This is a genomic window from Pseudomonas sp. RA_35y_Pfl2_P32, assembly GCF_963970735.1.
In the GTDB taxonomy this organism is placed as follows: domain Bacteria; phylum Pseudomonadota; class Gammaproteobacteria; order Pseudomonadales; family Pseudomonadaceae; genus Aquipseudomonas.
Window position 1 is genome coordinate 57,672 of the sequence record NZ_CAXAQF010000005.1, and the last position, 185,450, is coordinate 243,121.

Genomic DNA, 185,450 nt, shown 5'->3' on the forward strand with positions numbered 1-185,450 from the left:
ACCACGATCATCGCCAACACGCCCAGGGCGAGGCCGATCATCGAGGTCATCGAGATAAACGAAACAAAACGATTGCGGCGCTTGGCGCGGGTATAGCGCATGCCGATAAAGATCGATAGCGGTCTGAACATTCGCTGGGGCACCGTATAAAAATAAAAGACCCGGCGCCTGTTCAGGCACCGGGTTTCAAAGCATCAGATGGGCGTCAGGCGACCTTCCTGCAAGTGCAGTACGCGATCCATCTGCCGCGCCAGGTTCATGTCGTGGGTCACCACCAGGAACGCCGTGCGCATCGAGGTGCTGAGTTCCAGCATCAAGTCCTGGATGCCTTGCGCGGTATGGGAGTCGAGGTTACCGGTCGGCTCGTCAAGCATCACCAGCCCTGGTTTGTTTACCAGCGCACGGGCGATAGCGACGCGCTGACGCTCGCCACCGGACAGTTCGGCCGGCTTGTGCTCCAGGCGATGCCCCAGCCCTACCCGCTCCAGCAAGGCGGTCGCGCGCTGGCGGGCCTCGGGGATCGCGGTCTTGCCGATCAACAACGGCATGCAGACGTTTTCCAGGGCGGTGAACTCAGGCAACAGGTGATGGAACTGGTAGACGAAACCCAACGAACGGTTGCGCAGCAAGCCACGGTTCTTTTCATTGAGTGCCGACAGCTCTTCACCGGCCAACCAGACACTGCCCTGGGTCGGCGTATCGAGCCCGCCCAGCAGGTTGAGCAAGGTACTCTTGCCCGAACCCGAAGTCCCGACGATTGCCACGCGCTCGCCCGGATGCAACTCCAGTTGCAGACCGGCCAGCACCTCCACCGACTCCGGGCCTTCCTCGTAGGATTTGCCCAGGTTGCGGCAACTCAAGATTGCTTTTTCGCTCATGCCCAACTCACTCATAACGTAGCGCCTCCGCCGGCTGGGTGCGCGCGGCACGCCAGGCTGGATACAGGGTGGCGAGGAAACTCAGGACCAACGCCGCGCCGCAGACCATCAACACATCCTGAGCCTGCAACTGCGACGGCAGGTAGTCGATGAAGTACACATCGGCATTGAGAAACTTGTGCCCGATCAGGCCTTCGAGGGCGGAAATCGCCGCGCTCACATTCAGCGCGGCAAACATCCCCACCAGCGCGCCGATGGCCGTACCGACCACACCGATCACCGTGCCCTGGACCATGAAGATCGCCATGATGGTGCCCGGCGTAGCCCCCAGGGTGCGCAGGATCGCGATGTCGCCCTTCTTGTCATTGACCACCATCACCAGCGTGGAAATGATGTTGAACGCCGCCACGGCGACGATCAGCAGCAGCAACAGGCCGATCATGGCTTTTTCCATGCGGATGGCCTGGTACAGGTTGCCGTGGGTGCGGGTCCAGTCACGGGCGTAGAAACGGTCATCGCCCAATTGCTGGGCGATGTTCCAGGCCGCGCGCGGGGCCTGGAACAGGTCATCGAATTTCAGGCGCAGGCCCTGGATCTGGTCCGGCTTCCAGCGACGCAGTTTCGACAAGTCCTGCTGGTTGGTGACACCCAGGTAGCCGTCGATCTCACCGGCGCCGACATGGAAGATGCCGACCACGGTAAAACGCTTCATGCGCGGGAACATCCCGGCCGGGGTCACGGTGACTTCCGGCGCGACGAAGGTCAGCTTGTCGCCGATGCCCACCCCGAGCTTGGCCGCCGCCTTGTCGCCAATGACAATGCCGAAGCTGCCGGGCGCCAGGGCGTCGAGCTTGCCCTGCTGCATGAAGTTATCAATGATCGAGACCTGGCGCTCCAGCGCCGGGTCGATGCCATTGAGCAGCACCTTGGAGACCTGGCCATTGTTGGTCAGCAACCCCTGCATCTGGGTAAAGGGGGCAACGGCCACCACCTGCGGGTTCTGCTTGACCTTGGCGGCCAGGCTCGGCCAGTCGCTGATCGGCTCACCGGACTCGATGGTCGCGTGGGGCACCATGCCCAGCACGCGGGTGCGCATCTCATGATCGAAGCCGTTCATCACCGACAGCACCACAATCATCACGACCACGCCCAAGGCGAGTCCGATCATCGAAGTCAGGGAAATGAACGACACAAAATGATTGCGCCGCTTGGCACGGGTATAACGCGTACCGATAAATACGAAGAGAGGTCTGAACATGTCGGGGCTTGTTCGGAGGGAAAAGGAACGTCCTTGTGGCGGGGGTCGATAACCAGCTTTACACTCAGACCACCGCCGCTACCATGGGTTCGCCATGTCGACATTAGATGAAGAAGATCGCCGCGAATACTACCGTATCGAGGACAGGATCGCACTGGAAATTCAGCCCCTGACGGGCCCCGCCGCCACGGCCGAGGAAGTGTTGCAGGATGCTTCCCCGCTGTTCAATCTGCTCAGTGAACTGCACCTGAGCGAATTCGAATCCCAGCACCTGCTGCGCCAGATCAGCGAGCGCGATCGCAACACGGCCGCCTACCTGAAAGCGCTGAACAAACGCATCGACCTGCTCAGCCAGGTGGTGGCCTTGACAGTGCTCGGCCAGATCGGCGAACCACAACCGGTGATCCTTTCCGAAGGCGGCTTCGACTTCCAGCATCCGACCCCGCTCGCCCCCGGCAGCTACCTTTCGATCAAACTGGTGCTCATGCCCCAGGCCCTGGGCCTGCTGGTACGCGCCCGAGTCACTCATTGCGATGCCAAGGACGGCCGTTTTGACGTCGGCACCGAATTCCAACACTTGAGCGATGCCCAGCGCCAACTGCTGGCACGCTATATCCTGCAAAGACAGGCCCAAGAACGCCGCCTGGCGCGCGAACTCACCGAATCCGGCAATTAATTAAGGAACAACCGTGACCCTCATCTACGGCCACCGCGGCGCTAAAGGCGAAGCACCGGAAAACACCCTGAGCAGCTTCCAGCAATGCCTCAAGCATGGCGTGCGTCGCTGCGAACTGGACCTGCACCTGTCCATGGACAACGAGCTGATGGTCATCCATGACTCGACGCTCAAGCGCACCACCGACCGCCGCGGCAAGGTGGTTGAGCACAAGGCGGCAGACCTGGTGACCTACGACGCGCGCAAGGGCGGACCGGGCTGGATCAAGCCCTGCCCGATCCCGACCCTGGAGCAACTGTTCGAACAGTGCGACTTCGACCATTGGCAACTGGAAGTCAAAAGCGCTTCACGCACCCGCGCCGCCACCACCGTGCTGGCGATTCGCGAAATGGCCCAGCGTTTTGGCATGCTGGACAAAGTCACCATCACCTCGAGCTCGCGGGAAGTGCTCAAGGCGGCGCTGGACCTGGTGCCGGATGTGTCACGGGGACTGGTGGCCGAATACGCCTGGCTCGACCCATTGAAGGTCGCGCAAAGCTATGGCTGTGAGATTCTGGCGCTGAACTGGACCCTGTGTACGCCGGAACGCCTGGAGAAGGCGCAGCGTCAGGGCCTGCATGTATCAGTGTGGACCGTCAACGAACCCGCGCTGATGCGCAGGCTCGCTGATTTCGGCGTTGACAGCCTGATTACAGACTTTCCCGGTTTGGCCATTGCCACTCTCGAGAATTGCTGAAATCGGTCTCCCCGGCCGGCTCAGGCCACCGGCCGGAGCCGCTCAAAAAAGCCGGTTGAGGCCATCGTACGCAGCTACCCGATAGGCTTCGGCCATGGTCGGGTAGTTGAACGTGGTGTTGACGAAGTACTTCAAGGTGTTCAATTCGCCCGGCTGGTTCATGATCGCCTGGCCAATGTGCACGATCTCCGACGCCTGATAGCCGAAGCAGTGCACGCCCAGCACTTCCAGGGTTTCCCGGTGGAACAGGATCTTCAGCATGCCTTGTGGCTCACCGGCAATCTGCGCCCGCGCCATGCTCTTGAAGAACGCCTTGCCGACTTCGTAAGGCACCTTGGCCTGAGTCAGCTCCTGCTCGTTCTTGCCGATCGAACTGATCTCCGGAATGGTGTAGATCCCGGTTGGTACGTCGTTGACGAAACGCCAGCTGCCGTTGTCGACAATGCTGCCAGCGGCCGAACGACCCTGGTCATGGGCGGCACTGGCCAGGCTCGGCCAGCCGATCACATCGCCTGCGCCATAGATGTTCTGGATGCAGGTGCGGTAGTTCTCATCGACTTCGATCTGGCCACGGCTGTTGACCTTGACCCCGATGTTTTCCAGACCCAGTTGATCGGTGTTGCCGGTCCGGCCGTTACACCAGAGCAAGGCATCGGCCTTGATCTTCTTGCCGGACTTGAGGTGCAGGATCACCCCGTTGTCCACGCCTTCAACGTGATCGTAATCTTCGTTGTGGCGCACGGTGATGTTGTTGTTGCTGAAGTGGTAGCTCAGGGCCTGGGAGATTTCCGAGTCGAGGAAGCTCAGCAACTGACCACGGTTATCCACCAGCTCTACCAGTACACCCAGGCCACTGAAGATCGAGGCGTACTCGCAACCGATCACGCCAGCACCGTAGACAATCAGTTTACGTGGGGTGTGACCGAGGCTGAGGATGGTGTCGCTATCGTAGATCCGCGGGTGGTGGAAATCGATATCGGCCGGGCGATACGGACGCGAGCCGGTGGCGATGATGATGTGCTTGGCCACCAGTTTTTCAACCACGCCGTTGGCGCAGACCACTTCGATGGTCTGCTCGTCAGCGAAGCTGCCGGTGCCAAAGAACACGTCAATCCGATTGCGCGCGTAGTAGCCGGTGCGCGAGGCAACCTGCTTGGAGATGACTTTCTCGGCGCTTTTGAGCACGTCCGGGAACGAGAACCAGCGCGGCTCACCAATGGCCCGGAACATCGGGTTGGTGTTGAACTGCATGATCTGCCGGACCGAGTGCCGCAACGCCTTGGACGGGATGGTGCCCAGGTGAGTGCAGTTGCCGCCGACCTGGCGACGACTATCGACCATCGCCACCTTGCGCCCTGCCTTGGCGGCATTCATTGCCGCGCCTTCTCCCGCCGGGCCGGAACCCAGCACCACCACGTCGTAGTTGTAGACAGCCATGCGTACTCCTCAGAACAGGCCGCGGCGCCCCGTTGGCACCTGCGGCTAAATCACGCCGGCCATGCGGCATGAAGGAACAATTTGGGGTCAGTCGAAAACCCAGGAACAGTCTATAGAAGCGTCAACGCCGCGCACATTAACCCTTGGTCGCGTCGTAGGCTAGTTTTGCCTGCACTACAACGCCAGTCGCACCTGGGATCGGGGCCCGATTCATTGGGGGTTTTGCCGACTCAGGCGGATAAAAGCCTGACTGCTGCGTGTGACGAAACCGGTATCGGTGCGCATCAAAAAAAAAGCTGCAATCGCGTGTTTTTCTGCGTATTCCAGACCACGCTCCGGCCCCAGGATCAGCAACAGGGTCGACCAGCCATCAGCCATCAGCGCTTGCCGATCAACCACCGTTACCGCCGCCAGGTCATGCAGCACCGGTGCCCCGGAACGGGCGTCGAAGGTGTGGGAATAGCGTCGCCCGCCCTGCTCGAAATAGTTGCGGTAGTCGCCCGAGGTCGAGACCCCATAGCCGTCCAGCGTCAGCACCCGCTCCACCACCTGCTGGTCGTCACGGGGTTCCTCCAGGGCAATCTTCCAGGGAGTGCCGTCGAGTTTTGTGCCGACGGCCTTGAGTTCACCAGTGACTTCGACGAGATAGCGGGTGATGCCCATGTTATCCAATGCCGCGGCAATCCGGTCGACGGTGTAGCCGGCAGCAATACTGTCGAAGTCGACCTCCACCGGCGCGTCCTTGCACAGTTGCTCGCCCTCGATCCGCAGGTGGTGGTAGCCGACTCGCAGACGCACCTGTGCCAGCGCTTGCTCACTGGGGACCTGCAAGGTGCGCGCCTGCGGGCCGAAGCCCCAGAGGTTCATCAGCGGTCCGACCGTCAAGTCGTAGGCCCCTTCGCTTGCGCGAGACAGCTGTTCGCCGACCTTGACCAGTTGCAGGACCGCTGCCGGCATCGGCTGACAGCTATTGGCCGGCAACGCATTGAAGCGCTCGATATCGGAATCGCTGCGATAGGTCGACAGTTGCCGATCCACCTCGGCCAGTATGACCTCCACCTGCTGGCGCACCTGCGCTGGCCCGGGCAGCCGCCCATGGCGAACGTATTGGATCGAGTAGCTGCTGCCCATGGTCGGCCCGGCAAATTTTTCCTGGGAGTCGCCGTTGCCGCAGCCGGTCAGGGCGGCGACCAACAGCAGCCCGGCCGAGCACCTCCACTCCCTACGCGCCATTTGGAAAGCTCCCGCCCATACCCCTTTCAGCGCTCCAGTTCACTGAGAATCCGATACGCTAGGCGTACCCGCGCCTCATTGGGATAACTCTTGTTCGCCAGCATCACAATGCCCAGTTTCCTCTCGGGCACAAAGACCACGTAAGCCGAGAAACCACCCGTCGAGCCGGTCTTGTTGATCCAGGAAGCCGCCTTGGGTGGCTGGGGCGGGTTGATTGCGGTAACGGTGTGGCTGTCGTAGATCATCTTGTCGCCATTACCCTCGATCAGCGTGTCGAGGGCTACGGGGTAGTCGTACTGCTCCCAGATCAGGTCCTGGGTCATGGCGCCCACCTGGAAGTAACCCTTGTGGGTTTCCAGCAATGCGCTGCGCAGGTTTGCCGCGACCGGGATTACCCCCAGGTTGACTTCGACAAACCGCAGCAGATCGCCGGAAGAGGTTTTCACCCCATAGGCTTCATCACCCAGCACCCCGGAATTCAACCGCACGGGCGCGTCCTGCTTGTTGTAGCCCTGGGCGTAGAGCGCCTGCTTGCTCGCCGGTACGTCGATGTAGCTGTTAGTCATGCCCAACCCAGGAAACAGTTGGCCCTCCAGCGCCTGGGCGTAAGGCACTTTCATGCTGATCGCGGTGATCATGCCCAATGCGCCAATACTCGGATTGGCATAGGTACGCTGGACACCTGGCGCATAGGACGGCTGCCAGGCCTTGAAGTACTCCAGCAGTTGCGGGGTGTCCTGCACCTGATCCGGTACCTGCAACGGGAAGCCGCCGGCGGTATGGGTCGCCAGGTTCAGCAGCGACATCCGGTCGAACGGGCTGCCGGCCAGTTGCGGCAGGTACTTGCCCGGGTGGTCGGCGAGTGAGAGTTGGCCATTGACCTGCGCGTAGGTCGCCAGGGTGGCGGTGAACGTCTTGCTGATCGAGCCGATCTCGAACAACGTATCGCTGCTGACCTTGCGCTGCGTGTCCCTGGAGGCTACGCCAAAGTTGTAGAAGCGCTGCTGGCCGTCTACGGACAACCCAATGGCCAGCCCGGGAATGTTGTACTGCTGCATCAGCGCTTGCGCAGCCTCTTGCACCACCGTATCGATAGCCGGGCGCTCAGTGCTCGCCACAGTAAGCGGCGCGAAAGACGCGGCGCAGGTCAGTGCAAGTAACGCGGCACGGGGTAGTCGGATCAGGCGCATCAAAGTCGTCCTCAGTGTTCTGTCGGGGGGCGAAAGTCGCCCAACCTAGCATTTTGCCTCCCACGCACAAACAAAAACGCCCCGACACTGTCGGGGCGTTTTCATCTGCGGCTAAGGCTTAGCGCGGGAAGGCTGGCGGGTTGACCCCGGCCATGTCTTCCATCACGCGGACCACCTGGCAGCTGTAACCGAATTCGTTGTCGTACCAAACGTACAGCACAACGCGGTTGTCTTGGGTGATGGTAGCTTCAGCGTCGACCACACCGGCGTGGCGCGAGCCCACGAAGTCGGTGGATACCACTTCCTGCGAGTTGACGTAGTCGATTTGCTTGTGCAGATCGGAGTGCAGCGCCATGTAGCGCAGGTACTCGTTCATCTCTTCACGGGTAGCGGCTTTCTCAAGGTTCAGGTTGAGAATGGCCATCGACACGTTTGGCGTCGGGACACGGATCGCGTTACCGGTCAGCTTGCCAGCCAGCTCAGGCAGGGCCTTGGCAGCAGCGGTAGCAGCACCAGTCTCGGTGATAACCATGTTCAACGCAGCGCTACGACCACGGCGATCGCCTTTGTGGAAGTTGTCGATCAGGTTCTGGTCGTTGGTGTACGAGTGAACGGTTTCAACGTGACCGTTGATGATGCCGAACTTGTCGTTCACTGCCTTGAGCACCGGCACGATGGCGTTGGTGGTGCAGGAAGCGGCGGACACGATCTTGTCGTCAGCGGTAATTTCAGCGTGGTTGATGCCGTGAACGATGTTCTTCAGCTTGCCTTTGCCCGGCGCGGTCAGGACCACGCGGCCGATACCCGGGCACGCCAGGTGTTGACCCAGGCCATCGGCGTCACGCCATACACCGGTGTTGTCCACCAGCAACGCGTCTTTGATGCCGTACTGGGTGTAGTCCACCTCAGTCGGGTTCTTCGCGTAGATCACCTGGATCAGGTTACCGTTGGCGGTAATGGTGTTGTTTTCTTCATCGATGGTAATGGTGCCGTTGAACGAACCATGGACCGAATCGCGGCGCAGCAGGCTGGCACGTTTCACCAGATCGTTTTCGGCGCCTTTGCGCACCACGATGGCCCGCAGACGCAGACCGTCGCCACCACCGGTTTTTTCGATCAGGATGCGCGCCAGCAGACGGCCGATACGACCAAAGCCGTACAGGACAACGTCGGTGCCTTTGCGGGCCGAAGCGTTTTGCTGGCCAACCACGTCAGCCATTTCTTCACGTACGAACTGCTCGGCGCTGCGACCATTGCCTTCGTTACGGAATTTGAACGCCAACTTGCCCAGGTCTACCGAAGCCGCGCCGAGCTTGAGCTCGCTCATGGCTTTAAGCAGTGGGAATGTTTCGTGGACGGAGAGTTCGCTGTCGTCGGAAGAACGATGGCGAGCAAAGCGGTGAGCTTTGAGAATCGCGATGACAGACTGGTTGATCAGGCTGCGGCCATAGATCGAGCTCACCACGTTGTTATTGCGGTAGAGCTGGCCGATCAGCGGAATCATCGCTTCTGCGAGTGCTTCACGGTCGATCCATTCACCAAGACACTGGTCGGGCTTCTGAGTCACGGTAACCTTCCACATGTAGGGGCAGAAAAAAGGGGCTACATTATGCCGCCGAGTCCCTCCCGTAGCAATGCGCGCTTGTCGTGCAGACAGTAACAATTTTTTCCTGGAAAAAAATCGACCCCGCTGAAGCCCAGTAAAACCGTGGCCTGCAGCGCACCCCATTTTTCATAGACAGCGCTGTCTTGTCTGTAACCCTCCGTAACACTCAGCACTTTTGCCACTACATATTCACTAAAAAAGCGCTGGTTTTTATGATTACCACTACATTTCGCCCAACCTGCGTAATAGACACAGTCTGCAACTGACAGGCGGCACCCGGGACCGCTACAATTACCGACTTTGTCGCAACGCTTGGAGCTCAACCTTCCGTGCCCGTTCTGCGTCTACCGCTTCTCCCTGCCGCGGCAGGTAAACAGCATTGGGGCAACCTGCCCGGTGCCGCCCTGAGCCTGGCCATTGCCGAGGCCGCCAGCGCTGCCAAGCGCTTCACCCTGCTACTGACCGCCGACAGCCAAAGTGCTGAGAGGCTAGAACAGGAGCTGAGTTTCTTCGCCCCGGATTTGCCGGTGCTGCATTTCCCCGACTGGGAAACGCTGCCCTACGATCTTTTTTCCCCGCACCAGGACATCATCTCCCAGCGCATCGCCAGCCTCTATCGCTTGCCCGAGCTGAGCCATGGCGTGCTGGTGGTGCCGATCACCACGGCCCTGCATCGCCTGGCACCGACCACATTCCTGCTGGGCAGCAGCCTGGTGCTGGATGTCGGCCAGAAGCTCGACGTCGAGCAAATGCGCACCCGCCTGGAAGCCACCGGTTATCGCTACGTCGATACCGTGTACGAACATGGCGAATTCACCGTGCGCGGGTCGCTGATCGACCTGTTCCCGATGGGCAGCAAACTGCCCTACCGCATCGACCTGTTCGATGACGAAATCGAGACCCTGCGCACTTTCGATCCGGAAAACCAGCGCTCCATCGACAAGGTCGAATCGGTCAAGCTGCTGCCGGCTCGCGAATTCCCCTTGCAAAAAGACGCAGTCACCCGCTTCAAGGCGCGCTTTCGTGAGCGCTTCGATGTTGACTTCCGGCGCTGCCCGATCTTTCAGGACCTGAGCAGCGGGATCACCCCAGCCGGTATCGAGTACTACCTGCCGCTGTTCTTCGACGAAACCTCGACCCTGTTCGACTACCTGCCCCAGGACACCCAGGTGTTTTCCCTGCCGGGCATCGAACAGGCCGCGGAGAATTTCTGGAACGATGTGCGCAATCGCTACGAAGAGCGCCGCGTCGATCCATCCCGACCTTTATTGCCGCCTGCCGAACTGTTCCTGCCGGTGGAAGACTGTTTCGCCCGCCTGAAAAACTGGCCGCGCGTGGTGGCCAGCCAGCAGGACGTCGAAACCGGGGTCGGCCGCGAGCGCTTCCCGGCCCAGGCGCTGCCTAACCTGGCGATCGAAGCCAAGGCCAACCAGCCGCTGGAAGCCCTGGCCGGCTTCCTCGACCAGTTCCCCGGCCGCGTGCTGTTTACCGCCGAATCGGCGGGGCGCCGCGAGGTCCTGCTGGAGTTGCTGGAACGCCTGAAGTTGCGCCCGAAAACCGTCGACAGCTGGCCGGACTTCGTTGCGGGCAAAGAACGCCTGGCGATCACCATCGCCCCGCTCGACGAAGGCCTGATGCTGGATGACCCAGCCCTGGCCCTGATTGCCGAAAGCCCGCTGTTCGGTCAGCGGGTGATGCAGCGTCGGCGCCGGGAGAAACGCGCCGACGGCAACAACGACGCGGTGATCAAGAACCTCACCGAGCTGCGTGAAGGCGCGCCGGTGGTGCACATCGACCACGGGGTCGGCCGCTACCTGGGCCTTGCGACCCTGGAAATCGAAAACCAGGCCGCCGAATTCCTCACCCTTGAATACGCCGAGGGCGCCAAGCTGTATGTGCCGGTGGCCAACCTGCACCTGATCGCCCGCTACACCGGCAGCGACGACGCCCTGGCACCGCTGCACCGCCTGGGTTCCGAAACCTGGCAGAAAGCCAAGCGCAAAGCCGCCGAACAGGTGCGTGACGTCGCCGCCGAACTGCTCGACATCTATGCCCGCCGCGCAGCCCGCGAAGGTTATGCCTTCGCCGACCCGAAAGCCGACTACGCCACCTTCAGCGCCGGCTTCCCGTTCGAAGAAACTCCGGACCAGCAAACCACCATCGACGCCGTCCGCGCCGACATGCTCGCCCCCAAGCCGATGGATCGCCTGGTCTGCGGCGATGTCGGCTTCGGCAAGACCGAAGTGGCCATGCGCGCGGCCTTCATTGCCGTGCACGGCGGTCGCCAGGTGGCAATCCTGGTGCCGACCACCCTGCTCGCCCAACAGCACTACAACAGCTTCCGCGACCGCTTCGCCGACTGGCCAGTGACGGTGGAAGTGATGAGCCGCTTCAAGTCGGCCAAGGAAGTCAACGCGGCAGTGGCCGACCTGGCCGAGGGCAAGATCGACATCGTCATCGGCACCCACAAGCTGCTGCAGGACGACGTCAAAATCAAAAACCTCGGGCTGGTGATCATCGACGAAGAGCACCGCTTTGGCGTACGGCAGAAAGAACAACTCAAGGCCCTGCGCAGCGAAGTCGACATCCTGACCCTGACCGCCACGCCGATTCCGCGCACGCTGAACATGGCAGTCTCGGGCATGCGCGACCTGTCGATTATCGCCACGCCTCCGGCGCGGCGGCTGTCGGTACGCACCTTCGTCATGGAGCAGAACAAGAGCACGGTCAAAGAGGCCTTGCTCCGTGAACTGCTGCGGGGCGGCCAGGTGTACTACCTGCACAACGACGTGAAGACCATCGAGAAATGCGCCGCCGACCTCGCCGAACTGGTGCCGGAAGCACGGATCGGCATTGGCCACGGACAGATGCGTGAACGTGAACTCGAACAGGTGATGAGCGACTTCTACCACAAGCGGTTCAACGTGCTGATTGCCTCGACCATCATCGAGACCGGCATCGACGTGCCGAGCGCCAACACCATCATCATCGAACGGGCCGACAAATTCGGCCTGGCGCAGTTACACCAGTTGCGCGGCCGCGTCGGACGCAGTCACCACCAGGCTTACGCCTACCTGCTGACACCGCCACGCCAGCAGATCACCACGGACGCGGAAAAGCGCCTGGAAGCCATCGCCAACACCCAGGACCTCGGCGCTGGTTTCGTGCTGGCCACCAACGACCTGGAAATCCGTGGCGCCGGCGAACTGCTGGGCGACGGCCAGAGCGGGCAGATCCAGGCCGTCGGCTTCACCCTGTACATGGAAATGCTCGAACGGGCCGTGAAGTCGATTCGCAAGGGTGAGCAACCGAACCTCGACCAGCCCCTGGGCGGCGGTCCGGAGGTCAACTTGCGGGTGCCAGCCCTGATCCCCGAGGACTACCTGCCGGACGTGCACGCGCGCCTGATCCTGTACAAACGCATTGCTTCGGCCACCGACGAGGAAGGCCTCAAGGACCTGCAAGTGGAGATGATCGACCGCTTCGGCCTGCTCCCGGAGCCGACCAAGAACCTGGTGCGCATCACCGCGCTGAAACTGCAGGCCGAACAACTGGGCATCAAGAAAATCGATGGCGGCCCCCAGGGTGGCCGTATCGAATTCGACTCGCAAACGCCGGTCGACCCGCTGACCCTGATCAAGTTGATCCAGAGCCAGCCCAAACGCTACAAATTCGAAGGCGCCACGATGTTCAAGTTCCAGGTGCCGATGGAGCGCCCGGAAGAGCGCTTCAACACTGTAGAGGCGCTGCTTGAGCGCCTCATCCCGAAAACTGCTTGAAGGACGCCCCATGCGCCTGTTTCGCTCACTGACTCTGTTGCTCACGCTGGTCGCCCCGACGGCGTTTGCCGACAGCCTGTACCAGGTAGAAATGATCCTGGTTCGCCAGAACGCCGTACCCGCCATCGTCAGCCAAGCCGCGCCGGAAGACTGGGCCGCCGGGGCTCAGCCGATCAGCGCCGAGAGCCTGCGCACCCCTGCCCTCAATGGCGAAGTGGAAAAGCTCAGCGCCAGTGCCGACTACAGCGTACTGCTGCACAAGACCTGGCAGCAGAACCTCGGCGAAACGTCGAGCAAAGTGGCAATCAGCGACGGTGAAGAGCAGTACGGGCACTTTCCGATCGAGGGCACGCTGGATCTCAAGCTGGGTCGGTTTACCGACGTCAATGCCAACTTCTGGGTCAATACATTCGACAGCGACGGACTGGTCAGCGCCAGCGAACGCCTGCAGCAGCAAAGCCACACCAAAAATGGCCTGCTGAATTTTCTCGACAACGGCCACTTGGGCCTGCTGATCAAGATCACCTCGCTGACGGCACCTGCCCCGCAACAAGCCCCTGATGTCGTACCGGACTGATTGAAGTCCCTATGTCCCCGAGCCTGAGCAAACCCCTGGCCCCTTCCTGGGTCAGTCGATTCAAGGAACAGAGCCTGGAGCGCGGCCGCCGTTACGCCCTGGAGAACCGCGTCAGGATCGTCGAAGCCGGCGACAGTACCCTCACCGCCAGTTGCGAAGGCTCTGGCGGCAATGTCTACCGCCAGACCATCACCCTGCGCGAGTCTGCCAAAAACACCTTGCTGTTGGTGGAAGCGACCTGCAGTTGCCCGGTGCGGGTCAACTGCAAGCATTGCGCCGCCGTGCTGCTCAAGGTCCAGGACACCCTGGAGTACCCGGCCGCCGCCAAGGACGCCCTGCTCCTGAAAAAACTCCAGGCCGTGCTGGAAAACCGCTCACCCGCGCCCTTGCCACAACAGGTGCTGGACAATGTGCAACCACTGCCACGCCTGTGGCTGGCCAGCGTCGAATTCAGCGCCTTCGAACCACGCAATGGCAAGATGCAGCGCTACATCCAGCACCGTGCAGCCCTGTCGTTCAGCTACCTGGACGAGTACGTCAGCGGGCAGAAAAACAGCGACGTGCTGATCCGCCAGGAACACCAGACCCTGCGCATCAAACGCCAGACGGACGTGGAAAAGCGTTACCGCGAGCAGTTGCGCATCCTCGGTTTCAAGATCGCGACCCGACAAAGCAAGGCCCTGCCGGAAAGTGCCGGCGAGCTCTATGAGATGGTCAATGACAGCGCCTGGCTGACCTTCACCCTCAATGAGCTGCCCAAGCTGCGCAGCCAGGGCTGGGAACTGCAGATCGATGAGGACTTCGGTTTTGACCTGACCACCGTCGATGACTGGTATGCCACGGTCGATGAAGCACCGGAGCGCGACTGGTTCGACCTCGAACTGGGGATCATCGTCAACGGCGAGCGCCTGAGCCTGCTGCCGATCCTGCTCAACCTGATGCGCTCGCACACCGAGATCCTCAACCCGGAACGCCTGGCCCGGCGCCGTGACGACGAGTTGATCCTGGTGAACATCCCCCATCGACCCAACTCCGAGCAGGGCCCACTGCAAGTGGCACTGCCGTTCGGCCGCTTGAAGCCGGTTTTGGCGACCCTGGGCGAGTTCTACCTGCAGGAACCCGGCGAGACCAGCCTGCGCCTGAGCAACGCCGATGCCACGCGCCTCAACCCGCTGGAAGACCTGCCACTGCTCTGGGAAGGCGGCGAGCACATCCGCTCCTTCGCCCAGCGCCTGCGGGACATCAAGGACTACAGCGCCGAGCCCCCGGCCGGTCTCAACGCGACGCTGCGCCCCTACCAACTGGAAGGCCTGAGCTGGATGCAATCGCTGAGGCAGCTGGAAGTCGGCGGGATCCTGGCGGACGACATGGGACTGGGCAAGACCCTGCAGACCCTGGCCCACGTACTGACCGAGAAAAACGCCGGCCGTCTCGACCGGCCGTGCATGGTGGTGATGCCCACCAGCCTGATTCCCAACTGGCTCGACGAAGCCGCGCACTTCGCACCCCAGCTCAAGGTCCTGGCACTGTATGGCGCTGCGCGCAAAAAACACTTCGAACACCTGGCCGACTACGACCTGATCCTCACCACCTATGCGCTGCTGCCCAAGGATGTCGAGCGCCTGGCCCGGCAACCCCTGCACATCCTGGTGCTCGACGAAGCGCAATACATCAAGAACCCCACCAGCAAGGCGGCGCAAGCGGCTCGCGAACTGAATGCCCGGCAGCGACTGTGCCTCAGCGGTACGCCCCTGGAAAACCACCTGGGTGAGCTGTGGTCACTGTTCCACTTCCTGCTGCCCGGCTGGCTGGGAGATGTCAAAAGCTTCAACCGCGACTACCGCGTGCCGATTGAAAAGCACGCCAGCGACGTCCGCCTGCAGCACCTCAACGGCCGGATCAAACCCTTCCTGCTGCGCCGCACCAAGGAACAGGTGGCCACCGAGCTGCCGCCGAAAACCGAAATCATCCACTGGGTCGATCTCAATGAGGCCCAGCGCGACGTTTACGAAACCATGCGCCTGGCCATGGACAAGAAAGTCCGCGACGAAATCACCCGCAAAGGCGTGGCCCGCAGCCAGATCATCATTCTCGAGGCACTGCTCAAGTTGCGCCAGGTGTGCTGCGATCTGCGCCTGGTCAATGAAGCCGCCCTGCCCACCCGCGGCAGCACCTCGGGCAAGCTCGACAGCCTGATGGAAATGCTCGAGGAACTGTTCGAGGAAGGCCGCAAGATCCTGCTGTTTTCCCAGTTCACCTCAATGCTTTCGCTGATCGAGCAGGAGCTGGAAAAACGCGGCATCGCCTACGCGCTGCTGACCGGGCAGACCCGGGATCGGCGCAGCCCGGTCAAGGACTTCCAGAGCGGCAAGCGGCAGATCTTTCTGATCAGCCTCAAGGCCGGTGGCGTGGGCCTGAACCTGACGGAAGCCGACACGGTGATTCACTACGACCCCTGGTGGAACCCGGCCACCGAAAACCAGGCCACGGATCGTGCGTACCGGATCGGCCAGGAGAAACCGGTGTTCGTCTATAAGATGATCGCCCGCGGCACGGTCGAGGAGAAAATCCAGCATCTGCAAAAGGAAAAATCCGACCTCGCCGCCGGCGTACTGGATGGCCGCACCACTGGCGACTGGAAGCTGCAGAGCGATGACATTGACGCCCTATTCGCACCGCTGCCGGACAAGTCGAAGGTCTAGCGGAGCCTGACAGATCGACATCGCGAGCACGCCGCAAGCGGGCGCTCGCGATAGGTTCAACTCGGTAAGCGGCACCGAACCCTCAATCGATCAGCTGCGCCTCCCTGAGCGCACCCAAGGCGGTGAGCCAGCGCGGATCCTGGCGATAGTCGGTGCTGGCGAACGCCTGGCCGCGCATCCGTGCGATGCGCGCAGACGGCTTGACCTTCAAGCGTTGCGCCGCCGTCAGCGCCAGCTCGGCCGCTGCACGGTCGTTGCACACCAGACCCATGTCGCAACCGGCGGTCAGCGCCGCCTCGATGCGACTGGCGGCATCACCCACCACGTGGGCACCGGCCATCGACAGGTCGTCACTGAAGATCACCCCGTCAAACTGCAATTCGCCACGCAGGATGTCCTGCAGCCAGCGACGCGAGAAACCTGCGGGCTGCGAGTCGACCTGCGGGTAGATGACATGGGCCGGCATTACCGCCGCCAGTTGCGTGCTCAATCGTGCGAACGGCACCAGGTCATGGGCGCGGATCTGCTCCAGGCTGCGCTCATCATTCGGGATCGCCACGTGAGAGTCCGCCTCAGCCCAGCCATGCCCCGGAAAGTGCTTGCCGGTAGCGGCCATGCCAGCCTGGTTCATGCCGCGCATAAATGCCCCGGCGAGCAACGCGGCGCGCTCGGGATCACCCTCGAAGGAACGCGTGCCGACCACTGCACTGCGCTGATAATCCAGGTCCAGCACCGGGGCGAAGCTCAGGTCCAGGCCCACGGCCAGCACTTCGGTGGCCATGATCCAGCCACACTGCTCGGCCAGGTACTCGGCGTTCGGGTTATCGGCAATCGCCCGCATCGCCGGCAGCCGTACAAACCCCTGGCGCAGACGCTGCACCCGGCCACCCTCCTGGTCCACCGCCAGCAACAGGTCGGGACGCACGGCGCGGATCGATGCGCTCAACTCGCGCACCTGGCGCGGATGCTCGATGTTGCGCGCAAAAATAATCAGGCCGCCCACCTCGGGCTGACGCAACAGTTGGCGATCTTCAGCCGTCAGCCAGGTACCGGCGACGTCCACCATCAACGAGCCTTGCAGGCCAGCAGTCATAGAAATTCCTTGATATCGAAATGCGCGCGCGGCGCGCCTTGAAAGTCCCCGGCCCGGCGCAGGCACGCCACTTCGCCGCCACGGGCAATGCCCGGCAAAAGGGGCTCGGTCAGGGAAAGTGGGGGCAGGGTTGAAACGGCGGTCGGCATGGGCGGCTAGCTTAGCGGATGTCCGCTGCCGCGCCCAGCCATACACGGCTAAACCTTGGCGGGCGCCGGCACCGACTTGCTGCGCGGGCGCAGTTGCGCGGCCGCCATGCTGGCGTCTGTGACGCCGGTTTCGGCGCGCATACCAGCGGCCAGGAACGGCACCATCAGGCGCATCACCTGTTCGATCGAGGTATTGACTCCGAAATCGGTCTCGGCAATCGCACGCAGCGCCTTGATCCCGGACATGCTGAACGCCGCTGCCCCCAGCATGAAGTGCACGCGCCAGAACAGCTCGATAGGCGGGATGCGCGGAGCGGCTTCGTTGACCAGCGTCATGTAGCGGCGGAACACCTTGCCGTACATGTCTTCCAGATAACGCCGCAAGTGGCCCTGGCTCTGACTGAAGGCCAGTCCGAGCAAGCGCATGAAGATCGACAGGTCATTGCCGCTGCGTGGCTGTACCACCAGGGCTTGCTCGACGAGAATTTCCAGCAGCTCTTCCAGGCTCGGCTTGTTGTCCGGCTTGGCGGAACGCCGCTCCAGCTCACGATCGAGACTGATGCAGAACGGCCCGAGAAAACGCGAGAAGACGGCCTGGATCAAGGCCTTCTTGGAGCCGAAATGATAGTTCACTGCAGCCAGGTTGACCCCAGCCTTGCTGGTGATCAGCCGCAATGAAGTTTCGGCAAAACCTTTTTCCGCGAACAACTGCTCGGCAGCATCGAGAATGCGTTCTACGGTTTCCGACTGGGCCATGGCTACTCCGCCTGACAAACACTTGTTTGAAACATACGTTTCAGCCTGTGGGTTGTCAAGTCTGCACGTTCGTTTTGGGAACGGTCAGTCAGCTATTTAACCATACAAGCCGCTGGCTGTAGCCAGTCCTACAACGCAGTCGCCAACGAACTGTCAGTCGACCGTCCGGCGGTCACCCCAAAAAGGAGGATTGCCAAGATCAGTCCACTGTATATAATCCCAGTCACTGTATAAAAAGACAGAGCGATCGAGATGCTAAAACTGACGCCACGCCAAGCTGAGATTCTGGCTTTTATCAAACGTTGCCTCGAAGACAACGGTTATCCGCCCACCCGTGCGGAAATCGCTTTGGAGCTCGGCTTCAAATCGCCCAATGCGGCGGAAGAACACCTCAAGGCCCTGGCCCGCAAGGGCGCTATCGAAATGACGCCCGGTGCGTCGCGCGGCATTCGTATCCCAGGCTTCGAGGCCAAGGCCGACGAATCTACCCTGCCGATCATTGGCCGGGTCGCCGCCGGTGCGCCGATCCTCGCCCAGCAGCACATCGAAGAATCCTGCAACATCAACCCGGCCTTCTTTCATCCGCGTGCCGACTACCTGTTGCGCGTGCACGGCATGAGCATGAAGGACGTCGGGATTTTCGACGGCGACCTGCTGGCCGTCCACACCACTCGCGAGGCCCGCAACGGCCAGATTGTCGTCGCGCGCATTGGTGATGAAGTGACTGTCAAACGCTTCAAGCGTGATGGCAGCAAGGTCTGGTTGATTGCCGAAAACCCCGAGTTCGCCCCGATCGAAGTGAACCTGAAAGATCAGGACCTGGTGATCGAAGGCTTGAGTGTCGGCGTCATTCGCCGATAAAGGAGGCGTTATGCAGTTCCCACACACACCACAGCCCGCACAATTGCCGTTGTTCGAAGCGTTCATGGCCCAGCCACTGGCGCCGATCCTCAAAGACGTGGTCGAAGCGCCCTGGAGCGCCGAACCCGAAGCGTTCAGCGAGCTGTCTCTACGTGGTGCGGCCGGGAACTGCCTGAGCCTCCTGGCGCCGATCCTCAGGGAGCTGAGCCAGGAGCAGGACGCCCGCTGGCTGACCCTGATTGCTCCTCCAGCCAGCCTGACCCAGACCTGGTTGCGCGATGCTGGCCTGAACCGCGAGCGCATCCTCCTGCTGCATCCGCGTGGCACACAAAGCGCCCAGCAGCTGGCCTGCGAAGCCTTGCGCCTGGGTCGCAGCCACACCGTTGTCAGCTGGCTGAACCCGCTGAACAACAGCGCACGGCAACAGTTGATCGGCGCCGCACGTATCGGCGATGCACAAAGTCTGAATATTCGATTGGGCTAAGTGACAGCCAGGGCGCACGCGTTAGACGCAGGGCTTCTCCAGGGCAGAGAAGCCAATCTGTAAAGAAGATCTGTAAGGATGCTTATGGAAAAAGCCGACAGGCGGAATCAATGCAGAATCCGCGGCCCCTCTTCCTTTTCAAAATCGCCTTCAACCAGGCGCCCAGCCATCTGCACACCCACGCTCAACATCGCCTTGGCGACTTCAACGTGCTGGCCTTGCAGGAACGCCTTGGCATCTTCCGAGAAGTCCAGCGTCACCAGGGAACCCTCGTCCTCAGCCCTGCGCAGTTCAATTCGGCCGTCTGGCAGTTCGACAATTTCTAGAAAGGACGTTGGCATAAAGGTCTGTTCTCCACGAAAGGCGGGGATTATATAGGCATCGGTGACGCTTCGCTCAGGATCTTGACCGACAGCATGTAACCGAAACCAGCGTTTGAGATCCTCCCTGATCCGTGGCTGCTCAGCTTCCTACGGGATGTTTCAGCACTCGTTCAAGCCTTCACGGAAACGCAGCGCCAGGCTCTTGAGGTTCTGCCGCCAGCTTTCCAGCTCCTCCCTGCTCAATTCCTCTTCAGGCTCTTCATCGAGGCTTACCGCCACGATCAGCGGCTGCGTCACGTCACCCTTGGGCTTGTGCGGTGCTCGCGGCGGCTGAAACAGCGCAGTATGGGCCGCCAGCAGCTTGGCCAGCCAAGTTTCACGGTTGCGCGCCAGCTCGACCATCTCTGCCAGCTCTGGAATGGCGAGGGTCTCCAGCACCTCGGGGGTCAGGAGCATCTCCGCCCGAGGCGCATTGGCCTGCGGTAAGCGGTAGAACCCGGCAATCTCATGGCACAGGCCCAGCAATGCACCATACAGGTGAAACAGCGCTGACTCGCGCCCAGCCTGGATCAGCGCCGGGGAGTTCATCGCCCGCCCGTCTTCCGCACGGGCCAGGGCCTCTAGCGACAGGCCGGCAAAATAGATTTTCTGGTTGGTACGGGTATAGAGCTCAAAGGCCATGACGGCAGTCTCCACAACGAAATAGGACGCGTGATGCTGGCCTGACAGTGTCATGGATCAGACAAGTCATCCGCAAGTCCAAAACAAAGGCCGCATGCCCACCCAAGGGTAGGCATGCGGCCTGTTTGTAGCGCGCTGCCGGCTTACTTGGCTACGCGCTTGTCTTCAACCACCCATTTGCCGCCGTCGTAGAAGGCCTTCCAACCGGTTGGCTTGCCCTCGACTTCGGTCTGCACGTACTGCTCCTTGGTCTTGCGGCTGTAGCGAATCACGGCTGGCAGGCCATCCGGATCCTTCTTCGGCGCTTCACACAGGAAGTGGTACTTGGGATCGATCTCGTCCTTGTGGGGCACGATCTCGATCACCAATGGGGCACGGGTCTCGCGGTTTTTCGGGAACTGGCTGGCCGCCAGGAACAGGCCGGAAGCACCGTCACGCAGGATGTAGGTGTCGTTGACCTTCTCGCACTTGAGCTCGGGCATCTTCACCGGGTCCATCTTCGGTGGCGCCGCGTCACCGCTTTTCAGCAGTTTGCGGGTGTTCTTGCAGGTAGCGTTGGTGCAACCAAAGAACTTGCCGAAACGGCCGGTCTTGAGCTGCATTTCGCTGCCACACTTATCGCACTCCAGGCTCGGGCCTTCGTAACCCTTGATCCGGTAGCTGCCCTGCTCGATCTCGTAGCCATCGCAATCGGGGTTGTTCCCGCAGATGTGCAGCTTGCGCTTCTCATCCAGCAGGTACGCATCCATCGCGGTGCTGCAGATTGGGCAACGGTGCTTGCCGCGCAGCACCAGAGACTCCGACTCACCCTCGTCGTCCGCGGCGATTTCATCGCCAGGCACCAGGTTGACGGTGGCCTTGCAGCGCTCTTTCGGCGGCAGGCTGTAGCCCGAGCAACCGAGGAACACGCCGGTCGATGCGGTACGGATCTGCATCGGGCGACCGCAGGTCACGCACGGGATGTCGGTCATTACCGGCTGGTTGGCCCGCATGCCGTGTTCCGGGCTCTCGGCCACTTCGAGCTTTTTCTTGAAGTCGCCGTAGAACTCGTCCAGCACGTTTTTCCAGTCACGTTCGCCCTGGGCAACGTCGTCGAGGTTCTCTTCCATGCCGGCGGTAAAGCCGTAGTCCATGAGGTTGGAGAAGCTCTCGGACAAACGCTCGGTGACAATGTCACCCATTTTTTCCGAATAGAACCGACGGTTGTGCAAAGCCACGTAGCCGCGGTCCTGGATGGTCGAAATGATTGCCGCATAGGTCGATGGACGACCGATGCCGCGCTTTTCCATTTCCTTGACCAGGCTCGCTTCCGAGTAGCGCGCCGGCGGCTTGGTGAAGTGCTGGCTCGGATCAAGCTTGATCAGCTTCAACGCATCGCCCTGGGCCATGTCCGGCAGCACGTCGTCGTCGCCCGGCTTGGCCATCTGCGGCATCACGCGGGTATAGCCGTCGAACTTCAGGATACGGCCCTTGGCACGCAGCTCGAAGCCACTGGCAGCGACGCTGACGGTGGTCGACAGGTATTGGGCCGGCAGCATCTGGCACGCGACGAATTGGCGCCAGATCAGCTCGTAGAGACGCTCAGCGTCACGTTCCATGCCCGACAGCTTGCTTGGATCGGTATTCACGTCAGAAGGACGAATCGCTTCGTGAGCCTCCTGGGCGCCTTCCTTGCTGCTGTAGACATTCGGGGTTTCCGGCAGGTACTTGCCGCCGAACTCGCCTTCAATGTAAGTGCGCGCCATCGCCACGGCATCGGCCGAGAGGTTGGTCGAGTCGGTACGCATATAAGTGATGTAGCCGGCTTCGTACAGACGCTGGGCCATCATCATGGTTTTCTTCACACCGAAGCCCAGGCGGTTACTGGCAGCCTGTTGCAGGGTGGAGGTGATGAACGGGGCCGACGGCTTGCTGCTGGTCGGCTTGTCTTCACGCTTGGCGATGGTGTAGCTGGACGACTTGAGCTTTTCCAGGGCCGCCATGGCCTGGGCTTCGTTGAGCGGCTTGAAGGCTTCGCCGTTTTCACGGGCCACTTCAAAACGCACGTTGGCGCCCTTGGCGGTGCCGAGGTCAGCGTGGACTTCCCAGTACTCTTGCGGGTTGAATGCACGAATCTCGCGCTCACGCTCCACCACCAGCTTCACGGCAACCGACTGTACACGGCCAGCCGACAGGCCACGGGCGATCTTCGACCACAGCAGCGGCGAGACCATGTAGCCCACTACGCGGTCGAGGAAACGCCGCGCCTGTTGGGCGTTGACCCGGTCGATGTCCAGCTCGCCGGGCTGGGAGAAGGCTTCCTGGATCGCCTTCTTGGTGATTTCGTTGAACACCACGCGCTTGTAGCGGCTGTCATCCCCACCGATGGCTTCGCGCAGGTGCCAGGCAATGGCTTCCCCTTCGCGATCCAAGTCCGTTGCGAGATAGATGGTGTCGGCGTCCTTGGCGAGCCGACGCAGTTCTTCGATGACCTTTTCCTTGCCCGGGAGGATCTCGTACTTGGCTTTCCAGCCGTGGTCGGGATCGACACCCATGCGCGCAACCAGTTGCTTGCGCGCCTTTTCCTTAGGCGACAGCGCCGGCACTTCACCAGCCGCTGCCTTGCCGCGCTTGGCGGCTGGCTCTTTGCTGGCGCTAGCCGAACCGCTGGTGGGCAGGTCTCGGATATGGCCGATACTCGACTTCACCACGTATTGGTTGCCCAGATACTTGTTGATGGTCTTGGCCTTAGCCGGGGATTCCACAATGACCAGCGATTTGCCCATGGATCAGAAAATTCCTGAATTCGAGAAGTGAAAGGCGGTTGGCGCCTGACGCGGCACCGCTATATATAGTGGCAACAAGGAGAGGTCAAGCGCAGGGTTCCGCGCGACTTGCGCTTATGGCCGGGAAAAAAGGCTGGGTTCGGCCTGCACCAAAGCAAAGCGCGGGACCTGCTCGCCGTCAACTTCGACCGACTCCAGAAACATGCTCAAAGGGCGCACCCAAAAGCCGTAATCGCCATACAGGGCTTGGTAGAAGACCACTTCTTCTTCGGTTTCAGAGTGCCGTGCAACGTTAAAAACACGGTACTGCGGACCTTTGTAATGCTGGTAGAGCCCGGGTTGGATCGGCATGCTCTGGGCCTCGTTCAAATACGTCGAAATAAAAAACAAAAAAACCTTCAGAAAAACAAAAACCGGGGCACTTGGCCCCGGCTTCCGTCAACGCAACGCTTAAACGCGTTCGAAGACGGTGGCAATGCCCTGGCCGAGGCCAATGCACATGGTCGATACACCGAAAGTGCCGCCATTCTGCTTCATGACATTGAGCAGGGTGCCGGAGATACGTGCACCGGAGCAACCGAATGGGTGACCCAGGGCGATCGCGCCGCCGTGCAGGTTAACCTTCTCGTTCATCTTGTCGAGCACTTTCAGATCTTTCAGCACCGGCAGGGCCTGTGCAGCGAAAGCTTCGTTGAGTTCGAAGAAGTCGATGTCGGAGATGCTCAGACCCGCGCGCTTCAGTGCTTTTTGTGTCGCCGGTACTGGACCATAGCCCATGATCGCCGGATCCACACCCGCCACCGCCATCGAACGGATCACCGCCATTGGCTGGATACCCAGGTCCTGGGCACGCTGCGCCGACATCACGATCATGCACGAAGCACCATCGGTGATCTGCGACGAAGTACCGGCTGTCACGGTGCCGCCCTTGGGATTGAACGCTGGCTTCAAGGCCGCCAGGCTTTCCAGGGTGGTTTCCGGACGAATGGTTTCGTCGTAGTCGAACAGTTTCAGGAAACCGTTCTCGTCGTAACCCTGCATCGGGATGATTTCGTCCTTGAACTTGCCTTCCACGGTCGCCTTGTGGGCGAGTTGGTGGGAACGCACGCCGAAGGCATCCTGCTGCTCACGGGTAATACCGTGCATCTTGCCGAGCATTTCCGCGGTCAGGCCCATCATGCCCGACGCTTTGGCCGCGTACAGCGACATGTGCGGGTTCGGATCGACACCGTGCATCATGCTCACGTGACCCATATGCTCGACGCCGCCGACGACAAAGACGTCACCATTGCCGGTCATGATCGCTTGCGCGGCAGTGTGCAGGGCGCTCATGGACGAGCCACACAGGCGGCTGACGGTCTGGCCGGCAGCGGTGTGTGGGATCTGCGTCATCAGGGACGCCATGCGGGCGATGTTCCAGCCCTGCTCCAGGGTCTGGTTGACGCAGCCCCAGATCACGTCCTCGACTTCGTTCGGGTCGACCTTGACGTTGCGTTCCAGCAGTTTGCTGATCAGGTGCGCCGACATGTCTTCAGCGCGGGTGTTGCGGTGCATGCCGCCCTTGGAGCGGCCCATCGGAGTACGACCGAAGTCGACAATCACGACGTCTCTAGGATTCAAGCTCATAAAATTTCACTCTCGCTCAAAAGTTGGACGCTTAACCGAAGAACCGCTGGCCAGTCTTGGCCATCTCGCGCAGTTTGGCGGTCGGGTGGTACAGCGCGCCCAAATCAGCGTACTGGTCAGCCAGGGCAACGAACTCGGCAACACCGAGCGAATCGATGTAGCGCAGTGCACCGCCACGGAATGGAGGGAAACCAATACCGTAGACCAGGCCCATGTCGGCTTCGGCAGCCGTCTCGACAATGCCGTCCTCCAGGCAACGCACGGTTTCCAGGCACAGCGGGATCATCATCCAGTTGATGATGTCTTCATCTGTGACTTCGCGCTGCTCGTAAACGATTGGCTTGAGCACTTCCAGCACCGACGGGTCGGCCACTTTCTTCTGCTTGCCGCGCTTGTCGGTCTCGTAGGCGTAGAAGCCCTTGCCGTTCTTCTGGCCCAGGCGCTTGGCTTCGTAGAGCACGTCTACGGCCGAACGACGGTCGTCTTTCATGCGGTCCGGGAAGCCTTCAGCCATGACGTCACGCCCGTGGTGACCGGTGTCGATGCCGACTACGTCCATCAGGTACGCCGGGCCCATCGGCCAGCCGAACTTTTCCATGATCTTGTCGATACGCACGAAGTCCACACCGGCGCTGACCAGCTTGGCGAAACCGCCGAAGTACGGGAACAACACGCGGTTGACCAAAAAGCCCGGGCAGTCGTTGACCACGATCGGGTTCTTGCCCATTTTCTTGGCGTAGGCAACGGTGGTGGCCACAGCCAGCTCGCTGGACTTCTCGCCACGAATCACTTCCACCAGCGGCATCATGTGCACCGGGTTGAAGAAGTGCATGCCGACGAAGTTTTCCGGACGCTTGAGGGCCTTGGCCAGCAGGCTGATGGAAATGGTCGAGGTGTTGGACGCGAGGATGGTGTCCTCTTTGACCTGGTCTTCGACTTCAGCCAGCACGGCTTGCTTGACTTTCGGGTTCTCGACCACGGCTTCCACCACCAGGTCGACGTGACCGAAGTCGCCGTAGGACAGGGTAGGACGAATGCCGTTGAGCACTTCAGCCATTTTCGCAGCGGTCATGCGACCTTTATCAACGCGGCCCACCAGCAGCTTGGCGGCTTCCGCCAGGCCCTGCTCGATACCGTGCTCGTTGATGTCTTTCATCAGGATCGGCGTGCCTTTGGACGCCGACTGATAAGCGATACCGCCACCCATGATACCGGCGCCCAATACAGCAGCCTGTTTCACGTCCTTGGCGATTTCGTCGTAGGCCTTGGCTTTTTTCTTCAGTTCCTGATCGTTCAGGAACAGACCGATCAAGCTCTGCGCAGCAGAAGTCTTGGCCAGCTTGACGAAACCGGCGGCTTCGATTTCCAGGGCCTTGTCGCGACCGAAGTTCGCGGCTTTCTGGATGGTCTTGATCGCTTCGACCGGCGCCGGGTAGTTCGGGCCAGCTTGACCGGCGACAAAACCCTTGGCGGTTTCGAACGCCATCATTTGCTCGATGGCGTTGAGCTTGAGCTTTTCCAGCTTCGGCTGACGCTTGGCCTTGTAGTCGAACTCGCCGGAAATGGCGCGTTTGATCAGCTCCAGCGCAGCTTCCTGCAGTTTGTCGGCTTCAACCACCGCATCCACCGCACCGACTTTCAGTGCGTCTTCAGGACGATTTTCCTTGCCGGCGGCAATCCACTCGATGGCGTTGTCGGCACCGATGATGCGCGGCAGGCGCACGGTACCGCCAAAGCCTGGGTAGATGCCCAGCTTGACTTCCGGCAGACCGATCTTGGCCTTGGTGGACATGACGCGGTAATCCGCGGCCAGGCACATTTCCAGACCGCCGCCCAACGCGATGCCGTTGATCGCGGCGACGGTTGGCACGTTGAGGTCTTCGAAATCGCTGAAAATCTTGTTGGCTTCGAGGTTGCCCGCAACCAGCTCGGCATCCGGCAGCTTGAAGTTGTCGACGAATTCGGTGATGTCGGCGCCGACGATAAACACGTCTTTACCGCTGCTGACGATCACGCCCTTGACCGACGCATCTGCCTTGATGGCGTCCACGGCCGAACGCAGTTCGTTCAGGGTTAGACGGTTGAACTTGTTGACGGACTCACCCTTGAGGTCGAACTTCAGTTCGACGATGCCACTTTCAAGAGCCTTAACCGTGATGGCTTTACCTTCGTAAATCATCAACTGATCTCCACGATATGGAAGCTGAACAGTACACGTCGGACGCTGATGTCCTGGCTGGGCATGGACACTACTGTCGATGCTAACGCCATTCCACCAGGCACACCCGCCAACGCGATAGTCGGGATTCTGTAGGAGCGCTCTGACATACAAACGCTCAATTCATACGCCCGTTTGATTTGGGTACGCCACCTTCACGGAATTTCCGACAATTGTCAATCGCCCAAAACACGGGTTGAAACGCGACTTTGCGGTCATTTCCGTAACACGAAGACCAGCAACACGCGGCTGCATGTACTGTCATTCATAGAATCAATATTTAGAATCGTCGCCCTAATCTGCAGCAAGCGCGGCTCGAGCAGCTACGCTGGCAGGGGCGATAGAGGAAAAAATCAGCGCATTGGGCGCAATACCCAGCGTAGGATCAGCACGACAGAAAATTTCCGGCCTGCCTGGCCAACTCCAGCCCGATGCTGATTGTCGGGCTTTTTAACGTCCATCATTAAACACGTTTTGCTCAGGCGAGCGCCTTGAGGGTGGCGTCGATCTGCTGCAACACCTGGGGGTCGCCCTTCTCGCCCCAATACAGGGTGACCATCTGCTTGTCCGCTTCGACCTTGTAGACATTGCCTGGCAACTTTTCGAAATGAATCAGCAAGGCCGGATCTTCGCAAGGTTCCTGCCACTGATTGACCCACAGTCCCGGGGTTTTCTGCCAATAGCTCCAGCACGCCGGCCGGCTGCCACGGCGCGGCCGATGGTACTGCGCACACGGGCTGGGGGGCTCCGGCTGCAGCCAGTGCGGCCACTCCTGCGGCGCCAGTTGCATGGCCAGGCCAATGCGCCGCGCCTCCATGCGCAGGGCCATCCTGCCGCCCTGGCGACGCGACGGGGCGAGCCATGCCAGAGGGCTGAGCATTACCGCAAGGATTGACACCACTATCCAGACCGTCATATCTGTACTCCCGATTTTTGATGGGCGCATTGATCTCTGTCGAAACCAATACGCTTGAAACCAGCCATACTTACCCTTATCGCAATCCTCAGGAGGTGCACCCCATGCCCTACCACCATATTCTGGTCGCCGTCGATCTCACCGAAGAATGCGATCCCGTGATTCACCGCGCCCGCGAGCTGGCGGTGAGCAACAGCGCCAAACTGTCCCTGGTGCACATCGTCGAACCGATGGCGATGGCCTTCGGTGGTGACGTACCGATGGACCTGTCGCAACTGCAACAACAGCAGTTCGACCAGGCCAAGGAGCGCCTCGAGCGCTTGATCCTCAAGTACCCGGAACTGACCAAGGACTGCAGTCACCTGACCTACGGCCAGCCGCGCCAGGAAATCCACCATTTCGCCAAGGAACAGGCTTGCGACCTGATCGTGGTAGGCAGCCATGGCCGTCACGGCCTGGCATTGCTGCTGGGCTCCACCGCCAATGACGTGCTGCACGGCGCACCGTGCGATGTGCTGGCGGTACGCCTGGTCAAAAGCTGACACCCCCCTGTAGGAGCGAGCTTGCTCGCGATGAACCTGAGAGCGCCACGGAGTGTCAGTCTTTCCGTGTCATCGTTGACGACCATCGCGAGCAAACTCGCTCCTACCGGGGTACGATTCGATCCTGCTGCATACAAAAAGCCCGGCACTCATCACTGAGCGCCGGGCTTTTTTAGCGCAGGATCAATCAGGCATCCAGCTCGGCCCAACGCTCGACCATGACCTCAAGCTCAGCCTGCAACTGCTCCAGCTGGGCAATCACGGCCGCGGTCTCGGCAGCAGGACGCAGGTAGAAACCAGCGTCCGCCATTTGCGCTTCGACCGCCGCGATCTGCTGCTCCATGGCTTCGATCTGACCCGGCAGGGCTTCGAGTTCACGCTGCAACTTGTAGCTGAGCTTCTTCTTGGCCGCCGGTGCTTCCACCGCCGCTACTGGCGCAGGCGCCGCAGTGACCACGGCCGAGTTCAGGTCGGCCTTGCCGGATTTGCTCTCGGTCACGCCCAGCAGGCGTGGCGAGCCTCCCTGGCGCAGCCAGTCCTGATAACCGCCTACGTATTCGCGCACCTTGCCTTCACCTTCGAAGACCAGGGTGCTGGTCACCACGTTGTCGAGGAATGCCCGGTCGTGGCTGACCATCAGCACGGTGCCGTTGAAGGTCAGCAGGACCTCTTCCAGCAGTTCGAGGGTTTCCACGTCCAGGTCGTTGGTCGGTTCGTCGAGCACCAGCAGGTTGGCTGGCTTGCTGAACAACTTGGCCAGCAACAGACGGGCACGCTCGCCCCCGGACAGCGCCTTGACCGGCGTGCGGGCACGCTGCGGACTGAACAGGAAATCGCCGAGGTAGCTCAACACGTGGCGGCTCTGGCCGTCGATATCGATGAAATCGCGACCTTCGGCAACGTTGTCGATCACGGTCTTTTCCAGATCCAACTGGTGGCGCAACTGGTCGAAGTAGGCCACGTCGATACGCGTCCCCTCCTCTACCGTGCCACTGGTCGGTTGCAGGCCGTTGAGCATCAGCTTGAGCAAGGTGGTCTTGCCGGTACCGTTGGCGCCGAGCAGGCCGATACGGTCGCCGCGCGTCAGGACCATCGAGAAATCCTTGATCAGGAATGGACCACCCGGGTGAGCAAAACTCACGTTCTCGAGGACCATCACCTGCTTGCCGGATTTGTCAGCGGTGTCCAGCTGAATGTTCGCCTTTCCGGTGCGCTCACGACGCTCGCTGCGCTCGACGCGCAGGGCCTTGAGGGCGCGCACGCGGCCTTCGTTACGGGTGCGACGGGCCTTGATGCCCTGGCGGATCCAGACTTCTTCCTGGGCCAGCTTTTTGTCGAACAGCGCGTTGGCGGTCTCTTCGGCCGCCAGCGTGGCTTCCTTGTGCACCAGGAAGCTGGCGTAGTCGCCGTTCCAGTCGATCAGCCCGCCGCGATCCAGTTCGAGGATGCGGGTGGCCAGGTTCTGCAGGAATGAACGGTCGTGCGTGATGAACAGCACGGCGCCCTGGAAATCCTTCAGGGCTTCTTCCAGCCAGGCAATTGCACCGATGTCCAGGTGGTTGGTCGGTTCGTCGAGCAGCAGCAGGTCCGGCTCGGAGACCAGGGCCTGCGCCAGCAGGACGCGACGACGCCAGCCGCCGGACAATTCGGCGAGGGTCTTGTCGGCAGGCAATTGCAGACGGCTCAGGGTGCTGTCGACCAATTGCTGCAAACGCCAGCCATCGCGGGCTTCGAGGTCGTGCTGGACGTGCATCAACTTGTCCAGGTCGGCGTCGGTGACGATGTTCTGGCTCAGGTGATGGTACTGCGCGAGCAACTCGCCGACACCGTCCAGGCCTTCGGCTACCACGTCGAACACCGTCCGCTCGTCGGCCACCGGCAATTCTTGCGGCAATTCGCCGATCTTGAGGCCAGGCGCACGCCAAACGGAGCCGTCATCGGGCTTCTGATCGCCCTTGACCAGCTTCATCATGCTGGACTTGCCTGTGCCGTTGCGGCCGATGATGCACACCCGCTCACCACGGGCGATCTGCCAGGACACCTTGTCCAACAACGGCATAGCGCCGAAAGCAAGGGACACATCGCTGAATTTGAGCAGGGTCATGAGCTTCTCCAAAAACTGGGCGCGCATTCTACCTGACTTGAGGCGTCAGAAGGCCGGCATTTTCACTGCAGGAGCACTCTGCAGATTAATTGTTGCGAACTTGTGCCGACGGGCCGGCAAAGCTTTCACCCGTTGCTGGCAAAAGGCTAAGCTACAGATAATCAGTGCTGGCACCTGCTGGCACTTGTCATGATTTTTCTGCCCGGATGTCTCATGCGCAGTCGCCTCTTCAGCTTTTTATCCTGCCTGCTTCTTTCAGCCACTGCCGTTCAATCCGCCCAGGCAGCGGACCTGCCCACCCAGCGCAAATATTACGATGAAGCCAAGCGCGCCCTGGCCAAGGGCGACACCGGCCCGTATTTTCGCTACAGCCAGGCCCTCGCCGACTACCCGCTGGAGCCCTACCTGGCGTATGACGAACTGACTGCCCGCCTGAAAAGCGCGAGCAACGCCGAAATCGAGAAGTTCCTCGCCGAACACGGCGACCTGCCCCAGGCCAACTGGATGAAGTTGCGCTGGTTGCGCTGGCTGGCCGATCGGGGGGACTGGACGACCTTCCAGAAGTACTACGACCCCAAGCTCAATTTCACCGAGCTGGACTGTCTCAACGCGCAGTACCAGATCAGCCACAACCTCAAGGCTGAAGGCTACGCCAACACCGAAAAATTGTGGCTGACCGGCAAATCCCAGCCGGCCGCGTGTGACGCCCTGTTTGGCATGTGGGCAGCCCAAGGCCAACTGACTGAGCAGAAGCGCTGGGAGCGCGCCAAGCTGGCCGCACAGGCTCGCAACTACGCGCTGGCCAACAGCCTGGTCAGCAGCATGACCACCCTGGCGCCCCGTGGCCGCCTGTTGGTGGACGTGGCACAAAAACCCGAACTGCTGAACCAGCCATCGCGTTTCACCCCGGCGGATGAACCCATGGCCGACGTGGTCAGCCTGGGCCTGCGACGCCTGGCCCGCCAGGACCCGGAAAAGGCCATGGCCCTGCTCGACGGTTATGCCAGCAGCATGCATTTTTCCCGCGATGAAAAAGTCGCGATTGCCCGGGAAATCGGCCTGACCCTGGCCCGCCGCTTCGACAGCCGCGCCCTCGACGTGATGACCAAGTACGACCCGGAACTGCGGGACAACACCGTGTCCGAATGGCGCCTGCGCCTACTGCTACGCCTGGCCCGCTGGGACGATGCCTATCAGTTGACCCGACGCCTGCCGCAAGACCTGGCCACCACCAACCGCTGGCGCTACTGGCAGGCCCGCAGCCTGGAACTGGCACAACCACAGAACCCGGAAGCGCAGACCCTGTACCGCAACCTCGCCCGTGAGCGGGACTTCTACGGCTTCCTCGCCGCCGACCGCTCCCAATCCCCGTACTCGCTGAACAACAAGCCCCTGGTGATGAGCCAGGCCTTGATCAACAAAGTACGCAATACCCCCGGGGTGCGCCGCGCCCTGGAGTTCCATGCCCGCGGACAAATCGTCGACGGCCGCCGCGAGTGGTACCACGTCAGTCGTCACTTCAACCGGGACGAAATGGTGGCTCAGGCCAAACTGGCCTACGACCTGAAATGGTACTTCCCGGCCATCCGCACCATCAGCCAGGCGCAGTACTGGGACGACCTGGACATCCGTTTCCCAATGGCCCACCGCAGCACCCTGGTCCGCGAAGCCAAGGTCCGTGGCCTGCACTCCAGCTGGGTGTTCGCCATTACCCGCCAGGAAAGCGCCTTCATGGATGACGCCCGCTCCGGCGTCGGCGCCAGCGGCCTGATGCAGCTGATGCCCGGCACCGCCAAGGAAACCGCGCGCAAATTCAGCATCCCCCTGGCCTCGCCTCAACAGGTACTCAACCCGGACACCAACATCCAGCTTGGCGCGGCGTACCTGAGCCAGGTCCACAGCCAGTTCAACGGTAACCGGGTACTCGCCTCCGCCGCGTACAACGCCGGCCCCGGCCGCGTGCGCCAATGGCTGCGCGGCGCCGACCACCTGAGCTTCGACGTCTGGGTAGAAAGCATCCCATTCGACGAAACCCGCCAGTATGTACAGAACGTGCTGTCTTATTCGGTGATCTACGGACAGAAGCTCAACTCACCCCAGCCGCTGGTGGATTGGCATGAGCGCTACTTTGACAACCAGTGACCTCTAGCACTGAGATAAAAAATGCCCGCATCGTTTGATGCGGGCATTTTTTTGGCGGGATTGAGCTGGCCTTGGGTGCCAATCCTGACTGCCCCCCCCCCGGATCACCCTCAACAACAGGACTTGGGGGTCGGTTACCGGGTCGGTTCAATGCCGGAAATCAGCCTCCTGCCGACCTGAACGCCCAACCCCGGCACCTTCCCTTATGACACCGCAGGCCCATCACTGAACTGCAACGCCGCCAGCCGCGCGTACAGCGCATTGCTGCTGATCAGTTGCTGATGGGTGCCCACTGCCACCAGTTTGCCCTGGTCCATCACGGCGATCCGGTCGGCGTTTTTCACGGTGGCCAGGCGATGGGCGATGACCAGGGTGGTGCGGTTTTTCATCAGGCTCGGCAGGGCTTGCTGGATCAGGTGCTCGCTCTGGGCATCCAGGGCGCTGGTGGCCTCATCCAGCAACAGGATCGGCCCATCCACCAGCAAGGCGCGAGCAATGGCCAGGCGCTGGCGCTGGCCACCGGAAAGGCCCAGCCCGCCATCGCCCAAGTGGGTCTGGTAGCCGGCGGGCATCTGCTCGATAAAGTCGTGGGCGTAGGCAATCCGCGCGGCCTCCTGGACCTGTGCCAGGGTTGCCTCGGGTTTGCCATAACGAATGTTTTCTTCAACGCTGCCAAAAAACAGCGCCGGGTTTTGTGAGACCAGGGCGAAACAGCGACGCAGGTCCTGGGGGTCCAGCAGGGTCAGGTCTACCCCGTCCAGCAGGATCCGCCCCTGCAGCGGGTCGTAGAAGCGCAGCAGCAGGTCATACACCGTCGACTTCCCCGCTCCCGACGGGCCAACCAGCGCCAGGGTTTCGCCGGCGTTGATCCGCAGACTCAAGCCATCGACGGCATAGCTTTGCGGGCGCGAGGGATAGCTGAAGCGCACCTCCTGCAATTGCAACTCGCCACGAACCCGTTCGGGCAAGGTCACTTGGCCGCTGGGTGGCGGCTGGATGATGTTTTCCGCACGCAGCAACTCGGCAATCCGCTCGGCCGCACCGGCAGCTCGCTGCAATTCGCCGATCACTTCGCTCAGGGTGCCAAAGGCACTGCCAACGATCAGGCTGTAAAACACGAACGCTGCCAGTTCCCCAGCGCTGATGCGCCCGGCGATCACGTCCATGCCACCGACCCAGAGCATGACCCCGACTGCGCCGAGCACCAGGATGATCACCAAAGTGATCAGCCAGGCACGCTGCAGAATGCGTTTGCGCGCGGTGTCGAACGCCTGTTCCACCGTGGTCGCGAAACGCTGCTCGTCCTGGGCCTGGTGGTTGTAGGCCTGGACCGTCTTGATCTGACCCAGGGCCTCAGACACGTAGCTGCCGACATCGGCAATCCGGTCCTGGCTCAGGCGCGACAGGCTGCGTACCCGACGGCCGAAAATCAGAATCGGCGCCAGCACCAGCGGCAGCGCCACCACCACAATGCTGGTCAACTTCGGGTTGGTGATGAACAGCAGCACGATGCCGCCAATCACCATCAAGGCATTGCGCAAGAACAGCGACAGCGACGAACCGATCACCGATTGCAGCAAGGTGGTATCGGCGGTCAGGCGCGACTGGATCTCGGAACTGCGGTTGCCCTCATAAAACCCGGGGTGCAAGTAGATCAGGTGGTTGAACACCTGCCGGCGGATGTCCGCTACACACCGCTCGCCAATCCACGACACCAGGTAAAACCGGGTGAAGGTGCCGACCGCCAAACCCACCACCAGCAGCAGAAACAGGCCAATGCTCTGATTGAGCAGGTGTGGCGACTGGGTCATGAAGCCCTGGTCCACCAACAGGCGAATGCCCTGCCCCATGGACAAAGTAATGCCGGCGGTGACGATCAGCGCCAGCAAGGCACCCAAGGCCTGCCAGCGATACGGCGCAATAAAATGCAGGGACAAACGAATCGCGCGACGGTGGCGGGCTGACAGCATCAGGATCATCCAATAGGGCCAACTGAAAGAATTAACGCGGGCCAGCGTACACCGGTCAATTCAGGGGAACTTGGGTAAATCGTAATCAGTCGGATTGAATATGACCTGTAACAATAGCGCCTAGATGCTATTGGTCTAAAGTCCGGCTGGTAGTCCACGGGTATTTCTGGTGGACTGAACGTACCGCCTTGCCGCCCTGTGGAAAGCTGTAACAGAGTGGTCACTTGGCGGACTTACAGTAAGCGCACAACCTGATGAGGAGACAGGCCATGTCCTTGCAACACAGCAGCGATGACAAGATTCAAGTGATCCGCACGCAGCCGCACCAGTCTCTGGGGTGCGCCATTATTGACGCCAAAGGCCGCGAAGTACCGATCACTGAAGACATGATCCAGAGCGCATGCCGCGATCTGGAACAGCGATTGGTCAAGCCTGCCGAACATAAGTGACATACAAGCCTGACGTCTTCGAACCCGGCCTCTCCAGGCCGGGTTTTTTATAGCCGCGGTTGCGCTAGAGCGCCTGCGCGCCCAAGGCCGCCACGATCTCTCGCAACTCAGGCGACTGACCCTCGATCTGCACGCGTAGCCCGTCAATCTCGCGGCGTTCCGGGTAGTGCTTGCGCAGCAGGTCAAATGCCGCGCGTTGCTCCGCTGTGCCGACCACCAGGCTGCGCCGAAAATCCGCATCGTCGCGGCGCGGGTCGTACACCCCACGGCAGAGCATCGCCAGGGCCCAGGCCGGATCACTGCTGGCGCTCAGGCTGACCTGTGCCAGCCAGGGGGCGGGCAGCAGTTGCTCCAGTGATACGGTCGCCGGCTGGCCAAGGAACTGGCACAGCGCCTGATAGATCTGCGCAGTGCCACGCTGCTTGCCATCGAGGCTATAGCCGGCAATGTGCGGGGTGGCGATCACGCACAGTTCGGCGAGGGCAATATCGACACTCGGCTCGCCTTCCCAGACGTCCAGTACCGCTTGCAGGTCTTCACGCTCCAGCAGCACTTCGCGCAGCGCCTGGTTATCCACCACCGGCCCGCGACTGGCATTGATCAACCAGGCACCCGGCTTGAGTTGCTCCAGGCGCTGACGATCGAACAGGTGCCGGGTCGACTGCTCGCCGGACGAGGTCAAGGGGGTGTGCAGGCTGATCACGTCGCATTGTGCGATGACTTGCTCAAGGCTGGCGTAACCCCCCCCTTCGGCCGCCTGGCGCGGTGGGTCGCAGACCAGCACCTTCCAGCCCAGGCCTTGCAGCACTTTGACCAGCCGCCCGCCGACTTCGCCAGCCCCGACCACCCCATAGGTGCGTTCGGCCAGGGCTACGCCTTCGATCTCGGCCAGGGTCAGCAAGCTGCCCAGCACATAGTCGACCACACCGCGGGCATTGCAGCCTGGGGCGCTGGACCAACTGATATCGGCCTGGGCAAAGTAGTCCAGGTCCAGGTGATCGGTGCCAATGGTGCAAGTGCCGACAAACCGCACCTTGCTGCCTTGCAGCAGGTCGCGACTGACGTTGGTCACCGAGCGCACCAGCAGCACATCGGCCTGCTCGACGGTCGCGCGATCGATGGACCGGCCCGGCACACGGCGGATTTCGCCGAAACCTTCGAAGAAGGCATCGAGCAGCGGAATATTTTCGTCAGCAACAATCAGCATGGCAGGCTCCTTTGGCGGACCGGCAGTGTAGCGCAGCTCCCACCAGAGGCGGCGATTACAAATCCGCAACACTGGAGTTTTCCTGACTGCTGTGTCAGGGCGTAGAATGCGCCGCCTTGCGCATCAAAACCCTTTGGACGCTTCGCCTGTGAACGCCGTGACTGACAGCACCACCGCTACTGCCCCGCCCCGCACCACCCTGGTTCGTCTGGAGCTCAAAGGCCTGCTTGGCCTGGCCATGCCGATCATGGTCGCGCAACTGGCCACCACCGCCATGGGGTTTGTCGATGCGGTGATGGCCGGCCGGGTCAGCCCACGAGACCTGGCGGCAGTAGCCCTGGGTAACTCGATCTGGATTCCGGTGTACCTGTTGATGACCGGCGTGCTGCTGGCTACCACGCCCAAGGTCGCCCAGCGTTTTGGCGCCGGGCAACTCGAGCAGATCGGCCCGCTGACCCGCCAGGCCCTGTGGCTGGCGCTGTTCGTCGGCCTGCTGGGCAGCGGCCTGTTGCTCAGCGCCGAGCCGATCCTGCATTGGATGAAAGTCGACCCACTGCTGATCGACCCGAGCATGGGCTACCTGCAGGGAATCGCCTTCGGCTTTCCGGGCATTGCCTTCTACTACATGCTGCGCTGCTATAGCGATGGCATGGGGCGCACCCGCCCGAGCATGGCCATCGGCCTGAGCGGCCTGCTGCTCAACATCCCGCTCAACTATGCGCTGATCTATGGTCACTTCGGCCTGCCGGCCATGGGCGGCGTTGGCTGCGGCTGGGCCAGTGGCATCGTCATGTGGTTCATGGCCCTGAGCATGGCCGGCTGGACCCGTTGGGCGCCCTTCTATGCCCGCACCCGGGTCCTGGTGCGGATCGATCGACCGCAATGGGCGGTGATCAAGCGCCTGATCGGCATCGGCCTGCCAATCGGCATCGCGGTGTTCGCCGAATCGAGCATCTTCGCGGTCATTGCCCTGCTGATCGGCAGCCTCGGCTCGACCGTGGTGGCCGGGCACCAGATCGCACTGAACATCAGCTCGCTGCTGTTCATGATTCCCTACTCGCTGGGGATGGCGGTCACGGTCCGGGTCGGCCAGGCACTGGGGGCCGGCAACCCCTACCAGGCGCGTTTCGCGACGAAGGTCGGGCTGGGCGCGGCCCTGGTGTTTGCGGCATTCTCGGCAAGCCTGATCCTGCTGCTGCGCGAACCCATCGCCTCGATCTACACCCCTGACCAGAGCGTGATCCAGATCGCCTCGATGCTGATTGTGTATGCCGCGCTGTACCAGTTCTCCGATGCGATCCAGGTGATCTGTGCCGGGGCGCTACGGGGCTATCAGGACACCCGGGTGACGATGATCCTGACCCTGTTCGCCTATTGGGGCATCGGCCTGCCAGTAGGCTACGTGCTGGGACTGACCGACTGGTTCGGCCCGGCCAGCGGCCCGAGCGGGTTGTGGGAAGGCCTGATCGCCGGCCTGAGCTGCGCGGCGCTGATGCTGTCGATCCGCCTGGTGCGCAGCGCCCGCAAGCGGATCCGTATTCATCAGCGCACCACCGGCCCTGTAAACGCCAGTTAAACGGACTTCTTGCGAATCCAGTACAGGTAGGTCCCGCTGTCCTCATGCTGGCCGACCAGTTCATGGTCGAGAAACACGCAGAACTTGGGAATGTCGCGACGGGTCGAAGGGTCCGTGGCGATCACCTTGAGCAGGCCGCCCGGGACCAGGTCGCGAATGTGTTGGTGCAGCATCATCACCGGTTCCGGACAGTTCAGGCCGGTGGCGTCGAGGGTGCCGTCAACCGGCGTATGGATCAATTCACTCATGTCTGACTCCTGAAACGTGCCGGCATTGTCGCGCAAAGCCAGGGGCTGCGTCAGCTATGGCATAACACCATTACTGTGAACGCGACCCCGCTCGCGATGGGCCCGCTCAACGGGATCTGGTTTTTTTCACATCATGGCGACGCAAATGGCAGGTCACTTCCTCGCGGTCGTGGTACAGCTGCTTGCAGCCGATATCGACCCGGATCCCGCGGGCCTTGAAGCCTTCCGCAATGCGTTCCAGCAGGCGCTTCACTTCGGCATAACGCTGCTTCATCGGCAGCTTCAGGTTGACCACCGCTTCGCGGCAATGCCCGTCACCGATCCACTCTTCCAGCATCGCGGCGTTACGCGCCGGTTTCTCGACGATGTCACAGACCATCCAGTCCACCGGCTGCTTGGGCTTAAAGGTGAAGCCGTCGGCCATCAAGTGCTGCACCAGCCCGGTGTCCATCAGGCTTTCAGCCATCGGCCCGTTGTCGATGGCCGTCACCAGCATGCCCCGATTGACCAGTTGCCAGGTCCAGCCACCCGGTGCGGCGCCGAGGTCGACGCCGGTCATGTCGCTGTGCAGGCGCTCGTCCCACTGATCACGCGGGATGAAGTGGTGCCAGGCCTCTTCCAGTTTCAGGGTGGAACGACTTGGCGCTTCACGGGGGAACTTCAGGCGCGGGATGCCCATCGGCCACATCGCCGAGTTGTTGGCTTCCGCCAGGCCCATGAACACTTCGCGCCCGCTTTTGAAGGTCAGCAGCAAACGCGGCTTGTGGGGGTCTTCCACCAACTTGCCCGCCGCCATGAGCGCCTTGCGCAGATGGCCTTCAAATTTCTTGCAGAAGTTCGACAGCTCCTTGCCATCATTGGTATCGACCATTTCCAGCCACAGGCTGCCGCACACCGGGAAATCCGCCAGGTGGGCGAGGATCACACTGATGCGATCGGTTTCCGGCAGGTCGATGAAGATCCCGCGGGCCCATTGCCGCGGGAAGATCAACTGGGCAAAACGCTGGCCGCGCATCAAGCGCTCGGCGCCGTCTTCCTCGGTGCAGACGAACTCGGCGCAGGCGCTGGCGGTTTTTGCCTTGGCGTAGCCGGCCACGTTCAAACGCGCGGCATGTTCGGCGATCTCCGAGCAGACTTCACCTTCGAAGCCCGGCCGGCAATGCATAAAGAGGATGTTCATTAAATCTCCTGGGCAAGTGCGCGCAAACTTGCCCTGTAGCAAAGCCTGTCACGAAAACCGGCGCATAATAACTGACTTCGCAACCCTGGACCCGCCCATAGAGTCCAGTAATTAGCCAGCTACTTAAAACAGAGCTAGGTTTAATGCTCTGTCCGTCCCGTCAGTCCGTAGCCGCGCGGACCCAAAGGAGTCATTTCAATGCCGTCCCTCGATAGCCTGAAAACCCTTAGCACCCTGCAAGTCGACGACAAGACCTATCACTACTTCAGCTTGCCAGCGGCTGCCAAAGCCCTGGGCAACCTCGACCCGTTGCCGATGTCGCTCAAAGTCCTGCTGGAAAACCTGCTGCGCTGGGAAGATGGAAAAACCGTCACCGGCGCCGACCTCAAGGCCCTCGCCGCCTGGCTCAAGGAGCGGCGCAGCGACCGGGAAATCCAGTACCGCCCGGCGCGGGTATTGATGCAAGACTTTACCGGAGTGCCGGCGGTGGTCGACCTGGCCGCCATGCGCGCCGCCATGGCCAAGGCCGGCGGCGACCCGCAGCGCATCAATCCGCTGTCACCGGTGGACCTGGTGATCGACCACTCGGTGATGGTCGACAAATTTGCCAGCAGCAGCGCATTCGAAGAAAACGTCGACATCGAGATGCAGCGCAATGGCGAACGCTACGCCTTCCTGCGCTGGGGCCAGAGCGCCTTCGACAACTTCAGCGTGGTCCCGCCAGGCACCGGCATCTGCCACCAGGTGAACCTCGAATACCTCGGCCGCACGGTGTGGACCAAGGACGAAGACGGCCGCACCTATGCCTTCCCCGACACACTGGTGGGCACCGACTCCCACACCACCATGATCAACGGTCTCGGGGTATTGGGTTGGGGAGTCGGCGGAATCGAGGCCGAAGCGGCGATGCTCGGCCAGCCGGTGTCGATGCTGATTCCGGAGGTGATCGGCTTCAAGCTCACCGGCAAGCTCAAGGAGGGCATCACCGCCACCGACCTGGTGCTGACCGTGACCCAGATGCTGCGCAAGAAAGGCGTGGTGGGCAAATTCGTCGAGTTCTACGGCGACGGCCTGGCCGAACTGCCCCTGGCTGACCGCGCCACCATCGCCAACATGGCGCCGGAATACGGCGCGACCTGCGGCTTCTTTCCGGTGGACCAAGTGACATTGGACTACCTGAGCCTATCCGGGCGCCCAGACGCGGTGGTCAAGCTGGTGGAGGCCTACAGCAAAGCCCAGGGTCTGTGGCGCCTGCCCGGCCAGGAGCCGGTGTTCAGCGACAGCCTGGCGCTGGACATGGGCAGCGTCGAAGCCAGCCTCGCCGGACCTAAACGCCCGCAAGACCGGGTCTCGTTGCCGAATGTGGCCCAGGCCTTCAGCGATTTCCTCGGCCTGCAGGTCAAACCCACCAGCAAGGAAGAAGGCCGCCTGGAAAGTGAGGGCGGTGGTGGCGTGGCCGTCGGCAATGCCGACCTGGTCGGCGAAGCGGATTACCTGTACGAGGGTCAGACCTATCGCCTGAAAAACGGCGCGGTGGTGATTGCCGCCATCACCTCCTGCACCAACACCTCCAACCCCAGCGTAATGATGGCGGCCGGGCTGGTGGCGAAAAAAGCCGTGGAAAAAGGCCTGCGACGCAAACCTTGGGTCAAGAGTTCCCTGGCGCCCGGCTCCAAAGTGGTGACCGACTACTACAAGGCCGCCGGCCTGACCCAATACCTTGATCAACTGGGCTTTGCCCTGGTGGGGTATGGCTGCACCACCTGTATCGGCAACTCCGGCCCCTTGCCGGAGCCGATCGAAAAAGCCATCCAGGGCTCCGACCTCACCGTCGCCTCAGTGCTGTCGGGCAACCGTAACTTCGAGGGCCGGGTCCATCCCCTGGTGAAAACCAACTGGCTCGCCTCTCCGCCGCTGGTGGTGGCCTATGCGCTGGCCGGCACGGTGCGCATCGATATCAGCCGCGAGTCACTGGGGGACGACAAGGACGGCAACCCGGTGTACCTGCGCGATATCTGGCCCAGCACCCAGGAGATCGCCGACGCGGTGAACCAGGTCAATACCGCCATGTTCCACAAGGAGTACGCCGAAGTGTTCGCCGGCGACGAACAGTGGCAAGCCATCGAGGTGCCGCAAGCGGCGACCTATGTCTGGCAGCCAGACTCCACCTACATCCAGCACCCGCCGTTCTTCGACCACATCGACGGCCCGCCCCCGGTAATCGAGGACATCAGCCACGCACGGGTGCTGGCGCTGCTGGGCGACTCGGTGACCACCGACCACATCTCCCCCGCTGGCAACATCAAGGCCGACAGCCCGGCTGGCCACTACCTGCGTGCGCAAGGGGTGGAGCCACGGGATTTCAACTCCTACGGCTCACGGCGCGGCAACCATGAAGTGATGATGCGCGGCACCTTCGCCAACATTCGCATCCGCAATGAAATGCTCGGCGGCGAAGAAGGCGGCAACACCCTGTACATCCCCACTGGCGAGAGAATGGCGATCTATGACGCGGCCATGCGCTACCAGGCCGCCGGCACCCCGCTGGTGGTGATCGCCGGGCAGGAATACGGCACCGGTTCCAGCCGCGACTGGGCCGCCAAGGGCACCAACCTGCTGGGGATCAAGGCGGTGATCGCCGAAAGTTTTGAACGGATTCACCGCTCCAACCTGGTGGGCATGGGCGTCCTGCCGCTGCAATTCAAGCTCGACCAGAACCGCAAGAGCCTGAACCTGACCGGCAGGGAAACCCTGAGCATCCAGGGGCTCAGCGGCGTGGAACTGACCCCTCGGATGAACCTGTCCCTGATCATCACCCGTGAGGACGGCAGCCGCGAGAAAGTCGAGGTGCTGTGCCGGATCGACACCCTCAATGAAGTGGAGTACTTCAAGGCCGGGGGGATCCTGCATTACGTGTTGCGGCAGTTGATCGCCTCGTAAGGGCAACCCCGAGCGCTTTTCGGTGGGTACTCGCGCTGCCCTTTCAGCAGCGCGAGTACATGATTGGTAGGGCCACAAACGCCTGCCTGAACCCGCAAGGGTTTATCTGACGGCAAATGACGCACCGGTCGTTTTACGACGCAGCGCCGATTCCTTGAAAAAAATTTCAATAATTCAGCGGGCTGGCCGAAACCCTGTCAAAGCCTTGCGGATTGAAACAGCCATGCGTAACAACCAGCCCATCACACAACGCGAACGGACCTTTCCGGCTCAGCAACGGTTGATTTCCACCACCGATGCCAAAGGCGTGATCAACTACTGCAACGACGCTTTCGTCGAAATCAGTGGGTTCTCCCGTGAAGAACTGATCCGTGCGCCGCACAACCTGGTCCGTCACCCCGACGTGCCGTCGGCGGTGTTCGCGCATATGTGGGGCACATTGAAACAAGGCCTGCCATGGATGGGCATTGTCAAGAATCGCTGCCAGAACGGTGACCATTACTGGGTCAATGCCTACGTGACCCCGGTGTTCGACGGCAACCAGGTGATCGGCTACGAGTCAGTGCGGGTCAAGCCCACCGCCGAGCAGATCCGCCGCGCCGAAACCCTGTACCAGCGCATCAACCAGGGTAAGTCCGCCGTTCCCCAGCGTGACAAATGGCTGCCGGTGCTGCAGGACTGGCTGCCGTTCATTCTGGTCAGCCAGTTGAGCTTCATGATCGGTGCCACCCTCAACTCGCAATGGGGCTTTGCTCTGGCCGCGGGCCTTTCGGTGCCCCTGGGCCTGCTCGGGCTGAGCTGGCAACAACGCGGTCTCAAGCGTCTGTTACGCCTGGCCGAGCAGACCACCTCCGACCCGTTGATCGCCCAGATGTACACCGACAGCCGTGGCGCCCAGGCGCGCCTGGAGATGTCGATCCTCAGCCAGGAAGCCCGCTTGAAAACCTGCCTGACCCGCCTGCAGGACACCGCCGAGCACCTGACCGAACAGGCGCGCCAGTCCGACCAGTTGGCCCACAACAGCTCCACCGGCCTTGAGCGCCAGCGCGTGGAAACCGAGCAGGTGGCCACCGCCGTCAACCAGATGGCCGCCACCACCCAGGAAGTGGCCAGCCACGTCCAGCGCACCGCAGACGCGACCCAGGAAGCCAACCGCCTGACCGGGCGCGGCCGCGATATCGCCGGGGAAACCCGCGAGGCCATCCAGCGCCTGTCGGTGGTGGTCGGGGAAACCGGCCTGACCGTGACCCAACTGGCCAAGGACAGCGACGAGATCGGCGGCGTGGTCGATGTGATCAAAGGCATCGCCGACCAGACCAACCTGCTGGCCCTCAACGCCGCCATTGAGGCAGCCCGTGCCGGCGAGATGGGCCGGGGGTTTGCGGTGGTGGCCGACGAAGTCCGGCAACTGGCGCAACGCACCAGCGAGTCGACCGGGCAGATCCACAGCTTGATCGCCAAGCTCCAGCAAACCGCCAGCACCGCCGTGCAAACCATGGAAGCCGGCCATCGCCAGGCTGAAGAAGGCGTGGCGCGGGTACTGGAGGCCGACCAGGCCCTGGTGGGCATCAGCGAAGCGGTGGCCAACATCACCGACATGACCACCCAGATCGCCGCCGCCACCGAGGAGCAGAGCGCGGTGGCCGAAGAGATCAGCCGCAACATCAGCAACATTTCCGAGCTGGCCGACCACACCTCGGAACAGGCACAGAACTCGGCACTGCTGAGCGAAGAACTGACCCGGACTGCGAATACCCAGTATTCGCTGGTGGCGCGCTTCAACCGCTGACGCCGTCATCGCGAGCAGGCGCGCTCCCACAGTTGAACGTTGCTGAACAAAAAACCTGTGTTCACTGCAGTTCTGATGTGGGAGCGAGCTTGCTCGCGATGAGTCCCCGACAGGCCATCCAACACTCAGCCGAGAAACGCCGCCACCCGACTCGCCGCCGCAGCCAAATGCTGCTCATGGGTCAACCCCGAAGCCTTCAATGGCTTCAAGTCATGATCCCCCGCCACCAGCCACAACACTTCGATACCCGGTGACAGTGTGTACCCCTCGACCGCCTCGCGATTGCCCAATGCATCGCGCGCTCCCTGCACGATCAAGGTCCGGGTTTTCAGCCCGGCCAGATGCTCGACCCGTGGCTTGTGCGGCTTACCCACCGCATAGAACGGATACCCCAGGCACACCAACCCATCCGCACCCAACTCATCGGCCAGCAGGCTGGCCATGCGCCCGCCCATGGACTTGCCGCCAATGGCCAGGCGCCCAGCGACATGACGTCGCACCAGGCTATACACCTCACGCCAGCACTCGAGCAGCTTGGGCGCCGGATTGGGGGGGCGTCGACCGCCGTCCAGGCGTCGCTGGGCCATGTAGGGAAACTCGAAGCGCAGCACATTGACCCCGCGGACAGCAAGGCGTGCAGCCATGTCACCCATCCAGGCACTGTCCATCGGCGCACCGGCCCCATGGGCAAGAATCAAGGTCGCCACGGCCGGGCTCGAGGCGCCATCCCACAGCCACCCCCGCTCGCGCACACACTGCGCCCATTGATCCCCGTCAATACTGGCCTTGTGCTCTTTGTCCATGCTTGCCTCGCTTTTAATCTGCCTATAACTCCAGGCGAAGGGAGCGTTCGCGCCTTGCGCGCACGCGTTCACTTCAACTGATCCGTGGATGGGGAACCATGAACACTTCTTTAAGTACCGCCTATAACTACAAGGTGGTCCGCCAATTCGCCATTATGACGGTGGTATGGGGCATCGTCGGCATGGGGCTCGGGGTTTTTCTCGCGGCTCAATTGGTCTGGCCCGAACTGAACTTCAACTTGCCGTGGACCAGCTTCGGTCGCCTGCGCCCGTTACACACTAACGCAGTGATCTTCGCCTTCGGTGGCTGCGCGCTGTTTGCCGCCTCGTTCTACTCGGTCCAACGCACGTGCCAGACGCAATTGTTCGCGCCAAAAATCGCCGCGTTCACCTTCTGGGGCTGGCAATTGGTGATCCTGCTGGCAGCCATTACCCTGCCCCTGGGCTACACCAGCTCCAAGGAATACGCCGAACTGGAATGGCCGATCGACATCCTGATCACCATCGTCTGGGTCGCCTACGCCATTGTGTTCTTCGGCACGCTGATGAAGCGCAAGACCAAGCACATCTACGTCGGCAACTGGTTCTTCGGTGCGTTCATCATCACCGTGGCCATCCTGCACATCGTCAACAACGTGGAACTGCCAGTCAGCCTGACCAAGTCCTACTCGGTGTATGCCGGTGCGACCGATGCCATGGTCCAGTGGTGGTACGGCCATAACGCCGTAGGCTTCTTCCTCACCGCCGGCTTCCTCGGGATGATGTACTACTTCGTGCCGAAACAGGCCGAGCGTCCGGTGTATTCCTATCGCCTGTCGATCGTGCACTTCTGGGCCCTGATCACCCTGTACATCTGGGCTGGCCCGCACCATCTGCACTACACCGCGCTGCCGGACTGGGCACAGTCGCTGGGCATGGTGATGTCGCTGATTCTGCTGGCACCGAGCTGGGGCGGCATGATCAACGGCATGATGACCCTCTCGGGCGCCTGGCATAAGTTGCGCAGCGATCCGATTCTGCGCTTTCTGGTGGTGTCCCTGGCGTTCTACGGCATGTCCACCTTCGAAGGCCCGATGATGGCCATCAAGACGGTCAACGCGCTGTCCCACTACACCGACTGGACCATCGGCCACGTACACGCCGGCGCCCTCGGCTGGGTGGCGATGATCTCCATCGGTGCGCTGTACCACATGATCCCGAAAATCTTCGGCCGCCAGCAGATGCACAGTGTCGGCCTGATCAACGCGCACTTCTGGCTCGCCACCATCGGCACCGTGCTCTACATCGCCTCGATGTGGGTCAACGGCATCGCCCAGGGCCTGATGTGGCGCGCCGTCAACGAAGACGGGACCCTGACCTACTCCTTCGTGGAAACCCTGGTGGCCAGCCACCCAGGCTTCGTCGTACGCCTGGTCGGCGGTGCGATCTTCCTGAGCGGCATGTTCCTGATGGCCTACAACACCTGGCGCACCGTGCGTGAGGCCCAACCAGCCGAAGTCGCCGCCGCGGCGCAGATGGCCTGAGGAGTCCACCATGAAACACGAAACGATTGAAAAAAACGTCGGCCTGCTGCTGTTGCTGATGGTCTTTGCGGTGAGCATCGGCGGTCTGACCCAGATCGTCCCGCTGTTCTTCCAGGACGTCACCAACAAGCCCGTCGAAGGCATGAAGCCCTACACCGCGCTGCAACTGGAAGGCCGCGACATCTACATCCGCGAAGGCTGTGTGCAGTGCCACTCGCAGATGATCCGGCCGTTCCGCGCCGAGACCGAACGTTACGGCCACTACTCGGTAGCCGGTGAAAGCGTCTGGGACCACCCGTTCCTGTGGGGCTCCAAGCGCACCGGTCCGGACCTGGCCCGGGTCGGCGGCCGTTACTCCGATGACTGGCACCGCGCCCACCTGTACAACCCACGCAACGTGGTGCCGGAGTCGAAAATGCCTGCCTACCCGTGGCTGGTCACCCAAGCCGTGGACAGCAGCAACACCGAAACCAAGCTCAAGGTCATGCGCACCCTGGGCGTGCCTTACACCGACGAGGACATCGCCGGGTCAGTCGCCACGCTCAAGGGCAAGACCGAGATGGACGCCCTGGTCTCCTACCTGCAAGTGCTCGGCACTGCGATCAAGAGCAAGAGGTGAGCCATGCCCTATGAAATAGTGAGCGTCATCAGCACTGGAATGATCCGTGGCCTGGGCACCGTCGTGGTGTTCGTGGCCTTTATCGGCCTGACCCTGTGGGTGTTCAACAGCAAGCGCAGCGCGCAATTCGCCGAAGCCCGCCTGCTGCCGTTTGCCGATGAACCCCTGGCCGAAGACGCCAGCACTCAAGAACCTGCACCAAGGAGTACCCGGCCATGACCACCTTCTGGAGTACGTGGATCTGCGTACTGACCATCGGCAGCCTGATCGGCCTGACCTGGCTGCTGGTCGGCACCCGCAAGGGCGAGACCAAGGGCAGCGTCGACCAGACCATGGGCCACGCCTTCGACGGCATCGAGGAATATGACAATCCCCTGCCCCAGTGGTGGTTCCTGCTGTTCGCCGGGACCCTGGTGTTTGCCGTCGGCTACCTGATCCTCTACCCGGGCCTGGGCAACTGGAAAGGCATCCTGCCGGGCTATCAGGACGGCTGGACCCAGACCAAGGAATGGGACAAGGAAATGGCCAAGGCCGACGCCAAGTTTGGGCCGATCTTCGCCAAATTTGCAGTCATGCCCGTGGAAGAAGTGGCCAAGGACCCACAAGCACTGAAGATGGGCGGTCGCTTGTTCGCCTCCAACTGCTCGGTGTGCCATGGCTCGGACGCCAAGGGTGCCTTCGGCTTCCCCAACCTGGCAGACAGCAGTTGGCGCTGGGGGGCCAGCGCTGACGCCATCAAGACCACCATCATGGGTGGGCGGATGGCGGCGATGCCGGCCTGGGGCGAAGTCCTGGGGGATGCCGGGGTGAAAAACGTCGCCGCCTATGTGCGCCACGAACTCGCCGGCCTGCCATTGCCAGAGGGCAGCGGTGCCGACCTGGCCGCTGGACAGCAAGCGTACAGCACCACCTGCGTAGCCTGTCACGGCGCCAATGGCCAGGGCATGGAGCTGATGGGCGCGCCGAACCTGACGCAACCGGCGGCGTTCATCTACGGCACCAGCCTGGCCCAACTGCAACAGACCATTCGCCATGGTCGCCAGGGCCACATGCCGGCGCAGAACGAACTGCTCGGCAATGACAAGGTGCAATTGCTGGCGGCGTACGTCTACAGCCTCTCCCACGGGACCAGCGCCCAGCCGCTGCAGGCGGAGGGCAAAAGCGAATAACTCGCAACCGCATTACTGCCGCATCTTCCTGGTGCGGCAGTTCCCTACCTCTTTGCGACGCATTGTCGCACCCCCAAAAGGTCTGCCTTTGCGTCCGGCAGATTCACGTCTAAGCTTGCTGCCAAACGGACTGGCAAGGGCCGGTCACGGGTCAGCCGTAAAGGATGAGTTCGAGGAATCGGTTCGATGACAGGCCGCAAAGGCCGGTAGATACCGGCTGTCGTCCAAGTTGCCGTCAGTCACCTGCGCGCCTGGTTTGAACACACCCTGTTACAACTGACCCAGCCCCCTCGCCTCTTTCCTCTGCCGGGACATTTTCCCCCTGGGCAAATTTGTCCCTACGCGGCGCATGGAAAGGCCGCAGAATCAGCTTTTGAAAGCATTGACGCAGGTCATGGCGCGTTGCAATGACCCCCCGCTTTCTCCATACTTGCGGCCGATTTTTATCCCTAATAAAACACCCAAACCGTGGAACCTTAGAATGAGCACAGCAATCAGTCCGACTGCTTATAACTATAAGGTAGTCCGCCAGTTCGCCATCATGACGGTGGTCTGGGGGATCCTTGGCATGGGGCTCGGTGTCTTCATCGCCTCGCAACTGGTCTGGCCGGAGTTGAACTTCGATCTGCCATGGACGAGCTTTGGACGCCTGCGCCCACTGCACACCAACCTGGTGATCTTCGCCTTCGGTGGTTGTGCATTGTTTGCCACTTCTTATTACGTCGTGCAGCGAACCTGCCAAACGCGACTGATTTCCGACAGCCTCGCCGCCTTCACCTTCTGGGGATGGCAAGCGGTGATCGTCGGCGCGATTGTTACCTTGCCGCTGGGTTACACCACCACCAAGGAATACGCGGAACTGGAATGGCCCCTGGCTATCCTGCTGGCGATCGTCTGGGTCACCTACGGTCTGGTGTTCTTCGGCACCATTACCAAGCGCAAGACCAAGCACATCTACGTCGGTAACTGGTTCTACGGTGCCTTCATCGTCGTGACGGCGATGCTGCACATCGTCAACCACGCCTCCCTGCCGGTCAGCTTCTTCAAGTCCTACTCGGCCTATGCCGGTGCGACCGACGCCATGATCCAGTGGTGGTACGGCCACAACGCGGTCGGTTTCTTCCTGACCACCGGCTTCCTGGGGATGATGTACTACTTCGTGCCGAAACAGGCCGAGCGTCCGATCTACTCGTATCGCCTGTCGATCGTGCACTTCTGGGCCCTGATCACCCTGTACATCTGGGCCGGTCCGCACCACCTGCACTACACCGCACTGCCGGACTGGGCTCAGTCCCTGGGCATGGCGATGTCGATCATCCTGCTGGCTCCGAGCTGGGGCGGCATGATCAACGGCATGATGACCCTCTCGGGCGCCTGGCATAAGCTGCGCACCGACCCGATCCTGCGCTTCCTGGTGGTGTCCCTGGCGTTCTACGGTATGTCGACCTTCGAAGGCCCGATGATGGCCATCAAGACCGTCAACTCGCTGTCGCACTACACCGACTGGACCATCGGCCACGTACACGCTGGCGCCTTGGGCTGGGTAGCGATGATCTCGATCGGCGCGATCTACCACATGATTCCGAAACTGTTCGGTCGCGCACAGATGCACAGCACCGGCCTGATCAACACCCACTTCTGGCTCGCGACCATCGGTACCGTGCTCTACATCGCCTCGATGTGGGTCAACGGCATCACCCAGGGCCTGATGTGGCGTGCAATCAACGACGACGGCACCCTGACCTACTCGTTCGTTGAAGCGCTGCAAGCCAGCCACCCGGGCTTTATCGTTCGCGCCCTAGGCGGTGCATTCTTCGCCTCCGGCATGCTGTTCATGGCCTACAACGTATTCCGCACCGTACGCGCCTCGAACCCGGCAGAAGCCAAAGCCGCCGAACAGATTGCTGTAGTTGGAGCTCACTGATGAAGCATGAAGCAGTCGAGAAGAATATTGGCCTGCTGGCCTTCTTCATGGTCATCGCCGTCAGCATCGGCGGCCTGACCCAGATCGTCCCGCTGTTTTTCCAGGATGTCACCAACAAGCCGGTCGAAGGCATGAAGCCACGTACCGCCCTTGAACTGGAAGGCCGCGACGTCTACATCGCCAACGGTTGTGTCGGCTGCCACTCGCAGATGATCCGTCCGTTTCGCGCTGAAACCGAACGTTATGGCCACTACTCGGTAGCCGGTGAAAGCGTTTGGGACCACCCGTTCCTGTGGGGTTCCAAGCGTACCGGTCCGGACCTGGCCCGAGTGGGCGGTCGTTATTCCGATGACTGGCAGCGTGCGCACTTGTACAACCCGCGCAACGTGGTGCCCGAGTCGAAAATGCCGGGCTACCCGTTCCTCGTGGAAAACAAGCTCGACGGCAAAGACACCGCGAAGAAAATGGAAGTCTTGCGCACGCTCGGCGTCCCTTACACCGATGAAGACATCGCCGGTGCCAAGGATGCTGTGAAGGGCAAAACCGAAATGGACGCGCTGGTGGCCTATCTGCAAGGCCTGGGCACCATCATCAAAAGCAAACGGTGATTTAGATGGATATCGGGATGATTCGTGGCCTGGGCACCGTTGTCGTGATGGTTGCCTTTATCGGTCTGGCCTTGTGGGTGTTCAGCCCCAAGCGCAAGTCCGAGTTTGAAGACGCGACCTTGCTGCCTTTCGCGGATGATCCCGAAGCCATCAAGCACGTCGAGCAAGCTTCTAGGAGTAACAAAGAATGACTACGTTCTGGAGTCTGTACGTCACAGTCCTCAGTCTGGGTACCATCTTCGCCCTGACCTGGCTGCTGCTGTCGACCCGCAAGGGCCAGCGCGCCGAGCAGACGGATGAGACAGTTGGCCACTCCTTCGACGGGATCGAGGAGTACGACAACCCGCTGCCGAAATGGTGGTTCATGCTGTTCGTCGGCACCATCGTCTTCGCCCTCGGCTACCTGGTGCTGTACCCGGGCCTGGGCAACTGGAAAGGCCTGCTGCCGGGCTACAACTACCTCGATAACGAGAAGCAGACCCCGTTCGCCAACGGCCAGTCCGGCTGGACTGGCGTTCACGAGTGGGAAAAGGAAATGGCCAAGTCGGACGCCAAGTTCGGTCCGATCTTCGCCAAGTTCGCTGCCATGCCGATCGAAGAAGTCGCCAAGGACCCACAAGCCCTGAAGATGGGTGGCCGCCTGTTCGCCTCCAACTGCTCGGTTTGCCACGGCTCCGACGCCAAGGGCGCCTATGGCTTCCCGAACCTGACCGACGCCGACTGGCGCTGGGGCGGTTCGCCAGCGGACATCAAGGCCACCATCATGGCCGGTCGTCACGCTGTGATGCCAGCCTGGGCTGAAGTGATCGGCGAGCAAGGCGTCAGCGACGTTGCTGCATTTGTCCTGACCAACCTCGATGGCCGTACACTGCCAGAAGGCAGCAAAGCCGACCCGGTTGCTGGCCAGAAACTGTTCGCCGCCAACTGCGTGGCCTGCCACGGCCCTGCGGGCAAAGGCACCCCAGCCATGGGCGCACCTGACCTGACTCACCCGGGCGCGTTCATCTACGGCTCGAGCTTCGCTCAACTGCAGCAGACCATCCGTTACGGCCGTCAGGGCCAGATGCCTGCGCAAGAGCAAATGCAGGGTAACGACAAGGTTCACCTGCTGGCCGCTTACGTCTACAGCCTGTCGCACGGCGAGAAGGCAGCGGACGCCGAGTAAGGCAAACGCTTGATGCAACAACAAACGGCCCCGTCAGTCACCTGACGGGGCCGTTTGGTTTGTGCCCGCTAATACCGCACTTCAATCACCGACTCGGGCTGACGACTGGGCCAATTGTTGCCTTTGACGCGATAGACCGTCAGTGATTGCCGATCGGCGGCAAAACTGCCGATCAGGTAGCTCTGCTGGGAAGCCGAACCGCTGAGAAACACCGGCACTTGGCCAAACTCCCCGCCAGCATTCCAGTACTGCCCCGAGTAGTCGTGATAGTGCCCGGCAAACACCGCCGTGACCTTGTAGGTCTCGATCATGTTCCTGAACCGGGTGATCTGCTGCTCGCTGCCGGCCCAGCCTCGTGGCTTGTGCAGGTTGAGAATAATGATCTGGCCCCGCTCCCGGGCTTTCTTCAGGTCACCTTCGAGCCAATCCAGCGCATCGCTGATTTCGAACGCCTTGGAGCTGATCAGGGGCAGTCCGGAGCTGAAGTTCACCGAATAGGTCGGCTCGTTGTGCAACTGCACCAAATGCACATCACCCAGATTGCGCGAATACGCCAGGCTGCCGTAATAGATATCGGTGCGCCCCGAGACCCGCACACCGAAGTCCATGCTGTCGACCTTGCCCCAGTAACGCTGCTTGAACGCCTCGATACTGTCGGCAGCGCAGCTATTGAGAAAACAATCGTCGACGTTGTTTTCGTAGTCGTGATTGCCCAGCCCGTAGCCGTAGAGCCCTTCCAGCCTGGCTTCCAGGATTGGCATCAGTACCGACCGTTGCCAGCCGTGGCCAAACGCCGTGAGGTCGCCATTGATCATCACCGGCACCCGCTGGGCGCCGCCAAAATTCCTGCGGAAATCGGCAATGTCAGCGTATTGGCTGTCGATCAGCCATTTCGAACGGGCGTCGCGCTGTGAGTCTGATTCAGGCGAGCCATCATCGGAACTTTCGGTCCAGGGATACTGGGGGTCGGAGGTAAAGACCAGGTGCATAGGCGAGTCCGGCACCTGCGCGCTGAATGCTCCGGGGGCCACGCAGAAGAACGTCAGCACAGCGGCCAACTTGCAACAATTGAGGAGCTTCATAAAATTCCATTTTCATAAAGGGTTAAGGTGAACGAACCGGGTCAACCCCGGCTGGCGAACAACTTACTGCCCCTTGCTGAAATGGAACAAACCCCTGGAGCCCCTTAATTAAGTGCCGATGTTTCCTCCCCGAGGCCGACGTCAATACCGGCACAGGGTGGCGGGATACTGGCCAGGCACGAGAAGGCAGGGTGAAAAATCGTCCATACTGAACAAGTCAATTGACCTGAATCATGATTTGTTACATTTGCTACACCATCCACTCTTTTTCCCCAACGCGACCAAAGGTCGCACCCTTATGCTAGAGCTTCAGGCGTATCATTGCGCCACTGCAACAGCCTTTTTGACCGCGGTCGGCACGTACTGACCGAGGCATTTTTCCACTGCCGTGGGATGCAATGATGAGCAATCAGATTCCGGTACACGACGTTACTCCACCTACCAAGAACGCGAACAACAGCGTCGACCTGTACGCCTCACGAGAAAAAATCTACACCCGCGCCTTCACCGGTCTGTTCCGCAACCTGCGGATGATGGGCGGTGCCGGCCTGTTCCTGTTGTATTTCGGCACAGTCTGGCTCAACTGGGGTGGCCATCAGGCCGTGTGGTGGAACCTGCCGGAACGCAAGTTCTTCATTTTCGGCGCCACCTTCTGGCCGCAGGACTTCATCCTGCTCTCCGGCCTGCTGATCATTGCCGCCTTCGGCCTGTTCTTCATTACCGTGTACGCCGGGCGTGTCTGGTGCGGCTATACCTGTCCACAGAGCGTCTGGACCTGGATTTTCATGTGGTGCGAGAAGGTCACCGAAGGCGACCGTAACCAACGCATCAAGCTCGACAAGGCGCCAATGAGCGCCAACAAGTTCCTGCGCAAGTTCAGCAAACACAGCCTGTGGTTGTTGATCGGTTTCGTCACCGGCATGACCTTTGTCGGCTATTTCTCACCGATTCGTGAACTGGTGATCGACTTCTTCACCGGCCAGGCCGATGGCTGGTCGTACTTCTGGGTCGGCTTCTTCACCCTCGCCACCTACGGCAACGCCGGCTGGCTGCGCGAGCAGGTGTGTATCTACATGTGCCCTTATGCGCGCTTCCAGAGTGTGATGTTCGACAAGGACACCCTGATCGTTTCCTACGACCCGCGTCGTGGCGAAGCCCGTGGCCCGCGCAAGAAAGGCGTGGACTACAAGGCCCAGGGCCTGGGTGACTGCATCGACTGCACCATGTGCGTACAGGTGTGCCCGACCGGCATCGACATCCGCGACGGCCTGCAGATCGAGTGCATCGGTTGTGCGGCGTGCATCGACGCCTGCGACAGCATCATGGACAAGATGGACTACCCCCGCGGCCTGATCAGCTACACCACCGAGCACAACCTGTCCGGGCAGAAAACCCATAAACTGCGGCCGCGCCTGATCGGTTATGCGCTGGTACTGCTGGCGATGATCAGCCTCCTGGTGACGGCATTCTTCATGCGCTCACTGGTGGGTTTCGACGTCAGCAAGGACCGCGTGCTGTACCGCGAGAACGCCGAAGGGCGGATCGAGAACGTGTACAGCCTCAAAGTCATGAACAAGGACCAGCGCGACCATACCTACCTGCTGGAAGCCACCGGCCTGCCGGACCTCAAGCTGCAAGGCAAGCGTGAGATCAAGGTCGCTGCGGGGGAAATTTTCAGCATGCCGGTCGAGTTGTCGAGCGCACCGGAGCAACTGCCGTCGAGCACCAACGAGGTGAAATTCATCCTCAAGGATGCCGACGACGACAGCGTCCACGTTGAAGCCAAGAGCCGATTCATCGGCCCACAAATTCGTTGAGAGAAGTCATCATGCCTGCAGCAAACGCCACCAGCCCTTGGTACAAGCACCTCTGGCCCTGGATCATCATCGCGATCCTGGCCTGTTCGGTGACGTTGACCCTGTCGATGGTGACCATCGCGGTGAACAACCCGGACAACCTGGTCAACGACAACTACTACGAGGCCGGCAAAGGCATCAACCGTTCCCTGGACCGTGAATTGCTGGCTCAGACCCTGCTGCTGCGTGCCAGCGTGCACCTGGACGGGGTCACCGGCGAAGTCGAGCTGCGCCTGACCGGCAACAGCCAGCCCAAGACCCTGGAGCTGAACCTGATCTCGCCGACCCAGCCAGAGAAGGATCGCAAAATCACCCTGACCCAAAGCGCAACCGAACAAGGCCGCTATATCGGCCAGTTGACCGACAAGGTCGAAGGCCGTCGCTTCGTCGAACTGCTCGGCAGCCAGGACGATCACGTCTGGCGCATGTTCGAGGAAGAACAGGTCAGCCACGACAAGGACCTGCTGCTCGGTGACGAACCGCTGCAAGGTGCCGAAGACCTGAAGAACTAAACACTGCGCTTCGTGCATTCGCGGGCAAGCCCGCTCCCACCGTTGATCCGCGGTCGGGCACTTTACCGGAGCCCACCAACGATCTCTGTGGGAGCGGGCTTGCCCGCGAAGAGGCCCTATCCGACGATAGAGATCCAGCGGTACTAGTGATGACTCCATGACCACCACCCCGACCCCCTGCTACCACTGCGCCCTGCCCGTCCCGCCCGGCAGCCGGTTTACCGCCGTGATCCTCGGCGAACCCCGCGAGCTCTGCTGCCCGGGGTGCCAGGCAGTGGCCGAAGCGATAGTCGCCGGCGGCCTGGAGCATTACTACAGTCACCGCAGCGAAGCCTCGGCCAACCCCGACGCCTTGCCGGTGCAATTGGTGGACGAACTGGCGCTGTACGACCGCGCCGACGTGCAGCAACCCTTTGTCCGCCATGATGGCGATCTGGCCGAAACCACCCTGCTGATGGAAGGCATCAGTTGCGCCGCCTGTGGCTGGCTGATCGAGAAACACCTGCGCAGCCTGCCCGCGGTGGCCGAGGCCCGGCTTAACCTGTCGAACCATCGCCTGCACGTGCGTTGGGCCGACAGTCAACTGCCCTTGAGCCAGTTGCTCAGCGAATTGCGCCACATCGGCTACGCCGCCCACCCCTACCAGGCGGACCGCGCCAGCGAACAACTGGCCAGCGAAAACCGCCTGGCCCTGCGCCAACTCGGGGTGGCCGGCCTGCTGTGGTTCCAGGCGATGATGGCGACCATGGCGACATGGCCGGAATTCAACATCGACCTCAGCCCCGAGCTGCACACCATCCTGCGCTGGGTCGCGCTGTTCCTGACCACGCCGATTGTGTTCTACAGCTGTGCGCCATTCTTCAAAGGAGCCATGCGCGACCTGCGCACCCGCCACCTGACCATGGACGTGTCGGTCTCGCTGGCCATTGGCGGCGCCTACCTGGCAGGCATCTGGACCTCGATCACCGGCACCGGCGAGCTGTACTTCGACGCGGTGGGCATGTTCGCCCTGTTCCTGCTGGCCGGACGTTACCTGGAGCGCCGGGCCCGGGAGCGCACGGCCGCGGCCACCGCGCAACTGGTGAACCTGCTGCCGGCCTCTTGCCTGCGCCTTTGCGCCGACGGCCAGAGCGAACGGATCCTGCTCAGCGAGCTGCGCCTGGGCGACCGGGTGCTGGTGCATCCCGGCGCGATCCTGCCGGCTGACGGACGGATTCTCGACGGTCAGTCGAGCGTCGACGAGTCGCTGCTGACCGGCGAATACCTGCCCCAGGCCCGTACCCGTGGCGATGCGGTCACCGCTGGCACCCTGAATGTCGAGGGCGCGCTGACTGTCGAGGTCCAGGCCCTGGGCCAGGACACGCGTCTGTCGGCCATCGTCCGCCTGCTGGAGCGGGCCCAGGCGGAAAAACCGCGACTGGCGGAGATCGCCGACAAAGCCGCGCAATGGTTCCTCCTGCTGTCACTGGTGGCCGCCGCCGCAATCGGCCTGCTCTGGTGGCAGCTGGATGCGTCACGGGCGTTCTGGATCGTCCTGGCGATGCTGGTGGCCACCTGCCCGTGCGCGTTGTCCCTGGCGACACCCACGGCCCTGACTGCCGCCACCGGCACCCTGCACAAGCTCGGCCTGCTGCTGACCCGTGGTCATGTGCTCGAAGGCCTGAACCAGATCGACACGGTGATTTTCGACAAGACCGGCACCCTCACCGAAGGGCGCCTGGCCTTGCGCTCGATCCGCCCCCTGGCCAGTCTCGACAGCGACCAGTGCCTGGCCCTGGCCGCCGCCCTGGAAAACCGCTCAGAACACCCGATTGCCCGTGCATTCGGTCGCGCCCCGCTGGCCGCCGAAGAAGTCCTCAGCACCCCCGGCCTGGGCCTCGAAGGGCAAGTCGGCGAGCAGCGCCTGCGCATTGGCCAGCCGGTTTTCGTCTGTGCGCTCAGCGGCTGCGCGGTCCCGGCCATGCCTGAGGAGGCCGGGCAATGGTTGCTGCTGGGTGATACCCGCGGCGCGTTGGCCTGGCTGGTCCTCGACGACCGCTTGCGCAGCGATGCCCCTGCCCTGCTCGCCGCCTGCAAGGCCCGGGGCTGGCGCACGCTGTTGCTGTCCGGCGACAGTTCGCCGATGGTCGCCAGCGTGGCCGCCGAGCTGGGCATCGACGAAGCCCGGGGCGGCTTGCGCCCGGACGACAAGTTGCACGTGCTCAAGCAGCTGCAGCAACAAGGCCGCAAGGTGCTGATGCTCGGCGACGGGGTCAATGATGTGCCCGTACTGGCCGCCGCCGACATCAGCGTGGCCATGGGCTCGGCCACTGACCTGGCAAAAACCAGCGCCGATGCGGTGTTGCTGTCCAACCGCCTGGACGCCCTGGTGCAGGCCTTCAGCCTGGCCCGTCGGACCCGCCGGGTAATCATCGAGAACCTGCTGTGGGCCGGGCTGTACAATGGCCTCATGTTGCCCTTCGCGGCCCTCGGCTGGATCACTCCAGTGTGGGCAGCGGTCGGCATGTCCATCAGTTCGTTGACCGTGGTGCTCAATGCCCTGCGCCTGACTCGCCTGCCGAGCGCGCCCGCAAGCACCCCGCCACACACCCGCGCGCTGCCGGCCTGAGCCGCGCGCGCATGGAGTCCCGATGCCAGCTCTCTACGTGATGATCCCGGCGGCACTGCTGATCGTCGCCATCGCTATCTACATCTTCTTCTGGGCGGTCGACAGCGGTCAGTACGACGACCTCGACGGACCGGCCCACAGCATCCTGTTCGACGATCAGGACCCGAACCACCAGGCGGCGATCAACGAAGCCGACGGCCAGCCGACGGATCCGGCCAAGCCGACCGACAAGACCCCACCCCATGCTTGAGCTGGCGCCCCTGCTGGTCTCGGCACTGATCCTCGGGCTGCTCGGTGGCGGGCACTGCCTGGGCATGTGTGGTGGACTGATGGGCGCACTGACCCTAGCGATCCCCAAGGAACAACGCAGTCGGCGTTTTCGCCTGCTGCTGGCGTACAACCTCGGGCGGATTCTCAGCTACGCCACCGCCGGTCTGCTGATCGGCCTGGCGGGGTGGGCCGTGGCCAACAGCCCGGCAGCGATGTTCATGCGCATCCTCGCCGGCCTGCTGTTGATCGCCATGGGCCTGTACCTGGCCGGCTGGTGGAGCGGCCTGACCCGCATCGAAGGCCTGGGCCGTGGCCTGTGGCGGCATATCCAGCCAGTGGCCAACCGCTTGCTGCCGGTGTCGAACCTGCCGCGCGCCTTGCTGCTGGGCGCGCTGTGGGGCTGGCTGCCTTGCGGGCTGGTGTACAGCACCCTGCTGTGGTCCGCCAGCCAGGGCAATGCCCTGGACAGTGCGTTGCTGATGCTCGCTTTTGGCCTCGGTACCTGGCCGGTGCTGTTGGCCACCGGGCTGGCGGCCGAGCGGGTCACGGCCCTGCTGCGCAAGCGCAGCGTGCGCATGGCCGGTGGCCTGCTGGTGGTCCTGTTCGGCATCTGGACCCTGCCGGGGCCGCATCAGCATTGGTTGATGGGGCACTGAACCCGGCGCCTGTTGCGCCCTTGATGCAAATCAACATGCCCACGTTGGCAACCCCCTAGACTCGCTGACACTGCTAGCCTATCCGGGGAATGCCCGCATGCTCGACGCCATTCGTTGGGACACAGATCTGATCCGCCGCTACGACCTGGCGGGACCACGCTACACCTCGTACCCGACCGCTGTGCAATTCAACAGCCAGGTCGGCTCCTTCGACCTGTTCCACGCCCTGCGCGAGAGCCGCAAGGCCCAGCGGCCGTTGTCGCTGTACGTGCATGTGCCGTTCTGCGCAAACATTTGCTACTACTGCGCCTGCAACAAGGTCATCACCAAGGACCGCGGCCGTGCGCTGCCTTACCTGCAGCGCCTGGAGCAGGAAATCCAACTGGTGGCCTGCCACCTGGACCCGCTGCAGAAAGTCGAGCAACTGCACTTCGGTGGTGGCACCCCGACCTTCCTCAGCCACGACGAACTGCGCCAGTTGATGGCGCGACTGCGCAAGCACTTCAACCTGCTGGACGATGACTCCGGTGACTACGGCATCGAGATCGACCCGCGCGAGGCCGACTGGTCGACCATGGGCCTGCTGCGGGAGCTGGGCTTCAACCGGGTCAGCATCGGCCTGCAGGACCTTGATCCGGCGGTGCAACGGGCGGTCAATCGCCTGCAGAGCCTGGAAGAGACCCGGGCGGTGATCGATGCAGCGCGCACCCTGCAGTTCCGCTCGATCAACATTGACCTGATCTACGGCCTGCCCAAGCAGACCGCGGAGAACTTCGCCCGCACCGTCGAGGAGGTCATCAGCCTGCAGCCGGACCGGCTTTCAGTGTTCAACTACGCCCACTTGCCCGAGCGCTTCTTGCCGCAGCGGCGAATCAACAGCAGCGACCTGCCGACCCCGGCGGAAAAACTGCAGATGCTGCAGCGCACCATCGAGCAATTGACCGCCGCCGGCTATCGCTACATCGGCATGGACCACTTCGCCCTGCCGGACGATGAACTGGCCATCGCCCAGGAAGAAGCCACCCTGCAGCGCAACTTCCAGGGCTATACCACCCACGGCCATTGCGACCTGATTGGCCTGGGGGTTTCGGCCATCAGCCAGATCGGCGACCTGTACTGCCAGAACAGCAGCGACCTCAACGAGTACCAGAATGCCCTGGCCAACTCCCAGCTGGGCACCAGCCGTGGCCTGGTCTGCACGCAGGACGACCGGATCCGAAGGGCGGTGATCCAGCAGTTGATCTGCAATTTTCATCTGCCGTTCGCGACCATCGAACAGCAGTTCAACCTCGATTTTCGTGGCTACTTCGGCGAACTCTGGCCGCAGCTGCAGGCCATGGCTCGCGATGGCCTGATTGAACTCGATAGCGAAAAAATCCTGGTCCTGCCGGCCGGGCGCTTGTTGGTGCGCTCGGTGTGCATGGTGTTCGACGCCTACCTGGAGCAGCAAAACCGCCAGCGCTTTTCGCGAGTCATTTGACCCTGCTACGGACAAATAACCTGCGCCAAGTTGCCGCAGCCTGGTACGCAGGTCCTCCTGTGGGGTACCCTTACGTCTTATGTGTGTTTTTTCCCACAAGGATCTAAGAAATGTCCGAGCCAGTTAAGCTGCGCGCTCACAGCCAGGCCCACTGCAAGGATTGCAGCCTGGCCCCCCTCTGCCTTCCGCTATCGCTGAACCTGGAAGACATGGATGCGCTGGACGACATCGTTAAACGGGGTCGCCCGCTGAAAAAGGGCGAGTTCCTGTTCCGTCAGGGCGATCGCTTCGATTCGGTCTTTGCCGTGCGTTCCGGCGCCCTGAAGACCTTCAGCCTCAGCGACGGCGGTGAAGAACAGATCACCGGCTTCCACTTGCCGAGCGAACTGGTCGGCCTGTCGGGCATGGACACCGAATCCCACCCGGTGTCCGCCCAGGCGCTGGAAACCACTTCGGTGTGTGAAATTCCTTTCGAGCGCCTTGATGAATTGGCCCTGCAACTGCCGCAGTTGCGCCGTCAGTTGATGCGGGTGATGAGCCGCGAGATTCGCGACGACCAGCAAATGATGCTGCTGCTGTCGAAGAAGACCGCGGACGAGCGAATTGCCACCTTCCTGGTCAACCTCTCGGCGCGTTTCCGCGCACGCGGGTTCTCGGCCAACCAGTTCCGCTTGAGCATGTCGCGCAACGAAATCGGCAACTACCTGGGCCTGGCGGTGGAAACCGTGTCCCGGGTGTTCACCCGTTTTCAGCAGAACCAGTTGATCGCCGCCGAGGGCAAGGAAGTGCACATCCTCGACCCGATCCAGTTGTGCGCGCTGGCCGGCGGGTCTGTCGAAGGCTGAGGAGGCACGGGCGGTGGAGCGAACCTGCTCGGCCGCCGTTATACTGCTGCATTTGCAGCCTGCCAGGACATCTCGACGATGCTCATTGACGCCTTCGACATCAAATCCCTGATTCGCCCCGTGGTTGACTTCCCCAAGCCTGGCGTGATCTTTCGCGACATCACCCCGTTGTTCCAGTCGCCCAAGGCCCTGCGCCTGGTGATGGACAGCTTTGCCCATCGTTATGTCGAAGCCGATTTCACCCACATCGGCGCAATGGATGCCCGTGGCTTCCTGATCGGCTCGGTGCTGGCCTATCAACTGAACAAACCATTGGTGCTGTTTCGCAAGCAAGGCAAGCTGCCGGCCGACGTGCTGGCCGAGGGTTACCAGACCGAGTACGGCGAAGCCTTCCTCGAAGTCCACGCCGACAGCCTGTGCGACGGCGACTCGGTGCTGATGTTCGATGACCTGATTGCCACCGGCGGCACCCTGATTGCCGCGGCCAACCTGGTCCGGCGCATGGGCGCGAAGATCTTCGAAGCGGCGGCGATCATCGACCTGCCAGAACTGGGTGGCTCCCAGCGCCTGGAAGACATGGGCATCCCGACGTTCTGCCTGACGCAGTTTGCCTTGTCCGAACAGTAAGCGGTGCCCGCGATGACGTCAGCTGCCACAGCGCAATCTACAACCCCATCTGCTTGCTGATAATCTCGTTCATCACTTCCCGCGTGCCGCCGCCAATGGACAGGATCCGGTTGTCGCGGTACAGCCGCTCCACCAGGCTGTCGCGCATATAGCCCAGCCCGCCGAGGATCTGTACCGCGTCGTGGGTGATGCGGTCCGCGGTGTCGGTGGCGAAGTTCTTGGCCATGGAGATTTCCTTGATCACACTCTGCCCGGCGGCCATTTTTGCCGCCTGGCGATAGGTGAATTCCCGGGACACCTCCAGCGCCGTGGCCATTTCCGCCAGGCGATGCTTGAGCACCTGGAACTTGCCAATGGGCTTGCCGAACGCTTCGCGCTGGCGGGCCCACTTCAGGCTTTCTTCCAGTGCCAGTTGCGCCGTCATGTTGGCCATCAGCGCCAACGCCAGGCGCTCGCTCTGAAAGTTGCCCATGATGCAGGCAAAACCCATGTTCTCGGCGCCAATCAGGTGGCCCACAGGCACTTTGCAATCCTCGAAAAACAATTCGGCGGTGTCCGACGCCCACCAGCCCATTTTCTTCAATGGGCGCCCGACGCTGAACCCCGGCGTGTCGCGCTCGATCAGCAACAGGCTGATGCCACCGAACCCGGTGGCGCCGGTGCGCACCGCCACGGTGTAAAAATCCGCGCGCACACCGCTGGTGATAAAGGTCTTGCTGCCATTGACCCGGTAGTGATCGCCGTCGCGCACGGCGCGGGTCTGCAGGTTGGCCACATCGGACCCGCCGCTGGGCTCGGTGACCGCCAGGGCGCTGATCTTTTCGCCACTGAGTACCTGTGGCACCACCCGCTCGCGCACCTCGGGCCGCGCCCACTTGACGATCGGTGGCAGACCGATGTCCAGCGAGCCCAGGCCCGCCACCAGCCCACCGGACCCACAGCGCATCAGCTCTTCGCTGGCGGCGATCTTGGCGAACAGGTCACCCTCATGGCTGCCACCCAGCGCTTCGGGATAACCGATGCCCAGAATGCCCGCCGCGCCGGCCTTGAGGTAGAGCTCGCGAGGAAACCCTTCGGCCTCCTCCCACTGGTCGATGTCCGGGATAATCTCGCGCTCGACGAAACGTCGTACGCTATCGCGGACCCATTCATGGCTGGGATCGAAGTATTCCTGAAAGGCAGGCATCGGCGAACTCCACTGAAGGTTCAGCGAAGTTAACCGAGCGCTTGCTTGGTTTTCAACAGATTTGTGGCGACAGGCGCTGCCGCCGGCAACGATCTTTTACAACGCGATCGGCTTACGCCCGGCAAACGAATGCGCCAGCGTGCCGCCATCCACCAGTTCCAACTCGCCCCCCAACGGGACGCCATGGGCGATGCGCGAGGTGATCAGGCCCTTGTTGCTGAGCAACTGGGCGATGTAGTGAGCGGTGGCTTCGCCTTCCACGGTCGGGTTGGTGGCGAGGATGATTTCGCTGAAGGTGCCGGCCTCTTCGATCCGTGCCAGCAATTGCGGAATGCCAATGGCTTCCGGCCCCAGGCCATCGAGGGGCGACAAATGGCCCTTGAGCACGAAGTAGCGTCCGCGAAAGCCGGTCTGCTCCACGGCATACACGTCCATCGGCCCTTCCACCACGCACAGCAGGCTGTCGTCGCGTCGGGTGTCGGAGCACTGCGGGCACAGTTCTTCTTCGGTCAGGGTGCGGCACAGGCGGCAATGGCCGACCCCTTCCATTGCCTGGTTCAAGGCCAGCGCCAGCCGCGAGCCACCGCTGCGGTCGCGTTCGAGCAGTTGCAACGCCATGCGCTGGGCAGTTTTCTGGCCGACCCCGGGCAAGGTGCGCAGGGCGTCGATCAGGTGGCGAATCAAAGGGCTGAAGCTCATGGGAAACGTCCGACAAAACAACGAGACGCGGTTTATACCCGCGCCTCTGGCCAGCGTCAAATGCTCATCGGTCGGTCAGTCCTTGGCCACCCGCACCACCAACTTGCCGAAGTTGCGTCCCTCCAGCAGACCGATAAAGGCCTCGGGCGCCTGCTCCAGGCCTTCGACCACGTCCTCGCGGAACTTCACCTTGCCCTCGCGCACCCAGGGGGCCATGGCCTTGGCAAACTCGGAGTGGCGATCGCCATAGTCGTCGAACACGATAAACCCCTGCATCCGCACTCGCTTGGTGAGCAAGGTGCGCTGCAGCAGGGGCATGCGGTCCGGCCCCGGCGGCGCCTCTTGCGCGTTGTACTGGGCAATCAGACCGCACACCGGGACCCGCGCCTTGGGGTTGAGCAATGGCAGGACCGCGTCGAACACCTTGCCGCCGACGTTTTCGAAGTAAATGTCGACACCCGCACCGCACGCCTGCGCCAGCTGCTCGGCAAAATCTGCGCGCGTGTGATCGATGCAGGCATCAAAACCCAGCTCATCGACCACGTAGCGGCACTTGTCCGCACCGCCGGCGACGCCGACCACCTTCAACCCTTTGATCCGCGCCACCTGGCCCACCACCGAGCCCACGGCACCGGACGCAGCCGCCACCACCAGGGTCTCCCCTTCCTTGGGCTGGCCGATGTCCATCAGCCCCATGCAAGCGGTCATGCCCGGCATGCCGAGCACCCCCAGAGCCATGGACGGACTGGGCAAGCCGGACGGCACCGGGATCAGCGCCCGACCGTCACTGATGCTGTGGCTCTGCCAGCCAGTGGCACCGACCACCAGGTCACCTTCGTGGAATTTCGGGTTCAGCGAGCGCTCGACCCGGCTGACAGCGCCACCGGTCATGACCTCGCCGATGGCCACCGGGGCGGCGTAGGACGGTGCGTCACTCATGCGCCCGCGCATGTAGGGATCGAGCGACAGGTACAGGGTCTTGAGCAGCACCTGGCCTTCGGCCAGGTCGGGCAAGGCTTCGCGCTCGAGCCGGAAGTTCTCCGGGGTGGGCGCGCCCACCGGGCGCGACACCAGCACGATGCGTTGGTTGAGGGTCAATGCGTCTGGCATGTGAGCGTCTCCTTGAGCGAAGGGTTAAGGGGCTACAGCAGCAGACCCTGCGAAACGGCCGGCGTTCGATGTTTTGCGGCGCGACACGATGTCTACAGGAGGCGGTTCGCCAGCGAACCGCTGCGCCACACACAAAAATGCCAGGCTAAGTGCCTGGCATTTTGTGTAGTCCATCCGACGCGTCAACGCGAATCAGAAAGGCAGTTTCATGCCCGGTGGCAGTTGCATGCCGGCGGTCATGCCGGACATCTTGTCCTGGCTGTTGGCTTCGATCTTGCGCACGGCGTCGTTCACCGCTGCCGCGAACACGGCTTCGAGCATCTCTTTGTCGTCTTCGCTCAGGCCTTCCACCAGGCTTGGGTCGATGGTCACGCGCTTGACGTCGTGACGACCGGTCATGACCACGGTGACCATATCGCCACCGGCCTTACCGGTGACTTCGGCGTTGGCCAGCTCTTCCTGCATCTTGGCCATTTTTTCCTGCATCTGCTGCGCCTGCTTCATCAGGCCGGCCATGCCACCTTTCATCATGGGAATCACCTCAAAAGTACGTGGATCAAAACGGCGCCCGGCCCAGTGGGCCGAGCACCTTCAGTTTGTTAGCCCTGGCTGACCAGGGCCTCGACTGGTTCAATAGTATCGTTACGGATCACTGCGCCGAACTGTTGCATCATCTGCTGGATGAACGGATCACCGTGGATCGAGTCCTCGGCCTCACGCTGACGGTTGGCGCGCCGCCGGGACGATGCCTGGGCCGGGGTTTCCTGCTCGGGCTTGATCAGCTCGATGCTCACCGTGAGGGTGCGCTGCAGCAGCTGGTTCAGGGCATCGTTGAGGCGCCGTTGCTGGGTGGCGTTGAACAGCGCGCTGTGGGCCGGGTCCAGGTGCAGCAACCACTGGTCGCCGTCTACCGCAATCAGCGTGCAGTTGGCGGCGATGCTGCCGGTCATGCCGGAAATCGGCAGTTTTGGGAACAGCTCCAGCCACTGCAGGGCCAGGCCGGTGGCCGGCATCGCCGCAGGCTCGGGTTCCGGCGCAGGCGCAGGCTCCGCGGTGTGCTCGCTGGCCAGCTCATCGAGGTAGCTGTAGGCCGAATCCATGTCCGGCTCGATATAGTCTTCGTCCAGCGGGGGTTCGTCATCCAGGTCCATGCCTGGCGTGGCGGCGTCCACCTCGGCCACCGAAGGCTCGGGAATCGGCGCGGCGGCCCATTCCGGCGCATCCGGCACCACGCTGTCGGGCACCAGCACGGGCATCGGGGTCAGGTCAGGCTGTTCGGCGACGGTCTCGAGCACCGGCTCGACGGCGGGGTGCAGCTCGGCCGCCGGCTCTATTGGGTCGTTCCAGGGCAGATCGACGACTTCCTCGACGGCGGCCGCCGGCTCAGGCGCTATTTGCACCACAGGTTCAGGCTCGACCATCGGCGTCACAGGCGCAGGGGCCGGTACAGGCGCAGCGGCCACGACCGGCGCAACCGGTAACGCGCCAGCCACTGAGTGAGCGGAATCAACTGTGGCCTGGCTGATCCCCACTGGCTTTAGCGGCTGCCTCGGTGCGTCAGGGGTGTCTGCGGGGCGGAAAGCCAGCATCCGCAGCAGGACCATTTCAAAGCCGCCCCGCGGGTCGGGGGCCAGCGGCAGATCGCGCCGGCCGATCAGCCCCATCTGGTAATAAAACTGCACATCCTCAGCCGGCAAGGCCTGGGCCAGCGCCAACACCCGGTCGCGGTCGCCCTGACCGTTGTCGACACCTTCCGGCAATGCCTGGGCAATCGCCACGCGGTGCAGCACGTTGAGGATTTCCGAGAGCACACCATTCCAGTCCGGGCCTTGCTCAGCCAGGTGCCGGACGCCTTCGAGCAACGCCTTGGCGTCGCCTTCGATCAACGCGTGCAGGACATCGTAGACCTGGCCATGGTCAAGGGTGCCGAGCATGGCCCGCACGTCCGCGGCCATGACCTTGCCTTCCCCGAAGGCAATTGCCTGGTCGGTCAGGCTCATGGCATCGCGCATCGAACCGTCGGCCGCGCGCCCGAGCAACCACAGCGCGTCGTCTTCGAACGGCACGTTCTCCACACCCAGGACGTGGGTCAGGTGTTCGACCACGCGTTCCGGCGTCATGTTTTTCAGGGAGAACTGCAGGCAGCGCGACAAAATCGTTGCCGGAAGTTTCTGCGGATCAGTGGTGGCCAGGATGAACTTGACGTAGGGCGGCGGCTCTTCGAGGGTTTTCAACAGCGCATTGAAGGAATGGCTGGAGAGCATGTGGACTTCGTCGATCAAGTAGACCTTGAAGCGCCCACGGCTCGGCGCGTACTGCACGTTGTCCAGCAGTTCGCGGGTGTCCTCGACCTTGGTCCGGCTCGCGGCGTCGATCTCGATCAGGTCGACAAAGCGCCCCTCGTCGATCTCGCGGCACACCGAACAGGTGCCGCAGGGCGTCGAAGTGATACCTGTTTCACAGTTCAGGCATTTGGCAATGATCCGCGCGATGGTGGTCTTGCCGACCCCGCGGGTGCCGGTAAACAAATAGGCGTGGTGCAGCCGCTGGCTGTCCAAGGCATTGATCAGAGCCTTGAGCACATGGGTCTGGCCGACCATTTCGCGGAACGAGCGCGGACGCCATTTACGTGCAAGAACCTGATAACTCATCGAAAACCGTCGCGACTGGGAAGCGGAAGCGGGTAATGCTAGCGGAGCAAGGGCAAAATTGCATCCGGTGTGCTCGGCTAATCTGGCTAAGCTGGTGTTCGGGGGACGTTTTAATCAGCGTCGGGCGGTATTTGCTGGAGAGTTTATGCGGTCAGCCTTGGGGGCATTGTTTTTCGTCAGCGCCAGCGCACTTGCCGCGACCAACCCTTTGCGCTTCGCGATCACCGACAGCTGGGCCATGCCCATGGTGCAACTCGAGCAGGGCCGCCCGACCCAAGGCATTTTGCACGACGTGATGCTCAGCCTGGCCACCCAGGTCGGAATGCCTGCCGAGTTCCACGTACTGGCCCGCGCGCGCGTGCAGAACGCCATGGAGCACGGGGAAATCGACGTGCGCTGCTACGCCGCGCAATCCTGGCTGCCCAACCAGTCCGGCGACTACCTCTGGAGCGTTCCCCTGTGGTTCCAGCGTGACCTGCTGATCAGCAACCAGCACCACCCTTCATGGGTGGTCCCAACCAACCTGCCCCCGCAAACCATCGGCACGGTGCTGAGCTACAACTACCCTACCCTGCAACCACTGTTCGACAGCGGGCAACTCAAGCGCGACGACGCCCGCAACCAGGACCAGGTCCTGCAAAAGCTGTTGGTCGGACGCAATGCATACGCGGTGAGTAACCAGTGGACCCTGGACTGGTTCAATCAACGCTTGTTGCCGGACCGACAATTGCGCGCCGTCGCGATCCTGCAGGAGCTGCACGTCGGCTGCTACGTGCGCAACGACCCACAACTGCCGGTGCAACACATTCTGCGCACCCTGCTACGGATGAAAATGTCCGGCGAGATCGACGACATCATCCGCCTGTACACCGGCTCTCAAGCTCCGGCACCCTAGAGTCAGACCACTTCATCCAGCGCCAGCCACTGGTGGGGCGCGACAAATCCAGCGACCCAGCCCGGCACCTCGCTGGCCGGCATTGGCCGGGCAATGAAATACCCCTGGGCCACCTCGCATCCCAGGCTGAGCAGCAACTGACCGTGTTCGAGGCTCTGCACCCCCTCGGCGATCACCTCCCGACCAAACGCTCGGGCCAGGCCAATCACAGCAGTGGTCAGGGCCAGGTCGTCGCGATCATGCAGGATATCGCGAACAAAGGACTTATCGATCTTGATGGTTTGCGTGTTCAGGCGCTTGAGGTAGCTGAGGGAGGAATAGCCGGTGCCGAAATCCCCCAGCGAAAACCTCACTCCCAGCGCCTGGCAGGCCTGCAGGCAGGCAGTGACATGCTGGATGTTTTCGATCGCCATCGACTCGACAATCTCCAGGTCCAGCAGATGGGGGGCGACCCGCGCGTGGCGCTCCAGCACCTGCTTGAGCCGGTCGAAAAAGTCCGCCCGCTGGAAATGCCGGGCGGCGATGTTGACGCTGACCGGCCACTGCTTCCCGGCCGACTGCCACAGGGACAATTGCGCCAGAACCTGGTCCATGACCCACTCGCCGATGTCGACGATCAAGTCGGTCTCTTCCACCAGTGGCAAAAACTCCTTGGGCGGCACCATGCCCTTCTCCGGGTGCTCCCAGCGCAAAAAGGCTTCGAAGCCGACCACGACACCGTCACGCATGTTGACCTTGGGCTGGAAATGCAGGCGCAACTCGTTATGCAGCAGGGCCTGGCGCACACGCGCCACGGTCTGGTGCGTCGCCCTGACCTCGCGGTCGCGCACCACGTCAAACAGGTGGAAACGGTTACGCCCGCTCTGCTTGGCCACGTACATGGCCTGGTCGGCATGGCGTAACAGGGTTTCGGCGTCTTCGCTGTCCTGCGGAAACAGGGTCACGCCGATACTGGCGTAGACGTGAATGGCCTTGCCCTGGATTGTATAGGCCGCCGAAATCACTCCCAGCACGCGGTTCAGCGCCGCGCGCAACTCGACCACATCACGGACGTAACGCAGGATCAGCACAAACTCATCCCCAGCCAGGCGCGCCACCACGTCCTCGCCACGCACAATACTGCGCAGGCGCTTGGCCACTTCCACCAGCAACAGGTCACCACTGGCATGGCCATAGCCGTCATTGACCGCCTTGAAGCCGTCCAGGTCGAGCATGCACACCGCCAGTGGGACTTCTTCGATGCGCGAACCCTCCAGCGCCTGATCCAGAAGGTCGGAGAGAAACGCCCGGTTGGGCAAGCCGGTCAACACGTCATGCCCGACCCGCCATTGCAGCGAATGCAGCAACTGGCGCTGCTCGCTGGTATCAAAGCCAATCGACACGTAGCGCTGCACCCGCCCGGTCGACTTGTCCAATACCGGCAGCAGCGTGCTCTCGACCCAATACAGGCTACCGTCCTTGGCCCGGTTGCACAGCTCACCCTTCCAGACGTCGCCCAGAGCGATGGTGCGCCACAACGTGGCGAAGAACTCGTCGCCGTGCAGGCCGGAATTGAGCAGCCGGTGATCGACGCCCAGCAGCTCTTCCCGGCGATATCCGGAGACCGTGCAGAACCGATCGTTGACGTAGGTGATTCGACCATCGAGGTCCGTTTCGGAAAACAGGGCGGCTGCATCCACCGCCCTGCGGTATTTCTCATCCATGAGTTTGGCCTGTTGTGGCTAGCGGGCGTACCGCTCGACCAGCGCGCAACGCTTGGAAGAGGTATGGGGGGGGCAGCAGAACGGCTCGGCAGGTCGCAGCCGGGGAGGCAACGCAGGCAAAGTCCTTGTAATCGTGCGGGCTGGTATATTCAGATGCACATTAACACTCCATGAACAGCAGGTGATGGCCCCCGAACGGGCGAAGACCAACTAGCCTTAAAGGCTTGTAACCAGTCAGACAAAAATCCGCACAGTCGACACTCAACCTGCCATCTGGTTCATTTTTGCCGCTTCCTGCGCAGAGGAAACTTGCGCAATGATGGCCGTTTCAAATCACCTCAACTACGGTTTATCAACCACCCAATGCCCGTATCAAGCGCCAATTCTACGAAATACATCACATATTTAAAAGTAAGGTGATGAATCATGCAGTTGTGCAATGTCAAAATCTATCGTTAAGTTCTTGATTCTAAATGGGAATTGAGCGATGCACATTTCAAGTTTGGGTCCAGCCATCAAACGCTATCGCAAGGTAGCGGGGCTAACTCAGGCTGAACTCGGCGAAAGAACCGGTTTTGACCCCAAAACCATCAGCCGCTTCGAAACCGGCACCTATACCCCCAGCGTTGAAGCCCTGTTCATGCTTGCCAGCGCACTGGGAGTGAAGCTCAAAGTGTTTTTCGCCGACTATGGCGACGAAGACGAACAGCGAGCCTATCTGTTTGGTGTCGTACACAAAGCCCCCCCAAAGGATCTGGGAAAGCTGATCGCAGCGGTTGATCACGCCTTGTCCAAGCCTTAGCGCCAGAAACAACCAACAGCAGAGGCAACGTTGATCGCTGCCTCTGCTGTGTCGTTCGCGCGCCCGAAGAAAAGCGCAGCACGCGGCAGCGGCGACATTAGGGGGGGGTAGACAGCAGAAGATACCCTGGACCGAGAAGCGCTCGGCGGGCAACAAACAGCAGGATTCAGGAGTAGAAGCTAACAGCGCGGATGGGCTGGCGATTTCCAGCGAGGCTGTAGCACAGCGTTAAGGTGGCAACCCCACCAGCCACACCCCGGCACACAATGTTCCCGCTGTGGCTGCTTCCTTCCGGATCTGACCAGGTTCACGGGTAATCGTTGCGGGGGGACCGATGGGGTCACCATAACGACGCTCGCCAGTCGGCGAGCCGCGCCATTGTACCTATCTGAGACGAAGTTACAACCGTTCCCGCGGATTAAAAAATATGAGCCGCTTCAATGACATGCGACAAGCCTGCCAGTACGGGACATGTAGCCGCTGGCGCAGCCTGCGTTCGGCGGCGCAGCCGGACGCAGCCTCGCGGGCTCGGCAGTTGCTACAGGGCCTGCACCGCCTGGTCGGCGCGGCCGCCCTCTTGCTGGATCACCAGGTGAATGAAGTGCAGCTTGCCGATGACCTGTGGCGGCAGGACGAAGGGGTAGAAGTCGGGTTGGCCCATGCTGCGCGACAGTTCGTTGAGCATGCCTGCCAGTTCGATCCAGGCATTGACGAACGCCAGGAACGCCGCGCTGCCCGGGTGCTGCGGGTCATAGAGCACGCTGTAAGGAAATGCCGGGTAGTCGAAGTCCATTTGCCGAGCGCTCATGCCGAACCCCAGCGCCGTGTCGACCGCATCCATCATGTGCAAGTAATGGGCCCAGGTTTCCGCCCAGTCTTCCCAGGGGTGCATGGTGGCGTAGGCACTGACGTGGCTTTGCTGCCAATCCACCGGTGCGCCCTGCTGATAATGCCGCTCCAGTGCCTCGGCGTAGCTGGCGCGCTCATCGCCGAACACCTGGCGAAAGCCCTCGAGCCAGGGACTGTTGGCGATCAGGCGATCCCAGTAATAATGCCCGACCTCATGCCGCAAGTGTCCCAGCAGGGTGCGATAGGGTTCGCCCATCTGCACCCGGACCCGTTCGCGGTGCGCGTCGTCGGCCTCTCGGATATCCAGGGTGACCAGGCCGCTGGCGTGCCCGGTCATCGGCGGCTTGCCTTCGAGATCGATGCTGACAAAATCGAAGGCCAGCCCATGCTCTTCGTCGATGGACCGGTCGACAACCTGCAACCCCAGGTCGAGCAATTGCGCCACCAGCCGCCGCTTGGCGATCTCCACCTTGCGCCAGTGTTCGTGGTTTTGCGCAATGGACAGGTCGGGGATGGTCCGGTTCAGGCGGCAGGCGATACAGAGCAAGTGCGGATCGTCGGCGGGCAGCAGCCAGTTGCAGGCCGCCGGGGTATCGAGGTTGGCGCAGCGCCGGAACAGGCCAGCCCCAAGGTCGGAATCCAACTGCCAGGAGTCCGCCTGCGGGCCGGGTTGCAGCGACGACAAGCGGCTTTGTTCAGGCTGATAGCCCAGGGCCGCGGAGCAAGCCAGGCATTGGCTGTTGCGAAAAAACAGCGACTGCCCGCACCGGCACGGCCAGACCTTGCTGTTACGCGAACTGTCGCCGATGAAGGGCGCGGCGATCCGCGCGCTGAGCTGCTCGAAAAAGCGGTACATGGCGATCTCTCCCTGGGGGCTGGCCAAGTCTAGATCCTGGCGCAGCGACTATCGTTCCCTCCGAGTATTGAGTTGTCGCCCAGGACTTCATCGCGGGCAAGCCCACTCCCACAGTAACTTGCCCGCGAAGGGGATTACACGGTAATACCGTGCCCGCCCAAGAACGCGACGAAGGCCTCTTCGTCGAGCACCTTGAGCCCCAGCTCATTGGCCTTGAGCAGTTTCGAACCGGCACCCGGCCCCGCCACCACACAGTAGGTCTTGGCCGAAACCGAGCCCGCGACCTTGGCGCCCAGGCTTTCCAGTTTGTCCTTGGCGACGTCGCGGCTCATCAACTCCAGGGAACCGGTGAGCACCCAGGTCTGCCCGGCCAGCGGCAAGCCTTCGACGACTTTTTTCTCGCTCAGCCAATGCATGCCGAAGTCACGCAACTGTTGCTCAGCCGCCAGGGCCTGCTGGCGATTGCCCTCGATCGCAAAAAACTCGCGCACCGCGTTGGCCTGCTTCTCCGGCAGTGCCTGGCGCATGTCCAGCCAGTCCGCGTCGATCACCGCTTGCAGCGAACCGAACTTGTCGGCCAGCTTCTGCGCCCCACCCGGACCGACCGAAGGAATGTGCAACTTGTCGAGCAGCCCACCCAGGGTAGTGCTCGCCGCAAACTCGGCGCCCAACTCACCCTGGTCCTGGATCTCCAGGCCATGACCCAGCAGCTGCTTGATCACCTGCTGGTTGTGGCTGTCGGTGAAGAAGCTGTGGATCTCGTGGGCGACCTCCAGGCCGACATCCGGCAAGTACGTCAGCACGTGCGGCAAAGCCTGTTGCACGCGCTCCAGCGAGCCCAGAGAACGCGCCAGAACCTTGGCCGTCTCCTCGCCGACATCCGGAATGCCCAGCGCATAAATAAACCGCGCCAGGCTCGGGCGCTTGCTGTCGGCAATCGCCGCCAGCAGGTTCTTGCTCGACAGTTCGGCAAACCCCTCCAGGTCGACGATCTGCTCGAAGGTCAGCCCATACAGGTCCGCCGGCGAGCTGACCAGGCCTTCATCAACCAACTGCTCGACGCTTTTTTCGCCCAGGCCTTCAATGTCCATGGCCCGCCGCGAAACGAAATGGATGATCGCCTGCTTGAGCTGCGCCCCACAGGCCAGGCGGCCGACACAGCGGTACACCGCGCCTTCGCTGATGGTTTCACGCCCCTTGCTGCGCTTGATCAACTGAGTGCGCTCGACGTGGGATCCACAGACCGGACAGCTCTCGGGAATCTGCACTGGCCGGGCATCGGCCGGACGCCGCTCGGTGACCACCTGCACCACCTGCGGAATCACATCACCGGCCCGGCGAATGATCACCGTGTCGCCGATCATCAGGCCCAGGCGCGCCACTTCGTCCATGTTGTGCAGCGTCGCATTGGACACGGTCACACCCGCCACTTTCACCGGCTTGAGCCGCGCCACCGGCGTCACCGCACCGGTGCGGCCCACCTGGAATTCCACGTCGAGCAGTTCGGTGAGTTCTTCCATGGCCGGGAATTTATGGGCAATCGCCCAGCGCGGCTCACGGGCACGGAAGCCCAGCTCACGCTGCGAGGCGATGCTGTTGACCTTGAACACCACGCCATCGATCTCGTAAGGCAGCGCATTGCGCCGCTCGCCGATATCGCGGTAGTAGTCCAGGCATTCGCCGATACCCTTGGCCAGTTTCAGCTCACGACTGATCGGCATGCCCCAGGCCTTGAGCTGCTGCAGGTTGCCAATGTGGGTGTCGGCAATGTCCGCCGACACCTGGCCGATGCCATAGCAGCAGAACGCCAGCGGCCGGCTGGCAGTGATTTTCGAATCCAGCTGGCGCAAGCTGCCGGCGGCGGCATTGCGCGGGTTGGCGAAGGTCTTGCCGCCCGCTTCCAGCTGCGTGGCATTCAGGCGCCCGAAACCGGCCTTGGACATATAGACTTCGCCGCGCACTTCCAGGGTCGCCGGCCAGCCGCTGCCCTGCAGCTTGAGGGGAATATTGCGCACCGTGCGCACATTGACGCTGATGTCTTCACCGGAGGTGCCGTCGCCGCGGGTCGCGCCACGCACCAGCAGGCCATCCTGGTACAGCAGGCTGACCGCCAGGCCATCGAGCTTGGGCTCGCAGCTGTATTGCACTTCGGCGCCGCCGCCAAACAGATCGCCCACCGGCAAGTCCAGGCCTTCGGTGACCCGGCGATCGAACTCGCGCATATCGGCTTCTTCGAAGGCGTTGCCCAGGCTCAGCATGGGCACTTCGTGGCGCACCTGAGTGAATGCCGAGAGCGCCGCACTGCCCACGCGCTGGGTCGGCGAGTCGCTGCTGACCAATTGTGGATTGGCCGCTTCCAACGCCTTGAGCTCATGGAACAAGCGATCGTACTCGGCGTCCGGAATGCTCGGCTCGTCCAGCACGTGGTAGCGGTAGTTGTGCAGATCCAGTTCAGCGCGAAGCTCTAGAATGCGTTTTTCGGCGGCGGTCATGTGTTCTCTCATAAAGCAAAAGAGCAGCCGAGGCTGCTCAATCTGTTGATGCGGACAAATTCACTGTAGGAGCAGCCTGGCCCGCGAAGGCGTCCTTGAGATCGCCATCGCGAGCAGGCTCAGTCCCTACAAGGTGCGGGAGGCATCCCACACATTGCCAATTTCAGCGCTTCTGGGTCAGGGCACGGCGCTCGAATTCGACGATGCGCTGACGGTAGTGTTCGATGGTCTGTGCGGTCAGGACGCTGCGCTGATCATCCTTGAGTTCGCCATTGAGCTCCTGGGACAACTTGCGTGCCGCGGCGACCATCACATCGAACGCCTGCTTCGGATGACGCGGCCCCGGCAGGCCAAGGAAGAAGCTGACCGCTGGAGTGCTGAAATGGTCGATGTCGTCCAGGTCAAAAATACCCGGCTTGACCGCGTTGGCCATGGAGAACAGGACTTCGCCATTGCCCGCCATGCTTTCGTGGCGGTGGAAAATGTCCATCTCGCCAAAACGCAGGCCGCTTTCGAGAATGTTCTGCAGCAGCGCCGGGCCCTTGAAGCCACCGGCATCACGGCAGATCACGCTGATCACCAGCACTTCTTCGGCTTGCGGTTGATCCTTGCTTGCCGACCCGCTCGAGGCCTTGGTGTCGTCCGGGAAATCGTCGTCACGGCTGCTGAAGCTCGGGCCGCCGTCCAGATCCAGGTTGAGGTTCAGGTCGCCCTGGGCAGGCTCGCTGTGACCGCGCTTGCCACGCTTGGAGCCCGACTCGCGGGGCTCCCGGGCCGGCATGCTGACCGACGGCAGATCGTGCTCGTCCAGTTGCGGTTCTTTATGGTTATCGAGCACGCGCGGCGGGCCCAGCAGTTCGGCACCGCTGTCCTCGTCCGGCAGATTGGACAGGCTGCGGTCCAGGCGAAACTTGAGTTTGCCCTTGCCGCCGCGCATGCGCCGCCAGCCATCAAAAAGAATACCGGCAATAACTATGATGCCGATGACGATCAGCCACTCGCGCAGACCGATTTCCATGTAATCCCGTGCCTCTATAAAAAATGCTGAAAAATAAGGGGTTTACAAGCTGTAAACCGCTTTAAAACGTGGCGCCAACTCTATGTTCTGACAGGCGTTTTGCCCACGTACACGATAAATTGACATTAAACTAGCACGACCAAAGGTAACTTTACACCGTCTGTCACAATGGCTTCAGCGAATATGTCGATTGGCCAGCAATCCATGCCGGTAAAAATCCTTACTTCCCATAAACATATCGCATAAACCCAGGCCGTCAGGCGTCCACCATCGCCATCGCCTCCTCGACATCCACAGCCACCAGACGCGAACAACCGGGCTCGTGCATCGTCACCCCCATCAACTGGTCGGCCATTTCCATGGCGATCTTGTTGTGGGTGATATAGATGAATTGCACCGTCTGCGACATCTCTTTGACCAACCTTGCGTAGCGTCCAACGTTAGCGTCATCCAGCGGGGCGTCAACTTCATCGAGCATACAAAACGGTGCTGGATTGAGTTTGAAGATGGCAAATACCAGGGCCAATGCAGTCAGGGCTTTTTCGCCGCCGGAGAGCAAATGGATGGTGCTGTTCTTCTTCCCGGGTGGCCGCGCCATGATTGTCACCCCTGTATCGAGTAGATCTTCGCCCGTCAGTTCCAAATAAGCGCTGCCGCCACCGAAAACTTTTGGAAACAAGGCCTGCAAACCACCGTTGATCTGATCAAAGGTGTCCTTGAAGCGGTTGCGGGTTTCCTTGTCGATCTTGCGAATGACGTTTTCCAGGGTATCGAGGGCTTCCACCAGGTCGGCGTCCTGGGCGTCGAGGTAACGTTTACGCTCGGACTGTTGCTGATACTCGTCGATGGCCGCCAGGTTGATCGCCCCCAGGCGCTGAATCCGCGCGGCAATACGCTCCAGTTCTTCTTCGGCGTCTTTCTCGTTCGCCTCGGCCACCAGGGTCGCGAGCACGCCGTGCAAGTCGTAGCCGTCTTCGAGCAGTTGATCCTGCAGGGTTTTGCGGCGCACGGTCAGGGCCTGCCATTCCATGCGCTGCTGTTCGAGCTGGCTGCGGATCAACTGCGACTGCTGTTCGGCCTGGGTGCGCCGTTTCTCGGCCTCGCGCAGCTCGCGGTCGGCCTCTTCCAGCGCAGCCTGGGCCGTGCGCAGCTCTTCATCGACGCTCATGCGTTTGTCGAGCAGCTCTTCGAGCTTGAGCCGCAACTCTTCCAGCGGCGCCTCACCCTCCTCCAGGTTGAGGCTGAGCTGTTCACGCTTTTCGGTCAGGCGCTCGGACTGCTGCTCCAGGCGCTCCAGGGCCTGACGGGTGGAGTCGTGTTGCGCCTTGAGCGAACCCAGGCGCACCGCCAACTGGTGCGCATGGTCTTTGTGTTGCCGGGCTTCCTGGCGCACTCGGTCGAGGCGTTCGCGCAGGCTGTCGCGCTGGGCCAGGAGCAACTCGCGCTGTTCGGTGTCCAGGGCCATGCTGTCGAGGGCATCCTGCAATTGCAGGCGCGACTCGCCGATCTGTTCATGCTCCAGTTCACGCTGCTCGCCCAGCTCCACCAGCTCTTCGTCGAGCCGGGTGCGGCGCAAGGTCAACTGCTCGGCCTTGGCCTTGCCCGCAGACAATTGGGCCTTCAGTTCGCCCTGCTGGCGCGCTTCGTCCTGCAGCAGGCGGCGCAAGTGTTCACGACCGTTTTCCTGCTGCCGCTGCTGGGCCCGCAGGTTCTGCAGGGTGGTCTCAAGGTGTTCGACCGTTGCTTCGCGTTCCTCGCGCTCCAAGCCCAGGGCCTGGATTTCCTGGCCACGGGCCAACACCCCGCTTTCGGCTTCACTGGCGCGGCGCACGCGGAGAAAGTGCCGACCGATCCAGTAGCCGTCACGGCTGATCAGGCTTTCGCCGGCCGCCAACTGACCGCGCAAGGCCAGGCCCTGTTCAAGGGTTTCCACTGGCTTGACCTGCCCCAGCCACGGCGACAGGTCGATCTGCGCCTCGACCTTGTCCAGCAAGCTGCCGGCCACCCGCACACCGTCGGTGCCTGGACTGAGCAGGCGCAAATCACCCTGGGCAAAGCCGGCCAGGTCGAAGCCGGCAAAATCGTCCACCAGCACCGCTTGCAAGTCGGCACCAAGTACGGTTTCCACCGCCAGCTCCCAACCCGCCTGCACGCTCAACCCCTCGGCCAGGCGCGGACGCTCAGCCAGTTGCTGTTCACGCAACCATTGCGCGGTACCGGTGCCCGGATCGAGCGCGGCTTGCTGCAAGGCTTCCAGCGACGCCAGGCGACCATTGAGGCGCTGCAGGTCGCCCTGGGCCTGCTGCTGATTGTGCAGGGCCTGCTGCAGCTCCTGGCGCAACTGCTCAAGGCGCTCGACCTGGGCCTGCTCGCTGGCCTGCAAGTCCTCGAGGGTCGCTTCGCTGGCGGCGAGTTGCTCGCTGAGCTCCAGGATTGCCGCGTCTTCCGGGTCCGCCGCCAGCAGGTCGCGCTCCTCGGCCAGACGGCGCTGCCGCTCGGCCAAGCGCTCGACGCTGGTTTCCAACTGCTGAATGCGCGACTGCTGCACCTCGGCCTGGCGCCGTGGCTCGGCCGAACTAAGGTTGAAGGCGTCCCACTGTTCCTGCCAGCCATGCATGGTGGTTTCGGATTCTTCCAGCGCCGCCGCGGCTTCCTCGGCGGCCGCGCTGGTGATTTCCTGTTCCGGGGTGAGCATGTCCAGCTCTTCGCCCAGGGTCAGCAACAGCGCGCGGTCATGGCCCAGGTGGGATTCGGTTTCCAGGCGCGCGCGCTCGGCTTCCTTGAGATCGTCTTGGAGCTGGCGCAGGCGTTGCTGGCCGTGCTGGATGCTCTGCTCGACCCGGGCGATGTCGCCGCCGACCGAATAAAAGCGCCCCTGCACCAGATTGAAGCGCTCGGAGAGGTCGTGGTGGCCGTCACGCAGGCGTTCGATGCTCGCATCGGCATTGCGCTGCTCGGCCACCAGGGCTTCGAAACTGATTTCCTGATTGCCGATGATCCCTTCGCGCTGGCCAACCTGATCGTTCAGCGCCTGCCAGCGCAGGGCCGACAGCTGGGCCTTGAGCTGACGCTCCTCGGCCTTGTGTTCCTGATACTTCTTGGCGGCCTCGGCCTGGCGGTGCAAGCGTTCGAGCTGACGCGTCAGTTCTTCGCGCAGGTCGGTCAGGCGCTCAAGGTTTTCGTGGGTGCGGCGGATCCGGTTTTCCGTCTCGCGCCGACGCTCCTTGTACTTGGAGATCCCCGCCGCTTCCTCGATGAAGTTGCGCAGGTCTTCGGGCTTGGACTCGATCAGCTTGGAGATCATCCCCTGTTCGATGATCGAGTAACTGCGCGGCCCCAGGCCAGTGCCGAGGAAGATGTCAGTGATGTCACGGCGCCGGCATTTGGTGCCGTTGAGGTAATAGGTGGTCTGGCTGTCGCGGGTGACTTTGCGGCGAATGGAGATTTCCGCATAGGCCGCGTATTCGCCAACCAGGGTACCGTCGGCGTTGTCGAACACCAGTTCGATGCTGGCCTGGCTTACCGGCTTGCGGCTGGTGGAGCCATTGAAGATGACGTCGGTCATCGACTCGCCGCGCAGGTTCTTCGCCGAGCTCTCGCCCATCACCCAGCGTACGGCGTCGATGATGTTCGACTTGCCACAGCCATTGGGCCCGACCACTGCCGCCATATTACTGGGGAAGTTCACCGTGGTCGGATCGACGAAGGATTTGAACCCCGCCAACTTGATGCACTTGAGCCGCACGCTCAGGCCGCCGGCAAGGCAGACAGCACCAGGTCGCAACTGCGCTGGGCGTAGGCCGAGAGCACGATGCGGATCTGTGGCAGGTCACGGGCCAGCACGGCGGCGAGCAGGCGTTCGAACAGTTCGAGGAACTCGCTCATTTCCGCCTTGCGTTGTTCCAGGGCCAGGAAATAGGCGCGGCTCATGGCCGGCTGCAGGTTCTCGACGGTTTCCTGCAGGTAGGGGTTATCGGCGAACGGGTACGCCGCGCGCATCACATTGAAGCTGTCATCGACGAAGGTGCGGATATCCTGGCGTTCGTAGCTGGCATTCAGGCGCTGCTGGATTTGCACGAAGGGCGCCATGTCGGCCTGGACACGCCAGCCGTTGGCCACGGCGTTACCCAGCAAGATGTACAGCTCGCTCATCAGGGTGCACAGGCTCTTCACCTTGTGCGCGGTGAGCTCGGTGACATGGGCGCCGCGCCGCGGCAGGATCGCGATCAGGTGACGCCGTTCGAGGATCAGCAAGGCTTCACGGACCGAACCGCGGCTGACATTGAGCGCCAGCGTGACCTTCTGTTCCTGGATGCGCTCTCCTGGCTTCATTTCGCCGCGAATGATGCGTTCGGCGAGGTGTTGAGCAATTTGCTCGGCGAGGCTGTCCGGCGCCTTGAACGTCATGTTTTTCCTTCAAACTCTTCGATCTGTACAAGCGGCGCAGTGTAGCGCACTTGGCAGTGGATGATGCAGGGCCCGCCCAGTGGAAATTGGCACGATTCAAGCAAAAAGCGAGCTGGGCCCAGAGGGTCAATACTCAAAGCAAGGGTTGCTGATCGACAAAAAGGAATTTCCTGACCTTTAAGTCAGAAAACCATTGACCGAAAAGTCAGACCTGATAAATTCAGGTCATAACGGTTAACAACAATAATGAGTCTGCGAGGCCTTCCGTGATCCAGTTTTTACTCAACCAGGAACTCCGTAGCGAGCACGCCCTGGACCCCAATCTGACCGTGCTCAACTACCTGCGCGAGCACCTGGGCAAGTCCGGCACCAAAGAAGGTTGCGCCAGCGGTGACTGTGGCGCGTGCACCGTGGTGGTCGGTGAACTGCAACGTGACGACGACGGCCGCGAACATATTCGCTATCGCAGCCTCAACTCATGCCTGACGTTTGTCTCGTCGCTGCATGGCAAACAGTTGATCAGCGTCGAAGACCTCAAGCATCAGGGCCAACTGCACAGCGTGCAGCAAGCCATGGTCGAATGCCACGGCTCGCAGTGCGGCTTCTGCACCCCGGGGTTTGTCATGTCGTTGTTCGCCCTGCAGAAAAACAGCGACCAGCCCGACGCCCACAAAGCCCATGAAGCCCTCGCCGGCAACCTCTGCCGCTGCACCAGCTATCGGCCGATTCTCGAAGCGGCTGAACAGTCCTGCTGCGGCAAACAGCCCGACCAGTTCGACGCCCGTGAAGCCGAGACCATCGCCCGCCTGAAGGCCATCGCCCCCACCGACATCGGTGAACTCAACTGCGGCGACAAGCGTTGCCTGGTGCCGTTGACCGTGGCTGACCTGGCCGACCTCTACGACGCCTACCCGCAAGCCCGGCTGTTGGCCGGCGGCACCGACCTGGCGCTGGAAGTCACCCAGTTCCACCGCAGCCTGCCGGTGATGATCTACGTCGGCAACGTTGCCGAAATGAAGCGCATCGAACATTTTGCCGATCGCCTGGAAATCGGCGCGGCCACCGCCCTCTCCGATTGCTACGAGGCCCTGAAGGCCGAGTACCCGGACTTCGGCGAACTGCTGCAACGCTTCGCCTCCTTGCAGATTCGCAACCAGGGCACCCTGGGCGGCAACATCGGCAATGCTTCGCCCATCGGCGACTCGCCACCGCTGCTGATCGCCCTGGGTGCGCAGATCGTGCTGTGCAAAGGCACCACCCGCCGCACGCTGGCCCTGGAAGATTACTTCATCGATTACCGGGTCACCGCGCGCCAGGAAAGCGAGTTCATTGAGAAGATCATTGTGCCGCGCGCCAGTGCCGCGCAGCAGTTCCGCGCCTACAAGGTGTCCAAACGCCTGGACGATGATATTTCCGCAGTCTGCGCCGCCTTCAACCTGCGCCTCGACAATGGCGTGATCGCCGACGCCCGTGTCGCCTTCGGCGGCATGGCCGCCACCCCGAAACGGGCCAAAAGCTGCGAAGCGGCATTGCTCGGCGCGACCTGGAACCATGCCACCGTCGAAGCCGCGTGCGCTGCCCTGGCCGAAGATTTCACCCCGCTCTCGGACTTCCGCGCCAGCAAGGAATACCGCCTGCTCAGCGCACAGAACCTGCTGCGCAAATATTTCATCGAGCTGCAAACACCGCACATCGAGACCCGGGTGACCGCTTATGTCTAATCATCACGCCGTAGAGAAGACCCAGGCCGAACTGGCTGAACTGTTCGCCAAGGACCTGACCACCGGGGTCGGCCGCAGCGTCAAGCACGACAGCGCCGCCAAGCATGTATCCGGTGAAGCCCAGTACATCGATGACCGGCTGGAGTTTCCCAATCAGCTGCACGTCTATGCACGGCTGTCGGACCGCGCCCACGCGAAAATCATCAGCATCGACACCCAGCCCTGCTACGCCTTCAAAGGCGTGCGCATCGCCATTACCCACGAAGACGTGCCGGGCCTGAAAGACATCGGTCCGCTGCTGCCGGGTGACCCGTTGCTGGCGATCGATGACGTGCAATTTGTCGGTCAACCGGTGCTCGCCGTGGCGGCGAAAGACCTGGAAACCGCACGCAAGGCCGCCATGGCCGCGATCATCGAATACGAGGACCTGGAACCCGTGCTGGACGTGGTCGAAGCCCTGCGCAAACGCCACTTCGTGCTCGACAGCCATACCCACCAGCGTGGCGACTCGGCCACTGCGCTGGCCACCGCCGAGCATCGCATCCAGGGCACGCTGCACATCGGCGGCCAGGAACACTTCTACCTGGAAACCCAGATTTCCTCGGTGATGCCGACCGAAGACGGCGGCATGATCGTCTACTGCTCGACCCAGAACCCCACCGAAGTGCAGAAACTGGTGGCCGAAGTCCTCGACGTGTCGATGAACAAGATCGTGGTCGACATGCGCCGCATGGGCGGCGGCTTCGGCGGCAAGGAAACCCAGGCCGCCAGCCCGGCGTGCCTGTGCGCGGTGATCGCCCACCTGACGGGCCAACCGACCAAGATGCGCCTGCCACGGGTCGAAGACATGCTGATGACCGGCAAGCGCCACCCGTTCTACGTCGAGTACGACGTCGGCTTCGACAGCAGCGGACGCCTGCACGGGATCGCCCTGGACCTGGCGGGCAACTGCGGTTGCTCGCCGGACCTGTCGGCCTCCATCGTCGACCGGGCGATGTTCCACTCCGACAACTCGTACTACCTGGGCGATGCGACCATCAACGGTCACCGCTGCAAGACCAACACCGCCTCCAACACCGCCTACCGGGGTTTCGGCGGCCCCCAGGGCATGGTCGCCATCGAAGAGGTAATGGACGCCATTGCCCGTCACCTGGGCCTCGACCCGTTGGCCGTGCGCAAAGCCAACTACTACGGCAAGACCGAGCGCAACGTCACCCACTACTACCAGACCGTCGAGCACAACATGCTCGAGGAAATGACCGCGGAATTGGAAGAGAGCAGCCAGTACGCCGAGCGTCGCGAAGCGATCCGCCGCTACAACGCCAACAGCCCGATCCTGAAAAAAGGCCTAGCGCTGACCCCAGTGAAATTCGGTATCTCCTTCACCGCCAGTTTCCTCAACCAGGCGGGTGCGCTGATCCACGTCTACACCGACGGCAGCATCCACCTCAACCATGGCGGCACTGAAATGGGCCAGGGTTTGAACACCAAGGTTGCGCAGGTGGTGGCCGAAGTGTTCCAGGTTGAAATGGACCGTGTGCAGATCACCGCGACCAACACCGACAAGGTGCCGAACACCTCGCCGACCGCCGCTTCCAGCGGTGCCGACCTCAACGGCAAGGCGGCGCAGAATGCCGCAGAAATCATCAAGCAGCGCCTGGTGGAGTTCGCCGCGCGCAAATATGAAGTCAGCGAAGCCGACGTGGAATTCCACAACGGCCATGTGCGGGTCCGCGATCACATCCTGACCTTCGAAGCGCTGATCCAGCAGGCGTATTTCGCCCAGGTCTCGCTGTCCAGCACCGGCTTCTACAAGACCCCGAAAATCTTCTACGACCGCAGCCAGGCCCGTGGTCGGCCGTTCTATTACTTCGCCTTCGGCGCCGCCTGCTGCGAAGTGATCATCGACACCCTGACCGGCGAATACAAAATGCTGCGCACCGACATCCTGCATGATGTCGGCGCCTCGCTGAACCCGGCCATCGACATCGGCCAGGTCGAAGGTGGCTTCATCCAGGGCATGGGCTGGCTGACCATGGAAGAGCTGGTCTGGAACAACAAGGGCAAGCTGATGACCAACGGCCCGGCCAGCTACAAGATCCCGGCGGTGGCCGATATGCCGCTGGACCTGCGGGTCAAGCTGGTGGAAAACCGCAAGAACCCCGAAGACACGGTGTTCCACTCCAAGGCCGTGGGTGAACCGCCGTTCATGCTCGGCATCGCCGCCTGGTGTGCGATCAAGGACGCGGTGGCGAGCCTGGGCGACTACCGGCACCAACCGAACATCGACGCACCGGCGACCCCGGAGCGGGTGTTGTGGGGCTGTGAACAGATGCGCCAGTTGAAAGCGGGCAACGCCGTGGAAGCACAGGCTGAGCTGGCTTCGCTCTAGGACCGAGTCGCGCCCACCGCGGGCTTGCCCGCGATGAGGCCCGAACAGACAACACAGATGTCGAGGTGAACATGTACAACTGGATCGACGCCCTCGCCGACCTGCAATCCCAGGGCGAAGCCTGCGTCCTGGTGACCATCATCGAAGAGCTCGGCTCGACGCCGCGCAACGCGGGTTCGAAAATGGTCATCAGCGCCACGCACACCTACGACACCATCGGTGGCGGGCATCTGGAATACAAGGCGATGCAGATCGCCCGGCAGATGCTGGCCAGCGGCAAGCAGGACACCCACCTGGAACGCTTCAGCCTCGGCGCCAGCCTCGGCCAGTGCTGTGGCGGCGCCACCGTGCTGCTGTTCGAACCCATGGGCCAGGTGCAGGCGCAGATTGCCGTGTTTGGCGCCGGCCATGTCGGCCGCGCCCTGGTACCCCTGCTCGCCAGCCTGCCCTGCCGGGTGCGCTGGATCGACTCGCGGGATGCCGAGTTCCCGGAACACATGCCCCATGGCGTGCGCAAGATCGTCAGCGAAGAACCGGTGGACGAAATCGACGACCTGCCGGTGGGCAGCTACTGCATCGTCATGACCCACAACCACCAGCTCGACCTGGAGCTCACAGCGGCCATCCTCAAGCGCAACGACTTCGCCTACTTCGGCCTGATCGGCTCGAAGACCAAGCGCGTGAAGTTCGAACACCGCCTGCGCGAGCGTGGATTCGACAACAGCACCGTGCAACGCATGCGGTGCCCGATGGGGATCGGCGAAGTCAAAGGCAAGTTGCCTGTGGAAATTGCCATCTCCATCGCCGGCGAAATCATCGCCACCTATAACGCGAATTTCGGCCAGGGCACCGCTCGCGCCGAACCCATTGCCAAACTGCTGCCCGCCTCACGCCGCAGTCAAGCCACGAACTGAGAACCACCCATGCCTTCGACTCGCAAAGCCTACCGCGCCGCCATCCTGCACAGCATCGCCGACCCTGCCGTGGTCGGGATCGAAGCCTCCTACCAGTACTTCGAAGACGGCTTGCTGGTCACCGAAAGCGGTCGGATCAGTGCCCTCGGCCATGCCAGCGAGCTGCTGGCCAGCCTGCCGGCGGACATTGAAATCGTCCACCACAAAGACGCCTTGATTACCCCAGGCTTCATCGACACCCACATCCACCTGCCACAAACCGGCATGGTCGGTGCCTACGGCGAACAACTGCTGGACTGGCTCAACACCTACACCTTCCCCTGCGAAAGCCAGTTCGCCGACAAGGCCCACGCCGAGGAAGTGGCCGGGATCTTCATCAAGGAACTGCTGCGCAACGGCACCACCACCGCCCTGGTATTCGGCAGCGTGCACCCGCAATCGGTGGACTCGTTCTTCGAGCAGGCGCAAAAGCTCGACCTGCGGATGATCGCCGGTAAGGTGATGATGGACCGCAACGCACCGGACTACCTGACCGACACCGCCGAATCCAGCTACGAGCAAAGCAAGGCGCTGATCGAGCGCTGGCACGGCAAGGGCCGCCTGCACTATGCGGTGACTCCGCGCTTTGCGCCGACCAGCACCCCGGAGCAACTGACCCTCGCCGGCCAATTGCTCAGCGAGTACCCCGACCTGTACATGCAGACCCACATCAGTGAAAACCTGCAGGAGATCGAATGGGTCAAGGCACTGTTCCCGGAGCGCAAGGGCTACCTGGATGTCTACGACCATTACCAGTTGCTGGGTGAGCGTTCGGTGTTCGCCCATGGCGTACACCTGTGTGACGACGAATGTGCACGGCTGGCCGAGACCGGTTCGGCAGTAGCGTTCTGCCCGACGTCCAACTTCTTCCTCGGCAGCGGCCTGTTCAACCTGCCGATGGCCGAGAAGCACAACCTCAACGTCGGCCTCGGCACCGACGTGGGCGCCGGCACCAGCTTCTCGCTGCTGCACACCCTCAACGAAGCCTACAAAGTCATGCAACTGCAAGGCGCACGCCTGAGTCCGTTCAAGTCGCTGTACCTGGCGACCCTCGGCGGCGCCCGCGCGCTGCGCCTGGAAGACCGCATCGGGACCCTGCAACCGGGCACCGACGCCGACTTCCTGGTGCTCGACTATCACGCCACACCGCTGCTCAGCTACCGCCTGCAACAGGCGAACAACATCGCCGAAACCCTGTTTGTATTGATGACCCTGGGGGATGACCGGACGGTGCTGCAGACCTATGCGGCGGGGAACCTGGTGCACCAGCGCTAAGGTTTTCCGGCCAAAAAAAAACCCCCGCAATAGTGGATTGCGGGGGATTTTTTGTTGCCTGCCAGACTGCCATCGCGAGCACGCTCGTTCCACAGGATATGTATCACACACAAACCCCCTGTAGGGGCGGGCGCCCGCTTGCGGCCTATTCGCGATGGTCGCCAACGAAAACGCGCCAAACCTGATTCAACGCGGCGTCCTTACGTCCTTCGCGAGCAGGCTCGCTCCTACAAGGGATTGCTGTCAAAGCTTGGCGGGTGAGCGGCCTGGCTTCTTGGTCTGCAGCAGATGGGAGAACACTGCATGCAGGTCATCCGAGGCGCTTTCTTCGTCGAGGTTGAGCTTGCTGTCGATGTGATCCATGTGATGCATCATCAGGTTCACCGCCAGGGTCGCGTCGCGGGCCTCGATGGCATCGATCAACTGGGTGTGTTCGTCGTAGGAACAGTGCGAGCGGTTACCGCTTTCGTACTGGGCAATGATCAACGAGGTCTGCGACACCAGGCTGCGCTGGAAGCTGATCAACGGCGCGTTTTTCGCCGCCTCGGCCAGCTTCAGGTGAAACTCCCCGGAAAGACGGATGCCGGCACCTCGGTCACCGCGGGAGAAGCTGTCGCGCTCGTCGTTGACCATCTGGCGCAACTCGCTCAGCTCTTCGGCGCTGGCGTGTTCGACCGCCAGTTCGGTAATCGCCCGTTCCACCAGGCGCCGGGCCATGAACACCTGGCGTGCTTCGTCGACACTCGGGCTGGCAACCACGGCACCACGGTTCGGGCGCAACAGCACCACGCCTTCGTGGGCCAGGCGCGACAGGGCGCGGCGAATGATGGTGCGGCTGACTCCGAAAATCTCTCCCAGCGCCTCTTCGCTCAATTTGGTACCGGGCGCCAGGCGCTGCTCGAGGATGGCCTCGAAGATATGCGCATAGACAATATCGTCCTGGGTTCCGCTGCGGCCGGCTTTGCCTGCTCGCGGTTGTTTCTTGAGGGGCTGCAACTGTTCGTTCATGGGCACTCGAGTCGGGAGAACTGCGGCGAAGAGACTGTGACTGTAATACGTCACAGTGGGTCGCGGGCAAGTATCGCGTAAAAAACACGGCATATTGTACACAACTGCAGGTGGCAACACGACTGTACGGCCATATACGACCCCGGCTGTATTGCAACGATCAGTTACGTTTGAGTTTAGGCTTGAACCCGCAAAACGCCTTCGCGCTTCACTCGCGGCCTACAAGACACAAGGAACAGCGCTGTCATGAACGACGCCACCCGCACCCAGCTCCGCCCGCTGGCCGACACCTCCCCCTCGGCCATTGTCGCCGGGTTCATCGCAATGATGACCGGCTATACCAGCTCCCTGGTACTGATGTTCCAGGCCGGACAGGCCGCCGGCCTGACCAGCGGGCAGATTTCCTCGTGGATCTGGGCCATCTCGATCGGCATGGCGGTGTGCTCCATCGGCCTGTCCCTGCGTTATCGCACCCCCATCACCATTGCCTGGTCGACGCCGGGCGCGGCATTGCTGATCACCAGCCTGTCGGGGGTCAGCTACGGCGAGGCGATTGGCGCCTACATCACCTGCGCCGTGCTGGTAACGATTTGTGGCATGACCGGCAGCTTCGAACGCCTGGTGAAACGCATCCCGGCGTCACTGGCCGCAGCCCTGCTGGCCGGGATCCTGTTCAAGATCGGCAGTGAGATCTTCGTCGCCGCCCAGCACCGTACCGGCCTGGTCCTGGGGATGTTTTTCACCTACCTGGTGGTCAAGCGCCTGTCGCCGCGCTACGCGGTGCTGGCGGCGCTGTTGATCGGCACGGCCTTGTCGGGGCTCATGGGCCTGCTGGACTTCAGCGGCTTCCACCTCGAAGTGGCGACGCCGGTATGGACCACCCCGCACTTTTCCCTCGCCGCGACCATCAGCATCGGTATCCCGCTGTTTGTGGTGGCCATGACCTCGCAGAACATGCCCGGCATCGCAGTGCTGCGCGCCGACGGCTATAACGTGCCCGCCTCGCCGCTGATCACCGCCACCGGTCTTGCCTCGCTGCTGCTGGCGCCCTTCGGCTCCCACGGGATCAACCTGGCGGCCATCAGCGCGGCAATCTGCACCGGGCCGCACGCCCACGAAGATCGCAATAAGCGCTACACCGCGGCGGTCTGGTGCGGGATTTTCTACGGCATTGCCGGGGTCTTCGGAGCGACGTTGGCGGCGCTGTTCGCGGCCTTGCCCAAGGAACTGGTGCTGTCGATTGCCGCACTGGCGCTGTTCGGCTCCATCATCAATGGCCTGAGCATTGCCATGAGTGAAACCCGCGAGCGTGAAGCGGCGCTGATCACCTTTATGGTCACGGCGTCGGGGCTGACACTGTTTTCCATTGGTTCGGCGTTCTGGGGGATTGTGGCGGGAGTGGTGACGCTGATGATTCTGAACTGGCGCAACGCCTGAGAGATAAAAAAACGGCGACCCGAGGGTCGCCGTTTTTTCAACATCAAGCTACCGGATTGATCGGCTTTTCCGGGTACCAGACGTCCAGCAACGGGCTGACGGTGACTTCGGTCAGTTCGCTACGGCCTTTGAGCCAGGCTTCAACAGCTGCACGCTGCTCTTCGGAAACCGAGCCACGCTTCTGCAGGCAAACCAGACCGTAGTCGTCGCCGCCAACATAACCCAGACCGTTGGCTTCCATGGCTTCTTTGAGGAATGCATCGAGGAAAGCGTCAATGGCTTCATCAGCCAAATCTTCTTTGAAATCCAGGTTCAGTTCGAAACCCAGCTCTTGAAATTCATCGACGCACAGTTTTTTGCGCAGACGCTGGGAACGGTTAGTCGCCATTGGAACAATCCTCATAAGTAATATCGGGCGGCACTTTAGCATTTTAAGTCGCCCATTGCCCGACTCTCTGGACGCCCGCCTTTACCGCCGGTAAAAAAATAGCCGATTAGCTCACCTGCTTGCGGCACAACGCGCTATACCTTGGGCATAATGCCGACAATTTCGTGACCACTGAGGGAATTTATCTTCATGCCCTCATCTTTTTTCCCCTCGGCTGTAGGGTTTTATTTCATATGATCAGATCTTTGCGTCCATTGTTGCTGGCCAGCCTGCTTGTTCCCCTGGCCTTTACTGTTTCTGCTGCGCCCGTCAATACCGCCCTGACCCCCAACGTCGAAAAAGCCCTCAAGGCCAGCAAGCTACCCGACAGTGCGCTGTCGCTGGTGATGATTCCCCTGAACGGCCCCGGCACCCCGACCGTGTTCAACGCCGACGTCTCGGTCAACCCGGCGTCCACCATGAAACTGGTGACCACCTACGCGGCCCTGGAAATGCTCGGCCCCAACCACCAGTGGAAAACCGAGTTCTACACCGACGGCACCCTCAGCGGCGGCATCCTGCGCGGCAACCTGTACCTCAAGGGCGGCGGCGATCCGAAACTGAACATGGAGAAACTCTGGCTGCTGATGCGCGACCTGCGAGCCAATGGCGTGCAGCAAGTCACCGGCGACCTGGTACTGGACCGCAGCTTCTTCAATCAACCGCAATTGCCGCAGTTCAATGATGACGGCAATGACGATAACAAGCCGTTCCTGGTCAAGCCTGACGCGGCCATGGTCAACCTCAAGGCCCTGCGCTTTGTCGCCCGCAATGATTCGGGCCGGGTCCTGATCTCGGTCGAACCGCCGATTGCCAGCATCCGCATCGAGAACCAGGTCAAGGCCGTCAATTCCAAGCAGTGCGCCGGCGGCGTGCGCTACAACCCGGTGACCCAGGCCGATGGCAGCGTCACCGTGACCGTGGCCGGCCAACTGGGCGACGGCTGCAGCTCGCAGACCTACCTCTCGCTGCTCGACCATGCCACCTACACCGCCGGCGCCGTACGGGCGATCTGGCAGGAACTGGGCGGCAGCATCCAGGGCAAGGATCGTCAAGGCGCGGTGCCGAAAAACGCCAAGGTCCTGGCCCGGGCATTCTCCCCGGACCTGGCGGAGATCATCCGCGACGTCAACAAATACAGTAACAACACCATGGCCCAGCAGCTGTTCCTCAGCCTGGGCGCAAAATTCCGCACCAACGCCGACAGCGACGACGCCATGGCCGCCCAGCGCGTCGTGCGCCAGTGGCTGGCGAAAAAAGGCATCACTGCGCCGCACCTGGTGATGGAGAACGGGTCCGGCCTGTCCCGTGCCGAGCGCGTCAGCGCCCGTGAGATGGCGCGCATGCTGCAGGCTGCCTGGAGAAGCCCGTACTCGGCCGAATTCGTCAGCTCGATGCCGATTGCCGGCATGGACGGCACCATGCGCAAACGCCTGAAAACCACAGCAATGCGCGGCGAAGCCCACGTCAAGACCGGCACCCTGAACACTGTCCGGGCGATTGCCGGCTTCAGCCGCGACAACAATGGCAACACCTGGGCCGTGGTCGCGATCCTCAACGACAAGGCACCCTTTGGGGCTTCGTCGGTACTCGATCAGGTGTTGCTGGACCTGTATCGCCAGCCAAAACTGGCGGCCACCGCCTCCGCCCTCTAGCCCTCGAGTCAAGGCTGCGCGCCGCAGGGTGCGCAGCCGTCGGAAACTACGGCAGTTCCTCGAACACCCGATCCCGACCCGCCTGCTTGGCCGCATACACCCCCGAGTCTGCGCGCAGCAGCAACGCATCGGCGCCCTCCCCCGGGCGCCAACTGGCAATGCCAAAACTGCCGGTCACCGTGCCGAGGCCGTCGATGGGCACGGTGCGCAGGCTCTGCCAGAGCTCGATCGCCAAGCGGTAGGCATGCTGGCCATCGGTATCCGGGCACAACACCATGAACTCCTCTCCCCCCAGGCGACAGAACACATCGGTGCATCGCAGACGATGGGCAATCCGCTGGCACACGGCCTGCAACACCCGGTCGCCCGCGGCATGGCCGTGGCGGTCGTTGATCTGTTTGAAGTGGTCAATATCCAGCATGATCACCGCCAACTCGCCATTGCCCCGCGACACCCGGGCCATCTCCAGGGTCAGTCGCTCCTGGAAATAGCGCCGGTTGTGGATCCCGGTCAGCGCATCAGTCACCGACAGGGCCCGCAACTCCTCCTCGACCCGCTTCATGTCGGAAACGTCCGAGATGTAGCCATGCCACAGCACACCACCGCCGGGCAGCTCTTCCGGCGTGGCCTCGCCCCGTACCCAGCGGGTGCTGCCAGCAACACGCCGCTGGCGAACTCGGCGGCGACGCCTTGCAACAGCAGCGGTTGCGACACCACCATCACCCCCTGTTCGCGGGCCTTGTCCAGGGTCTCCCGGCGTGCGGGCTGGGCCAACACGTCCGCCCCCAGGGGCGCGCCCTGGATGCCTGAAGTCTGCTTGTAGAGCAGCGGTGCGTAGTGCGCGCGCACCCCGGCCACGCGTGCGCCGCCCGCGGAATCGAGGTCGAGAATGGAGAAATCGCTGAGACCCTGTTGCCGTACCTCGCGCTCAAAGGCCACGCGCTGGTCGCCGGCGATCAACGGTGCCCAGCCATAGGCCTGGGTGCGCTGCAACAAGGGATGGGTGTAGCCATCGAACTCCTCACGGGAAACCCCCGGCGGAGTTGAGGAAGAAACGGCGCAGGCTGTCGAGGCGCTGTTCCTGATCGGCGAAACGCTCGGCGATGCGGCTCTTGCGCTCATTGGCCAGCAACTGAAAACGTTGCGCCACCTGTTGCTGGTGGGCATTGAGGGCAGTCCAGGCGAGCAGGCCCGTGAGCACGCCACCGGCCAACAACGCCAGCAGTGCTACCCGCCAGGCCGAGACATCTTCATTGATGAAGCCCAGGATTTTCGGTCGTGCGGCATGCAACGGCATAAGCAACACTCAAACGCCAGTGAGCTTCGGCGTCACCTGGGCCTTGTCTGAAGTTATAGCTATTCGCCATTAGCTTTGCCAGCCCAATAACCCATAGAGCCGAGAAGCATCAAGGCTCTATGGATCCCGTCGAACCTTAGCGCGCCATGATTTTCCAGGCGCGGTGGATCTTGCCGTTACGGGCAAAGTCCGGGTCGATGGTTTGCGCGGTGATTTCCTCGACGGCGTAGCGCGTTGTGAGGTTGTCTTCGAGCTGGAACTTGCGGAAGTTGTTGGAGAAGTACAACACCCCGCCCGGCGCCAGGCGTGCCATGGCCAGGTCGAGCAACTGCACGTGGTCACGCTGGACGTCGAAGATGCCTTCCATGCGCTTGGAGTTGGAGAAGGTCGGCGGATCGATGAAGATCATGTCGAACTCGTCACGGTTGGCTTCCAGCCAGGCCATGACATCGCCCTGCTCCAGGCGGTTCTTGTCGGAGAAACCGTTGAGCGACAGGTTGCGGCGCGCCCAGTCCAGGTAAGTCTTGGACAGGTCGACGCTGGTGGTGCTGCGGGCGCCCCCCTTGGCCGCGTGCACGCTGGCGGTCGCGGTGTAGCAGTACAGGTTGAGGAAACGTTTGCCGGCCGCCTCTTTCTGGATGCGCATGCGCATCGGACGGTGGTCCAGGAACAGCCCGGTGTCGAGGTAGTCGGTCAGGTTGACCAGCAGCTTGACCCCGCCTTCGTTGACCTCGACAAACTTGCCCTGGGCACTCTGGCGCTCGTACTGCTTGGTACCACTCTGGCGCTCGCGGCGCTTGACCACCACGCGGCTTTTGTCGATGTTCAAAGCCTGGGGAATGGCGGCCAGGGCGTCGAACATCCGCGCCGAGGCTTTTTCCGGGTCGATCGACTTCGGTGCGGCGTACTCCTGCACATGGACCCAGTCGTGATACAGGTCGATGGCCATCGAGTACTCAGGCATGTCGGCATCGTATACGCGGTAGCAGTCGATCCCTTCGCGCTTGACCCACTTGCCCAGGGCCTTGAGGTTCTTCTGCAGACGGTTGGCAAACATCTGCCCGCCCTCGCTCAGACGCGCCTGCTCGACCACGGGCACGGGGGCCGGGGTGGGCTTGATCGGGTTGCCATTCTTGTTGTACTGACGCTCTTGCGGTTCGACCGGCGCCTGGTCGTAGATCGCCTGTTCACGCTCGGCCTGGCGTTGCTCCGGGGTCCGGCGCTCGCCGGTGACGAACTGGTCGGGCAGCACTTTGATCAGCAGCAGCTTGCACGGCAAGGCGCCGTTCCAGAACGCATACTGCTTGTGGCTGCGTATGCCCATGCGTTTGCCCAGGTCCGGCGCGCCGGTGAACACCGCCGCTTCCCAGTTCAGGCAGGCCTGACGCAGGCGCTCGCCAAGGTTCTGGTAGAGGTAGAGCAGGCTCGCCTCGTCGCCCAGGCGCTCGCCGTACGGCGGGTTGCAGATCACCAGGCCTTTCTGGTTCTGGTCCGGGCGCGGCTCGAAGGTGGCCACTTCGCCCTGGTAGATCTTGATCCACTCGCTCAGGCCAGCACGCTCGACGTTGTTGCGACCCGGCTGGATCAGGCGCGGATCAGCCTCGTAACCGCGGATCCACAGCGGTGGCTTGGCCAACCCGGCGGCGGCACGGGCGCTGGCTTCTTCATGGAGTTTTTTCCACAGCGCCGGCACGTGGCCGAGCCAGGCGGTGAAGCCCCATTGCTCACGACGCAGGTTGGGGGCCATGTCGGCGGCAATCATCGCCGCTTCCACCAGGAAGGTCCCGACACCACACATCGGGTCAGCCAGGGCGCCGCCCTGGGCCGCGATGCGTGGCCAGCCGGCACGAATCAGGATCGCCGCCGCAAGGTTTTCCTTCAGCGGAGCGGCACCTTGCTGCAGGCGATAGCCGCGCTGGTGCAGGCTGTGCCCGGACAGGTCCAGGGAGAGGATCGCTTCGCCACGGTCCAGGCGCAGGTGAATGCGCAGGTCCGGGTTGAGCTTGTCGATCGATGGACGTTCGCCCGACGGCGTGCGCAGTTTGTCGACAATGGCATCCTTGACCTTCAGGGCGCCGAAGTGGGTGTTGTCGATGCCCGAACCGTGGCCGCTGAACTCCACCGCCAGGGTGCCGTCCGCCAGCATGTGGTCTTGCCACTCGACATCCAGCACGCCGTGGTAGAGGTCTTCGGCGTCCTTCATCGGGAAGCGCTTGAGGACAAACAGCACGCGGTTTGCCAGGCGCGACCACAGGCACAGGCGATAAGCGGTTTCCATGGTAGCCATGCCGCGCACAGCCGAGGTGTGCTCGCGCGCTTCCTCAAGGCCAAGCCCGACGGCTTCCTCGATGAGCAGGCCTTCAAGGCCTTTTGGGCAAGTGAGGAAGAGTTCGTAACGATCCGACATGGGAGTTCCAGGGCCTTTAGCGATAAGTGAACGGGCAACGCATTGACCGCTCGGTTTTCAATCAAGCGCTTTTCTAAAAGAGCGCTCGCGTGGCACGAAGGTGTGCCGTCCCACCCTGGCGGCTGTTCCAGCCAACCGGCTGGAATGAGCTTAGATGCCCGGGCAGATAAAAGATTCGATGCAATAAAATGTCATAACTCGACCCTTCGTCGAATAGTAACCGAGTGCATCGGTTGGACATGACACGGGAAGCATTCGCCTCATCATTCTTTGAGAGCCTGATCATAGCGGGGTTTGGCCAACCACCCGGCAAAACCCGTGTTGTTTCTTATGGCCTTAACATCTTTATCGTTACGTCCTTATGACAAAACGATCATTCCCTCGATGTGACGCATTGGTTAGAACTCAACTCAGGTTGACGCCGCAACGACGTCAACACCTTGGCTCGCCACGCCGGCAGCGAGCCGCCATTGGCAGAGCGTTTTCTGCCTGACCTCGATAGAGGTCGACGCGACACATACAGTCAACAAGTGAGGGCAACACCCTATGAGAAGACTTAAGCGTGATCCGTTGGAAAGAGCATTTTTGCGCGGATATCAATATGGCGTTGGTGGCAAATCCCGTGAGCTTTGCCCATTTACTCTACCGTCGGTACGCCAAGCCTGGATTAACGGCTGGCGAGAAGGACGCGGCGACAACTGGGACGGTATGACCGGCACTGCGGGAATCCACAGACTCAACGAACTTCACGCCGTCGGCTAAACGGGGCACACATTCCGACACGACAACTTGATTACGTAACGACTTAACCATGCACGTCCTCTCCGGACGGCGGGCTTCGGCCCAGGGGCCCCCTTGAGGGGCCCTTTTTTATGGCTGTCTGTATTAGCGCAGGGCGGCGATGGCGTCGACCGATTCACGGATCAGCGCCGGGCCCTTGTAGATGAAGCCCGAATAGATCTGCACCAGGCTGGCACCCGCGGCGATTTTCTCAGCAGCGTGCCGTCCTTCGGTAATCCCGCCCGCCGCGATGATCGGCAAGCGCCCCGCCAGTTCCGCCGCCAGCACCTTGACCGTATGGGTGCTCTTCTCACGCACCGGGGCGCCCGACAAGCCGCCCATCTCGTCACCGTGCTCCATGCCTTCGACGCCCACCCGGCTCAGGGTGGTGTTGGTGGCGATGACCGCGTCCATGCCGGTTTCAATCAGCGCCTGCGCCACCTGGACGGTCTCTTCGTCCGTCATGTCCGGGGCGATCTTGATCGCCAGGGGCACATGCTTGCCATGGCGCAGGACCAGTTCGGCGCGGCGCGTGGCCAGGTCGGCCAGCAGTTGCTTGAGCGAATCACCGAACTGCAGGCTGCGCAGGCCCGGGGTGTTCGGCGAACTGACATTGACCGTGACATAGCTGGCGTGGGCGTAGACCTTGTCCAGGCAGATCAGGTAGTCGTCGACTGCGCGCTCGACCGGCGTATCGAAGTTCTTGCCGATGTTGATCCCCAGCACGCCCTTGTACTTGGCCGCGGCAACGCGGGCCAGCAAGTGATCGACGCCGAGGTTGTTGAACCCCATGCGGTTGATGATCGCCTCGGCTTGCGGCAAGCGAAAAATCCGTGGCTTGGGATTGCCCGGTTGTGGGCGCGGGGTGATGGTGCCGATTTCGACGAAACCAAAACCGAGCTGGGCAAAACCGTCGATGGCCGCGCCGTTCTTGTCCAGGCCTGCCGCCAGGCCGACCGGGTTGGGGAAGTCCAGGCCCATGACAGTCACCGGCACGTGGGCCGGCGCCTTGCACAGCAACCCGTTCAGGCCCAGGCGCCCGCCCGCACCAATCAAGTCCAGGGACAGATCGTGGGAGGTTTCCGGGGAGAGTTTGAACAGCAGTTGGCGGGCCAGGGTATACATGGGTGGGCTTGACTCGAGTCGGCGGCGAAATAAGGCGGCGATTATAGCCGGGCATCGGGGTCGCAGGCGAGGCACATGTACAAATCCCTCGGCAATGGCATATGCCTTGCACCGTGAACCCTATCCGTACTCATGCCAGCGCCGGGATGAGTCGAAAGACCATGGCGTCGTCATCCGACTTTGCTTGCACAGCGGTCCGGGGCGACGCTTTTTTTTGCAAGGTGCACTCTCGATGAACGAACCATCAGTCGGCCCACTGGCCTGGGTCAATGGCAGCGATGCGCCGGAAAAGACCTCAATCAACCTGGGCTTCATGGCCCTGAGCGATTGCGCCTCGGTGGTGGTCGCCGCCACCCAGGGCTTTGCCCAGCCCTACGGCCTGACCCTGAACCTCAAGCGCCAAACGTCCTGGGCCAACCTGCGGGACAAGTTGGTCAGCGGCGAACTGGATGCCGCCCATAGCCTTTATGGCCTGGTGTACGCGGTGCACCTGGGCATTGGCGGCGTGGCCGCCACCGACATGGCCGTGCTCATGGGCCTGAACCACAACGGGCAGAGCATCAACCTTTCCCACGGTCTGCAAAGCCTGGGCGTGACCAGTCCTGAGGCACTGGATCGGCACGTGCACCAAAGTCGCCCAAAACTCACCTTCGCCCAGACCTTCCCCACCGGCACCCACGCCATGTGGTTGTACTACTGGCTGGCCAGCCAGGGCATTCATCCGCTGCGCGATGTCACCAGCGTGGTGGTGCCACCGCCGCAAATGGTCGCGCACTTGCAGGCCGGGCGCATTGACGGGTTTTGCGCGGGCGAACCCTGGAGCGCCAGCGCGGTGCAGCAGAACCTCGGCTTTACCCTGGCGACGAGCCAGGCCATCTGGCCCGACCACCCGGAAAAAGTCCTCGCCTGCACCCGCGCCTTCATCGAGCAATACCCCAATACCGCCCGAGCGCTGGTGATGGCGATCCTGGAAGCCAGCCGGTTCATCGAGCAAAGCCCGGAAAACCGCCGCAGCACCGCACAGTTGCTCAGCGCCGCCGACTACCTCGATACCCCCGTGGACAACATCGAGCCACGCTTGCTCGGCGACTACGCCGACGGTCTCGGCAACCGCTGGCAGGACCCACATGCGCTGCGTTTTCACGGCCATGGCGAGGTGAACATGCCCTACTTGAGCGACGGCATGTGGTTCATGACCCAGTTCCGCCGCTGGGGCTTGCTGCGCGACGACCCGGATTACCTGGGCGTGGCCCGCCAGGTCCAGCAACTGGGCCTGTACCGCGACGCGGCCGGGGCCTTGGGCATAACCGCGGACAGCCATGAGATGCGCCGCAGCCAATTGATCGACGGCAAGATCTGGGACGGTGCGGACCCGGCGGCCTATGCCCGCAGTTTCACCCTGCACGCCATGACCGACACCCCCGCCCTGCGCGCCCAACCCTGACAGGAGAGCATGAGCATGTTGCGAATCCTGCTGATCAATGACACCGCAAAAAAAGTCGGACGCCTGAAGACCGCCCTGACCGAAGCCGGGTTTGAGGTGATCGACGAATCGGGCCTGACCATCGACCTGCCCGCGCGCGTCGAAACGGTGCGCCCGGACGTGATCCTGATCGATACCGAGTCACCCAGCCGCGATGTGCTGGAACAAGTGGTGCTGGTGAGCCGCGACCAGCCACGGCCGATCGTGATGTTCACCGACGAACACGACCCGGGCGTGATGCGCCAGGCGATCAAGTCTGGCGTCAGCGCCTACATCGTCGAAGGCATCCATGCCGCCCGCCTGCAGCCAATCCTCGATGTGGCCATGGCGCGCTTTGAAAGCGACCAGGCCCTGCGCGCCCAACTGTTTGCCCGGGACCAGCAACTGGCCGAGCGCAAGCGCATCGAATTGGCCAAGGGCCTGCTGATGAAAATGAAGGCCTGCAACGAAGAACAGGCCTACACCCTGATGCGCCGCCAGGCCATGAGCCGTCAACAGAAGCTGATCCAGGTGGCCGAGCAGATCATTGCCATGAGTGAGTTGCTGGAGTGAACGCTGCGTTGAATCACGTTTTGCGCGGCATCGTTGGCGACCCTCGCGGTTGCTCTTGTTGGCACAGATATCGCTAAGTAATCCACACAGGTAACCAACGGCGGTTGCCCCACCCACGACAACGACGTCGCACACCCCTTTCGCGCAAGCGCAGCGGGTTGCGGCGTTTTTTCGTTTTGGCCCCACAGCCCGGGGCCGGTGGTGCGGCCGTCGCGGCGCGCCACCGCCAAGCTCACGACTCCCTTCGAGACTCTTAACCGCTGAGGTGCGCGATGAATTCAAGCTTCTGGAAATCCGGCCATACCCCGACCCTGTTCTCGGCATTCCTGTATTTCGACCTGAGCTTCATGGTCTGGTACCTGCTGGGACCACTGGCCGTGCAAATTGCCGCCGACCTGCACCTGACCACCCAACAGCGCGGGTTGATGGTAGCCACGCCGATCCTCGCCGGGGCCTTGCTGCGTTTTGTCATGGGCCTGCTCGCTGACCGCCTGTCGCCCAAGACCGCCGGCCTGATTGGCCAGGTCATCGTCATCTGCGCGCTGTTCGGCGCCTGGAAGCTGGGCATCCACAGCTACGAGCAAGCCCTGCTGCTGGGGGTGTTCCTGGGCATGGCCGGGGCCTCGTTTGCCGTCGCCCTGCCCCTGGCCTCGCAGTGGTACCCGCCGCAGCACCAGGGCAAGGCCATGGGCATCGCCGGTGCGGGCAACTCGGGCACCGTGCTCGCGGCGCTGATCGCGCCGGTGCTGGCAGCCGCGTTTGGCTGGAGCAACGTGTTCGGCTTCGCCCTGATCCCGCTGATCCTGACCCTGATCGTCTTCGCCTGGCTGGCGAAAAACGCGCCGCAACGGCCCAAGGCCAAATCCATGAGCGATTACTTCAAGGCCCTGGGTGATCGCGACAGCTGGTGGTTCATGTTCTTCTACTGCGTGACCTTTGGCGGCTTCATCGGCCTGGCCAGCGCCCTGCCCGGCTACTTCAACGACCAGTACGGCCTGAGCCCGGTGACGGCCGGCTACTACACCGCCGCCTGCGTGTTTGGCGGCAGCCTGATGCGCCCACTGGGCGGCGCCCTGGCCGATCGCTTCGGCGGGATTCGCACCCTGCTGCTGATGTACGGCGTCGCGGTCGTGTGCATTGCCGCCGTCGGCTTCAACCTGCCCAACTCCTATGCGGCACTGGCGCTGTTCGTCTGCACCATGCTGGGCCTTGGCGCCGGCAATGGCGCGGTGTTCCAGTTGGTGCCCCAGCGTTTTCGCCGGGAAATCGGCGTAATGACTGGGTTGATCGGCATGGCGGGCGGGATCGGCGGGTTTGCCCTCGCCGCCGGCATGGGCGCGATCAAACAGAGCACCGGCAGTTATCAACTGGCCTTGTGGCTGTTCGCCAGCCTCGGCGTCCTGGCGTGGTTCGGCCTGCACGGGGTCAAGCGGCGCTGGAGAACCACCTGGGGCTCGGCTGCCGTGACCGCTGCGCGGGTCTGAGGCGTCGATGAGCCTGCAATTGAGCTTTGCCGAAGCCAGCGCCATCGGCCCGCGCGAGGAAAACCAGGACGCCCTGCGCCTGGTCACGCCCGCTGCAGAGCTGGCCGTGAGCAAGGGATTTCTGTTCGCCATCGCCGATGGCGTCAGCCAATGCGCCGATGGCGGGCTGGCAGCGCGCACCACCTTGCAGGCGCTGGCCCTGGACTACTACGCCACACCGCAGACCTGGGGCGTGGCGCAGTCCCTGGACCGCCTGCTGCTGGCGCAGAACCGCTGGTTGCAGGCCAACGGTGGCGGCCTGCCGCTGCTCACCACCGTGAGTGCGCTGGTGCTGCGCGGACAACGTTTCACCCTGGCCCACGTCGGCGATTGCCGGGTGTATCGCTGGCACGCCGAACAATTGCAACGCATCAGCGAGGACCACGTCTGGGAGCAACCGGGCATGCAGCATGTGCTCAAGCGCGCCCTGGGCCTGGATCAACACCTGGTGCTGGATTTTCTCGACGGCGAGTTGCGTGCCGGCGAGTGCTTCGTGCTGCTCAGCGACGGGGTCTGGGCAACGTTGGGCGACACCACGATTGCCGGGATTCTGCGCGATCAGCCGGACCTGCACAGCGCGGCCCAGACCCTGGTCAATGCCGCGCACCTGGCCGGCAGCCAGGACAACGCCAGCGCGCTGCTGGTGCGGGTCGACGCCCTTGGCGAGGCGAGCATCGGCGATGCGCTGATCCACCTGCAACAATGGCCCTTGCCGCCCCTCCTCAAACCCGGCCAGCGCTTCGAAGGCTGGCAGGTCGAGAAACTGCTGGGGCAGAGCCAGCAGTCGCTGATCTATCGCGTCCACGACAGCCAGCAGCAACCCTGGCTGCTGAAAACCTTGCCGGCGCCGTTGAACGACGACAGCCAGGCTGCCCAGGCCCTGCTGTCAGAGGAGTGGTTTCTCAAACGCGTCGCCGGGCGCAGTTTTCCCGAGGTCCATCCGGCAACCCAGCGTCAGCACCTGTACTACCTGATGCGCGAATACCCGGGGCAGACCCTTGCCCAGACCTTCGCCCAGTCCGGTCCGCTGCCGCTGGCGCAATGGCAGGCACTGGCCGAGCGCCTGTTGCGTGCGGTGGGCATGCTGCATCGACGGCAGATCCTGCACCGCGACATCAAGCCGGAAAACCTGCTGCTGAGCGAAGACGGTGAGTTGCGCCTGCTGGATTTTGGCCTGGCGTACTGCCCGGGCCTGTCCGAGGATCAAGCCAACGCACTGCCCGGCACACCGAGCTATATCGCCCCGGAAGCCTTTAACGGTGAGGCGCCGTCTGCGCAACAGGACCTGTATGCCGTCGGCGTAACCCTGTATTACCTGGCCACCGGGCATTTTCCCTACGGTGAAATCGAAGCCTTCCAGCGTCCGCGCTTCGGCCAGCCGGTGAATGCCCAGCGCTACCGCCCGGACCTGCCGGACTGGCTGGGACAAAGCCTGGAATGCGCAGTAAACGCCGACCCGGCCGAACGCTACGAAACCGCCGAGCAATGGTTGCTGATTCTGGAACACGGCGAGCGACGCAGCTTGAGCGTGCGCCCAAGACCGCTGCTGGAGCGCGAGCCGGTGAAGGTCTGGCGCACCCTGGCGTTGGTCTTGCTAATGCTTAACCTGGTGCTGCTTGCTGCCCTTGTTCGGCACTGAGCCCTGCTACCTGCCCCCTTCGGCGTCGCGCCATTGCTGTGCGCCGCGCCTTCAATCGGTGCACAAAACCCCATCTTCGCCACCCTAACACCCGGGCGGGCCCGATAAACCGCGACCACCGCCACTTGGCACAACCGCTGCATTAGCCCCTTCACCACACATACAGCCCAGCCTTCAACGACGAAGGGTGCGCTCCCCGAGAGAACGGGACCAGGACAAAGGCGTCCTCGCTAGATCACTAGCGGGACGCCTTTTTTTGTTTGCGCAAATTACACCGAGCCAGTCCCATCGACCCGATGACACCGGCCTGAGCTTGCGGAGAACCCGATGAAAAAATTGAAACTGGTGATGATCGGCAACGGGATGGCCGGGGTCCGCACGCTCGAAGAACTGCTCAAGCTGAGCAGCGAACTGTATGACATCACGGTTTTCGGCGCTGAACCCCATACCAACTACAACCGCATCCTGCTGTCCCCGGTGCTGGCGGGTGAGCAGACCTTCGCAGAGATCGTGCTCAACGACCTCTCGTGGTACCAGGAGCACAACATCACCTTGCTGCTCAACCGCAAAGTGGTGGCGATCGACCGGGTCAAGCGCCGGGTCATCGCCGCCGACGGCAGCAGCGCCGACTACGACCGCCTGCTGATCGCCACCGGCTCGACGCCCTTCATGCCGCCGATCCCGGGCAACACCCTACCAGGGGTGATGGGCTACCGCGACATCGCCGATACCCAGAGCATGATCGACACCGCCCGCACCCACCGCCACGCCGTGGTCATCGGCGGCGGCCTGCTAGGCCTGGAAGCGGCCAACGGCCTGATGCTACGCGGCATGCACGTGACCGTGGTGCACATCGGCGAGTGGTTGCTGGAGCGGCAACTGGACAAGACCAGCGGCCAGTTGCTGCAAGCCGCCCTGGAACAACGCGGCCTGCATTTTCGCCTGGGTGAGCAGACCCAGGCCCTGCTCGACACCGGTACCGGCCGGGTGGGCTCGGTACAGTTCAAGAACGGCGAGATTATCCCCGCCGACCTGGTGGTGATGGCCACCGGGATCCGCCCGGCCAGTGAGCTCGCAGAACAGGCCGGCCTGCCCTGCAACCGCGGCATCCTGGTCAACGACACCCTGCAGACCTATGACCCGCGCATCTACGCCATCGGCGAATGCGCCAGCCATCGCGGCATTGCCTATGGCCTGGTGGCGCCGTTGTTCGAGCAGGCCAAGGTCTGCGCCAACCACCTGGCCCAGTTGGGCTTTGCCACCTACAAAGGCTCGGTGACCGCGACCAAGCTGAAAGTCACCGGCATCGACCTGTTCTCCGCTGGCGACTTCATGGGGGGCGAAGGCACCGAGACCATCACCCTGCGCGACCCGATCGGCGGGATCTACAAAAAACTGGTGATCAAGGATGACGTGCTGGTCGGCGCCTGTCTGTACGGCGATACCGCCGATGGCGGCTGGTATTTCCAGCAGATCCGAGAGCACCAGGGCATTGCCGCCATTCGCGATCACCTGATGTTTGGTGAGCCGGCGCTCGCCGAAGCCGGCCACCAGGACCTGGCACTGCAGGCCGCATCATGATCAAGCGCCAGACGACTGCCTCGACCTGCTGCTATTGCGGGGTGGGCTGCGGCGTATTGATCGAGCATGACGGCGAGCAGATCCTCGGCGTCAGCGGCGACCCGACGCACCCGGCCAACTACGGCAAACTGTGCAGCAAGGGCTCGACCCTGCACCTGACCGGCGACCTCGCGGCCCGGGCGCTGTATCCGCAGTTGCGCCTGGGCAAGGGCCTGGCCCGCGCCCGCACCGACTGGGACAGCGCCCTGGACCATGCCGCCAGCGTGTTTGCCCGAACCATCGCCGAGCATGGCCCCGACAGTGTGGCGTTCTACATCTCCGGGCAACTGCTGACCGAGGACTACTACGCCTTCAACAAACTGGCGCGGGCGCTGGTGGGCACCAACAACATCGACAGCAATTCGCGGCTGTGCATGTCGTCGGCGGTGGTGGGCTACAAGCGCAGCCTGGGCGCCGATGCGCCGCCCTGCAGCTACGAGGACCTGGAACTGAGCGACTGCGTGATGATCGTCGGCAGTAACATGGCCTACGCCCATCCGGTACTGTTTCGTCGCCTTGAGCAAGCCAGGGCCCGTCGGCCGCAGATGAAGGTGATTGTCATCGACCCTCGGCGCACCGATACCTGCGACCTGGCCGACCTGCACCTGGCGATTCTGCCGGGCACCGATGTCGCGCTGTTTCACGGCATCTTGCACCTGCTGCTGTGGGAAGACTGGATCGACCGCGCCTTCATCCAGGCCCACACCGAGGGCCTGGCCGAACTGAAGAACCTGGTACGCGACTACACCCCCTCCATGGTGGCGCAACTCTGCGGCATCAGCGTCGCGCAGTTGCAGCAGTGCGCGGAATGGGTCGGCACCTCGGCGAGTTTTCTGTCGTTGTGGTGCATGGGCTTGAACCAGTCCACCGCCGGCAGCGCGAAGAACAGCGCACTGATCAACCTGCACCTGGCCACTGGACACATCGGCCGCCCGGGCGCGGGGCCCTTCTCCCTTACCGGTCAGCCCAATGCCATGGGCGGGCGGGAAACCGGCAGCCTGGCGAACCTGCTGCCTGGCCATCGCGAGGCGAGCAATGCCGGGCATCGCGCCGAAGTAGCCGCCTATTGGGGTGTACCCACGCTGCCGGAAACGACCGGGCTGACCGCCATCGAACTGTTCGAGCAGGTCAACAGCGGCACCATCAAGGCGCTATGGATCGCCTGCACCAACCCGGCGCAGTCCCTGCCGGACCAACAGAACGTACGCGCAGCCTTGCAGGCGTGCCCGTTCGTGGTGTTACAGGAGGCTTTTAGCACCACCGAAACCGCGCCCTTCGCCGACCTGCTGCTGCCGGCCGCCAGTTGGGGGGAGAAGGAAGGCACGGTGACCAACTCCGAACGGCGGATTTCCCACGTTCGCCGCGCCATTGCGCCACCCGGCGAAGCACGCCCGGACTGGGCTATCACCGTCGATTTCGCTCAACGCCTGGAGAAATACCTGCGCCCGGGTCAAGCCAGCCTGTTTGCCTTCGATCACCCTGCGCAACTGTTCGACGAGTTCAAGCAACTGACCCATGGACGCGACCTGGACCTGTCCGGTATCAGCCACGACCTGATCGACCGCCTCGGTCCGCAGCAATGGCCCTTCCCCCTGGGCGCCACAAGCGGCACGCCGCGCCTGTACGTAGACGGGATATTTCCCACGGCCAGCGGGCGCGCGCAGTTTATCGCCGAGCCGTTTTGCGCTGCCAAGGAGCAACGGGACGCGCACTTTCCCCTGACCCTGATCACCGGACGCCTGCGGGATCAATGGCACGGCATGAGCCGCACCGGCACCGCGGCACAGCTGTTTGGCCATGTCAGCGAAGCGCTGCTGAGCCTGCACCCGGATGAACTGCAGCGCCAGCATTTAAAGACGGGCGACCTGGTCAGCCTCAAGAGTCGTCGCGGCAGCGTGATCGTCGCACTCGCCAGTGACGACTCGGTACGCCCGGGGCAAGCCTTTCTCCCGATGCACTGGGGCGACCGCTTCCTCAAAGGTGGTGTGAATGCCCTGACCCAGCCGGCGTTCGACCCGCTGTCCAAACAGCCCGAACTGAAACACAGCGGCGTGCGAATTGAAGCCGTTGAGCTACCGTGGCAATTCTTCGCCCTGGTCGAGGGCAATGTTCAACAGCATTTCGAGGCCCTGCGCCCGCTGTGCGAGGACTTTGCCTACGTCAGCCTCAGCCTTGCCGGACGTGAGCGGCCGGCGCTATTGATACGCGCCGCCTGCGCCCAGGCGCCGGCCCCACAACGGCTGCAGGAGATCGACCAGCACCTGGGACTCGACCACGGCCCGGTCCTGGCCTACGACGATCCTCGTCGCGCCATCGGCAAGCGTGTGCGCATCGAACAGGGACGCATCACCGCGATCCGCCTGGCCGGGGAAACGCTGGCCCGGCACTGGCTGCAGAACCTCTGGCTGGAAGGTCGTGTCGATGCGCACCTGCGACCCTGGTTGCTGGCGCCCTTGAGCGCAGCGCCAGGCACTGACGTAGCTGCCTCTGGCGCGCAGAAGACCCTGTGCAACTGCAAAAACGTCAGCCACAGCGCAGTGTGCGCCGGTATTCGCAGTGGCCTGGATTTGCAGGGCCTGAAACAACAACTGGGTTGCGGCACGCAATGCGGCTCCTGCGTCCCGGAAATCAAGCGTCTGCTGGCCGCCCAGGTGCGGCCAAGCGCAATCACCTCGTGAGGAATGCAACATGAGCGCAAAAGTCTGGTTGGTGGGTGCAGGCCCGGGTGACCCTGAATTGCTGACCCTCAAGGCGGTACGGGCATTGAGGGAAGCGGACGTGGTCATGATCGATGATCTGGTCAATCCAGCCGTGCTGGAGCATTGCCCCCGGGCGCGGGTCATTGCCGTGGGCAAGCGCGGTGGCTGCCGCTCGACCCCTCAAGCCTTTATCCATCGCCTGATGCTGCGTTATGCCCGCCAAGGCAAGTGCGTGGTGCGGCTCAAGGGTGGTGACCCGTGCATTTTCGGACGCGGCGGTGAAGAAGCGCAGTGGTTGCGCGAGCGCCAGATCGAGGTCGAACTGGTCAATGGCATCACCGCCGGCCTGGCGGGGGCCACACAGTGCGATATTTCCTTGACCCTGCGCGGCGTCGCCCGGGGCGTGACCCTGGTGACAGCCCATACCCAGGACGACAGCGAGCTCAACTGGCGCGCACTGGCTCAGGGCGGAACGACTCTGGTGGTTTATATGGGCGTGGCAAAACTGGGGGACATTCGCCAGCAGTTGCTGGACGGCGGGATGGCGGTGGACACGCCAGTGGCAATGATTGAAAACGCTTCCATGCCGAACCAACGCGAATGCCGAAGCAACCTGACAGCAATGAAAGAAGATGCCTACAGCTTTCAGTTAAAAAGCCCAGCGATCCTTGTGATAGGTGCCGTGGCCGCGTCTGCAGCCCTGGATCAGAGCCTGCCGGCGTCCGTGACACAGTTGCCATGGCCTTCCAACGCAGCGTTGTAACATCGGCCTGGCAGTAAATCGCAGGCAAAGAAAAGCCCGGCCTAAGCCGGGCTTTTCGCGAGCAGCAAGCTAATTACTGAGCTTGAGCTTCAACCTGCGCTTCTACGCGACGGTTAACAGCACGGCCAGCGTCAGTTGCGTTGTCAGCAACTGGGCGGGATTCGCCGTAACCAACGGAGCTAACGCGGCCAGCGTCGATGCCGTCTTTGACCAGAACTTGCTTAACAGCGTCAGCACGACGCTGGGACAGCTTCTGGTTGTAAGCGTCTGGACCTACGGAGTCAGTGTGACCTTCAACCACGGTGGTGGTCTGTGGGTACTGCTTCATGAAGTCAGCCAGGTTTTTCACGTCAGCGTAGCTGTTTGGCTTAACAACAGATTTGTCGAAGTCAAACTTGACGTCCAGCTCAACGCGTACCACTTCAGCAACTGGAGCTTCTGGCTCTGGCTCTGGAGCCGGTGCCGGAACTGGAGCTGGAGCTACTGCGCCGGCGTTGCCGCCGAAGTTCACACCCAGACCAACCAGGGCGGAGTAGTCCCACTTACCGTTGTCCAGACCGTAGTCGGCTTCAACGCCGGCACGGGCGAACAGGTTGTTGGTGAAGTAGTACTTAACACCGGTACCAACGATGGCTTGAGTGGTCTGATCGCGACCGCTGTGACCGTCAGCCTGCACGTTGGTGCGGCTCTGGTGACCGAAACCACCGGAAACGTACGGACGCAGGGAATCTACGCCAGCCTGACCGAAGTGGTAGGTACCCAGCAGGGAGCCGGTGTCACCTTTGATCTTCTGGTTGCCAGTACCGCCGTTCGAACGGGTGTGGTGAGTCTGATCGTAGTTCAGATCGATCGAAACGTCGTCGGTCAGGAAGTAACCGATACGAGCGCCTGGGTTGAAGCCGTCTTCGATGTGCTTGACGCTATCGTTGTACTGCTTCTTGTAGAACAGCTCGCCTTCAACTGCGCCTTGGCCTTGTGCCAGAACGCCGAAAGAAGTAGCGGCAATAAGAGAACCAATGGCCAAGCCCAAGGTGTTTTTCAGTTTCATCCGTTAAATCCCCATCTGGTGATTGTAAAGCAGTCCCGCAAACCGGGGGACAACTCGGCGGCAAGTCTATCAGAACTTGCCTACACGTAAGAGATATTTGCATCGAACTAAGTTTCAGCAATGCCTGCAAATTTCTCACGCAATTTATCTAGAGCGCGTTTGTACCGCATTTTTGTTGCACTCAAGCCCATGTGCATGATGTCTGCGATCTCCTGAAATTCCAGCTCTGCGACAAATCGTAGCACCAGAATTTCCCGGTCAATCGGGTTCACATGCACCAACCAGCGATCAAGTCCACCCTTTTCCTCAGGTTTCGGCGTCTTTTCTTCCGACGCTTCCTCGAGGGGGTCCAGACTCAAAGCGTCCATCAAGCGACGCTTACGCCGTTCCTTTCGATACTGTGTGATGCACTCGTTGTACGTGATGCTATATAGCCATGTCTTGAACTTGGATTTACCTTCGAAGTTCTTCAGACCGTACAGCACCTTCAACATCACTTCCTGACAGACATCGTCCGCGTCGCGATCGTTCCCAAGATATCGTGCACAGACGTTAAATAAAGTTCTCTGGTAACGCCGCATCAGCTCTTCGTAAGCGCGCGTTACGTGAAACAGCTCGGTGTGCGAGCGCGCGACCAACTCCTCATCAGAGAGCTCGCGGGGGTCGTAGCGCGTGGATAGCGATTGGGGTTTATTCAAAACAAGTCGGGCCGACAGTCAGGTCAATGTCCACCGCGGCCCAAGGGTATTGGGCATTTCGCGGCGGCATACATTAGCAGGGTTTGCCGGGTTAGCGGCTACTAACATGCTGTTCCAGGAGGATCCGATTGGAGAGTGAGACTAGCTCACCCTCGTCGGTCAGCAATGTAGTTTTAACCGTGCCGATCTCTTCGATCTGACCTTCGACCTCACCAACACGCACTTGTTGCCCAACCTGATACAACTCACGCACATAGATTCCCGCAAGAATCTGACCGGCGATTTCCCGGCTACCCAATCCCATGGCCAAGGCGACTGCCAGACCAACGGTTATCAAAACTATCACGATCACATGGTTCAGCAAGTCGGTTTTGACTTCCAACTGGCTGATCGCCACTGAAATACTGATGATGATCACCAAGCCCTGGGCGATTCGCCCCAGGCCCGAAGCATAATCCAGACCGACCCCTTCAGCGGCACCGCGCACCAGGCCATTGGCCAGTTGCGCCAGCAATACCCCCACCAGCAACACCAGCGCGGCACCGAACACTTTCGGCAAATACAGCGCAAGCATATCGAGCGTAGCCGAAACTCGCTCCAAGCCAAGGGATTCTGCAGCAGAAACCAGAAAAATAAGTAGAACGAACCAGTAGACGATCTTTCCGATCAGGGTCGAGATCGGTACCTGCAGCCCCGCCCGAGACATCAACTTGGTCAAACCGGTACCGCCCATCAAGCGATCCAGGCCCAATTTTGCCAACAATTTGGACAGCAGGGTGTCCAGCAGCTTGGCCACGACAAACCCCAGCAGCAGCACCACCAGGGCGCCAAACAGATTGGGAATGAAGTTCGCCACCTTGGTCCACAACGCAGTCATTGCCGTGACGAGGCTCTGAGTCCAGAGATCAAGTTCCATATTCAATCAGCCTTATCAGCAGTGCTTGCGTTAGGTTTACGACGGGAAACCGGCGAGACATGGGCCGATCCGTTATTCAGGGCGATCATCAGTGCCGGCAGCCAGCGGCCCAGCAGACTGAACAGATCACCGGCACCCACCTGGCGGTTGGCGGTTTTCAGTACACGACCCAGGCACGCATCATCGTCGCGGGTGGACGGGGATGCCTGGAGCATGTCACGCAAAGACTGTTCAAACGGATCGTGCATACGCACCTCTCGTGATATCTGTGAAAGACGCGATCAAAATTCCCTGGGTCACATGCCGCGCCCTCATACCCAGCGCAAACGCCGGAACAACCACCACTGCCCCAGCGCCACCGAGACCATGATCAGGCAGGCAATCAGGAAGCCATAGGGGCTGGCGGAGAAAGGAATACCACCGACGTTGATCCCCAGCAGACCGGTCAGAAAACTCATCGGCAAAAAGATCCCGGTGATGATCCCGAAGCGGTACATGGTGCGATTCATTTTCACGCTCAGACGCCGGTCTTCGGCCTCCAGCACCAGCCCCACGCGCTCGCGGGTCAATTCCAGCTCTTCAAGATAGCGGGTCAGGCTGTTGTTCAATTCGTTCCAGTAGTCGCCGTCATCTTCGACAAACCAGGGCAGTTTGATCCGCGTCAGTTGTCCGAAAATATCCCGCTGCGGCGCCAGGAAACGCTTGAGCCCGGCGGCACGCCGACGGATCTGCAAAATGGAGCCGTGCTCGGGGGTATACCGTTCGTCGGCATCCAGCTTTTCCTCTTCGACATCGACCACCTCCGAGAGGTCGCCCACCAGGTCCTGGACCTTATGAGTAAGGTATTGCGCCATGTACAGGATCAGTTCGGAAGCGGTCCTGGGCCCCTTGCCCTCGGCCAGTTGCACCAACAATTCATCGGTGGCGCGCAGTGGGCGCAGGCGCAGGGAAATGACCCGCTGGGCCGAGGCGAAGATGCGCACCGAGACCATGTCTTCCGGCTCGGCGCCAGGGTTGAGGTTGACCCCCCGCAAGAACAGCAGCAACTCGGAGTCCGGCAGCGCCAGCAGGCGCGGCCGGGTGTTCTCCTCAAGCAGCAGGTCACAACTGAATTCACTCAGACCGCTGGATTTACGCAGCCAGGTCTGTGTTTGCGGGTGACTGCGATCCCAGTGCAGCCAGAGGCTTTCATGGGATTGCAGTTGCAGGTCATCCAGTTCAGTCCGGGCAATCGAACGCGCACCGCCTTTTCCATCCAGCACCAGGGCATGCACCAGCCCCCACTGCGCGTTTTCTTCCTCGAACATCCTCACCCCTGTCTGGTCGCCGTTTATTCAGGCATTTTCAACGGACTGGGCGAGATGATCACGCCGTTGTTGTCCGCATAAATGTATTCGCCCGGACGGAACGTCACGCCGGCAAAGGTCACAGGCACGTTGATCTCGCCCAGACCACGGCGGTCAGTCTTCTTCGGGTGACTGGCGAGGGCCTGCACCCCCAGGTCGGTTTGTGCGATGACGTCGACATCACGGATGCAGCCGTAGATTACCAGGCCTTCCCAGCCATTCTTGGCCGCTTTCTCGGCAATCATGTCGCCCAGCAGCGCGCAGCGCAGCGAGCCCCCGCCATCGACCACCAGCACCTTGCCGTTCCCTGGGAGTTCGGCCTGTTCCTTGACCCGCGAGTTGTCTTCGAAGCACTTGATGGTCACGATTTCACCGCCAAAGGAATCACGGCCACCAAAATTGCTGAACATCGGCTCCAGGACCTGTACCAGTTCCGGGTAGGCATCGCACAGGTCGGGAGTGAGGTAATGATTCATCGAGAAACTCCTGTAAAGAGGAAGACAATCGAGGATGTCACCTTAAAGGAAACGAGCGCCGAGGGTTGCGGTTTAAAGCTCATCCACCGCGAACACCGCTACGACATCGCCACGCAAAGTGACCAGAAAAGCCTAATGCGTCATATCTTAGCCGTAAGCGGTTCGGAACGAAACGCCCTTGATAGAGCGTTCGAGTCAGTGTGCGCCAACCGTGGCGAGCGCCTGTGCCTGCACCGGCAGCTGCTGATCCGTCAGCCAGTGCTGGACCAATGGCCAGACCTCGACTTGCGCGGCTTTGCTCACCAGCATCTGCACATGCCCGAAGTCATCGGCAAAGCCCTGGGCGCGCCCCAGGCAAATGTAGTGCTTGTGCGTCGAGCCGATTTGCTCGAACAGTTTGCGGCAAGCCCAGTCCGGGTCCTGGTGATCACTGCTGGCACTGACGGCCAGGACCGGCACCTGGACCTCGGCCAAGCCCGCCCACCAATCCTTGTCGGCATCACCAAAACGCCCGAACAGACCGAACCAACGCATGCTTTCCAGGGCCAGGCCGATTGGTTCGTCCTCCGGGCCACGCTTGAGGCGAGACCCGGATAGCTGGGCAAAACGCTTGAGGATGAAACGTCCGCTCCATTCCACCGGGGGAAATTTCAGCGGCCAGTAAGTGCGACTCACCTGTGTGCCGAAAAAGGCGGCACTGGCCACATCGGCCGCTTCCAGGTAGTGGCCACCCAGCGCGGCGGCCAGGGTGATACCGCCCAGTGAGTGACCGATCCAGTGCGGCGCCTGCCCGCTCTGTTCGCGGACGAACGCAGCGATGGCTGGCAGGTCGTAACGGGCATAGTCGGCCACGCGGTTCTTGCGGTACTGCTGATTGCGCTGCGACAAGCCGTGCCCGCGCATTTCCGGGATCCACACATCAAAACCGGCGCGAGCCAGGTACGCCCCCAGGCCCAGGCCCTTGGGGGAAAACCAGAAGCGCCGGTTGGAAAAACTGCCGTGCAGCAAAATCACCGGAACCCCGCGCAGGGCGGGCTCATCGGCCACGCCCAGGCGGGTCACTGCCAGCTCAACGGTGCCGTCCGGGCTGTTGCCCGGTTTCAGGCGATAGACGTCCTCACTCAGATCGCCGCGACGCTCGGCGCTGATCAAGGCGACAGGAAACAGGTGACTGCTGCTTTGCATAATGCTCTTGCACAAAAAAGGGCGGCATCCGAAGGAGCCCGCCCTACTTGAATCTCAAAACAGGTCCCTTGCTCTTATCACTTCAGGAGCAAGCGACCTGTTCACACCATCAAGCCGAAGCTTGACCCTCAGCCAGGAAAAACCAGGTTTCCAGTACGGAATCGGGGTTCAACGAAACGCTTTCGATGCCCTGCTCCATCAGCCACTTGGCCAGGTCCGGGTGGTCGGACGGGCCCTGGCCGCAGATGCCGATGTACTTGCCGGCCTTGTTGCACGCGGCAATGGCATTGGCCAGCAGCTTCTTGACGGCCGGATTACGCTCATCGAACAAGTGCGCGATGATCCCGGAGTCACGATCCAGGCCCAAGGTCAGTTGGGTCAGGTCGTTGGAGCCGATGGAGAACCCGTCGAAGAATTCCAGGAATTCTTCAGCCAGGATCGCGTTCGACGGCAGTTCGCACATCATGATCACGCGCAGGCCGTTTTCGCCGCGGGCCAGGCCGTTCTCGGCCAACAGGTCGACGACCTGGCTGGCTTCGCCCAAGGTCCGTACGAACGGCACCATGATTTCGACGTTGGTCAGGCCCATCTCGTTGCGCACGCGCTTGAGAGCGCGGCACTCGAGCTCGAAGCAGTCACGGAAGGCTTCGCTGATGTAACGCGAGGCCCCACGGAAGCCCAGCATCGGGTTCTCTTCTTCCGGCTCGTAGAGCTTGCCGCCGATCAGGTTGGCGTATTCGTTGGACTTGAAGTCCGACAGGCGCACGATGACCTTTTTCGGCCAGAACGCAGCGGCCAGGGTGCTGATGCCCTCGACCAGCTTCTCGACGTAGAAACCGACCGGATCGTCGTAGCCGGCGATACGCTTGTCGACGCTTTCCTTGATGTCCGCAGGCAAGCCGTCGTAGTTCAGCAGCGCCTTGGGGTGCACGCCGATCATGCGGTTGATGATGAACTCCAGGCGGGCCAGGCCCACACCGGCGTTCGGCAACTGCGCGAAGTCGAAGGCGCGGTCCGGGTTGCCGACGTTCATCATGATCTTGAACGGCAGCTCCGGCATGGCGTCCACGGAGTTCTTCTTGACGTCGAAACCCAGCTCGCCTTCGAAGATGAAACCGGTGTCGCCTTCGGCGCAGGAAACGGTGACGCCCTGGCCGTCTTTCAACAGCTGGGTAGCGTTACCACAGCCCACTACCGCCGGGATCCCCAGCTCACGGGCGATGATCGCCGCGTGACAGGTACGGCCGCCACGGTTGGTGACAATGGCGCTGGCGCGCTTCATGACCGGTTCCCAGTCCGGGTCGGTCATGTCGGAAACCAGCACGTCGCCCGGCTGGACCTTGTCCATCTCGGACACGTCCTTGATGATGCGGACCTTGCCGGCGCCAATGCGCTGGCCGATCGCACGGCCTTCCACCAGGACGGTGCCGGTTTCCTTGAGCAGGTAACGTTCCATGACGTTGGCCTGGGTACGGCTCTTCACGGTTTCCGGACGGGCCTGCACGATGTACAGCTTGCCGTCGTCACCGTCCTTGGCCCACTCGATGTCCATCGGGCACTTGTAGTGCTTCTCGATGATCATCGCTTGCTTGGCCAGCTCGCTGACTTCCGCGTCGGACAGGCAGAAGCGCGCGCGCTCGGCCTTGTCGACGTCCACGGTCTTGACCGATCGACCGGCCTTGGCCTCGTCGCCGTAGATCATCTTGATCGCTTTGCTGCCCAGGTTGCGGCGCAGGATCGCCGGGCGACCCGCGGCCAGCGTGCCCTTGTGGACGTAGAACTCATCCGGGTTGACTGCGCCCTGGACCACGGTTTCACCCAGGCCGTAGGCGCCGGTGATGAACACCACGTCACGGAAGCCCGACTCGGTATCGAGGGTGAACATCACGCCGGCAGTGCCGGTTTCCGAACGCACCATGCGCTGCACACCGGCCGACAGGGCCACCAGCTTGTGGTCGAAGCCCTGGTGGACGCGGTAGGAAATGGCACGATCGTTGAACAGGGAAGCGAACACTTCCTTGGCCGCGCGAATGACGTTCTCGACGCCACGAATGTTCAGGAAGGTTTCCTGTTGACCGGCGAACGAGGCGTCCGGCAAGTCTTCGGCGGTGGCCGAAGAGCGCACGGCCACCGCCATGTCCGGGTTACCGGCCGACAGGGTGGCGAACGCGGTGCGAATCTCGGCGTTGAGCTTCTCCGGGAACTCGGCTTCCATGATCCATTGACGAATTTGCGCGCCGGTACGGGCCAGTGCGTTCACGTCATCCACGTCCAGCGCATCCAGCGCGGCGTGGATCTGGTCGTTCAAACCACTTAATTCGAGAAAATCACGATAAGCCTGAGCTGTCGTGGCAAAGCCACCCGGGACCGATACACCGGCACCCGCAAGGTTACTGATCATCTCGCCCAGGGATGCGTTCTTGCCCCCCACATGCTCTACATCATGGACGCCGAGCTTATCGAGGGAAACTACGTACTCTACCAAGGTGATCTCTCCACTAACTGTGTTGGAAAAGCTCAGGGTACTGGCCGCTCAAGGGAGCATTTGCCAGCTATATGGCCTGGACCTGGAAAATAAGTGAGAATGCCGGCCAATCCGGGCCGCCAAATCGCGCCTATCATATCCAAGAATCGTCACAAGTGTCCTGTGTCGCAGATGCGTGCCTTTTTGGCGAGTGACTGTTGTTGCCAGACAAGGCGCCGTGACAAGTCATCGCTGGCTATGGCGAGGAGCGGCAACGTAGTATGGCAACAACAGGCGCCGCCTAAAAGGCACGCATTTGTGATACAGGACACTCACTTAAGGCCCAAGGCGCAAATGAAACGATCTGCTTTCTTTATCTCCGATGGCACGGGCATTACGGCCGAAACCCTGGGTCAAAGCCTGTTGGCGCAGTTCGAAAACATTACCTTCGGTAAATTCACCCGGCCGTACATCGACAGCGTGGATAAAGCGCGGGCCATGGTACAACAAATCAACACGGCCGCCGAAAAGGACGGCTTTCGTCCAATCATCTTCGACACGATCGTCAACCAGGACATACGTGAGATCCTCGCCACGTCCAATGGTTTCATGATCGACATTTTCTCGACCTTCCTCGCTCCGCTGGAGCTGGAGCTGACCGAGCACTCGTCCTACTCGGTCGGCAAGTCCCACTCCATTGGCCACAACACCAATTACATGGAGCGTATCGAGGCGGTGAACTTCGCCCTGGACAACGACGACGGTGCGCGCACCCACTACTACGACAAGGCCGACCTGATCCTGGTGGGCGTGTCGCGCTGCGGCAAGACCCCGACCTGCCTGTACATGGCCATGCAATTCGGCATCCGCGCGGCCAACTACCCGCTGACCGAGGACGACATGGAGCGCCTGCAATTGCCGACCGCCCTGCGCGCCCACCAGCACAAGCTCTTCGGCCTGACCATCGACCCGGACCGCCTCACCGCTATCCGCAACGAGCGCAAACCCAACAGCCGTTATTCGAGCTATGCCCAGTGCGAGTTCGAGGTGCGCGAAGTGGAAAACCTGTTCCGTCGCGAAAACATCCCGAACATCAACTCCACGCATTTTTCCGTGGAAGAGATTTCCGCCAAGATCCTGGTGGAAAAAGGCGTCGAACGCCGGTTCAAGTAACCCGCTGAATCGCCATCGCAGGCAAGCCGCGCGGCTTGCCTGCGATACCCGACTACCCGATCTGCGTCAATGCCGACACCACCGCCTCAATCCCCTCCCGCAACAACCGATCATCCCCCACCGAATTGCACACACTCACCCGGATCGCCTGCGGCACCGCCCCATGCCCCACCGCAAAGGCTTCGGCGGTGGCAATCAGGTAGCCGCTGCGCTTGAGCTCGGCTTCGACCTGGGACGCGCGCCACGGCTCGGGCACGTCGATCCAGAAATGCGGGCTATGGTCATGCGTGCGGTACATCAAGCCCTGCAACAAACCCTCGACCAGGGCCTTGCGCCGGCTGATCTCGCTGATTTGCTGCTCCAGCACCTGCCGGGCGACCCCGGTTTCAATCCACTGCGTGGCCAACTCCAGGGCTAGGGGCGTGGCCATCCAACAGGAGGCGCGCACCGCTGCCGACAAACGGCTGAGCAACGCCTGGGGCGCATACAGGTAACCGACCCGCAAGCCCGCCGACACCGCCTTGCTCAGGCTGGCGATCAGCACCGTGCGCTCCGGGGCAAAATGGCTCAAGGGCAACGGTCGTTCCTGGACCAGCACGGCATGGGCCTGGTCCTCGATGATCAACAGGTTATGCCCACGGCAGACCTCCACCAGGGCCTCGCGGCGCGCCGTGGACATCACCGCGGCCGTGGGATTGTGCAGGGTCGGCGTGCAGTACAGCGCCGTCACCCGGTGCTGACGACAGGCCTCGTCCAGGGCGGCTGGCAATAGCCCCTCGGCGTCCATGGCCAGGCCGATCAGCTTGATCCCCAGATGGCGCGCCACGCTGATCAAGCCAGGGTAAGTCAACTGCTCGGTAAGCAGCGTATCGCCCGCCTTGAGCATCGCCATCAAGGCACACAGCAAGCCGTGCTGGCCGCCGTTGACGCATATCACCTGCTCGGCATTGGCGACAAATTGGCCCTGCGTGAGCCACTGTGCCCCCCCCACCCGATACGCCAACAGGCCGGCGTCCGCGGTGTAGCCACTGATACGCTGCATGGCCTGGGGATCACTCGCCAGGGCCTGCAGTCCCTGGCTCAGGCACAACGCCTGGCGCCCGGGGATCGGCTGGTTGCGGCTCATGTCCAGGCACGGCGGCGGTTGCTCGCTAACATTGCGGAACCCGCCGTCGCGCGGGCGCTCCATGCCGTGCTCGCGGACATAGGTGCCGTCACCCACCCGGGCGACCACCTTGCCCAGGCGCTCCAGCTCGGCATAGGCGCGACTGACCGTCCCCACCGTGACCCCGAGACTGTCCGCCAGCAGGCGATGGGGCGGCAATTTGCAGCCCGGCGCGAACACACCGTCAGCCATGCCCTGCTCCACCCCATCGCTAAGGCGCTGGTACTTCATGCCGGTTCCATGGCTCAGGGCATCCCGCAGGATTGACACCATGGCAATACTTACTTTGACAGCCATTACCACCCCGAATAGCGTGCTGAAAACAGGTTCAATCAGGAATAGACCCTTTGCATGACCCGGTCAATTCCCCCACACCAAGGTGCCCGAGTATGCCCCCCGCCATCGCCGTCGATACCCCCTTAAGTCGCCACCGCCCCTGGCTGGCTGGCCTGATCACCAGCGTGCTGTTTCTGATTGTCTGCCTGAGCTGGGGCACGACCTGGCTGGGGATCAAGATCGCCGTTGAAAGCGTGCCGCCGCTGACCGCTGCCGGCCTGCGTTTTCTGATCGCCTTCCCGCTGTTCCTGAGTTTCGCCGCCTGGCGCCGCGAACCCTTGCTGTTCCCCAAGGGCAGCCGAGGGTTCTTCCTGTTCGTCACCCTGTCGTATTTCAGCCTGCCGTATTACTTGCTCAACTACGGCGAGATGCACGTGTCGTCGGGACTCACGGCACTCCTGTTCAGCTGCATGCCGGTATTTATCCTGGTGTTCTCGGCGCTGTTCCTGCGGGAAAAAATCTACGCCTCCCAGGTACTCGGCATCGCCATCGGCTTTGCCAGCCTGTTCATGATCATCCGCAGCCAGGGCTTGCACCTGGACCACGCCGAGCTGTTCGGCGTGCTGGCGATTCTCATGGCGGCGATCCTGCATGCGCTGTGTTACGTAGTCACCAAGAAACACGGGAGCGCCATCAGCGTCATCACCTACAACACCCTGCCGATCGGTATCGCCGGGCTGCTGCTGTTTGTCGCCGGACTGGGGCTCGAGGCCCCGGCATTCGCGACCATCAGCGCGCGCTCGTGGGGCGCCCTGCTCTATCTGGGGCTGGTGGCATCGGTGGGCGGGTTCATCGTGTACTTCATGCTGCTCAAGCGCTTGAGCCCGATCATCCTGTCCTTCGTGTTCATCATTTTCCCGGTGTTCGCGGTGATGATCGGTGCCTGGTACGAGGGACAGGTGATTTCGCGGGAACTGATCGGCTATTCGGCGGTGTTGCTGATGGGGTTTGCGATCACCAAGTTGCCCGTGGAGAAGTGGCTAGCCAAGTAACAGGCAGCCACGACTTCCAGTGAGACAGGGTTGCCGGTCAGATCACGAAGAGGTCCATGAAGCGGTTCACCGGCGTTGCTTCAAGGACTGCCTGATCCTTGCACAGGGCAAAGATCTGCGCCGTACGCTGGGCGGTGAAGCGGGTGGCGAGGTTGGCCTTGAACTTGTCCTCCAGCAACGGGATACCCTCGGCGCGCCGCCGGCGATGGCCGATCGGGTACTCCACCAGCACCTGCTCGGTGCTCGAGCCGTCCTTGAAAAACACCTGCAGGGCATTGGCAATCGATCGCTTGTCGGCCTCCAGGTACTCGCGGGTGAAGCGCGGCTCTTCGACTATGACCATCTTCTCGCGCAGTACATCGATGATCGGGTGGGCGGCATGGAACTGATCTTCGTAGTGCTCGGCCACCAGGTTACCGAAGGCCAGCGGCACGGCGGTCATGTACTGGATGCAGTGGTCGCGGTCGGCGGCGTTGGCCAGTGGCCCGACCTTGGAGATGATGCGGATGGCGGATTCGTGGGTGGTGATGACAATCCGGTCAATCTCGTGCAGGCGATTGCGCACCAGCGGGTGCAGGGTCACCGCCGCCTCGCAGGCGGTTTGTGCATGGAACTCGGCCGGGAAACTGATCTTGAACAGCACGTTTTCCATCACGTAGCTGGCGTAGGGCTGGGAGAAGCTGAAGGCGCGCTGGTCGGCCGGCTTGAGCGCCAGGTCCTTGTTGGTGTGACTGAACAGCACGTCGTAGAAGCCCCATTGCGCGGCGGTCAGCGCCCCCGGGATGCCCATTTCCCCGCGCAGGGCAATGTCCGCCAGGCGCACCCCGCGACTGGACGCATCCCCCGCCGCCCAGGATTTGCGCGAACCGGCGTTCGGCGCGTGCCGGTAGGTGCGCAACGCCTGGCCATCGACAAAGGCGTGGGACAGCGCCGCCAACAGTTGCTCACGGCTGGCCCCGAGGAGCTTGGCGCTGACAGCGGTCGAGGCAACCTTGACCAGCAGCACGTGATCCAGGCCGACCCGGTTGAAGGCGTTCTCGAGGGCCATCACCCCTTGAATCTCGTGGGCCAAGATCATCGCGTCGAGCACCGTCCGCATGGTCAGCGGCGCGTCGCCATTGGCCAGGCGTTTCTGCGACAGGTGATCGGCCAGCGCCAGGATCGCCCCGAGGTTATCCGAGGGATGCCCCCACTCCGCAGCCAGCCAGGTGTCGTTGTAGTCGAGCCAGCGGACGATGCAGCCGATGTCCCAGGCCGCCTTGACCGGGTCCAGGCAAAAACGGGTACCAGGCACCCGTGCGCCAAAGGGCACGATCGTGCCTTCGACCATCGGCCCAAGGTGTTTGGTGCATTCGGGAAAACGCAGGGCCAGCAGGCCGCAGCCGAGGGTGTCGAGCAGGCAGTTGCGGGCGGTGTCCAGGGCTTCCTGGGACTCGATCCGGTCGATCAGGACGTAGTCGGCAATGTCCTGCAGGACCTGGTCGTAGTCGGGACGGTTGTTAAGGTCAACGTTGGCGCTCATGTTCGATTCACTCGGGCAGTGGTTCGTAAATGGGACCTCGGTTCAGGGCTAACACGGACAACCTATTCTTATGATGTCTCCCCTCTGTAGGAGCGAGCGCCCGCTTGCGGCTTGCTCGCGATGAACACAAGAGCAACGCGTTTAATCAGGCGATACGCGTCATCGTTCACGTCCATCGCGAGCAAGCTCGCTCCCACAAGGGCCTATGTATCACTGTTAGAACGAATCCCCCGGCACCCGCACCCAGCCTTCCATCAGCACACGCGCGCTGCGGCTCATGATGGCTTTGGTCACGGTCCATTCGCCGTCCACCTGGTTGGCCTCTGCGCCGACACGCAAGGTGCCGGATGGATGGCCGAAACGTACCGCGTTGCGCTCGATGCCGCCGGCCGCCAGGTTGACCAGGGTGCCGGTGATCGCCGCCGCCGTGCCGATGGCCACCGCTGCGGTGCCCATCATTGCGTGGTGCAACTTGCCCATGGACAGCGCCCGCACCAGCAGGTCGACATCGCTGGCCGCCACGGGCTTGCCGCTGGAAGACAGGTAATCGGCGGGCCGCGCGACGAACGCTACCTTCGGGGTGTGCTGGCGCTTGGCCGCTTCGTCGAGGTTGGCAATCAAGCCCATGCGCAAGGCGCCGTGGGCGCGGATGGTCTCGAACATCGCCAGTGCCTTAGGATCGCCGTTGATCTCGCCCTGCAATTCGCGGCCGGTGTAGCCGATATCCTCGGCATTGACGAAGATCGTCGGAATGCCCGCATTGATCATGGTCACCTGCAAGGTGCCGACACCCGGTACGTGCAACTCATCCACCAGGTTGCCGGTGGGGAACATCGAACCACCGCCGCCCTCTTCCTCGGCCGCCGGGCTGATGAACTCCAACTGCACTTCGGCGGCCGGGAAGGTCACGCCATCGAGTTCGAAATCACCGGTTTCCTGCACCGCGCCCTGGGTAATCGGCACGTGCGCGATGATGGTCTTGCCGATGTTGGCCTGCCAGATACGCACCACGGCCACGCCGTTCTCCGGCACGCGGGCGGGATCCACCAGGCCGCTGCTGACGGCAAACGAACCGACCGCTGCCGACAGGTTGCCGCAGTTACCGCTCCAGTCGACAAATGGCTTGTCGATGGAGACCTGGCCAAACAGGTAATCCACATCGTGATCAGCCTTGAGGCTCTTGGACAGGATCACCGTCTTGCTGGTGCTCGAAGTCGCGGCGCCCATGCCGTCGATCTGCTTTTCGTAAGGGTCCGGGCTGCCAATCACCCGCAGCAGCAGCGCATCGCGCGCCGGGCCAGGAAGCTGCGCCGACTCAGGCAGATCCTGGAGGCTGAAGAACACGCCTTTGCTGGTGCCACCACGCATGTAGGTGGCGGGAATTTTGATCTGAGGTGCGTGAGCCATGATGGTCCTTAGTGGGCCGGCGCGGGACAAACGCCCCGCGCGGCACGTCGTGTTAAATGGCGACAGCCGATTCGAGGAAGTCCTGGGCAAAGCGCTGCAACACGCCGCCCGCTTCGTAGATCGACACCTCTTCAGCGGTATCCAGGCGGCAGGTGACCGGCACCTGGACCTGCTCACCGTTCTTGCGGGTGATCACCAGGGTCAGGGTTGCACGCGGGGTGCGATCGCCCACCACATCGTAGGTTTCGGTGCCGTCGATACCCAGGGTCTTGCGGTCGGTGCCCGGCTTGAACTCCAGCGGCAACACGCCCATACCCACCAGGTTGGTGCGGTGGATACGCTCGAAGCCTTCGGCCGCGATCGCCTCCACACCCGCCAGGCGCACGCCCTTGGCCGCCCAGTCGCGGGACGAGCCCTGGCCGTAGTCGGCACCGGCAATAATGATCAGCGGCTGCTTGCGCTCCATGTAGGTTTCGATGGCTTCCCACATGCGCATGACCTGGCCTTCCGGCTCGACCCGCGCCAGCGAACCCTGCTTGACCTTGCCGTTTTCCTGGACCATTTCGTTGAACAGTTTCGGGTTGGCGAAGGTCGCGCGCTGCGCGGTCAAGTGGTCACCACGGTGGGTCGCGTAGGAGTTGAAGTCCTCCTCCGGCAGGCCCATTTTCGCCAGGTATTCGCCGGCGGCGCTGTCGAGCATGATTGCGTTGGACGGCGACAGGTGGTCGGTGGTGATGTTGTCCGGCAGCACGGCCAACGGGCGCATGCCCTTGAGCGGACGCGCCCCGGCCAACGCGCCTTCCCAGTACGGCGGACGGCGGATGTAGGTGCTCTGCTCGCGCCAGTCGTAGAGCGGCGTGACTTTCGGGCCGGTGTCTTCGTGGATGGCGAACATCGGGATGTACACCTGGCGGAACTGCTCCGGCTTGACCGAGGCCTTGACCACCGCGTCGATTTCTTCGTCGCTTGGCCAGATGTCCTTGAGGCGGATTTCCTGGCCATCGACCACACCGAGCACGTCTTTTTCGATGTCGAAGCGGATGGTCCCGGCAATGGCGTAGGCCACGACCAACGGCGGCGATGCGAGGAAGGCTTGCTTGGCGTACGGGTGAATCCGTCCGTCGAAGTTGCGGTTACCCGACAACACCGCGGTGGCGTACAGGTCGCGGTCGATGATCTCTTGCTGGATCACCGGGTCCAGCGCACCCGACATGCCGTTGCACGTGGTGCAGGCAAACGCCACGACGCCAAAGCCCAGTTGCTCCAGCTCATCGGTCAGGCCGGCCTCGTCCAGGTACAGGGCCACGGTCTTCGAACCCGGCGCCAGGGACGATTTGACCCACGGTTTACGAGTCAGGCCCAGTTTGTTGGCGTTACGCGCCAGCAGGCCGGCGGCAATCACGTTGCGCGGGTTGCTGGTGTTGGTGCAACTGGTGATGGCCGCGATGATCACCGCGCCGTCCGGCATTTGCCCAGGCACATCATCCCATTGCCCGGAGATACCCTTGGCCGCCAGGTCCGAGGTCGCGACACGGGCGTGCGGGTTGCTCGGGCCGGCCATGTTGCGCACCACCGAGGACAGATCGAAGCTCAGGCTGCGCTCGTACTGCGCGCCCGCCAGGCTGTCGGCCCACAGGCCGGTCTGCTTGGCGTATTGCTCCACCAGACGCACCTGCTCGTCTTCGCGGCCGGTGAGTTTCAGGTAATCGATGGTCTGCTGGTCGATGTAGAACATCGCCGCGGTGGCGCCGTATTCCGGGGCCATGTTGGAAATGGTCGCACGGTCGCCCAGGGTCAGGCGCGCTGCACCCTCACCGAAGAACTCCAGCCAGGCACCGACAACCTTTTGCTGACGCAGGTATTCGGTCAACGCCAGCACCATGTCGGTGGCGGTGATGCCCGGTTGCAGCTTGCCGGTCAGTTCGACGCCGACGCTTTCCGGCAGGCGCATCCAGGAAGCACGGCCGAGCATCACGCTTTCGGCTTCCAGACCACCGACACCAATGGCAATCACGCCCAGGGCATCGACGTGCGGGGTGTGGCTGTCAGTGCCCACGCAGGTATCCGGGAACGCCACGCCGTCACGCACCTGGATCACCGGAGACATTTTCTCCAGGTTGATCTGGTGCATGATGCCGTTGCCCGGCGGGATCACGTCGACGTTCTTGAAGGCTTTTTTGGTCCAGTTGATGAAGTGAAAACGGTCTTCGTTGCGCCGGTCTTCGATGGCGCGGTTCTTCTCGAACGCCTCGGGATCAAAACCACCGCGCTCCACGGCCAGGGAGTGGTCGACGATCAACTGGGTCGGTACCACCGGGTTGACTTGCGCCGGGTCGCCACCTTGCAGGGCAATCGCGTCCCGCAGGCCCGCCAGGTCGACCAGGGCGGTCTGGCCGAGAATGTCGTGGCACACCACACGCGCCGGGAACCACGGGAAGTCGAGGTCGCGCTTGCGTTCGATCAATTGCTTGAGCGAGTCGGTCAGGGTCGCCGGATCACAGCGGCGCACCAGGTTTTCCGCCAGCACGCGGGAGGTGTACGGCAGGGTGGCATAGGCGCCCGCCTGGATCGCATCGACTGCCGCGCGGACGTCGAAGTAATCCAGATGACTGCCGGGAAGCGATTTGCGGAATTCAGTATTCATCGTCAGGACTCGGTCACGGTAGTTACAAAGGGTGGGGCCTGGCGCCAGTTTCGACATCAACACAATCCACTGTAGGAGCGAGCTTGCTCGCGATGGTGTATCAGTCGACACCAATGTGTATGACTCTCCATCGCGAGCAAGCTCGCTCCTACAGGGATCTGCGTTGAGTTCAGATCCCTGTACCGGCCCTCACCATTCAGCGTTGTTCGATTGGCACGAACTTGCGCTGTTCGACGCCGGTGTACTCGGCGCTCGGGCGGATGATGCGGTTGTTGGCGCGCTGCTCGAACACGTGCGCCGCCCAGCCGGTCAGGCGCGAGCAGACGAAGATCGGGGTGAACAGCTTGGTCGGGATGCCCATGAAGTGGTACGCCGAGGCATGGTAGAAGTCGGCGTTGGGGAACAGCTTCTTCTGCTCCCACATGGTCTTGTCGATGGCTTCGGAGACCGGGAACAGCACCGTGTCACCGACTTCATCCGCGAGTTTTTTCGACCAACCCTTGATCACTTCATTGCGCGGATCGTTGTCTTTGTAGATCGCGTGGCCGAAGCCCATGATCTTGTCCTTGCGCTCGAGCATGCCCAGGGTGCCCTTGATCGCCTCCTCAGGCGAGGAGAAGCGCTGGATCATTTCCATCGCCGCCTCGTTGGCGCCACCGTGCAGCGGGCCACGCAACGAACCGATGGCCGCGGTGATGCAGGAAAACAGGTCCGACAGGGTCGAAGCACAGACCCGCGCGGTGAAGGTCGACGCGTTGAACTCGTGCTCGGCGTAGAGGATCAGCGACACGTTCATCACCTTGACGTGCAACTCGCTCGGCTTCTCATCGTGCAGCAGGTGCAGGAAGTGACCACCGATGGACGGCTCGTCGCTGACGCAATTAATGCGCTTGCCGTCGTGGCTGAAGCGATACCAGTAGCACATGATCGCCGGGAAGGCGGCCAGCAGGCGGTCGGTCTTGTCGTGCTGTTCGCTGAAGTGGTGCTCCGCCTCCAGGTTACCCAGGAACGAGCAACCGGTGCGCATCACATCCATCGGGTGGGCGTCGGCCGGAATGCGTTCGAGCACTTCTTTCAAGGCTTGCGGCAGGTCGCGCAGCTTGCTCAGCTTGCTGACGTAGGCATCCAGTTGGGCCTGGCTCGGCAGCTCGCCGTACAGCAGCAGATAGGCCACCTCCTCAAACTGCGCGTCCGCCGCCAGCTCGCGCACGTCGTAGCCCCGGTAAGTCAGGCCGGCACCTTCCTGCCCCACGGTGGACAGTGCGGTTTGCCCGGCAACCTGACCACGGAGCCCGGCGCCACTCAATACTTTTGCTTCGGCCATTGCTGTCTCCAATCTTGAAATTTTTAGGGAATCGGCAAGTTCTTTCTGATTAACAACATATATGTGTAGCAGCTGGCGAGTCCTGCGGACGCGAACGCAGCCTCGCGAGCTCGACAGCGGCTACAGGGCTTGCCTTATTTCTTTGCCGCGAACAGCGCATCGAGCTTCTGCTCGAAGGTGTGGTAGTCGATGCGATCGTAGAGCTCCATGCGCGTTTGCATGGTGTCGATGACGTTCTGCTGCGTGCCATCGCGGCGGATCGCGGTGTAGACGTTCTCGGCGGCCTTGTTCATGGCGCGGAACGCCGACAGCGGGTACAGCACCAGCGCCACGTCGGCCGCCTTCAGTTGCTCGGTGGTGTACAGCGGCGTGGCGCCGAATTCGGTGATGTTGGCCAGGATCGGCGCTTTCACGCGGCTGGCGAACAACTTGTACATCTCCAGTTCAGTGATGGCTTCCGGGAACACCATGTCGGCACCGGCCTCGATGCAGGCGGCAGCACGATCCAAGGCCGATTCCAGGCCTTCGACGGCCAGGGCGTCGGTACGGGCCATGATCACGAAGCTGTCATCGGTGCGGGCATCCACGGCCGCCTTGATGCGGTCGACCATTTCCTGCTGGGTCACGATTTCCTTGTTCGGACGATGGCCGCAGCGCTTGGCGCCCACCTGGTCCTCGATGTGGATCGCCGCCGCGCCGAACTTGATCATCGACTTGACGGTACGGGCCACGTTGAAGGCCGAGGAACCAAAACCGGTATCGACGTCCACCAGCAACGGCAGGTCGCAGACGTCGGTGATCCGGCGCACGTCGGTCAACACGTCATCCAGGCCGGTAATGCCCAGGTCCGGCACGCCGAGGGAGCCGGCAGCCACCCCGCCACCGGACAGATAAATAGCCTTGAAACCGGCGCGCTTGGCCAGCAGCGCGTGGTTGGCGTTGATCGCGCCGACCACTTGCAACGGCTGCTCGCTGGCAACCGCATCACGGAAACGCTGGCCTGGTGTGCTCTTGTTGGAACTCATGACTCACCTCGTGGAGTGACTGTCTGATGGGCGCCGTCCTGATAGTGACGGGCGATGTTGCGTTTTGAGGCGCCAATGTGGCGACGCATCAACAACTCGGCCAATTCACCGTCACGGTCGGCGATGGCATCGAGAATTCGGTGGTGTTCGGCAAACGCCTGGCGCGGCCGATTGGGGGTGGCGGAAAACTGGATGCGGTACATGCGCACCAGTTGATACAACTCGCCGCAGAGCATTTGGGTCAGCGTGCGATTGCCGCTGCCCTGGATGATCCGGTAATGGAAGTCGAAATCGCCTTCCTGCTGGTAGTAGCCAACGCCTGCCTGGAACGCCTCATCACGCTCGTGGGTTTCCAGGACCCGGCGCAGCTCGTCGATGTCTTCGCTGCTCATGCGCTCGGCGGCCAGGCGACAGGCCATGCCTTCCAGCGACTCGCGGATCTCATAGAGCTCGATTAACTCGGCGTGGCTCAGCGACACCACCCGGGCCCCGACGTGCGGCACGCGCACCAGCAGGCGCTGGCCTTCCAGGCGGTGGATGGCCTCGCGCAGCGGGCCACGGCTGATGCCGTAGGTGCGCGCCAGCTCTGGCTCGGAGATTTTGCTGCCCGGGGCGATGTCACCTTTGACGATGGCCGCCTGGATGCGACGAAAGACGTTCTCGGAAAGGGTTTCCGAATCGTCCGAGGCCAGCACCGGGGGATCGAGTTGATCCAGCATATTGTCGACACCTTGTGAGTCAATGCGCCATAAACTATGCCAATACCGGCCTGCCAGTCAAAGGAAATAGAGTGATTGTCGACAATCGTCTAATAAACGTTTTGGATAAATCGAAATCGAAGGACCACCTCGGCGCTGGCACCAGAAAACCACCGTGCTAGAATGCCGCCCGCATTTGCCTGTCATCTTTTTATGGCAGGCATACGAGGCGCTTGTGCAGCAATGCCAGTCACCTTGAACTGAAGAATGGACAGCAACGCGCCAGGATTTATGAGACTCAAGCACCTCCCTTTATTGCTCTGCCTGTTCTGCCTGCCGGGCCTCGGTTACGCGGGCGAAAAGACCGTGTACGGCCTCAACGAATACGCACAGTTGTCAGGCATCGACCTGGAAGTCGCGGCCAAACTCGACACCGGGGCCAAGACCGCCTCCCTCAGTGCCCGCGATATCAAGCGTTTCAAACGCAATGGCGAGTCCTGGGTGCGCTTCTACCTGGCCATCGACACCGCCCATTCGCACCCCATCGAACGCCCGCTGGCCCGGGTCAGCAAGATCAAGCGCCGCGCCGGCGACTACGATCCCGAAGAGGGAAAGAAGTACACCGCGCGCCCGGTGATCGAGCTGGATATCTGCATGGGATCGGCTTTGCGCAGCATAGAAGTGAACTTGACCGACCGAAGTGCATTCCAATACCCGCTCCTGATCGGCTCCGAAGCCTTGAAACGCTTCGATGCACTGGTCGACCCCAGTCTTAAATACGCTGCTGGCAAACCCGCCTGCGCCACCGACGCTCACACCGCAGAGTAATACCCATGCGCTCTCTTACCCTCCATCTGAAACTGCTGATCGCCATCCTGGTAGTGCTGGGCATTTCAGTTACGGCCTATCAGATTTTCGTACTGGGCATCCCGGTGACCGAAGACGCCACCGACGACCTGTGGAACATCGACGCCAAAGTCGAATTTGTCGCCAGCGCCAAGGACCCGGTGAAGATCCAGATGTTCGTGCCGCCCTTGAGCCGCGACTACGTCAGCCTCAATGAAAGCTTCATCTCCAACAACTATGGGGTGGCGGTCAACCGCGTCGACGGCAACCGCAAGGTCACCTGGTCGGCACGCCGCGCCAAGGGCAACCAGACCCTGTACTACCGCCTGGTGCTGACCAAGCGCTACACCGCCGATAAACCCAAGATCAAGGGCCCGACCTTCCGCGACAGCATCGCCGTCGAAGGCCCCGAGAAAATCGCCGCCGAAGCCCTGCTCGCGCCGATTCGCCAGCACTCGGCCGACGTCGAGACCTTCATCAGCGAAGCGATCAAGCGGGTCAACAACAGCAACGACGACAACGCCAAGATGCTCCTGGCGGGCGACCCGACACCGGCGCACAAGGCCAAGATCGTCGAACTGCTGCTGTCCATCGCCCACGTGCCGGTGGAAAAGGTCCACACCATTCACCTGGTGGCCGACCAGCCCCAGACCCCGGAACTCTGGCTGCGCAGCTTCAACGGCACCGACTGGCTGTACTTCAATCCCGAGACCGGTGAACAGGGCCTGCCGAGCGACCGCCTGCTGTGGTGGACCGGCGATGACAACCTGATCACCGTCGATGGCGGCAAGAAAGCCACCGTCACCTTCAGCCTGAACAACAGCGAAATGAACGCCATTCGCCTGGCCAAGCTGACCGACGAGAACACCGACGCCAACTTCCTCGAATACTCGTTGTACGGCTTACCCCTACAAACCCAGCAGACCTTCATGATCATGGTCATGATCCCGATCGGCGTGCTGGTGATCCTGATCCTGCGCAACCTGATCGGCCTGCAGACCCTGGGTACCTTCACCCCGGTGCTGATCGCCCTGGCCTTTCGCGAGACCCAACTGGGCTTCGGTATCGTGCTGTTTACCGTGATTACCGCCCTGGGCCTGTCGCTGCGCTCCTACCTTGAACACCTGAAGCTGCAGATGCTGCCGCGGCTGTCGGTGGTGCTGACGTTCGTGGTGGTGCTGATTGCCGCCATCAGCCTGTTCAGCCACAAGCTGGGCCTGGAACGCGGCCTGTCGGTGGCGCTGTTCCCGATGGTGATCCTGACCATGACCATCGAACGCCTGTCGATCACCTGGGAAGAACGTGGCGGTGGCCATGCCATGAAAGTGGCGATCGGCACCCTGTTCGCCGCCACCCTGGCGCACCTGATCATGAGCGTGCCTGAGCTGGTGTACTTCGTCTTCACCTTCCCGGCGATCCTGCTGATCCTGGTGGGCTTCATGCTGGCCATGGGGCGTTATCGCGGCTACCGCCTGACCGAACTGGTGCGTTTCAAGGCCTTCCTCAAGGCTGACTCGTAATGTTCGGTTTCTGGAAGACCTGGAAGGCCCTGGAAGCGCGGGGCATCATGGGCATCAACCGGCGTAACGCCGACTACGTGCTCAAGTACAACAAGCGCAGCCTGTACCCCATCGTCGATGACAAGATCATCACCAAGGAACGGGCGATCGAGGCCGGCATCCACGTGCCGCAAATGTACGGGGTGATCTCCACCGAGAAGGAAATCGACACGCTCGGCGACATCATCGACGGGCACAGCGACTTCGTGATCAAGCCGGCACAAGGGGCTGGCGGTGACGGCATCCTGGTGATCGCCGACCGTTTCGAAGGGCGCTACCGCACCGTGTCCGGGAAGATCATCAGCCATGAGGAAATCGAGCACCAGATTTCCAGCATCCTCACCGGCCTGTACTCCCTGGGCGGTCACCGCGACCGCGCGCTGATCGAGTACCGGGTGATTCCCGACCAGATCTTCAAGAGCATCAGCTATGAGGGTGTGCCGGACATCCGCATCATCGTCCTGATGGGTTATCCGGTGATGGCCATGCTGCGCCTGCCGACACGCCAGTCCGGCGGCAAGGCCAACCTGCACCAGGGCGCCATCGGCGTGGGTGTCGACCTGGCCACCGGCCTGACCTTGCGCGGCACCTGGCTGAACAACATCATCACCAAACACCCGGACACCACCAACGCGGTGGACGGCGTGCAACTGCCCTACTGGGACGGTTTCATGAAGCTTGCCGCCGGTTGCTATGAACTGTGCGGCCTGGGCTACATCGGCGTCGACATGGTGCTGGACCAGGAAAAAGGCCCGCTGATCCTCGAACTCAACGCGCGCCCGGGGCTGAACATCCAGATCGCCAACGACTGCGGGCTGACCTTGCGCACCCACGCGGTGGAAGCGCGCCTGGAAGAGCTCAAGGCCCAGGGCATCAGCGAATCCGTGGAAGAGCGCGTGCGGTTTGTCCAGGACAGGTTCGGGCATATTCCTGCGGTCGAGGGCTAAACGCCAAATCCGCTGCACCTATCGCCAGCAGGCTGGCTCCCACATCGGGTCTGTGGGGCGTCAGCCTGCTGGCAATGGCCAATCCCCCTCTAGGAGCATTTCCTACAGAGGACTACAATCGCCACCCCGCCTCAATGGCTGATCAACCCCGCTCATGTCGACCTGTTCCGTTTACCCGCTGCCCTATCACGCCAACCCTGCCGAGTATTTCGCGGCGATCCGTCATGCCCCCGGCAGCGTGCTGCTCGACAGTGGCCGGCCCAGCGCCGAGCGTGGGCGCTACGACCTGCTCAGCGCCTGGCCGCTGGCGACGCTGGCGGTCGCGCCGGATGAAAGCGGCGCGGCGTTCCTGCAACGCTTGCGCGCCACCCTCGACCAACTGGGCGACGCGGCGATCCCGGCGCCCTTGGAGCTGCCGTTCGCCGGCGGCCTGATCGGTTACCTCAGCTACGATTTCGGTCGCCACCTGGAAACCCTGCCCCACCAGGCGCAGGACGACCTGCAACTGCCCGATGCGCGTTTCGGCCTGTATGCCTGGGCGCTGATCAGCGACCACCGGCTGGGCACCAGCCAACTGGTGTTTCACCCCAAGGTCAGCGAGGCCGAGCGCCAGCGCCTGCGGGACGTGTTCAGCCAGCCGGCCGCAGCGAGCAGCGCGACTTTCAGCCTCAAGGGGCCCATGCAGCCCGACCTCAGCCCTGAGGACTATCGGCAGGCATTCGAGCGGATCCAGCACTACATCCAGGCCGGTGACTGCTATCAGGTCAACTTCGCCCAGCGGTTCCGCGCACAGTGCCAGGGCGACGCCTGGGCCGCCTATTGCGCACTCCGGGCGGCATGCCCGACGCCGTTCTCGGGCTTCCAGAGCCTGGCCGATGGGGGCGCGGTACTGAGCCTGTCGCCCGAACGCTTTGTCAACGTCAGCGACCGCCAGGTGGAAACCCGCCCGATCAAAGGCACCCGCCCACGTGGACGCGACGCCGCCGAAGACGCGGCCAATGCCGCCGAACTGCTGGCCAGCCCCAAGGACCGCGCGGAAAACCTGATGATCGTCGACCTGCTGCGCAACGACCTGGGCCGCACCTGCCGCATCGGCTCGGTGCGCGTGCCGGAATTGTTCAGCCTGGAAAGCTACCCCAACGTGCACCACCTGGTGAGCAGCGTCACCGGCGAGCTGGCCGCCGACAAGGACGCCCTCGACCTGATCGCCGGCAGCTTCCCGGGCGGCTCGATCACCGGCGCGCCAAAAATCCGCGCGATGCAGATCATCGACGAACTGGAACCGACCCGTCGTGGCCTGTACTGCGGCTCGTTGTTGTACCTGGACGTGCGCGGACAAATGGACAGCTCCATCGCCATCCGCAGCCTGCTGGTCAAGGACGCCCAGGTCTGCTGCTGGGGCGGTGGTGGAATCGTTGCCGATTCGCAGTGGCAGGCCGAGTATCAGGAGTCGATCACCAAGGTGAAGGTGCTGCTCGATACATTGCAGGGGCTGTGACCGTCGCCCGGCCCGCTCCCACAAGGAAGAGTCGTGCACCAGGAATGCAGGCCGGCCGGTAGGCCGCCTCGCCCGCCCTTACCACTCAGGCCGACCGGCAGGTCGCCGTGCTCTTGCTCTTGATCCACCCGCCCCATCGGCAGGCTGAGCGAAGGTGTCCATCAGGGGGGTAGGCGCGTAGCGCCATGCGGCGAAGCCGCGTACATCGAGAGGAGGTGCAGCGAAGCAAACCGGAGGCGATGTCCCCTGATGGGCACCGTAGCAAAGGTACCCCGAGCCTTGGCGAGGGGCCGAACGCTGGGGCAAGCCTTTTTGGTTACTTTTTCGGCGTCTGGAAAAAGTGACCCGCCGTAAGGGCGCAACCCTAAGCCGCCATCACCGCAGCAACGGATATGCCCACAAAACCAGGATCAAAAGATCGCAGCCCTCGGCAGCTCCCACAAGGTTTAGTGCAACCCCTGTGGGCGCCGGCTCGCGATGGCGGCTTCAGCCTCAATACATCACTTACAGGCTCAACTCCCGGTTCGAAGCCTTGAGAAACTCCTGCTTCAACTCGGCAAACGTGTGCACCGCCGGGAACTGCGGGAACTCGCGAATCACGTTGTCGGGGGCATGGAACAGAATCCCGGCATCGGCCTCGCCCAGCATGGTGGTGTCGTTGTACGAATCACCGGCGGCGATCACCCGGTAGTACAGGCTCTTGAACGCCAGGACCGACTGGCGCTTGGGGTCTTTCTGGCGCAACTGATAACCGGTGACCCGACCGGTTTCGTCGGTGACCAGGCGATGGCATAGCAACGTCGGGAAACCCAGTTGACGCATCAGCGGCTGGGAAAATTCGTAGAAGGTGTCGGACAGGATCACCACCTGGAAGCGCTCACGCAGCCAGTTGACGAACTCGATGGCGCCCTCCAACGGCTTGAGGGTGCCGATCACTTCCTGGATGTCGGCCAGCTTCAGGCCGTGCTCGTCGAGGATGCGCAGGCGCTGCTTCATCAGCACGTCGTAGTCGGGAATATCCCGGGTGGTTGCCCTGAGGGATTCAATCCCGGTTTTTTCGGCAAAGGCGATCCAGATTTCCGGGACCAGGACACCTTCCAGGTCGAGACAGGCAATTTCCACAACACACTCCCATTTGTACTGATTATTGAGTTGAGCGAGCAAAAGGACTGCCGAACTCTAGCGAGTCGCAACCCGCTGCGCAACGCAGACAAGCGCACCAGCAAGCCCGGGTTTTTGCTAATATCGCCTCCCTATAGAGCGCTTAGCGCCACCGACCTGTAGGAAACCGCCCTGATGAGCCCATCGTTCGACGTCGCTGAACTTGCCGCGACCTATGCCAACAAATCCGCCCAGGACATTCTCAAACTGGCCTTTGCCGAGTTCGGGGACGACCTGTGGATCTCCTTCAGCGGCGCCGAGGATGTGGTGCTGGTGGACATGGCCTGGAAGCTCAATAAAAACGTCAAGGTCTTCAGCCTCGACACCGGACGCCTGCACCCAGAGACCTATCGCTTCATCGATCAGGTGCGCGAGCACTACAACATCCAGATCGAACTGGTGTCGCCGGACCACAGCAAGCTGGAACCTTTCGTCAAGGAAAAAGGCCTGTTCAGTTTCTACAAGGACGGTCACGGCGAATGCTGCGGCATCCGCAAGATCGAACCGCTGCGCCGCAAGCTCTCCAGCGTCCGCGCCTGGGCCACCGGCCAACGCCGCGACCAGAGCCCCGGGACCCGCAGCCAGGTGGCCGTGCTGGAAATCGACGGTGCGTTCTCCACCGCCGAGCGCCCTCTGTACAAGTTCAACCCGCTGGCGCAAATGAGCAGCGAAGAGATCTGGGGCTACATCCGCATGCTGGAGCTGCCCTACAACAGCCTGCACGAACGCGGCTTCATCAGCATCGGCTGCGAACCCTGCACCCGCCCGGTGCTGCCGAACCAGCACGAGCGCGAAGGTCGCTGGTGGTGGGAGGAAGCCACCCAGAAGGAGTGCGGCCTGCACGCCGGCAACATCATCAAGAAAGCCTGATCCTGATAGGAACAAAGCTTGCTCGCGCCCCCGGCAACGGCGCGCTGGCATCACAAAACGCCGGGTAACCCTGCACAGGTTTCCCGGCGTTTTGTTGTGCCTGAATCAGTGTTCAGGCCGTTTCGAGTGCCGGCAAGCCGTAGGCCTGCAGCGAAAAGGCCTTCAACGAACGCAAGATGCTGTCGGCATGGGGGTACTTTTCGTCAGCCATGGCCGCGTCCGGCACCGCCACCGCGGTCATCCCCGCCGCTTTCGCCGCAGTGACACCAAAGGGCGAATCCTCGAACACCAGGCAATCCTCAGGCGCTACACCCAGGCGGCGCGCGGCGGTGAGGAAGATATCCGGTGCCGGCTTGGCTGCGCCGACTTCAGGGTCGTCAGCGGTGACGATGGTGTCAAACAGCGCGAACCAGTCACGGTGCAGGGTGGTTTTCTGCGCGAAGGACTGACTCGAAGAACTGGTGCCCACGGCAATCGGGATGTTGTTGGCCTGCAAATGCTCAACCAACTCCCGCGCCCCGGGCATCGCCAGCGCATGGGGGAAACGCTCCTGCATCAAGGGTTCGCGAACCCGCAGGAATTCTTCGGCGCTGATCGGCAACTCCAGCGCCTGCACCACGTAGCGCGCCAGGTCGGCGGCGCCACGGCCAATGATGTTCTGCTTGATGCTCCAGTCGAACGTGCGGCCGTAGCGTTGCGCGATGATCTGCGTGACCTCGGTGTAAATGCCCTCGGTATCCAGCAACAGACCATCCATATCAAAAATCACGGCCTTGATCGGGCCCAACTCCAGCTGTGCACTCATCGCATCTGATCCGTTATCAACACAACATTCCAGGAACGGCTCAGGTACGGCCATGGCCCTGATCGACCGCGCAACGGTCGATGAAAGGGTTCAGCAGCATAACGAGCCAGGTTTACATGGGGCAACCATTTGCCAGGCGCGATATCGGCATCAGGGCCTGGGGTGCATCTCAAGCGCAGGGAAAGCGCGAGAGGATTACTGATTTTTTACACGATAATTACTTCATTACTTATGGAAGGCTTATTCGACTCTCATGAACGACATCCACGGGTGAATTTAGATAATGAACACGGCCCTGCGGAGCCCTGAACACCATCGACCGCAATGAGCAATGATCAAGATGACGCCCGAGTGATCACACGATATCCCAAGAGAGTTGTTACCTTTTTGAGTTGCTAACCAGTTGCTCGACAAAAAACTCTACATGCCCTCTTGGTGCGCCCACCAATGGCCAAGCGTCAGCCTTGAGCGCAACCTCCTGAAAGGCTTTGCTGCATTTGCTTCGAGGATGTCTCTCGTAAACCGCCCGCCGTGTCTGCGCGGCAGTACGTACATATTCATCGTAAGGAATTGCTCCCGCATACTGCAGGGAAACATCCAGAAAGTTGTCCGTGAGTTTAATAAGCCTGGCAAACAAATTCTGCCCTTCCAGAGGGCTACTCTCCATGCTGACCAAAACCCTGAAGCGCTTTATCCCGTGCTCATGATTAAGTACTTTGATCAACGCATACGCACCGGAGATGGACGTCGGCTCATCGCATACAACCACCAAGACTTCATGGGCAGCTCGAATGAAGGTGACTACCGGTTCGCCAATACCCGTGGCGGTGTCGATCACCAGCACGTCCAGGCTGTCCGCTATCTCGCTGAATGCCTGTATCAGGCCTGAATGCTGAGCCCGCGACAGGCGCACCATACTCGGGACACCTGAGCCAGATGCGACGATGCGCACTCCTCCCGGTCCTTCCATCAGGGTATCGGACAATTCACAGCGACCCTCGATTAGATCGACAAGCGTATACCGTGGCACGAGCCCCAATTGGACATCGACATTCGGGAACTCAAGATTTGAATCCAGCAAAACGACCCGGCGCCCAAGCTCTGCCAGCGCCAATGCGAGATTCACAGCCACGGTAGTTTTGCCGACGCCACCCTTACCGCTGACGATCGCGATAACTTGTACACAGTGCGCGGTGTCCATACTGACTTTTCAACTCCATATTTAACGCCGACAAGCAATTGAAACCCTTAAAGCATCAAGTTCCAAGCCTTCCAGGATTAGTCGTTAACGACTGCTCAGCCGCAACCGCCGCACATAAGTTCGCTCTCGCCGGTCAGACCTCCTGATCACCGAATGGATGGCTAATATCCAGAAAAAACATGCTGTAAAAGTTGAATACTGTAAAGACAGACGCACTGACCAAGATCAACGCGGACAGTATTTTCTTTTTTAACAACAGTAAACTTCCTTGTCATCGATGCATAAAACTGAAACAGGGACAACACACCCGGACATGCCCTGATTATACGCAAGACGATGGCACTGTGCCGCGATGCGCCAGGCCGCCCCGCGATTAGATTCGGACGGATGGCCAGGCCGCTTCGATCTCGCGCTTCGGCGGGGTGGTTGATGGCCTTCCTGCCATTGTTCAGAACGGTGGGGATGTTCCTTCTGTACATGCTGTGGAACCGCCAGTGTCCCGCCCAGTACCTGCGCCAGGGACCAAGCAACGTTCAAGCGCTGCATTGAGCAGCACCTGACGTGCATCAGTAATCAGCCAAGGGGTCGGCGTGCAGGGATCCACCGGCTGGTTCGGGTGCTTTGGCTCAAACGCCGACGACCAGTTTGGGTGCAAGCAGCGCCTCGCCGGTCCGCCCATAGACATCCTCCAGGCGCTCGATGTCGTCCTCACCCAGGTAGCTGCCGGACTGCACCTCGATGATCTCCAGCGGGATTTTTCCAGGGTTGGCCAGGCGGTGCACCGAGGCGATCGGGATGTAGGTGGACTGGTTTTCGGCAAGCAGGAACACCTTGTCATCACACGTCACCTGGGCGATGCCGGATACCACGATCCAGTGCTCGGCGCGGTGGTGGTGCATCTGCAGCGACAGCTGCGCGCCGGGCTTCACGGTGATGCGCTTGACCTGATGGCGAATACCGTTGTCCACCGAGTCGTAGCAGCCCCAAGGACGATTGACCGCACAATGGCTCTGGGTTTCCGAGCGGCCCTTCAGATCCAGGCTGTTGACCAGTGCTTTGACGTCCTGAACCGAATTCTTGTGGGCGATCATCACCGCATCCTTGGTTTCTACTACCACCAGATCGTCCACACCGACCAGGGCCACCAGCTTGCTGCTGCTGTATACGAAGCTGTTGCGGCTGTCGTGGGTCATCACATCACCCTTGAGCACGTTGCCGGCCTGGTCCTTCTCATGCACGTCCCACAGCGAGGACCAGTTGCCCACGTCGCTCCAGCCGGCGGCGAGCGGCACCACGTAGGCGCGGGAAGTCTTCTCCATCACCGCGTAGTCGATGGAGTTGTCCGGGCAGCACTCGAAGGTGTCGGTATCGATGGTCATGACATTGCCGCAGCGCTGGCTGCGCTCCAGGGCCAGCGCACAGGCGTCGTAGATGCCCGGCTCATGCTTGAGCAACTCGTCCAGAAAACGGCTGGCACGGAACAGGAACATGCCGCTGTTCCAGTAATAGCCGCCCGTGCGGACAAGCTCGCGGGCCAGTTCGGCATTGGGCTTCTCGACGAAGTGGCTGACCCGGTAGGCGCCGGGATGCATGCCGGCGGCGTCACCTGCGCGGGTCGCCTTGATGTAGCCGAAGCCGGTCTCGGGACGCGCGACCGGGATGCCGAACAACACCATCTCCCCTTCCTCGGCCACCGCGCGCGCCACTTCCAGTGCCTCGCGCAGCGCCGCTTGGTCCTCGATCACATGGTCAGCCGGCAGCACCAGCATCAGTTCGTCGCGGCCCTCGGCCAGCAATTGCAAGGCGGCCATAGCCACGGCCGGCGCGGTATTGCGGCCGCAGGGTTCGAGCAGTGTCGAGTGCCCCTCGACGCCGATCCGCTCCAGTTGCTCGTTAACGATAAAGCGGTGCTCATGGTTGCACACGATCAGCGGGCTCTGCATACCTTCGAAGGCCAGGCGCTGCAGGGTCTGCTGGAACAGCGAAAGCTCGCCGGTCAGGGCGAGGAACTGCTTTGGATACTGCTTGCGCGAAAGGAGCCACAAGCGCGAACCACTACCACCAGAAAGGATTACCGGAATCATGGGAGAAGCCTCTTTAAAGTTCCATTTCAAATTAATACTTGTCCCCGCCGAGGCCCTGCCTCGGACCACCGGGAGAGTGAATGCATCGATGCAATCAAGGATTGAACAACTGGGTGATATCCCCTCCTAGCCGATAGGTCTCCAGGGGCTGCAGGGAGCGCCGCCAGGCGTCGGTCTCGGCCGAGCAGCGATAAAGTGCACAGTAGGGCTCCAGCCAGGCGAACTTGCCGTCCTCCTGCAAATCCTCCAGCTCCTGCGGGTAGCCGGACCGGGCCTCGAAAAGGCGCGGGTTATGCACGCCCTTTTCGACCCGCTGGGCGAGCCGCTGCAGGGCTCCACCGTTGTCGCCACGCAGATCCAGCCCGTTGGCTTCGGCGAATGCCGCGATCATCATCAGCGGCCCCAGGCTGTAGTTGTGGTAGGCAAGCGCCCGGGTCTGCCGGGACAGCTCCAGCGGCAGGTAGCCCTCGGCGTCGACCTGCTCCATACCGTGGCGGTACTGCTCGAGCGCCCAGTCGAACAGGTCCTGGCGCTCGAGCACCACGGCGCTTGCCATCACCGCCCAGGCAGCCCAGTACTGGTGGTTGTTGCGCCGCTCGCGCGGTTGCTCGTTCCAATCGTGCACCACCTGGTCCGCGAGCCGGGTGAACCACTGCTCGATGGCGCGAGCTTCGGCCTCATGCCCACGCAAGGGTTCGGAGCCGGCGAACTGCAGCCGCAGATAGGCGGCAGACAGACTGCCCAGCGCCCATTTGCGCACCGACTTGCCGGTGTGGTTGTAGGTTCGGCTGAGCAGCGCGTCGGCTTCGGCCCATGTGCTCAACCAGGTCAGGGCGCAATCGGCGTATTCCTGATGGCCATCCTCCAGGTACTTGCCGACCAGTTTGCTCACGCCGCTTTCCAGCGTACGCACATCGCCGGTCAGCCGCTTGTAGCGCGCTGCGGCCTGCGGGTTGAGCTTGTCCCTGGCCGAGTCCGAACCTTCGTACTTGCTCGGGAACAGCAGGTCGTCCGAATAGGGCGCGGGGGCCCCGGGACAGGCTGGCACCTCGCCCTTGGGGGACGGAGCGGCCAGGTAGTAGCCGCTGGGCGGCACCAGGCTGGCGCCGGCGTTGCGTTCCAGGGGCTTGCTGCAGCCGGCGGCCAGCAACAGGGCCAGGCCGGTTAGCGCCATCCGCGAACAGATCAGCCAGGGTTTCATAGCCATTCCTCAGTTGGTCGCGACCGGACGCTTGACCCAGGCCGGAGACAGCTTGTCGGCGGAACCGGTGACAAACAGGCTGACCACCTCGCCACGCTCCAGCACCAGCGGGTCGAGGTCACGAACCTTGCGCTCGCCTGCGAACAGCGTCAGGCGCACCTTGACCGGGTTGATCTCGCGCTCGCCACGGGCGTTAGCCGAGACCGGGTGGATGACCTCGGTACGACCGTCGGCGGTTTTGATCGACAGGGCGGTGTCGGATAGATTCTGCAAGCGCAGCAGGGACTTCTGGCGATTCTTGAATGGCGGCTCCTCCACCAGCTCCAGCGCCCCATCCGGCATCTGCACCAGTGTGTAGTAACGCTCGGCGTCGAGCTTCACCGCCAGGCTCTTGCCATCTGCACTGACGGTGTATCCACCGGCCGGCAGGAAGGCGAAATCGCTGCTGCTTTTGGCGCCCAGGTCATTGATACGGACAGGACCGAGGCTGGCGTCAAAACTGCTGTTTGCGGCGTTGAAGCCGCGCACGAAGGCCGAGCCGTAAGGTGCCGCCGGACCGTAGAGCGCCGCTTCGTCAGCCATCACCCACGAGGCGGACAGGCCTAGCAGCAGGCTGCCCAAGCGCAGGGTGTAGGACATCGAGGAAAAAAGGGACATACAGGTGCTCCTAGAATTGCAGGATGGGCTCAGTGGAGGTGGAGGTAGCGGTGTGCAGCGCGCGGCTGACCGGTTCCTCGCCGTTGTGCAGCCGGGCGAGCCAGGTCGCGTCGAATCCGGACAGGTCGCTGGGTAGCATCAGATAGCGCTCGGGGAACTCCCAGATCACCAGGCGCAGCCCGGCGAGGTCTTTATCCCCCTGCTGCAGCAGGTTCAGCATGGGCACCAGTGGGCCCTTGCCCTCCTCGGCGTAATTGAGCAGGTCGCTGCCCAGGGCCTGTTTCAGGGCACCGGCGAAGTTCCAGTCCGGGTTGGCGCTGTAGCTGGTCCCGACCAGCGCGATCGATGGCAGGGCGTCGGCGAACAACGCCTCCTCGGCGCTCGCCTCCTGTCCCTCGGCGGCCCGGGTCAGACGCGGGCGCAGGCGCTCGGCCGGTGGTTGCTGGTCGGCGAAGTACGGCTCCAGGGGCAGGAAGCTCAGCAGGTCGCCTTTGTGCTCCCGGCTGGCGACAGCCTCGGTGACGAAGGTCTGGTCGCCATGCTGCCAGATACCCTGGCGCGCCAGATGCTCGGCCAGACTCCTGGCCGCGACCTCTGCGCCGAAGGGGGTCCAGTGGCTATCGGTACGCAGAAACACCGGCTCCTGTGCCTTCGCCTGCTGCAGGGCCGGCAACAGATCCGGCCCGTTCAACCCGGCTTGGCGCATCATGTCGAGGACCTTCGGGTACAGGCTCTGCTGAGCCAGCGCAGGTCGCTCGTCATCCAGATGCTCCGGATAGAGTCGAGCCTTGGCTGGCAGGAGCGCCAGCACCAGCGTCACCCCACGACGCTCGAATTGCGCCCGTACGGCGTTCACCAACCGCCAGTTGTCCTGCAACTGATCGGGTTTGCTCGCCGGCTTGAACTCCTCGTCCGAGAAGAGCCAGCCGTCCTGGCCGATGACCACGCCCTGGCGGCCTTCGCCGAAAAGCGTGAGGCTCGCCAGCGCCCAGAGATTGGTGCCCAGTTGCTTGACCGGGAACTCGGCGTCGTAGTGCTTCTCGAAGGCCAGCGCCAGTTTGCCGTCCAGCACGCTGGTTTCACTGGCCGCGGAGAAGCCGAATACCGCGCGCAGCGACCACAGGCAAAGCGCCAGCAGCAGGCTGCAGAAGAGCAGGCTGTAGAGCAGGTTCAGGGTTCTGTTCATAGTCGGTTCCCCTCAGAACTGGAAGTACAGGAAGGGCGAGAAGCTCTGCGCCGAGAGCTTCAGCACCGAGACGGTGAACAGCAGGAGCACGGCAGCGTGGAAGGCCACGGCGCCTATCCGCAGGCGCGCCACGGCGGCTCTGCCGTTGGCGTTGATCATGATGTCGTCTGCGCGGGCCTTGGGGCCGCCGGCCAGCGGCTGGGCGTAGAACTGACGGATGCCGAAGATGGCCAGCACGGCATAGGCCAGCACCAGGGTGGCGATCTGCAGGCTGGTGAGCTGAGCGCGGTTGAGCTCGGAGAGCTGCCAGTCGGCGAAGCTGAACATGGCCGCGTACATGCGCCAGGCCACGTCGAGGTTCTCGGCGCGAAAAATCACCCAGCCGATCACCACCAGCATGAAGGTGAAGGCCCACTTCAGCGGGTTAAGCGCCCGTGGCGCGGCGTTCACGCCCAAGAAACGCTCAATGGCCAACCAGACGCCGTGCCAGGCGCCCCAGAGGATGTAGGTGAAGTTGGCGCCATGCCACAGACCGCCCAACAGCATGGTCAGGAACAGGTTACGGTAGGTCTGGAAGGCGGTTCCACGATTGCCGCCCAGGCTGATGTACAGGTAGTCGCGCAGCCAGGTGGAGAGGCTGATGTGCCAGCGTCGCCAGAACTCGGTAATGGACTGGCTGATGTACGGCTGCTTGAAGTTTTCCATGAAGCGGAAGCCCATCATCAGGCCCAGGCCGATGGCCATGTCGCTGTAGCCGGAAAAGTCGAAGTACAGTTGCGCGGTATAGGCCAGCGCGCCAAGCCAGGCGTCGCCCGTGGTGGGGTCGGAAAGCGCGAAGCAATGGTCGGCGATGGGCGCGATGCTGTCGGCGATGAAGACCTTCTTGATGAAGCCTTGCATGAAGCGCGTACACCCCTCGGCGAACTTGTCCACCGTGTGGGTACGGTGGTTGAACTGGTCCACCAGGTCGCGGAAACGCAGTACCGGGCCGGCAATCAGGTGCGGGAAGATCGCCACAAAGGCGGCGAAGTCCACCAGGTTATGGGTGGCCGGGGTGTCGCCGCGGTAGACGTCGATGATGTAGCTGATGGACTCGAAGATGTAGAAAGAGATCCCGATCGGCAGCAGGATGTGCGTGAGCACGAAGGGCTCCATGCCGAACGAGGTGATGATGGCGTTGAGGCTGTCGACGCCGAAATTGGCGTACTTGAAATAGCCGAGTACGCCGAGGTCCACCGCCACGCCGAGGAGCAGCCATTTCTGCGCAGTTTTCGTGCGCACTCCGGCCGCGCCGATGCGCAGGCCGATCCAGTAGTTGAACACTGTCACGACAGCGAACAGCACCAGAAAGTCGATGCGCCACCAGGCATAGAAGATGTAGCTAGCGACCAGCAACAGCAGGTTTCGATAGCGCGTTCCGACTAGGTAGTACAAGCCGAGGAAAATCGGCAGGAACAGGAACAGGAACACGTTGGAAGAAAAAACCACGCCCTCAATCTCCTTTTGAATGATCATCGTTGCCCTGAGGAACCCATGCGCCAGGCACAGCCCGGCGCAAGGCTCCATCAGGTCAATCGGCCTTGGCTTGGGCTTGCATCACGCTTGCAGGTTTGTCCGCCCGGCGGCAGATCTTTGCCTCGACCTGCAGCCCCGGGGGCATGTCTGCCGGCATATCGATTTCAAGGGAGAGCAGCGTCTGCCCAGCCCACTCGGCGTCCTCACGCAAGCGGAAAACAAAGCGGCCGTTCGACTCGACTTCCCGCGACCGGCTGATCAACAGGTTGTCCCTCGAGCCGCTCATGTACCAGACGGTACTGCGCAACTCATTGACCTCGGGCTTGCTGAACTGGATCTCGACGACGGAATCCTCACTGCGGATCGGCTTGGCCCCAGTGTTGACCAGCACCTCGTTCTTGCCTGGCCGCAGGGTCAGCTTCTGGTCTATGTCCGCCGTTACGTCCCGGCAACCGTTATCCAGCAGGGGCATGGCCTGGCGATAGAACGTCGCCATGGCCAGGTCGTAATAGCTGTTGACCTCCCAGATCAGTACCTTCGGCGGTTTGTCCCGGAAGTCCTGGGTGCCGAGGTACTGCAGCATGGCACTGTGAAAGCCACCGCCTGTCACCGAGCGGTTATCCACGTCGACGCTGGCGTACTGTTTGAGGAAGCCGTCGAAGTTGTACTGTGCGGAACTGAAACTGGTGCCGACTAGCACCACATCGGGCCGTTCGGTATCGCCAAACAGCTCATTGCTCTCTTCTTTAGGCTCCGTCACTGCGCGCGTGAAATACTCATTGGCGTAACCACTGCCACAGATCTTGCCGAATGCCTGGTTGAGTGAGCCGACCTTGTACAGGTTGCCTTCCGTGCGCGTGGCAAATTCCTTGCGCGCAATCCCCTTGAAGACCCCCGACTTACTGATCTCGGCGGCCAGCAACTGCGCGGTCAGCTCAGCGCCTTGCGGCGTCCAGTGGTTATCGCGCTTGAAGAAGAATTTGCTGCGCACTTCAGCCGGCAGGTCCAGCAGTGCGGACAGGTCCGGCACGCGGATACCCAGGCTGCGCAGGCGCTCGATGGTCGCCCGGTAATTGCTGCGCGACAGTTCGGCATTGAAGCGGCTGCGCGCCTGCGGATTGAGCATCTCAGTGACGAGCAGGCCACGCGGCGGCAGGTAGACCATCACCAGTTCCACGCCCCTGGCTTTCAGCGCATCACGCAGATCCTGTAGCAGTTTGAACCCCTCGGGCGTGGTACCGATGTTGGTCATGAGGTCGATCTTGCTGCGGAAAAGCCAATCCTCGTGCCCCTGCACCAGTTGGGTGAAATCGCCCAGATCACCGGTGTAGCTGCTGTCCTGCAGCGCCTGCGGGCAGATCTGGCAGCAGCGCTCGATCTCGTACACGGGCGCCTCGGCGGCCAGGCTCAGGGAACTGGTGAAAAGCGTCGCAATTGAGGCGCACGCCAGCCACCCTTGGACAAAGCGGCCCATTGAACTCCGTTTCATTGTTTGTCACTCACTTGAAGTTGCGCCAACTTGTCGAGCGGCAGGACCAGCACGGCCCGCTTCTGTCGCACCAGCAGGTCGATGATTCGGCTCTGCTCCTTGGCAAGCGCACCGAATATGCCGATGCCGCTGGGCTGGGTCGGCATCAGCATTTCCACACCGTAGAGCTTCACGCTTTGCGGCGACACGACGGAGATGGCGCCCGACTCGTTGCCGATCAGGCGACCGCCCACCACGGTCAGGGAAAGGTTCATATCGAAGGGGTCGAGTATCAGGTCGCGGGGCGTGCCGATGAGGTCCTTGACGTGCCCGTAGATACCAAGCAGGCCGTTGGCCACCGCGAGGTTTTCATAGAGCCCGACATTGGCGCTGTTGCGCACACGAATGCCGTGCCGCGCGTTGTTGAACGCCCGGTTGCCCCACAACAGGTTGTCGCCGCTCTCGTAGATGGTGATGCCATCGGAGCCGTTGCGATAAACCTCGTTGTTGGCCAGCACGTTATTGACGCTGGTGCGGTCGACCACGATCCCGGAGAGGGTGTTCTCGTAGGAGCGGTTGTTGAAGATCCAGCTGTCGTTCACCTCGCGGGAGACGATGATGCCGTGCTTCTCGCGGGTGCCATAGGCGGTGTTCTCGGCGATGATCAAGCGCCGCGAGCGGTCGTGCGGGTCGATACCGTAGACCAGGTTGTTGCGGTAGGTATTGCCCTTGAGCACCACGTCATAGGCTTCGTAGCAATAGAAGCCGTACCACATGTCGTCGAACATCGAGCCAATCAGCCAGCCGCTGGGATGGTCGCGCTGCATGGTCGGATGCATCGCCGGGCTGTACTGGGAGATGGATACGCCATAGGACTTGCTCGCGGTGTAACCAAGACTCGATACCACCGAGTTGACGATGTAGGTCTCGGTACCGCCCCAAGCGTTGAGGAAGGGGCGGAACTTGCCCTTCTTCTTGAACCAGTCCTGCTGGTTTTCCGTCTCGCTCCAGGCGGTAAGGCGGGTGTACATGATGAACAGCTTGCCGTCGTTGATCAGGAACGCGCCGCGCTCGCTGGATAGGCGAAAGTCACGGGTTTCGGCACCGACGTGCAGGGTCGCGCCCTGGCTGACGACGATCGGCAGGCGAGCGATGTAGATACCCGGCTCGGTCTCCTCGAAATACTTCTTCGGCAGGCTGCGGGCGAGATCCTTCAGCGTGACATAGCCTCCCTCGATGAAAATCGCCTGGGGCATTTCACCCTGGCGCTTGACCCACTCACGCAGACGCTCGTCACCACCGGTGAACTCCACCAATTGGTTCGGGCCGATCATGCGCTTGAGCACCACGTTGCCAGTGGGCTTGCGTACGATCCGCGCATTGACCGCCTCGGCCGTATAGGGCGACAGATCGGGCAGCTTCGGCGGCTCGATCAGCAGCGACTCGGCGGGAATGCTCGACACCTGGTAAGCGGGTGCAGCGTTTTCCCCGGCCGGAGCCACGACCGCCCACGCGAGGCAACCCGCGAGGACCAAGCCGGCGGCCCAGCGGTGCCTGTTTTTTGTGTGTGAATACATAGCGTCCAACTCCATGGTCAGCTCGGCAGGCGGCATTCAGTAACGCCAGACAAAATCAACGAATGCGCGGTGCATGCTCGAATCCGTGCCTTTGCCGAAGGCATCGCCCGGAAAGAACAGCCCGCCCCGAAAGCGGACCAGCGCGGAGGATGCCTTCAGCCACTCCATCCCGGCCGGTATCTGCCCGCGGTTCAGGTAGCGCGTCACCACCAGGTCGACTTCTTGCCCGATATCCTTCTCGCCAGGCACCAACTGGGCCTTCAGGCCACTGCTGCTGTCGGCCTGGTCATCCACCCGCCAGAAGCGGTGGTAGACAAGGCTGGCGTCGTAGTCCTCGCCCAACTGCCAGCCGCTGAACACGCTGGCCGCCTGCAGGTTGTTCATCTCACCGCGATAGGCTTCGCCGAAGCGGTTGATGGCACTCCCGGTGCCGGTGAATTTGGAGCGATTGCTCTCCAGCCCGGTCTGTGTGAACTGCTCGGAGTCGTCGCCGTCGGAGCCGCCGCTGGCACGCATGTAGGTGGTACCGACGCGCCAGTTCTGGTCGATGTTCCAGCGCAGGCCAAGGTCGACCGCCCAGGCATCGACATCCTGGCTGAGCTGGCCGTCGGCCTGGCGCCGGCCGGCTACGGTGCTGGTGCGCAAGGTGTCGACATTACCGGTCAACCAAGTGGCGGCGACCCAGTAGCTGAGCGGTAGGTTGCTGCGCTCGTTGTAGAAGTCCCCATTGAGTTCAGCCCCTAACCAGTTGAGTTCGCCGGTAGCGGTCTTGCTCAACTGATCCACAGAAGCCCCCTGCCCGGGCAGGTTGCCGCGATCATCGCTGCGATGGAACTTCAGCCCGGCCCAGTGACCCGGCTGCCACTGCCAGGACAGGTCGGCGAGCAGGTGCAGGCGATCCTCGTCCTCGGGCGCCAGTTCATCCAGGTCAGTGCGGTAGTCACTGAAACGTTCGGCAATACCGACGTGGGCACTGAGCAGGGTTGTCTCGAAATTCCAGCGCAAGGCTTCGATATTGCTGTCCCACCACAGGCCGTCGGCACTGCGGATCTTCTGCCGGCCGAGTCGCAAGGACTCTCCCGGATAAGCGCTCAGACCGCCATAGTCGACCCAGAACTCGTGCATGGCGAGGAACTGGTCCTCTCGCTCGCGGGCGTCGTTGGGGTCGAAGGTGTCGGATTCACTGGTGTCCGACTCGATGGTGTCGGTGGCGAGGAACGCCTCGCCGAGCGCAAAGGCGCTCCAGTCGCCCTGACGGTTGAAGATCCAGGGCCGCACGCTGAGGCCGACGCCATTGAAGTCGCCACCGTCGCGGGTACCCAGATCGAGGTCATCGATCGACTGCGCGGTGAGTTTGAGATTGGCGCCATAAGACAAGCCGGGTTGCGGCTGCGCCCCCAGGGCGACGGAGCTGGCCAGCAATCCGGCCATGCAGACCAGCGTGGTGACTGGACGGTATTTCGAAGTCATAGCACTTCCTGCGCTTGATCAACTGGATTCCTGGCGGTGACCTGCTGGCCACCGCGAGCCTCGATTTCACGGGCTAGCAGGCTCTCTACCTGCTGGTAGTCCTGCGCCTGCAGCCTTGGCGCCAGGCGCTCCATCAGGACCTGCCCCTGGGCCACGCCCTGGCGCGACGCGAGCGTGGCGAAGGTGTAGCTGTAGACGGCGTTGATCCGCACGCCCTTGCCCTCGCCAAACAGCTGGGCCAGCGCGATGTTGGCGCTCGGGTCGCCCGCACGGGCGGCAATCAGCAGATGCTCCAGCGCCTTTTGCGGATCGATGTCGCCCAGCGCGCCATCCCGGTACAACCGGCCCAGCAGCAGGTGCGCTTTGAGGTGGCCCGGCGCGGCCTGTAGTAGGTACTGCTCCGCCGCCCGTGGATCGGCCGGTACGACTTGGCCCTTGAGGTACAGCTGCCCGAGCATCAGCGCGGCGCGGCTGGAACCCGCCTCGATGCCCTTGTTCAGGTATCCGGTGAGTACGGCCGCATCCCCCTGATCGGGGAAGCTCAGGACCAACTCAGCCAAACCGCACCAGGCATCCGGGTAGGCCGGCGCAATACGCGTGTAGAGCACCTGGGCAGCCTTGGGATCCGCTTCGCCCAGGCTGCTGTCGGCCAGGACCTTGGCAACGCCCATCACACGTTCAGGCGACACCAGGCCGGCCTGGTAGGCCGAGTCCAGCCGCGCCAACAACTGCTGCTGGCTGTCTTTGTCGCCACGCCGCTGGAAGACCTCGGCCAGTTCGACATAGCACTCACTGGCCTGGTCCAGCCAGCCCTCACAGATGGCTTCGATCTCGTCCAGCTTTTCTACGTAGTTGCCGCGCACACGGTACAGGAGCACCTTGCCGAGCCGTGCTTCGCCGATGCCTTGCGCCTGCCATTGCTCCAGCTCGCGTTCCAGCTCGCCGCCGGCAAGCTTTTGCGGATCCTGCAGCTGTAGCTGCACCAGCGGCAGCAGTGCGCTGTTGTCGCCGGCCGCCAGGCTCTGGCGCAGCAACTGCTCGGCCTCCAGGCGCTCGGCAGGACTCGCCTGCGGCTTGCTCGCCAGCCATTTACCCAGCCGTGCTGGCGCCACCGGTGAGCGATCGAGGGCCTGGCGGTACAGCGTCTCGCCCTGCATCCGCTGCTCGATCAAAGGACTGCGGACCAGCAGGTCGGCGAGGCCGATCTGGGCCTCGACGTAGCCTTGGCTGGCGAGGACGCGGTAATTCTGTTCCGCGGTCGCGAGGTCTCCACCGCCCTTGGCCGTCTTGGCCAACTGCAGGTCGGGCAACGCCACGCAACCGGCCAGCAGACCGAGGCTGAGCGAGCTCAGCAGCCCGCATGCTAGTGCGGTGCTCTTCATTTTCCGAACACCAGGCTGTTCAGGCTGTTATTGGCGAAGACGCCGTTCAACGGGCGAATGCGCACGTCCACCGGACGCTTGGCCAGATCGCTGGCAAGCGGCTCGTTTGGCTGGATGTGCACGCGAATGTCCGAAGCCAGGCCGCCGTCCTGCAGGGCGATGCTGGAGATCCGGCCGCCGCGTTCGGTGGTTTCGCCGCCCACCAGGAAGGTCAGTGGGGTGCCCGGTTGCAGCTTGTTGAACGCGCGGTACGGGAAGCGTGCTTCGACGGTGGCGACGCTGTCCACCGGCGCCAGCAGGAACACCGGGGTGCCCTTGGGTGCCACCTGGCCATCACCCACCAGTTGGCTGACCACTTTGCAGTCACAGGGGCTGGTCAGGGTGCCCTGGAAGCGTTTGTTGAACAGGCGCTCCAGGTTGTCCGGGGTCATCTCCGATTCCGGCAGGGCGCCCTTCAGGGCATCCAGCATGTTCGCCGTGAAGGTGGCCACCGGCGCGCCCTTGCTGACCGTGCTACCAACGGTGACCAGGCTTTGCACAGTGCCTTCGCGCGGCATCGCGACCTGCGCGCCGGGCACGCTGACCTGGGCCGAGTCAGCGTGGGTGACGAAGTAGATGTCGTAGAACTGGTACAGCACGTAGGCGAAGGCGCCCAGTCCGGCGGCCAGGATCACCAGGGTTAAACTCATGGCGCGCAGGCGGCCAAGCAGGCTGAGCCTTTCATTCCCCTTGCCGCCACGGGCCTTGGTGAAGTTCTCGCGCTGGAGAATGCTGATCAGGCCACCGACATTCACCAGCTCGCCGCCGATGAAGGAGCTGATGATGTAGCGCAGCGCCGACATCTCGCGCGGACGCAGGTTGTGAAACTCACAGCCCACGCGCTTGCCGCCGATGATCGAGCGCACCTGGAATTCGACATCCATGGCGAAGCCGATGCCCTCCACTTTGAACATCAGCTTGCCGCGATAGAGTTTGCCCTCGACCACCGACGGGCTGCCCTGCTCGAAACTGAAACCGCCAGCGGACAGGTCTATCAGTTGGACTTCCTGGACGCCCCCCTGCTGGCCCTGGAACCGGACCTTCGCCGGCAGCTTCAGGCGCGCATGCTGACGCTGCGCCTCGGACTCATGCACCACATTGGCGTTGCCCACCGGGCTGATCACAGCACTCATAATTTTTCCCTTTCAAATTAGTAAGTTGAACCTGGCTTCAAGGTTTTTTGGTCCTTTTCGCCGATCACACCACGAACATCAGCAGGGCTAGAAAGACGCTGCCCGCGGAGAAGGTCATGGCGCGTGAAGACCAGGTGTTGAACCAGCGCGAAAAGCTGGCCAGGTCGCGATTAAGCTTGGTGTTCTGGCGGGTCCAGGACTGCCGGTCAAGGCGGAAGAAGACATACACCTTCACCAGCGCGCCCATGATCTGGTTGTAATAGAGGATCAGCGGATAGGCCGGCCCCACCTTGTGCCCGGAGGCCAGCAGCAGCAGAGTCAGCGCCAGGCGAGTGAGGCCGATCCACAGCAGGTACACCATCAGGAAGGCGAAGCCGTACTTGAGGCTGGCAATGATCGCCACGGTGGGCCCCAGCAGGCTGGTCCACATGGATACGCGCTGGTCGGCCAGCACCAGGCAGGTGAACCAGCCCAAACGATTCGGGCCCAGGCCCAGGGCGCGGGAGTTCTGCCGCAGGTTGTTGCCGTACCAGCGGAACATCAGCTTGCGGCTGGCCTTGATGAAGCTTTTCTCCGGCGGGTGCTCCACGGTGTTGATGGACGCGTCCGGCACATAGAACGTGTCGTAGCCCAGGCGCATCAGGCTGTACCAACTGGACTTGTCGTCGCCCGTGAGGAAGCGGAAGCGTCCGAGGCGCCAGTGTTCCAGATGGTCGCTCTCGACGTCGGCGATGAAGCCAGGATTGGTCACCACGCTGGTGCGGAACACCGACATGCGCCCGGTCATGGTCAGCACACGCTTGGAGAGCGCCATGGCGCACATGTTGAGGTGGCGCTGGGCGAAGCGCAGCTTGTGCCACTCGCTCATGATGTAGCTGCCGCGCACTTCGCAGAACTCGTTGGTGGTCAGGCCACCGACATTGGGGAAAAGCTTGAACCAAGGCACGGTTTTCTTCACTACGCCCTGCTCCAGTACGGTATCGCCATCGATCACCGCCACCACCGAATCGTCGTCGGGCAGGTGTCGGGAAATGGCGCGGAAGCCGTGGGCCAGGCCATCGCGCTTGCCGGTTCCGGCGATGCGCACGAAGTCCAGCCTGACCCGCTCCGGTGGGTTCATCTGCCGCCACAGGCTCTCGATCAACAGCTCGTCCGAACGCTCAACGATGGAACACACCACGGTGGTCGGGTAGCCGCAGGCGATGGCCTCGCGGATCACTGAGTGGTAGACCTGAGCGGTAGTCAGCGCCTCGATGCGAAAGCTCGTGACCAGCAGGAACACGTGGGACGGGGCCGCTTGCGCACCCAGCTGCCGCACTTTGCGCCGATACCAGGGGAACACCAGATAGAGGAAGATCATCCCCCGCACGAAATGCACGGCGCCCATGGAATAACGCCAGATGCCAATCACACCCAGCAGAAGAATGAAATCGACGGACTCCGGGTCGAAGGTGCTGCGCGGCAGCAGCAATGCCATCCCCATGAGCGTGATTACCAGCAGTAACCACCCTGCGGCAGTGCGCAGGCGACTCTGAAAAACATCCATGTTTCGGACCTGTATGACTGATCAACAATTCGGCAACAGGAGCGCCGCGCCTGTTGCCAGGGCGCCCCACGAGCATCACTGCAACGGTTCTACCAGCAGATACCCTCTAATCCGCCACCGCTGGACTGGCGCATAAACCCCACCAGGTCGAAGACCTGCTTGTCGGCGGGAGCCCGTTCTGCGAGGAACGCGAAGGCTTCATCGCCGTTGCCCAGGACGATCACGTCGGCATTGGCAACCACTTCGTCGAAATTGGACCGCAGCAACGACGAAACATGGGGAATCTTCGACTCGATGTAGTCGCGGTTGGCGCCGTGAACACGGGCATACTCGACGTTGCTGTCGTAGATGCTGAGGTCGAAGCCCTTGCCGATGAGCATCTCGGCCAGCTCCACCAGCGGGCTTTCACGCAGGTCGTCGGTACCGGCCTTGAAGGACAGCCCCAGCAGCGCGACCTTGCGCTTGTCGTAACTGGCGATGATGTCGAAAGCTTTGCGCACCTGCGCGGCGTTGCTGCGCATCAGCGACTCGATCAGTGGCGACTCGACGTCCAACTGGCCGGCGCGGTAGCTCAGCGCGCGCACATCTTTGGGCAGGCAGGAGCCGCCGAAGGCGAAGCCCGGGCGCATGTAGTAACTGGACAGGTTGAGCTTGCGATCCTCGCAGATCACCGCCATCACCTCACGGCCGTCGACGCCGACCGCCTTGGCGATGTTGCCGATCTCGTTGGCGAAGGTGACCTTGGCCGCGTGCCAGACGTTGCAGGTGTACTTGATCATCTCCGCGACTTCGATGGTCTTGCGGATGATCGGCGCATCCAGCTCGCGGTAGATCTCTTCCAGCAGGTCGCCCGAGGTGCTGTCCAGCTCGCCGATCACCGTCATCGCCGGATAGTCGTAGTCCTTGATCGCGGTGCTCTCGCGCAGGAACTCGGGGTTCACCGCCACGCCGAAGTCCACACCGGCCTTGAGCCCGGAATACTGTTCCAGGGTCGGAATCACCACATTGCGCAGAGTGCCCGGTAGCACCGTGCTGCGTACCACGACCGTGTGACGGGTGGTCTTGAGCGGTAGAACCTGGCCGATCTGCCGGCACACCTCTTCGATGTAGGACACATCGAGGTCGCCGTTGCGCTTGCTCGGCGTCGGCGGTGCGAGGAAGGAAATATCGGTTTCGAGGACGGCCTCGCGAACATCAAGGGTGCCGCGCAGCTTGCCGCTGGCGACCCCTTGCTGCAGCAGCTCGCCCAGACCCGGCTCGACAATGGGCGATTTGCCACTGTTGATCATATCGATCTTGAGAGCCTGAACATCGACCCCGATGATCTGATGCCCTCTTGTCGACAAGCATCCGGCACATACCGCGCCGACGTAACCCAGACCAAATATGCTGATTCGCATGCGACGAACGCTCCTTGCAACTTAAGGTCATGGAATGTCCCTATAACATTCCCGTATCCATTTACAGGCAACTTGAATCCACGACCTGTAAACAGTAGGACTGCGCCATTTACGCCGCCCTAAATACATCAACTTGAGTAACTTCAATATCGCTTGTGAACACCCACACGAACGCCAATTACCGTCATAAAAAACAACGGTACCCGCAAGCACAAGACAGACGATAGAAAAGTGAGTACAGCACTACCGAAGCTACGAACCCGTTCTTCAATAGCTCCAGACCGGGGCATATGGTGAGCACTTAAACAAAGCAAAGCAATAGAGCCATTAAAAATAAACCACAAATAATGGTTTTTGTTTAATGGCGCCAAAACAACGACAGCACAGGAATTCAACAGTCAGACAAAGTTAGTTGTCAGCTTTATGACGACAATATATTTACGTCAGCCGAGCAGCATTAACGCGCCAAGTTACTCGCCATATTAATGACGGCTATAATATGACACTCGATGCTATTTTTATGGCGCCGCGCTTTCGTCAACGTTTCAATGCCAAGGAGGCGCACTTGAGGTGCATTACCGCGCGAAGCCCCCTGTATCGGGGCTGGAATGCTCGAGTGCTTGCGACAGACTCATCGGACGCGATTTTGATGTTTGCAGCCAATACGAATAAATAGCTGTCTGGGTAACGCGGGGGCGATGCAGACCAGGATGCTGATTAAGCACTTTATAAAAATGTCGGTCAGTGCTGCCGCGGTTGGAGGCTCGAACCCGCTAAGATCCGCTGAGACAGAGTTCATTGTTCCCAGACGGGTTTTATTGTCTAAATTCACTGGGCCCGCAAAGCCGTCAAGCAACTACTGCAGATACACAGTGACCACCTAGTGATATTCAAATCATCAAGGGCGCGGACGGCGAGCCGGTCTTTGTGGTCATCCCCTATCAGCACTACATCAGCCAACAGGGCACTAACGAGCTGATTGCACACTCGGTGGTCAGCCGCCTTGTCGACGGGGCCACCCCGATCCGCGTGTGGCGCTAACACTTGAACCTGACTCAGGAAGTGGCCAGCGCATTCGCCATCCGCGCGGATCAGTTGGCGCTGTAAAGCCTGGCGGTGCGCGACCAGCACAAACAAAGAAGCCCGACCATAGGGCCGGGCTTCTCTGGTGCATCACCGCGAAGGATCAGTGACCCTTCTTGCCCATGCTGTTACCTACCGCGCCACCGGCGGCACCGCCCAGGCCGGCGCCGATGGTCGCACCATTCTTGCCACCCAGCGAACGCCCGATGACCGAACCACCGGCCGCGCCGACACCCCCGCCAATGGCGGCCTTGGTGCGATTACCCTTGTGTGCGCCCGCAGCACCACCGGCAGCGCCGGCCACGCCTGCGCCAATGGTCGCGCCGGTGCTGCCACCGAGCTTCTGACCGACCACATTGCCCAACGCGCCACCCAGGCCGCCACCCAACGCCGCGGTGCCATCACCGGAAGCCATTGCACCTTGAGCGACCAGAAGCCCCAGAACCAGAGCAGGCAGAGTTAAACGCATGACATGAACCTCAAACAGAGTACTGAATCGTAGAAATAGGCTGCTAATGAAGGGGGGCGGTCCCGACGAGGACCCTGCCAACCTTCCTGTGCGCGAGAGTTGGACAGCAATTAGCTGAAGAGTTTTATCGCAGGCAAAAAAAAGCCCGCTGGGGAACGGGCTGACAAGACTTGCTTTTAACGGATGAGCTGAGCCTACGTAACGTCTTGTGAAAGAAACGTGAAACACCCCAACCACTCCCGGTTACATTGATACAAAATATGACAAGCCCTCTCCTCCCTTCGTCGGCCGCTGAACCGCAGGCACAAAAAACCCCGCACATCGGCGGGGTCAGTCGGGTTGTCGATCACTTGCGCAATGGCACGATAACCTTGGGCATGAACGGTTTGCGGGTCGTCCGACTCACCGTGGACACACGACCCTGGACCGGTTTGCTGGGTGTTTGGTCAAACCCCGAGAGGTAGTCCGTCTGCCCGCAGTGCACACAGTTATTGATCGGGTACTCAGCGCCATCATCTTCAATGTACGGATTGCTCATTTCTGCGTCCCTCCCTACAGGCCGATACCGGCAAACAAGCGTTTGCCTGAAAAGCACAGACCCTCAAGAGATTCCAGACTAGCCGGTCATCCCCAGACTACCCATTCAAAACAGCCTTCGCCGACGAATGGCCCTACTCGGGTTACTTGAGCTTGACGGCGGTACCGGTGACAAAGACCACCAGCATGCTGCCCTTGCCAGAGGGCATGCTGATTTCAAAGTTGACCCCCACCACCGCATCGGCCTGCAGGCTGCGGGCGCGCTCCTTGAGCTCGTCAGTGGCCTGGGCACGGGCTTCGCGCAGGGCTTTCTCCAGGGTCTGGGAACGCCCGCCGAAAAAATCCCGCATGCCGGCAAACATGTCCCGCACCACGTTGATGCCCTGCACGGACTCGGCGCTGACGATGTCCAGGTACGCCGCAATCTGCCGGCCTTCAATGGAGTGGGTAGTGGTGGTGATCATGAGAACTTCCTTGATGGACTAATGGCGGCCGCGAGGCTGGCCTAAGTCATGGAGACGTACATACTGGGTACTGGCGGCACAGATTCTGCCATTGAGCGTGCGGGAGCCTGTATGACGGTCTTTCTACTGCTGTACCTGTGCACCGACGCCTCGCGCAGCGACTGCCAGGTGATTGCCGTTGAACATTGGGTGCAACCCGATGCTTATCAACAATGCCTCGCGGCCGCCCGGCAACTGACCAAGGACCTCACCGCGAAAAACCGCCAGAGCAATTATTTCGTCTGTGAAACCCAAGCCAGCCCATGAGCTACAGGCAATCGCGCACCGCCTTGCGCAGGGCTTGCGACTTGGCCCACGGCGGCCCCTGATACAGCGAAACCTTGCTGCCGTCCTTGTACTTGACGATATCGAGGATCTCATCGGCGGTAATGATGCTGGGCGCATTGATCCGCCAGCCGTTGGAGATCTGGGTCTGGGTAGCCTTGGGCACCTCGCGCTGCCAGGCTGGCAACACGCAAGCCGCGTACTCCTTGGGCGGTTTGGCGGTCTCCTTGCTCAGGTTCGGCTCCCCCGGCACCAGCGAGGCCGGTAACGAACACCCCGCCAACACCACGCACCCCAGCGCTGCCATCCATATCCGCATGATTGTTCCTTGCACTCAAAAAGGAAAATGTAGCCTCACAACCCAAGCTCGGCCAGCGACCTGGACGCCATTGGCGCCGAGAATCGAACTCGGCTTTAATTTTACTGATGCACTTGGCACTCCTTACCGGAGCCCTCCGGTAGCGCCCTCAGATAGTTTTCCTACACTCGGTGATGCCTATGCCTGACGCACCAAAAACCCGGCAGAACCACTTACTGGCGGCCCTGCCGGCACAATCGCTGGAGCGCCTGCTGCCTTATCTCGAACCGATCAGCCTGCCGCTCGGCAAAGTGCTCTACGAGTCGGGGGATGCCCTGCGGCATGTGTATTTCCCCACCGACTCTATCGTGTCCCTGCTGTACGTCATGGAAAACGGCGCCTCGGCAGAGATTTCGGTGGTCGGCAATGAAGGCCTGATTGGCATTGCCGTGTTCATGGGCGGGGAAAGCACGCCGAGCCGGGCGATTGTCCAGAGCGCCGGGCATGCCTTTCGCCTGCCCGGTCAGCGCCTCAAGGACGAGTTCAACCGTCACGGCGAAATGTTGCTGTTGATGCTGCGCTACACCCAGGCCCTGGTTACGCAAATGGCCCAGACCGCCGTGTGCAACCGCCACCACTCCATCGATCAACAACTGTGTCGCTGGTTGCTGCTGTCCCTCGACCGGCTGCAGGACAACCAACTGATCATGACCCAGGAACTGATTGCCAACATGCTTGGCGTGCGCCGCGAAGGGGTGACCGATGCCGCCGGCAAACTGCAGCGCCTGGGCATCATCGAATACAGCCGCGGGCACATCAGAGTGCTGGACAGGAACCGGCTCGAACAACTGAGCTGTGAGTGCTACGCCGTGGTCAGGAAAGAAACCGACCGCCTGCTGCCCTACGTGCCGTTAAAACCGCGTGGCTGAGGCAAGGGGAAACGTGGCGGTAAACGTGGTGCCCTGCTCGACAGAGGAACTCACCCTGACCTCGCCCAGATGCGCCCGGGCAATTTCCCGGACGATGAACAGGCCCAACCCGACACTGCCGGGCCGCCCGCGCTCGTGGTGGCCACGCACCATCGGCTCGAACAGATGGTCCAGCAGGTGCGGGGCGATTGGCGCGCCCTGGTTGTGCACACTGATCAACACCTGCGCCTCGACACGGGTGGTCACCGTCACCTCCCCCTCACCATAATCCAGGGCGTTGCTCACCAGATTGCCCAACAGTTGGCAGAGCCGATCCCGGTCCGCCATGAACAGCCCCTGGCCGACGCAGCGCAGGGACAAGACACGCCCGGGGAACACCAGGCGCAACTCCTCCAGGCACTCGCCCACCAGCGCCTGCACATCCACCGCGACCAGCGACACCGCCACCCCGCGGCCCGTTTGCCGCTGAGTCAGGTCCAGCAAGTCGGCAATCAAGCGCTGTGCACGCTCGGCGGCATGGGTGATGTGCCCGAGCAGTTGCAACTGTCGGACGGGCAGGTCCTGGCGCTCGAGCAATTGCACCGCCATGCTGATCGCCGCCAGGGGATTGCGCAGGTCGTGACTGGTCACACCCATCAACTGCTCGGCAAACCGCGCCCGGCGTTCTGCCACGCGCACCGCCTCCTGCGCGGTCACCAACGCGCACTGCATCCTGAGCAGGCGCAACTGCGCGGCATGGCTCGGACCGATTTCGGCCCGGAACAAGCTCATGTCATGAACGCTGTCGTAATAGGACGTACTGGGGCGCATGCTGTGACTCCGAGGCGTCTGGGCGCTCGCGCACCCAGGCACTCACCGCTGGATCAGGGAAATCTTGGTGCCCTCGATACTCACGCCCGCCATCAGGCCTTGTTGATCGAACACGAACGCATAGGCATCGTCTTTCAAGGTCGAACTGGAGAGGTTTTTCGCCAGCCCCTGGTCAACCAGGACCACGGTCGGCCCGACTCCGACTTCCCAGCCCTTGGTATCACGGACATAGGCGACGGCCTTGTCCGTCATCAGGAACACCGCATAGGCATAAGACTGGGCACCCGCCTGCAACCCCCAGGAACCCGTCACGGAGTTGTAGTAGCTGTCGGCCTTGGTGCCCTTGAACATCACGCCCTCCCCATAACTGCCGCCGAACACCAGACCGGCCTTGATGACGTTGGGGAACACCAGGACTGCCTTGGCCGTGCTCGACATCGTCTGCGCCAGCGGGTGGGCTTTATAGAGGATCTGCAGGGCTTGCCGGGCGTCCTTGTCCAGGTCTTCGGCGGTTGCGGCACTCGCCGAGTTGAGCAAGCCGCTCGACGCCAGGGACAGCGTCGCCAGCGCGATAAACACGATTGAGCGTAATGAGGTGGTCATGAGCGTACTCCAGTGTCGGCAGGATCAAGTGACTCGTGACCCAAACATGGAGGAATACGCAGGGCATGTCTGTTCGCTGGCGCACGTTGGGGCGTCGGGCAAGGCCATCGCAGTTGCCCCGCCCAACACCTCAGCCGCCCGCTTGCGGTCAAAAAATCCCGCGATAGATGGCCTCGACCTCCCGCTCCGTCATGTCCCGCGGATTGCTGTCGATCAACCGGCGAATGCCCACCACCACTTCCGTGGCCATCGACGGGATGGCCTGCTCATCCACCTGCAGCTTCGACAAACGGGTCTCCAGGCCGCTGTCGCGCACCAACGCCTCGATGGCCAGGACAAACGCCTCGGCCGCCGTCGCCTCATCGGCAAACTGCTGGTCCGGCAGCAGATACGCGGCCAGTTCAGCGTATTGGCGCTGTGCCTGGGCAAGGTTGAAGCGAATGATCGGCGCCATGACCAAGGCATTGGCATGACCGTGGGGAATATGGAAGCGCGCCCCCAGCGGATAGGCCAGGGCATGGATCGCCGCCACCGACGCGTTGACGAACGCCATGCCCGCCATCAGCGAGCCTTGCAGCATCGCCGTGCGCGCCGCGACGTCGCGCCCATCGGCCAGCACCTTGGGTAGATTGCGCCCCAGCAGTGCCAGGGCGGCGGTGGCCAGGCTGTCGGCAATCGGGTTCTTGCGCGTGCGGCTGGTGTAGGCCTCGATAGCATGCACCATGGCATCCAGGCCGGTGGCGGCGGTGACCCTGGGCGGCAGGCCGAGGGTCAGCTCGGGGTCGAGCACCGCCACGTCGGGCAGCAGTAGCGGGGAATACACCACCTGCTTGCACTGCTGCTCATCGGTGATCACCGAGACCCAGGTCACCTCCGACCCCGTGCCAGCGGTGGTCGGCATCAACACCAACGGCACCCGTTGCCCCAGCGCTTTATCGGTGCCGTACAGGTCCTCCAGGGACTGCTCGCTGTTGACCAGCAAGGCCACCAGTTTCGCCGCATCCAGGGAGCTGCCGCCCCCCAGCCCCAGCACCCCATCGACCTTGAACGCGCGCGCCTGGGCCGCCGCCTGCTTGACCACAGAGGCCGAAGGATCGGGCACCACCTGGTCGAAGACCGTCACCTGGCAGCCAGCCGCTTGCAAGGCCCGTTGCGCACCGGCGGCAAAACCCAGGCTGACAATGCCCGGGTCGCACACCAGCATCACCCGTTGCGCGCCCAATCCGCTGAGCACCTGCCCAACCTGTTGCAGGGCACCGGCTTCACACAGGATGCGCGGTACGCTTCTGAATTCGTAACTCATGAATCACTCCTTCGCCCTACAGCACCGAGGCGTAGATGGCATGAATATCGTCGCGGTTGAGGGGACGCGGGTTGTTGATCAGCAAGCGCTCGACCTTCAGCGCGTCCTCGGTCAGCCGGGACAGGTCCTGGGCCGTGACACCCACCTCCTGCAATCGCTGGGCAAATGGCATGCGCGCCACCAGGCGGGTCATGAAGTCGATGAACCCCTCGCAGGCTTCGGCCGCATTAGCAAAGCGCTGCTGCGGCACTACCGCCGAGGCCAGTTGCGCGTACAGCGGCTCGGCCGCCGAACGGTTGAAATTGAGCACGGGCACCAACACCAGGGCATTGCTCAAGCCATGGGGCACATGAAACTGCCCGCCCAGCGGATAGGCCAGCGCATGCACCGCCGCCACCGGCGCGTTGGCGAACGCCATGCCAGCCAGCATCGACCCCAGGAGCATGTCCGAGCGCGCCGACAAATCCCCCGGCTCGGCCAGCACCCGATCCAGGTTGCCCGCCAGCAAACGCAGGGCCTGCACCGCCAGGCCATCGGACAAGACGTTTTTCTTGTGCACGCTGGTGTAGGCCTCGATGGCATGGACCATCGCATCGACCCCGGTCATGGCGCTGATCGCTGGCGGCAGGCCGACAGTCAAGCGCGCATCCAGCAAGGCGATGTCCGGGTACAGCAGCGGGCTGACCACGCCCTTCTTCTCGTGACTGGGGGTGGTGACGATGGCCACGGCCGTGACTTCGGACCCGGTGCCCGCGGTGGTCGGCACCTGGATCAGCGGCAATCGCGGTCCCTTGGCCAGGTTGATGCCATAGATCGCCTCCAGGGACTGCTCGTGACCACACAGCAGCGCCACCAGCTTGGCGGTGTCCAGAGAACTGCCGCCGCCCAACCCGATGACCGCCTGGGCGCCACACCTGCGCGCCACCTGCACCGCATCCAGCACCGCAGCCACCGGCGGATCAGCCTGCACATCGCTGTAGAGCGTGACCTGCACGCCCAGCTCGCGCATCGCCGCCAGCGGCGCATCGAGCAAGCCGGCGCGCAGCAGGCCCGGGTCACTGACCAGCAATACCCGCTCGGCTTTCAGCTCGCGGCACAACTGCCCCAGGCGCAAGGCGCCGTCAATTTCACAGATCACCCGGGGGGTGGTTTCAAAGGTCAATGTCGACATTGTGTTCCCTACCCTACTGTCACGCTGCCGCGCTCGATGCGAAACAACGCATCGACCAGGTCAGCAGAATGAGTGTCATCGGACTCGCTGATCAGCACACACAAACCTTCCTGGCCGAGCTTGGCGATCACCTCGCTCAGGCGCCGCGACAGCACGGGCGCCACGCCCTCGAAGGGCTCGTCGAGCAACAGCAGCTTGTTCCCGGGCATCAACGCCCGGGCCAGCGCCACCAGCTTTTGCTGGCCGCCCGACAGTTGCATGGCCTTGCGGTCGCGGAACTGGGCAATCTCCGGGATCAGGCTGTACACCCACTCCAGGCGGCGCTGACTGTCGGCCAACTGATTGGCCCAGACCGGCAGCAGGATGTTCTCCTCCACCGTCAACGCCGGGATCAACCGTCGATCCTCCGGCAAATAGCTGATACCCGCCGCCGCCCGCTTGAAGCTGGGCAGGGTGCGCAGGTCTTGCCCGGCAAAGGACAGGTCACCCGCGTCGGCGTCCAGCAAACCCATGATGGCGCGGATCAGGGTGGTCTTGCCGGCGCCGTTGTGCCCGATCAACCCCACCATCTGCCCGGCGCCCACGGTCAGCGACACCTGGTGCAGGATCGGCACCCCTTCAATCGACACACTCAGGTTGCGAATCTCAAGACTCATAGCGCGGCCCTCAGGTGAACTTTCTGGCTACCGGTGACGAACTCCTGCACCCGGGGATTGGCCAGCACCTGTTCCGGCACCCCGTCGGCCAGTACTTCACCGCTGTAGAACGCGAGGATGCGCGAGACGTAGCGACGCACCACGTCCATGTCGTGCTCGACAAACAACACCGTCACCCGGCGCTCGGCGACCACCCGCATCACCGTGTCCATCAGCGCGGTTTTCTCTTCGGCGCTGACCCCACTGGTGGGTTCGTCGAGCAGCAGCATCTGCGGTTCGCCAATCAACGCCATGGCGATATCGATCAACTTGCGCACCCCCTGCGGCACGGCGGTAACCTGGGTGTCGCGCCAGCGGGCGATGTCGAACTGCGCAAGCATCGCGTCGGCCAACGCCACCCGCGCCGCCGTGCGCATCGGTGCCAGCAGCGAGGGAAACGGGTTCTGCGCCGCCGCCACGGCAATCAGCAGGTTGTCCATGACGCTCAACTGCGGGAACAGCTGGGCGACCTGGAACGAGCGGGCCATACCCAGGCGAGTGATTGCCCGGGGCGTGCGGCCGATGATCGACTGGCCATTGAATAGGACCTGGCCACTGCTGGGTTTCAGGTAGCCGGTGACCATGTTGATAAAGGTGGTCTTGCCGGCGCCGTTGGAGCCGATGACGCCGACCACTTCACCCGGCCGGATGCGCACGTTGACATCCTTGGCCGCGGTGACCGCGCCAAATGCCTTGCACAGTCCGTGAGTTTCGAGAATGCAGCTCATGCCTTGGCCCTCCGCGCTTGTCCGGTAAACAGGCTCCACAACCCCTTGGGCAGGAACACGATGATCGCCAGCAAGGTGAAGCCCAGAATCATTTGCCAGCTATGGGGCACCAGCTCGATGGCATAGGTGCGCACCACCGCAAACACAATCGCCGCGATAAAGGGCGCCGCAACGTGGGCGGTACCGCCGAGCAAGGCGATGAACACGAACTCGCCGGAGGTGATCCAGTACGCCATTTCCGGGTCGATGTGCCCGGCCGACAGCGCCATGAAGCCGCCGCCCAGGGCCGACACCGCAGCCGCCGCGACGTAGTTCATGTACAGCACCCAGCGGGGGGACTGGCCGAGGTACTCGACGCGCACTTCGTTTTCCCGGATCGCTTCGCACATCATCCCGGCACTGCTGCGGCTGTAGCGGTGCAGCAACACCGCCAGCACCGCGCAGACGCCCACGATGATGATGAACAGCGCAAGTGGCGCCTGACCCTGGGCCGGGCTCCAGCCAAACAGGCTCCAGGCCTTGACGTTGAAGCCGTCGGTGCTGCCCAGGGCCGAGCTTTTGACCAGCACGCCGTACAGGATCATCGAGAACGCCAACGACAGCATGGCGAAAAAGATCTCGCGGTAGCGGGTCATCAACAGGCCCAGCAGCATCGCCAGCAACACGGCCGCGCCCACCCCGATCACCAGCAGCAACGCCAGGTCAGAGATGTCCAGGAAGTGCCCGCTCATGCCCACGGCATAACCACCGACGCAGAAGTACAGGCCCTGGCCGAAGGTCACCAGGCCCGCGCGCATCTGCATCACCACACCCTGCACCACCATCGACTTGGCCAAGGCCATCGTCAGCAGGAACACCAGCCATTGCGGCGCAATCAAGCCGCCGGCGGCCAGCAGCAGCGCGACGCCGAGCAGTATCAGTTCGGTTCTATTGAGGCGCATATCAGATTTTCCTCGCCAGCACGCGGCCGAACAGGCCCTGCGGACGCACCGCAAGCACCAGCGCCATCACGCCGTAGATCACAAAGAGTTCAAATTGCGGGGCGTAGTGCACGGCAGCGGCGCGGCTCAGGCCCACCAGCAAGGCACCGACGGCAGCCCCCTCGATGCTGCCCATACCACCCACCACAACCACGGCAAAGGCCAGCACGATGATTTCCACGCCCATGCCCGGCACCACGGAAATCGCCGGTGCCGTCAGGGCACCCGCCAGCGTGCCGAGCATGGTGCCCAGCACAAACACCAGGGTGAACATGCGACGCACGTTGACGCCCATGGCCATCGCCACTTCCCGGTCATGGATCACCGCGCGCAGCACCTTGCCCTGGTGGGTACGCTCCAGCCACAGCCACAAGCACAGGCCCAGCACCACCGACACGCCGACCAGCATCAGGTCGTAGTTGGACACCTTGAGTCCCGCCAGGGCGCTGCGGCCCATCTCGGCATACGGCTGATAGGCGAAGTAAGGATTGACCCCCCACACCATCTTCATGCTGTCTTCGAGCACCAGCAGCAAGGCGTAGGTGATGATCACCATCAGCACTTCGTCGCGGCCGTACATGAAGCGCAACAACCCACGCTCGATGATCAGTCCGACGATCAGCCCGGCCACCAGCGCACAGCCGAGCATCAACAGATACCCCGCCCACACCGGCCCGATGCCGTTGTTGAAATACCAGCCCACCAGCGACGCGGCGGTGTAGGCGCCAATCGCATAGAAGCTGCCATGGGCCATGTTCAGGATGCGCATCACCCCGTAAATCACCGTGAGCCCGGCGGCTACCAGGAACAGCCACGAGGCATAGATGGTGCCATCAATCAGCACCGCAAAAAGACTCATCATAGGGGTCCTACCTTGGCAAAGAGGTGGCGGCGCCCGCAGGCCCGCCACAGTGGATCAATCACGCAGCGCGGCTCAGTTGCACTGGGCGCCCGGGAAGCCGGCCTTGATCCATTCCAGCGCGGTGGTGCCGTCTGGCGGGGTCACACACTCACCGTTGAAGGCGATGACGTTATGCACGCGGCCCTTCTTGTTCGCCGCGTCGTACTGGTACTCGCCGTAGGCAATGCCTTGCATCGCCTGGTGACCACCGGCCCGGGCCATTTGCACCTGGCCTGAGACCGACTCAAAGGTCGCGCCCTTGAAGGCCTTGGCGATTTCCAGCGGTGCCGGGACCTTGCCCGACTCGACCTTGGCACTCTCCGCCGCGTGCTTGAGGCCGAGAATCGCCTGGGCCATCTTGCTCGCCGGGTAGGTCGGGTCGGTCTTGTAGGCCGCCTGGTAGCTGCCCTTGAACCAGCGATTGAGCTCGTTATCCGGGGCAAAGGCGCCGAATGGCCCACGGCCGCCGATGATCATGCCGTTGGGCGCCTGGTCCTTGTAGCGGTCGATGGCCGACTCGCCGCACGTCAGCACGGCGGTGGCATCCTCCAGCAGGCCACGGGCGTTGGCCTGCAGCACCAGGGCCTCCATGTCACCGCCCCAGAAGCTGGAGTGGATGATGTCCGGGCGCTTGACCGACAAGGCGGAAATCTCGGCGCCATACTGGCCCTGGAACACCTTGGGCATCTGCGACTCGACCACCTTGGCCTTGGGCATCAACTGCTCCATGGAGTGGGTGAAGTCGTTCCAGCTGTCCTGGCCCCAGGCGTAGTTCTGCTGGATGCCGGCGACCTTCTGCGCGTCCGGGCGGACCTTGGCCAGGTAACGCGCCGCACCGATGTTGTCCACGGCCGCATCGAGGCTGGTGCGGAACACGAACTGCGGGCTCTTGTCTTCGTTGAACAACTGCGAGGTGCCGCAATCGTAGAACACCGTCATCGCCCCCAGCTCTTCGGCCACCGGGGCAATGGCCAGGCAGTCGCCGGACGAGATGTAGCCCACCACCGCATCGACCTTCTGGCGCTGCACCAGGTTACGGAACTCTTCCACCTGCTTGGCCGCACCGCCGGCCTCATCGATGATCACCACTTCGATCTCGGCACCGTTGATGCCAATGGTGTTGTAGGGCGCGGGCAGCTTGCCCTGGTTCAGCCCTTCCACCAGCACCTTGGCGGCATTCGCCGAGGGTTCGCCGAACGGGCCGGCCGCCGGACCCGAGAGGAAGGTCACGATACCGATGCGGAACTTGCCGTTCTCGGCCGCCTGGACGCTGGTGGTCAAGGACAGGGCCAGGCCCGTGGCAGCGATGGCCAGGGCCAGGGGGTGTTTGATCACGTTGTTTTTATAGTTGTGCATGGGGCTGATGTCTCGGTGGTTGAATGAACGGCCTAAGGTGCCTGGCCCTCGGTACTGCGTTTACGTGCGGCCAGTCGCCGCGCCAGCGTGGCGTCATCGAGTTGCAGCTCCTGCGCCGAATACACCGACCAGTCCCCCAGCATCAGTTGCGCCAGAGGAAAATCGGCATTGGCGACAGGGGTGCCGACCGCCTGGGTTTGCTGGATCTGGTGGGTGATCGGGTCGATGCGCGAAGTGAAACCGTCCGGGTCTTCCGGCAGGGCAATCTCCAGCCCCTCCAACGCCTTGATCAGTGCCTGGCTGTTGGTGGCCCCGGCGGCTTTGCCATAGGCCTTGGCCAGCACCATCACCCCGGTGTAGGCACCCTGGGCGGCGTAGGTCGGGTAACGCCCGCTCAGGGCACGAAAGCGCTCGACAAAGGAATGGTTGCGCTCGGTGGCCGGCCAGTTGTTGTGGTGGCGGGCCGAAAGAATCAGCCCCGGCGGCGCAGTGGCACCCAGCGACACCAGGAAGTCGTAGTTGCCGCCCGTGTCGAAGTTGGCCAGGCGCGAGGTTTCGAACAACCGGGTACCGGCCGCCTGCTTGATGAAGGCGTGCAGGTCGCCGCCCCACAGGGCCGAGACAATGATGTCGGGCCTGGCTTGCTCCAGGGCCGCGATGTACGCCGAGTAATCCGGCTCGTACAGCCGTGGCCACAGCTCGGTGACATCTTCGAACTGCACGCCCAACTGGCTGAAGGCTTCATGCAGGTCATCACGGGAGACGTGACCGTACTCGTAGTCCGGGCCGATGAACGCCAGGCGTTTCCACCCCGTGGTTTTCTGCAGCGCTTGCAGGTAACGGGCGCCGGCCGCCATCGAGGTCCAGGTGTCGTTGGTCACACGAAAATAATACGGATGGCCGTTTTCCAGGGTCATGCGCGAGGACGCATGGTCGGTGCCGATCATCAGCACCTTCTCCTGATACGCCAGCTCGCTGACCGCCAGCGCCACCCCCGACGACACCATGCCGCACAACACCTGCACGCCGTCCTTGTGGATAAAACTCTTGGCCAGGCTGACGCCATAGGAGGCCTTCGATTGGTCGTCATCGACGATCACCCGCAGGCGCGGCACCAATTCGCCCGCCTCACGCCGGGTGTGCAGTTCGTCCAGGGCCACCTGAATACCGATGATGCTGTCCTGGCCGTAGATCGCGGCGCGCTCGGTCATCGGGTACAGGCAGCCCATGGTCAGGTCGGCCTGACCGGCGGCCACACCCAACTCCAGCCGGCCAACCTGGGCACCGGCGGCCACGCTCACGAGCACACTGCTGAAGGCCAGGGCAACCTGAAACCAATGACGGGGCAGGGACATACAATGAATTCCTGTTGGACGTTGATAACGCCTCTTGTTGGACAGCCAGGTTGCTAGAGCAAGGGCTGTGCCAAAGGCGTTGGAAGTGTCTCGGGGATGGGCAAAGCGCGCGAGCCAAATCCTGTGGGAGCGGGCTTGCCCGCGATAGCGGCATCAGCCTCGACAGCCATATTGACTGACCTGACGCTATCGCGAGCAAGCTCGCTCCCACCGGAGGTGTGTGATGGGGGCGGGGGTATTGAGCGGTTAGCGCTCATACCCCGCGCAAGGTTGAGCGGTTAGCGCTCGATGCCCAGGCGTTGCAAGCGACGCTTGAGCGCATGCCGGGAGATCCCCAGCAGGTGCGCGGCCAGGCCCTTGTGCCCGGCGGCTCGGCTTAAGGCATCGCTCACCAGCTCGCGCTCGGCGCGCTCAAGTTGATCGCCCAGCGCCTGGGCCTCGCTCGCCAGCTCAGGCCCGTGCATTGGCGCCGGCAACAACGCTGCACTGATCGCCCGGCCTGGTGACAGGATGGTCAGGCGCTCGATGAGGTTCTTCAATTCACGGACATTGCCTGGCCAGCGATGCGCACGCAGCGCCGCCAGGCAATCCGCCTCGAACCGAATCGCCTCGACACCCTCCTCCAGGGCCTGGCGCCGGGCAAAATACTCGGCCAGCAGCAGCACATCATCACCGCGCTCGCGCAGGGGCGGGATATCCACGGTGATCACGTTCAGCCGATAAAACAGGTCCTCGCGAAACCGTCCCAGGCGCACATCTTCGGCCAGGTCGCGATTGGTCGCCGCCACCACCCGCACGTCAGCGCTGCTGGCACGATTGGCCCCCACGGCCCGGTAACTGCCGTTCTCCAGGAAGTGCAGGAGCTTGGCTTGCAACGCCAGGGGCAACTCGCCGATTTCATCGAGGAACAGCGTCCCGCCATCGGCCTGACTGACCAGCCCCACACGTTTCTGATGGGCGCCGGTGTAGGCGCCCTTCTCCGAGCCGAACAGCTCGGCCTCGATCAACTGCTCCGGCAAGGCGGCGCAGTTGACCTCGATGAAGGCGTGGGCCACCCGTGAGCTGTGGGCATGCAGCGCTTGCGCCACCAGGGTCTTGCCGGTACCGGACTCGCCCAACAGCAGGATCCGCGTCGCCGAACTGCGGGCGATGCGCTGCACCGCCGCACTCAGGGTACTCATCGCCAGGCTCTGGCCGTGCAGGCCGGCGTCCACCGGCTTGTCGTCCAACCCGGGCCCTGGCGTGGCCAGGGTGCTGGCGATGGTCGCCAACAGGTCATCCAATTCGAAGGGTTTGGTCAGGTAGTCGGTCGCCCCCCCTTTCACCGCCTGCACCGCTGCGCGCGTGTCGCCGTGGGCGGAGATCATGATCACCGGCAAACCGGGCTGCAACGCGCGCAGGCCGTCGAGCGTGGCCAGGCCATCGATGCCCGGCAGGCCGAGGTCGAGCAGGACGATATCGATGTCGGCGGGCCCGCCCGTGACCCGCTCCAGCGCCGCCTCGCCACTGCCGGCCGTGCTGATGCGCATGCCCTCCGCACGCAGGGCATAACTGAGGGAGCGCACCAGCGCCTCTTCGTCATCGACGATCAAAACGTGAATATCAGACATCAACGGCTCACTTAGCGCGTGCACTGAGGCCGGGGAAATCAAGCGTGACCTGCGTGCCCTCCCCCAGCGTACTGACGATTTCCATGCGGGCGGCGTTGGCCTCCAGCAGTTGTTGGCAAATGCTCAAGCCCAGCCCGGTGCCCCGGGCCTTGGAGGTGAAAAAGGGTTGGCGAATCTGCTGCAGGTCGGCCTCGGAGATCCCGCAACCCCGGTCCAGCACGGTGATCCGAACGCGCTCGCCCGAGGCTTCTGCGCGCAGCTGCACCACCTGGTCATCGACGCTGGCCTGCAGCGCATTCAGGCACAGGTTGAGCAGCACTTGCTGGGCTTGCTCCGGGTCGACGTACAGCTGCAACCCGGGCTCGCTGCAACAGCGCAGCTCGATATTGTGCGCCTGGCGATCCGCCGCCACCTGCCGTGCGATGCGCTCGAACAACGGCGCCACGTCCACCGCCTGGGGCTGGGCCGGGTGTGGCCGGCCGTACTCCAGCAGGTCGCTGGTGACGTGGGACAGGCGGTCGATCTCCTGGCCCAGATCGCTCAACAGCCTGCGCCGCTCAGGTTCCTGTTCCCGCCGCAGCAGCGCTTGCACAGTGGTCTTCATGGTCGCCAAGGGGTTACGCACCTCATGGGCAACCCCGGTGGCGAACGTGCCCAACACCGCCAGGTTTTCACTGCGCACGGTGTTCTCCATCACCCGCGCCAAGCGCTCGGCCATCACATTAAAGGCCCTGGCGACATGCCCGATCTCGTCGTTGTGCGGCTGCTCCGCCAGGCGATAACCGAGGTCGCCCATCGACAGTTGGTGCGCCCCCTGCAACAGGGTGCTGACCCGCGCGCGCAGTTGCCGCGACAGGGTGAAGAACACGATGAGGATAAACCCGATGAAACTCGCGGCCACCCAGTACAACCACTGGCGAGCATCGTTCAGGGGCTCGAGAATCGCCCCCGGCTGGACACTGAACACCAGTTGCCAACCCGGCAAAATCTGCGGCCCGTCGCGCCACTGCGTCGGTGCCGGGACCACGCGTCCAGTGGGATCGATGAATACGCCGCCCGGCACCCGCAACAACGGTGCGACCACCCCACTCATACCGGCGCTGACCAGTAGTTCGGTCAACGACGCCAGGCGCAGGTGCAAGGCGATACTCGCCCCATGATCGGTGCGGCCGCTGCGAATCAGCTTACGAATCAGCAACCCACCGGAGCGCCCGGCCTTGGGCAGCAACGGCCCGATCACCTCGACATCGCCCACCCGTGTGCTCGGCAAACCGGCGACCGACCACTGGGAATTGGTCCAGTAGGGTTCACCCGAGGCCGCCTGGCCCGGCAGCACATTGAGCAACTGCTCGTGTTCATCGAAGAACAGCACGCCGTACAGGAACGGCAGGTCGCCCTCCAGCTTGAGCAGTGAATCCACATCACTGCTGGGGCGCGACTGGTCGGTGATGAAGTCCGGCATGTTCGGGTGATTGGACAGCGCCGACAGCTGGTAGAAGCGGTCATCGAGAAACGATGAGAGACGGTTGGCCGTGGACAGCGCCTGGGCATCGAGCCGCTCACCGGTCAAACGGTTGAGCAAATCCTTGGCCAGTTGCTCGTAGAAAATCGCCAGGGCAAACAGGGCGATGCTCATGACCACCACGGAAAGCAGGGTATAGCGCGCCACCAGACTGCGCCGCGGGCGCGCGAGCCAGTGCCACAGCACAGAGGTTGGAGCGTTGGGGTTCATAGTTTTTTTGTTTGTTTTTGTATGAACCCGGCAGCATAAGGACCCTGGCGCGCTCCTGTCCACCGCGCCCCTTCAGATCTCCAGAATGCCCGAGGCCATGAAACCGCCGTCCACCGGAATCACATGGCCGCTGATGTACGACGAATCATCGGAGGCCAGGAAGGCCACCGCTCCCGCCATTTCCGCCGGCGTGCCATAGCGGCGCATCGGTACGGCCCGGGCGTAGGAATCCCGCGTCGCGGCCGAGTGCAGCCTCTGGGTCAGCGGGGTATCCACCGGGCCGGGAGCGATGCCGTTGACGGTAATACCGTACTCGGCGAGCTCGACGGCCATCTGCCGGGTCAGCCCGATGAGCGCCGCCTTGGACGTGCCGTAGGCCGTGCGGCCCAAGCTGGCGCGCAGACCGCTGATGGACGCGACGTTGATGATCCGCCCCCAGCCATGGGCCTGCATCAGCCGCGCCGCGTGTTGGCCGCAGAGCAGCGAGCCGGTCAGGTTGATGTTCAGCACCCGTTGCCAGTCGCTGAGGTCGCATTCCAGAAACGCCTGGGTCTTGGCCACGCCGGCGTTATTGACCAGCACATCACAGCGGCCGAAGCGTTGTTGCAACAAGGCAAACGCCGCGGCTATGGACTGCGCGTCGCCGACGTCGATGACCAATGCCATGGCCGCTATGCCCTGGGCATCCAGCCCGGCGACCATTTCTTCGGCCGCCGCCAGGTTGATGTCGGCCACCACCACGGTATGCCCGTCGTGCCCCAGGCGTTCGGCAATGGCGGCACCGATCCCCATGGCGGCCCCTGTGACCAGGGCCACGCGTCCCCGTTGCGAGGCGCCTGGCAGAAGTTGTTTTGCTGTTTGGCTCATGACAAGTGCTCTCTTAAAGGAAACCGATGGAGATCCATGGGAAACAGGCGACGATAATCAACGCCAGGATCAATGCCGCGAGGTAGCCCCAGACACGCCGGATGACCCGGTCGGAGGAGACCTTGCTGATCGCGCAGGCGGCGTAGAACCCCACACCCAGGGGCGGTGCAAACAGGCCGATGCCCATGGCCAGGATCACCACCATGGCGTAGTGCACCGGGTGAATCGACAGCATCTCGGCCAGCGGGAACATCAGTGGCCCGAACAGCACGATTGCCGGAATGCCTTCGAGCACGCTGCCCAGGATCACGAAAGTGACGATGGTGACGATCATGAAGCCGATGGCACCGCCCGGAATTTCACTGATCAGGTCCACCAACGATGCCGAGAAGCCCGACTGGGTCAGCGCCCAGGCCATGGCCGATGCCATGCCGATGATCAGCAAGATAGCGCCGGACAATGCCGTCGCTTCGAGCATCATCGGGTAGACCTTCTTGAACTCGATGTGGCGCATGAACAGGTGCATCACCAGCCCGACCATCACCACATAGGCCACACCGATGGTGGAGACTTCGGTCGCGGTGGCCGCGCCTTCGAGCACTGCCACCCGGATCAGCACCGGCAGGGCCAGCGCCGGCACGGCGATCATGAACGTGCGCGCGACCACCGACAGCGGCGCACGCTGGATAGTGGGCATTGCTTCTTTGCGTGAGCGCCACCAGCACACCAGCGCGATCACCACAGTGGCCACCACCGCCGGCATCAGGCCACCGATGAACAGCGCGGTAATGGAGACGCTGCACACCGCGCCGATGGTGATCAACACCAGGCTTGGGGGAATGGTCTCGGTCATCGCCCCGGTCGCTGCCAGCAGCGCCGCCAGTTCTTCGGGCTCGGAACCGCGTTTTTTCATTTCAGGAAACAGGGCCGGCGCCACGGCCGCCATGTCGGCGACCTTGGAACCGGAAATCCCCGAGACCAGGAACATCGCCCCCAACAAGACATACTGCAGGCCGCCGCGCACATGCCCGAGCAACGAGGCCATGAAGTCGATCAGGGTGCGCGCCATGCCGGACAGTTGCAGCACCACGCCCAGCATCACGAACAGTGGCACCGCCAGCAGCACCATGTGCGACATGCCTTCGTCCATGCGGCTGACCACAATCGACAACGGTGCATGGGTGGCCAGCGCCAGGTACGCCATGGTCGCGGTGCCAAAGGCGAACGCGATGGGAATCCCGCCGAAGACACAGGCCCCCAGCAGCACCAGGAAAAAGATAATCAGGTTGTAGTTGCCCAGGTCCACCAACAATGGCTGGCTGAGCCACAACACCGCGGCCACGAGCGCCACCACGGTTATCCCGGCCATGAACTGGCGCACGGTGGAAAACCGCGCCATGCGCGACACGGCAGCCAGCAGCATCAACACCGCACCCACCGGCAAGGCCGCTGCGCGCAAGCCATCGGGAATGCCCAATGCCGGGGTGGTGATCGACATCTGCTCATGGGAATGCTGCATGGCCGGGGCGATGATCATCACCACGAACAGGCACACCACCAGCGCCGACAGCGTCTCGCAGAACCCGCGCCAGGCGTGGGGCAGCTTGTTCACCAGCGCCGACATGCGCATGTGTTCCCCGCGGTCCAGCGCCAGCACCGCACCAAACATGGCCATCCAGATGAACAGCGAAGACGCCAGCTCATCGGACCAGATCAGCGGGCTGTGCAGCAGGTAGCGGTAAATCACCCCCGCCAGCAGCACGCCGGTTTCGATGACCATCAACGCGACAGTGATCAAACCGACTGCCCGCATGGTCCATGTGTTCAGACAGACAAGCGCCCGGGCCGGCAGGCGCATGGTAGACGTGGGGGCCACTGCTGCTGGCGCGACCATCATGCCAGTTTCCCGGCATATTTCTCGAGGATCGACCAGGCGGCGTCGCCGAACTTGGCGTGCCAGTCGCCATAATAATTGGCGCTTTGCAGGCTCTGGCGGAAGGGTTCCGGTGGCGCCGCCACCAACTCCAGGCCTTGCTGCTTGAGCGTATCGCGGATAGTGCCCTGCAACTTGGCCAGGTCATCACGCTGGGCGAGCACTGCGGTATTGATGTGTTTGCTGACTACGGCCTGCACGTCCGCAGGCAAGCGCTTGAACGAGGCGCTGTTACCCAGCATCCAGAAACCATCCCAGACATGGTTGGTCAGGGAGCAGTATTTCTGCACTTCGTAGAGTTTCGCCGAGGCCACCAGGGTCAGCGGGTTTTCCTGGCCCTCGACGATGCGGGTCTGCAGCGCCGAGTACACTTCGGAGAAGTTGATGCTGGTCGGCGCGGCTTCGAAGGCGCGGAAGATCGACATGATGATGGGGCTCGGCGGCACGCGCAGCTTCATGCCCTTGAGGTCGTCGGGCGTGGCAATCGGGCGGGTACTGGTGGTGGTCACCCGAAAGCCGTTGTCCCAGATTTTGTCGAACGCAAACAGGGTCTCGGTCTTGGCAATCTCGGCCCGCACATGAGCGCCGAGGTCGCCGTCCATCGCACTCCACACTTGCTCATAGTCCTTGAAGGCGAACCCGACGGCGCTGATCTGCACCGACGGCACCATGGTGCCCAGGATCACCGGCGACAGGGCAAACATGTCGACGGCCCCCGAGCGCACTTGAGCCAGGGTATCGGTGTCACTGCCGAGCTGGCTGCTGGGGAAGATCTGGATCTGCACCGCGCCGTTGGTTTCTTCACGAATCGCCTTGGCCATTTCCCGCGCCCGCACGTTCATGGAGTGGCTGATGGGCATGTTGTTGGCAAACTTCAGCTTGAACTCGGCAGCCTGGCTCTTGCCGCTGTACAGACCGAGCCCGGCGGCGGCAACGGCGGCAGAAGCAAGGGTGGCCGTTTTGAGAAAGTTGCGGCGCGAAAAGTCGCTCATTTGGTTCTCCTGACTTTATTGTTTTTATGGATCAATGGCCGTTATGCCGGCGACTGGCTAAGCAAGCTATAGCAATTGGGGTGCCACGAATGACGCTGTCCTCATGACGGCAACCCAGACCGCCACTCAAGCAGCTGTTTTCATAAGGAAAAACAGCGCCTGCAGGAATGTATTTATTTCTTGCAGGGCATTGGCCGAGACGGCGGATGTAACAGGTGTCTCCGGCAACTGTCGCTGTGCTCGGCAGGGCAAGCGACACCTGTCCTGCACATCGGCAGCATCGGTATCTACACAACTGTGGTGCGACGTTGCACCTGTGGGCCTACCAGGGTGTTGGATTAGGCGAGTACATATCCATTCTTTCGGTAACGGCCACCTATGGTTCCGCTCTTACAGCGGCTCACTTTTGGAGGAGCGCAAAAGTAAGCAAAACGCTCTTGCCCCACCACTTGGCACCTCGCTTGGGCTCGGTGTTCCCTCACTCCGGCTTGAATCCGTGGGCCGCCGCCACGCGCCATCCATGGCGCGGGGCGGCTAACCCGGCGTCCTGCCGGGTTACCCACGGATTCAAGCCTGCGTTCGGCCAGCGTGGTTAACGGGGCGCCCAGGATCAAGATCAAGAGCCAGAGCCAGAGCCAGAGCCAGAGCCAGAGCCAGAGCCAGAGCCAGATCAAAAGATCACTGACTTCGTCAGTGTCTTAGGAAGTAGAAGCTACACCGCGCATGCCCCAACGATCAGGTCGGCTCTAAAGCCGCCTCGCTTTGTTTTTGATCCTGGGCGCCCCGTTAACCACGCTGGCCGGAATCCGATATTGATTTGGGGGGTAAACCGGCAGGACGCCGGTTTAGCCGCACTGGGCCAAGGATGGCCCATTGCGGCGGCCCCCCAAATCAATGTCGGAGTACGGGCATGCCGAGCCTAAGCGAGGCACCGAGTGGTGGGGCAAGAGCGTTTTGCTTACTTTTGCGCTCCTCCAAAAGTGAGCCGCCGTCAGGGCGGAACCATAGGCGGCCGTTACCGAAGAAATGGATCTGCAGGGTCGCCAACCCTGCCGCCAACTGAAAAGGGGTCCTGTTCAAGCGACCCCACTGGATCAGAACAACGCCAGGGTGTAGTTGACCGACACGCGGTTCTGGTCCTGGGAATACTCACTCGGCACGCCGCTGCGCATCGTGCCGTTACGCCAGCTGAACCCGACGCCCTTGAAGGTGCCGCTCTGCACCACGTAATCCAGCGCCAGGTCGCGCTCCCATTCTTTCTCGTCGGAGCCGTTCGCCATGCGGATATGGGTGCCCTTAAGGTAGGTGACCGATGCCACCAGCCCTGGCACACCCAATCCGGCGAAGTTGTAGCCGTATTGGCCGAACGCCGTGCGCTCGCCGGCCCGGGTGAAGCTGGTGATCAGACGGTCGGTGAACAGGTAGATACTGCTGCCCGCCGCGCCTTCGTTGGTATTGCCCTGGTTGGCCTGGACAAAATTGCCACTGTCGGAGACGTTCTGGTAACCGAGCAGGAAGGAGTTGCCGCCCAGGGCGTAGGTGAACATCGCGCTCCAGGTGTCGTTGTCGATCTTGCCGGGGGTATCCCCCAGGCCACTGACCCGGTACCCGGCGGCCCGGCCCGCGGCGGTGTCGTTGCGGCCATCGGCGTCGGTCTTGAAGTAACGCAGGTCGGTGGTCAGCGACTGGCCTTCACCCAACGGCAGCACATGCACCAGACCGCCGAAATGCTGCACGTAGTAGTCTTCCAACTGGGCCGCGTAGTATTGCAGGGTGAGTTGTTTGCTCAGTTTGTAGTCGGCGCCGGCAAACAGGAACTCGTTGCTTTGCTGGGTGCCGCCGGCCACCGCGAGCCCCGAACTGTTGGTCGATCCACGGCCGGTCGCATGTTCCAGGCGACCACCGAGCAGGGTCAGGTTGTCCACTTCCTTGGAGGTGATCATGCCGCCCTCGAAGGTTTGCGGCAGCACGCGACCATCGTTGGCCACCAGGATCGGCAGCTTCGGTTGCAGGGTCCCGTAGCGGGCCTCGGTCTGGGAAAAACGCATCTTGCCGGTCAGGCCCAGTCGGCTCCAATCGTCCACGGCGCTGCCATCGCTCTCATCCGGAATCATCGAGCTGCCACGGTGATTGCCTTTACCGCCGTCCAGGCGTACCCCCTGCAAACCGAGCGCGTCGACGCCAAAGCCGACGGTGCCCTCGGTGAAGCCGGATTTGTAATCGAGAAAGAAACCCTGCGCCCATTCGGCGGTCTTGCTTTGCCCGGCGGGACCGGCGCGGTCGCGGTAGTCGTTGTTGAAGTAGTAGTTGCGAAAACCCAGGGTGGCCTTGCCGTCCTTGATGAAGTCAGCGTGGGCCAGGGGTGACAGGAGCACCCCGCTGGTGGCGAGCAAAGACAGGCGAACGAAAGGATTTATTGTCATTGTTGTTTCTCCTAATGGATGCGGTCGACAATCCGGGGGCGCGGGGCATGAAAGGGCCCGTTGCACCTGGCTTCGACGTTCTTGTTATGGCGATTGCGGGTGAAAGCGTCAGTCGGGCAGCCACTCCTGCAGCGTCAGCTCGACCGTGATGAAGGTGAGGTTTTTGCCGCGTTCCAGGCGGCCGGCGTAGAGCTTGCCATCGGCATCGGCCACCACCGCCTGCAGGCGACTGGCACCGTTGAGGATTTCGCCGCTGACGCTGAGGATTTCCACCCCCGGGCCTGGCACCTGGATCTGGATCATGCCCTCGCGCCCCAGGTAGCTGAGTTGCCCATCAATCAGGCTGCCCAAGCCACCGCGAACCACGGCCAGATGAATACCGTGTTCTTCGCACAGGGCCTCGGCGCTCTCGATGAGGTCTTCGTTGGGCTTGAGGCGGGCGATCACCAGGCGGCCCAACCGGCCATCCTGGACCAGGGAATCTTCGGTGACGACAACGCTCATGACAGCTCCTTGAGAACGGGATGCAGCAGGTTGAAATGGGTTTCGGCGTCAGGCTGCACCTGGTAGGCCACTTGGTCGAACAGGCACAGGCGAATCGTCAGTGGTTCGCTGCCGACAATCAGTTTGTCCAGCACCAGATGCCCGCCGTGCTGCTCACCATTGCGGTCCAGAAAACCGGCATGGCAATGCAGCAACGGCGCGCCCCGGGCATCGCGGCCCACGGTGATGGCGCCGCTGATAAAGGTGATGTAGCCATCCAGGACCACCGGCTGACCGTAGTCATAGGGGCGTTCGGGCTGGTCGGTGACGATCATCCGGTGATAGCTCAGGTGCGCGGCGCCGCCACACAGGATGCGGCCCACGGCGCTGCCGTACCGTCGACCTTCCAGCGCCTTGAGGACGCCTGCCGCGACGTTACTCGCCAGGGGCAGGACGATGCGCAGCTCGTCGCAGCCAGGCACCTCCAGGTCCAGCAGGCGCGGTGCCAGGGACGGCCCCTCGTGAATGAACGTGCGTACCCCGGCACGTTCAGCGAAATGCGGCGTCATCAGGCCACCTCCTGGCGTTCTTCAAGCAACGCGCGGATCTGTTTCTTGACGATCTTGCCGTAGCCCGATTTGGGCATTTCGTCCCAGCGCACAAAACGCTTGGGCCATTTGTAGCGGGCGATACGCGGCTCCAGATGGGCCAGCAGTTGTTCATCGCTGACCTCGCCGGTGGTGACGATCACCGCATAGCCGGACTCGCCCCACTTCACGTCGGGCATACCCAGTACGGCCGCTTCGGTCACCGCCGGATGGCTGAGCAGGGCCTCTTCGATCTCCCGCGGGTACACGTTGGAGCCACCGGAAATGTACATATCCGAAGCCCGCCCAGTGATGAACAGATAGCCGTGTTCATCCACATGGCCGAGGTCGCCGGTGTGGAACCAGCCGAACTTGAAACAGCTTTCGTTGGCCTGGGGGTTGTTGTAGTAGCCGCTGAACACCGCCGGTCCGCGTACGCAGATTTCACCGTCGATACCGGTGTCCAGTTCGTTGCCGGCTTCATCGAGAATCGCCACTTGCATGCCGGTGCGCGGGTAACCGCAGCTACCGACCTTGGCATTCGGCGAGTCCTCGCTGTCGTGGCAATCGGCGGGCAGCACGGTGATGTTGCCCGTCACTTCACCCAGGCCGTAGTACTGCACCAGGACCTTGCCCAACTTGCTCAGGGCATGGCGCTGGTCAGCGCGATACATCGGCGCGCCCGCGTAGATCAGATGACGCAGACTGCTGTGATCGTAGCGGTCGACGGCCTCGCTTTCGGTGAGCATCTTGACGATGGTCGGCACGGTGAACAGGTTGTCCACACGGTGTTCCTGGACCAGGCGCCAGGCCTCGTCGCAGTCCAGTTTGTCACTGGCCGGCAGGATGCAGGCCGCGCCCCGGGCGACGTTGACCAAGGCATGAATGCCGGCGCCGTGGGACAGCGGAGCCAGGACCAGCGAACGCGAATGCTGATTCAGCCCCGGCATCAGGTCGGCGATATGGTTGGTGATGACAAACGCCATCTGGCCGTGAGTCAGCACCCCAGCCTTGGGATGGCCCGTGGTGCCCGAGGTGTAGAAGAACCACAGCGGGTCGTGGTACGTCACTTCGGCCGGGCGGAAGCCGGCCTGCAGCGCGCTGCCCTCCTCCAGCAATTGCTCATAGCCCAGTTCGCCGTCGCGGGGCTGACCGATGGCGATCACCTGTTGCAGGCTCGGCGATGCTGCACGCACGGCATCGACATAATGCTCCAGGCCTTCGTCATACAGCATCGCTACCGCGCCACTGGAACGGCCCAGGTAGGCCGCTTCCGCCGGGGTGATCCGCACGTTGGTCGGCACCCACACAGCACCCAGGCGGAACGCGACCCAGGCACTTTCGAACAACGGCAGATTGTTGCGCGAATGCACCAGCAGCTTGTCGCCTTTGCCCAAGCCGCGCGCGCGCAAGGCGGCAGCGACACTGTCGACCCGCCTGGAGATGTCTTTCCAGGAATGTTCACGACCGTTGCGAATGAAGCCCGGCGCATCCGGGTAGCGACGGGCGACCTGGTTGAGCATTTCCCCCAGGTTCATGACGTTGTCGATGCCCATCATTGCGCGCGCTCCAGAATGCTCACGTAGTTGGTCACCGCCGCGCCGCCCATGTTGAAGACCCCGGCGCGATCGGCCTTGGGCAACTGCATGTCGCCAGCCTGGCCGCAGAGCTGCATGGCAGCCATCACGTGCATCGACACGCCGGTGGCGCCGATGGGATGGCCCTTGGACTTGAGGCCGCCCGAGGGGTTGATCGGCAGGCGCCCGTCCTTGCGACTGATGCCTTCGGCGATGACCCGCGCACCTTGACCCCGCTCGGCCAGGCCCATGGCTTCGTACTCCAGCAATTCGGCGATGGTGAAGCAGTCGTGGGTCTCGACCAGGGACAGATCGGCCAGGCTCAGCTCGGCCCGCTCCAAGGCCTGCTGCCAGGCGCGGGCGGCGCCTTCGAAGTAGGTGGGGTCGCGCCTGGACAGCGGCATGTAGTCGTTGACTTGCACCGCGGCACGGAAGCGCACGGCATGGCGGTGCTCACCGACCAGATCCTCGCGGCTGATCACCAGGGCGGCTGCGCCATCGGTGATCAGCGAGCAGTCGGTGCGTTTCAGTGGCCCGGCCACGAAGGGGTTTTTGGCCGAAGGCTGCCGGCAGAACTCATAACCGAAATCCCGGCGCATGTGGGCGTACGGGTTCAACACGCCGTTGGCGTGGTTCTTGGCCGCAATCATCGCCAGCGCATCGGACTGGTCGCCGTAACGGTCGAAGTAGCTTTGTGCGATGTTGCCGAACACCCCGGCAAAGCCGCCCTCGATGTCGGCTTCTTCCTTGGCGTAGCAGCACTTGAGCAGGATCTTGCCGACCTCGGCGGTGGGCAGGGTATTCATCTTCTCGAAACCCACCACCAGCGCGTGTTGGCTTTGGCCGCTGAGGACCGCTTGCAGCGCCGAGTGGATCGCGGCGGAGCCCGTGGCACAGGCATTCTCCACCCGAACCGAGGGCGTGAAGCGTAACGCCTCAATGTGGTTGGCCAGCAGAGACGACGGGAAATCCTGATAGACGAAGCCGGCATTGAAGTGGCCAACGTGGATGGAGTCGATCTGCTGTGGCGCGATGTCGGCATGCGCCAATGCGCCGAGGGCGGCCTCGGCCATCATCAGCTCGGGATCGAGGTGGTCGAACTTACCGAATGGGGAGTGATACCAGCCTGTGATAACGGGCGATCGCATAAGGGGGTCCTTGCATGAATGGTGTTTGCAAGGGCGATAGCAAGAGCGGTGCCAAGGGCTGGCCAGGCCAGCGCAGGCCTTGTGGAACGGGGCTTTGCGCGATAGAGATCAGGCCCGGAGCGCTGTCGCCTGGGCAGGGGCGGGAGACACTCCGGGAGACAGGTGTCGCTTCAGGTGTATCGTCTGGGCGAGCGGATTGGCCCGCCCGTCACCCTGCTTCTGCCTCGCGCGTCACCTGCAGGCACGCGTGCTGTGCGCTGTCGATGAAGGTGGCGATGCAGGGGTTGTGATTGTCGGCCTTCCACACCGCCACCACCTCGATGACCGGGGCATCGCGCAACGGTTTGAAGGTGGTGGTGGCCAGGCGCATGTTGCACATCGAGCGGGGCACGATGGCAATCCCCAAGCCTTCGCCCACCAGGTTGACGATGGTTTGCTGCATGTTGATTTCCAGCCCGATGTTTGGGGTGACACCGTGCTGCAGGCAGTAGTTGAAGATCATGTCGTGCAAGGCGGGAGCGATCCGCCGGGGCACGATGATGAAGGTTTCTCCGGCCAGTTCCCGGGGGTCGATCAGCGCCTGCTCAAGCAGCCGATGGCCCGGCGGCAGGACCACGGTCATTTCCTCGCGAAACAGCGTCACCGTTTCCAGCCCGGAGCAGTCCTGCGGGCGGTACATGATCGCCACGTCCTTGTTGCCGCTGCTGATGTCCTGGGCCAGGTCCAGGGGCAAGGTCTCGGTCAGCTTCAGGCTGACCTGGGGAAACTGCGCCGCGTAGCGCCGGGTAATCGCTGGCGTAACGCTGTAGGCCGTCGACATCATGAACCCCACCGACAGCTCGCCCGCCGCCCCCCGCGCGGCGGCCAGGGCATTGCGCTTGGCCTGCTCGAACGCGGCAAACACCGTGCCGGTGTCCAGGTAAAAACGCTGGCCGGCTTCGGTGAGTTCCACCCGTCGCCGGGAACGATCAAACAGCCTGACCCCCAGCTCATCTTCCAATAGGGCGATCTGCCGCGAGAGCGGCGGCTGCGAGATATGCAGGCGCTCGGCAGCACGACCGAAGTGCAGTGTTTCAGCCAGGGTGCGGAAATATTGCAGATGGCGGAGCTCGATCATGATGCTCTCAAAGGTATCAATAGATGATTTATTATGGATTGGAAAATATAAGTGTGCCTCGTTATTGTCCTTCAACGCCATATCGACGGCTGCATCACAAGTGCGGTGAGTCGACATAGTCACGAGCTATACAATAATAAAAGGTGACGCTGATGCCTTCTGTACACGAAAACCCTTCGTTTACCCGAGCCCACACAACCTCCGCCTACCCTGAATGCGATATTGCCCACGACTCTGACCCCTACGTGCGTCAGGCTTTTCGCCGCGCACTGCGGCTCATGGAGCGCGGCATCGCGGTGCTGATCCAGGGTGAGACCGGGACCGGCAAAGAGGTCCTGGCCCGTGCGCTGCACGAGCACAGTCAGCGCCACGCCGCGCAACTGGTCGCCCTCAACTGCGCGTCCATCCCCGACACCCTGATTGAAAGCGAACTGTTCGGCTATGCCCGCGGTGCGTTTTCCGGCGCCCTGCCCGGTGGCAAGAAAGGCAAAGTGGCCCAGGCCGACGGCGGTACCTTGTTCCTCGATGAAATCGGCGACATGCCCTTCGAGCAGCAAACCCGCCTGCTGCGGGTCATCGCCGAACGCGAGATCACCCCCCTGGGGGCCGAACGCAGCGTGCCGGTGAACTTCGCCTTGATCTGCGCGACCCACCAATCCCTGACCCAACTGGTGGAAAACGGCCGCTTTCGCGAAGACCTGTTCTATCGCATCGCCACCGGCGTGGTGCAATTGCCGCCCCTGCGTGAACGCACCGACCGGGCCGAACTGGTGTGCAGCATGGTCGCCCACGAATTGCCCGGGTGCGACCCCCGCCAGATGATCAGTGCCGATGTCTGGCCCTTGCTGCTCGGCCATGCGTGGCCTGGCAACCTGCGGCAGATGCGGGCGGTTATCCGCTACGCCTGTGCGGTCAAGGAAGGCGCGCGCATCCAGCGGTGTGACCTGCCCGCCGACTTCCTCGCCCAAGCTGGCGGTCAGCCTGGGTTGCCGGCCCGCAGCCCGGTGCAGAACGTCACGCCGATTCGCCCGAGCAGGCCCACCGCCGCTCCCGTGGGTGAACGCGAGGACGTACTCGGCGTGCTCATCGACTGCCGCTGGAACATGACCGCCGCGGCCCGTGCGCTGGGCATCTGCCGGCCTTCGCTGTATCGCGTCCTGCGGCGGCTGGACATCGCGCCGCTGAAGAACCAGTTGGCGCTGGGCAGCTACGCCCCGTCCTGACGGTTTTACCCCCTGCTGCTCATCGAAAAGCCGGCCACTTCCCGTGACTCGGGAAGGCCGACCTGCGCCCAGATCAAGGAATAACAACCATGAATGCCTCAGCCAATTTTGCGCCGATCAGTTTTTCTCTAAAGGGCCGTAACGCACTGGTGACCGGCGCCGCGCGCGGCATCGGCTATGCGATCGCCGTGGCCTTGGGTCAATGCGGCGCACGGGTCGCCATCTGCGACCTCGACCACGACGCCGCAGAACGGGCCGCCACCCAGTTGGGTGAGTTGGGCATTGAGGCCATCGGCCTGGGCGTGGACGTTGCCGACGAGCAACAGGTGCAGGCCATGGTCAGCCAGGTGGGCCTGGCGCTGGGCAGCATCGATATCCTGGTCAACAACGCCGGCATCGTCTCGACCTTGCCCCTGCTTGAAGTGAGCGCCGCGGAATGGAAGCGCGTCATGGCCATCGACCTCAACAGCGTTTTCTACTGCGCCAAAGCCGTACTGCCCGGCATGATGGCCCGACGCTCCGGACGGATCATCAACATTGCCTCCGTCGCCGGCAAACGCGGCGGCGGCCTGCTGGGCAACAGTTGTTATGCCGCCGCCAAAGGCGGCGTGATCGCCCTGACCAAGGGCCTGGCCCGCGAGGCCGGCCCCTTCAACATCACCGCCAACGCCGTCTCCCCCGCCCTGACCGAAACTGACATGACCAGCACCCTGAGCACCGAAGCACGGGCCAAAGTGCTGGCAGACATGCCACTGGGCCGCGCCGGAACCCCCCGCGACATCGCCGCCGCCGTGTGCTTCCTGGCATCGGATGCGGCGGGTTTTGTCACGGGGGAAATCATGGATGTGGATGGGGGGTATATGCGCGATTAGGGGAGGTGGCTGGTCGCACGGCCATTGGTGCTGCGCTATCGCCTTTTTCCAGACGCCAGAAACCACAAACCCCCGATCTTCTCTAGGAAAATCGGGGGTTTGTGTTTGTAGAATGTGGCGGTGAAGGAGAGATTCGAACTCTCGATACAGTTTCCTGTATACACACTTTCCAGGCGTGCTCCTTAAGCCACTCGGACACTTCACCGTATCTCTTCAAACAAGTTCTGTCTGTCGAGGCGCGCTAATGTAGTCGAAAGCTTTTCTGATGGCAAACATTTTTTTCAGAATTTTCATGCGCTTAAGACATTTGTTCGGGAACGCGGTTTGGTGGGCAGGGCAAACCGGCCATTCTTCGGCCCGGGCCGTGCCTCTATATAGAGGGGAATGCCGGGTGGCTGTGGCTGGCGCCGTTGGTTTCGCTGACTGGCAGGTCAGTCACGGCGCGTTACCTGGCGGGCGGCCATGGGTAACGACTGCTGCACTTCAATACAAGGAATAGCGTCATGAGTGAGTTGATTTCCTATCAACCCATAAAATCTGCAGAGGCGGGATAGACCGCTCTATATCTGAGCCAACCGGGATACTCTCAATCATTTTCCGAATAGATACCCCGCACCTGTGGACACAGTGTGGCCAATGAAAGCTCATGACTCGTCCTGAACAAGGCTACTTCCGCACGTTGGGCATTTTTCTTTCGCTTTCGCTGCGGTGCCCTGCTCTTGGAGCAGTTCAAACCAATAGTCAGTTTGAATTTTGATTTCTGCCCTGGTCTGCAATCCTGCGGAAGCCAAACCCGCGACCTCGATCATTACCCAAGCAGCCCATTTGCATACCGTGGCTACATCCCGCGCTGTCACATGGTTGTGTTTTGCGTCATACGCCGCGCCACAGCGCAGCCGGGCCTTACAGGTATCTAGGCAATCTGAATCGCCGGCTCAAAGGTGTGCAGGGTCCTTTCATTTCTTTGCAATTTCTTGCACTCCTTGAAACTCCCATACGGCCCTCAAAACCCATGCTGGGCCTATGCGGGAATACCGATTGCACCACCCTGCCCCTTTGCACAAACAAATGACGTAAAGCCGGTCGACGGGAGGGGGATAGTGCGTTTTCTTCACCATTTTTTCCCGAACGACTTTTTGCAAATCGTTGAGGCAGGATCAATGGAGAGGACTGGTACGGGGTGCTGCTGAGGAATTTGAACAATGTTTGGTAGGCGTATTTGGGAAATGCCTTACATCTTCCCGAGAACTCGTTCGTTAGCATCCGAGCTCACTCCGAGAACAAGGAATACTCATGGCTTTTGTTATCAGGGAAGGAGATCCGACCAGCACAGGCGGAAAGGTGCTCGCAGGTTCGACCACAGTGAATGTGGAGTACCGCAAAGCGGCGAGAATCAGCGATCCGGTATGGTGCCCAAAATGCAGCAGCATGGGGTTTATCGCTGAAGGCAATCCGACCTTTATCGTTGAGGGCGTTGCCGTCGCAACTCACGGGCACGCGGTGCAATGCGGTTGCCCTACGGGCAGTAATCGCTTAATCGCCACGCAGAGCACGGTAATGGCGGCAGAGGACGGCAGCGTGACCATCGCGCCCGAATTTGCAGCAATGGCCCAGGCGGCCACGCATGTCTGGGCACAAGCCATCAGTGATGGCT

152 protein-coding genes, 1 tRNA gene, 1 other RNA gene and 4 pseudogenes (1 of these 158 only partly in view) are annotated in these 185,450 nt (G+C 62.1%); 58 read left to right on the top strand and 100 right to left on the bottom strand.

All coding sequences use genetic code 11. The annotated features are described in order from the left end of the window. The 3 genes from AACY45_RS06450 to AACY45_RS06460 all read right to left on the bottom strand — a co-directional run. Positions 1–131: the 5' end (the start) of a lipoprotein-releasing ABC transporter permease subunit gene (locus tag AACY45_RS06450; protein ID WP_339544686.1), read on the bottom strand. 1,114 nt of this gene lie to the left of the window's left edge; only the first 131 of its 1,245 coding nucleotides appear in the window; it begins with the start codon at positions 129–131; the stop codon falls past the left edge of the window. A 63-nt stretch (positions 132–194) separates the two neighbouring features. Continuing rightward, positions 195–878: a lipoprotein-releasing ABC transporter ATP-binding protein LolD gene (gene lolD / locus AACY45_RS06455; protein WP_339544687.1), complete on the bottom strand. Its 684-nt coding sequence runs from the start codon at positions 876–878 to the stop codon at positions 195–197. Between the two features lie 7 nt (positions 879–885). Next, a complete protein-coding gene (locus AACY45_RS06460; RefSeq protein WP_339544688.1) occupies positions 886–2,136 on the bottom strand; it encodes a lipoprotein-releasing ABC transporter permease subunit in 1,251 nt (416 codons plus the stop codon). Between the two features lie 94 nt (positions 2,137–2,230). On the opposite strand from AACY45_RS06460, the gene AACY45_RS06465 reads away from it, so the two are divergent. Together AACY45_RS06465 and AACY45_RS06470 are read left to right on the top strand one after the other, a co-directional pair. Then, positions 2,231–2,812 carry a PilZ domain-containing protein gene (locus tag AACY45_RS06465; protein ID WP_339544689.1) on the top strand — a complete coding sequence of 194 codons (582 nt, stop codon included), beginning with the start codon at positions 2,231–2,233 and terminating at the stop codon, positions 2,810–2,812. A 13-nt stretch (positions 2,813–2,825) separates the two neighbouring features. Then, positions 2,826–3,548: a glycerophosphodiester phosphodiesterase gene (locus AACY45_RS06470; protein ID WP_339544690.1), complete on the top strand. Its 723-nt coding sequence runs from the start codon at positions 2,826–2,828 to the stop codon at positions 3,546–3,548. 42 nt (positions 3,549–3,590) lie between these two features. Here AACY45_RS06470 and sthA read toward each other — a convergent pair whose 3' ends face one another. The 4 genes from sthA to AACY45_RS06490 all read right to left on the bottom strand — a co-directional run bounded on the left by sthA (position 3,591) and on the right by AACY45_RS06490 (position 8,990). After that, positions 3,591–4,985: a Si-specific NAD(P)(+) transhydrogenase gene (gene sthA / locus AACY45_RS06475; protein ID WP_095082288.1), complete on the bottom strand. Its 1,395-nt coding sequence runs from the start codon at positions 4,983–4,985 to the stop codon at positions 3,591–3,593. A 210-nt stretch (positions 4,986–5,195) separates the two neighbouring features. Next, positions 5,196–6,218: an FAD:protein FMN transferase gene (locus tag AACY45_RS06480; RefSeq protein ID WP_339544691.1), complete on the bottom strand. Its 1,023-nt coding sequence runs from the start codon at positions 6,216–6,218 to the stop codon at positions 5,196–5,198. A 26-nt stretch (positions 6,219–6,244) separates the two neighbouring features. After that, the gene (gene ampC / locus AACY45_RS06485) at positions 6,245–7,408 is read right to left on the bottom strand and encodes a class C beta-lactamase (protein WP_339544692.1); all 1,164 of its coding nucleotides are present in this window, start codon (positions 7,406–7,408) and stop codon (positions 6,245–6,247) included. 118 nt (positions 7,409–7,526) lie between these two features. Next, positions 7,527–8,990, bottom strand: a complete 1,464-nt coding sequence (locus AACY45_RS06490) for a glyceraldehyde-3-phosphate dehydrogenase (RefSeq protein WP_339544693.1) — start codon at positions 8,988–8,990, stop codon at positions 7,527–7,529. Between the two features lie 353 nt (positions 8,991–9,343). On the opposite strand from AACY45_RS06490, the gene mfd reads away from it, so the two are divergent. Genes mfd through AACY45_RS06505 form a run of 3 tightly spaced genes read left to right on the top strand, consistent with a single transcriptional unit; the run spans position 9,344 to position 16,072 of the window. Continuing rightward, positions 9,344–12,793 carry a transcription-repair coupling factor gene (gene mfd, locus AACY45_RS06495; RefSeq protein ID WP_339544694.1) on the top strand — a complete coding sequence of 1,150 codons (3,450 nt, stop codon included), beginning with the start codon at positions 9,344–9,346 and terminating at the stop codon, positions 12,791–12,793. 10 nt (positions 12,794–12,803) lie between these two features. After that, a complete protein-coding gene (locus tag AACY45_RS06500; protein ID WP_339544695.1) occupies positions 12,804–13,370 on the top strand; it encodes a CsiV family protein in 567 nt (188 codons plus the stop codon). Positions 13,371–13,381: 11 nt separating this feature from the next. Then, positions 13,382–16,072 (top strand): DEAD/DEAH box helicase, encoded by a 2,691-nt coding sequence (locus tag AACY45_RS06505; protein ID WP_339544696.1) that lies wholly within the window; start codon positions 13,382–13,384, stop codon positions 16,070–16,072. 82 nt (positions 16,073–16,154) lie between these two features. Here the strand turns inward: AACY45_RS06505 and nagZ are convergent, their stop codons facing one another. Genes nagZ through AACY45_RS06520 form a run of 3 tightly spaced genes read right to left on the bottom strand, consistent with a single transcriptional unit; the run spans position 16,155 to position 18,070 of the window. After that, entirely contained in the window at positions 16,155–17,165 is a 1,011-nt protein-coding gene (nagZ, locus tag AACY45_RS06510) for a beta-N-acetylhexosaminidase (RefSeq protein WP_339544697.1), read from the bottom strand. Next, the gene (locus AACY45_RS06515; RefSeq protein ID WP_339544698.1) at positions 17,162–17,314 is read right to left on the bottom strand and encodes a hypothetical protein; all 153 of its coding nucleotides are present in this window, start codon (positions 17,312–17,314) and stop codon (positions 17,162–17,164) included. Before AACY45_RS06515 ends, nagZ begins: the two co-directional genes overlap by 4 nt. Positions 17,315–17,362: 48 nt before the next feature. Beyond that, positions 17,363–18,070, bottom strand: a complete 708-nt coding sequence (locus AACY45_RS06520) for a TetR/AcrR family transcriptional regulator (protein WP_339544699.1) — start codon at positions 18,068–18,070, stop codon at positions 17,363–17,365. A 252-nt stretch (positions 18,071–18,322) separates the two neighbouring features. On the opposite strand from AACY45_RS06520, the gene lexA reads away from it, so the two are divergent. Both lexA and sulA read left to right on the top strand, forming a co-directional pair. Beyond that, positions 18,323–18,931: a transcriptional repressor LexA gene (lexA, locus tag AACY45_RS06525; protein WP_339544700.1), complete on the top strand. Its 609-nt coding sequence runs from the start codon at positions 18,323–18,325 to the stop codon at positions 18,929–18,931. A 10-nt stretch (positions 18,932–18,941) separates the two neighbouring features. Continuing rightward, a complete protein-coding gene (gene sulA / locus AACY45_RS06530) occupies positions 18,942–19,415 on the top strand; it encodes an SOS-induced cell division inhibitor SulA (protein ID WP_339544701.1) in 474 nt (157 codons plus the stop codon). 107 nt (positions 19,416–19,522) lie between these two features. Here sulA and AACY45_RS06535 read toward each other — a convergent pair whose 3' ends face one another. The 7 genes from AACY45_RS06535 to AACY45_RS06565 form a co-directional block, all read right to left on the bottom strand. Beyond that, positions 19,523–19,756, bottom strand: coding sequence for a hypothetical protein (locus tag AACY45_RS06535; RefSeq protein ID WP_095165324.1), 234 nt, complete (start codon positions 19,754–19,756; stop codon positions 19,523–19,525). Positions 19,757–19,897: 141 nt separating this feature from the next. Next, a complete protein-coding gene (locus tag AACY45_RS06540; protein WP_339544702.1) occupies positions 19,898–20,419 on the bottom strand; it encodes a DUF6586 family protein in 522 nt (173 codons plus the stop codon). Between the two features lie 143 nt (positions 20,420–20,562). Further along, entirely contained in the window at positions 20,563–23,184 is a 2,622-nt protein-coding gene (gene topA, locus AACY45_RS06545; RefSeq protein WP_339544703.1) for a type I DNA topoisomerase, read from the bottom strand. 114 nt (positions 23,185–23,298) lie between these two features. Continuing rightward, positions 23,299–23,535, bottom strand: a complete 237-nt coding sequence (locus tag AACY45_RS06550) for a DUF1653 domain-containing protein (protein WP_095165329.1) — start codon at positions 23,533–23,535, stop codon at positions 23,299–23,301. Positions 23,536–23,634: 99 nt separating this feature from the next. Next, positions 23,635–24,810: an acetyl-CoA C-acyltransferase FadA gene (fadA, locus tag AACY45_RS06555; protein WP_025212747.1), complete on the bottom strand. Its 1,176-nt coding sequence runs from the start codon at positions 24,808–24,810 to the stop codon at positions 23,635–23,637. A gap of 31 nt (positions 24,811–24,841) precedes the next feature. After that, positions 24,842–26,989, bottom strand: a complete 2,148-nt coding sequence (gene fadB, locus AACY45_RS06560; protein WP_339544704.1) for a fatty acid oxidation complex subunit alpha FadB — start codon at positions 26,987–26,989, stop codon at positions 24,842–24,844. 517 nt (positions 26,990–27,506) lie between these two features. Next, on the bottom strand, positions 27,507–27,944 hold the full coding sequence (locus AACY45_RS06565; RefSeq protein WP_339544705.1) for a hypothetical protein: 438 nt from the start codon (positions 27,942–27,944) through the stop codon (positions 27,507–27,509). A gap of 104 nt (positions 27,945–28,048) precedes the next feature. Here AACY45_RS06565 and AACY45_RS06570 point away from each other — a divergent pair, with 104 nt between their 5' ends. Then, positions 28,049–28,486, top strand: coding sequence for a universal stress protein (locus AACY45_RS06570; protein ID WP_166591879.1), 438 nt, complete (start codon positions 28,049–28,051; stop codon positions 28,484–28,486). On the opposite strand, the pseudogene AACY45_RS06575 reads toward AACY45_RS06570, so the two are convergent. Then, positions 28,477–28,572 (bottom strand): annotated as a pseudogene (locus tag AACY45_RS06575) (outer membrane lipoprotein carrier protein LolA); the annotation flags it as partial. The gene AACY45_RS06570 and the pseudogene AACY45_RS06575 overlap by 10 nt on opposite strands. Before the next feature lie 101 nt (positions 28,573–28,673). Next, positions 28,674–30,590 carry an ATP-binding cassette domain-containing protein gene (locus AACY45_RS06580; protein WP_339544706.1) on the bottom strand — a complete coding sequence of 639 codons (1,917 nt, stop codon included), beginning with the start codon at positions 30,588–30,590 and terminating at the stop codon, positions 28,674–28,676. Between the two features lie 213 nt (positions 30,591–30,803). On the opposite strand from AACY45_RS06580, the gene AACY45_RS06585 reads away from it, so the two are divergent. After that, positions 30,804–32,732 (top strand): transglycosylase SLT domain-containing protein, encoded by a 1,929-nt coding sequence (locus AACY45_RS06585; protein WP_339544707.1) that lies wholly within the window; start codon positions 30,804–30,806, stop codon positions 32,730–32,732. Between the two features lie 203 nt (positions 32,733–32,935). Here the strand turns inward: AACY45_RS06585 and AACY45_RS06590 are convergent, their stop codons facing one another. Beyond that, on the bottom strand, positions 32,936–34,711 hold the full coding sequence (locus AACY45_RS06590; RefSeq protein WP_339544708.1) for an ABC transporter transmembrane domain-containing protein: 1,776 nt from the start codon (positions 34,709–34,711) through the stop codon (positions 32,936–32,938). 260 nt (positions 34,712–34,971) lie between these two features. On the opposite strand from AACY45_RS06590, the gene AACY45_RS06595 reads away from it, so the two are divergent. Further along, complete coding sequence (locus AACY45_RS06595) at positions 34,972–35,151, top strand: PA1571 family protein (RefSeq protein WP_339544709.1); 180 nt, start codon at positions 34,972–34,974, stop codon at positions 35,149–35,151. Between the two features lie 64 nt (positions 35,152–35,215). On the opposite strand, the gene pdxB is transcribed toward AACY45_RS06595, so the two are convergent. Beyond that, the gene (gene pdxB, locus AACY45_RS06600; RefSeq protein ID WP_339544710.1) at positions 35,216–36,358 is read right to left on the bottom strand and encodes a 4-phosphoerythronate dehydrogenase PdxB; all 1,143 of its coding nucleotides are present in this window, start codon (positions 36,356–36,358) and stop codon (positions 35,216–35,218) included. 148 nt (positions 36,359–36,506) lie between these two features. Here pdxB and AACY45_RS06605 point away from each other — a divergent pair, with 148 nt between their 5' ends. Further along, complete coding sequence (locus AACY45_RS06605; protein WP_339544711.1) at positions 36,507–37,934, top strand: MATE family efflux transporter; 1,428 nt, start codon at positions 36,507–36,509, stop codon at positions 37,932–37,934. Here the strand turns inward: AACY45_RS06605 and tusA are convergent. Further along, positions 37,931–38,182, bottom strand: a complete 252-nt coding sequence (gene tusA / locus AACY45_RS06610; RefSeq protein WP_371927888.1) for a sulfurtransferase TusA — start codon at positions 38,180–38,182, stop codon at positions 37,931–37,933. The two genes, AACY45_RS06605 and tusA, sit on opposite strands and share 4 nt — an antisense overlap. 106 nt (positions 38,183–38,288) lie before the next feature. Continuing rightward, on the bottom strand, positions 38,289–39,362 hold the full coding sequence (rlmM, locus tag AACY45_RS06615) for a 23S rRNA (cytidine(2498)-2'-O)-methyltransferase RlmM (protein ID WP_339544712.1): 1,074 nt from the start codon (positions 39,360–39,362) through the stop codon (positions 38,289–38,291). Positions 39,363–39,560: 198 nt separating this feature from the next. Here rlmM and acnA point away from each other — a divergent pair, with 198 nt between their 5' ends. Beyond that, positions 39,561–42,302, top strand: a complete 2,742-nt coding sequence (gene acnA / locus AACY45_RS06620) for an aconitate hydratase AcnA (protein ID WP_339544713.1) — start codon at positions 39,561–39,563, stop codon at positions 42,300–42,302. 223 nt (positions 42,303–42,525) lie between these two features. Beyond that, on the top strand, positions 42,526–44,091 hold the full coding sequence (locus AACY45_RS06625) for a methyl-accepting chemotaxis protein (protein WP_339544714.1): 1,566 nt from the start codon (positions 42,526–42,528) through the stop codon (positions 44,089–44,091). Positions 44,092–44,216: 125 nt separating this feature from the next. Here AACY45_RS06625 and AACY45_RS06630 read toward each other — a convergent pair whose 3' ends face one another. Next, the gene (locus AACY45_RS06630) at positions 44,217–44,894 is read right to left on the bottom strand and encodes an alpha/beta family hydrolase (RefSeq protein WP_339544715.1); all 678 of its coding nucleotides are present in this window, start codon (positions 44,892–44,894) and stop codon (positions 44,217–44,219) included. A gap of 98 nt (positions 44,895–44,992) precedes the next feature. Between AACY45_RS06630 and ccoN (AACY45_RS06635) the strand changes: the two genes are divergently transcribed. From ccoN (AACY45_RS06635) to ccoP (AACY45_RS06670), 8 genes are all read left to right on the top strand, one after another. Continuing rightward, positions 44,993–46,417: a cytochrome-c oxidase, cbb3-type subunit I gene (gene ccoN / locus AACY45_RS06635; RefSeq protein WP_339544716.1), complete on the top strand. Its 1,425-nt coding sequence runs from the start codon at positions 44,993–44,995 to the stop codon at positions 46,415–46,417. 10 nt (positions 46,418–46,427) lie between these two features. After that, positions 46,428–47,036, top strand: a complete 609-nt coding sequence (gene ccoO / locus AACY45_RS06640) for a cytochrome-c oxidase, cbb3-type subunit II (protein WP_095165359.1) — start codon at positions 46,428–46,430, stop codon at positions 47,034–47,036. Between the two features lie 15 nt (positions 47,037–47,051). Next, positions 47,052–47,255, top strand: a complete 204-nt coding sequence (locus tag AACY45_RS06645; RefSeq protein WP_339544812.1) for a cbb3-type cytochrome oxidase subunit 3 — start codon at positions 47,052–47,054, stop codon at positions 47,253–47,255. Continuing rightward, positions 47,252–48,205, top strand: coding sequence for a cytochrome-c oxidase, cbb3-type subunit III (gene ccoP / locus AACY45_RS06650; RefSeq protein ID WP_339544717.1), 954 nt, complete (start codon positions 47,252–47,254; stop codon positions 48,203–48,205). Before AACY45_RS06645 ends, ccoP (AACY45_RS06650) begins: the two co-directional genes overlap by 4 nt. 481 nt (positions 48,206–48,686) lie before the next feature. Next, a complete protein-coding gene (gene ccoN, locus AACY45_RS06655) occupies positions 48,687–50,129 on the top strand; it encodes a cytochrome-c oxidase, cbb3-type subunit I (protein WP_339544718.1) in 1,443 nt (480 codons plus the stop codon). Next, positions 50,129–50,737 (top strand): cytochrome-c oxidase, cbb3-type subunit II, encoded by a 609-nt coding sequence (gene ccoO / locus AACY45_RS06660; RefSeq protein ID WP_339544719.1) that lies wholly within the window; start codon positions 50,129–50,131, stop codon positions 50,735–50,737. The genes ccoN (AACY45_RS06655) and ccoO (AACY45_RS06660) overlap by 1 nt, the downstream gene beginning before the upstream one ends. Before the next feature lie 5 nt (positions 50,738–50,742). Next, a complete protein-coding gene (locus AACY45_RS06665; protein WP_003175465.1) occupies positions 50,743–50,928 on the top strand; it encodes a CcoQ/FixQ family Cbb3-type cytochrome c oxidase assembly chaperone in 186 nt (61 codons plus the stop codon). Then, entirely contained in the window at positions 50,925–51,902 is a 978-nt protein-coding gene (gene ccoP / locus AACY45_RS06670; RefSeq protein WP_339544720.1) for a cytochrome-c oxidase, cbb3-type subunit III, read from the top strand. Before AACY45_RS06665 ends, ccoP (AACY45_RS06670) begins: the two co-directional genes overlap by 4 nt. Positions 51,903–51,970: 68 nt before the next feature. Here the strand turns inward: ccoP (AACY45_RS06670) and AACY45_RS06675 are convergent, their stop codons facing one another. Further along, positions 51,971–52,984 (bottom strand): metallophosphoesterase family protein, encoded by a 1,014-nt coding sequence (locus AACY45_RS06675; RefSeq protein WP_339544721.1) that lies wholly within the window; start codon positions 52,982–52,984, stop codon positions 51,971–51,973. A gap of 401 nt (positions 52,985–53,385) precedes the next feature. Between AACY45_RS06675 and ccoG the strand changes: the two genes are divergently transcribed. From ccoG to AACY45_RS06715, 8 genes are all read left to right on the top strand, one after another. Further along, on the top strand, positions 53,386–54,801 hold the full coding sequence (ccoG, locus tag AACY45_RS06680; RefSeq protein ID WP_339544722.1) for a cytochrome c oxidase accessory protein CcoG: 1,416 nt from the start codon (positions 53,386–53,388) through the stop codon (positions 54,799–54,801). Positions 54,802–54,812: 11 nt separating this feature from the next. Beyond that, positions 54,813–55,352, top strand: a complete 540-nt coding sequence (locus AACY45_RS06685) for a FixH family protein (protein ID WP_339544723.1) — start codon at positions 54,813–54,815, stop codon at positions 55,350–55,352. 157 nt (positions 55,353–55,509) lie between these two features. Continuing rightward, the gene (locus AACY45_RS06690; protein WP_339544724.1) at positions 55,510–57,960 is read left to right on the top strand and encodes a heavy metal translocating P-type ATPase; all 2,451 of its coding nucleotides are present in this window, start codon (positions 55,510–55,512) and stop codon (positions 57,958–57,960) included. A 22-nt stretch (positions 57,961–57,982) separates the two neighbouring features. After that, a complete protein-coding gene (gene ccoS / locus AACY45_RS06695) occupies positions 57,983–58,210 on the top strand; it encodes a cbb3-type cytochrome oxidase assembly protein CcoS (RefSeq protein ID WP_339544725.1) in 228 nt (75 codons plus the stop codon). Further along, positions 58,203–58,886, top strand: coding sequence for a sulfite exporter TauE/SafE family protein (locus AACY45_RS06700; RefSeq protein ID WP_339544726.1), 684 nt, complete (start codon positions 58,203–58,205; stop codon positions 58,884–58,886). The genes ccoS and AACY45_RS06700 overlap by 8 nt, the downstream gene beginning before the upstream one ends. A gap of 97 nt (positions 58,887–58,983) precedes the next feature. After that, a complete protein-coding gene (gene hemN, locus AACY45_RS06705) occupies positions 58,984–60,366 on the top strand; it encodes an oxygen-independent coproporphyrinogen III oxidase (protein ID WP_339544727.1) in 1,383 nt (460 codons plus the stop codon). A gap of 110 nt (positions 60,367–60,476) precedes the next feature. Continuing rightward, a complete protein-coding gene (fnr, locus tag AACY45_RS06710; RefSeq protein WP_095165381.1) occupies positions 60,477–61,211 on the top strand; it encodes a fumarate/nitrate reduction transcriptional regulator Fnr in 735 nt (244 codons plus the stop codon). Between the two features lie 78 nt (positions 61,212–61,289). Beyond that, complete coding sequence (locus tag AACY45_RS06715; protein ID WP_339544728.1) at positions 61,290–61,838, top strand: adenine phosphoribosyltransferase; 549 nt, start codon at positions 61,290–61,292, stop codon at positions 61,836–61,838. A gap of 37 nt (positions 61,839–61,875) precedes the next feature. Here the strand turns inward: AACY45_RS06715 and AACY45_RS06720 are convergent, their stop codons facing one another. The 5 genes from AACY45_RS06720 to dnaX form a co-directional block, all read right to left on the bottom strand. Then, entirely contained in the window at positions 61,876–63,024 is a 1,149-nt protein-coding gene (locus AACY45_RS06720; protein WP_339544729.1) for an acyl-CoA dehydrogenase family protein, read from the bottom strand. Positions 63,025–63,120: 96 nt separating this feature from the next. Then, entirely contained in the window at positions 63,121–63,723 is a 603-nt protein-coding gene (gene recR / locus AACY45_RS06725) for a recombination mediator RecR (RefSeq protein WP_339544730.1), read from the bottom strand. Positions 63,724–63,798: 75 nt separating this feature from the next. Further along, positions 63,799–64,833 carry an NADP-dependent oxidoreductase gene (locus AACY45_RS06730; protein WP_339544731.1) on the bottom strand — a complete coding sequence of 345 codons (1,035 nt, stop codon included), beginning with the start codon at positions 64,831–64,833 and terminating at the stop codon, positions 63,799–63,801. A 192-nt stretch (positions 64,834–65,025) separates the two neighbouring features. Continuing rightward, complete coding sequence (locus AACY45_RS06735; protein WP_008028561.1) at positions 65,026–65,364, bottom strand: YbaB/EbfC family nucleoid-associated protein; 339 nt, start codon at positions 65,362–65,364, stop codon at positions 65,026–65,028. A gap of 68 nt (positions 65,365–65,432) precedes the next feature. Next, positions 65,433–67,484, bottom strand: a complete 2,052-nt coding sequence (gene dnaX / locus AACY45_RS06740; protein WP_339544732.1) for a DNA polymerase III subunit gamma/tau — start codon at positions 67,482–67,484, stop codon at positions 65,433–65,435. Between the two features lie 145 nt (positions 67,485–67,629). Here dnaX and AACY45_RS06745 point away from each other — a divergent pair, with 145 nt between their 5' ends. Continuing rightward, the gene (locus AACY45_RS06745; protein ID WP_339544733.1) at positions 67,630–68,379 is read left to right on the top strand and encodes a substrate-binding periplasmic protein; all 750 of its coding nucleotides are present in this window, start codon (positions 67,630–67,632) and stop codon (positions 68,377–68,379) included. A gap of 2 nt (positions 68,380–68,381) precedes the next feature. Here AACY45_RS06745 and AACY45_RS06750 read toward each other — a convergent pair whose 3' ends face one another. After that, on the bottom strand, positions 68,382–70,082 hold the full coding sequence (locus AACY45_RS06750; RefSeq protein ID WP_339544734.1) for a putative bifunctional diguanylate cyclase/phosphodiesterase: 1,701 nt from the start codon (positions 70,080–70,082) through the stop codon (positions 68,382–68,384). Between the two features lie 487 nt (positions 70,083–70,569). Here AACY45_RS06750 and AACY45_RS06755 point away from each other — a divergent pair, with 487 nt between their 5' ends. Continuing rightward, positions 70,570–70,884: a helix-turn-helix domain-containing protein gene (locus tag AACY45_RS06755; protein WP_339544735.1), complete on the top strand. Its 315-nt coding sequence runs from the start codon at positions 70,570–70,572 to the stop codon at positions 70,882–70,884. Between the two features lie 240 nt (positions 70,885–71,124). Here AACY45_RS06755 and ffs read toward each other — a convergent pair. The 6 genes from ffs to AACY45_RS06785 all read right to left on the bottom strand — a co-directional run bounded on the left by ffs (position 71,125) and on the right by AACY45_RS06785 (position 80,506). Continuing rightward, positions 71,125–71,221: signal recognition particle sRNA small type (ffs, locus tag AACY45_RS06760), an RNA gene on the bottom strand. A gap of 201 nt (positions 71,222–71,422) precedes the next feature. Continuing rightward, on the bottom strand, positions 71,423–72,589 hold the full coding sequence (locus AACY45_RS06765) for a zinc-binding metallopeptidase family protein (protein ID WP_339544813.1): 1,167 nt from the start codon (positions 72,587–72,589) through the stop codon (positions 71,423–71,425). A gap of 134 nt (positions 72,590–72,723) precedes the next feature. Then, positions 72,724–75,081 (bottom strand): NAD-dependent DNA ligase LigA, encoded by a 2,358-nt coding sequence (gene ligA, locus AACY45_RS06770; protein ID WP_339544736.1) that lies wholly within the window; start codon positions 75,079–75,081, stop codon positions 72,724–72,726. 163 nt (positions 75,082–75,244) lie between these two features. Continuing rightward, positions 75,245–76,099: a cell division protein ZipA gene (gene zipA / locus AACY45_RS06775; protein ID WP_339544737.1), complete on the bottom strand. Its 855-nt coding sequence runs from the start codon at positions 76,097–76,099 to the stop codon at positions 75,245–75,247. A gap of 256 nt (positions 76,100–76,355) precedes the next feature. Next, positions 76,356–79,844 carry a chromosome segregation protein SMC gene (gene smc, locus AACY45_RS06780; protein ID WP_339544738.1) on the bottom strand — a complete coding sequence of 1,163 codons (3,489 nt, stop codon included), beginning with the start codon at positions 79,842–79,844 and terminating at the stop codon, positions 76,356–76,358. 2 nt (positions 79,845–79,846) lie between these two features. Beyond that, entirely contained in the window at positions 79,847–80,506 is a 660-nt protein-coding gene (locus AACY45_RS06785; RefSeq protein ID WP_339544739.1) for a GntR family transcriptional regulator, read from the bottom strand. Positions 80,507–80,772: 266 nt separating this feature from the next. Between AACY45_RS06785 and xdhA the strand changes: the two genes are divergently transcribed. The 4 genes from xdhA (at position 80,773) to guaD (ending at position 86,847) form a co-directional block, all read left to right on the top strand. Further along, on the top strand, positions 80,773–82,227 hold the full coding sequence (gene xdhA / locus AACY45_RS06790; RefSeq protein WP_339544740.1) for a xanthine dehydrogenase small subunit: 1,455 nt from the start codon (positions 80,773–80,775) through the stop codon (positions 82,225–82,227). Continuing rightward, on the top strand, positions 82,220–84,619 hold the full coding sequence (xdhB, locus tag AACY45_RS06795) for a xanthine dehydrogenase molybdopterin binding subunit (RefSeq protein ID WP_339544741.1): 2,400 nt from the start codon (positions 82,220–82,222) through the stop codon (positions 84,617–84,619). The genes xdhA and xdhB overlap by 8 nt, the downstream gene beginning before the upstream one ends. Positions 84,620–84,690: 71 nt before the next feature. After that, on the top strand, positions 84,691–85,533 hold the full coding sequence (gene xdhC, locus AACY45_RS06800; protein ID WP_339544742.1) for a xanthine dehydrogenase accessory protein XdhC: 843 nt from the start codon (positions 84,691–84,693) through the stop codon (positions 85,531–85,533). Positions 85,534–85,542: 9 nt separating this feature from the next. Continuing rightward, positions 85,543–86,847, top strand: coding sequence for a guanine deaminase (gene guaD, locus AACY45_RS06805; protein WP_339544743.1), 1,305 nt, complete (start codon positions 85,543–85,545; stop codon positions 86,845–86,847). A gap of 243 nt (positions 86,848–87,090) precedes the next feature. Here guaD and AACY45_RS06810 read toward each other — a convergent pair whose 3' ends face one another. Continuing rightward, positions 87,091–87,855, bottom strand: a complete 765-nt coding sequence (locus AACY45_RS06810; RefSeq protein ID WP_095165437.1) for a GntR family transcriptional regulator — start codon at positions 87,853–87,855, stop codon at positions 87,091–87,093. Positions 87,856–88,101: 246 nt separating this feature from the next. Between AACY45_RS06810 and AACY45_RS06815 the strand changes: the two genes are divergently transcribed. Next, positions 88,102–89,292 (top strand): benzoate/H(+) symporter BenE family transporter, encoded by a 1,191-nt coding sequence (locus tag AACY45_RS06815; protein ID WP_339544744.1) that lies wholly within the window; start codon positions 88,102–88,104, stop codon positions 89,290–89,292. Between the two features lie 43 nt (positions 89,293–89,335). On the opposite strand, the gene AACY45_RS06820 is transcribed toward AACY45_RS06815, so the two are convergent. Continuing rightward, positions 89,336–89,680, bottom strand: a complete 345-nt coding sequence (locus AACY45_RS06820; protein ID WP_095165457.1) for a YggL family protein — start codon at positions 89,678–89,680, stop codon at positions 89,336–89,338. Between the two features lie 233 nt (positions 89,681–89,913). Here AACY45_RS06820 and dacB point away from each other — a divergent pair, with 233 nt between their 5' ends. After that, complete coding sequence (gene dacB, locus AACY45_RS06825; protein WP_339544745.1) at positions 89,914–91,374, top strand: D-alanyl-D-alanine carboxypeptidase/D-alanyl-D-alanine endopeptidase; 1,461 nt, start codon at positions 89,914–89,916, stop codon at positions 91,372–91,374. A 64-nt stretch (positions 91,375–91,438) separates the two neighbouring features. Here dacB and AACY45_RS29240 read toward each other — a convergent pair. The 4 genes and pseudogenes from AACY45_RS29240 to rlmKL form a co-directional block, all read right to left on the bottom strand. Next, positions 91,439–92,020: pseudogene (locus AACY45_RS29240) on the bottom strand (GGDEF domain-containing protein); the annotation flags it as partial. After that, positions 91,933–92,496 (bottom strand): CHASE domain-containing protein, encoded by a 564-nt coding sequence (locus AACY45_RS29245; protein WP_445261167.1) that lies wholly within the window; start codon positions 92,494–92,496, stop codon positions 91,933–91,935. The gene AACY45_RS29245 and the pseudogene AACY45_RS29240, both read right to left, overlap by 88 nt. Further along, a complete protein-coding gene (locus AACY45_RS29250) occupies positions 92,396–92,671 on the bottom strand; it encodes a hypothetical protein (RefSeq protein WP_445261168.1) in 276 nt (91 codons plus the stop codon). Before AACY45_RS29250 ends, AACY45_RS29245 begins: the two co-directional genes overlap by 101 nt. A 136-nt stretch (positions 92,672–92,807) precedes the next feature. Further along, positions 92,808–95,078: a bifunctional 23S rRNA (guanine(2069)-N(7))-methyltransferase RlmK/23S rRNA (guanine(2445)-N(2))-methyltransferase RlmL gene (gene rlmKL / locus AACY45_RS06835; protein ID WP_339544746.1), complete on the bottom strand. Its 2,271-nt coding sequence runs from the start codon at positions 95,076–95,078 to the stop codon at positions 92,808–92,810. 546 nt (positions 95,079–95,624) lie between these two features. Here rlmKL and rmf point away from each other — a divergent pair. After that, positions 95,625–95,840 carry a ribosome modulation factor gene (rmf, locus tag AACY45_RS06840; RefSeq protein ID WP_003223300.1) on the top strand — a complete coding sequence of 72 codons (216 nt, stop codon included), beginning with the start codon at positions 95,625–95,627 and terminating at the stop codon, positions 95,838–95,840. A 123-nt stretch (positions 95,841–95,963) separates the two neighbouring features. Here rmf and AACY45_RS06845 read toward each other — a convergent pair whose 3' ends face one another. Beyond that, entirely contained in the window at positions 95,964–96,983 is a 1,020-nt protein-coding gene (locus AACY45_RS06845) for a quinone-dependent dihydroorotate dehydrogenase (RefSeq protein WP_339544747.1), read from the bottom strand. 232 nt (positions 96,984–97,215) lie between these two features. Here AACY45_RS06845 and AACY45_RS06850 point away from each other — a divergent pair, with 232 nt between their 5' ends. From AACY45_RS06850 to cobA, 7 genes and pseudogenes are all read left to right on the top strand, one after another. Further along, the gene (locus AACY45_RS06850; RefSeq protein WP_339544748.1) at positions 97,216–98,427 is read left to right on the top strand and encodes a CmpA/NrtA family ABC transporter substrate-binding protein; all 1,212 of its coding nucleotides are present in this window, start codon (positions 97,216–97,218) and stop codon (positions 98,425–98,427) included. 15 nt (positions 98,428–98,442) lie between these two features. Further along, positions 98,443–99,018 (top strand): ANTAR domain-containing response regulator, encoded by a 576-nt coding sequence (locus tag AACY45_RS06855; RefSeq protein WP_166590083.1) that lies wholly within the window; start codon positions 98,443–98,445, stop codon positions 99,016–99,018. A gap of 272 nt (positions 99,019–99,290) precedes the next feature. Then, entirely contained in the window at positions 99,291–100,502 is a 1,212-nt protein-coding gene (locus tag AACY45_RS06860) for a nitrate/nitrite transporter (protein WP_339544749.1), read from the top strand. 7 nt (positions 100,503–100,509) lie between these two features. Further along, positions 100,510–102,180 carry a bifunctional protein-serine/threonine kinase/phosphatase gene (locus tag AACY45_RS06865; protein ID WP_339544750.1) on the top strand — a complete coding sequence of 557 codons (1,671 nt, stop codon included), beginning with the start codon at positions 100,510–100,512 and terminating at the stop codon, positions 102,178–102,180. Positions 102,181–102,507: 327 nt separating this feature from the next. Then, positions 102,508–103,734 (top strand): annotated as a pseudogene (locus AACY45_RS06870) (NAD(P)/FAD-dependent oxidoreductase); the annotation flags it as partial. Positions 103,735–103,757: 23 nt separating this feature from the next. After that, positions 103,758–106,478 carry a nitrate reductase gene (locus tag AACY45_RS06875; RefSeq protein ID WP_339544751.1) on the top strand — a complete coding sequence of 907 codons (2,721 nt, stop codon included), beginning with the start codon at positions 103,758–103,760 and terminating at the stop codon, positions 106,476–106,478. A gap of 10 nt (positions 106,479–106,488) precedes the next feature. Beyond that, the gene (cobA, locus tag AACY45_RS06880) at positions 106,489–107,262 is read left to right on the top strand and encodes a uroporphyrinogen-III C-methyltransferase (RefSeq protein WP_339544752.1); all 774 of its coding nucleotides are present in this window, start codon (positions 106,489–106,491) and stop codon (positions 107,260–107,262) included. Positions 107,263–107,335: 73 nt separating this feature from the next. Here cobA and AACY45_RS06885 read toward each other — a convergent pair whose 3' ends face one another. From AACY45_RS06885 to ppsA, 8 genes are all read right to left on the bottom strand, one after another. After that, complete coding sequence (locus tag AACY45_RS06885; protein WP_339544753.1) at positions 107,336–108,310, bottom strand: OmpA family protein; 975 nt, start codon at positions 108,308–108,310, stop codon at positions 107,336–107,338. A 107-nt stretch (positions 108,311–108,417) separates the two neighbouring features. Beyond that, positions 108,418–109,008, bottom strand: a complete 591-nt coding sequence (sigX, locus tag AACY45_RS06890; protein WP_095165477.1) for an RNA polymerase sigma factor SigX — start codon at positions 109,006–109,008, stop codon at positions 108,418–108,420. A 91-nt stretch (positions 109,009–109,099) separates the two neighbouring features. Continuing rightward, positions 109,100–109,924: a mechanosensitive ion channel family protein gene (locus tag AACY45_RS06895; RefSeq protein WP_007916401.1), complete on the bottom strand. Its 825-nt coding sequence runs from the start codon at positions 109,922–109,924 to the stop codon at positions 109,100–109,102. A 2-nt stretch (positions 109,925–109,926) separates the two neighbouring features. Continuing rightward, positions 109,927–110,172 carry a CrfX protein gene (locus AACY45_RS06900; RefSeq protein ID WP_166590078.1) on the bottom strand — a complete coding sequence of 82 codons (246 nt, stop codon included), beginning with the start codon at positions 110,170–110,172 and terminating at the stop codon, positions 109,927–109,929. Between the two features lie 63 nt (positions 110,173–110,235). Continuing rightward, the gene (locus AACY45_RS06905; protein WP_339544754.1) at positions 110,236–111,231 is read right to left on the bottom strand and encodes a zinc transporter ZntB; all 996 of its coding nucleotides are present in this window, start codon (positions 111,229–111,231) and stop codon (positions 110,236–110,238) included. A 23-nt stretch (positions 111,232–111,254) separates the two neighbouring features. Then, a complete protein-coding gene (gene rraA / locus AACY45_RS06910) occupies positions 111,255–111,746 on the bottom strand; it encodes a ribonuclease E activity regulator RraA (RefSeq protein WP_339544755.1) in 492 nt (163 codons plus the stop codon). 195 nt (positions 111,747–111,941) lie between these two features. After that, positions 111,942–112,931, bottom strand: a complete 990-nt coding sequence (locus tag AACY45_RS06915) for an alpha/beta fold hydrolase (RefSeq protein WP_339544756.1) — start codon at positions 112,929–112,931, stop codon at positions 111,942–111,944. A gap of 109 nt (positions 112,932–113,040) precedes the next feature. Then, positions 113,041–115,416, bottom strand: coding sequence for a phosphoenolpyruvate synthase (gene ppsA, locus AACY45_RS06920; protein ID WP_166590074.1), 2,376 nt, complete (start codon positions 115,414–115,416; stop codon positions 113,041–113,043). A 333-nt stretch (positions 115,417–115,749) separates the two neighbouring features. Here ppsA and ppsR point away from each other — a divergent pair, with 333 nt between their 5' ends. Continuing rightward, complete coding sequence (ppsR, locus tag AACY45_RS06925; RefSeq protein WP_339544757.1) at positions 115,750–116,568, top strand: posphoenolpyruvate synthetase regulatory kinase/phosphorylase PpsR; 819 nt, start codon at positions 115,750–115,752, stop codon at positions 116,566–116,568. 52 nt (positions 116,569–116,620) lie between these two features. Here the strand turns inward: ppsR and AACY45_RS06930 are convergent, their stop codons facing one another. After that, positions 116,621–118,030 (bottom strand): aminotransferase-like domain-containing protein, encoded by a 1,410-nt coding sequence (locus tag AACY45_RS06930; protein WP_339544758.1) that lies wholly within the window; start codon positions 118,028–118,030, stop codon positions 116,621–116,623. 143 nt (positions 118,031–118,173) lie between these two features. On the opposite strand from AACY45_RS06930, the gene AACY45_RS06935 reads away from it, so the two are divergent. Continuing rightward, the gene (locus AACY45_RS06935; protein ID WP_339544814.1) at positions 118,174–119,061 is read left to right on the top strand and encodes a DMT family transporter; all 888 of its coding nucleotides are present in this window, start codon (positions 118,174–118,176) and stop codon (positions 119,059–119,061) included. Positions 119,062–119,098: 37 nt separating this feature from the next. Here the strand turns inward: AACY45_RS06935 and prpD are convergent, their stop codons facing one another. The 6 genes from prpD to AACY45_RS06965 form a co-directional block, all read right to left on the bottom strand. Continuing rightward, positions 119,099–120,583 (bottom strand): 2-methylcitrate dehydratase, encoded by a 1,485-nt coding sequence (prpD, locus tag AACY45_RS06940; RefSeq protein WP_339544759.1) that lies wholly within the window; start codon positions 120,581–120,583, stop codon positions 119,099–119,101. Between the two features lie 216 nt (positions 120,584–120,799). Then, entirely contained in the window at positions 120,800–121,990 is a 1,191-nt protein-coding gene (gene prpF / locus AACY45_RS06945; RefSeq protein ID WP_339544760.1) for a 2-methylaconitate cis-trans isomerase PrpF, read from the bottom strand. Between the two features lie 52 nt (positions 121,991–122,042). Continuing rightward, a complete protein-coding gene (acnD, locus tag AACY45_RS06950; protein ID WP_339544761.1) occupies positions 122,043–124,634 on the bottom strand; it encodes a Fe/S-dependent 2-methylisocitrate dehydratase AcnD in 2,592 nt (863 codons plus the stop codon). Between the two features lie 196 nt (positions 124,635–124,830). Continuing rightward, positions 124,831–125,958, bottom strand: coding sequence for a bifunctional 2-methylcitrate synthase/citrate synthase (prpC, locus tag AACY45_RS06955; RefSeq protein ID WP_339544762.1), 1,128 nt, complete (start codon positions 125,956–125,958; stop codon positions 124,831–124,833). Between the two features lie 134 nt (positions 125,959–126,092). Next, positions 126,093–126,983, bottom strand: a complete 891-nt coding sequence (prpB, locus tag AACY45_RS06960) for a methylisocitrate lyase (protein ID WP_339544763.1) — start codon at positions 126,981–126,983, stop codon at positions 126,093–126,095. After that, complete coding sequence (locus tag AACY45_RS06965; protein WP_095165505.1) at positions 126,980–127,702, bottom strand: GntR family transcriptional regulator; 723 nt, start codon at positions 127,700–127,702, stop codon at positions 126,980–126,982. The genes prpB and AACY45_RS06965 overlap by 4 nt, the downstream gene beginning before the upstream one ends. Before the next feature lie 270 nt (positions 127,703–127,972). Here AACY45_RS06965 and rloA point away from each other — a divergent pair, with 270 nt between their 5' ends. The 4 genes from rloA to pabB all read left to right on the top strand — a co-directional run bounded on the left by rloA (position 127,973) and on the right by pabB (position 132,531). Beyond that, a complete protein-coding gene (gene rloA, locus AACY45_RS06970; RefSeq protein WP_166590066.1) occupies positions 127,973–128,509 on the top strand; it encodes a retropepsin-like aspartic peptidase RloA in 537 nt (178 codons plus the stop codon). 5 nt (positions 128,510–128,514) lie between these two features. Beyond that, on the top strand, positions 128,515–130,047 hold the full coding sequence (rloB, locus tag AACY45_RS06975; protein ID WP_339544764.1) for an osmotic stress tolerance membrane protein RloB: 1,533 nt from the start codon (positions 128,515–128,517) through the stop codon (positions 130,045–130,047). Beyond that, a complete protein-coding gene (locus tag AACY45_RS06980; protein WP_339544765.1) occupies positions 130,047–131,033 on the top strand; it encodes an alpha-L-glutamate ligase-like protein in 987 nt (328 codons plus the stop codon). The genes rloB and AACY45_RS06980 overlap by 1 nt, the downstream gene beginning before the upstream one ends. Positions 131,034–131,187: 154 nt before the next feature. Beyond that, complete coding sequence (pabB, locus tag AACY45_RS06985) at positions 131,188–132,531, top strand: aminodeoxychorismate synthase component I (protein ID WP_339544766.1); 1,344 nt, start codon at positions 131,188–131,190, stop codon at positions 132,529–132,531. A gap of 504 nt (positions 132,532–133,035) precedes the next feature. Here the strand turns inward: pabB and thrH are convergent. Continuing rightward, a complete protein-coding gene (thrH, locus tag AACY45_RS06990; RefSeq protein WP_339544767.1) occupies positions 133,036–133,653 on the bottom strand; it encodes a bifunctional phosphoserine phosphatase/homoserine phosphotransferase ThrH in 618 nt (205 codons plus the stop codon). Between the two features lie 174 nt (positions 133,654–133,827). Between thrH and AACY45_RS06995 the strand changes: the two genes are divergently transcribed. Next, positions 133,828–134,562 (top strand): phosphoadenylyl-sulfate reductase, encoded by a 735-nt coding sequence (locus tag AACY45_RS06995; protein ID WP_339544768.1) that lies wholly within the window; start codon positions 133,828–133,830, stop codon positions 134,560–134,562. A gap of 112 nt (positions 134,563–134,674) precedes the next feature. Here the strand turns inward: AACY45_RS06995 and AACY45_RS07000 are convergent, their stop codons facing one another. From AACY45_RS07000 to AACY45_RS07065, 14 genes are all read right to left on the bottom strand, one after another. Next, positions 134,675–135,367: an HAD-IA family hydrolase gene (locus tag AACY45_RS07000; protein ID WP_339544769.1), complete on the bottom strand. Its 693-nt coding sequence runs from the start codon at positions 135,365–135,367 to the stop codon at positions 134,675–134,677. A gap of 379 nt (positions 135,368–135,746) precedes the next feature. Beyond that, positions 135,747–136,568: a MinD/ParA family protein gene (locus AACY45_RS07005; protein WP_339544770.1), complete on the bottom strand. Its 822-nt coding sequence runs from the start codon at positions 136,566–136,568 to the stop codon at positions 135,747–135,749. Between the two features lie 626 nt (positions 136,569–137,194). Then, positions 137,195–138,652 (bottom strand): mannose-1-phosphate guanylyltransferase/mannose-6-phosphate isomerase, encoded by a 1,458-nt coding sequence (locus tag AACY45_RS07010; RefSeq protein ID WP_339544771.1) that lies wholly within the window; start codon positions 138,650–138,652, stop codon positions 137,195–137,197. Positions 138,653–138,746: 94 nt separating this feature from the next. After that, on the bottom strand, positions 138,747–139,853 hold the full coding sequence (locus AACY45_RS07015) for a mannuronate-specific alginate lyase (RefSeq protein WP_339544772.1): 1,107 nt from the start codon (positions 139,851–139,853) through the stop codon (positions 138,747–138,749). Positions 139,854–139,862: 9 nt separating this feature from the next. Beyond that, entirely contained in the window at positions 139,863–140,510 is a 648-nt protein-coding gene (locus AACY45_RS07020; RefSeq protein WP_339544773.1) for an alginate O-acetyltransferase AlgF, read from the bottom strand. Positions 140,511–140,520: 10 nt separating this feature from the next. Next, positions 140,521–141,696: an alginate O-acetyltransferase gene (locus AACY45_RS07025; protein ID WP_339544774.1), complete on the bottom strand. Its 1,176-nt coding sequence runs from the start codon at positions 141,694–141,696 to the stop codon at positions 140,521–140,523. A gap of 12 nt (positions 141,697–141,708) precedes the next feature. Continuing rightward, the gene (locus AACY45_RS07030; protein ID WP_339544775.1) at positions 141,709–143,184 is read right to left on the bottom strand and encodes an MBOAT family O-acyltransferase; all 1,476 of its coding nucleotides are present in this window, start codon (positions 143,182–143,184) and stop codon (positions 141,709–141,711) included. Between the two features lie 82 nt (positions 143,185–143,266). Further along, on the bottom strand, positions 143,267–144,700 hold the full coding sequence (locus tag AACY45_RS07035; RefSeq protein ID WP_339544776.1) for an alginate O-acetyltransferase: 1,434 nt from the start codon (positions 144,698–144,700) through the stop codon (positions 143,267–143,269). Then, positions 144,697–146,256, bottom strand: coding sequence for a mannuronan 5-epimerase AlgG (gene algG, locus AACY45_RS07040; protein WP_339544777.1), 1,560 nt, complete (start codon positions 146,254–146,256; stop codon positions 144,697–144,699). The genes AACY45_RS07035 and algG overlap by 4 nt, the downstream gene beginning before the upstream one ends. A gap of 36 nt (positions 146,257–146,292) precedes the next feature. After that, on the bottom strand, positions 146,293–147,726 hold the full coding sequence (locus tag AACY45_RS07045; protein ID WP_445261169.1) for an alginate export family protein: 1,434 nt from the start codon (positions 147,724–147,726) through the stop codon (positions 146,293–146,295). Continuing rightward, the gene (locus AACY45_RS07050; protein ID WP_339544778.1) at positions 147,723–149,108 is read right to left on the bottom strand and encodes an SEL1-like repeat protein; all 1,386 of its coding nucleotides are present in this window, start codon (positions 149,106–149,108) and stop codon (positions 147,723–147,725) included. The genes AACY45_RS07045 and AACY45_RS07050 overlap by 4 nt, the downstream gene beginning before the upstream one ends. Next, on the bottom strand, positions 149,105–150,280 hold the full coding sequence (locus tag AACY45_RS07055; RefSeq protein WP_339544779.1) for an alginate biosynthesis protein Alg44: 1,176 nt from the start codon (positions 150,278–150,280) through the stop codon (positions 149,105–149,107). The genes AACY45_RS07050 and AACY45_RS07055 overlap by 4 nt, the downstream gene beginning before the upstream one ends. Positions 150,281–150,344: 64 nt before the next feature. Beyond that, positions 150,345–151,826, bottom strand: coding sequence for a glycosyltransferase family 2 protein (locus AACY45_RS07060; protein ID WP_339544780.1), 1,482 nt, complete (start codon positions 151,824–151,826; stop codon positions 150,345–150,347). An 89-nt stretch (positions 151,827–151,915) separates the two neighbouring features. Then, entirely contained in the window at positions 151,916–153,226 is a 1,311-nt protein-coding gene (locus AACY45_RS07065) for a nucleotide sugar dehydrogenase (protein ID WP_339544781.1), read from the bottom strand. Between the two features lie 888 nt (positions 153,227–154,114). Here AACY45_RS07065 and AACY45_RS07070 point away from each other — a divergent pair. Continuing rightward, a pseudogene (locus AACY45_RS07070) lies at positions 154,115–154,264 on the top strand (helix-turn-helix domain-containing protein); the annotation flags it as partial. 148 nt (positions 154,265–154,412) lie between these two features. Here the strand turns inward: AACY45_RS07070 and AACY45_RS07075 are convergent. The 3 genes from AACY45_RS07075 to AACY45_RS07085 all read right to left on the bottom strand — a co-directional run bounded on the left by AACY45_RS07075 (position 154,413) and on the right by AACY45_RS07085 (position 155,779). Further along, complete coding sequence (locus AACY45_RS07075; RefSeq protein WP_095165526.1) at positions 154,413–154,778, bottom strand: glycine zipper domain-containing protein; 366 nt, start codon at positions 154,776–154,778, stop codon at positions 154,413–154,415. A 346-nt stretch (positions 154,779–155,124) separates the two neighbouring features. After that, positions 155,125–155,316 (bottom strand): hypothetical protein, encoded by a 192-nt coding sequence (locus AACY45_RS07080; protein ID WP_339544782.1) that lies wholly within the window; start codon positions 155,314–155,316, stop codon positions 155,125–155,127. A 142-nt stretch (positions 155,317–155,458) separates the two neighbouring features. Continuing rightward, positions 155,459–155,779: a YbjQ family protein gene (locus tag AACY45_RS07085; protein WP_339544783.1), complete on the bottom strand. Its 321-nt coding sequence runs from the start codon at positions 155,777–155,779 to the stop codon at positions 155,459–155,461. 111 nt (positions 155,780–155,890) lie between these two features. Here AACY45_RS07085 and AACY45_RS07090 point away from each other — a divergent pair, with 111 nt between their 5' ends. Continuing rightward, on the top strand, positions 155,891–156,085 hold the full coding sequence (locus tag AACY45_RS07090) for a hypothetical protein (RefSeq protein WP_339544784.1): 195 nt from the start codon (positions 155,891–155,893) through the stop codon (positions 156,083–156,085). A 1-nt stretch (position 156,086) separates the two neighbouring features. On the opposite strand, the gene AACY45_RS07095 is transcribed toward AACY45_RS07090, so the two are convergent. Beyond that, positions 156,087–156,422 (bottom strand): hypothetical protein, encoded by a 336-nt coding sequence (locus AACY45_RS07095; protein ID WP_339544785.1) that lies wholly within the window; start codon positions 156,420–156,422, stop codon positions 156,087–156,089. A gap of 179 nt (positions 156,423–156,601) precedes the next feature. On the opposite strand from AACY45_RS07095, the gene AACY45_RS07100 reads away from it, so the two are divergent. Continuing rightward, positions 156,602–157,330 (top strand): Crp/Fnr family transcriptional regulator, encoded by a 729-nt coding sequence (locus AACY45_RS07100; protein ID WP_339544786.1) that lies wholly within the window; start codon positions 156,602–156,604, stop codon positions 157,328–157,330. On the opposite strand, the gene AACY45_RS07105 is transcribed toward AACY45_RS07100, so the two are convergent. The 21 genes from AACY45_RS07105 to AACY45_RS07205 all read right to left on the bottom strand — a co-directional run bounded on the left by AACY45_RS07105 (position 157,313) and on the right by AACY45_RS07205 (position 181,701). Continuing rightward, positions 157,313–158,140, bottom strand: a complete 828-nt coding sequence (locus AACY45_RS07105) for a sensor histidine kinase (RefSeq protein WP_339544787.1) — start codon at positions 158,138–158,140, stop codon at positions 157,313–157,315. The two genes, AACY45_RS07100 and AACY45_RS07105, sit on opposite strands and share 18 nt — an antisense overlap. A 42-nt stretch (positions 158,141–158,182) precedes the next feature. Next, positions 158,183–158,743: a lipid-binding SYLF domain-containing protein gene (locus AACY45_RS07110; protein WP_339544788.1), complete on the bottom strand. Its 561-nt coding sequence runs from the start codon at positions 158,741–158,743 to the stop codon at positions 158,183–158,185. 148 nt (positions 158,744–158,891) lie between these two features. After that, positions 158,892–160,046 (bottom strand): iron-containing alcohol dehydrogenase, encoded by a 1,155-nt coding sequence (locus AACY45_RS07115; protein ID WP_339544789.1) that lies wholly within the window; start codon positions 160,044–160,046, stop codon positions 158,892–158,894. Between the two features lie 16 nt (positions 160,047–160,062). Beyond that, positions 160,063–161,217: an iron-containing alcohol dehydrogenase gene (locus tag AACY45_RS07120; protein WP_339544790.1), complete on the bottom strand. Its 1,155-nt coding sequence runs from the start codon at positions 161,215–161,217 to the stop codon at positions 160,063–160,065. An 8-nt stretch (positions 161,218–161,225) separates the two neighbouring features. Continuing rightward, the gene (locus tag AACY45_RS07125) at positions 161,226–161,873 is read right to left on the bottom strand and encodes an ATP-binding cassette domain-containing protein (RefSeq protein ID WP_339544791.1); all 648 of its coding nucleotides are present in this window, start codon (positions 161,871–161,873) and stop codon (positions 161,226–161,228) included. Next, positions 161,870–162,640, bottom strand: a complete 771-nt coding sequence (locus AACY45_RS07130; protein WP_339544792.1) for an ABC transporter ATP-binding protein — start codon at positions 162,638–162,640, stop codon at positions 161,870–161,872. Before AACY45_RS07130 ends, AACY45_RS07125 begins: the two co-directional genes overlap by 4 nt. Next, entirely contained in the window at positions 162,637–163,581 is a 945-nt protein-coding gene (locus AACY45_RS07135; RefSeq protein WP_339544793.1) for a branched-chain amino acid ABC transporter permease, read from the bottom strand. The genes AACY45_RS07130 and AACY45_RS07135 overlap by 4 nt, the downstream gene beginning before the upstream one ends. 1 nt (position 163,582) lies before the next feature. Continuing rightward, complete coding sequence (locus AACY45_RS07140) at positions 163,583–164,479, bottom strand: branched-chain amino acid ABC transporter permease (RefSeq protein WP_339544794.1); 897 nt, start codon at positions 164,477–164,479, stop codon at positions 163,583–163,585. Positions 164,480–164,554: 75 nt separating this feature from the next. Next, positions 164,555–165,877 (bottom strand): ABC transporter substrate-binding protein, encoded by a 1,323-nt coding sequence (locus AACY45_RS07145; protein WP_339544795.1) that lies wholly within the window; start codon positions 165,875–165,877, stop codon positions 164,555–164,557. A 32-nt stretch (positions 165,878–165,909) separates the two neighbouring features. Beyond that, the gene (locus AACY45_RS07150; protein WP_339544796.1) at positions 165,910–167,232 is read right to left on the bottom strand and encodes an ABC transporter substrate-binding protein; all 1,323 of its coding nucleotides are present in this window, start codon (positions 167,230–167,232) and stop codon (positions 165,910–165,912) included. Between the two features lie 278 nt (positions 167,233–167,510). Further along, positions 167,511–168,842: a sigma-54-dependent transcriptional regulator gene (locus AACY45_RS07155; RefSeq protein WP_339544797.1), complete on the bottom strand. Its 1,332-nt coding sequence runs from the start codon at positions 168,840–168,842 to the stop codon at positions 167,511–167,513. Between the two features lie 7 nt (positions 168,843–168,849). Continuing rightward, entirely contained in the window at positions 168,850–170,574 is a 1,725-nt protein-coding gene (locus AACY45_RS07160; protein ID WP_339544798.1) for a sensor histidine kinase, read from the bottom strand. Between the two features lie 72 nt (positions 170,575–170,646). After that, positions 170,647–171,441, bottom strand: coding sequence for an SDR family NAD(P)-dependent oxidoreductase (locus tag AACY45_RS07165; protein ID WP_339544799.1), 795 nt, complete (start codon positions 171,439–171,441; stop codon positions 170,647–170,649). 13 nt (positions 171,442–171,454) lie between these two features. Further along, positions 171,455–173,254 (bottom strand): TRAP transporter large permease, encoded by a 1,800-nt coding sequence (locus tag AACY45_RS07170; RefSeq protein WP_339544800.1) that lies wholly within the window; start codon positions 173,252–173,254, stop codon positions 171,455–171,457. An 80-nt stretch (positions 173,255–173,334) separates the two neighbouring features. After that, a complete protein-coding gene (locus tag AACY45_RS07175; RefSeq protein WP_339544801.1) occupies positions 173,335–174,366 on the bottom strand; it encodes a TRAP transporter substrate-binding protein in 1,032 nt (343 codons plus the stop codon). A 1,094-nt stretch (positions 174,367–175,460) separates the two neighbouring features. After that, positions 175,461–176,789 (bottom strand): OprD family porin, encoded by a 1,329-nt coding sequence (locus tag AACY45_RS07180; protein WP_339544802.1) that lies wholly within the window; start codon positions 176,787–176,789, stop codon positions 175,461–175,463. A 108-nt stretch (positions 176,790–176,897) separates the two neighbouring features. Then, entirely contained in the window at positions 176,898–177,293 is a 396-nt protein-coding gene (locus AACY45_RS07185; protein WP_339544803.1) for a PPC domain-containing DNA-binding protein, read from the bottom strand. Beyond that, on the bottom strand, positions 177,290–177,841 hold the full coding sequence (locus tag AACY45_RS07190; protein ID WP_339544804.1) for a hypothetical protein: 552 nt from the start codon (positions 177,839–177,841) through the stop codon (positions 177,290–177,292). The genes AACY45_RS07185 and AACY45_RS07190 overlap by 4 nt, the downstream gene beginning before the upstream one ends. After that, positions 177,841–179,418 carry an acyl-CoA synthetase gene (locus tag AACY45_RS07195; protein ID WP_339544805.1) on the bottom strand — a complete coding sequence of 526 codons (1,578 nt, stop codon included), beginning with the start codon at positions 179,416–179,418 and terminating at the stop codon, positions 177,841–177,843. Before AACY45_RS07195 ends, AACY45_RS07190 begins: the two co-directional genes overlap by 1 nt. Further along, positions 179,415–180,584, bottom strand: a complete 1,170-nt coding sequence (locus AACY45_RS07200; RefSeq protein ID WP_339544806.1) for an acetyl-CoA acetyltransferase — start codon at positions 180,582–180,584, stop codon at positions 179,415–179,417. Before AACY45_RS07200 ends, AACY45_RS07195 begins: the two co-directional genes overlap by 4 nt. Positions 180,585–180,792: 208 nt before the next feature. Continuing rightward, positions 180,793–181,701, bottom strand: coding sequence for a LysR family transcriptional regulator (locus AACY45_RS07205; RefSeq protein WP_166593135.1), 909 nt, complete (start codon positions 181,699–181,701; stop codon positions 180,793–180,795). A 152-nt stretch (positions 181,702–181,853) separates the two neighbouring features. On the opposite strand from AACY45_RS07205, the gene AACY45_RS07210 reads away from it, so the two are divergent. Together AACY45_RS07210 and AACY45_RS07215 are read left to right on the top strand one after the other, a co-directional pair. After that, positions 181,854–182,924 (top strand): sigma-54-dependent Fis family transcriptional regulator, encoded by a 1,071-nt coding sequence (locus AACY45_RS07210; RefSeq protein WP_339544807.1) that lies wholly within the window; start codon positions 181,854–181,856, stop codon positions 182,922–182,924. Between the two features lie 89 nt (positions 182,925–183,013). After that, a complete protein-coding gene (locus tag AACY45_RS07215) occupies positions 183,014–183,796 on the top strand; it encodes an SDR family NAD(P)-dependent oxidoreductase (protein WP_339544808.1) in 783 nt (260 codons plus the stop codon). 115 nt (positions 183,797–183,911) lie between these two features. On the opposite strand, the gene AACY45_RS07220 is transcribed toward AACY45_RS07215, so the two are convergent. Further along, a tRNA-Ser gene (locus AACY45_RS07220) sits at positions 183,912–184,001 on the bottom strand. A gap of 1,088 nt (positions 184,002–185,089) precedes the next feature. Between AACY45_RS07220 and AACY45_RS07225 the strand changes: the two genes are divergently transcribed. After that, the coding region (locus AACY45_RS07225; RefSeq protein WP_339544809.1) for a PAAR domain-containing protein at positions 185,090–185,450 on the top strand (361 nt) is incomplete at its 3' end.

Excerpts from the sequence above, each read along its gene's own strand:
- sulA (WP_339544701.1), top strand. The coding sequence starts at position 18,942 with ATGCAGTTCCCACACACACCACAGCCCGCACAATTGCCGTTGTTCGAA.
- AACY45_RS06535 (WP_095165324.1), bottom strand. The coding sequence starts at position 19,756 with ATGCCAACGTCCTTTCTAGAAATTGTCGAACTGCCAGACGGCCGAATT.
- nagZ (WP_339544697.1), bottom strand. The coding sequence starts at position 17,165 with ATGACTGCTGGCCTGCAAGGCTCGTTGATGGTGGACGTCGCCGGTACC.
- AACY45_RS07100 (WP_339544786.1), top strand. The coding sequence starts at position 156,602 with ATGCCTGACGCACCAAAAACCCGGCAGAACCACTTACTGGCGGCCCTG.
- AACY45_RS06585 (WP_339544707.1), top strand. The coding sequence starts at position 30,804 with ATGCGCAGTCGCCTCTTCAGCTTTTTATCCTGCCTGCTTCTTTCAGCC.
- lolD (WP_339544687.1), bottom strand. The coding sequence starts at position 878 with ATGAGCGAAAAAGCAATCTTGAGTTGCCGCAACCTGGGCAAATCCTAC.
- AACY45_RS06820 (WP_095165457.1), bottom strand. The coding sequence starts at position 89,680 with ATGGCGACTAACCGTTCCCAGCGTCTGCGCAAAAAACTGTGCGTCGAT.
- AACY45_RS06745 (WP_339544733.1), top strand. The coding sequence starts at position 67,630 with ATGCGGTCAGCCTTGGGGGCATTGTTTTTCGTCAGCGCCAGCGCACTT.
- AACY45_RS07045 (WP_445261169.1), bottom strand. The coding sequence starts at position 147,726 with ATGACTTCGAAATACCGTCCAGTCACCACGCTGGTCTGCATGGCCGGA.
- AACY45_RS07180 (WP_339544802.1), bottom strand. The coding sequence starts at position 176,789 with ATGACAATAAATCCTTTCGTTCGCCTGTCTTTGCTCGCCACCAGCGGG.
- pdxB (WP_339544710.1), bottom strand. The coding sequence starts at position 36,358 with ATGCTGATTGTTGCTGACGAAAATATTCCGCTGCTCGATGCCTTCTTC.
- AACY45_RS07185 (WP_339544803.1), bottom strand. The coding sequence starts at position 177,293 with ATGAGCGTTGTCGTCACCGAAGATTCCCTGGTCCAGGATGGCCGGTTG.
- AACY45_RS06845 (WP_339544747.1), bottom strand. The coding sequence starts at position 96,983 with ATGTATACCCTGGCCCGCCAACTGCTGTTCAAACTCTCCCCGGAAACC.
- AACY45_RS29245 (WP_445261167.1), bottom strand. The coding sequence starts at position 92,496 with ATGAGCGCAAGAGCCGCATCGCCGAGCGTTTCGCCGATCAGGAACAGC.
- guaD (WP_339544743.1), top strand. The coding sequence starts at position 85,543 with ATGCCTTCGACTCGCAAAGCCTACCGCGCCGCCATCCTGCACAGCATC.
- AACY45_RS06930 (WP_339544758.1), bottom strand. The coding sequence starts at position 118,030 with ATGGCTGTCAAAGTAAGTATTGCCATGGTGTCAATCCTGCGGGATGCC.
- hemN (WP_339544727.1), top strand. The coding sequence starts at position 58,984 with ATGCTCGACGCCATTCGTTGGGACACAGATCTGATCCGCCGCTACGAC.
- AACY45_RS06850 (WP_339544748.1), top strand. The coding sequence starts at position 97,216 with ATGAACGAACCATCAGTCGGCCCACTGGCCTGGGTCAATGGCAGCGAT.
- AACY45_RS06895 (WP_007916401.1), bottom strand. The coding sequence starts at position 109,924 with ATGGAACTTGATCTCTGGACTCAGAGCCTCGTCACGGCAATGACTGCG.
- AACY45_RS07205 (WP_166593135.1), bottom strand. The coding sequence starts at position 181,701 with ATGATCGAGCTCCGCCATCTGCAATATTTCCGCACCCTGGCTGAAACA.
- AACY45_RS06860 (WP_339544749.1), top strand. The coding sequence starts at position 99,291 with ATGAATTCAAGCTTCTGGAAATCCGGCCATACCCCGACCCTGTTCTCG.
- AACY45_RS06785 (WP_339544739.1), bottom strand. The coding sequence starts at position 80,506 with ATGACGTTCAAGGCGCCGGACAGCCTCGCCGAGCAAATTGCTCAACAC.
- AACY45_RS07215 (WP_339544808.1), top strand. The coding sequence starts at position 183,014 with ATGAATGCCTCAGCCAATTTTGCGCCGATCAGTTTTTCTCTAAAGGGC.
- lexA (WP_339544700.1), top strand. The coding sequence starts at position 18,323 with ATGCTAAAACTGACGCCACGCCAAGCTGAGATTCTGGCTTTTATCAAA.
- prpB (WP_339544763.1), bottom strand. The coding sequence starts at position 126,983 with ATGAGTTCCAACAAGAGCACACCAGGCCAGCGTTTCCGTGATGCGGTT.
- recR (WP_339544730.1), bottom strand. The coding sequence starts at position 63,723 with ATGAGCTTCAGCCCTTTGATTCGCCACCTGATCGACGCCCTGCGCACC.
- fadB (WP_339544704.1), bottom strand. The coding sequence starts at position 26,989 with ATGATTTACGAAGGTAAAGCCATCACGGTTAAGGCTCTTGAAAGTGGC.
- rmf (WP_003223300.1), top strand. The coding sequence starts at position 95,625 with ATGAGAAGACTTAAGCGTGATCCGTTGGAAAGAGCATTTTTGCGCGGA.
- prpD (WP_339544759.1), bottom strand. The coding sequence starts at position 120,583 with ATGAGCGCCAACGTTGACCTTAACAACCGTCCCGACTACGACCAGGTC.
- AACY45_RS06755 (WP_339544735.1), top strand. The coding sequence starts at position 70,570 with ATGCACATTTCAAGTTTGGGTCCAGCCATCAAACGCTATCGCAAGGTA.
- AACY45_RS07120 (WP_339544790.1), bottom strand. The coding sequence starts at position 161,217 with ATGTCGACATTGACCTTTGAAACCACCCCCCGGGTGATCTGTGAAATT.
- AACY45_RS06700 (WP_339544726.1), top strand. The coding sequence starts at position 58,203 with ATGCTTGAGCTGGCGCCCCTGCTGGTCTCGGCACTGATCCTCGGGCTG.
- AACY45_RS07010 (WP_339544771.1), bottom strand. The coding sequence starts at position 138,652 with ATGATTCCGGTAATCCTTTCTGGTGGTAGTGGTTCGCGCTTGTGGCTC.
- rlmM (WP_339544712.1), bottom strand. The coding sequence starts at position 39,362 with ATGAACATCCTCTTTATGCATTGCCGGCCGGGCTTCGAAGGTGAAGTC.
- AACY45_RS06595 (WP_339544709.1), top strand. The coding sequence starts at position 34,972 with ATGTCCTTGCAACACAGCAGCGATGACAAGATTCAAGTGATCCGCACG.
- AACY45_RS07150 (WP_339544796.1), bottom strand. The coding sequence starts at position 167,232 with ATGTCCCTGCCCCGTCATTGGTTTCAGGTTGCCCTGGCCTTCAGCAGT.
- AACY45_RS06480 (WP_339544691.1), bottom strand. The coding sequence starts at position 6,218 with ATGGCGCGTAGGGAGTGGAGGTGCTCGGCCGGGCTGCTGTTGGTCGCC.
- rraA (WP_339544755.1), bottom strand. The coding sequence starts at position 111,746 with ATGAATCATTACCTCACTCCCGACCTGTGCGATGCCTACCCGGAACTG.
- prpF (WP_339544760.1), bottom strand. The coding sequence starts at position 121,990 with ATGGCTCACGCACCTCAGATCAAAATTCCCGCCACCTACATGCGTGGT.
- AACY45_RS06730 (WP_339544731.1), bottom strand. The coding sequence starts at position 64,833 with ATGCCAGACGCATTGACCCTCAACCAACGCATCGTGCTGGTGTCGCGC.
- AACY45_RS06865 (WP_339544750.1), top strand. The coding sequence starts at position 100,510 with ATGAGCCTGCAATTGAGCTTTGCCGAAGCCAGCGCCATCGGCCCGCGC.
- rlmKL (WP_339544746.1), bottom strand. The coding sequence starts at position 95,078 with ATGTCGGATCGTTACGAACTCTTCCTCACTTGCCCAAAAGGCCTTGAA.
- AACY45_RS07085 (WP_339544783.1), bottom strand. The coding sequence starts at position 155,779 with ATGATCACCACCACTACCCACTCCATTGAAGGCCGGCAGATTGCGGCG.
- ppsR (WP_339544757.1), top strand. The coding sequence starts at position 115,750 with ATGAAACGATCTGCTTTCTTTATCTCCGATGGCACGGGCATTACGGCC.
- AACY45_RS07155 (WP_339544797.1), bottom strand. The coding sequence starts at position 168,842 with ATGTCTGATATTCACGTTTTGATCGTCGATGACGAAGAGGCGCTGGTG.
- algG (WP_339544777.1), bottom strand. The coding sequence starts at position 146,256 with ATGTATTCACACACAAAAAACAGGCACCGCTGGGCCGCCGGCTTGGTC.
- AACY45_RS06855 (WP_166590083.1), top strand. The coding sequence starts at position 98,443 with ATGTTGCGAATCCTGCTGATCAATGACACCGCAAAAAAAGTCGGACGC.
- xdhB (WP_339544741.1), top strand. The coding sequence starts at position 82,220 with ATGTCTAATCATCACGCCGTAGAGAAGACCCAGGCCGAACTGGCTGAA.
- ligA (WP_339544736.1), bottom strand. The coding sequence starts at position 75,081 with ATGACCGCCGCCGAAAAACGCATTCTAGAGCTTCGCGCTGAACTGGAT.
- AACY45_RS06995 (WP_339544768.1), top strand. The coding sequence starts at position 133,828 with ATGAGCCCATCGTTCGACGTCGCTGAACTTGCCGCGACCTATGCCAAC.
- AACY45_RS06715 (WP_339544728.1), top strand. The coding sequence starts at position 61,290 with ATGCTCATTGACGCCTTCGACATCAAATCCCTGATTCGCCCCGTGGTT.
- AACY45_RS06665 (WP_003175465.1), top strand. The coding sequence starts at position 50,743 with ATGGATATCGGGATGATTCGTGGCCTGGGCACCGTTGTCGTGATGGTT.
- dacB (WP_339544745.1), top strand. The coding sequence starts at position 89,914 with ATGATCAGATCTTTGCGTCCATTGTTGCTGGCCAGCCTGCTTGTTCCC.
- AACY45_RS06490 (WP_339544693.1), bottom strand. The coding sequence starts at position 8,990 with ATGTGGAAGGTTACCGTGACTCAGAAGCCCGACCAGTGTCTTGGTGAA.
- AACY45_RS06965 (WP_095165505.1), bottom strand. The coding sequence starts at position 127,702 with ATGCTGGATCAACTCGATCCCCCGGTGCTGGCCTCGGACGATTCGGAA.
- AACY45_RS07015 (WP_339544772.1), bottom strand. The coding sequence starts at position 139,853 with ATGAAACCCTGGCTGATCTGTTCGCGGATGGCGCTAACCGGCCTGGCC.
- tusA (WP_371927888.1), bottom strand. The coding sequence starts at position 38,182 with ATGAGTGAATTGATCCATACGCCGGTTGACGGCACCCTCGACGCCACC.
- ccoP (WP_339544717.1), top strand. The coding sequence starts at position 47,252 with ATGACCACCTTCTGGAGTACGTGGATCTGCGTACTGACCATCGGCAGC.
- AACY45_RS07135 (WP_339544793.1), bottom strand. The coding sequence starts at position 163,581 with ATGCGCCTCAATAGAACCGAACTGATACTGCTCGGCGTCGCGCTGCTG.
- AACY45_RS06500 (WP_339544695.1), top strand. The coding sequence starts at position 12,804 with ATGCGCCTGTTTCGCTCACTGACTCTGTTGCTCACGCTGGTCGCCCCG.
- rloA (WP_166590066.1), top strand. The coding sequence starts at position 127,973 with ATGAGACTCAAGCACCTCCCTTTATTGCTCTGCCTGTTCTGCCTGCCG.
- ccoN (WP_339544718.1), top strand. The coding sequence starts at position 48,687 with ATGAGCACAGCAATCAGTCCGACTGCTTATAACTATAAGGTAGTCCGC.
- AACY45_RS06690 (WP_339544724.1), top strand. The coding sequence starts at position 55,510 with ATGACCACCACCCCGACCCCCTGCTACCACTGCGCCCTGCCCGTCCCG.
- ccoO (WP_095165359.1), top strand. The coding sequence starts at position 46,428 with ATGAAACACGAAACGATTGAAAAAAACGTCGGCCTGCTGCTGTTGCTG.
- ccoG (WP_339544722.1), top strand. The coding sequence starts at position 53,386 with ATGAGCAATCAGATTCCGGTACACGACGTTACTCCACCTACCAAGAAC.
- sthA (WP_095082288.1), bottom strand. The coding sequence starts at position 4,985 with ATGGCTGTCTACAACTACGACGTGGTGGTGCTGGGTTCCGGCCCGGCG.
- rloB (WP_339544764.1), top strand. The coding sequence starts at position 128,515 with ATGCGCTCTCTTACCCTCCATCTGAAACTGCTGATCGCCATCCTGGTA.
- AACY45_RS06590 (WP_339544708.1), bottom strand. The coding sequence starts at position 34,711 with ATGATCCTGATGCTGTCAGCCCGCCACCGTCGCGCGATTCGTTTGTCC.
- AACY45_RS06765 (WP_339544813.1), bottom strand. The coding sequence starts at position 72,589 with ATGTACCGCTTTTTCGAGCAGCTCAGCGCGCGGATCGCCGCGCCCTTC.
- AACY45_RS06570 (WP_166591879.1), top strand. The coding sequence starts at position 28,049 with ATGCCCTACCACCATATTCTGGTCGCCGTCGATCTCACCGAAGAATGC.
- AACY45_RS06505 (WP_339544696.1), top strand. The coding sequence starts at position 13,382 with ATGTCCCCGAGCCTGAGCAAACCCCTGGCCCCTTCCTGGGTCAGTCGA.
- AACY45_RS07145 (WP_339544795.1), bottom strand. The coding sequence starts at position 165,877 with ATGCACAACTATAAAAACAACGTGATCAAACACCCCCTGGCCCTGGCC.
- fnr (WP_095165381.1), top strand. The coding sequence starts at position 60,477 with ATGTCCGAGCCAGTTAAGCTGCGCGCTCACAGCCAGGCCCACTGCAAG.
- AACY45_RS06720 (WP_339544729.1), bottom strand. The coding sequence starts at position 63,024 with ATGCCTGCCTTTCAGGAATACTTCGATCCCAGCCATGAATGGGTCCGC.
- AACY45_RS07000 (WP_339544769.1), bottom strand. The coding sequence starts at position 135,367 with ATGAGTGCACAGCTGGAGTTGGGCCCGATCAAGGCCGTGATTTTTGAT.
- AACY45_RS06905 (WP_339544754.1), bottom strand. The coding sequence starts at position 111,231 with ATGTTCGAGGAAGAAAACGCGCAGTGGGGGCTGGTGCATGCCCTGGTG.
- ampC (WP_339544692.1), bottom strand. The coding sequence starts at position 7,408 with ATGCGCCTGATCCGACTACCCCGTGCCGCGTTACTTGCACTGACCTGC.
- AACY45_RS06915 (WP_339544756.1), bottom strand. The coding sequence starts at position 112,931 with ATGCAAAGCAGCAGTCACCTGTTTCCTGTCGCCTTGATCAGCGCCGAG.
- fadA (WP_025212747.1), bottom strand. The coding sequence starts at position 24,810 with ATGAGCTTGAATCCTAGAGACGTCGTGATTGTCGACTTCGGTCGTACT.
- ccoO (WP_339544719.1), top strand. The coding sequence starts at position 50,129 with ATGAAGCATGAAGCAGTCGAGAAGAATATTGGCCTGCTGGCCTTCTTC.
- AACY45_RS07005 (WP_339544770.1), bottom strand. The coding sequence starts at position 136,568 with ATGGACACCGCGCACTGTGTACAAGTTATCGCGATCGTCAGCGGTAAG.
- AACY45_RS06750 (WP_339544734.1), bottom strand. The coding sequence starts at position 70,082 with ATGGATGAGAAATACCGCAGGGCGGTGGATGCAGCCGCCCTGTTTTCC.
- AACY45_RS07110 (WP_339544788.1), bottom strand. The coding sequence starts at position 158,743 with ATGACCACCTCATTACGCTCAATCGTGTTTATCGCGCTGGCGACGCTG.
- AACY45_RS07140 (WP_339544794.1), bottom strand. The coding sequence starts at position 164,479 with ATGAGTCTTTTTGCGGTGCTGATTGATGGCACCATCTATGCCTCGTGG.
- AACY45_RS07080 (WP_339544782.1), bottom strand. The coding sequence starts at position 155,316 with ATGAGCAATCCGTACATTGAAGATGATGGCGCTGAGTACCCGATCAAT.
- AACY45_RS06685 (WP_339544723.1), top strand. The coding sequence starts at position 54,813 with ATGCCTGCAGCAAACGCCACCAGCCCTTGGTACAAGCACCTCTGGCCC.
- AACY45_RS06815 (WP_339544744.1), top strand. The coding sequence starts at position 88,102 with ATGAACGACGCCACCCGCACCCAGCTCCGCCCGCTGGCCGACACCTCC.
- dnaX (WP_339544732.1), bottom strand. The coding sequence starts at position 67,484 with ATGAGTTATCAGGTTCTTGCACGTAAATGGCGTCCGCGCTCGTTCCGC.
- AACY45_RS06565 (WP_339544705.1), bottom strand. The coding sequence starts at position 27,944 with ATGACGGTCTGGATAGTGGTGTCAATCCTTGCGGTAATGCTCAGCCCT.
- AACY45_RS07165 (WP_339544799.1), bottom strand. The coding sequence starts at position 171,441 with ATGAGCCAAACAGCAAAACAACTTCTGCCAGGCGCCTCGCAACGGGGA.
- AACY45_RS07050 (WP_339544778.1), bottom strand. The coding sequence starts at position 149,108 with ATGAAGAGCACCGCACTAGCATGCGGGCTGCTGAGCTCGCTCAGCCTC.
- AACY45_RS07055 (WP_339544779.1), bottom strand. The coding sequence starts at position 150,280 with ATGAGTGCTGTGATCAGCCCGGTGGGCAACGCCAATGTGGTGCATGAG.
- acnD (WP_339544761.1), bottom strand. The coding sequence starts at position 124,634 with ATGAATACTGAATTCCGCAAATCGCTTCCCGGCAGTCATCTGGATTAC.
- ccoS (WP_339544725.1), top strand. The coding sequence starts at position 57,983 with ATGCCAGCTCTCTACGTGATGATCCCGGCGGCACTGCTGATCGTCGCC.
- AACY45_RS07065 (WP_339544781.1), bottom strand. The coding sequence starts at position 153,226 with ATGCGAATCAGCATATTTGGTCTGGGTTACGTCGGCGCGGTATGTGCC.
- AACY45_RS06875 (WP_339544751.1), top strand. The coding sequence starts at position 103,758 with ATGATCAAGCGCCAGACGACTGCCTCGACCTGCTGCTATTGCGGGGTG.
- AACY45_RS07075 (WP_095165526.1), bottom strand. The coding sequence starts at position 154,778 with ATGCGTTTAACTCTGCCTGCTCTGGTTCTGGGGCTTCTGGTCGCTCAA.
- prpC (WP_339544762.1), bottom strand. The coding sequence starts at position 125,958 with ATGGCCGAAGCAAAAGTATTGAGTGGCGCCGGGCTCCGTGGTCAGGTT.
- ccoP (WP_339544720.1), top strand. The coding sequence starts at position 50,925 with ATGACTACGTTCTGGAGTCTGTACGTCACAGTCCTCAGTCTGGGTACC.
- AACY45_RS07130 (WP_339544792.1), bottom strand. The coding sequence starts at position 162,640 with ATGAGCTGCATTCTCGAAACTCACGGACTGTGCAAGGCATTTGGCGCG.
- xdhC (WP_339544742.1), top strand. The coding sequence starts at position 84,691 with ATGTACAACTGGATCGACGCCCTCGCCGACCTGCAATCCCAGGGCGAA.
- AACY45_RS06465 (WP_339544689.1), top strand. The coding sequence starts at position 2,231 with ATGTCGACATTAGATGAAGAAGATCGCCGCGAATACTACCGTATCGAG.
- AACY45_RS07105 (WP_339544787.1), bottom strand. The coding sequence starts at position 158,140 with ATGCGCCCCAGTACGTCCTATTACGACAGCGTTCATGACATGAGCTTG.
- AACY45_RS07195 (WP_339544805.1), bottom strand. The coding sequence starts at position 179,418 with ATGATGGGCATCGACAACGTCATGAACCTGGGGGAAATGCTCAACCAG.
- AACY45_RS07115 (WP_339544789.1), bottom strand. The coding sequence starts at position 160,046 with ATGAGTTACGAATTCAGAAGCGTACCGCGCATCCTGTGTGAAGCCGGT.
- acnA (WP_339544713.1), top strand. The coding sequence starts at position 39,561 with ATGCCGTCCCTCGATAGCCTGAAAACCCTTAGCACCCTGCAAGTCGAC.
- topA (WP_339544703.1), bottom strand. The coding sequence starts at position 23,184 with ATGGGCAAATCGCTGGTCATTGTGGAATCCCCGGCTAAGGCCAAGACC.
- AACY45_RS07190 (WP_339544804.1), bottom strand. The coding sequence starts at position 177,841 with ATGACGCCGCATTTCGCTGAACGTGCCGGGGTACGCACGTTCATTCAC.
- AACY45_RS07175 (WP_339544801.1), bottom strand. The coding sequence starts at position 174,366 with ATGAGCGACTTTTCGCGCCGCAACTTTCTCAAAACGGCCACCCTTGCT.
- cobA (WP_339544752.1), top strand. The coding sequence starts at position 106,489 with ATGAGCGCAAAAGTCTGGTTGGTGGGTGCAGGCCCGGGTGACCCTGAA.
- AACY45_RS07095 (WP_339544785.1), bottom strand. The coding sequence starts at position 156,422 with ATGCGGATATGGATGGCAGCGCTGGGGTGCGTGGTGTTGGCGGGGTGT.
- AACY45_RS07090 (WP_339544784.1), top strand. The coding sequence starts at position 155,891 with ATGACGGTCTTTCTACTGCTGTACCTGTGCACCGACGCCTCGCGCAGC.
- AACY45_RS06900 (WP_166590078.1), bottom strand. The coding sequence starts at position 110,172 with ATGCACGATCCGTTTGAACAGTCTTTGCGTGACATGCTCCAGGCATCC.
- AACY45_RS06520 (WP_339544699.1), bottom strand. The coding sequence starts at position 18,070 with ATGGCCCAGTCGGAAACCGTAGAACGCATTCTCGATGCTGCCGAGCAG.
- AACY45_RS07035 (WP_339544776.1), bottom strand. The coding sequence starts at position 144,700 with ATGAAACGGAGTTCAATGGGCCGCTTTGTCCAAGGGTGGCTGGCGTGC.
- AACY45_RS07020 (WP_339544773.1), bottom strand. The coding sequence starts at position 140,510 with ATGTCCCTTTTTTCCTCGATGTCCTACACCCTGCGCTTGGGCAGCCTG.
- AACY45_RS07025 (WP_339544774.1), bottom strand. The coding sequence starts at position 141,696 with ATGAACAGAACCCTGAACCTGCTCTACAGCCTGCTCTTCTGCAGCCTG.
- AACY45_RS29250 (WP_445261168.1), bottom strand. The coding sequence starts at position 92,671 with ATGCCGTTGCATGCCGCACGACCGAAAATCCTGGGCTTCATCAATGAA.
- AACY45_RS06515 (WP_339544698.1), bottom strand. The coding sequence starts at position 17,314 with ATGCCGACCGCCGTTTCAACCCTGCCCCCACTTTCCCTGACCGAGCCC.
- zipA (WP_339544737.1), bottom strand. The coding sequence starts at position 76,099 with ATGGAAATCGGTCTGCGCGAGTGGCTGATCGTCATCGGCATCATAGTT.
- AACY45_RS07210 (WP_339544807.1), top strand. The coding sequence starts at position 181,854 with ATGCCTTCTGTACACGAAAACCCTTCGTTTACCCGAGCCCACACAACC.
- AACY45_RS07160 (WP_339544798.1), bottom strand. The coding sequence starts at position 170,574 with ATGAACCCCAACGCTCCAACCTCTGTGCTGTGGCACTGGCTCGCGCGC.
- AACY45_RS07060 (WP_339544780.1), bottom strand. The coding sequence starts at position 151,826 with ATGGATGTTTTTCAGAGTCGCCTGCGCACTGCCGCAGGGTGGTTACTG.
- AACY45_RS06625 (WP_339544714.1), top strand. The coding sequence starts at position 42,526 with ATGCGTAACAACCAGCCCATCACACAACGCGAACGGACCTTTCCGGCT.
- AACY45_RS06630 (WP_339544715.1), bottom strand. The coding sequence starts at position 44,894 with ATGGACAAAGAGCACAAGGCCAGTATTGACGGGGATCAATGGGCGCAG.
- AACY45_RS06550 (WP_095165329.1), bottom strand. The coding sequence starts at position 23,535 with ATGCCGATCCAACCCGGGCTCTACCAGCATTACAAAGGTCCGCAGTAC.
- ccoN (WP_339544716.1), top strand. The coding sequence starts at position 44,993 with ATGAACACTTCTTTAAGTACCGCCTATAACTACAAGGTGGTCCGCCAA.
- AACY45_RS06580 (WP_339544706.1), bottom strand. The coding sequence starts at position 30,590 with ATGACCCTGCTCAAATTCAGCGATGTGTCCCTTGCTTTCGGCGCTATG.
- AACY45_RS06460 (WP_339544688.1), bottom strand. The coding sequence starts at position 2,136 with ATGTTCAGACCTCTCTTCGTATTTATCGGTACGCGTTATACCCGTGCC.
- AACY45_RS06980 (WP_339544765.1), top strand. The coding sequence starts at position 130,047 with ATGTTCGGTTTCTGGAAGACCTGGAAGGCCCTGGAAGCGCGGGGCATC.
- AACY45_RS06540 (WP_339544702.1), bottom strand. The coding sequence starts at position 20,419 with ATGGCCTTTGAGCTCTATACCCGTACCAACCAGAAAATCTATTTTGCC.
- AACY45_RS07125 (WP_339544791.1), bottom strand. The coding sequence starts at position 161,873 with ATGAGTCTTGAGATTCGCAACCTGAGTGTGTCGATTGAAGGGGTGCCG.
- pabB (WP_339544766.1), top strand. The coding sequence starts at position 131,188 with ATGTCGACCTGTTCCGTTTACCCGCTGCCCTATCACGCCAACCCTGCC.
- AACY45_RS06675 (WP_339544721.1), bottom strand. The coding sequence starts at position 52,984 with ATGAAGCTCCTCAATTGTTGCAAGTTGGCCGCTGTGCTGACGTTCTTC.
- AACY45_RS06735 (WP_008028561.1), bottom strand. The coding sequence starts at position 65,364 with ATGATGAAAGGTGGCATGGCCGGCCTGATGAAGCAGGCGCAGCAGATG.
- AACY45_RS07200 (WP_339544806.1), bottom strand. The coding sequence starts at position 180,584 with ATGCGATCGCCCGTTATCACAGGCTGGTATCACTCCCCATTCGGTAAG.
- AACY45_RS07170 (WP_339544800.1), bottom strand. The coding sequence starts at position 173,254 with ATGCGGGCAGTCGGTTTGATCACTGTCGCGTTGATGGTCATCGAAACC.
- AACY45_RS06810 (WP_095165437.1), bottom strand. The coding sequence starts at position 87,855 with ATGAACGAACAGTTGCAGCCCCTCAAGAAACAACCGCGAGCAGGCAAA.
- AACY45_RS06885 (WP_339544753.1), bottom strand. The coding sequence starts at position 108,310 with ATGAAACTGAAAAACACCTTGGGCTTGGCCATTGGTTCTCTTATTGCC.